A 221,075-nucleotide genomic window follows, 5' to 3' on the forward strand; every position below is an offset into this window, starting at 1 on the left:
CGCGCGGCTGGCCGGCAGCTCCGCTGCCGAATGCGGACAACTCCGTTGTCCGCGGCTCAAATTGCTCCGCAATTCGAGCTACAAGAATTCGCTCCGCAAATTCCTCAGCTGACTAAAGGAACGGGCGGTGCCTCTTTTTCGGCGTCTCATTTGGGTTCTCATTCTGACGTTGAAATTCTTCGAATTCCTTCCGAAAGCGAACCCTGGTCAGTTCTCCTTGTATGCCCGTCAGCTCTGGTACGGGGAAGACCGTACGCCCGTGCCGTCTTCCCGGCAAGCTGTGGCCGCAGGTCTGCATGACGAGCTCAGGGAGACGGTAGGACTCGACAAAAGCCCTGGTAGATCGCCTGCGGGAGCAGGTAGCGCTCCGGGATCTCAAAGCTCCCTGTTGCTGCGCTGCCCTGCACCCCGCCAAACCTGATCTTGCCCTCCCACGGCCTGGCATACGGTGTAGGCAAGTAATCGCCTACTGGAGAGGACATCAGAAATGCGGACGCTGTCGCTGGGGCCCGCGCGCATTGATCGGATCACCGAACTGGACCGGTGGCCCTTCGCTCCGCGCGACTTGTTCCCAGACATCACCGACGAACACCTCACCGCTGCAGCCGCCCTGGGGCCACGGCTCGTGGACCCGGACACCGGCGAACTCATCCTGGGCATCCACACCTACCTGATCCGCACACCCACCCTCACCATGCTGGCCGACAGCGGCAACGGCAACGACAAACACCGACCAGCACTACTAGCGCACCACCAGTTCCACACCGACTACCTGAACAACCTCACCGCAGCTGGCGTCACCGAGTCCAACGTGGACATCGTGGTCTCCACCCACCTGCACCCTGACCACTGCGGCTGGAACACCCGCCTCGCCAAAGACCGCTGGCACCCCACCTTTCCCAACGCCACCTATCTCTTCGCCCGCGAGGAGTTCGATGCCCACAAGGCCAACCACACTTCCCAGCCGACCGACCCGATCCTCGCCGACCTGGCACGAACCTTCGAGGACAGCGTCCAGCCCGTGCTGACCTCCGGCCAAGCCCGCATCGTCGACCTCCCCCACACCGTGCTGGCCGAAGACGACCTCGCCATCCGCCTGCTCCCCTCCCCGGGCCACACCCCCGGCCACCTCATAGTCGAACTGACCAGCGGCCAGCACCGGGCGGTCATCACCGGAGACGTAATCCACCACCCCTTCCAGTTCGACGACCTAGACCTCCCCCAAGGCGGCGACCAAGCCCCGCCCCAGGCAGCAGCGACCCGCCGCTGGCTCTGCGAAACCTATGCCGACACCAATACCCTCATTCTGACCGCCCACTTCCCCAACCCAGGCCACATCACCGCCACCCCCACTGGCTACCGCTTCGACTACGTATCCAGTTGATCTTGGTGAGTTTCGGTAAGTGCGACATCTGCCGGATGATTTCAGGTGAACGCCGCACTCACCCGAAACAGCCTGCCGCCCAACCGGAGGAGCCGACAGCGCCAGCGCGGCGAACCCCGCGCCCGTCGCGAAGCCGTACGGCATTCCGGCCTCGGCATCCCCGGGCCTGCGTCGCCACTATGACCAGTGTGGCAAGGCCATCGAACCACCCACGCTCTGCAGCGAGTTGACGGCGGCGTCCATCCTCACCTCGTCGCCTGCGAACTCCGAGGCGGCGAGGATCGCCGGCGGCAACACGCTGCACGCCATCCCGGCGCCGAGCAGGAGTGAGCCCTCGCCGTTCCAGACTGCCCGGTGGATCATCACACCACCGCAGCGACGGGGCCCGGACACCCAGGAACGCCTCCGCCTGCTGTTCAGTCACTGTCCTGAACTCGCTCACGTCCACGGGCTGGTCCGCGAGTTCGCCGCCATGCCGGACCAGCGTGACGCCACCGGGCTGCCCGGCTGGCTCGACAAGCTCACCACCAACGGACACCCACCCCTAGCCAGTCTGGCGAAGGGGATCCGCGTGGATCGGGCCGAGGCAGTCCAAGGGATCATCACCCGCTACAGCTCAGGAATGAACGAGGGGCGCGTAACGGACGTGAAACTCCAGAAGCGGATCATGAGCGGTCGCGCCGGCATCCCACCCCTTCATCAACGCGTCGTCCTGATCGCGCACTTGAGACGACGCTGTACCGACCGGACCGCGTCCCCTTGATGATCTCCGGCTACGAAAATCTTGCCAGGACCGCTCAATTCCTCAGGTACATACGGACGAGCGTCCCCAGGTCAGTCGGTGCTGGGCTCGGCGTCGAGGGCTTGGAGGCGGTTCTTCAGTCGGTAGCTGGGGCCGTTGATGGAGATCACGTCACAGTGGTGCAGGAGCCAGTCGAGGATCGCGGTGGCCAAGACCTCGTCACCGAAGACCTGTCACCACTCACCGAAGCTCTTGTTCGAGGTCAGGATGGTCGACCCCTTCTCGTAGCGTTTGGAGATCACCTGGAAGACCAGATGCGCCTCGGCGCGCTCCCAAAGGCTGGTAGCCGACCTCGTCGACGACCAGGACGCTGGGCCGCAGGTAGCTGGTGAGCTTGGTGACCAGCCGTCTCTGCAGCTTTGAGGTTGCGGACCATGTCGTCGAGGGTGGTGAAGTAGATCGAGTAGCGGCCCGGCAGGCAGCTACCGCCAGCTCGACGGCGATGTGGTCTTGCCGACGCCGGGCGGCCCCAGCAGGGCGGCATTCGCCTTCGCCTCGACAAGTGCCAGCGTGGCCAGGTCTTTAAAACCTTGCGTGGTTCCAGTTCGGGCTGGAAGGCGAAGTCGTAGTCCTCGAGGGTCATGTGGTGCGGCAGCCGCAGGCCCTGGCGGTACCGGCGGTCGTCACGGATCGCAAGTTCCTCCGACAACACCAGGTCCAGAAGGCCCAGGTATCCCAGCTTTCCTTCGTCCGCGCGGCGAATGCAGTCGGTCAGCGCCTCGGCCAGATGAGGCAGGCCGAGGCGAGCGGCGGTGTCGCGCATGCGGTTGCCGGTCAGTTCGCTCACGAAAGCTCCTGCGGATTCGGCAGCTCGGTGAACGGACCGGTCCCGGTCAGCTCTTCAAAGACCGCCAGCGGTCTGCGGTCCACCTCAGTGCCAGCGGCCGGGAACTGTTTCAGTAACTCCTCCAGCGTGCGAACCCGCTGCCGCGGGCCTGCGGTAGGCAGTGAGGGCTGCCCGGGAGCTACCGCGTATGCCAATCTCGTCCTCATGACTCGACGCACTGTGCTGATCACCGGCACGACACAGGGCCTCGGCCGTGGAATCGCCTATGACCTCGCTGCGCGTGGCGACACTGTCCTGTTGCATGGTCGCGACCACACCCGTCTCGAGGCGGTCGCAGCAGACCTGCGGGCTGCAGAGCGGGACGCCACGGTTCGTACCTATCTCGCCGATCTCTCCGACCTCGATCAAGTACATGACATGGCGGCGCAGGTTCGCGCCGCTGAACCTCGCCTCGATGTGCTTGTCAACAATGCGATAGCCAGCGGCGGTCCTGAACCACGTAGCAGAAGGGTGAGTGTGCAGGGCCACGAGCTGCACTTCGCCGTCAATCACCTCGCTGCGTACGCTCTCGCCCGTGATCTGCTGCCTTTGCTCACAGCTTCCGCACCTGCCCGCATCGTCAATGTCTCCTCGACCGGGCGGCAGGCAATCGACTTCAACGACGTCATGCTGAAGCAGGACTACGAGGTGATGGCCTCCTACAGGCGCAGCAAGCTCGCGATGATTATGGCAACTTTCGACCTTGCCGAGGAACTCCAGGATTCCGGCGTCACCGTGAACACCCTTATACCTGCCCTTGGGATGGACACTCAGGCTGTACGTGAGGTCGGTATCACACCTACAACCAGCCTTGACGAAGGCGTCCGTCCCACGGTTCGGCTGATCACCGACCCAGGTCTGGAATCCACCACCGGCCGCTTTTTCGACCAGTACACGGAAATCACGGCGCATGAGCAGGCATACGACGCCGAGGCCCGCAAGCAGCTCATGGAGCTCACCCGCGAGCTCATCGCCTGAAGGCCGGGCAGGCGCGGGCCTTCTGCAGTCGACCGGGTGTCAGCGCGTACGGGAGGTTTCGCCGCGTTGTGCGAGGACGTGGTCGAGGAGGTCTTCGTAGGCTACGGGGTCCTTTTGCTGAGCTTGGTCGAGGAGGACCCGGAGCATCGTGAAGTAGGAGCTGTTGTCCATCTTCCTACCCAGGTGTTGGGCGAGAAACGGGCCGTCGTCGTAGGGGAGTCTGGGGGGTTGCTGCTGTTCGGGGTCGGTGGGCGGGGGTGAAGGTGCGGGGGTGCGTTGGTGGTTTACCGCGGTAAATCGCTGCTGGTTCGCCTCCATGGGCTGTTGCTCGGTTGCCTCGGTGGGTTGCTGCTGGTTTACCGCGGTAAACCGAGGGGTGTTGTCGGGGGTGCTGGTGCTCTCCCTCTTCGGCTTGCGGGTCCGGGGCATCGCCTGAGCCTCGGCACGGCGGGTCAGTTCGGCCTGCCAGGCGGTGCTCTGCTCGGCGTGAGGCAAGCCCGCGATGTCGCGGCCGATACGGACGGACATTTCTCCGCTGCTGATGAGCTGCTGAAGTTCGGGGGTGAGCTTGAGGAGCTTGCGTTGGTTGCTGACCCAGGGCTTGGACTTGTTGTAGTGCTCGGCGACTTTGTCCGCTCCCCCGAGCTCGGCGACCATCGTTTCGATGCCCAGGGCTCGTTCGATGGGGTCGAGGTCTTCGCGGTCGTTGTTCTCGGAGAGGATCGCGTCGAGGAAGTCTGCGCGGGACTTGGCGATGTCGTCGTCGACGACCACTTCGAGGGTGGTGAGTCCTGCGGCGAGGGAGCCTCGGTAGCGACGTTCACCGTTGGCGATGACGTACTGGGCGCTGCCGAGGTTGTTCTCCTCGTCTTCCCAGAGTGCGAGGTATGCGGCGCGGGTGACGGCCACAGCCGGTTGGAGTTGCTTCTTCTGGAGTTTGAGGCCGAACTCGCGGAGGTCTTCCTCGGTGCCGAAGTTGCGCCGCGGGTTGAAGCGGGTGGGGACGAGGTGTTCGAGGGGCAGGGTGCGCAGGCGTGCGTCGGGGGCACCGGCGGTGGGGGCGCCGGCGGTGGCGGCTACGGCTTGGCGTCGTGCGCTGACTCCTGTGCGGGTGCGTCCGAAGGAGGCGCCGGTGCCGAGTTGGTCGGCGACGGTGCCGCTCATGAGATCTCCCTTGCGAGGGCGCGCATGGTCACTGACTGCTCTCCGCGTGGTGCGAAGGAGAGGAGCGGTTGCTTGAGGCGTACGGCCTTGCGTTGATCGGTGAGGTCACCGATGACCGCGACGACACGGGGGTCCTTGATGGCGACCCATGCCTCCAGGGATGAGGTGGCGATGAACCCTCGGCGGGGGTCGTAGAGGTTGACGACGATGCCGAGGTAGTCGATTTCGATGCCCATGTCGTCGCGCAGGTCTTCGATCTGGGTGACGAGGAGGTCGTAGGCGTCGGCGCTGCTGTCTTCGGCCTGGACGACGATGAGCGGGCCGGAATTGCCTGGAGGCTCGTCCTCTCGGCGGCGGCCGTAGTAGATCGCGGTGTCCATGCTGAGGCCGAGGCTGGGCGGGCAGTCCACGATGATCTCGTCGTAGAACGGCTCGAGGGGCGCGAGGGCGCGCTCGAGTGCTGCTTCGCGGAAGCGGACTTGGGAGAGGGCGACGTCCAGGAGGAAGCCGTCTTGGCAGCCGGGCAGGAGGTCGAGGCGGTCGCCGTATCGCTCGTCGGTGATGGTGACGACGAGGTCGCGGATGCTGCCCTTGGCTTGGCCGGTCATGTGCTTGCTGAGGCTTTCGGTCTCCCCGTCCATGGGGATCTCGTCCTGCCCGAGCTGTTTGGTGAGGTGGCGCTGGGGGTCGAAGTCGACGAGCAGGACGCGTCGTCCGAGGCCGGGGAGGTCTTCGACTTCGAGGGGGTTGTCGTCGGGTCCGGGTGTGTCGGTGAGTTGCGCGGCGAGGTGCTTGGAGATGCGTACGGGGTGCAGGGCGTCGTGGTCTTCGGCGAGGGCTGCGCCGAGGCCGGCGGTGACGGCGGTCTTGCCGACGCCGCCCTTCTGGTTGCAGACGATGCGACGCCTGGGGTGCTTGGTCCGCTGCATGGTGGGGGCGGGGTTTTTCTCCAGCCAGAGCTGTACTGACTGGGCGAGCCCTTGGATGAGGGAGGTCTGTCGGTCTGCCGCCGTCTGCCGGAAGGTGTCCCATTGGCCTTCGGGGAGGAAGGTGGAGAAGGATGCGGCGCCGGATGTATCGATGTTTCCGGGGGCGGAGGCGAGGGCGTTCCAGGCGTCGATGCCTTGCTCTACGGCTGTTTGGATCTCGATGCCGTGCTGGGCAGCTCGTACTTTGAGGTCCTGCCGGAGCCAGGTCGGCAGCTTGGAGACAATCTTCTCGCGGTCGTTGGCGGTGTCTTGAGAACTCACGTTGGACACCTTACTAACGAATCTCTGCTCCCTGTGCCTCAACACGTTAGATTCAACTTGCTGCTGGTGGAGCTCGATCAAGCGCCCCACAGTGGGCGGAAGGCTGGCCCAGGAGTGCTTGAGGAGGCGGCCAGGGCCGGGGGAGTCGACTCTCCACCTAGCAAGGCACTAGCTCCCTGACCTGCAAATATAACGATAGATAGCTCTAACTCTGCATGGATTCATGTCTTCTTCAGTAGTGGTTGCCATATAGCTTCCGAAGTAACTATGTGTGAACTGATGGACAGTTTGATGTTTGCAGCTAGCTATAGCCTGTTACTTGCATCGTCTTATGCATGATTAGTTGCAGTGCTGTTGCTAGCTAGCTGTCTAGCTTGCTAACTAGCGATGCATCTAGTCACCTGACGAGCCCCCTTGCGAACGCACTTACTGACGCACCGTGTTGCTCGCTGACTGCGTTGCTGACGTACGGCGTTCCCCGCGTACGCGCGAGCTGACGAGCGGACCAGCGGACGTACCGACGTGCTGTCTTGCTCGCTGCTCGCCGGACGGACAGGCAGGCGGACGGACGTGTGCGCGGACGAGCGAGCGACGTGCCGAGGTGTCGAGGCATCGAGCTGTCGGTCTAGAGCTCGGACCGACGATGAGGCACCATCGAGGCGAGGAAGTGCACGTGAGGCGGGTGTGTCTTGGCGAGTCTCCCTCGGCGGGACGGGCGTTCCTGTTATCGTCATGCGTGATCGATCCGCCTGTCACTAGATCCACAGCCGGTGCCCTCCATCGCATTTGGGAAGGTCAGGCCGATAAAACTGCCTCCTCTCCTGCTCGTTGGCGTGGAATCTCCGGCGAACGACCTGGTGTCACGCGGCGAAACGTAATGAACGTAGGCCGCGAGCCAAGCGCGCAGAGAGGCGGAACAAGCGATGAAGGTCATTGCCGTCGCAACCCAGAAGGGAGGGGTCGGCAAGACCAGCACCACCGTCAATCTCGGTGCGGGGCTTGCGCTGTCGGGTGCGCGGGTCCTGGTCGTCGACCTCGACCCGCAGGCCCAGGCCGGAACGGCCCTTGGTGTGAACCTGGCGGGGGAGAACCAGCTGGCGCGTTCCCTGGGGTGGGTGCTGCAGGCACGCATCCAGGGGATGCGGATGGATCTGCCGTCGGTGTGGTTCGACCGCAGTGAGCTCCTGGCCGAGTGGGAGGACGCCGGGTCTCTGCATCTGCTGGCCTGTGAGGAGTCGACCATGACGGCGGCTCAGGACCTCATCCATAAGAAGGGGTACCAGTCCACGCCGGTGCTCCGCCGGATGCTGCTCGACGCTGCCGATCACTTCGACTTCGCCGTCATCGACACGCCGCCGGCGGTCTCTTCGCTGTCGGCGACCGCGCTGGCGGCCGCGGACTTCGTCATCACCGTGTGTGTTCCCGAATACCCGGCGCTCAAGGGCGCGGCGGCGACCCGGGGCACGGTCCGCTATGTCAAGGACCGCACCGGTGGTGAGTGCGACCCGCAGTATCTGGGCGCTGTGCTCAACCGTTCGAACCCGCCGTCGAAGTGGAAGTCCCAGGAGGTGAACATCCGCAACGGCATGCTCGAGGCGGGGCTGCATCCCTTCAGTACCGACATCCGCATCGACAACCGCATCTCGGACTCCTTCGCGTACGGGGTTCCGGCCGCGGTCCGGTACGCAAGCCACTCTCCCGGCAAGCTGTACGGGCAGTTGATGATGCAGATCCTCGAGCGGATGCAGCAGCCGGTCGAGAAGTGGGACACCCCCGAGCACATCGAGCTGACGGGTGCGCCCGTTGAGTAACTCCGCGAAGCCGTCGCCGCGCGGCAAGCCCAAGAAGAAGGCCCCCAATCACTTCAAGGCCGGGGGAGCCGCCTTGATCGAAGGGCTCATCGAAGGCGCCGACACGGTGGCCGGTCGATCGTTCCTCGGTGGGGGAGCGGTCCCGGCGGAACCGGAAGTGGAAGTCCCGGTGTCCCCGGTGTCTCCGGTGCCCTCTCAGGACTTCGAGGCCAAGGCGGCGGAGGTGCCGTCGGCCGAGTCGGGTGAGGCGGCCGTGCCGCAGCAAGCCCGCGAGGCCAAGGCGACCGCCGCTCCAGCTCCAGCTCCAGCTCCCGCCTCGGCTGCCGAGCCGGAACCCGCCGCGCCTGCCGAGGAGCCCCGGCCGGCGCCTCGTACGTCTCGAACCCGTGAATCACGTGCCGCCCGCAAGACGGCGGCCGCGCCGAGCGCACCAGCTGCGCCCCGCTCACCGGCCGCCCCCGTCGTCGAGCCCGTGGCCGAAGTGGTCCCGGCGGCGCGTCCCGAAGCCGACTCGACGGGTGAGGAGTCGGAGGAGGGTGTGCGGCGATGGGCGCATGACGCGCTGCACCAGAGCTTCGCCGAGGCCAAGATCCATTCGGAGCGGTGGCGGAGCCATGGTTTCCGGATCGAGCCGGAGGTGCTCGCGCTGCTCAAGGAGCGCATCAAGGCGGACCGGCGGTCGTCGGGCAACGCGATGCTGGGCCAGGGGCACTACCTGGATGCGGCTCTGCGGCACGTGCCGCACAACGTCAGCGAACAGATCGCCATGGCGCAGGAGTTCCTGGACGAGCGGATGGGCTTCGTCGAGCCGGGCAAGCAGTCCACCTATCGGGTGGGGGAGCGAACGTACGCGCTGGTGTCGACACTCAATCAGGGGCTTCAAGAGGCCGATTACGGGCGTCGCGGCCTGTACGTGGTTTCAGCCGCTTTGGAGCGGTTTCTTCAAGCGCTCGACGCGGAAGGGGAATTGCTCCGACCGGTTCGTCGGGGTCGCACGGGAAGTGCTGCGGTCGAGTAGGAGTGCCGCGGGCGCCTCGTGAGAGGGCCCGCGAGGGAGCAGAGGGGCGTGACCAGCCGTCAGGCGCTGGCCACGCCCCTCTTCTGATCTGCGGGTTGTTGCGATGAGTGCAGTGATGAATGTTTCGCTGTTGCTAGCTGCCTGACTAACGATCTGACTAGCTATGCATGTACCTAGCTGTCGAACTAGCTGCGTGACACTAGACCCAATGAAGAATCGATTCGCCATGAATCGCCCTTCTGGCAAGATGATGGGGGCTCAAATACGGGCGTAGCGGGGGACCGTGACTAGATTGGCGACACGCGCGTTTCTAGTGACACCGCAGTGGGTGTGCGCCGAATGCGCTACGGTGTGCAGCACGATCAACACATTTGCGCCTCGGGAGAGGGAACTGATGTCTGGAGTGAGCAAGCAGCTCAGCACCAGCGCCGTCGCAGTCGCGGCCGGCCTGAGTGAGTCGTGGGCGTGGAAAGCGCGCGACCAAGGCATCCTCTACGAGCCTCACTTCGAGGACTCGGTGGTCGCGCTGCGCGTGTACGCCTTCGTCACGCAGATCGCCTGGCCCGGCAAGCGGCGCGCTCGCAGTGCGCGCCAGGACCTCGAGCTGTGGCAGTCCACTGCCGTGGAGGCGGCGCGCCAGGCCGCGTCCGATCCCAACACCACGCCCGACACCGCTCTGTGGGTGCTCGAGGACTCGATCCACCTGGTCACGACCCCGGCCGAGCGTGCCGCCTTCGATCTGGAGCATCTCAACGGCCGCGCCGCCTTCCGTGTCCCGGTCGGGCTGTGGGTCTCCGAGCTGCCCGATGCCATAGCGGGGCTGCCTGATCGCAGCCGGGCGCGTACCAAGCGCGCGGCTGCCGCGAAGCCCGCCGCCTGAACGGAACGACCAGCTCCGTGCTTTGACTTGTCCCCCGCGGAGTCCGGACAACGAAAAAGTGGTCCGGGGTTGGGCCCCCGGACCACTCAAGTCGAGCGACACCGCATGGTGCCGCTAGTGAGGAGGGAAGCTCATCGTCGGCCGTCCGTAGCGCACCGAGCTCATTTCATTGCCTCCCCAGGCCGAGCAGAGGTGCGGTGCGACTGATCGGCACCAACCAACGATGACCAAACACTCCTCATAAGCTGCGGCGCCCGAACCGGCCAACTCACTCGCCAGAGAACTCAGTCGCTTCGAGGTACCGCCCCTGCAAGAGCCCCTGCATAGCGGGAGCCCTCCTCATAGCCGGATCCCACTACATAGCCGGATCCTTCTACTAGCTGGAGCACATCATAGCTGCCCTCATGAGGGCTGGTTTCGTGTTGCCTCAAATCGGCATCAACGCGTCACTTCACGCCCACAAAACCAGCCAGAAACGCCACCATTCCGTCCATTTCGCACCGCGATCCGCGAGGGGAAGCGATCACTTCCAGCCCGCTCCTCGCACGAAGCGGAACCCCCGAGTCAGCCACGGGGCGCTCCGTTCCTTCTTGCCCCGTGGCGGCGCGGTGACACCCGCGGTGGTTCTCCGGTGAGTACCGCCCAGGCCCTCGCGGCTTCCGCCTCAGGCTTCTCCCCGTCGCCTCGGCTGCGGCCCGTGACGTCCGGTCAGGTCGGAGAAGCCGTAGAGGCTCCCAACATGCCTGGAAATCCTCTGCAGTTGGGCCGCAGGACCCGGGAGCGGCTGCAGGGCGCGATCGAGGCGCTCCTCGGGGATCCCTCGCTGGCCGGTCTCTCGGACGCCGCGCGGCTGTCCGCTGTGGTGCTGTTCGCGAAGGCTCAGGCGGCCAGCTGTCGTACACGTATCCGGGCGGCCGAGCTGGGCCGCTGGATCGGGGTGTCCGAGTCGACGATCGACCATGCGGTGCTGCCCGCGCTGCGTGCGTCAACCTGCGTGCAGACCAGACGGGTGAAAGACCGGACGGGTTTTGTCGTGGGGCTTGAGTGCGTCGTGATGCCTTTCTGGCGCGCTCGGCGTGACGCGGGGACAGGAGGAGCGGCAGAGGCGACAGGGGCAGGAGCGGTGGCGGGGCAGCTGCTGGCGCTGTCCCGCAAGGAGCTGGCGACGCTGCTGCGTCTGTGCGAGGCGCTGTTCGGGCCGGGTTGGGCGCCGGTGGGCCGGGCGGCGACCGCGCCGGGGCTGTTGGCGGAGCGCCGAGGGAGGGGGGCTGCGACGGATCGGCTCGCCTTGCTGCTGATGGTGCTGCGCACTCGCGCGGACGGATCGCTGCGGTTGTGCGGCGGTTCGGTGGACAAGCGGCGTGGCAGGCCCGCGGCGACGGTGGCGCGGCTGCTGGGGTGTTCGGCCTCGGCCGGGGCCAAGGTCCTGGACCGGCTGCGGGCGTTCGGTGTGGTCGACGTCGTCCGCAAGGACGTCGCTTCGGGACTGAACAGCGTGAGCCGGGTGCGGGTGGCCGCGGTGGCGGCGGCCCACGAACGGGATCCGGAGTGTCTTGCCGCCGTGCCCGTGCCGCGGCGCGCGCCGGGGTTTGGGGGTTCAACTGCTGTGTCTGACCACCCTGTTGCTGCCCTTGGGAACCAGGCGTCGAGTGGAGAGCAGATGGGCCAGGTCAGGGGCGGTGGGGAGGCCGACGGGGTTGGGATTTCAGAGCTCCCCGGTACTGCACTGCTCCACACCAATCACCCCCCGGTGGTTTCTGCATCAGATGAACCCCCCGCTGAGATCTTGGTTTCCGGCGAAGCCGTTGGGGGGGCTAGGGACCGCTGCCGGGACGCGCGCGCGTACGCGAGGGATGAGTTCCACGAGGAGCCTCTGCTGCCGCCCGGTGCAGTCGACCGGGGAGACGCGCTGCGCGCGGAGAGGAACAGCAGGCGGAGTCGGGACGATGTCGCGGTGCGGCGGGACGTACGTGAGGTGCTCGAGGTGGTGTCGCCGCTGCTCGGGAGGTTGCGGCCCACGCAGCTGATCACTGTCCGGGCAGCGGTCGGCGCCGTGCTCAGGGCCATGTCGGTGCGGGAGTTGAGCGCTCACCTCGAGGCACGGTTCGCGCCGATGTCGGTGGCCGGAGATCCGGGCCAGCCGGATGATCCGGGGGTGATCGACCGGCCCATGGCCTGGCTGATGTCGCAGCTTCCGCAGGTGACGCTCTGCCCTCGGTGCGATCGGACGTTCCATGGGTCGCGGAAGGGCAAGCAGCTGTGTCCGGCGTGTGCGGGGACGCCTCGGCGGGGGGAGTGCGCGGGGTGCGGGCGTGAGGGGGAGTTGGGGGACGGGTTGCGGTGTGCGGGGTGCCGGGGCGGGGCGTCGGTGGTGCGTGGCGGGTGCACCGGCTGTCGTACGGGGGAGGGGGTCAGCGCTCGTACGTGGTTCTGTGGTCCCTGCGAGGAGGGGGCGCGGGCCCGGCATGGGGAGGAGCTGGGGCGGTTCAATGCGGAGGGGCAGGCTCTGTGGCTGCGGTTGTTGCGGGGCTCGGAGCATGAGCGGGAGCAGCCGCGGGCGAGGGTTTCCGGGAAGGGTGAGGGGTGGTCGCGGCGTCTGGGGGAGTTTGCTGCGCGGGCGCTGCCGGAGGATGAGGTGGCGGGGGAGCAGAGTCTGACGGGGAGGGGCGTGCGGCTCAGCTCCGGGCCGGGGGTGTTCGCGCCGCCATCGCGTACTCGGTCGGCTGACGACTTCCCGGACGGCCACACCGGCAGGCCACCGGCCCGAGTGAGTCGTCGTGCGGCATCCCGGTGAGATGCCGCACGACGGTCGACGGAAGTGTCCGGGTGCGGGGTGTTCCCGGACCGCTGATGAGCCGCGATCCTGTCGGCGCCGAGCTTCGGCGGGGAATCGGGGGCGGTGCACCCAAGTGGTGCTGACCTGGCGCCCGCTCCGAAGCGTTCGCTGTCACTGCCCGTATCGCAGCCAAATCTGCTGTCCCACAAGGAAGTTCAAGGGCTGAGCTCAAGGAGCACCGGTCAGTAAGCCTGCTCGAGGATCTTGATCACGTCTGCCGTCCCTTGGACGGGGCGGGGATTGTGGGCGACGACGAAGTCCTGCATGGCGTCGCGGGCGATGAGCGGGAAGTCGTCCGGTGTGACGCCGACTTCGCGGAGAGTCGTCGGGAGCCCGAGCGAGTCGACGAACTGGCGGACGATGCCGGACGCGCCGTCCTGGGGCACGGGGACTCCCATCGCGTCCGCCATGACCCGTGCGATGTTCGCCTGCTGCTCCCGGGTGCGCTCGTAGTTGTAGGCGAGGACGGTCGGGAGCATCACGCAGGACGTCACGCCGTGCGGGATGCCGTGCCGGGCGCCCAGTTGGTGGCCGATGCCGTGGCTCAGCCCGACGAACACCTGGGTGATCCCGAAGGCTGACTGCCAGGCTCCCATCTGGCACTCGCCCGCCGCATGCGTGTCCGACGCGTCGGATGCCGAGATCGGCAGGTACGTCGCCAGGCGCCGCAGGCCGTCCGTGCACAGCGCATCGGTCACCGGCTGTGCCTGCGTGGAGCACAGGGATTCGATGCAGTGATCGACCGCTCGCATGCCGGTGGCCGCCCAGAGCTGACGCGGAGTGAACTGCTGCAGCTCGGAGTCGTGGATGACCACTTCCGGCATCAGGGCATTGTCCAGATAGAGGTTCTTGACCAGGTCCACCGTGTCGGTGACGGCGGTGATGTGGGTGAACTCGGCTGCCGAGAGCGTCGTGCTCACCACCACCTGGGGCAGCCCTTCGCCGGTCATCGACGGGATCTCGAGCTGGTCCGGGTAGGTGAACTTCACCGCGTACTTCAGTAGTTCCTCACGGGTGGTCACCTTCTCCGTGAGGCACAGGTTGACTGCCTTGGCGATGTCGATGGGGCTGCCGCCGCCCACGGCGAGGAAGCCGTCCACCCCGGCTTCTCGGGCCTGCGCGGCCGCGTCGAGGACGACCTGCTCGGGCGCGTGCGGCTCGCTGCCGGTGAACACCACGGCTATGCGGTCGCCGAGTTGGGAACGGAGGCGGCTCTCGATGTCGCTGGCTCGGCCCAGGCTCGCCGAGAGGACCAGGAAGATCCTGGTCATGCCGAGTCGCTCGCACTCGGCTCCGGCCCGGTCCACGGTGCCCGCTCCGTAGATCATGCTCTCCATCGGCAGCACGTCGAAGCGGCCGGAGAGCGGCTGGTGTTGACTCATCGTTTCTCCTGTCGAGGGTGGGGCGGGCGGGCACTGGATGGTGGGGAACAGCCAATCACGCGGCTTCGTCCAGCTCGCATAGGAAGGACGTGACGAGTTCACGGCGGCGAACCGGCAGGTCACATGTACCTCCTGGTCGGTCGGTACGCGTCCTTGCCGGGGCGGTGTCTCTCGAACGGGACTGCCAAGAGCCCCGAATGAGCCTGCGCAAGTGATTGAAACGAACCGGGTGTGCGGTATATTTTTGCTCAATCGCCGGGTTACTGAACGATCGGACGGCTGGATCCTCCTTGTCGTGGAGGACCTGCTGCGGGAAAGGTTCGTCATGTGCGCCACTGCTGCTGACTCGCCAGTCCTGGCCGCGGAGCGTGGCCAGGACGATGCGTCAGAAGCCCTCATGGTGGTGCGCCGCGGGACCCATCACTTCACTGTGTCCGGGCTGTGGCCGCGGGGCGACGAACTCTGCTCCGCCGATCCGGATGGTCCGCGCGACCTCCTGCTCTTCCTGGAGACGGCGCAGCGGGCGGGGCAGGTCATCGCGCAGCGGCACTACCGGCTGCCGCCACACCATCTGCTGGCGCTGCGGCACATCCAGATCGAGGACGAGCACCCCAAGCTTCCGCCGCACGTCGTGGGGCCGGTACCGGTGGGGCTGGATGTCTCCGTTGCCGCGCCCATCGCCGCCTCTCCGTCCTGGCGCCAGCTGAGCATGAATACGGTCCTGTCGGCCGGTGGGGTGCGCCGGGGGCGGGTGCGGCTGCGTTGGGAGGCCATGAGTGCCCGGCGCTACAGGGCACTTCGGCGGCATGAGCGCACGGCTCGGGACCGGGGTGGCCGCGCCGGGGAGGGGGCGGCGCAGTGCTCCCTGACGCCGCTGCGGCCCGCCGAGGTAGGGCGGCGGCGTTCCCGGGATGTGCTGCTGGCCGCGCCGCACGGTGGCGTGAGCAATACCTGGCGACTGCGTCTGAGCGCCGCCGGGCGCGACCGTACGGCCGTCGGCGGATGTGGCCACATACCTGAGCGGTTGCTGCTCGACGCGCTGCGGCAGGCCGCGCATGCCGCCGAGGACACCGACAACCGGAACGCGCGTGTCGGCGGGCTGGACGTCAGTTTTGCGGGGTTCGCTGCATGGGACGTGCCCACCGTCGTCGCGGTCGTTCCCGGGGGCCGCACCCTGCTGGTTCGGCAGCGTGAACGGACGGTGGCCAGCGCTGTCTTCCGCAGCCGAGCGGGGCACGGGAACTGATGGGCAGTCGTGGGCCGTTGGGGAGGCGGGGGCCAACGTGCCCGACGCCGTTCCGGAACGTGGGGGAGCGATCGGCGATGGGGGATCCGACTGTGTACGGGCTTCGCGGGGCGAGGCGGCGCCGGCCGCGAAGCCGTCCGGCAGCGCACATGACGAAGGACTGCCCGGATCTTTTCCCGTGCCCGGAGAAGTGGCACGGACCGCAATCCTGGCAGTCCTGGGCCGTCGCGCGGCGGCTGCCGCGGCACGGTAGTGCGGGTCGTTCAGGATTCGGACAACGTGCCCGATACCTGAGAAGCAAACACCTGCTGGTTGTTCTGATGCCCCGTCACATGGACACTCAGGACACCCGATTGCTGGACCGGCAGCGGAGTCGCCTCGATGGAGCAGGGGCTTTCGAACTCGACGTAACGGAAGAAGTCCGTGGACATCGAGGTCGGGGTCAGCGAGAAGCCGGGCGCGAGCAGGCCGTAGGCAGCCTGGCGAGCGGCCTCGACCAGGACCATGCCGGGGATGTGGTCGCCCCCGTGGTCAAACAGGATGGGGTGACGGGGATCGGGGTTCAGCAGCCACCGGTTGGGCGCGTTCGTCGGATCGAGCACCACGTCGCGGTAGAGCACGCGGCCGAATGCGGAGGGGTCCACATAAGCGGAGTTCCGGTTGCGGTCCGTGCTGAGAGCCCCGGCGGAGGACGAGCCCCGCAGTCGCCGGTACGTCGTCTCCGAGACACACGTGGTGCGGGTGCTGCCGGTGGCGGCGAGCTGTCCGTCGCGCCAGACCGTGGCCTCAAGGGTGAACTCGGAGACCTTGCTTCCCCTCTTCACCAGGTTTGTGCAGACCACGTCCAGCGTGAGGTCGGTGGGCGCCGATCCGATGATGAGCTGCTCCGTGTGCACCGCGAAAGTCAGCTCCCACAGCACGAAGTGGTAGCCCAGTGGCACTCCGAAGTCCGAGTGGCCGAGGAACAGCGTGACCTGACGCAACGTTTCGCCTATCTGCGTCGGGTCGTGCTGGAGACCGTCGGAGCTGTTGAAGAACGTATGGGCACGAGGCAGCTGCGCGGTGAGTGAGAACCGGGTTTCGTCGATCTTCTCGCAGCTGGTAAGGAAGACTTCCGCCAGGGAGGCGCGGTGCACGTACTCCCTGGGAACCGTGGTCGTCAGCCGAGGGAGATCGCCCAGCGCCATAGCGCTGCGGGCCTCCTTGAGCGTGTCGGTCCGGCGGGACTCTTCCTTCTTAACCACTAACAAGGTCATGGACCTCTCCCCCAGGAGGTGGGCTGGAAGCTAGACCAATAAGATACATACCCACCGGTTTGATTTTCAAGGCTCAAGTGAAGCATCAAGAAACCAACTGGCTGGTTTAACATCGGACCTTGCTTAACCCGTACGTATGGCGAGGGGCTGATCTGCCCCAGTCCCCCGGGAGGTTGCCGATGATCCGCCAGCAGTGCCCCTACGCCCTTGCTTCGACCGGCCGGGACCCGCGGGCCGACGCGGAGCTTCGTGCGCGGGGCCCGGTCGCCCCGGTACTTCTTCCTGGCGGCGTCCATGGGGTGGCGGTGACCGACATCGACCTGATCAGAAGGCTGTCCATCGATCCCCGGATCTCCAAGGACGCGTATCAGCACTGGCCGGACTGGATCAGCGGTGAGGTCGACGGGTCCTGGCCCCTGTCGATCTGGGTGTCGGTGCGCAACATGCTCACGGCGTACGGAGAGAAGCACACGCGTCTGCGCAAGCTCGTCGCCGGGGCGTTCACCGCGCGTCGTACGGCCGCGATGCAGCCCGCGGTGGCACGCATTACTGATCAACTGCTCGACCGTCTCGCCGCCCTCCCGCAGGGGCAAATCGTGGATGTTCGCCGGGAGTTGGCGCTGCCGTTGCCCACTCTGGTCATCAACGAGCTGCTGGGGCTGCCGGAAGAGCGCCACGCCGATCTGCAACGGGTGATCGGGGTGTCATTCAGGACCTCCGCCACCCCTGAGGAGGCCCAGGCGAACCAGTCGGAGCTCTACGAGATCCTGCAGGAACTCATCGCTGCCAAGCGTGCCGCGCCGGGCGCCGACCTCGTCAGCGAACTCATCACCGCGCGCGACGACGGGGGAGTGGGGATGAGTGAAAAGGAGCTGCTCGACATGCTCCTGCTCATGGTCGGTGCGGGGATCGAGACCACGGTGAACCTCATCGAGCAGGCGATCCACGCCCTGATCAGCCATCCGGGCCAGCTGCAACTGGTGCGCAGCGGTGTGGCCTCCTGGGAGGATGTGGTCGACGAGACGCTCCGCTGCTACGGCGTCTTCGCGAACATGCCCTTCCGCTTCGCCATCGAGGAAATCGAGGTGGATGGGGCGACCATCCCCCGGGGCACGCCCATCCTGCTGTCGTTCGCCGCGGCTTCGCGCGACCCATGGCGGTATGGCGATGACGCGGACGAGTTCGACCTGACCCGGAGCACTCTGCGCGAGCACGTGGCCTTCGGCCACGGTGTGCACCACTGCCTCGGTCGTCCACTGGCCCGGCTCGAAGTGACCACTGCGCTCGAAGCCCTCTTCGCCCGCTTCCCGCAGATCAAACTCGGGGTGCCACAGGATGAGTTGAGGATGCAGGAGTCGTTCATCAGCAACGGCCACTCCGCCCTTCCCGTGCTTCTGGGGCCAGAAGTCGTTGCCTGACTCAGTGGCCGGAGAAGCGGAATGCCACGGTCCATCCCGAGCAGAGTGGAGATCGGAATCCACCCATCCACCCTGTTTGCATGGTGAGATTCGTCGAACTCAATATGGGGCAAGGTGCGCAAAAGGCTCCATTTCAACTTTTCGGCGCATGGAAACCCGGGGAGCGTACAGCTAAACTACGTTCCATGCGGTTTCTTTTGTCCTCGCGTTCGCGCGAAACTCGCCCAGATGAAGGGAGGCCCGGATGGCCCAGCAAGAGCGTGCGATTCGGACTCGCCGGGCCGTTCTGAATGCGGCGGCCGTGGCGTTCTCCGAGACCGGCTACTCCAACACGACGGTCGCGCAGATCCTTGAGCTCGCCGACGTGACCAAGGGCGCCTTGTACTTCCACTTCGATTCGAAGGAAGCCCTGGCCAAGGGGGTGCTCGACGAGCAGATCGAAGAGGCTCGGCCTCCGCAGGACTTGAAGATGCAGGAGTGGGTGGACATCGGCATGCTGCTGGCATACCAGCTTGTCCATGATCCAATCCTCCGTGCCGGCGCCCGGCTCGAGTCGGACCCGGAGGGAAGGGCGAAGTACGGCTCCAGCTGGCCCCGGTGGACTGACCTCTTTGCGGGAGTCCTCGCCGAGGCGCAGGAGCGCGGCGAGGTGCTGCCGCATGTCAACCCTCGGGAGACTGCGGAGTTCACCGTGGGCGCGTACCACGGGAACCAGATGTTCTCGCACTACGCGTCGCACTGGCAGGACATGGAACAGCGCGCGTCCGTGCTGTACAAGCATGTGCTGCCGGCCATCACCGCGCCCGCGATCCTGGCGCGCCTCGATACCTCCGCCGACCGAGGTGCCCGTATCTGGGCCGAGATGGAGCGCACGAAAGCGGAAGCCCTGGCTGTGGCGGGCTGACGCGGCGTGCCCAGACGGCGTCGGTCGAATCTGGTGGAGACGGGGGGACCGCTCCCGGCCTCCGTACCGTCCCACTCATGTCCAGTGGGCGTGTCCCCCCTGCCCTGAGGGCAGGGGGGACGTTGCGTTGGTAGGCATGCGTGGGCTCCCTCCGCCGCTTCCGTGGTCTGCTCCGTGAGCAGTGACTGCTCCGGTTGCACCGGAGGGCGGCGGTTCTCTCTTTGTAGGTCTGCATCGATGGCCATTATAGAAACCATCCTAGCGGTTTGTTATTCTGGTACGCGTCATGAAGGCCAGCCCTAATCCAAGAGGGGCAGACGATCCCTGGCACGGTGAGAGGGCAGGGGCCGTCCGTACCGTGGACTCGGGCACGCGGCTGACGGGTGGCCCGCGTGGCGGGACCACCCACCGGCCAGGGGCGAGACGGGGGAACCGTACGGTCGTGACCCGGTGTGCTGTTCAAGAGATCTGACGGCGTGCTGGATCAGGCCGACAGCATGACACCGGCCAGGACACCCCTGGCCGGTGTGGCCGCTCCCAGCGTCATCGACGGTGACGAGGCCCGACGGATCCCCATCCTTCGCTTTCACGGAGTCCCCTTTGATGGCCAGACAGGAACGCGCGGTGCGTACGCGCAACGCCTTGATCGAATCCGCCGCCGAGCTGTTCGACCGCGACGGGTTCGAGGTGGCGTCCCTGGCCACGATCAGCGCACGCGCCGGGGTCAGCAACGGGGCGCTGCACTTCCACTTCTCCAGCAAAGCGGCCCTGGCCGACGCGGTCGGGTCGGCGGCGGCCGAGCGACTGGGCCGGATCGTGGCCCAGGAGACCAAGGATGCGCTGCAGATGCTGATCGATGCCACGCACGACCTCATACGAGGTCTGAGCCAGGACGTCGTGCTGCGAGCCGGGTTCGATCTGTCCGACAACCTGGAGCACTCCGGGCCCGGAGACGACCTCCGCCGCATCTGGCAGAGCTGGGTGGAGGGAATCCTCGAGCGCGCGGCCAGGGAGGGCAGGCTGGCGAGCGGCGTATCGGCGGAGGACGTCGTGACCGCGGTGGTGGCCGCTACGGTCGGTTTCGAGACGCTGGGCAGCCAGGACGAGCGGTGGCTCTCGCACGGCACCCTCACGCGGTTCTGGGCGCTGATGCTGCCAAGACTTGTGGAGTCGTCCTCGCTCGATGTGCTCGTGGCTGCCGGCAGCCGGGGCAGCGGAGTGCGCTGAGGTATCAGCCAGTTCCCGCTCTCCACACCACCCTTCGGCCGGGCCCCTGACACCTCACGCCAAGGGCGCCGGCCGAACGGTGGTGTCTACGTCGGAGAGGGTCAGTGCCCCTGCTCCGGTACCGTTCCGTTGTTTTCCGGACGCAGAGGGCCCGGGTCGACCAGGGGTAGGGCGTGGGCGGAGGCCAGGCACGGCAGCAGCAGGCGCCAGAACGAGGTGATCGCCTCGGGGGCGAGCCACTGGCTGTTGCGGCGGCCGAGGACCTCGAATCCGGTGGTTGCCGCCACGATCGTGGCGACCATGTCGGGCTGGTCGACGCCTTCGGCGAGCAGTTCTTGGCCAGCAGCCTCGTCGAGGAGCCGATGGACGCAACTCTCCCACTCCTTGCGGAGGTTGAGCTCATTCGCGTAGGCCGTATCGCCGCTCAGGCGGAAGCCCGCCCGCGCCACGACGTCGCGGCGGAGGCGGTCCGCCAGGGCGTGCGAGGCGTTCGTCAGGCGTTGCAGGGGGTTGAGGCCGGGCGGCTGGGCCGCCCAGGCCGAGCGGCGCAGCGACTCGGCCGCGGTCGCTTCGACGGTGGCGGCCACCGCTGCCTTGTTCTCGAAGTGGAAGTGCAGCGCGCCGGGGCTGACGCCCGCGCTGCTGCTGATGTCCGTCAGCCGCGCCTGCGCGTACCCGTACCGCTCGAATGCCTCGGCGGCGGAGTGGACGAGTGAGCGGCGGGTGCGAACGGCACGATCCTGTTTCAACACCGGTGGCTCCTCGGGGAGGGGTGCACCATACAGTTATCAAACCAACTCTGCGGTTTATTTTCTAGAGCGGTACTCGGCCAGCCTGGTGCAGTCTTCGCAAGTACGGCATTCAGCATCTCTGTTCACTCGTTTTGCTCGCTCTGTGCGCCCCTCGTCGGGTAGTGGGGGTGCTTCCCGGTCTGCTCGGCGAACGGCGCTTCGGTGGGGGGAGTCCGTACGGCGTGCGGCATATCGCACAGCGTACGGCCACCTCTAACGATGCACGCTACATCAAGTGTGACTGAGGCATGTCTGACGCGAAAGTGATCGCGGGCGACGTGAATTGAGTATTCCGGATGTGGGGCGGCGGCCGCGAGGGGGCGGTCCGGCGGGGTTTCTTGCGAGTTCTTGAAAACCAGGAAGGCGGTATGTTCCTATGGTTGAGAAGCCCACGGACGGGGCCGGTGCCTCCCGAATCGGGCGAGTTTTCGGGTCCACCTCCCGGGGCCCACGGCATCCTTCAGATGCCCTCTGAGCTCGCCTTTCTCCGGTCCCTCTCCGTGTGGTTCCCGGACTCCCGCAGCCGCGCCCCCCGTCCCCCCGGGTGCGGCTGCGGGCCGTTTTGAGCCTCGGTCGGGAGAGGCGGGGCGGCTAAGAATCATCTTCTGGGCCTCGAAAAAAAACCCGCAGGCAGGTATTTTTTAGGTCTCGGGTTGATACGGCCATAGAGGGGAGCCGTACGTGTACAGGCACGTTCCGAACGTCAACACCAACGATGCAGATATGCGTGACCGTGGACCGGCGGCTGGTGGGACCGGCTCCGCGGCGCGAAGGGGGGCCCTCTCATGAGTCTTCAACTGGTCGTCACCGCCGATGGAAAACCGGCCCGGGTCGACACGACGCCGGCCTCCGATGTGGACGACCGCACCCCGGGACAGCGGGCCATGGTGCCCACCGATTCGCTGCTCGACTCCGACTCCCCGCGCATCAACGGCGAGAACACCGAGCACATCCAGATGCTCGCCAAGCTGGAGACGCCGCTGCCGCCGATCCTGGTGCACCGCGCGACGATGCGGGTCATCGACGGCATGCACCGGCTGCGGGCCGTGCGGCTGCGCGGGGACGAGTCCATCGAGGTGGAGTTCTTCGACGGGGGCGAGGACGACGTCTTCGCTCTGTCGGTGCGGCTCAACATCGCCCATGGACTGCCGCTCTCGCAGGCGGACCGGACGGCCGCGGCCAAGCGGATCCTGCAGGCCCACCCCTACTGGTCGGACCGGCGGATCGCCTCCAACGCGGGGCTCGCGGCCAGCACCGTCGCCTCGATCCGGCGTCGTTCAACCGGTGGTAATGAACAGTTGAATGCCCGTGTGGGCCGGGACGGCCGGGTGCGTCCGCTGCAGGCGACCGAGGGCCGGCTGCGGGCGAGCCAGGTGATCGCCGCCAACCCCGGCGCCTCGCTGCGGGAGATCGCCGAGCAGGCAGGGATCGCGACGGCCACCGCCAAGGACGTACGGGACCGCATACGGCAGGGACAGGACCCGCTGCCCTCCAGGAGGCAGTCGGCGAAGGCGAGTTCGGCCGTGCCCGAGATGCCCGCCAAGGTGACCGAACGGCCCGCGGCGCGCACCTCCACGGTCGCCCTCGGGATGATCCTGCCGAACATGCGCAAGGACCCCTCGCTGCGCACCGAGGCGGGCCGGATGCTGCTGCAGATGCTGAGCATCCACTCCATCGGCGACGAGGCGAAGTGGCTCCGGCTCGCGCGCAGCGTGCCCGGGCACCGCGCCGACATGCTCGCGCAGGCCGCGCGGCGCTGCGCCGACCACTGGCTGCGGTTCGCCAACGAGCTCGAGACGCGGCGGATGTGATTGCCGAGTCTCACTGAGCCGTTGAGCTGCTGATGTTGGTCTTTGAGATTGCTTTGGGTGAGTGAGTAAGCGAGCACGCACGAGCCGTCCTTGACGGTGTGACGGACTGACTGGAGGTCGAGCCCATGCCCCTCTCCGAGGTGTACGGCGGGCAGCTGCTCGTCCCCGACGGCGAGCCGACGACGCTGCAGGGGGCGCTGGCCCGCGCCGCCGAGCTGGCTCCGGAGAAGGGCATCCGCTATCTGCGGGCAGGGTGTGAGGACGATGTGCAGTCCTACCCGGAGCTGCTGGCCGAGGCCGAGGTCGTTCTTGGCGGGCTGCGTGCCGCCGGGCTTCAGCCGGGTGACGCGGTGCTCTTCCAGTTCGACGAACAGCGGGACTTCACCACGGCGTTCTGGGCCTGTGTGCTCGGCGGATTCGTGCCGACGCCGGTCGCCGTCGCCCCCACCTACGCGCGGCACCACCCCGCCAACCGCGCCCTGCACCACGCCTGGCTGCTGCTCGGGTGCCCCGTCGTCCTCGCCGACGACGCCACCCGGCCCGGACTGGAGCAGTTGCGCCGGCTGTGGGGCGGGCAGGGGGAGGGGCTGCGGATCCTCGGTGTGGGGGAGTTGGGCGGGCGGCGGCGCGACAGCCGGTGGTACGCGGCGGGGGCCGCGGATCCGGTCGTCCATCTGCTGACCCGGGGTACCGGCAGCGGCCGCGCCAAGTGCGCCGTGCATACCAACTCCTCCGTCGCCGCCCGGACCTGGGCCGCCGTGCAGGCCCGCGGCTACCGCGGTGACGACGTCAGCCTCGTCTGGATGCCGCCCGAGCAGCAGTCGATGATCTTCTACGGCGTCCGTGACGTCTTTCTGCGGTGCCAGCAGATCAGCGGCCGCATCGACGACTTCCTCGACGAGCCGCCGCGCTGGCTCGACTGGATGGACCGCTACGGCGCGACCAACACCTGGGCGCCCGACTTCGCGTACGCCCTGATCACCAGCCACGCCGACGAGGTGGCCGGACGGGGCTTGGACCTGTCGCGCGTCCGGGAGTTCGTGAACGCGGGCGAGCCCGTGTGCGCCGCGACCAGTCAGCGCTTCCTCGAGCTGCTCGCCCCCCACGGCCTGGCCGCCGATGCCGTGGCCCCGTGCTGGGGGATGTCCGAGACCTGCTCGGGAGTGACGTACTCGCTGCGGCACCGCGAGGACCGGGCGGCCGGTGGTGTCGTCGTCGCGCCGTCCTCCTTCGGCGGGCCGCTGCGGTACGTCGACGCGGCCGGTCCGCGCGGCGGGGCGGCGGGTGACGGTGTCGAGCTGGCCATGGCCGGCGGGCCGCTGCCCGGGGTGGGCATCCGTGTCGTGGACGAGGACGGAGAGGTGCTGCCGCAGGACCGGGTCGGTGAACTGCAGGTCCGCGGCGCGGCGTTGATGAGCGGCTACTGGGGCGAGGCCGCGTCCGAACCCGGTGCCCGGGCCGTGTCCGAAGCCGGTCCTGGCACCGGCACAAGAGGCGCGGCCGAGGCGGGCGAAGGTGCCGCCGGCGACGACGGGTGGCTGCGGACCGGGGACCTCGCCTTCGTGCACGACAGTTCGCTGGTGGTCGCCGGGCGCACCGAAGCCCGCCGCGGCCCGTGCGTCGTCTTCACCGAGGAGTGGAGCGAGGAGCACGTCGCTGCGGACAGCGGTGTGCCGGGCGTGCCGGGCGTGCTGGTCCAGGTGTGTCCGGGGACGGAGTTCGCCGTGGAGGGCGACGGGCGTTTTCGTGTCGTGGCCGGGGACGTCGAGCACATCCGCCGGGTCCTCGCCGTCACCGCCGCCCGCCACGGGCCGGTGGCCTCCGTGGTCTTCCGCTGGCCGGGGGAGTTCGCTGGGATCACCGCGCTGCTGCATGTACTGGGTGAGCTGCCCTACCCCTGCCGGTTCGACGGAAGTGGCCGGGGACCAGCGGTGTTCGAGGACGCGGAGGACGCGGAGTCGAACAGCGCGGCGGATTTCCGTACGGCCGACGGGGCCGGAGCGGACTCGGGCACGGGCTTCGGCGGTGGTGCGCTGCGTACGGTGCCCTCGCAGGTCGCGGCCGCGCGGACCTGATCGGACGAGTCGGCCCGAGGAGGTCCGCAGCACGAGATCCGGAGCAACGAGCAAGGGACCGCGCACAGTCAAGGGCGTTTGACCGGGGTTCCTCTTCTCTCGCGCAAATGTAACTCTGCTCTTTCAGGGGGCAGCTTTCACAGCGAGGGATGGGGTGGCGGAATGGCCAGGGGCGCGGGGGAATTGACATCGACGGACCTGCCGCTCGTTTCGGTGAGCCAGCCGGAAATGGAGCAATGGGCCGGGCGTTATCCGGGGCTCGTCGACGTATGGCCGCTCACCGCGGCGCAGTCGGAGGTGCTCGCGCACTCCGAGCTGCCCGCGTCCCTGACGGGACCCGTGGCCGACTCCGCCTATGACACCGGTCAGTTCCAGGTCGTCGCGCACCTGAACGGGCAGATCAACTCCGCCCGGCTGCGCCAGGCCGCCCAGGACCTCGTCGACCGGCACCCGAACCTGCGCACCGCGGTGGTGCCCGCCCTCGGCGGCGGCCGCCGTCAGGTGGTCGTCCCGCATGCCCAACTCCCGTGGCGCGACGTCGACTTCAGTGAAATCAACATCGGGGACCGCGGCGCCGCCCTGGACCGGCTGCTCGCCGAGGACGCGGCGCACCGCTTCGACGTGGCCGCGCCGCCGCTGCTGCGGATGACGCTGGTCCGCACAAGCGTGGAGCGGTGCGACCTCGTCGTCACCGCGCACCACGCGCTGCTCGACGGCGAGTCCGTGCGGCCCCTGCTCAGCGACCTGTTGCGGCTGTACGACGCGGGCGACGACGCCGGCTCGCTGCCCGCGCCCCGTTCCGGCCACCGCGACGTCCTGACCTGGCTCGCCGGGCAGGACCGCGACAAGGCCGCGCGGGTCTGGGCCGACGAACTCGAGGGGATCGACGGGCCCACGCTGCTCGCGCCCGTCGCGGGCCGGCGCACTCGGCGCCCCGTCCCCGTCCCGGCCGCCGAGGCCGGAGCAGGTCACCCCGGCTTCGGGCAGAGCGAGGTCAGGCTGAGCGCGCGTGAGCGCAGACAGCTCTCCCGGTGCGCCGCCGGCCTCGATGTCGGCGTGGACACGCTGGTGCAGGGCGCCTGGGCGATCGTGCTCGCCGGGCTGACGGGTCGTCAGGATCTGTTGTTCGGGGTCACCCACGCGGGTCGGCCCGAGGCGCTCACGGACGGTGACGCGCTGATCGGACCGTTCGGCGGCACGACCCCGCTGCGGCTGCGCTGCGCGCCCGAGGACACCGCGGCCCAGCTCCTCGCCCGGCTGCGCGACAGCCGCGCCGCGCTCGCCGACCACCAGCACGTGGCGACGGGGCTGCTCCAACTCGCCGAGGTGGAGGGCATGTTCGACACGTCGGTCGCCTACGACGCGTACCCGGTCGGCGCCCTGACGCCCGCCGCGCTCGGCATCTCGTCCCGCATCGGCGTGACCGGCATGCGCTCGCACGCCGGGACCCCGTACGCCCTGACCGTAGTAGCCCACGACAGGCCCGCGCTGCATCTCTCGCTCTGCTTCCAGCGCCACCTCTTCGACCAGGACGCCGCTGACGCGGTCGCGCTCCGGCTCGCCGGGGTGCTGCGGCGGATCGCCGCCGAACCATCGCTTCTCGTGGGGGAGTTGAGCTCGCTCGACGGGACCGAGGAGGTCGAGGGCGCCGCTGCCGTCGTCGTCGAGGGCGCGGTCGAGAGCGCGGTCGTCCACTATCCGTTCGAGCGGCGAGGTGTCGCCGCCGTCCCGGTGCCGTCGGGGTCGCGCGCGGCCTGAAGCCCGTATGGCCTGAATCTGCTGGGCCGGGCGGCCGGGTGGCCGGGCTCGCCCGACGTCCCGGCGAGTCCTCGGATCCGCCGGCCGACTCCTCCTTCTCCTGCCCCTTCGGAGCTGCCTGACCTTCTCTCTTTCCTACTTCTTACCGAGACCTTCCGTGTATCTTTCTTCGTCGTATGCCGGGCCCTTCCAGAGGGGGCCATCGAGGGTTGTGTGCCGGTGTCTGTGACGGATACGTTGGAAGGTTGACCTGTCGCAAACTTAACGTAAGCAAATTACTTCACTAATTCTCCGGCAATTACTCGGCAATTCACGTACCGGCGCGGGCGAGCGGGATTCCGTGCCGGAATTCGTGCTGCCCTTTTGTGGGTGTGTGACCAGCGGTGATGCTGGTGCGAGCGGCCTTCGGGCCGCTTTTTTTGTGTGCTACTGAAAGACATTGAACACTGGTGTGCGTGCTTCCTCGGCGGATACCTTCTATTTAGTCCACGGAGACGAATCACGAAGGAGGATGAATGTTCGTTCCCGAACCTTTTCGTGAGCCAGACAGCTCGTGGATGAGCGACCTGATGCGCCTCAACCCGATGGCCATAATGGTCAGCAATGGAGCTGAGGACGGGGTCCCCTACGCCACGCACCTGCCGGTCATAGCCGACCCGGAAATGACCGGGGAACACGGCGACCGCCTGGAGGGCTACCGGCTCGTCGGACATATGAACAGGGAGAACCCGCACTGGGAGGCACTGCAAACGGGTTCGCAGGTCCTGCTCACCTTCTCCGGCCCGCACGCCTATGTCTCTCCGACCGTCTACCAGTTCAACCCCGCCGCCCCGACCTGGGACTTCACCGCCGTCCATGTGCACGGCGTGTTCCAGAAGATCGAGGCTGCCGGGGTCGGCGAAGACAGCATGGAGATCTGCAAGGCGACGGTCACGGCTTACGAGGACGACTTCGGCTCCGGCTGGGACATGGAGTCCTCGATCGACTACTTCGGCACGATCCTGCCCTCCGTAGGAGCGTTCCGTATCGAAGTGACCGAGGCCGAGGGGTATTTCAAGCTCAGCCAGGAGCAAGAGCCCGCAACCCGCGAGCTCGTCTTGAAGGACTTCGCCGGCCGGGATTCGACCCGGTATCAAGAGACGGCCGATCTGATGAGCCGTCTCGACCCGTCGGACATCCGCGGCGGCTGTCCCATTCTGCACTGACACCGACTTCAGAAATCGGCACGCACGGTTTCTTACTCAACGGGCGGGAGGCCCCATGAGCGCCTATTCGGACGAGTACTCCGTCGTAGGAATAGGATTTGGTCCGTCCAACCTTTCACTGGCCATCGCGCTGGACGAACACAACGGCAAGGGAAACACCCCGCTCGCCGCCACCTTCGTCGAGCAGCAGGCCGCCTTCGGCTGGCACCGCAACATGCTGCTGCCGACGGCGAAGATGCAGATCTCGTTCCTGAAGGACCTGGCGACGTTCCGGAACCCGGTGTCGCAGTTCAGCTTCATCTCCTACCTGCACGAGGCCGGGCGGCTCGCCCAGTTCGTCAACAACCAGGACTTCATGCCGACGCGGCGCGAGTTCCACGACTACCTGACCTGGGCGGCGTCGAGCTTCTCCGACCGCGTCGCGTACAACTCCCGCGTCACCGCGGTCCAGCTGCCCGACGGCGCAGGCCACGGCCCCATGGGCCACCTGAAGGTGAAGGTCGACTCCACCCTCGAGGGCGGCGCGGGCAAGGAGCTGCTCGCCAAGAACGTCGTCATCTCCACCGGCCTGGTGCCGAAGATGCCGCCGGGCATCGACCGCGACGAACGCGTCTGGCACAGCTCGGAGTTCCTGGGCCGCTTCGGCGAGCTCGACAAGACGAACGTGCGCCGGGTCGCCGTCGTGGGGGCCGGCCAGAGCGCCGCCGAGATCCTCCGGTACTGCTACGAGCAGCTGCCCGGGGCACAGGTGTCCGCGATCATGCCGTCGTACGGCTACTCGATCGCCGACGACACCCCCTTCGCCAACCAGATCTTCGACGCCGACGCCGTCGACGACTACTTCCACGGCACCGCCCGCGCCCGCGACTCGTTCTGGCGCTACCACCGCAACACCAACTACGGAGTGGCCGACGACGAGATCATCCGCGACCTCTACCAGCGCGCCTACAGCGACGAGGTGGCCGGCACCCCCCGGCTCAACTTCCTGAACCTGTCCCGCGTCGACGCGGTCAAGCAGGTCGGCGACGAGGTCCGGGTCACCCTGCAGTCCGTGCGCACCGACGAGACCCAGGACATGGACTTCGACGTCCTGATCTTCTCGACGGGCTACGAGTCGATGGACCCGACCGAGCTGCTCGGCGACGCCGCCGCGTACTGCCTGCGCGACGAGGAGGGACGCTTCCAGATCAGCCGCGACTACCGCATCCTGACCACCGACGACCTGGACGTCGGTATCTACCTGCAGGGCGGCACCGAGCACACGCACGGCCTCGGTTCCTCGCTGCTGTCGAACATCGCCATCCGCAGCGGCGAGATCGTAGAGTCACTCGCCGCCCGGGAGCAGAGCATGACGCTGCGCCCCGCCGCCTGAACGGCGGGCCGGCCAACACCCCGCCCAGCAAGCCGAGTCGAGCACGAATCGAGCACGAGTCGAGCACGAGAGGAGGCCGCACATGAGCACCGATCTCTCCGTGGACGTCGCCGAAGCCGCCGACGTCGCCGCCGAGACCGCGGACGTGTCCGAGGAGGCCCGCACCGAGATGCGGGTCGGGCCCGGCGAGGGCGTGGGGATGCACCAGGCGCTGCTGTACATCCAGCAGAGCTGGAGCGGAGCCCGTCCCGCGGACCTGGGCCCGGCCTGGGCCGCTTGACCCCCGCGCCCCGCGCGGGCCGCTGAGCACGACCCGTGGTGACGGGCCGCAGGGCCCGTCACCGGGCGACCTGGTGAACTCCTACCGACCGGCCTTCCGGAGTGGTGATGTCTTCCGCCGCGGTGCTTGCCCCCGTCCTCGCCCCGCCCTACCTGTTCCCCGTCTCCCTGCCCGTGCGGCGCCGGACCGTCCGGCCCCGGCACTACCTGATGTGCCGTCCGGTGTACTTCGACATCCGGCACACGGTGAGTCCCTGGGACCCGCCGGAGCGCGTGGACACCCTGCGCGCGGTGCGGCAGTGGCAGCGGCTGTACGAGATGTACCGGTCCCTCGGCCACACCGTGGACCTGATCGAACCCGTGCCGGGCCGCCCCGACATGGTCTTCACCGCACACGCCGCCACCATCATGGACGGCCATGTGCTGCTCGCCCGGCCCCACCCCGCCGGGCAGGCCCCCACGACCCGGCCCCACCCAGCCGCCGGGCAGCAGACCGACACGGCCCGGACAGCCCACAAGGCGTGGTTCCAGGCCGCCGGATACGCCGAGCCGTACGAGGCCCGGCAGTTCAACGACGGGCAGCGTGACTTCCTGGTCACCGACTACTGGATCCTCGCGGGGCGGGACGAAGGCAGCTCGCCCGACGCGCACCGCGAGGCCCAGGACGTCCTCAAGCGGCCGCTGATCAGCCTGGAGCTGGCCGACCCGCGCTTCCACCACCTCGACACGGCACTCACGGTGCTCGACGGGAACGAGGTGATGTACCACCCGCAAGCCTTCACACCGCGCAGCCGCGAGGTGCTCGAAGGGCTCTTCCCCGACGCCCTGCTCGTCGGGCCGGAGGACGCCGACGCGCTCGGGCTCAACGCCGTCAGCGACGGACTGCACGTCTTCCTGCCGGACGTGGCCCACACCCTCGCCGAACAGCTCCGCGCACGGGGCTACGTCCCCGTCGGCGTGGATCTCTCCGAACTGATGAAGGCCGACGGCGGCGTGAAGTCCTGCACGCTCGAACTGAAGCCCTGAGGAGACGGCCGGTCATGACGGCGCCCCCCGAGATCGACACCGAGACCTCGGACGAGATCGACACCGAGACCTTGGACGAGACCGAGACCGAGACCGACACCGAGACCGCGGACGAGACCGCCCTCAGCCTCACCTCCGACCGCATCAGCGACCCCGCCACCTACGCACCGCTGCGCGAGCGCGCACCCCTCGTACGGGTGCTGCTGCCCGGCGTGCGGACCCCGGTCTGGCTGATCACCCGCTACGCACTGGCCAAACAGGCCCTGGCCGACCCGCGGTTCATCCGCGACGGCACGGCGCTGCACGACCCCGGCGATCCCGAGGGCCCCAGCATCGCCGACCAGATGATCGAGGCGTACGGGCTGCCCGCCGAGTACCGCGCGTACCTGGACAGCATGGTGCTCAGCGACGGCGCCGAGCACGCCCGCACCCGGACCGTCGTCACACGAGCCTTCACCGTCCGGCGGATCGCGGCCCTGCGCCACCGGGTCGAGCGGACCGCGGACGACCTGGTCGCGGCCCTGTGCAAGAAGGGCGGGGCCGATCTCGCGAAGGAGCTGTGCCACCCCCTCGCCGGCACCGCGCTGTGCGAGCTGATGGGCGTCGACCCCGACGACCAGGCGCAGTTGAGCGCGTGGATGCGGGACTACTCCTCGGGGGTGCCCGAGGCGTTCGTACCGGCCCTGGAAGGCATCGTCGGCTACGCCAAGGGCCTGATCGTGCGGCGCCGCGAGCGGCCCGGCGAGGACCTGGTCTCCGAACTGATCCGCACCGAGCGGCTCGCGGGGCTGCCGCTCAGCGAGACCGAGATGATCTCGGTGTTCCTGCTGCTCGTCTCCACCGGAATCCTGCACACCACGCACTTCATCTGCGAGTCGGTCCTCGCGCTGCTCGACCATCCCGACCAGATCGCGACGCTGCGCGCCCGGCCGCAGCTGCTCGCCTCGCGCGCCCTGTCCGAACTGCTGCGGTTCACCTCGCCGGTGCAGATGGGCGCCTCGCTGTACGCGACCGAGGACCTGGAGCTGGGTGGGGTGACGGTGCGCCGCGGCGAGGCGGTCACCGCCCCGCTGCTCGGCGTGAACCGCGACGCGCGGGAGTTCCCGGAAGGGCCCGACCGCCTCGACCTGACCCGGCAACCGGGGCGCGGCGTGGGCCACATGGCGTTCGGGCACGGCCCGCACTACTGCGTCGGCGCCGCGCTCGCCCGCCTCCAGGCCGAGGTGGTCCTGGACCGGCTGTTCCTGCGGCACTCCGGGCCGCGCCTCGCGGTGGCCCGGGACGAACTCACGTACCTGTCCCTGCCGGGCGACGGGATCCACGCCGTCGCCCTGCCCGTCCGCCTCTGAGCCTCGGCTGAACTGCGGGGCGGCCCTGTCCTGCTGGACGGGGCGGGCGGCGATGAAGGATCCTTGACAGCGACTCGTGGGGGGACGGGCGTCGGCCACGCCCACGGGGGCCCTCCCACTGGTGGCGCACTGGGTTGCCGATGCCGGCACCCACTCACCATCGAAAGGAGCGGCCGTGCCCGACCCCCTCACCCAGGACCCGTCCCTGATCGTGCTGGTCGGCGCCGCGGGCAGCGGCAAGAGCACCCTGGCCGGTGCCTGGCCCGCGCACCGCGTCCTGGAGCTGGCGACGTTCCGCGAGCTGATCTGCGACGACGCGCTGCGCCCGGACGCCACCGACGAGGCCGTGCTGATCCTCGGCATGGTCCTGGAGGCGCGCCTCGCCCGGCAGTTGACCACCGTCGTCGACGCCGCCAACACCGATCCCGCGATGCGTGCCCGGCTCCTCGACATCGCCGAGCGGCACCGGGTGCCGGCGACCGCGCTCGTGCTGACCACGCCGCTCGAGGTGTGCCTGGAGCGCAACGCGCTGCGCCCGCCGGAGCTGCGGGTGCCGGACGACGTCGTACGCCGTCAGTACGCGCAGACCGTCGATGCCGTCCCGGTGCTGTCCGCCGAAGGGTTCAGCCATGTCGAGGCGCTCCATGGCGGACTGCTCGACCAGACGTGATCCGGCAGCCTGACCGAGCGGCCCTGACTCAGCGGCCCTGACTCATTGGCTCTGGCTCATTGGCTCTGACCGAGCGGCTTTGACCGAGAGGCCCTGCCCACCCAGCGGTCCTGGCCCCGCCGCCGAGCCCCCTCCGACGTGCACGGACGAAGGGGGCTCGGCGCTTTTGAACATGACATGCCCATGGTGAAACTGATTGATGAGAGATCCCCGGGCGGGCTAAAAAGACATGCCTGTCGACCGGAAGGTTCATGACAGTGCGAGCAGCGGTGGCCGATGTGAGCGGCCATGCGCACCGCTGCCGGGACCGGAGAGAACGGCCACCGAGACCTCGCCGCCGGCACCGACTCCACCGTCATCGGGACCCATGACCTCACCGCCACATACGTCCACGAGAACAGTGAGTACGCCTCATGAGCGCTTCTCCGTCTCCGCATCCGTCCGGCCGCGGCCGCACCCGCAAGCACGCGGCGATGCCCAAGGCCCACACTCTGATCGAGGCGCTGCCTTGGATGGCGCGTCATCACGGCAAGACCGTTGTCATCAAGTTCGGCGGGAACGCGATGGTCAACGATGATCTGAAGGCGGCGTTCGCCGAGGACATCCTCTTCCTGAAGCACGCGGGCCTGAACCCCGTCGTCGTGCACGGTGGCGGCCCGCAGATCAGTGCTCAGCTGGAACGCCTGGGTATGGACAGTGAGTTCAAGGCCGGGCTGCGGGTCACCAATGACGAGACCATGGACGTCGTACGGATGGTCTTGGCTGGTCAGGTGCAGCGTGAGCTGGTGGGTCTGCTGAACGAGCATGGTGGGCATGCGGTCGGGATGACGGGGGAGGATGCCCGGCTGATGACGGCCATCAAGTGCTATGCCGAGGTGGACGGGAAGTCGGTGGACATCGGCCGGGTCGGCGAGGTCGCCGATGTGGATGCCGGTGTGGTGCAGGCGCTCATCGACAACGGTCGTATCCCTGTCATCTCTTCCATCGCGCGTCCGGTGGATGCGAAGGATGCTGCGGGTGGTGGGGTGTTCAACGTCAACGCGGACACCGCTGCGGCGGCTCTTGCTGCCGCGCTGGGTGCGGAGATGTTGATGATCCTCACCGATGTCGAGGGTCTGTACGCGAACTGGCCCCACAGCGAAGAAGTCATCCCCCGTATCACCGCCACCGAACTCGCCGAACTGCTGCCCAGCCTCGCCAGCGGGATGATCCCGAAGATGGAGGGCTGCCTGCACGCCGTGCAGAGGGGGGTGCGCACCGCCCGCGTCATCGACGGCCGGGTCCCGCACTCGATCCTGCTCGAGGCATTCACCGACGAGGGCATCGGCACCATGGTCGTGCCCGATGCCGTCGCGTCAACGGACACGTCCGACTCGTCCGACGAGGGAGCTGCGGCATGAACGACGGTGGCAACGCGCCCCTGACCCGACGGTGGCAGGGCGCCATGATGGACAACTTCGGCACCCCGCGCCTGCCCCTGGTTCGCGGCCAGGGCACCCGGGTCTGGGACGCCGAGGGCAAGGAGTACCTCGACTTCCTCGGCGGCATCGCGGTCAACGCGCTCGGCCACGCCCACCCCGCGATCGTCCAGGCGGTGAGCGAGCAGGTCGCCTCCCTCGGGCACGTCTCCAACTTCTTCATCGCCGAGCCCACCGTGGCCCTCGCCGAGCGACTCGTCGAACTCGCGGGCCGCCGCGGCCGGGTGTACTTCTCCAACTCCGGCGCCGAGGCCAACGAGGCCGTCTTCAAGATCGGCCGCCTCACCGGCCGCCGCCACATGGTCGCCGCCACCGGCGGCTTCCACGGCCGCACCATGGGCGCCCTGTCACTGACCGGACAGCCCGTCAAACAGCGGCCGTTCCAGCCGCTGCCCGGCGACATCAGCTACGTGCCGTACGGGGACATCGAGGCCCTGCGCGCCGTGGTCACCCAGCACACCGCGTTCGTCATCCTGGAGCCGATCCAGGGCGAGAACGGCGTCATCGTGCCGCCGCCCGGCTACCTCACCGCCGCCCGCGAGATCACCGCGGCGACCGGGACCCTGCTGGTCCTCGACGAGGTGCAGACCGGCATCGGGCGCACCGGCCGCTGGTTCGCCGCCGAGGCCGAAGGGGTCGAGGCCGATGTCGTGACCCTCGCCAAGGGCCTGGGCGGGGGCCTGCCCATCGGCGCCACCCTCGCCTTCGGACCGGCCGCCGACCTGCTCACCCCGGGCGCGCACGGCTCCACCTTCAGCGGCAACCCCGTGGTGTGCGCGAGCGCCCTCGCGGTCCTCGACACCATCGAGAGCGCGGGGCTGCTCGGCCACGCGCGCTGGACGGGGGAGCGGCTGCGCCGGGGCATCGAGGCGATCGGCCACCCGCTGGTGCGCGAGGTGCGCGGGGCGGGGCTGCTCGTGGGCATCGCCCTCACCGAGGAGCTCGCGCCGCTGCTGCAGCAAGCGGCCCAGGACGAGGGCCTGTTGGTGAACGCGGCGCTGCCGGACGTCATCCGGCTCGCCCCGCCGCTGATCGTCTCGGACCTGGACGTGGCCGTGTTCCTCGACCGGTTCCGCCGAGCGCTCGACGCCGTGGTGAGCGAGGTCTACGACGCGGCGGCCTGAGCACCGGCCCCGGGCGCCGACCTGACGGCGCCCGGGGCCGGAACATGGACGGCCGTCGGCCGGACGCTGTGCGCGAGGGGGCGCGCGGCGGACCGGCCGGCGGCCGTCCTTTTGTGCGTGGGCGGTCTCCTGAACAAGGCGTGGGGCCGGGCGAGCAGTTGATACGGGCATTCTGGACAGTTGATCCGCAGACAGAAAACCCGAGGACCGGTATTTTCTTGACCTGATCTGGTGCCATGCCGACCCCGGAAGTAACTCCGGACGGAGGGCGTAACCAGCGTGTGAGCGGCCCGGTCCGCTCCGTTCCCGACTGCCCGGTCCTTCCTTCTGTGACCTCTGACAACTCCCTGTATTTGCAGGTCAGTTGGGGGTTATGGAGAGCTTCCCGGACTGACTCGGTCCGGATCGGGGGTGTCATCGGGAGGGGGCGCGAGCCACTGGGAGAGGCCAGGAGCAAGGCTAGAAAAGAAACCCGCTGGCTGGTATTTTTCTTTCAGGTTGAGGCGGCCTCAGGGGGAGCCAGGGACTTGAGAACGAGGCATCGGAAACCGGACCAGCACCTTCCGATACGCCGTTCAACTGACCGAAGCGAACACCTCAACGCCCAGCCATCTCGGCCGCTGCCCATTCCGCACGCTGCTAGAGAACCGGAGTGCAGATGATCTCCCACGGGACCCAGGTCCGAACCGAATCGGTGAACAAAGAAGTGCAGCTGCTGCGCTGGCCCGTGCAGCAGGAGCTGCGCGAGGAGTGCAGGTCCCGAGGGCTGCCCCGGATCCTTGTCGTCGAGGCGGGGCTCGAGGCCCCGGTCTGCGAGGACATCTACGAGGACTGGGTGCGCGCTCCCGTCGCGTCGCCCGACCTCAAGGCCCGCGCCGACGCCCTCGTGCACCGCTACCGCCAGAACCGCCAGCCGAAGCTCGACGAGGACGGCGTGCTGTGGTTCGCGGGCCAGTCGGTGGCCGTCTCGCCCAAGCAGGCGGAGCTCCTCGAACTCCTCGTCGGGCGCTACGGCAAGGTCGTGCCCCGCGAGGCGCTGCGCTTCCAACTCGGCCATGACCAGGGGCCGATGACCCGCAACGCCCTCGACCTGCACGTGATGCGGATCCGGCACCGGATCAGCGTGCTCGGCCTGACCGTGCGCACCGTGTGGGGGCGCGGCTATGTCCTGACCACTCAGGCGCAGGCCGAGATGGCCTCCTCATGACGGTGCGGGGCCTTCTTGTGACTTACCGGTCCACAGCCGTCCGCTGTGGCCGGTTCGGCCGGCGGCCGCGCTGCGGCCGCCGGCATCGCAGATCCTTCCAGGCGTGCTGAAGCGCGCGAGAAGAGGTACAAGTGAGATGACCCGTCAGCCAGGTGTGGTGGGCGAGCAAGCGGAACTCTTGCGTGTCGGCATCGAATCCCTGCAGCGCAGCGACCCTGAACTCGCGGCCCTGCTCGACGCCGAGGTGGGCCAGCAGAAGGCCACGCTGGCGATGATCGCCTCGGCGAGCATCGCGGACCCCTCGGTGCTCGCCGCCGGCGGCGCCGCACTGTCCAACGTCACGGCCGAGGGCTACCCGGGAGCCCGCTACCACCCCGGAGCCCGCCAGTTCGACGAGGTCGAGCGGCTGGCCGTGGCCCGCGCCAAGGAACTGTTCGGCGCGCGTTACGCGAACGTCCAGCCCCACTCGTGCTCCTCGGCCAACCTCGCGGTCCTGGCCGCCCTGATGAAGCCGGGCGACACCCTGTTCGGCCTCGACCTGGACGCGGGTGGCCACCTCACCCACGGGTCGCGGGCCTCGGTGAGCGGTCGCCACTACACGTCCGTGTCGTACGGCCTGGACGAGGCGGGCCACATCGACTACGGACGCCTTGCCGAACTCGCCCTGGAGCACCGGCCCAAGGTGATCATCGCGGGGGTGAGCGCCTATCCGCGCACGGTGGACTTCGAGCGCTTCCGCACCATCGCCGACTCCGTCGGCGCGTATCTGCTCGCGGACATCTCGCACATCGCGGGCCTGGTCGCGGCCGGACAGCACCCGAGCCCGGTCGACGTCGCGCACATCACCACGACCAGCACCTACAAGCAACTGGGCGGCCCGCGCGGCGGGTTGATCCTCAGCGGCCAGGACTTCCAGACGCCAGGACCCGACGGCCGCACCCCGCTGAACCGGCTCATCCAGCGTGCGGTGTTCCCGCAGTCGCAGGGCACCCCGAGCCCGGCGTCCATCGCCGCCAAGGCCCGTGCCTTCGCGGTCGCCGCCGAACCCGCCTTCCAGGAGACGGCCGCGCGGATCGTGGCGAGCGCCTCGGCGCTCAGCGCGGAGCTGCACGCCCTCGGCTACCGGGTCCTGACCGGCGGCACCGACAACCACATGGTGCTCATCGACGCCTCCAACACCGGCCTGAGCGGCGTGGTCGCCGAGCGTGCCCTGGAGGAGTGCGGGATCCTCGCCAACCGCAACCGCATCCCCGGCGACACCAAGCCGCCGCTGGTCACCAGCGGGCTGCGCCTGGGCACCAACATCCTCGCCCAGCGCGGCATGGGCCCCGACCAGATGCACGAGTGCGCCGAGCTGATGCACACCGTCCTGCAGCACACCCACGCGCTGACCGACACCGAGTACCAGATCGACCCTCTGCTGGTCGCCAACGTCCATGAAGAGGTGCGGTGGCTGTGCACGCGGTATCCGCTGCCCGCCGAGCAGTTCGAGGACGCCCAGGCGTCCCTGATCGGAGCCCGCCGATGACATCCGCCAGTCACCAGGACTCCGCGTCCCAGGAGTGGCCGCCCGCTCTCGTGCCGAGCGACCGGCCGCGCCGTCCCGGCACCGCGCCCCGCTGCACCGCCGTCGAACACGCCGCGCTCGACGCGGCGTCCGCGGCCGCGCCGTCCGAGCTCCAGGCCGCCGCCTTCGCCGCGCTCCTGTACCGCTACACCGGCCAGGAGCGCATAGCCCTGGCCCGCCCGGACGGCGAGCTCCGCTTCACCGTCGCCGCGGACGCACCGCTCACCGCCCTGACGGCCGGTCACGGCCCCGCCACCGGCTCCGCCACGGTCGCCTTCGCCTCCGGCCCGGCCGCGGCCCCCGGGGACGGCGCTCCGTACGAGCTCCAACTCGCCGTCAATGGCGAGGAGTTGGTGCTCCACTACGACGGCGGCCTCTTCGATCACACCACCGCGCTGCGCCTGCTCGGCCACTACCGCACCCTCCTCGCCGACGCCCTCGGCGCCCCGGAGCAGGCCGTGGCCCGGCTGCGGCTGCTCACCGACGACGAGCTGCACCGCGTCCTCGTCGAGTGGAACGCCACGCAGACCGAGCTGCCCAACCAGGGCACGCTGCACGAGGCGTTCGAGGCGCGCGCCGACAGCGCCCCGGACGCGATCGCTGTCGTCCACGGCGCGGAGCGGCTCACGTACGCCCAGGTCAACGCGCGCGCCAACCAGTTGGCGCACCACCTGCGCGGCCTCGGCGTCGGCCCGGACGTGCGCGTCGGCCTCTGCCTCGACCGCTCCGCGCAGCTCCTGGTCGCCGAGCTCGCCGTGCTCAAGGCGGGCGGCGCCTATGTGCCGCTGGACCCGGACTATCCCGCCGACCGCATCGCCACCATGGTCGGCGGCACCTCCTGCGCCGTGATGGTCAGCCGCAGCGACCTGACCGCGAACCTGCCCGCGGACCAGGACGGCGGGCGCCCGCTGGTGCTCGTCGACCGCGACGCCGCGACGCTGGCCGCCGGACCCGAGCACAACGTGGGGGCCACCTCCGGCCCCGAACACCTCTGCTACATCATCCATACCTCCGGTTCCACGGGGAAGCCCAAGCCGATCGCGCTGCGCCACCGCGGCGTCCTCAACAACCTCGCCGACCTCAACACCCGCTACGGCGTGGGCCCCGGCGACGCCGTGCTCACCCTGTCGTCGCCCAGCTTCGACATGTCGGTGTACGAGTTCCTCGGCCTGACCCTCGCGGGCGGCACCGCCGTCGTGCCCGAGGCGGCCCGTACCAAGGACCCCTCGCACTGGGTCGAGCTGATCCGCGCCGAGTCCGTCAGCGTGTGGAACTCCGCCCCGGCCCTCCTCGGCCTGCTCACCGACCAGGTGGAGCAGACCGGCGCCGGGCCGCTCGCCTCGCTGCGGCTCGCGCTGCTCGGCGGCGACTGGGTGCCCGTGCCGCTCGCCGACCGGGTCCGGGCCTTCGCGCCGGAGCTGCGGTTCATCGTCATGGGCGGCGCCACCGAGGCGTCGATCCACTCCACGATCTACGAGGTCGAGCGGGTCGACCCGCAGTGGGCGAGCATCCCGTACGGCCGTCCCATGGCCAACCAGCGCGCCTACCTCCTCGACGAGGAGCTGCAGCCGGTGCCGCCCGGCGTCGACGGCGAGCTGTTCCTCGCCGGGACCGGCCTCGCGCGCGGCTACCTCGACCAGCCGGAGAAGACCGCCGAGCGGTTCTTCGAGTGGTCGCACGGGCCGGTGCGGGGCGAGCGCCTCTACCGCACCGGTGACCTCGCCCGGTTCACGCCGGACGGGCTGCTCCTGCTGCAGGGCCGCGCGGACTTCCAGGTGAAGCTGAACGGCCTGCGCGTGGAGCTCGGCGAGATCGAGGCGGTGCTGCGCGCGCACGCCGCCGTGCGGCAGAGCGTCGTCGTCGCCAAGGACGGCAGCCGCCTCGTCGGGTACGTGGTCCCCGAGGACCCCCAAGCGGCCCTCGACACCGACGAGTTGACGCGTCTGGCCGCGGCGAAGCTGCCCGACTACATGGTGCCGTCGGCGATCGTCGTCCTGGACAAGCTGCCGCTCACCCCGAACGGCAAGCTCGACCGGCTCGGCCTGCCCGAGCCGCAGCGCACCGGCGCCCCCTACCGGGCCCCGGCCACGGAGCGCGAGGAGATACTCGCCGCCGTCTTCGCCGAGGTCCTCGGCGTCGAACGCGTCGGCGTCGACGACGACTTCCTGGCCGTCGGCGGCGACTCCATCCGCGCGATCCAGGTCGTCACCCGGGCCCGCGCCCGCGGCCTGGAGGTCAGCCCCCGGCAGATCCTGCAGTCCCGTACGGTCGCCGTGCTCGCCCCCGAGGTCACCGGCACGGACACCACCGCGGCCACCGCCTCCACCGAGCCGCTGCTCACGCCCGACCCGGCGGACCTGGCGGCCTGGCAGGAGCGCTACCCCGGCCTCGCCGACGTCTGGCCGCTGACCGCGCTGCAGTCCGGCATCCTCTTCGAGTCGACGCTGAGCGACAGCGGCTACGACGCGTACCAGATGCAGACCGTCTTCCACCTGACCGGGCCGGTCGACGCCGGGCGGATGCGGGCGGCCGGGCAGGCCCTGCTCGACCGCTACCCGAGCCTGCGCGTCGCCTTCGTGCCGGACTCCGAGGACAACCTGGTGCAGCTCGTCGTCGACGGCGTCGAACTGCCGTGGCAGGAGGTCGACTTGAGCGGCCTCGCCGACGGCGAGCGCGAGGCGGCCTTCACGCGGTTCCTCGCCGAGGACTACGCCGCGCACTTCGACCGCGCGGTGCCGCCCCTGGTGCGCCTCACCCTCGTCCGCGTGGGCGAGGACGCGAGCGAACTCGTCCTGACCACCCACCACGTCCTCATCGACGGCTGGTCCGAGCCGATCCTGCTGCAGGACCTCATCCGCCTGTACGCGGGTGACGGCGAGGCATCGGCGCTGCCGGAGGTGCGCGGCTACCGGGAGTTCCTGGCCTGGCTGGCCCGGCAGGACAAGCAGGTCACCGCGGGCGCCTGGGCCGAGGAGCTCGCCGGGGTCGACGAGCCGACGCTGCTCGCCCCGGCCACGGCGCCCCGCGCGCAGACGACCGACGGGGCGGGCGAGGTCTCGCTCGGCCTGTCCGAGGAGTTCTCGCGCCGCCTGACCGCGCGCGCCTCCGAGCTCGGCGTCACCGTCAACACCCTGGTGCAGGGCGCCTGGGCGGTGCTGCTCGGCGAGCTCACCGGCCGCCGCGACGTGGTGTTCGGCGCGACCGTCTCCGGGCGGCCCGCGACGCTGCCGGGCGTGGAGTCCATGGTCGGGCTCTTCATCAACACCCTTCCTGTGCGGGTGCGTTGCACCCCCGGCGACAGCCTCGCCGACCTGGTGACGGACCTTCAGGGACGGCAGACCGCCCTCCTCGACCACCATCACCACAGCCTCACCGAGATCCACCAGGCCACCGGCCTGGAGACGCTGTTCGACACCCTGGTGGCGTTCCAGTCCTACCCGGTGGACCACGCCGGGATCGCCGAGGCGTCCGCGGCAGCCGGGTTCGAGGTCGCCGGGATCCAGGCGGAGGGCGCGGCGAACTTCCCGCTCGCCCTGATCGTCGAGACCGACCCGCACGTCCAGCTGACCCTGCAGTACCACCAGGGCCGCTTCGGCGAGGGCGTCGTCGAGTCGATCGCCGCCCGCCTCGACGGGGTGCTCGGCCAGTTCGTGGCCGACCCCGCCCGCACGGTGGCCTCGGTCGACGTACTCCTGGACGCCGAACGCGCCCGGCTCGCCGCGCCTGCCGCGGCCGAGGACGCGGGAGACACGCTGCCCGCGCTCTTCGAGCGGCAGGCCGGGGCGGCCCCCGACGCAGTCGCGCTGGTCCTGGCGGAGGGCTCGCTCTCGTACGGGGAGCTCAACGCCCGCGCCAACCGCGTCGCCCGCGCCCTGATCCGGCGCGGCGCGGGCCCGGAGACCGTGGTGGGCATCGCCCTGCCGCGCTCCGCCGAGCTCGCGGTGGCGCTGCTCGGCACCCTCAAGTCCGGTGCCGCGTATGTGCTGCTCGACCCGGCGGCCGAGCAGGAGCGCGACCAGCTGCTCGCCGAGCCGGCCACGGCGGACGTGCTCACCGCGGCGGACGTCGCGGACATCCTGATGCCCGGCGACGGCGCCGACCCCGGCAACCCGGGCGACGCCGACCGCACCGGGCCGCTGCGCCCCGGTCACCTGGCGGCCCTGCGCCGGCCGGGCACGGCCGACGGCGCTCCGGGCAAGGTGGCGCTCAGCCACCGGACCCTGGCCGCCGAGGCGGTGCGGTTCGCGGGCAGCGTGGGCCTCACGGCCGGGACGCGGCTGCTCGCGGCCTCCCCTGGCGCCGACGCGCTCGCCCTCGAACTGCTCGCCGCGGTGAGCGCGGGCAGCAGCGCCGAGGTGCTCCAGGACGCCAAGTCCCTGTCGGACAGCGGAGGTTGGAGCGGCGATGTGATCAGCACGGTCGCCCCGTACCTGGCGGACCTGCTGAACAAGTCCACCGCACCGCTGCGGGCGGGCACGGTGGCGGTCACCGGCGACGTGCTGCTCGGCTCGCTTGCCGGGCGCGTGCGGCAGGCCGTGCCGGGGGCGCGCGTGGTCCATGTGTACGGCCCGGCCGGTACGGTGCGCGGCGCCGCGTACGACGCGACGGACGCCACCGGCGACGGCCGCCTGCCGCTCGCCGCCTCGGCCGCCGACTCCGGCGCCTACGTCCTGAACCCGGCGCTGCGGCCGGTGCCCGACGGCGTCACCGGCACGCTGTACGTCGCCGGGGACGTGGCCCGCGGCTACCAGGACGAGCCGGGCGCGAGCGCCGGGCGGTTCGTCGCCGACCCGTACGGGCCCGCCGGGTCCCGGATGTACCGCACCGGCGACCTGGCCCGCATCGGCGCCGACGGCTCCCTGGAGTACGTCGGCCAGGGCGGCGACCTGCCGCGCATCCGCGGCCATCGGGTCCGCGCGGGCGACGTCGAGGCGGTCCTCGCGGCCCACCCGGACGTCGCGCAGGCCGTGGTCCGCGCCCAGGAGGGCGACGGCGGCGGCGTGCAACTCGTGGGCTACGTCGTGCCGTTGCCCGCCGCCGGGGAGCTGGACACCGATGCCGTACGGGCCTTCGCGGCCGGGCGGCTGCCCGAGTACCTGGTGCCCGCCTCGGTCGTGGCGCTCGCGGAGCTGCCGCTCACGGCGGACGGCACCGTCGATGCGGCGGCCGTCACGGAGTCCGGCGGCGACGACGCGGGCGGCTACCGCAAGGGCCGCACCCCGCAGGAAGAGGCGCTGTGCGAGCTGTTCGCGGAGGTGCTCGGCGTGGAACGCGTCGGCATCGACGACAACATCTTCGCGCTGGGCTGCAACTCGCTGAAGGCCACCCGCATCATCGGCCGGATGCGCCGCACCCTGCAGCTGGAGGCGTCCATCCGCCTGCTCTTCCAGCACGCGACGATCGCCGAGCTCTCCGGCCACCTCAAGGCCGCCAAGAGCCGCCCGAGCCTCGGCCGGGCGCGGGACGGTGCGGGGCCGGTGCGCGCCGCGGCCAGGGAGTAGGGAGCACGGCGTTGAGGAGTTGAGGAATTGAGGAGTTAAGGAACAGGGGCGGCACGGGACGGGCCGGTGCGCGTGAGTGGTCGACGCGCCCCGGCCCGTCCTGCCGTCAGCGGCTGAACAGGTGCTCGGGCAGCGGGCGCACGACGGGGCCGGCCGGCCCGGGGAAGGGCGACTTGAACTCGGCGTGGTCCGGGGTCAGGGAGCGCAGCGCCCCGGGCGTGACCACGCAGGGCAGCACGAGGTCCCAGAACCCGCTGATCCGGTGGGCGGAGAGCCAGTCGGTGTTCCTGCGGCCGAGCCGCTCGAAGCCGGTGGCCACCGCCATCACGACGGTCACCACGTCCTGCTGGGAGACGTGCGCGGCGAGCTGGCCCTCGGCGTCGGCCCGGTGCACCAGGCGCCGGACGCAGCCCTGCCACTCCCCGCGCAGATTCAGCGCGGAGTCGTGCGCGTCGTCACCGCTCAGCTGGAGCCCGGCGCGCGGCACGACGTCCTCGCGCAGCAGCCGGCCCAGGGCGTGCGTGGTGCGGATCAGCCGCTGCAGGGCGGTCCCGCCCGGCAGTTGGGCCGCCCGCGCCGTGCGGCGCAGGGCCACGGCCGCCGTCTCCTCGACCGCGGCGGCCACCGCCGCCTTGTGCTCGAAGTGGAAGTGCAGCGCACCGGCGCTGACCCCTGCGCCCGCGCTGATGTCCGCGAGGCGTGCCTGGATGAATCCGTGGCGCTCGAACTCCTCGGCCGCGGTGCGGACGAGTGAGCGGCGGGTGCGCACGGCGCGTTCCTGCTTCAACACCGGAGGCTCCTCGGGTGGCGGTCTCCCGTGCCCGGGCCGCGCCTCGGTCTGCCGGGACGGTTCGGACGGCCGACCGCACCCGGGGGATGGTGCGGCCGACCGTTCTTGCGAACACTGTACGGCCTTTCGTACGTCGTGCGCAAGAGCGCACGACGTACGGTCTGGCAAACCAGGAAACCGGTATGTTTTGATCATCTCGCTACCGGCACAGGGTGCCCCGTTTCCGCGCGGTCGACCCCTGTTCTGTGTGGTCGCACCAGCTCCCGCAGCCGTGTTCCCCGTCCCCCGGGCGCGGCTGCGGGCGATTTCTCCTGGTCCGAGGGCCGGGCGTGCACGGCGCGCGAGCCGCGCGAAACAGGCCACAAAGGGCTCGAAAAAAAACCCGCGCACTGGTATTTTTCGTGGACGGGTTGCTACGGCCCTGGCCGACTGGCCTTGAACCGCGGGGGAGGGTGAGTGATGAGTCTCGATCTGGTTCCAGCCACGTCCGCGACCGTGACCGCCGAGTGCGGCGCCCCGGCCGCCGGGGGGTGCGCCACGGTGGCGCTGGACGCGCTGCTGCCCGCCGACTCGCCGCGGGTCGACGGCGAGAACCCCGAACACGTCCGTGCGCTCGCGCAGTTGGAGCGCGCGCTGCCGCCGATCCTGGTGCACCGCGCGACCATGCGCGTCGTCGACGGCATGCACCGGCTGCGCGCCGCACGGCTGCGCGGGGACGAGTCCATCGAGGCCGAGTTCTTCGAGGGCGGCGAGGAGGACGTCTTCGCCCTCGCGGTGCGGCTGAACGTGGACAGCGGGCTGCCGCTGTCGCAGGCCGACCGCACGGCCGCCACCACCCGCATCCTGCGGGCCCACCTCACCTGGTCGGACCGGCGCATCGGCGCCATCACCGGCCTGGCCGCCAGCACCGTCGCCGCGATCCGGCGCCGTTCGACCGGCGGAAGCGAGCAGTCGAACGCACGAGTGGGGCGTGACGGCAGGGTGCGGCCGCTGCGGGCGGCCGACGGGCGCCGCCGCGCCGGCCAGATCATCGCCGCCGACCCCGGTGCGTCGCTGCGCGAGATCGCCGGGCGGGCCGGCATCGCCCCCGCGACCGCCAAGGACGTACGGGACCGGATCCGGCAGGGACTCGACCCCGTCCCGACGCGCTGCCACACCCCCAAGGAGCGGCTGCCCGCCACGGCGGCCCGCAGGCCGGTGGAGCGGGACATCCCCCGCGCCCCCGCCTCCGTCGCCGCCGCGCTCGGCCCGCTCCTGCCGAACATGCGCAAGGACCCCTCGCTGCGCACCGACGCCGGGCGGCTGCTGCTGCAGATGCTCAGCCTCCACTCCATCGGCGACGAGGCGAAGTGGCGCCGGCTCGCGCAGAGCGTGCCCGGCCACCGCACCGCCGTGCTCGTCCAGGCCGCGCGGCGCTGCGCCGATCACTGGCTGCGGTTCGCCAACGAGCTGGAGACGCGACGTATGTGACCACCTTTCCGACGGCCGGTGGGCTGCCGCGAGAAGGCGGCGGAACCTTTTTGCACACGTGCCACCCGAGTTGATCGTCACCCCCGTGAAATCCGGTTCATGAATTCACCGGACGGGCGTTTTTTCCGCAGGCGAACTTCCGTGAGGCAATTCGCTTTTCGCATTCGTAAGAACCTGATTATGAGGTGTGAGCGCATGACCGTGGACAGCGCGGACCTGGTCGCCGAGACCCCCTGGATATGGCGGGCCAGGCGCCCCGAAGCCCGCCATCGCCTGATCTGCTTCCCGCACGCGGGCGCCGGTGCGGGCGCCTATGCCGAGTGGGCCGAACTGGTCCCGTCCGACATCGAGTTGGCGGCCGTGCAGCTGCCCGGCCGGCAGAACCGGATCGCCGAGGACCCGGCCACCAAGGTCGCCCCGCTGGTGAAGGTGCTCGCCCAGGCGCTGCGCCCCGTGTTCGACGGGCCGTTCTCGTTCTTCGGGCACTCCGGCGGCGCGATCCTCGCCTACGAGGTCGCCAAGGCCCTGCACGCCAAGGGCGGCCCGCAGCCGGCGCACCTGTTCCTGTCCGCCCAGCCCGCGCCCGGCACCCTGCACCGCGTCCGGCGCCTGCACGACCTCACCGACGAGGAGCTGACCGCCGAGGTCGTCTCGCTCGGCGGCATCGAGCAGGAGATCGCCGACGACGAGGACGTCATGGAGTCGCTCCTGGAGACCCTGCGGGCCGACTTCACGCTGTGGGAGAACCACACGGTCGCCGCGGGCGCCCCGCTCGACAGCCCCATCACCGTGATCAGCGGCGACGACGACCCGCGCGCCCCCCTCGACACCCTGCAGGGCTGGGGCGAGCTCACCAACGCCTCCTTCGACCTGCGCCTGTTCGACGGCGGGCACTTCTACTTCCTCGGCCAGGCCGCCGAGCTGGTCGACTTCATCAGCCGGACGCTGCCGGCGCCGCAGACGGCAGGGAGCAAGTGATGGCGATGTCCGAAGCGTACGAATCGCTCGACCAGGCCCGGGTGCAGGGGCTCGCGGCGCGGGCCCGCACCGTGCCGGGGGTCCGTGAGGCCGTGGCCGTCGTGCGCCAGGGCGCCCGCGCCGCGGCCCCCGCCCCCGCCGCCGAGGAGGCGCTTCCCGCCGCCCCCGCCCCGCAGGCCGCCCCGGCCAAGGACACGGCGCCGGTCGCGCGCGTCCGTACCGACGCGCCGTCCTCCAAGATCGACGGCGGCGAGCTGCGCATCCCCGAGGGCGCGCCCGTCACCCTGCAGGCCGCGCTGAAGGAAGCCGCCGAACTCGCCCCGGAGAAGGGCACCATCTATCTGCGCGCGGGCAGCGAGCCCGACATGCAGACCTATCCCGAGCTGCTCGCCGAGGCCCAGCGGGTCCTCGGCGGACTGCGGAGTGCGGGCCTGGAGCCCGGGGACGCGGCGCTGTTCCAGTTCGACGACCACCGCGCCTACATGACCGCCTTCTGGGCGTGCATCCTCGGCGGGTTCGTGCCCACCCCGGTCGCCGTCGCCACCACCTACGCCGCGCCCAACGAGTCCAACCGCAAGCTGCGCGGCGCCTGGGACCTGCTCGACCACCCCGTCGTGCTCACCGACGAGGCGACCGCGCCCGCGCTCACCGAGGTCCGCGAGCTGTGGGGCGAGTCGACGGTGCGCATCCTCACCGTCGAGCAGCTCCTGGAGCACGAGCCCGACACCGACTGGTACGCGACCACGGCGGACACCCCGGTCATCAACCTGCTCACCTCGGGCAGCACCGGCATGCCCAAGTGCGTCCAGCACGCCAACCACTCGGTGGCGCACCGCGCGTGGGCCGTCGCCCAGGGCCGGGGCTACACGTCCGACGACGTCAGCCTCATCTGGATGCCGCTGGACCACGTCACGATGGTCTACTTCAACGTCCGCGACATGTTCCTGCGCTGCCTGCACGTCAACGGCCGCATCAACGACGTGCTCGGCGACCCGCTGCGCTGGCTCGACTGGCTCGACCAGTACGGGGCCACCAACACCTGGGCGCCCAACTTCGCGTTCAACCTCGTCAACGAGTACGCGGAGGAGATCGGCAAGCGCTCCTGGGACCTCTCCCACGTCAAGGAGCTCGACAACGCGGGCGAGCCGGTCATCGCCGCCACCAGCCACCGCTTCGCCGAACTCCTCGCCCCGCACGGCCTGCCCGCCGACGCCGTCATGCCGGTGTGGGGCATGTCGGAGACCTGCTCGGGCGTCACCTACGCCACCCAGAACCGCGACGACCACACCGCGGGCACCGTCGTCGTCGCCCCGTCCTCCTTCGAGGGCGAGCTGCGCATCCTCGACCAGTCGAGCCTGGGCGGCCCGGACGCGGTGTCCTTCTCCACCGTCGGCAGGCCGATCCCCGGCGTGACCATCCGCGTCGTCGACGACAAGGGCAACCTGCTGCCCCAGGGCCGCATCGGCGAGCTGCAGATCCGCGGCGTCACGATCATGACCGGCTACTACGGCAACGCCGAGGCCAACCGCGAGTCGTTCACCGCCGACGGCTGGTTCCGCACCGGCGACCTCGCCTTCGTCCACGACGGCGAACTGGTGATCGCGGGCCGCAAGAAGGACCAGATCATCGTGCGCGGCGCCAACTTCGTCGCCCACGAGCTGGAGAGCCTGGTCGAGCAGGTCGACGGGGTCCGCGTCACCTTCTCCGCGGCCGCCGGGGTCAGCGAGCCCGGCGAGGGCTCCGACCGGCTCGTGATCTTCTTCGTGCCGGCCCGCTGGGACCAGGCGTCGCTCGACCAGACCTTCCAGGACGTGCGCGCCACCCTCGTACGGGAAGCGGGTATCGCCCCCGACCTGCTCGTGCCGGTCGCCGAGGCCGACTTCCCCAAGACCGCGAGCGGCAAGATCCAGCGAGCCGCCCTGGTGAAGGCCCTCAAGGCCGGGGAGTTCGACGACCAGATCCAGAAGGACACGGAGCCGGAGGCCGAAACCGCCCCGCCCACCTGGTACTTCGAGCGCCAGTGGGCCCAGCTGCCCGACGCCGTCGCGCGCACCGCCGACGGCCAGACCCGGCTCCACTTCGACACCGACTGCGGCCCCCGCGTCGTCTTCGCCGAGGCGGAGCACCTGCCGCTGCTCGGCCTCGCCGACGAGCAGGTCGTCGTGGTCGGCCGGGGCGAGGCGTTCGCCGAGCAGGAGCCCGACCACTACCGGGTCGTGCCGGGCGACGCCGACCATGTGCGCCGGGTCCTCGCCGAGGTCACCGCCATCTACGGGCGCCTGCACTCCGTCGTGTTCGCCTGGAGCCTGCCCGGGTCCGACGGCTCCGACGGCACCGCGCCCGCCGACCGGCTCGAGGCCACCAGCAAGGAGGTCACCGCCGTCATCCAGGCCCTCGCCGACGGCACCTACGGCCACCCGCTGCTGCTCGTCCTCACCCGGGGAGCCGTCCACGTCCAGGACGGCGACACCCTGGACCTGGGCACCTGCGCCCTGCCCGGCCTGATCCGCACCGCCGTCGCCGAGCTGCCCAAGGAGACCATCCGCCAGCTCGACCTGCCCGCCGCCACCGACCAGTGGTCCGCCGCCCTCCGCGCCGAACTGGCCGACCCCACCCACTCCGGAGTGGTCGCCGCCCGTTCCGGCAAGCGCTGGCAGCCGCGGCTTCGCCCGGTCGACGAGGCCGACGCGAACGGCGCCTCGCCCGTGAAGACCGGCGGCCTGTACCTGGTCACCGGCGGACTCGGCGGCATCGCCAGCGACCTGGCCGGCTACCTCCTCGCCAGCTACGGACTGAGCATGCTCCTGGTGGGCCGCTCCGAGCCGCAGGGCGAGAAGGCCGAACGGCTCGCGGACCTCTCCGACTTCGGGTCCGTGCTCTACCGGCGGCTCGACGTCGCCGACGCCGACGCCCTTCAGGCCGCGGTCGCCGAGGCCGAGGAGCACTTCGGCCGGAGCCTGGACGGCGTGCTGCACCTGGCGGCCGCCGACCCCACCTCGCAGTGGAAGAACCTCGAGGACCACGCGCTGGTCCGCGAGACGCACGACACCTTCGTCGACCTGTACCACGCGCGGGTGCGCGGCACCCTCGCCGTCGGCCGGGTCCTGGAGGACAGGCCGGACGCCTCGCTCGTCCTGTTCGGGTCGGTCAACGGCGAGTTCGGCGGCCACTCCTTCGGCGCCTACTCGGCGGCCAGCGCCTTCCTGGTGGGCTTCGCCGACCACTGGCGCCACGACCGCGGCCGCGACGTGCAGTGCCTGGCCTGGTCCATGTGGACCGGCGTCGGCGTCAACAAGAGCCAGTCCGCCGAGCCGGCACGGCTGCGCGGCTACCGGGCCATCGACCCCGAGACCGGACTGCGGCTCTTCCTCACCGCGGCGGGTCTGGAGCAGCACTACCTGATGGTCGGGCTCGACCCCGAGAACCCGCAGATCCAGGCCGAGTTGGCGCCCGGCGAGCTGAGCGCCCGCGAGGTCGTGCTCGCCTACACCGCCGACGGCATCGACCCCAAGACGGTGCAGACCGCCCTGGGCGACGCGCTGACCGGCATCCCCGTACCGGTGCGTCTGGTGGAGGTGACCCGCATCCCCACCGATGCGAACGGCGCCGTCGACACCACGCAGCTCCTCATCGACGCCAGCCCCAAGCGGGCCGGTGCCCGCAAGGAGCACGTGGCGCCCGAGGGCGCGGTGGAGCAGGCCATCGCCGGGATCTGGACCGACGTCCTCAACCAGCCGACCATCGGCCGCGACGACTCCTTCTTCGACGTGGGCGGCAACTCGCTGCGCGCCACCCGCCTGCTGGCGCGCATCACCGACACCTTCGGGGTGCGGCTGACCACCAACGAGTTGTACGAGACGCCGACGGTCGCCGGGATCGCCGAGGCCCTCGCCGCGGCCGGTGCCGCCGCCGGGGGAGTGCCGGAGACCGAGGTGGTCGCCGCCGGCTGACCACGGCTCCGGCCGGCCCGCGGTGCGAAGGCCGCGGGCCGGCCGGGGAATCCGGAAAGAGAAAGTCCCGGCGACATTTCGGCTCGGTTATCCGGGCAAATTTTCAGCCATTCTGAGCGGTCGTCGCGATCAACCGCACGGTCAGCGATCCGATATCCATCGAGCAAACAACTGTCCATTTTTCGTTGCCACTTGAACGCATTGTGAGGCGATCGAAGCGCTGCTTATCGTCCAGATGTTCCTTGTTTTTCAAGCACCCGAAACCCCCCGATAGGAGCAGGACGTTGACGCGTGACGCCTTCACATCGGACCTGGACGCCCGGCAGTGGCCCTCGGTGCTGCTGCCCACGGACCGCCCGCGCACCGCGGACAGACCGGCGGGGCCGACGGCCGTGGAGCGCGTACCGCTGGAGCTGCCGCTGCCCGCCGCCGGGATCGGCCGCGAGGACCTGCTGCTCGCCGGGTTCGCCGCGCTGCTGCACCGCTACACCGGACAGGACCTGGTCGCCTTCGTCCGTACCGGCGGCACGGGCCACGCCGGCCAGGTGCGCCACGAGGTGACCGGCACCGCCACGCTGCGGGAGCTCGCCGAGGCGGCGACCGTCGCGCCCGTCGCCGAACCGGGGCCCGTCTCGCTGCACTTCGCCGCGGCCGGCGAGGACACCGCCGTGCCCACCGACCGTGAGATCCACCTCGTCGTGCGGGCCGTCACCGACGGACCCGGCGCGCTGGAACTCCACTACGACGCCGAGCTGTTCGGGCAGCACACCGCCGCACGGCTGCTCGCCCACTACACGACGCTCCTCGAGGACGCCGTGCGCGACCCCGGCCGCGACGTCGCCCACCTGAAGCTCCTCACCGGCGCCGAGCTGCACCGCCAGCTGGTCGAGTGGAACGACACCCACGCCGACGTCGACCACGGCGTGCTCCTGCACGAGGCGTTCCAGGCGCGGGTCGCCGAGGCGCCCGACGCGATCGCCTACGTCCACGACGGCGTCCGCACCACCTACCGCGAGCTCAACGAGCGCGCCAACCGGCTCGCCCACCGGCTGCGCTCCCTCGGGGTCGGCCCCGACACCCGCGTCGGGCTGCTCCTGGAGCGCTCCCCCGAACTCGTCATCGGCATCTGGGCCACCCTCAAGGCGGGCGGCGCCTATGTGCCGCTGGACCCCGAGTACCCGGCCGAGCGGATCGCGTCGATGGTCGAGGGCACCCGGTGCGCGGTCACCATCAGCCGCCGCGACCTGGTGGACGGCGCCGACGGCGGCGGCATGCTGTTCCTGGAGCGCGAGCGGGACGTGTGCGCCGACTGGCCCGCGCACGACCCCGAGATCAACGCCGAGCCGCACCACCTCTGCTACATCATCCACACCTCCGGCTCGACGGGGCGTCCCAAGCCGATCGCCCTGCACCACCGGGGCGTGATGAACAACCTCATCGACGTCAACGGCCAGTTCGGCACCGGCCGCGGCGACGCCGTCCTGACCCTGTCGTCGCCCAGCTTCGACCTGTCCTGCCTGGACTACCTGGGGCTCTTCGTCGCCGGTGCCACCCTGCTGATCCCGTCGGCCGCGCGCGTCAAGGACCCCTCGCACTGGGTCGAACTGGTGCGCGCTGAGAACGCCACGCTGTGGAACTCGGCGCCCGCCCTCCTGGAGCTGTTCGTCGACAACCTCGAACAGACCGGCTCCGGGCCCGTCACCTCCCTCCGCAACATCATCAGCGGCGGCGACTGGATGCCGGTGCCGCTGCCCGACCGGGTCCGCTCCCATCTGCCCAACCTGGACAGGTTCCTGGTGTGCGGCGGCGCCGCCGAGGCGTCCATCTACACCACGCTGTACGACATCCGCGAGGTCGACCCGGCGTGGTCGAGCATCCCGTACGGCGTCGCGATGATGAACCAGCACCTGTACGTCCTCGACGACAACCTGCAGCCCGTGCCGCCCGGCGTCACCGGCGAGCTGTGCCTCGGCGGCATCGGCGTCGCCCGCGAGTACCTCGACCGGCCCGACCTGACCGGGCCCCGGTTCGTGGAGTGGAGCCACAGCTGGGAGGGCGGCGAGGTCCGCGACCGTATCTACCGCACCGGCGACATGGCCCGCTGGTTCAACGACGGCCGCGACGGCCTCGTGGAGTTCCTGGGCCGCCGCGACTTCCAGGTCAAGATCAACGGGCACCGGGTGGAGCTCGGCGAGATCGAGACCGTGCTGCGCTCGCACCCCACCGTGCAGGCCACGGCCGTCACCGCGCACGCCGGCAAGCTGGTCGGCTACGTCGTCGCCGAGGACGGCCAGGTGGCCGACCCCGCCGAACTGACCGCGCTCGCCGCGCAGAAGCTGCCCGCGTTCATGGTCCCCTCGACCGTGCTGGTCCTCGACCAGCTGCCGCTCACCCCCAACGGCAAGGTCGACCGCAAGAACCTGCCCGAGCCGCAGGCCGCGGAGACGGGCGCCTACCGGGCCCCCTCCACCGCCGAGGAGACCACCCTGTGCGCCGTCTTCGCCGACGTCCTCGACGTCGAACGGGTCGGCCTCGACGACGACTTCCTCGCGCTCGGCGGCGACAGCATCCGCGCCGTGCGCGTCGTCACCCGCGCCCGGGTCCAGGGTCTTGAGGTCACTGCCCGGGAGGTCCTGCAGTCCCGCACCGTCGCCGAGCTCGCCCCCCTCGCCCGGCACGCCGAAACGAGCGCGCCCACCGGAGCCGACGCCGCCACCACCGGACCGCTGCTCACTCCCGGCGACGACCTCGCCGCCCGCTACCCGGGCCTCGCCGACGTCTGGCCGCTGACCCCGATGCAGTCCGGGATGCTCTTCGAGTCGCAGATGAGCGACGCGCACTTCGACGCCTACCACGTCCAGACCGTCTTCCGGTTCGACGGACCCGTCGACCCGGCCCGGATGCGCGCCGCCGGGCAGGCCCTGCTCGACCGGCACACCGCCCTGCGCACCGCGTTCGTCACCGGCGACGACGACCGGCTCGTCCAACTCGTCCTCGACGGCGTCCAGTTGCCCTGGCACGACCTCGACGTCAGCGGCCTCGACGAGCAGGAGCGCGAGCGGACGGTCGCCGCGTACCTCGCCGACGACCACAACCGCCACTTCGACCAGACCACGCCGCCGCTGCTGCGCCTGACCCTCGTCAAGCGGGCGGCCGACTGCTTCGACCTGGTCCTGACCATCCACCACGCCCTGTTCGACGGCTGGTCCGAGCCGCTGCTCCTGCTCGACCTGCTGCGCCTGTACGCCGCCGACGGCGACGGCGCCGCGCTGCCCGCACCGCGCGGCTTCCGCGACTACCTCGCCTGGCTGACCGGCCAGGACCGCGAGGAGTCGGCCCGCGCCTGGGCCGAGGAACTCGCCGGGGTCGACGAGGCCACCCGCATCGCCCCGCACGCCAAGCCCGCCGCCGACACCAGCGTCTACGGCGAGGTCACCGTCGCGCTGCCCGCCGACGAGGCCCGCCTGCTGCAGCAGCGCGGCGCCGAACTCGGCGTCACCGTCAACACGTTGGCACAGGGCGCCTGGGCGCTGCTGCTCGGCGAGCTCACCGGCCGCGACGACGTCGTCTTCGGCGCCACCGTCGCCGGGCGGCCCGCCGGTCTGATCGGCGTCGAGTCGATGGTCGGCCTGTTCATCAACACCGTGCCCGTACGGGTGCGGTACGCGGCCGACGACACCGTCGCCGACGTGCTGACCGGACTGCAGGCCCGGCAGACCGCGCTGCTCGACCACCACCACCACAGCCTCAGCGACCTCCACGAGGCGCTCGGCGTGGACGCCCTGTTCGACACGATGGTGGTCTTCCAGTCGTACCCGATCGACCGCAGCGAACTGGACCGGGCGGGCGAGGCGGCCGGCATCACCCTCGCCGGACGCACCGAGACCAGCGGCAGCAACTACCCGCTGACCCTCATCGTCACCTCCGACCCCGACCTCGGCTTCACCCTCCAGTACCAGCCGCACCTGTTCGCCGAGCGCGCCGCGGCCGACATCGCCGAGCGGTACCTGGCGGTGCTGCGCGCCCTCGTCGCCGACACCGGCAAGACCGTCGCCTCCGTCGGCGTCCTGCCGCGGCCCGCGCCCCAGCAGACACCGGCGCTGCCCGCGACCACCGTCCCGGCGCTGTTCGCGCAGCACGTGGCGGCCCTGCCGGACACCGAGGTCGTCGTCGGCGGCACGACGTGGACGTACGCGGAGCTCGACGCGCGCGCCAACCGCGTCGCCCACCGCCTCATCGCCGACGGCATCGGCGCCGGGGCACTCGTCGGGATCGACCTCGGCGCGGACCACTCGGACCTGCTGCCGGCCGTGCTCGGCGTCCTCAAGTCCGGTGCCGCGTACACCCTGAGCGACCCGGCCGGGCACGGCCCGCAGGGCCCGGCCCCCGCCCTGGTCCTGACCGGCGCCGACACCGCCGACTCCACCCCCGACACCGCCCCCGCCGACCTGTCCGGCCGGGCCGGGGCCGCGGCGCAGGTGACGTACGCGGACGGCGAGCGCGTCGAGGTCACGCACGGCGGCCTCGTCACCGCCGCCCTCGACACGGCCCGCACCGCGGGCGTCGGACCCGGCTCCCGCACCCTCGTCCTGCTCGCCGGCGACGCCGACGCCACGGTGCGCGCGGCCCTGGTCGCGCTGTGCACGGGCGCGAGCGTGGAGATCGGCTCGAAGGAGGTGGGGGAGTGGCGCGGCGACGTCGTCACCACCACCCCGGCGCTCCTGGCCGACCTGCTGATCCACGAGGTCGGGGCGCCGACGGCCGGCACGGTCGTGCTGACCGGCGCCGTGCCCACCGGATCCCTGGTGCGCCGCGCCCGCGGCGCACTGCCCGGCGCCCGGATCGTCACCGTGTACGGCACGGCCGACGCGCCCGCCGCGCTCACCCACGTCGTCCCGGCCGACCAGGACTGGACCGGCGTCGGGGCGGTGCCGCTCGGCAGGCCGCAGTCGGCGGTCTGGCGCGCCCATGTGCTCGCGCCGGGGCTGCGGCCCGTACCGGACGGTGTCGCGGGATCGCTGTACCTCGCGGGGCCGCTCGCCGCGGACACCCCGAACACCGTCGAGGACCCGTTCACGCCGGGGTCGCGGATGGTGCGCACCCCTGTGATCGCGCGCCTGGACTCCGCGGGCCGGGTCGTCGCCCTCGGGACCGCCGGGCCGCGGCTCATGGTGCGCGGCCGCCCCGTGTACGCCGCCGAGATCGAGGACACCCTCGCCGCCCACCCGGACGTGGCACAGGCGGCGGTCGTCGTCGACCCGGCCGCGCCGCAGGGTGCCCGCCTCGTCGCGTACGTCGTCCCGGACGGGACCGGCGCCGCCGGGGAGGGCCAACTGGCCGACGGACTCAGGGAGTTCGTGGCCCGGCTGCTGCCGGCGGCGTCCGTCCCCGAGGCGTTCGTCACCGTGCCGCGGCTGCCACTGACCCCGGCCGGACTCATCGACCCCACCGCACTGCCCGCCTCGGGCACGGACCCCGAGGGCGCCAAGGCCCCGGCGGGCCGTGCACCGCGCACCGACCGCGAACGGGACCTGTGCGCCCTCTTCGCGGAGGTGCTCGGCATCGACGCGATCAGCATCGACGACGACTTCTTCGCGCTCGGCGTGAACTCGCTGAAGGCGACCCGCATCAAGGGCCGCATCCGGCGCACGCTCGGGCTCGACGTCACGATGCGCACCCTTTTCCAGCATTCCACCATCGCCGACCTGTCGGACCGACTGGACAGCGCGGGGGGGACCGGCCGGCCGAGCGCCGCCAGGCCACGACTGCGCAAGATGAACAAGGAGTAGTCCCAAGTGATCCCGTTGTCATTCGCTCAGCGCCGACTGTGGTTCATCGACAAGTTCGAAGGTCCATCGGCGACGTACAACGTGCCTCTCGCGCTGTGGTTGACCGGCGACCTGAACACTCAGGCCCTGGCGGCGGCGATCCAGGATCTGGTGGACCGCCACGAGAGCCTGCGGACGCTGCTGGTCGAGGAGCAGGGCGTGCCGTACCAGGACATCCTGGAGCCCGCCGCCGCCCGGATCGACGTGCCCGTCGTGGACGTCGACCCCGGCGACGTGCAGGCGGCGATACGCGAGACGGTGTCCTACGCGTTCGCCCTGGACGCCGAGATACCGATCCGCGCCCGCATATTGCGGCACGCTCCGGACGAGCACGTCCTCGTGCTCCTCTTCCACCACATCGCCGCCGACGGCGAGTCGGGCCTGCCGCTGCTGAACGACCTGACGCTCGCCTACACGGCGCGCGCCGCCGGGCAGGAGCCGGACTTCCCCGAACTGCCGGTGCAGTACTCGGACTACACGCTGTGGCAACGGGATCTGCTGGGTGACGAATCCGACCCGGAGAGCGTCATCTCCACCCAGCTCGACTACTGGCGCGACGAGCTCGCCGACATGTCGCAGCCGCTGGCGCTGCCCACCGACCGGATCCGTCCGGCGGTGGCCAGCCACCGCGGTGACACCGTCGAGTTCCACATCGCGCCCGAACTGCTGGCCAGGGCCGAGGAGATGGCCGGTGAGCGCGGCCTGACGATGTCGATGATGCTGCAGTCCGTGCTCGCGGTGCTGCTCAGCCGCCTCGGCGCGGGCGACGACATCCCGATCGGCGCCCCGATCGCGGGCCGCACCGACGAGGACCTCGCCGAACTCGTCGGCTTCTTCGTCAACACCTGGGTCCTGCGCGTGCAGATGGCCGACAACCCGACCTTCGAGGAAGTCCTGGAACAGGTCGGGGACAAGGCCCTGGCCGCCTACGACAACCAGGACGCGCCCTTCGAGCGCCTGGTGGAGATCCTCAACCCGGACCGCTCCACCGCGTACAACCCGCTGTTCCAGGTCCTGTTCGCCTGGCAGAACATCGGGCGGCCCGAGGTGGAGCTGCCGGGTCTGGAGGCGCGTCTGGAGTTCGACCAGCTCGACACCAAGACCGCCAAGTTCGACCTCGAGTTCAACATCGCCCCGGCCCACGACGGGCCGGGCGCCCGCGGCACCGTCGAGTACGCCCTTGACCTGTTCGACCGCGACACGGCCGCCGCGATCGGCGCCCGCTACGTGCGCGTCCTGGAGCAGGTCACCGCCGACCCGTCGATCGCGATCGGCTCGATCGACGTCCTGGACGACGCCGAGCGCGAGCGCCTCGTGCACGGCCTGAACGCCACGGCGCAGCCCACCCCCGACCTCACCCTCGCCGGGCTCTTCGAGCGGCAGGTCACCGCCACCCCGGACGCCGTCGCCCTCGAATCCGGCGACGTGTCCCTGACGTACGCGGAGCTGAACGCGCGCGCCAACCGGCTCGCCCGTGAACTCGTCGGACGCGGCGTCGGCCCCGACCGGCTCGTGGCCCTGTCGCTGCCGCGCTCCGCCGAGCTGGTCACCGGCATGCTCGCCGTGCTGAAGGCGGGCGGCGCCTATCTGCCGATCGACCCCAAGTACCCGAGCCACCGCCTCGCGTACATCCTGGAGCACTCCGCGCCGCAGCTGATCCTCACCGACTCCGAGACGGTGTCGGTGCTGCCCGAGACCGAGCTGCCCGCCGTCTTCGTCGACCAGCTGGACCTGGACTCCGGCGACGCCACCGACCTTGCCGACACCGATCGGACCGGGGCGCTGCGGCCGGACGACCTTGCCTATGTGATGTACACGTCCGGCTCGACGGGCACGCCCAAGGGCGTCTCGATCACCCACCACAACGTGGTCAACGGTGTGCTGCGGCTCGCCGAGCGGGTGGGCATCCACGCGGGTTCGCGGACCCTCGCCGGCACGTCCATCAACTTCGACGTGTCCGTGTTCGAGATCTTCACGACGCTCACGCACGGCGGCACGGTCGAGGTCGTCCGCGACGTCCTGGTGCTGGGCGAGCGCGGCGGCTGGAACGGCAGCGTCATCTCGACGGTGCCGTCCGTCTTCGCCGAACTCATCGACCAGATCGCCGAGTCCACGCAGGTCGAGACCCTGGTCTTCGCGGGCGAGGCGCTGTCGGCGACCTTCGCCGAGCGGGTGCGCGCCGCCTTCCCCGGCGTGCGGATCGTCAACGCGTACGGCCAGACCGAGTCCTTCTACGCCACCGCGTTCACCGTGGACGGCGACGAGGAGTGGCCGGCCGGCGGCGTCGCCCCGATCGGCACCCCGCTCGGCAACATGCGCACCTACGTCCTCGGCGAGGGCCTCACCCCCGTCCCCGCGGGCGTCGCCGGTGAGCTGTACGTCGCCGGAAACGTGGCCCGCGGCTACTACGGCCGCACCGACCTGACCACCGAGCGCTTCCTGCCCGACCCGTTCGTGCCGGGCGAGCGCATGTACCGCACCGGCGACCTGGCCCGCTGGAACAACGCCGGGCAGCTCGAGTACGTCGGGCGTGGCGACACCCAGGTCAAGGTGCGCGGCTTCCGCATCGAGCCCGGCGAGGTCGAGGCCGCCCTTGCCGCGCACCCCGGCGTCGCCCAGTCCGCCGTCGTCGTGCGCGAGGGCAAGGGCGGGGGCGGCAAGCAGCTCGTCGGCTATGTGGTGCCCGCCTTCACCAACACCTCCGACGCCGAAGTCGACATGCGGGCCGGCATCGAGTCCAAGGACCTGCGGCAGTTCATGTCGACGAAGCTGCCGGACTTCATGGTCCCGTCCGCCTTCGTCGTCCTGGAGAAGCTGCCGCTCACCCCGAACGGCAAGCTGGACCGCAAGGCGCTGCCCGAGCCGGAGTTCTCCGGCGGCGAGTACCGGGCGCCGCGCAGCGACGCCGAGAAGGTCCTGGCCGCCGTGTACGCGGAGGTCCTCGGCCTCGACCGGGTCGGCATCGACGACGACTTCTTCGCCGTCGGCGGCGACTCCATCCGCTCCATCCAGGTCGTCTCCCGCGCCCGCGCCCAGGGCTGGGAGGTCACCCCCCGGCAGATCTTCGAGCAGCGCACCGTCGCCGACCTCGCCACCGTCGCGGTGGCCGGGGGCGACGGCACCGGCCCGGTCCTGGAGGAGTTCGAGGGCGGCGGCACCGGCCAGTTCCCGCACCTGCCCATCGGCGAGTACATGCTCGGCCTCGGCGGCGGGCACAACCGGTTCTCCATGTCGCTCCTCGCCGAACTGCCCGTCGGCATCGACGCGTCGGGCCTCGCCGCCACCATCGGCGCGGTCCTCGACCACCACGACATCCTGCGCTCGCGCCTGGTCACCGAGGACGGCGGCGGCCTCGTCGTCGCCCCGGCCGGGTCCGTGGACGCCGCCGGGCTCATCCGGCGCGTCGACGTCGACGGCCAGTGGGACACCCCTGCCTTCAAGGAGCTCGCCGAGGCCGAACTCGACGCCGCCACCGGCCGGTTGGACACCGTCGCGGGCGTCATGGCGCAGTTCGTGTGGTTCGCGCCGCCCACCGGCGCGGGCCGCCTCCTGATCGCGCTGCACCACTTCGTCGTGGACGGCGTGTCCTGGCGCATCCTGCTGCCCGACCTCGCCGCCGCATGGAAGGCCGTGCGCGAGGGCAGGGCGGTGGAGCTCGACGCCGTCGGCACCTCGGTGCGCCGCTGGACGCACGCCCTGATCGAGGAGGCCAAGAGCCCCGAGCGGGTCGCCGAACTCCCCGTGTGGCAGAACGTGTTGGAGGGGCCCGACCCGCTGCTCGGCTCGCGTCCCCTGGACCCGGCCGTCGACACCCGCACCGCCCTGGACCACCTTCAGGTGCAGCTCGACCCGCAGGTCACCGAGGCGCTCCTCACCAAGATCCCCGGCGCCTTCCACGGCGGCGTCAACGACGGACTGCTCGCCGCGCTCGCGGTGGCCGTCGCCAAGTGGCGCAAGACGAAGGGCATCGACGAGCCGTCCACGCTGATCAAGCTGGAGGGCCACGGCCGTGAGCAGGGCGTCGTCCCCGGCGCCGACCTGTCGCGCACCGTGGGCTGGTTCACCAGCCTCTTCCCGCTCCGCCTGGACCTGGCCGGCATCGACGTCGAGGACGCCTTCGCGGGCGGCCCCGCCGCGGGCAAGGCCGTCAAGGCGGTCAAGGAGCAGCTCCTCGCCATCCCCGACAAGGGCCTCGGCTTCGGACTGCTCCGCTACCTCAACTCCGAGACCGCCGCCTCCCTCGGGCAGCACTCCACCGGGCAGATCGGCTTCAACTACCTGGGCCGGTTCTCCGCCGCGGACATGCCCGAGAACCTGCGCGGACTCGGCTTCACCCAGATCGCCGAGATGGCCGCGCCGCTCGACGAGGACATGCCCGCCATGTCGACGCTGGAGATCAACTCGGCGGTCATCGACACCGAGCTCGGCGCCCAGCTCGACGCCGACCTGGGCTTCGCGCCCGGCGCGCTGGCCCGCGAGGACGTCGAGGAGCTCGCCGCCCTCTGGTTCGAGGCGCTCGCCGCCCTCGCCCGGCACGTCGAGACCCCCGGCGCCGGCGGTCTCACCCCGTCCGACCTGCCGCTGGTCAAGGTCAGCCAGCGCGACATCGAGCTGTGGGAGACGGTCTACCCCGGCATCGTCGACGTCTGGCCGCTGACCGCCCTGCAGTCCGGTCTGCTCTTCCACACGATGCTCAACGACGACTCCTGGGACGCCTACCAGATGCAGCTGGCGTTCCACGTCGAGGGCAGCGTGGACCCGGCCCGCATGCGCGCCTCCGGCCAGGCCGTCCTGGACCGCTACCCCAACCTGCGCGCCGCCTTCACCACCGACGCCGAGGGCAACCAGGTCCAGGTCATCTCCGACGGCGTCGCACTGCCGTGGGCCGAACTCGACCTGCGCGGCCTCGACGAGGCCGAACGCACCGAGAAGTTCGAGGAGTTCCTCCTCACCGACCACGCGCAGAGCTTCGACCCGGTCAACCCGCCCATGCTCCGCATGACCCTGGTGCGGATGACGCCGGACAGCGCCGAACTGGTCCTGACCGCCAACCACGTCCTGTTCGACGGCTGGTCCTTCCCGCTGCTGATGATGGACCTGCTGCACCTGTACGCGGCCAACGGCGACGCCTCGTCGCTGCCCCGCGTGCGCGGCTACAAGGACTTCCTGACCTGGCTGAACCAGCAGGACCACGACGCCACCGCCGCCGCCTGGGCGGCCGAGCTCGAAGGCGTCGACGAGCCGACCATGCTGCTGCCCGGCGCCCACGCGGAGTCCGGCAGCCACGGCATCGACTCGGTCGACGTCGGCCTGCCGATGGACACGGTGCGCGAGCTCAACCGGCGCGCCTCCGAACTCGGCGTCACCGTCAACACGCTGGTGCAGGGCGCCTGGGCGATCCTCGTCGGCCAGCTCACCGGGCGGCAGGACGTCGTGTTCGGCGCCACCGTCTCCGGCCGCCCGCCGGCGGTCACCGACGTCGACTCGATGGTCGGCCTGTTCATCAACACGCTGCCCGTACGCGTCGAGTTCGGGCCCGGCGACACCCTCGCCGAGCTGCTGCGCAACCTGCAGCACCGGCAGGCGGGGCTGCTCGACCACCACCACTACGGCCTGTCCGAGATCCAGCAGTCCACCGGGCTCAAGTCCCTCTTCGACACCCTGGTCGTCTTCGAGTCCTACCCGGTCGACCGCTCCGGCATCGACGAGGCCCACGGGGCCGCCGGCATCGCCTTCACCGGCATCCGGCCCTCCACCGGCACGCACTACCCGCTGACCGTGATGGCGGACATGGATCCGCACCTGCGGCTCGCGCTCCACTTCCAGCAGCACGTCCTCGACCGGCCCGCCGTCGAGGTCATCGCGGCCCGACTGGCCCGCATCATCGACCAGATCGCCACCGACCCGACGCGCCGCGTCGGCCTGGTCGACGTGCTCGACGAGAGCGAGCGGGAGCAGCTGCGCCGGCTCAACAACACCGCCGCGGACACCCCCGAGGCGACGATCGTCGAGCTGTTCGAGCGCCAGGTCGCCGAGCGCCCCGAGGACATCGCCGTCGAGTCGGACGCGGTCTCGCTGACGTACGCGCAGCTCAACGCGCGCGCCAACCGCCTCGCGCGGGCCCTGGTGTGGCGCGGGGTCGGCCCCGAGTCCGTGGTCGCGGTGTCCCTGCCGCGCTCGACGGATCTCGCGGTCGCGCTGCTCGCCGTACTGAAGGCCGGCGGCGCCTATCTGCCGATCGACCCCAAGTACCCGAGCCACCGGCTCTCGTACATCCTGGAGCACTCCGCGCCGCACCTGGTCCTCACCGACTCCGAGACGGTGTCGGTGCTGCCCCAGGCCGAGTCGGCCCCGCTGTTCCTCGACGACCTCGTCGACCTGGAGCACGTCGAGGTCGGCGACGAGCTGGCGAGCGACCTGAGCGACGGCGAGCGCACCGGGGTCCTTCGCCCCGAGCACCTGGCGTACGTGATGTACACCTCGGGCTCCAGCGGCACCCCCAAGGGCGTCTCGATCACCCACCACAACGTCGTCAACGGCGTGCTGCGGCTCGCCGCGCGCGTCGGCATCGCGCCGGGCCGCAAGACCCTCGCCGGTACGTCGATCAACTTCGACGTGTCCGTGTTCGAGATCTTCACGACCCTGCTGTCCGGCGGCAGCGTCGAGATCGTCCGCGACGTCCTGGTCCTCGGCGAGCGCGACGAGTGGAACGGCAGCGTCATCTCCACCGTGCCGTCCGCCTTCGCCGAACTCGTCGACCAGATCGCCGACAAGGCGAGCGTCGACACCGTCGTCTTCGCGGGCGAGGCCCTGCCCGGCAACCTCGTCGAGCGGGTCCGCGGCGCCTTCCCCGGCGTCCAGGTCGTCAACGCCTACGGCCAGACCGAGTCGTTCTACGCCACCGCCTTCGGGGTCTCCGACACCGAGGAGTGGGAGGGCCCCGGCAGCGCCCCGATCGGTGTGCCGCTCGGCAACATGCGCACCTACATCCTCGGCCCGGGCCTGGCCCCGGTGCCGCCGGGCGCGGTCGGCGAGCTGTACATCGGCGGCACCCTCTCGCGCGGTTACCGCGGCCGCCCGGACCTGACCGCCGACCGGTTCGTCGCCGACCCGTTCGCCGAGACGCCCGGTGCCCGCATGTACCGCACCGGCGACATGGCCCGCCTCAACTCCGACGGCAAGCTGGAGTACGTGGGCCGCAGCGACACCCAGGTCAAGGTGCGCGGCTTCCGCATCGAGCCGGGTGAGGTCGAGGCGGCCATCGCCGCCCACGACCGCATCGACCGGGTCGCCGTCATCGCACGGCAGGGCGCTGGCACCAACTCCGGGAAGCTCCTCGTCGCGTACGTGGTCCCGGCCGAAGGCACCCAGGAGGAGACGCTCACCCTCGACGAGGTGCGGGCCTTCGCCGAGGACCGGCTGCCCGACTTCATGGTCCCGGCCGCGTTCGTGCTCATCGAGCGCCTGCCGCTGATGCCCAACGGCAAGCTGGACCGGGCGGCCCTGCCCGAGCCGGAGTTCTCCACCGTCGCCTACCGAGCGCCGCGCACCACCCGCGAGGAGACCCTCTGCACCCTGTTCGGCGAGGTCCTCGGGGCGGCCCGGGTCGGCATCGACGACGACTTCTTCGCGCTGGGCGGGCACTCGCTGCTCGCCACCCGCCTGATCAGCCGCATCCGCACCGAGCTCGGCGCGGAGGTCCCGATCAAGGTGGTGTTCGGCTCGCCGACGCCCGCGGAGCTCGCCTCGCACCTGTCCGCCGACATCCAGGTGCGGCCGCCGCTGGTCGCCCTGGAGCAGCGGCCCGAGCGGATGCCGCTGTCGTTCGCACAGCGCCGCCTGTGGTTCATCGACAAGTTCGAGGGCCCCTCGGCGACGTACAACATCCCGCTGAACCTGCGCCTGCGCGGCTGGCTGGACGCACCCGCGCTGACCGCGGCGCTGCAGGACGTGGTGGACCGCCACGAGAGCCTGCGCACCGTCTACCTGGTGGACCACGAGGGTGTGCCCTACCAGCAGGTGCTGCCCGTCGAGCGGGCCCGCCTGGACGTGCCGGTGGTGGACATCGCCGCCGGTGACCTGGCCGAGGCGATGCGGGAGTCGGCGGAGCACACCTTCGCCCTGAACTCCGAGATCCCCTTCCGGGCGCGCATCCTGCGCCTGGGCGCCGACGAGCACGTGCTGTCCCTGGTGATCCACCACATCGCCAGCGACGGCGAGTCGATGGCCCCGCTGATCCGCGAGGTCTCCGCCGCCTACGCCGACCGTCGCGAGGGCCGCGAGCCCGCGTTCGCGCCGCTGCCGGTGCAGTACGCGGACTACTCGGTCTGGCAGCGCGACCTGCTCGGCAACGACGACGACCCCAACAGCCTGCTCACCGCCCAGTCCACGTACTGGCGCGACATGCTCACGGGGTCGCCGCAGCCGCTGCAGCTGCCCACCGACCGCCCGCGCCCGCCGAAGGCGAGCCACCGCGGCGAGATGGTCGACTTCGTCGTCCCGGCGGAACTCCTCTCCAAGGTGGAGGAGTTGGCGGCCGAGCACGACGTGACCATCTCGATGGTCATGCAGTCCGTCCTCGCGGTCCTGCTCCAGCAGCTCGGCGGCGGCGACGACATCCCGATCGGCTCGCCGATCGCGGGCCGCACCGACGAGGCGCTCGACGGCCTCATCGGGTTCTTCGTGAACACCTGGGTGCTGCGCGCGGACCTCGCGGGCAGCCCGACCTTCCTCGAACTGATCGAGCAGGTGCGGGAGAAGGCTCTCGGCGCCTACGACAACCAGGACGTGCCGTTCGAGCGCCTGGTGGAGATCCTCAACCCGGACCGCTCCACCTCGTACAACGCGCTGTTCCAGGTGATGTTCGCCTGGCAGAACTTCACCCAGGCCGACCTCGCACTGCCGGGCCTGACCGTGGAGTTCGAGCCGGTGTGGACCGGCACCGCCAAGTTCGACCTGTTCTTCAACCTCACCGAGGCGGGCGACGAGGCGCACGGCCTCATCGAGTACGCCACCGACCTGTTCGACCGCGACACCGTCGAGGACATCGCGCGCCGCTTCCTGCGCGTCGTCGAGCAGCTCACGTCCGACCCGAACCAGCCCGTCGGCTCCGTCGACATCCTGGAGCCCGCCGAGCGCGAACTGGTCCTGCACGGCTTCAACGCCACCGCCGAGCCGACCCCGGACACGACCATCACCGGTCTGTTCGAGCGGCAGGTCGCGGCCACGCCGGACGCGGTCGCCGTCGAGGACGGCACCACGTCCCTGACGTACGCCGAACTCGACGCCCGCGCGGGCCGGTTGGCCCGCACCCTCGTCGAGCGCGGGGTGGGCAACGAGGACCTGGTGGCCCTCTCCCTGCCGCGCACCGCCGACCTGGTCGTCGGGATCCTCGCGGTGCTCAAGTCGGGTGCGGCGTACCTGCCGATCGACCCGAAGTACCCGAGCCACCGCCTGGAGTACATCCTCGGGCAGGCCGAGCCGCGCCTGGTCCTCACCGACTCCGAGACGGTGTCGGTGCTGCCCGCCACCGAGCTGCCCGCCCTGTTCGTCGACGAACTCGACCTGACGGCAGGGGAGTCCACGCTCCCCGAGGGCACCGGACCGGAGCCCGGACAGCTGGCGTACGTGATGTACACCTCCGGCTCGACCGGCACCCCCAAGGGCGTCTCGCTCAGCCACCACAACGTGGTCAACGGCGTGCTCAGGCTCGCCGGGCGCATCGGCGTCGGCGAGGGCTTCCGCGCCCTGGCCGGCACGTCGATCAACTTCGACGTGTCCGTCTTCGAGCTGGTCACGACCCTCACCCACGGCGGCACGGTCGAACTCGTCCGCGACGTCCTGGTCCTGGGGGAGCGCGACGGCTGGACCGGCAACATGATCTCCACCGTGCCGTCGGCCTTCACCGAGCTGCTCGACCAGCTCGCCGGGCGGCTGCACGTCGACACCGTGGTCTTCGCCGGTGAGGCGCTGCCCGCGGGCCTGGTGGAGCGGATGCGGGAGGTCATCCCCGGCGTCCGCGTCGTCAACGCCTACGGCCAGACCGAGTCGTTCTACGCGACGACCTACGCCGTCGACCCCGACCAGCCGTGGGAGAACAACGGGGCGGCGCCGATCGGTTCGCCGCTCGGCAACATGCGCGCCTACGTGCTCGGCCCGGGTCTCACCCCGGCGCCGGTCGGCACGGTCGGCGAGCTGTACATCGCCGGGAACATCTCGCGCGGCTACCGCGGCCGCCCGGACCTGACGGCGGAGCGCTTCGTGGCGGACCCGTTCGTCGGGACGCCCGGTGCCCGCATGTACCGCACCGGCGACCTGGCCCGCTGGAACCGGCACGGCCAGCTCGAGTACGCGGGCCGCGGCGACTCCCAGATCAAGGTCCGCGGCTTCCGCATCGAGCCGGGTGAGGTCGAGGCCGCCATCACGGCGCACCAGGGCGTCGCCCAGGCCGCCGTCGTGGCCCGCGAGATCGGCAGCGCCGGGGTCAAGCAGCTCGTCGGGTACGTGGTGCCCGTCGCCACCTCCGAGGGCACCGGTGAGAGCCTCGGCGACACCGACTTCGACATGACCGCCGGGCTCACCGCGAAGGACCTGCGCACCTTCGTCAACAGCAAGCTGCCCGAGTTCATGGTCCCGTCGGCCTTCGTGCTCCTGGAGCGGCTGCCGCTCACCCCGAACGGCAAGCTCGACCAGAAGGCGCTGCCCGAGCCGGAGTTCACCGGCGAGACCTACCGGGCCCCGCGCACCGACGAGGAGAAGATCCTCGCCGCCGTGTACGCGGACGTCCTCGGCCTCGACCGGGTCGGTCTCGACGACGACTTCTTCGCGATCGGCGGCGACTCCATCCGCTCCATCCAGGTCGTCTCCCGGGCCCGCGCCCAGGGCGTCGACGTCACCCCGCGCCAGATCTTCGAGCAGCGCACCGTCGGTGAGCTGGCGGAGGTCGCCACCAACCAGGCCGAGGCGATCGTCCTGGAGGAGTTCGAGGGCGGCGGCACCGGCCGCGTACCGCTCCTGCCGATCACCCAGTACATGCTCGAACTGGGCGGCTCCTACGACCGGTTCTCCATGTCCCTCGCCCTGGACCTGCCCGCCGGCATCGACGAGCGGGGCCTGGTCGCCACCCTCAACGCGGTCCTCGACCGGCACGACATCCTGCGCTCGCGCCTGGAGGTGAGCGGCGAGGGCGTCATGCACATCGACCCGCCGGGCACCCTGGACGCCGGGAAGCTGATCCACCGCGTGCCGTGCGACGGCGTGTGGGACGAGGACTGGAAGCGGCTCGCCAAGGACGAACTCAACGCCGCCACCGGCCGGCTGGACCCGGTCGCGGGCGTCATGACGCAGTTCGTGTGGTTCGACGCCTCCGCGTCGGGTGCCGCGGGCCGCCTGCTCATCGCCCTGCACCACCAGGTCGTCGACGGCGTCTCGATGCGCATCATCGTCCCGGACCTCGCCGCCGCCTGGGAGAAGGTCCGCGAGGGCCAGAAGCCGGAGCTCGGCGCGGTCGGCACGTCCGTACGGCGCTGGACGCACGCCCTGATCGACGAGGCGAAGAGCGAGACGCGGCTCGCCGAGATGGACCTGTGGCGCTCCGTCCTGGAGGGCGGCGACCCGGTCCTCGGCTCGCGTCCCCTCGACCCGGCGATCGACACCCGCTCCACGCTCGACCAGTTCGAGGTCAAGCTGTCCACGGCGGCCACCGACGCCCTGCTCACCAAGGTCCCGGCCGCCTTCCACGGCGGCGTCAACGACGGGCTGCTCGCCGCGCTCGCGCTCGCGGTCGCCAAGTGGCGCCGCAACAAGGGCGTCGACGAGCCGTCCACGCTGATCAAGCTGGAGGGCCACGGCCGCGAGCAGGACGTCATCCCGGGCGCCGACCTGTCCCAGACCATGGGCTGGTTCACGAGCATGTTCCCGGTGCGGCTCGACACCACGGGCTTCGACATCGACGAGGCGTTCGCCGGCGGCCCCGCCGCGGGCGGAGTGGTCAAGGCCGTCAAGGAACAGCTCCTCGCCATCCCCGACAAGGGCCTCGGCTTCGGCATCCTGCGCTACCTCAACGAGGAGACGGGCGCCGAGCTGAAGCAGCACTCCACCGGGCAGATCGGCTTCAACTACCTGGGCCGCTTCTCCTCGGCGGACATGCCCGAGCACCTGCGGGGCCTGGGCTGGACGCAGATCGCGGACGCGGACGGCCTCGACGCCGACCTGGACGCGACGATGCCCGCCATGTCCACCATCGAGATCAACTCGGCGGTCATCGACACCGAACTCGGCGCCCAGCTCGACGCCGTGGTGGGCTTCCCGAAGGGCGTCCTGAACCGCGCCGAGGTCGAGGAGCTCATCGCCCTGTGGTTCGAGGCCCTGGAGGCCCTGACCCGGCACGTGGCCGACCCGAAGGCCGGCGGGCTCACCCCCTCCGACCTGCCGCTGGTCTCCGCGAGCCAGGCGGACATCGAGAGGTGGGAGGCCGCCTACCCGAACCTGGCCGACGTCTGGCCGCTGACCGCGCTCCAGTCCGGGCTGCTCTTCCAGTCCCTCCTGGACGCCGAGGGCGACCACGACGCGTACCAGATGCAGATCGCCTTCCACGTCGCGGGCGTCGTCGAGCCGGCCCGGATGAAGGCGTCCGCGCAGGCGGTCCTCGACCGGTACAGCAACCTGCGCGCCGCCTTCACCACCGACAGCGAGGGCAACCAGGTCCAGGTCATTCCGGCCCGGGTCGACGTGCCCTGGCGCGAGGTCGACTTCAGCCACCTGTCCGCCGAGAACCGCAAGACGGCCTTCGAGGAGTTCCTCGCCGCCGACCACACCGAGAACTTCGACCCGGCCACCGCGCCGCTGGTGAGGTTCGCGCTGGTCAAGATGGGCGAGGACCGCTTCGAGCTGGTCCTGACGGCGCACCACGTCCTGTTCGACGGCTGGTCGTTCCCGGTGATCATGCAGGACCTGCTGCTCCTGTACGGGTCCTACGGCGACACCTCGGCGCTGCCGCGGGTGCGGGGCTTCCGCGACTTCCTGGTCTGGCTGGACAAGCAGGACCACGAGGCCACCGCGGCCGCCTGGGCCAAGGACCTCGCCGGGGTCGAGCAGCCCACCAAGCTCGCCCCGGGTGCGCCGGACAGCGACGAGGACGCGGGGATCGGCTCGGTCGACATCAGCCTGCCGATCGCCGAGGCCGCCGCCCTCAACCGGCGCGCCTCCGAACTCGGCGTCACCGTCAACACGTTGGTGCAGGGCGCCTGGGGCCTGCTGCTCGGCTCGCTGACGGGGGAGCGGGACGTCGTGTTCGGCGCCACCGTCTCCGGCCGCCCGCCGGCGGTCACCGACGTGGACTCGATGGTCGGCCTGTTCATCAACACCCTTCCCGTACGCGTCGAGTACGGGCCCGCGGAGACCCTCGCCGATCTGCTGAAGAACCTGCAGAAGCGGCAGGCCGCACTCCTCGACCACCACCACTACGGGCTCGCCGAGATCCACCAGGCCCTCGGCGTGAAGGAACTCTTCGACACGCTCGTCGTCTTCGAGTCCTTCCCCGTCGACAAGGAGGCCCTGAACGAGGCCAACAACACCGGCGGGATCGCCTTCACCGGCATCCGCCCGCACTCGGGCACCCACTACCCGCTGACCGTGATGGCCGCGGCCGACCCGCACCTGCAGCTGATGCTGCAGTACAAGCAGGACGTCTACGACCGCCCCGAGGTGCAGACCCTCGCCGACCGTCTGGTGCGCGTCCTGCACCAGATCGCCGCCGACCCGGAGCTGCCGATCGCCCTGGTCGAGATCCTGGAGCCGGCCGAACACCACCGCGTCATCGAGGAGTTCAACGCCACCTTCGAGCCGACCCCGGACACGACCATCACCGGTCTGTTCGAGCGGCAGGTGGCGGCCACGCCGGACGCGGTCGCCGTCGAGGACGGCACGACGTCCCTGACGTACGCCGAGCTCGACGCGCGCGCCAACCGCCTGGCCCGCGAGCTGCTCGCCCGCGAGGTGGGCCCGGAGCAGCTGGTGGCCCTGTCGCTGCCGCGCACCGCCGACCTGGTCGTCGGGATGCTGGCGGTGCTCAAGTCGGGGGCGGCGTACCTGCCGATCGACCCGAAGTACCCGAGCCACCGCCTGGAGTACATCCTCGGCCAGGCCGCGCCGCGCCTGATCCTCACGGACAGCGCGACGATCGGGGTGCTGCCGAAGACCTCCGTGGAGGCCCTGTTCGTCGACGAACTGGACCTGGAGAACGGCGACGGAAGCGCGGTCGACGCCATCGAGGTGCACCCGGACCTGCTGGCGTACGTGATGTACACCTCGGGCTCCACGGGCACCCCGAAGGGCGTCTCGATCACCCACCACAACGTGGTCAACGGCGTGCTGCGGCTCGCCGAGCGGGTGGGCATCAGGAACGGCTCGCGCACCCTGTCGTCCACGTCGATCAACTTCGACGTGTCGGTGTTCGAGATCATCACGACGCTCACCCACGGCGGCACGATCGAACTCGTCCGTGACGTCCTGGTCCTTGGCGAGCGCGACGGCTGGGAGGGCCACGTCATCTCGACGGTGCCGTCCGCCTTCGCCGAGCTGCTCGACCAGCTCGAGGGCAAGCTGCGGGTCGACACGGTGGTGTTCGCCGGTGAGGCCCTGCCGCCCGCCCTGGTGCGGCGGATGCGGCAGACGATCCCGGGCGTCAAGGTCGTCAACGCCTACGGCCAGACCGAGTCGTTCTACGCCACCACGCACACCGACCAGGACACCGACACCGGCAGCGCGCCCATCGGCTCCCCGCTGGGCAACATGCGCGCCTACATCCTCGGTCCGGGCCTGACCCCGGTGCCGCCGGGCGCGGTCGGCGAGCTGTACATCGGCGGCACCATCGGGCGCGGCTACCGCGGCCGCCCCGACCTGACCGCCGACCGGTTCGTCGCCGACCCGTTCGGTCCGACCCCGGGCTCGCGGATGTACCGCACCGGCGACCTGGCCCGCCTGAACGCCGACGGGCACCTCGAGTACGTCGGCCGCGGCGACAGCCAGATCAAGGTGCGCGGCTTCCGCATCGAGCCCGGCGAGATCGAGGCGGCCCTGACCACGCACCCGGACGTCCACCAGGCGGCCGTGGTCGCCCGCGAATCGGCGGCCGGCGTCAAGCAGTTGGCGGCGTACGTGGTGCCGGTGACCGGAGCCGAGGGGCCGGGCGCGGAGGAGCTGCGGGCGTACGCGGACGAGAAGCTGCCGGACTTCATGGTCCCCGCGGCGTTCGTCGTCCTGGAGCGGCTCCCGCTCGCCCCCAACGGCAAGCTGGACCGCGCGGCGCTCCCGGAGCCGGAGTTCATCGGCGAGGAGTACCGGGCCCCGCGCACCGACCGGGAGGCGGCCCTCGCGGCCGTGTTCGCCGAGGTCCTCGGCCTGGAGCGGGTCGGCATCGACGACGGCTTCTTCGCCCTGGGCGGCCAGTCGCTGCTCGCGGCCCGGCTCAACCGGCGCATCCGGGCCGAGCTGGAGGTGGAGCTGCCGATGCGGGCGATCTTCGAGATGCCCACGGTCGCCTCGCTCGCCGCGTACCTGGAGTCGGACGCACTGGCCAAGGAGAACGCGGACCCGTTCGCCCGCGTCATGCCCATCAAGACCGGCGGGGACAAGGAGCCGCTGTGGTTCTGCCACATCACCAGTGGTCTGGTGTGGCCGTACCTGTCCTTCAGCACCGCGCTGCCCGCTGACCGGCCCGCCTACGGGCTGCAGGCGCCGGGCTTCCACAAGACGGCGCCCGCGGAGTCCATGCGCGAGCTGGTGGTGAGCCACGTCGAGCAGATCTTCGCGATGCAGCCGGAAGGCCCGTACTTCCTTGTCGGCTGGTCCTTCGGCGGCATCCTCGCCCAGGCGGTGGCGGCCGAGATACAGCGGCGCGGCGGTGAGGTGGCGCTGCTCGCGCTCCTCGACTCCGCACCGGCCAGCCACTTCGCGAACGACCCCGACCGCGAGCTGGAGCATGTGCGGGCCTCGCTCGGACAGTTCGCGGGCAACCTCATCGACGGCGACGAGACCAGCCTCCTCGATGTGACGTCGGAGTTCGTCGTCAGGTCCCTGAACATGCTGAAGCGGTACGAGCAGCCGGTGTTCGAGGGCGACGTCCTGTTCTTCAACGCCACCCGGAACCCGGAGGCCCCGTACATGGCCCAGTGGGCGCCGTACATCACCGGCGAGTTGGAGGTGCACGACCTGGAGTGCACCCACAACGAGATGTGCCGGCCGGAACAGGCCGCGGTGATGGGCGCCCTCATCGACCGCCGCCTCGGCCGGTCCGCCGACCAGTAGAAGCCACTCGAGAGAACCCAAGAGAACCCGAGAGAACTCAAGAGAATCGGAGTACACCCACTATGAGCACCAACCCGTTCGACGACGCCGACGGCCAGTTCCACGTCCTGGTCAACGACGAGGAGCAGTACTCGCTGTGGCCGACCTTCACGGATGTCCCCGCCGGCTGGCGGGTGGCGTTCAACGAGGGCAGCCGCACCCAGTGCCTCGAGTACATCGAGGAGAACTGGACGGACATGCGTCCCAAGAGCCTGCGCGAGGCGATGAACGCGGCCTGACAGCCGACGTCTGACCTCCGCATTTCCAGACCGCACGGTACGGAAATCGGGGCGAAGCCTCCCTCATAAGCAGTCACCGAAGCAGCCGCGCCCCGGTCCACGGGGTGCGGCTGCTCCGTTTTGTCCAGGTGGGCCAAGGCCAAGACGGGGGTAAAAGTTCGGCCATGGGGACTAGAAAAAAACCTTCGGTCTGGTATTTTTTTAGTCGGGCCCCAGAGGGTGCGTCTCATGACGACGATCGAAACGGCCGACGTGTGCTCCGTCGCCGGTCCGACCGCCGAGGCCGCGCCCGAGCACGAGGGGGTGCTCGGACGCGGCCCCGGCGCCGCCGGGGCCCGCAGCGTCACCACGCCCCGGACGGCGGCGCCCGCCTCCCCGCAGCCGCCGTCCGCACCGCCCCGCGCTCCGGCCGGCCCCGGTCCGTGGCGACCCCATGACTCATGCGAGAACCCGAAGGAGAACGATCGTGTCGGAGCAAGTCGTCAGCCTGACCTCGGAGATCGTGAGTGACCCGGCCCAGTACACCGAGCTGCGCGAGCAGGGCCTGACCCGTGCCACGCTGCCCGACCTGGAGACCCCGGTCTGGCTCATCACCCGCTACGAAGAGGCGAAGGCGGCCCTGACCGACCCCCGCTTCGTGCGCGACAGCAGCAAGCTGCCGGGCCAGGACGGGCCGAGCATCGCCGACCAGATGATCGAGGCGTACGGGCTGCCCGCCGACTACAGCCCGTACCTCGGGATCCTCGTCCTCGCCGACGGCGAGGAGCACGCCCGGCTGCGGAACCTGATCACGCGCTCCTTCACGGCCCGCCGCATAGCGGGGCTCCGCCCGCAGATCGAGCAGATCGTCGACGACCTCTACGCCAAGCTCGCCGCCAAGGGCGAGGGCGACCTCCTGGAGGAGCTCGGCTACCCCCTCGCGGCGACCGTCATCTGCGAGCTCATCGGCATCGACAAGCAGCACCACGCGCAGATGACCAAGTGGATCCGCGAGTACGCCTCCGGCGACCCGGAGCTGTTCATCCCGGCCCTCAAGGGCATGGTCGAGCACTGCAAGGACCTGATCGTGCGGCGCCGCGAGGAGCCCGCCGAGGACCTCATCTCCGAGCTCGTGCGCGCCGCCGACGAGGAAGAGGACGCGCTCACCGAGACCGAGATCGTCGCGGTGTTCCTGCTGCTCATCAACACGGGCATCACCCCGCCTGCCACGTTCATCTGTGACTCGATCCTGACGCTGTTCGACCACTCCGAGCAGCTCGACAAGCTGCGCCAGGAGCCGGAGCTGCTCGCCACCCGCGCCATTCCCGAGCTGCTCCGCTTCACCAGCCCGGTCCCGATGGGGGCGCCGCTGTACGCCACCGAGGACATGGAGTTCGGCGGCTGCCCGATCAAGCAGGGCGACGTCGTCACGGGCTCCCTGATGGGCGTGAACCACGACCCGGCCGAGTTCGAGGCGCCGGACAAGCTGGACATCTCCCGCAAACTCGGCCGCGGTGTGGGCCACTTGGCGCTCGGTCACGGCGCGCACTACTGCATCGGTGCGGCCCTCGCCCGCCTCGAGACCGAGGTCGTCCTGGACCGGCTGCTGATCAAGCACGACGGGCTGGAGCTCGCGGTTCCGCGCGACGAGCTGGTGTACAAGCCGCTGCCGGGTGAGGGCATTCACCTCGCCGCGCTGCCGGTGCGCTTCTGAAGCGCACCGGGCATTCCGGCAGGTCACAAGGGTCGGCCCGGCATCCGGGCCGACCTTTTTATTGCCTCTTGCTTTGACATGGGCATGGCGAGACCTCTTTCGGGGGCTCTTCTCCGCCAGGTACAAAACTGATCTGCGACCGGGAGGATTCATGACAGTGCGAGCAGCCGTTGCCGGAGCCAGCGGGTACGCGGGAGGTGAGCTCCTGCGCCTGCTTCTCGCCCACCCCGAGGTGGAGATCGGCGCCCTGACCGGAAACTCCAACGCGGGCCAGCGCCTGGGGAGCCTCCAGCCGCACCTCGGCCCGCTGGCCGACCGCGAACTGGAGAAGACGGAGCTCTCCGTCCTGGCGGGGCACGACGTGGTGTTCCTCGCCCTGCCCCACGGACAGAGCGCCGCCGTCGCCGAGCAGCTCGGCCCGGACGTCCTCGTCGTCGACTGCGGCGCGGACTTCCGCCTGGACGACGCCGCCGAGTGGGAGCGCTTCTACGGCACCCCGCACGCCGGCACCTGGCCCTACGGCCTGCCCGAACTGCCCGGTGGACGCGAGGCGCTGCGCGGGGGCAAGCGCATCGCGGTGCCGGGCTGCTACCCCACCGCCGTCACGCTCGCCCTGTTCCCGGCCTACGCCGCGGACCTGGCCGAGCCCGAGGCGGTCGTCGTGGCCGCCTCCGGCACCTCCGGCGCAGGCAAGGCACCCAAGCCGAACCTCCTCGGCGCCGAGACGATGGGCAACATGACCCCGTACGGCGTCGGCGGCACGCACCGGCACACGCCGGAGATGATCCAGAACCTCAGCGCCGCGGCCGGGACCCGCGTCGGCGTCTCCTTCACGCCGACGCTCGCCCCGATGCCGCGCGGCATCATCGCCACCTGCTCCGCCAAGGCCAAGCCGGGCGTCACCGCCGAGGACGTCCGCGCCGCGTACGAGAAGGCCCTCGCCGACGAGCCGTTCGCCCGGCTCCTGCCCGAGGGCACCTGGCCCACCACCGCCGCCGTGGTCGGCTCCAACGCCGCGCACATCCAGGCCGTACTCGACGAGTCCAACGGCCGGATCATCGCGATCAGCGTCATCGACAACCTGACCAAGGGCACCGCGGGCGGCGCGGTGCAGAGCATGAACATCGCCCTCGGCTTCCCCGAGGACCAGGGGCTCTCGACGATCGGAGTCGCACCGTGAGCGTCACCGCAGCCAAGGGATTCACGGCCGCCGGGACCACCGCCGGGATCAAGCAGAAGGGCACGCCGGACCTCGCCCTCGTCGTCAACACCGGCCCGAGCCGCGCCGCCGCCGGCGTCTTCACCTCCAACCGGGTCAACGCCGCCCCCGTGAAGTGGTCCCGCCAGGTCCTCGCGGGCGGCCGGGTCAGCGCCGTCGTCCTCAACTCCGGTGGCGCCAACGCCTGTACCGGCCCCGAGGGACTCCAGGACACACACGCCACCGCCGAGCAGGTGGCCACGGTCCTCGGCCACGACATCAACCAGGTCGCCGTCTGCTCGACCGGGCTGATCGGCATCCGCCTGCCGATGGACAAGCTGCTGCCCGGCATCGAGAAGGCGGCCGGCGAACTGTCCGACGAGGGCGGCGAGTCGGCGGCCATCGCCATCAAGACCACGGACTCCGTGCACAAGCAGGCCGCGGTCACCCGCGGGGGCTGGACCGTCGGCGGCATGGCCAAGGGCGCGGGCATGCTCGCCCCCGGCCTCGCCACGATGCTGGTGGTCCTCACCACCGACGCCGACGTCGACGCCGCTGTCCTGGACCGGGCGCTGCGCGGCGCGACCCGCACCACCTTCGACCGGGTCGACTCCGACGGCTGCATGTCCACCAACGACACCGTGCTGCTGCTCGCCTCCGGTGCCTCCGAAGTCGCCCCGGACGAGGCCGAGTTCGCCGAGGCCGTGCACACGGTCTGCGCCGACCTGGCCCGTCAGCTCATCGGCGACGCCGAGGGCTCCAGCAAGGACATCCGTATCGAAGTGACGGGTGCCGCGACCGAGGACGACGCCGTCGAGGTGGGGCGCACCATCGCCCGCAACAACCTCCTCAAGTGCGCCATCCACGGCGAGGACCCCAACTGGGGCCGCGTCCTGTCCGCCATCGGCACCACCTCCGCGACCTTCGACCCCGACGAACTGAACGTCGCCATCAACGACGTATGGGTCTGCAAGAAGGGGTCCGTCGGAGAAGACCGCACCCTCGTGACGATGCAGGGCCGCGAGGTCCGCATCACCGCCGATTTGGCCGCGGGCAGCGAGTCCGCCGTCATCTGGGCCAATGACCTCACCGCCGAGTACGTCCACGAGAACAGCGAGTACGCCTCATGAGCGCTCTTACGTCTCTCCTCGACACCGTGCCGGACACCACCACCGTCACCGCCGCCAACGACCGCAAGCGCGCGGCGATGCCGAAGGCGCACACCTTGATCGAGGCGCTGCCTTGGATGGCGCGTCATCACGGCAAGACCGTCGTGATCAAGTTCGGCGGCAATGCGATGGTCAACGATGATCTGAAGGCGGCGTTCGCCGAGGACATCCTCTTTCTGCGGCACGCGGGCCTGAACCCGGTCGTCGTGCACGGTGGCGGCCCGCAGATCAGTGCTCAGCTGGAACGGCTGGGTATGGACAGTGAGTTCAAGGCCGGGTTGCGGGTCACCAATGACGAGACCATGGATGTCGTACGGATGGTCCTGGCGGGTCAGGTGCAGCGTGAGCTGGTGGGGCTGCTGAACGAGCATGGTGGGCATGCGGTCGGGATGACGGGTGAGGATGCCCGGCTGATGACGGCCATCAAGTGCTATGCCGAGGTGGACGGGAAGTCGGTGGACATCGGCCGGGTCGGCGAGGTCGCCGATGTGGATGCCGGTGTGGTGCAGGCGCTCATCGACAACGGTCGTATCCCTGTCATCTCTTCCATCGCGCGTCCGGTGGATGCGAAGGATGCTGCGGGTGGTGGGGTGTTCAACGTCAACGCCGACACCGCTGCGGCGGCTCTTGCGGCCGCGCTGGGTGCGGAGATGTTGATGATCCTCACCGATGTCGAGGGTCTGTACGCGAACTGGCCCCACAGCGAGGAAGTCATCTCCAGGCTGACCGCCAGCGAGCTGGAGACGGTCCTGCCCGAACTGGCCAGCGGGATGATCCCGAAGATGGAGGGCTGCCTGCACGCCGTGCAGGGCGGCGTGGGCACCGCCCGCGTCATCGACGGCCGGGTCAAGCACTCGCTCCTGCTGGAGATCTTCACCGACGAGGGCATCGGCACCATGGTCGTGCCCGACGAGAAGCGTGCCGAACGCGCGGCGCCCGTCCACTACTTCGAGGAGAAGGCGGCATGAACGGCGGCCCGTCCGGCCCGCACGGCGGCACCGGCAACCGTGCTCTGGCCGATCGCTGGCAGAGCTCGATGATGGACAACTTCGGCACCCCGCGCCTTCCCCTGGTCCGCGGCCAGGGCGCCAAGGTCTGGGACGCCGAGGGCACGGAGTACCTCGACTTCCTCGGCGGCATCGCGGTCAACTCGCTCGGCCACGCCCACCCGGCGTTCGTCGAAGCGGTGTCGCGGCAGCTGACGTCGCTCGGCCACGTCTCGAACTTCTTCATCGCCGAGCCCACCGTCGCCCTCGCGGAGCGCCTCCTGGAGCTGACCGGCCGCCCCGGCCGGGTGTACTTCTCCAACTCCGGCGCCGAGGCCAACGAGGCCGCCTTCAAGATGGGCCGCCTCACCGGCCGCAGGCACATGGTCGCCGCCGACGGCGGCTTCCACGGCCGCACCATGGGTGCCCTGTCGCTGACCGGACAGCCCGTCAAGCGCACCCCCTTCGAGCCGCTTCCGGGAGCCGTCTCGTACGTCCCCTACGGCGACACCGAGGCCCTGCGCGCCGCGGTCACCGAGGAGACCGCCTTCGTCATCCTGGAGCCGATCCAGGGCGAGAACGGGGTGGTCCCGCCCCCGCCCGGCTACCTGAGCGCCGCCCGCGAGATCGCCTCGGCCAAGGGAGCCCTGCTGATCCTGGACGAGGTGCAGACCGGCATCGGCCGCACCGGGCACTGGTACGCGGCCCAGGCCGAGGGCGTCGAGGCCGACGTCGTGACCCTCGCCAAGGGCCTGGGCGGGGGCCTGCCCATCGGCGCCACCCTCGCCTTCGGACCGGCCGCCGACCTGCTCACCCCGGGCGCGCACGGCTCCACCTTCAGCGGCAACCCGCCCGTGTGCGCAGGGGCGTTGGCGGTCATCGACACCATCGAGCGCGACGGTCTCCTCGCCAACGCCAAGACGCAGGGCGAGCGGCTGCGCGCCGGGGTCGCGGCCCTGGGCCACCCCCTGGTCGAGGAGGTGCGCGGCGAGGGCCTGCTCATCGGCATCGCCCTGCGCGAGCCGCGCGCGGCCGAGATCCAGCAAGCCGCCCAGGACCGGGGCCTGTTGGTGAACGCGGCCAAGCCGGACGTCATCCGCCTTGCCCCGCCGCTGATCCTCGACGACGACGAAGTCGGCACGTTCCTCGCACAGTTCCCGTCGGCGCTGCCGGCCAACTGACCTGGGCCCCGGGGCCAATGACGTCCCCGGGGCCCGGCTTCGCACAGGCGCTCACCCACAGCGCCGCCCCTCCAGGCGCCCATCCACGGCGCCGCCCTCGCGCGCCCATCCTCAGCGCCGCTTGAGAGCGCCGCACCCGGCACTCACGACAATGCGGGGCGACCCACCCGGACCATCCTCATCCGGGGGTCGCCCCGCTGTTGTGTGCCGGACCGGGGTCCGGCACACAACGGGCAGCGAATCGTGGCCGTCTGCCTGCCGGGCTCAGCGGTCGGCTTCGGCCCCGTTCGCCGCGACCTCCTTCTGCAGTACCGGCTCCGCGACGACACCGTCCTGGCCGTCGCCGGCCGCTCCGGTCGCCTCGGCGGTCTGCCCCTCGGCGTCCCCTTCCGCGAGCGCCCCGTCCTTCGGGGTGCGCATCAGGAAGACGGCCAGGATCGCGGCGGCCACGACACCGGCGGCGCCGGCGAGGAAGCTCGCCTGCATGCCGTCGGAGAAGGCGTCGCGCGCCGTCTCGATGAGCGACTTGTCGCCGGTGGCGAGCGCCCCCTGGATGGACTCCCTGGCGGTGTCGGACGCGCCGTCCGGCATGCCTCCCTTGTAGGTGCTGGTCAGGACCGAGCCGAGGACGGCGACACCGAGGGCGGCACCGGCCTGCTGGATCGTGTCGTTGAGCGCGGAGCCGACACCGGCGTGCTCGCCGGGCACCGCACCCATCAGGGCCGCGATGACCGCGGGCATCGCCAGACCGGAACCGGCACCCATCAGCAGCATGGCGATGATGAGCGGCGTCCAGCCGTCACCGACGGACAGCGTCGACAGGACCGCGAAGCCGCCCGCGATGACCAGCAGACCCGCCACCGCGATCGGCCGGTTGCCGGTCTTCGGGATCAGCGCCGAGCCGACGCCGTTGAAGATCAGCGTGGCCACGGCCAGCGGCGTGAAGGCCAGACCGGTCTCGGTGGGCGTGTACTTGAGGACGTACTGCAGGTACTGGGTGAGCACCAGCATCAGACCGCCGTTGGCGAACGTCAGCAGGACCAGCGAGAAGCTGGAACCGGTGAACACCCGGTTCTTGAACAGGCCCAGCGGCACCATCGGCGACTCGACGCGGGTCTCCCAGATGCCGAAGCCGACCAGCGAGACGACGGCGACGGCGAGCGCGATCTGCACGTTCGTGTGACCGAGGCCGTCCTTGGGCAGCTCGTTGATGGTCCACACGAGCGCGGCCATGCCGATGACCGACAGGACCATGCCGAGCGGGTCGGCCTTGCGCCAGGGCCCCTTGGACTCGGGCATCAGGATGAGCGCGGCGATGATCGCCAGGATCGCGATCGGGATGTTGATCAGGAAGACCGAGCCCCACCAGAAGTGGGCGATCAGCGCACCACCGAGGACCGGACCGCCGACCAGACCCACCATGGCCACCGCGCTCCAGGCGGAGATGGCCTTGGGCCGCTCCTCCTCGTCGAAGACGGTGATGAGGATGGACAGTGTGCTCGGCATGACCAGCGCCCCGCCGATACCCATGAAGACACGGGCGGCGATGAGTTGCTCCGGGCTGTTCGCCCAGGTCGCCATGACGGATGCGGCGCCGAACACCACAAGGCCGATGATCATGACCTTACGGCGTCCGTACTTGTCGGACAGGCTTCCCGCGGTGAGCAGGAGACCGGCGAAGACGAGCATGTAGGACTCGAGGATCCACTGAACGTCCTGTGCCGTAGCCCCGAGGTCCTCGGCGATCGGCGGCACGGCAACGGTCAGCACCATGTTGTCGATCACCAGCACGAGCGTGCTGAGGCACAGCACGATCAGGATGAGCCAGCGACGTGGATGACGTTCCATCTGAAAACCTTTCGAAACGGTGTGAGCCCGGCAAAGCGACCGAAGCCAGCGCCCAGTGCCAGTGGGGGTAGCTGCACCGGAAGTCAATTAAACCAACGTCCCGGTTTCTTTTCTAGTCGTCATCCAGCCATGAACCTCAGTCCCCCGGTAGTCGTGTGCTGAGCGGTCCACATCTCCTGTCCGTACGACCTGTCATGTGGGCCGTTGCGATGCGTACAGTGTTCGCAATGCAGAGCACTGTACGCCACGTGGCACGCTGTGCGCTACCCCGCACGATGTGCGAATGTGGGGCTATCCTGAGGCGACGAAAAGAGGAGGCCACATGCCAGCCAAGGAGCCTGCGATCCAGTCGGTGTGGACCCGGCCGCGCCGCAGCCGCCGGGAGCAGCCGGCGCTGAGCCGCGAGCAGATCGTCACCGAGGCCGTCAGCCTCCTCGACGCGGAAGGCATCGAGGCGCTGAGCATGCGCCGGCTCGGCACCCGCCTGAACGTGGGCGCGACGTCGCTGTACTCGCACGTGGCTAACAAGGACGAACTCGTCGAACTGGTCGTGGACGAGATCTACGGCGAGATGGAGATCCGCCTCGACGACCCCGACGGCTGGCGCTCGGCCGCCGCGGGCGCGGCGGAGAGCCTGCGCGGCACGATCCTGCGCCACCCCTGGATGGTGTCGGTGCTCGGCGGCGCGGGCCTGTCCTACCTCGGCCCCAACATGATGCGGAACACCGACCGCCTGCTGGCCGTCCTGGAGGCGGGCGGCTTCAGCCTGACCGAGGCCGACCGCGCGATGAAGACACTGATCGCCTACGTCCTCGGCTTCGGCACCAGCGAGGCGGCCTGGCTCACCGCGCTCGCCCGCAGCGGCAAGAGCCAGCAGGAGTGGGCGGAGAGCGTGTGGCCCACCGTCAAGGAGGCGGTCAGACCCTATCCGCGGCTGAGCGAGTGGTACGCGCAGCAGAGCGCCTCCGACGACGAGGACGGATTCACCTACGGTCTCGACCGGGTCCTGGACGGCCTGGAGGCGCGACTTCGGAGCACGGCCGACGCTGTCTGACCGGACCTGCGCGGACCTGCGCGGACGCCTCGATAGGCTGGGGCCCGTGGAGGACCGGTGACTGATTTCGACGCGATCGACGCGCTGCTCGCCCAGGCGCGCGAGGAGGCCGAACTCCCGTCCCCGCAGCGGCGACGCGAGCTTCGTGAGGGCCTCGGCCTGTCCCGTGCGCAGGTCGCGGGCGCCCTCGGGGTGAGCCCGTCGACGGTCGGGGGATGGGAGACGGGACGCGATCCCGCGGGCGGCATCCGCGACAAGTACGCGTACTTCCTCGAAGGCGCGGAGGCCAAGCTGCGCGATCGGGCCGCTGCCGCGGTGGCGGCCGAGGGGCCGGGGCACGGCGCCGACGGGAGCGACGGGGCCGACCTCAAGGAAGCGGAGGCGGCCGAGGAGTTCGACGAGGCCGACGAGGCCGACGAGGCGCAGGAGCTCGCGGCCGCGCAGCCCTGTGTCCTGTGCGGGCATCCGGCCACGCACCAGATGGCGGGCTTCCCCCAGCACCTGGACCCGGCCGAGTGCGAGGCGGCCGCGCGCCCCCGGCCCGAGGCCCCGGCGCCCGAGGCCCCAGTGCACGAGGCCCCGGTGCACGAAGCCCCCACGGCCAACTCCCCTGCGCCTGGCCGGGAATCGCCCCCGCGAGCCCCGGAACACCAGAGGCGCACCACGCGTACCACCAAGGTGGTCCCCGTGGGACGGCGCGCCCAGGCGGCATCCGACGTTCCGGATCTCATCGGCCACGCGGTGCACGCCGCCCTGACCAAGCATCAGGGCGACAGCGACGCGGCCGGCGCGGAGCTGCTCAAGAACGCGATCCGGGACGCGATGGCCCTGCTCGACGAGTGCCGCAAGGGCGGGCGCTACGACATCGTGGCCCACCCGCCGCTGCCGGACGTGCTGCGCAAGAAGAGCAAGACCGGGCCGGACGAGATCTGGGAGGCCCGCCCCAAGTGGACCCGCCCCGAACTGCCCGCCGGGCGTCACGAGGTGACCGCGCTCGACATCAACGGCGCCTATCTCTCGGCTCTGAAGACCCATCTGCCGATCGGCGCCCTGGAGTACGGCGAGGGCGACCACCACGACCGGCGGCGCGCGGGCGTCCACCTCATCACCCCGCCCGAGTGGGACCACGACGCGCTGCTTCCCAACCCGATCGGCAACCGCGACGAACCGGGTCCGCTCTGGGTCACCGAGCCGACCCTGCGGCTGCTGCTGCGCTGCTCCCAGGCTTCGTACGGGCTGTGCGACCGGCCGGTGATCCACGAGTCGTGGACGTCCGGCGCCACCGAGGGACTGCTGGAGAAGTTCCGCGTGGCCCTGAAGGACGCGCGCGACGCCGCGATCGCCGAGGACGACGAGGTGACGCTCGAATACGTGAAGGCCATGTACTCGAAGTTCGTCTCGACGATGGGCGAGTCGAACTACAACCGGGAGCTGTACCGCCCCGACTGGATGCACCTCATCCGCTCCCAGGCGTTCGCCAACCTCTGGATGAAGGCATACAAGGCGTACGACGAGGGGCTGACCGTCGTGCGCGCCATGGGCACCGACGAGCTGCACGTCATCGGTGACTGGCAGCATGTCTTCGCCGAGGGCCGCGGCGTCACCGAGGTGAAGGTGAAGGACGTCTACGCCATCGGGACGGGCCCGCAGCAGGACCTCGCATCTGAAGACCCCGTGTCCGATCCCGCCCCGGACCAGGGCTGAGCGGAAAGCGCCGATAGGACGTCATGCCAGAGTTCACCCACGAATTCGGAAAGTTCGGCGCCCGCGGGCTGGAGGGCGGGGAGGCCGTCGGCCGGCAGCTCGACCGGCTCGTCGAGACCATCGCCTCGTCGGTCACCACCCGCCGCGGCCTGCTGGCCCGCCTGCACTATCTGACCCGCACCCCGCACGCCCGGACCGCCGCCCGCGCGGCCGGGCTGACCGTCACCGACCGCACCCTGAACGCCTGGCTGGCCGAAAAGCGCAGCCCCTCGAAGGCGAACCTGCAACGGGTCGACGAGGCGTACCAGAAGGTGCGCCGCCAGAACGTGGCGCGCCATCTGCTGCGCCGGCTGAACGCGCGCGGGGGCACGCGCATCGAGATCCATCCCCTCAACCAGTCCCAGGTGGACCGCCGTTTCCAGCGGGTCATGGAGTTCCGCACCCTCAATATCCGCAGGTGGGACCGTATGGTCCGGGCCTGGGCGGACGGGGACGGTACCGGGCTGCAGAGCGAGTGGGTGGACCAGATCGTCGAACTCGGCTCGCAGTGGGGCCAGTACGAGTACGTGACGCACGTGGGCTTCGCCGCGTAGCGGACGACTACCTCACTCGCTTCTGGCCGAGGGCCAACTGGAAACAAAACCGGAAGGTTGGTTTCATAGGGGGAGGGTCACGGCACGAAGCGAACGCCGTTCCGGGTTGCGTACAGCGTTCGCTACCTGTACGGTGTTCGGTATAGCGCACACCGTACGGGTCGTGCGGTGGAACCCCCCACGAGTCCGAACCAGCAAAGGAAGAGATCATGTCGAAGAACGTGACCTGGGACGAGGAAGGCAACTGGGAGGCCAGGGGGAGCTGGGGCACCAAGGACTCCGCGGGCCACGGCATCTATCTCGACCGCTGGCAGGCGCGCCTGGACAAGCTCCGCAAGGCCCACCACGTGCCCGGCGCGGCCCTCGCCATCGTGAAGGGCGGCGAGATCTACGAACTCGCCAGCGGCGTCCTGAACGTGGAGACCGAGGTCGAGGTCACCACCGACTCCGTCTTCCAGGTCGGCTCCATCGCCAAGATCTACACCGCCACGATGGTGATGCGCCTGGTCGACGCCGGCCAACTCGACCTGGACGCACGGGTGGTGGACGTGCTGCCCGAGTTCGCGACGCCCGACCCCGAGGCCACCGCCGTCATCACCGTGCGCCAGCTCCTCAGCCACACCGGCGGCGTCACCAACGACTTCACGTACGACTCCGGCCGCGGCGACGACTGCCTGGAGAAGTACGTCGAGGCCGCGCGCGAGGTCGCCCTGGACTGCCCGCCCGGCTCCGCCGTCTCCTACGGCGGCCTCGGCTACATCGTGCTCGGCCGGATCATCGAGGTGATCACCGGCAAGACCTGGGACGAGGCGCTGCAGGAGCTGCTCGCCGAGCCGCTCGGGCTCACCCACACCGTCACGCTGCCCGAGCAGGCGCTGCGCTTCCGGGCCGCGATGAGCCACCTCGGCGAGCCCGGCAAGACCCCCGACCCCGCCCCGGCCTGGGACCTCATGCCCCGCTCCGCCGGACCCTACGGGCGGGTCATCGCCTCGGCCGCCGACGTCGCGCGGCTGGCGCTGATGCACCTCAACAACGGCACCGCGTCCAACGGCGGCTCCGTCCTCACGCCGCAGAGCGTCGCCGCCATGCAGCACCGCGAGGTCGACGTGCCCGACAAGTGGACGGTCAGCTCGGACGGCTGGGGCCTCGGCTGGACCCTGTACAACTGGCACGGCGTTCCCGGCTTCGGCCACGACGGCGCCTCCATCGGCCAGTACGGCTATCTGCGCGTGGTGCCCGAAGCGGGCGTGGCACTGGTCCTGCTCACCAACGGCGGCAGCGCCCGGCCCCTGTACGCCGAGCTGTTCCGCGAGCTCCTCTCCGAACTCGCCGGTGTCACGATGCCGGAGCCCTTCGGCCCGTCCGACAAGCCCGTCGCCGTCGACATGAGCCGCTACGTGGGCACGTACAAGCGCGAAGGCGTCGTCATCACGGTCTCCGAGCAGGAGGACGGGCAGCCGCACCTGCTCTACGAGTTCGTCGACGGCATGAAGGACATGTCGCCGCCGCTGGACATGGACATGCTGCCGGTGGAGGAGAACGTCTTCGCCGCGTCCGGCGCGGGGCCGTCCTTCGCCGAGGACTACATGCCGGTCGTCTTCTCCACCATGGTCGACGGCACCCAGTGCTGCTACATCGGCATGCGGTGCGCTCCGAAGGTCGACTGACCCCGGAGCGGCCATCGGTCGCCATCGACCCCATCGACCACTGAGGCCGGTCATCCCCCGTGTCGGCCGCGCGGCTGGTCCCCCTGTCCTCAACTGGGCAGGGGGACCAGACGTGTTGGAGGGCGCGGCCGATCAGACGGCGCTGCAGCCGCCGTCGACCGGGACCGCGGCGCCGGTGATGAAGGACGAGTCGGCGCTGCACAGCCACGCCGCGGCCCGCGCCACCTCCAGGGGGTCGGCGAAGCGCTGCTGGATGGCACGGGCCGCCGCGGCCTTCCGCAGATGCGGCACGTCCCGCAGCGCCTCCTCGGTGAGATCGGTGTGGGTGTTGCCCACCATCAAGGCGTTGATGCGGATGCCGTGCTCGCCGTACTCGGCGGCCGCGGCCCGCGTCAGGCCGAGCACGGCGTGCTTGGCGGCCACGTACGGCGCCACCGCCCCGGTGGCGAACGAACCCGCGGTGCTGGAGGTGTTGACGATCGCGCCGCCGGAACCCTGGTCCAGCATCGCCGGGAGCTGCTGCTTCAGGCAGTTCCACACGCCCCGTACGTTGACGTCCATGACGCTGTCGAAGACGGCGTCGTCCAGCTTGTGCAGGGGCGTGCCCATCGCACCCCAACCGGCGTTGTTGAAGGCGGCGTTGAGTGTTCCGAAGGTGTTCACCGTCATGGACACGGCCCGTTCGACATCGGCCCTCGAGGTCACGTCGCCGACGGTCACAAGGGCCCGCCCCCCGGCGGCTTCGATCTTCTGCGCGAGGGCGTGTAACCGGTCGCCCCTGCGGGCCATGAGCGCCACGGCGGCCCCCTCCGCGGCGAACAGCTCTGCGGCCGCCGCCCCGATGCCGCTGGACGCTCCCGTGATCATGGCTGTTCTGCCGGCCAACCGTCCTTGAGTGTGTTCCATCCCCACCTCATCGCTGGTTCCGCATCCGGTCCGCGCTGTAGTCGATGGTCTTCTGAACACTGGGCACGGCGAGCCCCGGGAGCAAGCAGTGCCACATCTCCTCGAACCACTTGGGCAAGTCCGCGCGGCCCGACTCCATCTGGGCGTACATCTGCAGTCCCGTGCAAGCGCTGACCAGCAGCCGCGCGTACAACTCCACGTCCGCCCCGGCGCGCAGCTCGCGCTTGCGCTGCGCGATGTACAGCTGGTCCGCGAACAACTTGGCGAACTGCCGGTGCGAGTTCGACTCCGCGGGCATGAAGTACTCCTGGTCCATGACCAGCCGGGCGCCCGCCAGTGCGATCGGATTCTCCAGCACTTGCTGGGCCCATGCCAGCGAGATGTCGACGGCTCCCTGCAACCCCTGCCCGGAGACATCCGATTCGATCAGGGTCGGCTGGTTGTTGACGATCTCCCGGGCCAGCTCCTCCTTGGACTTGAAGTGGAAGTACACCGCGCCCAGTGTCACGCCGGCCCGCTTGGTGATCTCCCGCATGCTGGCGCCCATGTAGCCGAGCTCATCGAAGGCCATGGCCGCCGCGTGGAGGATCTCCTCCCGGGTCCTCACGGCGCGTTCCTGCTTCGGTTCCGCCATGGGGCGCCCCTGCCTCTCCGTGCATTAAAGCGAACGGCCGTTATTTTATCGCGCCCCGGGTGACCATGCCAGGGCCTCGCGCCCCAGGTGGCGGAATCCTGACCCCTGGCCGGAGCTGGTCACCCTTCCAAGTCCTTTCAGACCGGCGAGAGTTGGCCGTTGTCGATCTGGGGCGCCGGATGCGGTGGCGGATTGGGAGCGTCCGGTTCGGGCCGAACGGGCAGGTCCCGCCCGGTGAGTCGGGGCTCGGCACGCCGTGCCGCCGATGTTTTCGCGGGCGCGCCTTCGCGTTGCGAATTCGCAGGTGGCGGAGGTCCGAGCCGCCGTGAACCGGTCGGTACGAGCCTCTCTGGCGGCTGGATGTGGTCTTGGGCTGTTGTCGAGAACAAGCCAAGCCTCGACAACAAAAAGAACACTCGTTATGTTGTTGGCGCAGCGCGGCTGAGCCACCGGAGCGATGCGGCCGCGCCATCCGAGCACGACGAAACACTCATCAGCACTGACTCATTACGGGGGGCTTCCGTGCCTGTTTCCAGTCAGCTCGAACCTGTTCGCACGAGTCCGATAGAGGCGTGCTACGTCGGCAAGAAGGATGCCGCCGAAGTGCTGCCCACCAGTTGGCGGGAGGCAGGCCACGGCGCCTTCACCGTCACCGTCCAGTGGCCGGAGGAGCACGCGTTCTACGTCGAGGACGGAAGCTACCGGCCGCTGCTCGTCACGGAGAGCCAGCGGCAGGCCGTGATCCTGCTCAGCCACGTGGTGCACGACGTCCCGATCGGTCACCGGCTCAGCTGGGGAGGCGTGCAGTGCACGGTCAACCCCGACGCGCTGTGGGTGGGGGCCGGTCCTGCCGACGTGGAACTCACCGTCACGCCCGTCTCGGTCAAGCGGCGCAGGGGCGGCTCGGTCATGTTCGTCTCGCGGGTGACGGCGGTGCGGGACGGGCAGTTCCTGGGGTCGGGAGAGTTCCAGTTCGGCACCCACCCGCCGGCCATATACGACCGCCTGCGCGGCTCCTACGCGGACGCCCGCGCGGCCTTTGCGCGGGCCCTCGCGCCCACCCCGCCGGTCATGCCGCTGCTCGTGGGCCGTACCAGCGCGAAGGATGTGGTTCTGTCGGCGACCGACACGGCGAACCAGTGGCTGTACCGGATCGACACGACCCACACCGTCCTCTATGACCACCCGCACGACCACATCCCGGGCATGGCTCTGCTCGAGGCGGTCGACCAGATCGCCCGCACCACACCGGGCGGTGCCGGGCCCTTCGCGTACGACACCACCTTCCACCAGTACGTCGAATTCGATCGGCCGTGTCTGCTGCGGGTGGAGCCGGCTCTGCCGGACGAGGTGGGCCGCTCCCGCCTTCTCGTCCATGCGTTCCAGTCGGACCGGCCTGTCCTCTCCTGCATGGTGACCACAGCGGCGGGACCCCTGCTGGACGCCCTGCCGAGTCAGGCCGCCTGGGCTTCCGGAGGGGCGGGGATCGGGAGGGGAGTCGCGAGCGCCGTCGTGTGACGCTCCGCCGCGTGTACGTGGCGCAGCAGATCCGCGCGGCCAGGTGGGCGCGGGCGGGTGTCCGGGGTGGGTGGGGTCTGGTGGACGCGGGTGAGGAACTCCTCGTCGGTGTGGAGCTTTTGCTCGGTGGTGAGTGTCATCAGCATCCGGGTCAGGCCGCGCCAGACCACGCCGTCCTGGCGGGCGGCCGCCGTGACCTGTGCGGGGGCGGGCGGCTCGTCCGGCCCCGGAGCGTCCGGCTGTGGGGTGCCCGACAGTGCCGCGCGCCAGCGGGTGATGCGGGTGCGGTCGCTCGCCGCCGACTGTTCGTACCAGGGCAGGAAGAAGTCCTCCGTCATCCGCGCCGCGGCCCGGCGCTGGGCCGTGTCCACGTCGGGGTGTGCGGCCAGCACGTCCGCCAGGCGGAAGGCGTGGGCGAGGGCGAGGGACATGCCGCGGGCCAGGAGCGGGTTCGTCACGCAGGCGGCGTCGCCCGTCTGGAAGAGGCCCGCGACCGGGTGCTGCCGTGAACTTGCCACTCCCCAGAAGGAGTTGGGAGGACAGGTGAGGGTGCTGATGTCTTCGGTCAGGGGTGCGCTCACGTCGGGGGTCAGCCAGGGGGCCAGGCCCGGGGTCGCCGTGGCCGCCGCCGTGAAGCCCGACGTGGTCACGAGCGCGGACAGGGCGCGGTCGCCGGGCAGCGTGCCGAGCGTGACGGAGAAGGTGCCGCCGTCGGCCGGGTGCAGCAGCGCCGCGTAGTGGTCCCAGACGGCGCCGACGCCGTGCCCTAGCCCGAACGGTGCGGGGAACGCCCCGTATGCCGTGAGGTCGCCGGTCGGTGCCGTGGCCGGTGGCCAGCCCTGCCGCAGTCGGTGGAAGCGGGTGCGCAGGTCGAGGCCGGAGGGTGCCACCAGGTCGGCGGCGACCGGGACGCCGCAATCGCGCAGCCACGTACGGGACTTGGCGCGGTGACCGGTGGCGTCCACCACGAGCGTGGCCGGGATCCGGGCGCCGCCGCGGGTGACGACCGCGCGGACGCGGCGTGCGGACGAGTCGAGTTCGAGGGCGTCGACCGTGACGCCGGGCCGGATGCCGACGTCGGGCAGGCCCGCCACGTGGCGGCGCAGGACGAGTTCGAACGTGGTGCGGCGGCAGGCGAGCGCCACCAGTTCGTCGTCGGCGGGGCGGCGGGCGCGGTCGGTGGCCGTGGCGGGCAGCGCGTGGGTCAGGTCGGCCTCCAGGGCGCCCGCCGCCCGGAGGCGGGAGAGCAGCAACGGCGCGCGTTCGCGCAGGACTTGGACCCCGAGGGAGCCCAGCGTGTGCGGGTGGTCGGCCTGCGGCACGGAGGGGCGCCGCCAGCGGAGCGCGGCCTCGGGCAGAGGGCCCGCGGGCGGCTCGGGGGACTGGTCGAGGACGAGTACGCGGTAGCCGGTGCCGGACAGCGCGAGAGCACAGGCGAGCCCGGCGACGCTGCCGCCGACGATGACTGCGGTGGCCATGCGGGTGCCGCCTTCCGTGGTCGGTCCGTGGTCGGTCCGTGGTCGGTGGAGCCGGGCGTCAGGACGCTGACGGCGACGAGCGTACGGAGCGCCGGGCGGGGCGGGAGCGGGGCGGGCGCGTTGCCGGGGTGACTGTGGGGAGTTGCCTTAAGGGGGGATTTGGCTTGAGAGGGGGTGGCTTGAGGGGGAGTTGGCTCAGGGGGAGGGGAGTTGGGGAGGGTGGTGCCGTCCGTGGGGGACGGTGAGAGGGCGTGGGTGTCAGGTCCAGCGGCGTGCCATCCGTACCGTCCAGCACGTGAGCGCCGCGCACAGGGCCGTGCCCAGGGTGAAGACCGCGCCGAGGCGGCCGCCCGTGAGCAGGCCCGTGCTCAGCGCCACCGCCGCCGAGCTCGACATCAGTGCCGAGGCCGAGAACAGTGCCGCCGCCCGTGCCCGTGCGGCCTCCGGGACCAGACGCGGCAGCCAGGTCTGCAGCGTGGTGTGCAGATAGCCCCAGCCGACGCCGAGCAGGACGGCGCACAGCAGCAGCGTGGCCGGGCTCGGCAGCGCGGCGGCGAGCACCGCGCCGGTGCCGGCCAGGCAGCCCCCGGCGGCCAGCAGCCTCCCGGGCTGCCAGGCGCGGGCGTGCCGGCGCAGGAGCAGCGTGCCCGCCAGGACCCCGCTCGCGTACAGGACGAGGGCCGCGGGCGTCGCGGCCTGGGCGCCCATCATGGCGAGCGCCGGGGCGAGCAGTGCGGGCAGGCCGAGCAGCGCGGCGCCCTCCGCGGCACCGAGAGCGATCACCGTCCCGTATGCCCGGGGGTGTGTCTTCGGGAGCAGTCGTCCTGCCGTGGGTCGGTCCTGTGTGAGTAGTCGGTCCTGCGTGGGTCGGTCCTGCGTGGGTCGTTCCTGCGTGGGTCGTTCCTGTGTGAGGCGGTCCTGTGTGAAGCGTTCCCGTGCGGGGTGCATCCGTGCGGTGCCTGGGGCCGGCGTGTCGGTGGTGCGTACCCGCGCCGCCGTCACCGAGGTGAGCAGGGCGATGACCGCGAACGCGAGCCGCCACGAACCGAGCCGGACCGTCAGGTCCGCGAGGAGAGGGGAGGCGATCGCGCTGGTCGCCGTGACGGTGGTGATCGCGGCGAAGGCCCGCTGCCGGGTCCGCGCCGGGCGCAGCGACTCGAAGAAGAGGGAGACCGAGGGGGTGACGGCCGCGAAGCCCGCCCCGGCGACGGTGCGCAGCACCACCCAGTACAGCGGCCCCGGGCACAGCGCCGACCCGGCGGCCGCCACGGCGGCGAGCGTCAGGCCGGCGCGGAGGCTGCGGCCCGGACCGAAGCGGTCGGCGGCCCAGCCCCACAGGGGCAGGGCGAGCCCCTGCCCGAACGAGTAGGCGGCGATGCCCGCCGTGACCGTGGCGACGTCCGTGTCCCAGGAGGCGCACAGGGCCATCAGCAGCGGGGCGCCCAGGTGCCAGTCGGCGTTGCCGAGGGCGGCCGCCCGGCGGAGGCCACGCATGGGCGTACCCCCCTGCCTGCCGTGTGGTGGTGGACATCCGGGCCGGTGGTGGTGACGGCGGTGGTGCCGTGGGCCGATGTCGGTCGAGGCTATGAAGCGGTGCGGGTGCGTGGGCCGGTCGCGGCGCAGGCGGGGGTGGCTATGGCAACTCGCCACAATCCGGGGGAAGTTCGGCGGCGCTCCGGGCGTGGCTGAAAATCCATGCCGCCGCGACTTCCTGAGGTTGCCGTGGCCTGCCGCCCGGGGCGGCAGCACTATCGGGCGAGAGAAGTCCAGGACCGGACGATGAGCGCACCCAGGGTCCCCACGGCCGCACCACGCGGCCGTCCCACCCGGTCTGACCTCTCCTGGTGCCCCACACACCGGCCATGGCCGACCCGGAACCGGGAGGAGCGAAGAACACCCATGAGGTTTCGCGTTCTTGGACCCCTAGAGCTGACCGAAGACGACGGTGACGACATACCGATCCAGGGCACCAAGCAGCGTGCGGTCCTGGGCTTCCTCCTGCTCCACGCCAACCGGGTGGTCTCCACCAGCGCGCTGATGGACGCCCTGTGGCCGGTCGACGAGGCGCCCAACACCGCGCGCAAGATCCTGCACAACGCCATCTGGGGGCTGCGCGGCCTGCTCGGCCCCCGGCAGGGCGGGGACGGCCGGCCGTCCCTGAACACCAGGCCGCCCGGCTACATGCTCCAACTCGACACGGACACCGTGGACTTGTACGAGTTCCAGCGGCTCGCCAAGGACGGCCGGGCGCAGCTCGCGGCGGGGGCGGCGGACCGTGCCGCGGCCACCCTGCGCCGGGCGGGCGGACTGTGGCGCGGGGGCGCCCTCGCCGATCTGGTCGAGGTCGGCTTCGGCTGGCCCGAGCTGGCGGGCCTGGAGAGCTCCCGCATCGACGCCCTGGAGGACTACGCCGAGGCCGAACTGGCCCTGGGCCACTACCACTTGGTGCTGCGCGAGCTGGAGGCGGAGGTCGAGTCCGGCACGCTCCGGGAGCGGCTGTGCGGACAGCTGATGGTCGCCCTGTACCGCTGCGGGCGGCACACCGACGCGCTCGACGCGTACAACCGGCTGCGCAGACAGCTCGTCGAGCAGCTCGGTCTGGAGCCCGGCCGCAGCCTGCAGGTGCTGCAGCAGGCGATACTCCGCCACGACGACTCCCTGCTCGACCGGCATCCGCCCCGCCAGGGCCCCGAGGAGCGGACGTTCCCGTACTCCGGTGACGTCCTGCACTCCGGCGATGCCGCTTACGTGGGTGAGGTCCCGCACTCGGGTGAGGTCCCGTACGCCGGTGAGGTCCCGTACGGCGGTGGTGCCCCGCGCTCCGGTGGTGCCCCGCACTCCGGTGAGGCGGCGCGCCTGTCCGCCGCGGCCGCGCCGCTCCCCCTCCCCATGGCGGCCGTGCCGTCCCCGCGGCGCGCGCCCACGGTGTCCCCCGCCGCCCCCGCCTCCCCCGTATCCGCCGCGCCTGCCGCGCCTGCCGCGCCTCTCGTGTCCCGCGACGCGGAGGCCGGGCAGCCGGGGCCGGGCGCCGTCAGCGTGCAGCACTGCACCGTGGTGATGGTGCAGGCCACGCTCGACGACCGGCGCACCGGATCGGACGCCTCCGGCGTGACCCAGGGCCTGGCCCTGGTCGCCGACGCCCTGCGCTACACCGCCGACGACTTCGGCGGCACCGTCGCCGCCCCCGCGGGACCGGCGCTCCTCGTGGTGTTCAGCGGTGCCGACGCGCCGAAACGGGCCGTCTCCACGGCGCTCGCCGCCCTCGGCCCGTGCGGTGACCAGGGCCCGGCCGCGGTCAGCGTCCGCGCCACCGTCGTCACCGGCGAGGCATGGCTGTACCGGGCCGACGGGGGCCCGGACGCCGCCCCCATGGTCGGCGGCCCGGTGCTCGACACCTGCCGCACCCTGATGGCCCACACCGCCGCCGGCACCGTGCGGGTCTGCGAGGACACCCGCCTGCGGACCGGAGGCGCCGGGGGCGTCGGCTACGCCCGGTCCGGCGGGCCGGTCGAGGGCTGGCGGGCCCGCTCCGTCGACTGGAGCTCACTGGCCCACCCGTCGATCCCCGTCGTCGACCGGGACTACGAACTGGACGTGCTGTGCGGCCTGTTGGGCCGGTCCCAGCACCGGTCCGTGGCCCAGCTCGTCACCGTGCTCGGCGCCGCGGGCAGCGGCAAGACCCGGCTTGTCCTGGAGTTCGAGCGGCGCGCCATGGCCCGCTGGGACGACGCCGAGTTCCTGGTGGCCGGGCCCGAGGGCGCCGACCGGCCGCTCGGGCTGCTGCGCGGGCTGCTGCTCTCGCTGGCCGCCGCCCCCGCGGCCCTCGGCGGGACCGACGCCGAATCCGGTGCCGCCGTGCTCCGGCAGCTCGCCTACGGCCGCATCGCGGACCAGGAGGAGGCCGCCGAAGTCGCCTCGGGAGCCGCCGAGTTGGTGGTCTCCGGCGAGCACGGCCCGGCCCCGCACCGGATCGAGCCGCTGCGTGCGGCGGGGACCCGGTTGCTTGCCGCCGTGGCGCTCCACCACCCGCTCGTCATCCTCGTCGACGACGGGCACGAACTGGACGACGCGAGCCTGGACTTCCTGGAGCGGTTCGCCGCCGACCCGGCGGCCCCGCCGCTCATGCTGATCGTGGCGGCCCGGCCCGAGCTGCTGTGGACCCGGCCGACCTGGGGCAGCGGACAGGCGCACGGGGCGACGCTGACCCTGCCGGACCTGACCGACGCCACGGTGGACCGGCTCTCCGACATCCTGCTCGGCAAGGTCCGCCAGGGGCAGCTGACCCTGCCCACGCACCGCATCGGCGAGACCCTCGACGACGCGGCGGAGCACGACAGGCGACGCCATCTGCTGCGCACCCTGATGCGCCTGGACACCTCGCTGCCGCCCCGGCCCGGCCTCGGCGGCCTGAGCGTGGGCCGGGTCCCGGCGGCCAGCCGCGCGGCGGGCTGACGGCCGGGCGGGGCGCGGCCGTTGGAGCAGGGGCAGGGCCGTCGGGGAGGGGCGGTCAGGCGGCGGCGTCGGCGAGCAGCCCCTCGGTGACGGCCGCCGCGACCTGGCCGAGGTGGTCGTCGAGGTAGAAGTGGCCGCCGGAGAAGACCTTCAGGGCGAAGCCGCCGCTGGTGTGCTCCCGCCACGCCTCGGCCGCCGCTACCGGCACCACCGGGTCGCGGTCCCCGACCAGGGCGGTCACCGGGGCGGTGAGCGGTTCGCCGCCGCGCCAGCTGTACGTGCCCAGGGCGCGGTAGTCGGCGCGCAGCACCGGCAGGACCATCTCCAGGAGCTCGGGGTCGTCGAGCACCGACTGGTCGGTGCCGCCCAGCATGCGCACCGCGGCCAGCACCTCGGCGTCGCCCGTCAGCCGGTCGTGCAGGCCCGGCCGGGGGCCGGGTGCGCCCCGGCCGGAGAGGAACAGGCGCCGGGGGCCCGGCAGTTCGCGCTGTGCGAGCAGCCGCGCCGTCTCGTAGGCGACGACCGCGCCCATGCTGTGCCCGAACAGGGCGTACGGCCGGGCGCCGTCCGCGGTCAGCTCCGCGGCGAGCTCCCCGGCCACCGCCTCGGCGAGCGGGGTGAGGCCGGTGAACGGCGACTCGCGGCGCCGGTCCTGGCGCCCCGGGTACTGCACGGACACCACGTCGAGGTCCGTCGGCAGGGCCCGCGCCAGGCGCAGATACGCCGTCGCGGAGGCGCCCGCGTGCGGGAAGCACACGAGCCGCAGCCCGTCCGCCGTGCCCGTGGTGTAGCGGCGGAACCACTTGCTGTCCACTGTGGGTGTCGTCCCTTCTGCTCTGCTTCTGTGCCCGGCCGCCGTCCGGCCGGGGCGGCCCCGTCAGGCGGTCGGCTCGGCCCGGCCCTCGACCCGGGCGAGGATCTCCCCGGCGACCAGCTCCGGCACCTCCTGCGGCTGCCAGTGCGAGACTCCTTCGAGCGTGACGAGACGGTACGGCGCCGACACGTAACTCCCGGTCAGCTCCGCCGCCTTGGTGCTCACCGACTCGTCCTCGACGCTCCAGACGAAGGTCGTCGGCACCGTGATCCCGCCCAGGTCGCTGCGGCCGTCGAGGAGCGCGCCGGTGCGGTACCAGTTCAGGGCGGCGTGGAAGGTGCCGGGCCGGGTGTGGAAGTCCACGTAGCGGGCCTGCTGTTCGGGCGTGAGCGCGCCGTCCGCGCCCGCGAGCAGCTCCCGCAGCCGGGCCGCGTCGTCGTCGAGCCAGTACTGGGTGGCGCCCTCGGCGGTCAGCAGGTCGATGTACCGCGAGGCCCGCTGCTGCTCCGGGTCGTCGCGGTAGGCCCGCTGGTAGGCGTCGAGGTGCGGGAAGGCGACCGCGGTCAGCGAGCGCACCCGCTGTGGGTGGTGGGCGGCGAGGTACCACGCCACGATCGCGCCCCAGTCGTGCCCGACGACATGGGCGCCGGACACCCCGAGTGCGTCCAGGATGCCGAGGACGTCCCGGGCCAGCAGCGGCAGCGCGTACTGCTCGACGGCGTCCGGACGCGCCCCGGGGGAGTAGCCGCGCTGGTTGGGCGCGATGGTGCGCAGCCCCGCGCGGTTGAGGACGGGCACGACGTCCGTCCAGGAGGCGAAGTGGTGCGGCCACCCGTGCAGCAGCACCACCGGCTCGCCGTCCCGCGGACCCGCCGTCTCCACGTCGAAGGTGAGGCCGCCGACGGTCACGGGCACGACGGTGCGGGCGTCCACGGGCGCGACGGTGCGGGCGTCCTCGTGCTGCTCAAGCGGCATGGCGGGCGGCCTCCTCGGCGAGGGTCTCCCCGGTGACGGCGCCCGCGGTGGGCGGGGTGACGAGGTCCGCGACGGGCGGCGCCGCCAGGACCTCGGCCGGGTCGACCAGGCTGACGACGCGGGCGTACGCCACCGCGACCTCGTCGTGGCGCGCGGCCGCCGCCATGACGCGGCTCGCCTGCCGCTGCTCGGGCGCGTCGGGGTCGGCGAGCCCGAGCCGGGCGGCGTCGTTGCCGACCGCCATGGACCAGGGTGTGTCGACGCCGTCGCGGGCCAGGGCGGCGAAGAACTCCGCGGCCCGAGGCGGGCCGGGGCGGCGCAGCCGGTCGGCGAGGACGGTCGCCTCGATCGCCGCGACCGTCATGCCCTGGGCGTACGTCGGGTTGAAGCTGCACACCGCGTCGCCGATGACGAGCAGGCCCTCGGGGAACGCGTCGAGCCGCTCGTAGCGGCGGCGCAGGTTGGCCGGGAAGCGGTAGGCCACCAGCTCGTCGACCGGCCGTCCGGCGCGCACCGCGTCGTACACGTCGGGCGCGGCAAGGGAGTTGAGGAAGGAGAGGAAGCCCTCCTCGTCGGTGGGCGGCACGTCGCCGTTCATGCCGTAGGCGGTGACCACCGTGCGGCCGCCGTCGACCCGGGCGCAGACCGCGCCGCGCGGCGTCGCCGGGCTGGCCACCACGTGCACGGACACATTGCCGCCGAGGGCGTCGGCGGGGATGTCGTAGTGGCGGGTCGTGTAGCCGAGGCCGACCTTGAACGTCTCCTCCTCGGGCGCCTCGTAGCCCCACTGCGTCAGCCACACCGGGGTGCGCGAGCCGCGGCCCGAGGCGTCCACCACGAGGTCGGCGTCCAGGGTGTAGGGCGCGGCCTCGGAGTGCGCGTCGGCCACCAGCGCGCCCACCACCCGCCGGTCGCCGTCGGCGGTCACCGGCTCGACGACGGCCGTGCCCTCCAGGAAGCGCACGCCGGGCAGCGCGCGGACCCGGTCGCGCACGACGGACTCCAGCAGCGGACGGCTCGCCGACACCAGGCGGAGCCCGGACTCGGGCTGGCGCATGGGGCGGCCCTCCAGGATCCACCGCACGTCGCCGGTGACGTCGCCGTGGGCCGCGCCGGCCGCGACGAACTGGTCGGTGACGCCGGGGAACAGCTCCTCGATGACCTGATGGCCGCGCGCGAGGAGCCCGTGCACATGGCGTCCCTGCGGCACCCTGCGGCGTGGTGCGGCACCGTCCGGGAGCCCGTCCCGCTCGATGACCACCACCTCGTCGTAGGCGTCGGAAAGGACGCGCGCGGCGAAAAGCCCCGCCATTCCCGCGCCGAGGACGAGCGCGCGATTCCGACCTGAATTTCCCACGTCTTTCTCCTCCGGCTGGTCAGCAGGGCCGTCTTTTGCGCGCCACGCTACTTACGGTCCGGTATGCGCCCGTCAACCCGGCGCTCATTCCCGGGACTCGGGGCAGGCAGAGCCGCCGATTACCGCGTTGAGAACCGCATGTGACCGCCCCCGGGGTGCCGGAACCTACGGTGAATTGGCCCGTGTCACAGTCGAATTGAGGGAGCAGGAATGACCACGACCGTACCGGCCACCGGAACGACCGTCAGCGCGGCGGAACTCATCGCGCGCGCCCGTGGCCTCGTGCCGCTGCTGCGGTCCGGCATCGAGCGCACCGAGCAGCTCGGCAACCCCGCTCCGGAGAACCTCGACGCGCTGCGCGAGGCCGGCCTCTTCCGGCTCACCACGCCCGTCGGCCACGGCGGCCTGCACCCGTCCATGCGCACCCAGGTCGAGGTCATCGCCGAGGTGGGCCGGGGCTGTGCCTCGACGGGCTGGATCGTCGCCAACCACGCGGCGTCCACCGAGTTCACCCTGATCCTCGACGACGAGGCGACGGAGGAGATCTTCGGCGACAACCCGGACGCGATCCTGCTCTCCGCGGGCACCGGACCCGGCGCGCGGGCCGAGAAGGTCGACGGCGGACTGAAGATCAACGCGAACTTCCCGTACGCCTCGGGCTGCGAGATCTCCGACTGGGCGCTGCTCGTCGCCGTCCCCCTCTACGACGGCGAGCGCCAGATCGGCGCCGCCAACGCCCTGGTGTCCCTCAAGGACATCGAGATCACGCGCACCTGGAACGTCGCGGGCATGCGCGGCACCGGCACCCACGCGATGACCCTCACCGACGTGTTCGTGCCCGACCGGCGGATCCTCGTCGTCGAGAAGGAGAACGTCGAGCGCCTCGAGGAGCTGCTCGGCCCGACCGACCTCGTCAAGGGCAACCTGCACTCGCTGTCCGCCCTCGTCGGCGCCGCCCGCGGCGCCCTCGACCTGCTCGGCGAGGCCCTGGCGAAGAACAAGCCGATCGTCTACTCCACGTACGGCCGTGCCGCCGACTCGCCCGCCGTCCAGCGCGCCTTCACCGAGGCGACCCACCTGGTCGACACCGCGTATCTGCACATGCTGCACGTCGCCGACGAGTTCGACGCGCTGCTGCCGGGCGAGCCGATGGACCGGCTGCCCCGCGCCCGCGCCCGCATGCACTCGGCGTCCGCGCTGAGCCGCGCCAGGGAGGCCATGCAGCTGATCCTCGACGTCGCCGGGACCAGCGGCTTCGGCAACACCAACCCGATCCAGGCGTACTGGCGGGACCTGGAGGTCGGCAGCCGGCACAACCACCTCAACCAGCCGCTGATCATCGAGGACTACGGCCGCGCGCTGCTCGACATCGGACCGACGGTCACCGCGTTCCACTGACCCCAACAGCCCACGGACGACGGAGGCTTGACCCGACCATGGCCGACCTAGACCTCGCCGAATCGCACCTGCTCAGCTGGCTGTCCACCGTTGGTCTCGACGCCCACTACGTGCGCGCCGAGGGCGACTACCTCTACCGCCTCGACGCGGACGGGCACGAGATCCCCGTGGTCGACTTCGCGGGCGGATACGGCTCGCTGATGCTGGGCCACAACCACCCCGAGATCGTGGCCCTCGCGCAGCGGATGCTGCGCGGCGGAGCGCCCGTGCACGCCCAGTTCTCGCGCCATCCGTACGCGACGGAACTGGCCGCGCGGCTCAGTGCGATCGTCCAGCGGGAGACGGGGGCCGACGAGCCGTACCGGTCGGTCTTCGCCAACAGCGGCGCCGAGGCCGTGGAAATCGCCGTCAAGCACGCCGAGTTGGACCGCGCCCTGAAGGCCGCCGAGCTCCAGGAGGAGATCGCTCGGCACCTTCAGGAGGCGCGGGCCGCGGTGGCGGCGGGCACGGCGAGCGTCTCGGCGCAGGCCGCGGCCGCGGCGGGCCTGACCGTCGCCGACCTGAAGCGGGACCCCGCCGACGCGCTCGCCCGGCGGATCACGGAGCTCAACGGCGACGCCGTGGAGGGCTGCGGGCCCGTCCTGTTCGCCCTGGAGGGCGGCTTCCACGGCAAGTTGATGGGCAGCGTCCAGCTCACCCACAACGCCGCCTACCGCGCCCCCTTCGCGGCCCTCGGCATCCCGGCGCGGTTCGTGGCCCGGGACCGGCTCGCCTCGCTGCCCGAACTCTTCGAGCAGGAGCGGGTCTATCTGATCGACCCGGTCGTCACGGGCGACGAGATCACCATCGTCCGCCGCCCGCTGCCGGTGCTCTGCGCCTTCCTCCTGGAGCCGGTCCAGGGCGAGGGCGGCATCCACGCCCTGGACGCGCGCGACGCCGCCTTCATCCAGGCGGCGTGCGCCCAGGCCGACTGCCCCGTCATCGTGGACGAGGTGCAGAGCGGCATGGGCCGCACCGGCACCTTCCTGGCCAGCTCGGCCATCGGCCTGCGCGGCGACTACTACGCGCTCGCCAAGAGCCTCGGCGGCGGCATCGCCAAGGCCGCGGTGACGCTGACCCGTTCGTCGCGCTACCGCCCGCAGTTCGAGCTGGTGCACTCCTCCACCTTCGCCAAGGACTACTTCTCCACCACGATCGGCCTGAAGGTCCTCGACCTTCTGGAGGCCGACGACGGCGCCGCCTACCGCAAGGCCGCCGAGCGCGGCGCGTACCTGGGGGCCATGCTCGCCGCCGTGCGGAGCGAGTTCCCGGACGTGGTCCGTGAGGTGCGGGGCCGGGGCCTCATGCGGGGCCTGGAGTTCCACGACCAGTCCGGCTCGCCGGCCGCGGCGGTGCGCGAGCACGCCGAGGGGGGCACCCTCGGCTACGCCCTGGCCGGGAAGCTGCTGCGCGACCACCGGGTGCGCACGTTCCCGACCGCCAGCTCGCCCAACACCCTGCGCTTCGAGCCGTCGATCAACATCGGCGACAAGGAAGTCGCCCAGCTGGAGACGGGCCTGCGCGACGTGTGCGAGATGCTGCGGGCGCAGGACGGAGCGGCGCTGTGACGACGGCACCCACAGCACCCACGGCACCTGTGGCGACGGAGCCGGTGGCCGAGGCGGGCCCCGTGGCCGAACTGCAGGCGATCCGCGCGCAGGCGGTGGCCGGACCGAGCGAGAAGGCCACCGAGGCGCAGCACGCCAAGGGCAAGCTGACGGCGCGCGAGCGCATCGAACTCCTGCTGGATCCGGGCTCGTTCAACGAGGTGGAGCAGTTGCGCCGGCACCGGGCGACGGGCTTCGGCCTGGAGGCGAAACGGCCGTACACGGACGGTGTGATCACCGGCTGGGGGACGGTGGAGGGCCGGACGGTCTTCGTCTACGCGCACGACTTCCGGATCTTCGGGGGTGCGCTCGGTGAGGCGCATGCGACGAAGATCCACAAGATCATGGACATGGCCATCGCGGCCGGGGCGCCGTTGGTGTCGCTGAACGACGGCGCGGGCGCGCGCATTCAGGAGGGCGTCAGCGCCCTGGCCGGTTATGGCGGCATCTTCCAGCGCAACACGAGGGCGTCGGGCGTCATCCCGCAGATCAGTGTGATGCTGGGCCCGTGCGCGGGCGGTGCGGCGTACTCACCGGCGCTGACGGATTTCGTGTTCATGGTCCGGGAGACGTCGCAGATGTTCATCACGGGTCCGGACGTGGTGAAGGCGGTCACGGGTGAGGAGATCACCCAGAACGGCCTGGGTGGCGCGGACGTGCACGCGGGTGTCAGCGGGGTCGCCCACTTCGCGTACGACGACGAGGAGACCTGCCTCGCCGACGTGCGGTACCTGCTGTCGCTGCTGCCGTCCAACAACCGCGAACACCCGCCCGTCGTCCCCGCCGACGACCCCGCCGACCGGCCGGGCGACCGGCTGCTCGACCTGGTCCCCCGCGACGGCAACCGCCCCTACGACATGCGCCAGGTCATCGAGGAACTCGTCGACAACGGCGATGTCCTGGAGGTCCACGAGCGCTGGGCGCGCAACGTGGTGTGCGCCCTGGCCCGGCTCGACGGCAAGGTCGTCGGGATCGTGGCCAGCCAGCCGCAGACGCTGGCCGGCGTCCTCGACATCGAGGCGTCGGAGAAGGCGGCCCGCTTCGTGCAGCTCTGCGACGCCTTCAACATCCCGATCGTCACCCTGCTCGACGTCCCCGGCTTCCTGCCCGGCGTCGACCAGGAGCACGGCGGCATCATCCGCCACGGCGCCAAACTCCTGTACGCGTACTGCAACGCCACCGTGCCGCGGATCTCCGTGGTGCTGCGCAAGGCGTACGGCGGCGCGTACATCGTCATGGACTCGCAGTCGATCGGCGCCGACCTGACGTACGCCTGGCCGACCAACGAGATCGCCGTGATGGGCGCCGAGGGCGCCGCGAACGTGATCTTCCGGCGGCAGATCGCGCAGGCCGACGACCCCGAGGCGATGCGCGCCCGGATGGTCGAGGAGTACAAGGCCGAGCTGATGCACCCGTACTACGCCGCCGAGCGCGGGCTCGTGGACGACGTCATCGACCCGGCACAGACGCGCGAGGTGCTCATCAGGTCCCTCGACATGCTGCGCGACAAGCACGCCGAGCTGCCCGCCCGCAAGCACGGCAACCCCCCGCAGTAGGGGACGGAAGAACGGAAGAGAGGAAACGAGCCATGGACAAGAGCGCCGACACCCCCCTCGTACGCATCGACAAGGGCGGGGCCCGGCCCGAGGAACTCGCCGCGGTGACCGCCCTGTTGATGGCCCGCGCCGCGGCCGCGCGGCCCCCGGCCGCCACCCGATCCCGGACCCCCCGGGCGGGCTGGCGCCGCCTGGAGCGGGTGCGGGGCTACCGGACGCCGCTCAGCTGGCAGAGCTGAGAGGGGAACCCGTACCCCATGACGCGGCACACCACGGCCAAGCTCACCGCCGCCGAGGCCCTGCCCGGCCGCTCCGAGCGCACCTTCACCGTTCCCGAGCGTCACGCCGTCCTCGGCACCCCGCTGCTCGGCCCCTACCCGGAGGGCCTGGAGACCGCCGAGTTCGGCGTGGACTGCTACTGGTCGGGCGAGCGGGCCTTCTGGTCCGCGCCCGGCGTGTGGACCACGGTCGCGGGCTACCAGGGCGGCGTCACCCCGAACCCCACGCCGGGCGAGGTCCTCACCGACCGGACCGGGCACACCGAGGCGGTACGGGTGGTCTTCGACCCGCGCGTCACCTCGTACGAGGCGATGCTGGCGATCTTCTGGGAGCGGCACGACCCGACGCGGCCCTTCGGCCCCAACAGCCAGGCCAGATCGGTGATCTTCACGCAGGGGCCCGCGCAGGACGAGGCGGCGCGGGCCCTGCTCGCCGAGGAGCAGCGGCTCCTGACACATCTGCGCAACAACGCCGCCATCACCACGGAGATCGTCGCCGCGCGGGAGTACCCGTTCTATCCGGCGGACGCCTACAACCAGCAGTACCTCGCAGGCGGATCCGGCCGCGCCGGGTGACGCGACCGGATCCGTGCGGCGGGGTCCCCGGATCACGCCACCGGGGACTCCTCGGCGGGAGCAGCAGGAGCAGCGGCGGCGGTGCCCTCGGCATCGTCCGCCGCTTTCTGCTGCTCGGGCGCCGGGGCCCCCGTCACCGGGACCCGGCGCAGCAGCAGGACCGCCAACAGGCCCATCACGGCGGCCAGTACGGCGCTGATCACCGCCGCCACATGGAAGCCCGACGTGAACGCGGCGCGCACCGCGTCGGCCAGCTCGGCGCCCGCCCGGCCGGGCACGGCGTCGGCGACGGCGGCGCCGCCGCTGACGTTGTCCGCGATCTCACTGACGGTGGACTCGGACACGCCCTGCCCGGCGGCGGCCTCCACGTCGCCGCGGTAGACGGCGGCCATCACGCTGCCGGTCGCCGCGACGCCGAACGCGAGCCCCAGCTCGTAGGCGGTCTGGCCGATGGAGGACGCCTGTCCCGCCTGCTGGGGCGGGGCGGCGCTGACCGCGATGTCGGTGCACAGGACCGTGATCGGGGCCAGGCCCGTCATCATGATCGTGGTGCTCGCCGCCGCCGTGGCCGTGCCGCCGCCGTCCGAGGGCAGCGTCGTCATCAGGAAGAAGCCGACGAGGGAGAGCGCGGCGCCGCCCGCGATCACATAGGCGGGCCGCACCCGGCGGGCGAGCAGCGGGGTCAGCTGGGAGCCGACGGCGAGGCCCGCGGCGGGCAGCATCATCAGCAACCCGGCCTCCAGGGAGGGGAGTTGGTTGATGATCTGGAAGTACTGCGGCACCACGTACTCCACGCCGTTCATGGCGGCCAGGCCGATGAACAGGAGCAGCAGGGCCGTCGTGAAGGTGCGGTCGGCGAACAGCCGCAGCTCCAGCAGCGGGTTCTCCAGGCGGCGTTGGCGGCGCGTGAACGCCACGCCGAAGACCAGCGCCGCGGCGAGCGAGACCAGCATCCAGGTGTCGATGCCGTACTCGCCGATCCGCTTGATGGCGTAGACGAGCGGCAGCAGCGTCAGGACGAGCAGCGGCATGCTGATGCCGTCGAGCTTCTTGGTGTCCGGGTTGTGGAACTCCGGCACCGCGATGGGCGTGACGATCAGCGCGAAGGCCATCACCGGCACGCCGACCAGGAACACCGAGCCCCACCAGAAGTGCTCCAGCATCACGCCGCTGACCACCGGGCCGACGGCGATGCCCGTGGACAGCGCCGTCACCCACATCGCGATGGCCCGCGCCCGCTGCCGGGCGTCGCTGAACATGTGCGCGATCAGGGCCAGGGTGGAGGGGATGATCATGGCGCTGCCCACGCCGAGCGCCGCCCGGGCCAGGATCAGCACCGTCGGGTTCGGGGCGTACGAGGCGATGAGCGAGGCGGCGGCGAACACCACGAGGCCGGTGATCAGCATCTTGCGGCGGCCGAAGCGGTCACCCACGTTGCCGGAGAGCACGAGGAGACACGCCATCACGAAGCCGTAGATGTCGTTGATCCACAGCAGTTGGGTGCTGCTGGGCCCGAGGTCGGCGGCGAGCGGCGGGGTGGCGAGCCACAGCACCCCGAGGTCGGCGGTGAGCAGCATGGTGGGCAGGAGCAGGAAGGCCAGTCCGACCCACTCGCGTGCTCCGGCCCTGGACGTGTCCGTCCGCTGGGCGTTCATGGGACTTCCTCTCGATAGCGATGGCGCGTCTCCGGTGCCGTGTGCACCGTGGCACGGCCCCCTTCCGGTCCCCTTACGAAGACCTTCCGGTGGGCTCGCGGTCCGCCGTGCGGGCGCCGGGCGCCGGGGGCGGCGCGGGCCGGTCCGCGTCCAGGGAGGCGGCCACCGTCTGCGGCCGGTCCGGGCCCGGCCTGCTCCAGCGGCGCATGACCGGCTGCTCCACGTACCGGTGCAGGAGCGCGGCGAGGGCGACGGCGATCAGCAGGCAGAGCGCCAGATAGCCGACGGCGCCGGCCACGCTGAAGGAGTTCTCCGGGCCGAGCAGCTTGCGGACGCCGATCAGGACGATCAGGTGGACGAGGTAGAAGGCGAAGGAGATCTCGCCGAGCCACACCATCACGCGGCTGCTCAGGAACGACGCGCGGTCCTTGATGTCGGCCGTCGCGCCCGCCGCGACCACCAGGATCACCGGCAGCAGCGTGGCCGGGGCCTGCGCGTAGGGCAGCGGCACGTTCAGGGCGAGCACCTCGCCCGCCACCAGGAGCAGCGCCGACGGCACCAGGCCGATGTCCCGCCACCGTCCCGCGACCACGAGCCGCGCCAGCAGCACGCCGATGAAGAACTCCGGCACCCGGGGCACCGGGAACTCGTAGTTGAACCAGTAGGCGAAGACCGTGTCGCCCATCGTCAGATCGGTGACCACGGCCCAGGCGAGCCGCACCGCGAACAGGCCCGCGATCCACCACTTCACCCGGTCGATCCTGATCCGCGTCAACAGCGGGAAGACCAGCGGGAACAGGGCGTAGAAGACGGCCTCCGTGGCGATCGACCAGCTCACCGCGTTGGCGCCGAGCAGCGTGCGCACGTCCGGAATCCACGACTGGACCAGGAAGAAGGCGGGGATGTCCGGGCTGCCCGGCCCGCCGTCGAACCGCCAGCCGACCAGCACGACCAGGCCGATCAGATACGTCACCAGGTGCAGCGGATAGATCTTGAAGAAGCGGCGCCGCCAGAACCGCGCCACGGTGTCCGTGGGCCGCTGCGCCCAGGCCAGGACGAAGCCGCTCAGCACGAAGAAGAACGACACCCCGGTGAAGCCGATCGCCCCGAAGATCCCCGTGTAGGTGTCGCGGGCGTCGGCCGAACCGAAGATGTGCAGCAGGTCGACGCCGTACGGCAGCGTCGCCGCGAGGACCGTGATGTGGAAGAAGAACACCGTCAGGGCCGACAGGAACCGCATCCCCGTCAGGGTGTTCAGGGACCGGCGCGCGGGCGTGCCCGTCGAGGGAGCCGGGCCCGGCGTGCCCGTCATCGCGCACCGCCCCGGACCGCGAGGGAGTGGGTGAAGACATTCCGCGGGTCCCAGGCGTCCTTGACCTTCTGCAGGCGCTGGTAGCCGTCCTTGTAGTACAGCTGGTGCCAGGGGATCCCGGAGTCGTTCAGCTTCGGGTCCGCCATGTCGGCGTCCGCGTAGTTGATGTAGCAGCCGTCGTTGACGCCGTCGGTGCGCGGCACGCCCCCGGTCGCGGCGTGGACGTCCCGGTACAGGTCGCGCACCCACGCCGTGTGCTCGGCCTCCTGGGCCGGGTCCGTCCAGTGGCTGACGTACAGGAGCTTCAGGACCGAGTCGCGCTGGGCCACCGCCGTGTCGCCGGGCGCCACCGCGTTGATCTGCCCGCCGAAGCCGACGATCGCCACGAGGGCGTACGGATTCACGTAGTCCTCGCGCGTCAGGTACTTCCACAGCGCCTTGAGCTGGTCGTCCGGGAACGCCTTGCGCTGATAGGACGACTTGGCCTTCCAGCGCGGCATCAAGGACTCCACGAGCCCGAACCACTCGGTGACCGCGTACAGCCACGGCACCGTGGCGCGGTCGTTGACCTGGTGCTTCAGGCCGGTGCCCGCCTGGAGCGCGGCCAGGTGGTCGTCGAGCAGCTGCTCCGCGTCCGGCAGCGTGGCGTCCACCTGGGCGACCAGCCGGAACGAGCCCGCCGAGCGGTGCTGCGGCGTCAGCCGGCTGAACAGGCGGGACTGCGGCGAGCCGGGGGCGGAGTTCTGCTCGTACCACGCGGAGAAGTTGCGCAGCAGCCGGCTGAAGGCGGCCTCCGTCATGCCGTCCCAGGACCAGCTGACGTCCGTCACCAGGACCTTGGAGGGCGGCGTGGGCAGCTGCTCGCGCGGCTCGGGGCCGGAGCCCGGGGTCCGCAGCCAGTAGCGGGTGACGACACCGAAGTTGCCGCCGCCCGCGCCCGTGTGCGCCCACCACAGCTCCCGGTTGGGGTCGTCGCTCTCGCGCGTCGCCACCACCGCGCGGGCCCGCCCCGCCGCGTCCACCACGACGACCTCCACGCCGTACAGGTGGTCCACCGTCAGGCCGAACTGCCGGGACAGCGCCCCGTATCCGCCGCCGACGATGTGGCCGCCCGCGCCGACCGTGGGACACACGCCGCCCGGCAGCGTCACCCCCCAGCCCTTGTAGAGCGCCTGGTAGACCTGCCCGAGCCGGGCGCCCGGCTGCACGGAGAACGCCCCGCGCGCGGTGTCGTACGAGACGTCGTCCAGGCCCGCCATGTCGATCACGACGCGGATGCCGGGGCTCGTGGTGAAGTCCTCGTCGCAGTGGCCGCCGCTGCGCACCACGATCCGGCGGCCGCTGTCCACCGCCTCCTGCACGGCCGCGACCACCTGCTCGGTGGAGCCCACCACGCGTATCTCGTCCGGCGTGCCGGTGAAGCGCAGATTGGCGCCCGTCACCAGGCTCGGGTAACGGGCGTCGCCCTTGCGGACGGTGACGGCGGCGCCGTCCGCGACCCCTGCCGCTGCGGACGGCGCTGCGGACGGCGCGGCGTCCGGCGCTGCGGCCGCCGCCGTACCGCTGCCCGTGCCGAGCACGGGCAGTGTCGCGGCGCCGCCGAGAATTGCGGTATCACGCACAAATGCCCGGCGCGAGAATTCCCCCATGATGTCTACCTCCGGTGCCTTTCCCTCTGGAATTTCCCGATGAAAGCCTGAAAGTTCCAGGGGAGGCTATGGGGTGAATACGGGGGTCCGGTCACTCGGCGGTCATCCGCCCGGTAACCGCGAACTCTCCCCTACGGAAAGCGAATTTCCGGTGACCTGACGGTGACGGCCTCGTCCGGAAACACCGGCGGGCGCGCGGGCACGTCGACTTCCTGGGCCAGGGCGGATTCCGGGGAGAGCGCCGCGCCCCGTTCATGGGCCGCGGTGAATTCCGCCTCCCCGAGCGCCGCGCGGGCCGCGGCCGTGATGCGGCGGACGTCGCCCCGCTCGGCGTCCGGCAGCGGCGCCGCCACCGAGGCCCGGGCCGCCGCGGCCGCCCCGAGGAGCACGGCCGCGGCCGTCGCGGAGCCGCCCAGGAGCCGGGCTCCCGCGATGCCCTCCAGGGCCAGCGCGAGGGCCCGTGGGTCGCCCGTGTCGCGCGCCACCGCGAACCCCTCCACCTGGCGGGCGAGCGCGGTCTTCGCGTCGCCGCGCTGCTCGGCCACGAAGCCCAGCTCCGCCAGGACCAGGGCGCCCGCCGCGTCCAGGCGGACCTCGCGGTACCAGTCGAGGACGGACCCCAAGTGCCGTTCGGCGACGTCGAGTCGGCCCTGTGCGCGGGCGCCGAGCGCCAGGCCGAGCTCGGCGTCGGCCTGCCCGGCGCGGACACCGTGCTCCGTGGCGAGGCGCAGCGCACTCTCATGGCGGCTGCGCGCCTCGCCGGGGTCGCCGGTCAGCAGCGCGATCCGGCCAAGACCGCAGAGCAGACCGGTCACCTCGGGCCACAGGCCGAGCTGTTCGGCCCGCGGCAGGGCCGCGCGCAGCAGGGCGGCGGCCCGGTCGTAGTCGCCCGAGATCCGGGCCCGGGAGGCGCGCGGGTGGACGGTGCGCACCTGCCCCCAGGGGTCCCCGAGCTCCTCGAACAGCTCGGCGCTGCGCGTTCCGTGGCGCTCCGCGTCCGCCAATTCGCCCCGGACGAGCGCCAGACAGGCGCGGTCGCCGAGCGCCGCCGCGACGCCCCACCGGTCGTCGAGCGCCCGGAAGCTGTCGAGGGCCCGGCCGGTCAGCGCCTCGGCGGCGCTGAGCTCACCGGCGCCGAGCAGGGCGTGGCCGAGGAACCAGCGGGCCCGGGCCCGGCCGAGGGGATCGGCGGCGGCCAGCGCGTCGTACCGCTCAAGTGCCGTGCGGGCGCTGCCGACCGGGTCGCTCTCGGTGCCCGCGAGCACGGCGAGTCCGGTGCACCAGGCGGCGGCCCGCGCGTGCAGCTCCCGCTCCGGGCCGGCGGCGGCGTGCCGAAGGGCCGCCGCGAGCGACCGGTGGGCCTCGCCGATGCGGCCGCGCAGCACCCGGTACCAGGCGAGCGCGCAACTCAGCCGCAGGGCGAGGGGCGCGCCCTCGGCGTCGTCGTGGCGCAGCGCGGTGTCCAGGGCGGCGCGCAGGTTCGCCGTCTCGGCGTCGGTCCGGGCCAGCCAGGTGTGCTGCGCGGCGCCGTGCAGCAGCGGCTGCGCCGTCTCGGCGAGCGCGGCGTAGTGGCGGGCGTGCGCGAGCCGGACCCGGTGCTCCTCGTCCGCCTCGCGCAGCCGCTCCAGGCCGTACGCGGCCACGGACTCCAGCAGGCGGTAGCGGGGGCCGTACGGGGTCTCCGCGACCACGACGAGCGAGCGGTCCACGAGGGCGGCCAGCAGGTCGAGCACGTCGTCACGCGCCACCTCGCCGCCCGCGCACACCTCCTCGGCGGCCGCCAGGGAACAGCCCTCGGCGTGTACGGCGAGCCGGCGCAGCACCGCGCGTTCGCGGCCGTCGAGGGGCTCCCAGCTCCAGTCGATCGCCGCCCGCAGGGTCCGCTGCCGCGGCGGCACGCCCCGCTGCGCGGTGGCGAGCAGCCGGAACCGGTCGTCGAGCCGCGACCGCAACTCCCTTACCCCCAGGGCGCGTACGCGGGTCGCGGCGAGCTCCAGGGCGAGCGGGAGGCCGTCGAGGCGGCGGCAGATCGCGCCGACGGCGTCGGCCTCGGCGTCGATGTCGGCGGCGAAGGCGGGCGCGGCCTCGGCGGCGCGGGCGACGAACAGCCGCGCCGCGTCGTCGGGCGTCAACGGCGGTACCGGCCACACCACTTCACCGGCGAGCGCGAGGGGCTCCTGGCTGGTGGCCAGGATCCGCAGGCCGGGGGCGGCCGCGAGGAGGCGGGCGGCGAGTTCGGCGACGGGGCCGGTGCGGTGCTCGCAGTTGTCGAGCACGAGCAGCAGCCGCCGCCGGCTCAGGGCGGCGGCCAGGCGCTCGGTGACCCCGGCGGGCCCGGCGTCGCCCCGCGCGCCCCAGGTCATGTCGTCCCGCAGCCCGAGCGCCGCGGCCACGGTCTCCGCGACGGTCTCGGCCGCGGCGGGGTCACCGCCGTGCGGCTGCCCGGACAGCTCGACGAGACACACCGCGACGGGACCGGTCTCGGCCTCGTCGGCGGGCGCCTCGGCCGTGCTCGTGTCTGTGCCCGCGCCCGTGCCCGTGTCTGCGTCGGGCTCCGCCAGCTGCCGTGCCGTCTCCAGGGCGAGCCGCGTCTTGCCGACACCGCCCGGTCCCGTGAGGGTCACCAGGCGGCGCGCCGCGAGCAGCTCACGCACGTGCCGGACGGCTTTGGTGCGGCCGATCAACTCCGTGAGGGGAGAGGGCAGTTGAGGGAGCGGCGGTACGCCGTCGGGGGCGGGGACCGACGTGGGCGCGGACCCCGCCGCGACCGTTGCGGCGGGGGCGGGGGACGCCTCGGCGGCAGCCGCGGGTGCGGGTGTGGCCCCGGTTTCCGTGCCGGATGCCGGTGCCGGTGTCGTCCCCGGCGCGGGTGGGGCGGTGGCCGTCGGGCGGCGCGGCTCCAGCTCCGGGGCCTGTTCCAGCATCGCCTGGTGCAGTTCCACCAGGTCGCGGCCGGGGTCGAGGCCCAGTTCCCGGGAGAGCAGGGCGCGCACCTCGCGGTAGCCGGCCAGCGCCTCGCTGCGGCGGCCCGAGCCGTACAGGGCGCGCAGCTGGGCGGCGCGCAGCCGCTCCCGGAGCGGATGCCGTGCGACCAGGTCGGCGAGCTCGCCGACCAGCGACGCGTGCTCACCGAGGGCGAGCCGGGTCTCGGCCCGCTCCTCCTGGGCCACGAGCCGGTTCTCCTCCAGGCGGGAGATCGCCGCCCGTGCGAACGGCTCCTCGGCGAAGTCCGCGAACGCGGGACCGCGCCACTGGGCGAGCGCCTCGTCCAACAGCTCGCCCCGCAGCGGCAGTTCATCGGTGGCCCGGGCCCGGTGGAGCAGCGCGGTGAACCGCTCACTGTCCACGTCCTCCGCGCCCACCGCGAGCGCGTACCCCGGCGCCCGCAGCTCGACCAGGGCCCGCCCGCCCGGCTCCGCGTCGCCGAGGACCCGGCGCAGCTGGGAGACCTTCGCGTGCAGCGCGCCCGAGGGGTTGACCGGCAGGGCGTCGCCCCACAGGTCGTCGATGAGCCGGTGCGCCGCCAGCGACTGCCCGCCGCCGGCCAGGAGATCGGCCAGCAGGGTGCGGACCTTCAGCTCAGGAATCCGCACCGGAGTGCCGTCGGACCGCCACACGGAGAGCGGGCCCAAGACTCCAAAGCGCATACGGGTAACCGTATCCAGGCCCGTCCCCCGGCTCGCGCGCAGGCCGCGAACCCCTGACGACTTCGGCACTTTCGCGTCCTTCGGGCCCGGCCCGCGCGGAGCGCCCGTACGCCCGAAGCATTCCGGAAGCGATCCGGAAGGCCCGCCGCGCACAGTGGGGCCCGTCACGGCACCCGCCGGGGCAGCCGACGCACACGCTCCGGCCGGGGGAAGGAGGACGCGGTTGACCGGGGAAGAAGCAGGAGCGGCACCGGGGACGGCCCCCGCGGACGGCTGTCTGTCGCTCGTCATCGTCATGGGCGGCGCCGGACCCGGCAGGGCCGCCGCCCACGCGGCGGACTGGCTCGCCCGACGGGCCTGCCTGCACGGCGGGTTCGACGTCAACGTGATCGACCTGGCCTACGCGCAGCTGCCCCCGGCCCGGCCGGGCCGGACGGAACCGCGCCCGGCCGCGGTGCGGGAGCTCGAACCGTGGCTGGCCGAGGCGGACGCGTACGTGGTGGTCGTGGCCCGGGACGCCCGCGACGCGGCGGACGGACTGCGCGACGCCGCCGAGTGGTACCGGGCCCACTGGCGGTCCAGGCCGGTCGGCTTCATCACGTACGAAACGGCCGGGGAGCCGCGCCCGCCCGACCGGCTGCGGCAGACCTTCGCGGCGGCCGGGGCCACCGTGCTGCGCACCGTCGCGGCCTGTCCCGGCGGCCTTGGTCTCCCCTGCGACGCCCTGGCCGCGGACCTGCTCGACGAACTTGCCGCGCGGGCAAGGGGGTCGGGCCCCGCACGCGCCCCGCACACCGGCTGACGCCCGGCCCGCCCCGCACACAGCACCACCTCTCCACGCACCCACCCAGGAACAGGAACAGGAGCACAGTCATGGGAAAGCTCAGCGGTAAGACGGCCCTCGTCACCGGCGGCGGCCGCGGCGTCGGCCGCGGGATCTCCGAACGCCTCGCCCGCGAGGGCGCGTTGGTCGCCGTGCACTACGGCAACGACGCCACCGCGGCCAAGGAGACCGTCGCCGCGATCGAGGCGGAGGGCGGCCGTGCCTTCGCCTTCCGCACCGAACTCGGCGTGCCCGGCGACGCCGAGGCGCTGTGGGCGGCCTTCGACGAGCGGATCGGCGAATTCGCCCCCGGCGGCGGCCTGGACATCCTCGTCAACAACGCGGGGGTGCTCGCCTCCGGCACGATCGACGCGGTCGACGAGGCCGCGTACGACCGGGTCTTCGCGATCAACGCGAAGGCGCCGTTCTTCATCATCAAGCACGGCCTGTCCCGGCTGCGCGACGGCGGCCGCATCATCAACATCTCCTCCGGCGTGACGAAGGTCGCCATCCCGGACGTCATCGCGTACACGGCCACCAAGGGCGCGATCGACGCCCTCACCTTCACGCTCGCGCAGGGCCTCGGCGAGCGCGGCATCACCGTCAACGCGGTGGCGCCCGGCACCATCGAGACCGACGCCAACCCGTGGGTGAAGGAGCCCGAGGCGCGGGCGCACATCGCGTCCGTGTCGGTGTTCAACCGTGTCGGCCAGCCCTCCGACATCGGGGACGTCGTGGCGTTCCTCGCCTCCGACGACGCCCGCTGGATCACGGCGGAGGTCCTCGACGTCAGCGGCGGCTCGGCGCTCGGCGTCTGAGCGGGCGAACGGCCGGGAGGGCCTGACCCGTCACGGGTCAGGCCCTCCCGGCCGTGTCACCGGCCCCGCCGCATTCCGCCGGCTAGCCCTGCCACACTCCGCTGGGCGCCGTGTCGCGCACATACTGCGCGAAGTCCCGCGGCGCCCGCCCCAGCAGCCGGTGCACCCCGTCGGAGAGGTAGTCGCCCGCGTTGCCCGCGATGGAGCCGACGAGCTCGGCGGCGAAGGCGGCGAACTCCTTGTCGTAGCCGCGGCCGAGCAGGTGCGTCACGTACTCCTCCGGGGTCACCGGCACGTACGTGAGGTCGCGGCCCGTCGCCGAGGCGATCTCGGCGACACAGTCCCCGAACGTCATCGCGCGCGGCCCGGACAGCGCGTACACCGCGCCCTCGTGGCCGTCCTCGACCAGCGCCGCGGCCGCGCACGCCGCGATGTCCTCGGCGTCGATGAACGGGTCGCGGCCCGCCCCGGCGGGCAGTTCGACCCGCCCGGCGGCCACCGCGTCGCGCAGGAACGCCTCCTCGCTGAAGTTCTGCGCGAACCAGGTGGGCCGCAGGACCGTCCAGGCCGCGCCGGAGTCCTGGACCGCCCGCTCGACCGCGAACCCCGCCTCGTCCCCGGCCTGTTCCCAGGCGCGGGCCGAGAGCAGCACCAGGCGCCGCACCCCGGCCGCCACCGCGACCCGGCTGAACTCGCCCATCAGGGCGGCCGCTTCGGGGGTCTGGGAGTCCACGAGATAGGCCGCGCGGACCCCCGCGACCGCGGGCTCCCAGGTGGCCTTGGAGTGCCAGTCGAACCGCCGCTGCCCCGAACGGGACGCGGTGACCGCCCGCTGCCCGCGCCCGGCCAGCTGTGCGGCCACGCGCCGCCCCGTCTTGCCGGTGCCGCCGAGGACGAGGACGGGGGAGCCGTCGTCAGAACGTGCCATGGTCTTCCTTCGCGCTAGGTGTGGAGGTGGGGTGAGGTGAGGTGCAGGGGTGCCGTCACGGTTGCGGGAAGTGGCCCACCTCCTGGAAGAACCGCACGTACCGGGCGAACAGCTCCGGGGACAGCGGCGGGCAGCTGACGCCGGTTCCGGCGAGGGCGGCGTCCGTCTCGGTGGTGTCGATCGGCGGGTAGAAGGCGTCCGTGTCGGACGTCATCATCTCGAAGGCGTGCAGCAGCGGCTGGAGGGCGTTGTCCCGGTCGTCGCGCACCTCGTCCCGCCACCGCGACCAGTCCACGTCCGTCAATCCGTAACCGAGCCCGCGCAGCCGGCGCACGCACTCCTGGAGGCTCAGCGCGTCGCGGTTGAACAGGTGGAAGGTGCCGCCCGCGTCCTGGCGGGACAGGGCGAGGACCGAGGCGCTGACGTGGTCGACGGGCAGCAGGTGGAAGCGGCCGCCGACGCCCGCCGGGGCGGCGCCCGACTGCAGGATGCCCTTCAGGCTCAGCCACACGAAGTCCCGTGTCTGGCAGGCCCCGTTGGCGGTGTCGCCGGAGATCACGTCGACCCGGTACACGGACACCGGCAGGCCCCGCTCCCGGGCGATCCCGATGACCTGCTCGGCCACCCACTTGGTCTGCAGATAGCCGCTGGGCAGCACTTCGGCGGGACCGGTCGGGTCGGTCACCCGCAGCGGGGCGCCGTCCTCGCGCGGCCCGTCGAAGACGCCGACCGTCGAGACGTAGTGCACGGGCACCGTGCGGTGCCGGGCCGCGAGCCGCAGCACCTCCTGGGTGCCGCCCACGTTGGCGTCGCGCAGCGTCGTGTACGGGTGCAGCCAGTGCACCTGGGCGCCGTTGTGGTAGACGACGTCCACGGTGCGGGCCAGCTCGTCGAAGCGCTCCTCGGTCAGGCCGAGCCGGGGCGCGGCCAGGTCGCCGACGACGATCGAGAGCCGGTCCCCGGCCGCCTCGCCGACCTCGTCCCACAGCCGGTACCACTCCATGTTCTCCCGCAGCCGGGCAAGGGCGCCCGCCTCGTCGGTGCCGCGCACCAGGCAGTGCACGCGCGCCGTGGTGGTGCGCAGCAGGTCCCGCAGGAGGAAGGCGCCGAGGAACCCGGTGGCGCCGGTCAGGAGCACCTCGCGCGGGTCACCGGCGCCGGTGACCACCTCGGCGGCCGGGCGGACGTCGTCGGCCAGCCCGATCTCGGCCGCGAAGTCCACGGTCTCCGCGGTGGGCGCGGCCTGCTCGTCACCCGCCAGCTCGGCGAGCAGACGTGCGGTGAGCGCCGCGGGCGTGGGGTGGTCGAAGACCAGGGTGGTGGGCAGCCGGTGGCCCACCAACTCGCTGAACCTGTCCCGTAGTTCGACGGAGGTCAGCGAGTCGAAGCCGAGCGGGAGCAGTGACTGGCCGGGCGGCAGCGCGGAGGTGTCGGGGTGGCCGAGCACCGCCGCGATCCGCTCCTGCACCACCCGCAGCACCACCTGCTCGCGCTCCGGCTCCGGGACGCCGTCGAGGAGTTCGCCGAGTGTCACTGCGGCGCCGTCCTGGCCCCCGGCGACGGCGGGGCGCGCGGGCACCCGGGCCAGGGAGCCGAGGAGCGCCGGGACCGGACCGCCCTGGGCGCGCAGCGCCGCCACGTCCACCGGGGCCACGACCACGTCGGGGCGGCCGAGGCGGAGCGCCGCGTCGAACAGCGCGGGGCCGCGGCCGTTCGGCACGGGCCGCAGGCCGGTGCGGGCGATCCGCTGCAGGTCGGCCTGCGACAGGCCGCCGCTCATGCCGCCGCTCTGCTCCCACAGGCCCCAGGCCATCGAGGTGGCGGGCAGCGACTGGGCGCGGCGGTGCGCGGCCAGCGCGTCGAGGAAGTGGTTGGCGGCGGCGTACGGGGACTGGCCGGGGCCGCCGACGACGGCCGCGACCGACGAGAACAGCACGAACGCCGCCAGGTCGAGGCCGCGGGTCAGCTCGTGCAGGTGCCAGGCGGCGTCGGCCTTCGGCCGGAGCACCGCGTGCAGCCGCTCGGGCGTCTGCGCGGCGATCAGACCGTCGTCCAGGACACCGGCCAGGTGCACCACGCCGGTCAGCGGTTGCCGGTCGGGTACGGCGGCCAGGGTGGCCGCGAGGGCGTCCCGGTCCGCGGCGTCGCAGGCCGCGACGGTGACACGGGCGCCGAGCTCCTCCAGCTCGGCCCTCAACTCCCGTGCCCCTGCGGCCCGTTCACCGCTGCGGCTGGTCAGGAGCAGGTTCCGCACGCCGTGTTCGGTCACCAGGTGGCGGGCGAACAGGGCGCCGAGGCTGCCGGTGCCGCCCGTGATCAGGACGGTGCCGTCGGGGCGCCACGCGGGTGACGTGCCCGGCTCCGCGGGCGCCCCGGCGCGGGTGAGCCGGGGCACGTACACCCGGCCCGAGCGGAGCGCCGCCTGCTGCTCGCCCGCCGCCAGCAGGGCCGTGACGGCGTGCGGTCCGGGCAGGGGGTCCGGGTCGGCCGGGTCCGTGTCGACGAGGACGATCCGGCCGGGGTGCTCCGACTGCGCCGAGCGCAGCAGGCCCCACACGGCGGCGCCCGCCAGGTCCGTGACGTCCTCGTGCCAGGCGGTCGCGACCGCACCGGAGACCGCCACGACCAGCGGTGTCGCGGCGAGCCGCTCGTCGGCCAGCCACCGCTGCACCAACTCCAGCATGGCGGCGGTGCGTTGGTGCGCCGCCTCGGCCGGGGAGAGGTCCGCGGCGGTGTCGCCGGTGTCGTCGGTGTCGTCGGTGTGCTGACGCGTCACCACGTAGCGGGGCGCGCGTCCGGCGGCCACGGCGTCGCCGACGTCCTCGGGGGTGTCGAACGCCTCGGCGCCCGGCCGTCCTTGGCCCCCGTCGTCCACGTCGCCCCCGCCGCCCAGCACGGCCCACGGCGCGTCCGCCGCGTCGGGGGCCTCGGGGGCGTCCGGGAGCGCCAGCGGCGCCCAGTCGACGTGGAACAGCGCGTCCTCGGGGCGGTCCAGGGAGGCCGTGAGCTCGCTCTCGGCGACCGGCCGCACCGTCACCGAGGCGACCTCGGCCACCGGCCGTCCCGCGGTGTCCGCGATCCGCACCCGGGCGCCCCCCGCCGCGTCGGGGGTGACCCGGACCCGTACGGACGTCGCGCCCGTCGCGAACACCCGCAGCTGCCGCCAGCGGTCGGCGAGCAGCGGCCCGGCGCCCGAAGCCGCGGCCTCGAAGGCCACCGGGCGCACCGCCGCGTCGAGCAGCGCGGGGTGCAGGACGAAGCCGGAGACGTCCTCCGACTGCCCCTCGGGCAGCTCCAGTTCGGCGTAGAGCTCGCAGCCGTTGCGCCAGGCCGCGGTCACACAGCCGAACGCCGGGCCGTAGCCGAGCCCGCTGCCGGTGAGGGCCAGGTCCACCTCGTCGGGCGCGATCGCCTTGGCCTGCTCGGGCGGCCAGGCGGCCAGGTCGAACGCCGGGCCGGGAGCGGTGGTGCTCACCGTGGCGCGGGCGTGCGCCGTCCACGGGGCGTCGGCGACGCCGTCGGGCCTGCTGTGCACGCGCACCGTGCGCCGGCCCGCCGCGTCCGCCGCGCCCACGCCCACCTGGAGCTGCAGGGTGCCGCGGGCGGGCAGCACCAGCGGGGCGGTGACCGTGAGGTCGTCGAGGACCGTGGCGCCGAACTCGTCGCCGGCGCGCACCACGAGGTCCGCGAGGGCGGCGGGCGCGAGCACCGGCCGGCCGAGGACCCGGTGGCCGTCGAGCCAGGGGTGGCTGCGCAGCGAGATCCGGCTGGTGAACACCGAGCCGTCGCCGCCCGCGAGTTCGGCCGCCGGGCCGAGCAGCGGATGCCCGGTCTCGCGCAGTCCGGGACCCGCCTCGCCGGGGGCGGCGGCCGTCGCATCGTGCCAGTGGCGCTGGTGCTGGAAGGCGTACGTGGGCAGGGCGACGCGCCGCGCGCCGGACGAGGCGAAGTAGGCGTCCCAGTCGACGGGGGTGCCCAGGGCGTGCAGTGCGCCGAGCGCGGCGGTGACCGCGACGGGCTCGGCGCGGTCGCGGGGCAGCAGCGGCACCGCGCCGCTGACGGTCGCGGCGGCGAGCGGCGCGAGCACCGGACCCGGGCCCACCTCCAGGGCCGTGGTGACGCCCTCGGCGTCCAGGGTGCGCAGCGCGTCGTCGAAGCGCACGGCGTGGCGCAGCTGGCGCACCCAGTAGTCGGCGGTGACCAGGTCGTCGCCCGCGGCGACCTTGCCGGTGAGGGTCGACACGACGGGGAGCCGCGGCGCCCGGTACGTCAACGACGCGGCGACGGCGCGGAATTCGTCGAGGATCCCGTCCATGTGCGGGGAGTGGAAGGCGTGGCTGACGGTGAGCCGCATGGTCTTGGCGCCGCGCCGCCGCCACTCTTCGGCGATCTCATCGGCCGCGTCCGCGTCGCCCGAGACGACCACGGAGGCGGGCCCGTTGACCGCGGCGATCGTGAGGCGGTCCGCGTACCCGGCGAGGGTCAGGGCCACCTGCTCCTCGGGCGCCTGGACGGCGATCATGGCGCCGCCGGGGCGGGCGGCCTGCATGAGGCGGCCGCGGGCGGCGACCAGGGCGGCGGCGTCCGGCAGCGACAGCACCCCGGCGACGTGGGCCGCGGCCAGCTCGCCGATGGAGTGGCCCGCCAGGTAGTCGGGGGTCAGCCCCCACGACTCCAGGAGCCGGAACAGGGCCACCTCGACCGCGAACAGGGCGGGCTGGGTGTTGGCCGTGTCGTCCAGGCCCTCGCCGGTGGCGACGACCTCGCAGATGGGCCGGTCCAGGTGCTTGGACAGCTCGGCGCACACCTCGTCGGCGGCCCGCGCGTACACGGGGAACGCGGCGTGCAGCGCGCAGCCCATGCCGATGCGCTGGGCGCCCTGGCCGGTGAAGAGGAACGCGGTGCGCCCCGTGGCGCGGGTGCCGCGCACCAGGCCGGGGTGGTCCTCGTCCGCGGCCAACGCCCGCACCGCGGCGAGGAGTTCGTCGCGGCCCACGCCGGTGACCGCGGCCCGGTGGTCGAGGGCGGCGCGGCCGGTGGCGAGCGAGAACCCCACGTCCACAGGGCTGAAGTCGCCCTCGGCGAGGTGGTCGAGGAGCCTGCGCGCCTGGCCGCGCAGCGCCTGCGGGCTGTGCCCGGACAGCAGCCACGGCGCGGTGCCCGGCGCCGCCGCGCCCTGCCGCTGAGCCTCCGGCCCGTCGGCGTCGGGCGCCTGCTCCAGGATCAGATGGGCGTTGGTGCCGCTGACGCCGAAGGCGGACACGGCGGCCCGGCGCGGGCGCCGCACGGCGGGCCAGGTCCGGGCCTCGGTGAGCAGCTCGACGTCGCCGGACTCCCAGTCGACCATCGGCGTCGGCTCGTCGACGTGCAGGGTCTTGGGCAGCACGCCGTGGCGCATCGCCTGGACCATCTTGATGACGCCGCCCACGCCCGCCGCCGCGACGGTGTGGCCGATGTTGGACTTCAACGAGCCCAGGTAGAGGGGGCGTTCGGCGGGGCGGTGCTGTCCGTAGGTGGCGAGGAGTGCCTGGGCTTCGATGGGGTCGCCGAGTCGGGTGCCGGTGCCGTGGGCTTCGACGGCGTCGATGTCGGCGGGGGTGAGGCGGGCGTCGGCGAGGGCCTGGCGGATGACGCGTTCCTGGGAGGGGCCGTTGGGCGCGGTCAGGCCGTTGGAGGCCCCGTCCTGGTTGACCGCCGATCCTCGTATGACGGCGAGGACCTGGTGTCCGTTGCGGCGCGCGTCGGAGAGCTTCTCGACGAGCAGCAGGCCCACGCCCTCCGACCAGGAGGTGCCGTCCGCGGCCGCCGCGAACGACTTGATCCGCCCGTCCGCGGCGAGCCCGCTCTGCCGGGAGAAGTCCACGAAGCCGCCGGGCGTGGCCGTGACCGTCACGCCGCCCGCGAGGGCGAGGTCGCACTCGCCGCGGCGCAGCGCGTTCGCCGCCAGGTGCAGCGCCACCAGGGAGGAGGAGCACGCGGTGTCCACCGATACGGCCGGGCCCTCCAGGCCGAGCGTGTAGGAGATGCGGCCGGAGGCCACGCTGCCCAGCTTGCTGGTCAGCAGATAGCCCTCGAACTCCGTGGGCCCCTGCAGGTCGAGGTAGCTCTGCTCGATCACCCCGGCGTAGACACCGGTGCGGCTGCCGCGCAGCGACGCCGGGTCGATCCCGGCCTGCTCGACGGCCTCCCAGGCTGTCTCCAGGAGCAGCCGCTGCTGCGGGTCCATGGCGGTCGCCTCGCGCGGGGAGATCCCGAAGAAGGCGGCGTCGAACCGCGCGGCGCCGTCGAGGAACCCGGCCTCGCGGGCGTACGAGGTGCCGGGGGTGGCCGGGTCCGGGTCGTAGAGCCGCTCCAGGTCCCAGCCCCGGTCCTCGGGGAAGGGCGAGATGGCGTCGGTGCCCGCGGTGACGAGGTCCCACAGCTCGTCCGGGTTCGTCACGCCGCCGGGGAACCGGCAGGCCATGCCGACGACGGCGATCGGTTCGGTCCCGGCCGCCTCCAGTTCGGCGATGCGGCCCTTCGCGCGCTGCAGGTCGGCCGTGACCCGCTTCAGGTAGTCGACGAGTTTGTCTTCGTTGGACATCGCGTTGGACATCGCGTTCCTGACTCTCCTAGACGAGAACGGGCTGGCTCAGGAGCTGAGTTCGTTGTCGATGAGGGTGAACAGCTCGTCCACCGAGGCTGATTCGAGCGCTTCGGCGGCGTCCTCGTCGGCGGTGGGAACCCCGGTCGCGGCGCCCGGCGCGAGGCGGCCGAGCAGAGCGCGCAGCCGGTCGGCCGCGTCCGCCGCCCAGGCGTCGCCCAGGCCGTCGGAGCCGTCCGGGCCCTCCGGCAGCAGCCCCTCCAGTTGGTCGAGGGCGGTGAGGAAGACCTCGTGCGCGTCGGGCTCCGCCGGGCGCAGCCGGTCCCGCAGGAACGCGGTGAGGGACGTGGGCGTCGGATAGTCGAAGACCAGGGTGGGCGAGAGCCGCAGACCGGTGGCCGCGCTGAGCCGGTTGCGCAGGTCCACCGCGGTCAGCGAGTCGAACCCGAGCCCCTCGAAGGCGCCTTCGGGGGCGATGTCGTCGGGGTCGCTGCGGCCCAGGACGGCCGCCACGTCACTGCGTACGAGGGAGAGCAGCAGCTTGTCCTGCTCCCGCTCGGTCAGCTCCGCGAGCTGCTCGGGCAGCCCGGCCGCCGCCGGGGTGTCGGGCACCGCGGAGCGCGCCACGCGGCGGCCCCCGGCCCCGGCCAGTTCGCTCAGCGGGGCGGGCAGGCGGGCCTGGGACCGCACGGCGGCGAGGTCCACGGGCAGGGCGACGAGCGCGGCCCGCGCGTCGCCGGTCATCCGGTCGAACAGGGACCGCCCCTCGGCGTTGCTGAGCGGTGTGAAGCCGCCCAGGGCAAGGCGGTTGAGGTCCTTCTCGTCCAGGCGGGCGTTCATCCCGCCCCGCTCCCACACGCCCCAGGCGAGCGACGTCGCGGGCAGGCCCTGTGCGCGGCGGTGCGCGGCCAGGGCGTCCAGGAAGACGTTGGCGGCCGCGTAGTTGGCCTGGCCCGGCGCGCCGAGGACGCCGACCGCGGAGGAGAACAGGACGAACGCCGTCAGGCCGAGGTCGCGGGTCAGCTCGTGCAGGTGCCACGCCCCGTCCGCCTTCGGCCGCAGCACCGCGTCGATCTGCTCGGCGCCCAGGGCGCGGGCCAGGCCGTTGTCGAGGACGCCCGCCGTGTGCACGACGGCCGTCAGCGGGTGCTCGGCGGGGATCGCGGCGAGCACCGCGGCCAGCGCCGCGCGGTCGGCGACGTCGCAGGCGGCGAAGGTCACCTCGGCGCCCAGCTCGGCCAGCTCGGCCGCCAACTTCTCGGCGCCTTCGGCCCGTTCACCGCTGCGGGAGAGCAGCAGCAGCCGCGCGGCGCCGTGCTCGGCGGCCAGGTGGCGGGCGAACTCGGCGCCGAGGGTGCCCGTGCCGCCGGTGATCAGGACGGTGCCGCCGCCCCACTCGGGCGCCGGGCCCGCCGCGCCCGTGACCCGCTGCAGGCGCGGCACGAGCACGGCGCCGTCGCGGACCGCGACCTGCGGCTCGCCGCTGGTGGCCACGGAGCACAGGTAGGCGCGGGCCTCGGCGGGCGCGGTGTCCGCGGCGGCGTCGGCGAGGATGATCCGGTCGGGGTTCTCCGACTGCACGGACCGCAGCAGCCCCCAGACGGCCGCGCCCGCGAGGTCGTTGACGTCTTCTCCGGTGCGCGTCGCGACGGCGCCGGAGGTCACCACGACCAGCGGCGTGTCCGCGAGCCGGTCGTCGTCGAGCCAGCCGCGCACGGCGTCCAGGGCCCGGCCGACGGCGGTGCGCACCGCCGTGTCCGGGGCGCCGGGCGTGGCGGGCCAGGGCAGCAGCGCGGCGTCGACGGGGGTGCCCGCGGCGATGGCTTCGGCGAGGGCGGCGGCGTCCGGGTAGTGGTCCTCGCCCGGTGCCGCGTCGAGGACGGCCCACTGCGGGTGGCCGCATCGCTCGGGCAGCGAGGCGGGCACCCAGGCCAGCTCGAACAGCGCGTCCTGCCCGGCGGACTCACCGGCGGCGAACCGCTCGACGGGCACATCCCGGAACGTCACCGCGTCGGCGGTCGCCACCAGTCCGCCCGACACGTCGGTCACGCGCAGGGCCACGGTGTCCTGGGCTCCGTCCGTGGTCTGGGCCCGGACGGCCGTGGCGCCCGTGGCGTGCAGCCGGATCCCCGACCAGCGCGCCGACATCCGTACGGCGGCGTCCCCCGGCTCCGCGGTGAAGCCGGGCAGGGCTGCGTCGAGCAGCACCGGGTGCAGCCCGAACTGGCCTGCCTCCGCGTGCAGTTCGGCGGGCAGCCGCACCTCCACGGTGCCGGCGCCGCCGCCGGGGTGCTCGGCCACGGGAACGCCGGAGCGCTCGACGAGGTAGTGGCCCTCGGCGTGCGCGGTCCACGCCGCCTCCGGCTCGTCGGCCCGCGCCGACAGGGTCAGCCGGCGCCGCCCGTCCGCGTCCGGCTCCTCGGTGCGCAACTGCAGCTGTACGCCGCCCTCTTCGGGCAGCACCAGCGGCGTGTGGACGTCCAGCTCCTCCACCGTGGAGTGGCCGAGCAGGTCCCCGGCGCGCACGGCGAGCTCCACCACGGCGGCCGGGGGCAGCACGGCCCGGCTAAGGACCCGGTGGCCGTCGAGCCAGGGGTGGCTGCGCAGCGAGATCCGGCTGGTGAACACCGTCTGCCCGGTCCCGGCCACGGGGATGGGGAAGCCGAGCAGCGGGTGGCTGTCCGCGCCCCGGCCCACGGCGCCCCAGGGCGCGGGCAGGGCGTTCAGCCAGTAGCGCTGGTGCTGGAAGGCGTAGGTGGGCAGGGGCGTGTGCCGGGCGCCGGTCGGGGCGTAGAAGGCGTGCCAGTCGACGGGCGTGCCGTGGGTGTGCACGGCGGCGAGCGCCGTGGTGGCGGCCGCCGGTTCGGGCCGGTCGCGACGGAGCAGCGCCTCCGCGCACGCCATGGTCGCGGCGGCCGGGGCGGTGAGCACCGGGTCCGGGCCCAGCTCCAGGGTGGTGGTGACGCCTTCGGCGGCCAGGGTGTCCAGGGCGTCGGCGAAGCGCACGGCGTGGCGCAGCTGGCGCACCCAGTAGTCGGCGGTGACCAGGTCGTCCCCGGTGGCGACGGCGCCGGTGAGCGTGGACACGACGGGGATCCGCGGCGCCCGGTACGTCAGTTGCGACGCCAGCCGTCCGAACTCGTCCAGCATCGGCTCCATGTGCGGGGAGTGGAAGGCGTGGCTGACGGTGAGGTGCCGGGTCTTGTGGCCCCGCTCGCCGAGCTCGGCGGCGACCGCGTGCACGGCGTGCTGGTCGCCGGAGATCACCACGGCCCGGGGCGCGTTGACCGCGGCGATCGCCATCTGGTCCGCGCGCCCTTCGAGCAGCGGCTCCACCTCGTCCGGCGTGGCCTGTACGGCGGTCATGGCGCCGCCCGGCGGCAGGGCCTGCATGAGCCGGGCCCGCGCCGTGACGAGGGTGGCCGCGTCGGCGAGCGAGAGCACCCCGGCGACGTGGGCGGCGGCGAGTTCGCCGATGGAGTGCCCGGCCAGGAAGTCGGGCCGCACCCCCCAGGACTCCATGAGCCGGAACAGCGCCACCTCGACCGCGAACAGGGCGGGCTGGGTGAAGCCGGTGACGTCCAGGCCGTCCCCGTCGGCGATGACGTCGCGCACCGGGCGCTCCAGGTGCGCGTCGAGCGCGGCCGCCACGGTGTCGAAGGCGGCGGCGAAGGCCGGGAACGCCTCGTACAACTCCCGCCCCATGCCGACACGTTGGGCGCCCTGGCCGGTGAAGAGGAACGCGGTGCGCCCCGTCGTGCGGGTGCCGCGCACCAGGCCGGGGTGGGCGGTGTCCCGGGACAGGGCGCGCAGCCCGGCGAGCAGGTCGGCGCGGCTGGTGGCGGTGACGGCGGCCCGGTGGTCGAGGGCGGCGCGGCCGGTGGCGAGCGAGAACCCCACGTCGAGGCAGGGGAGTTCGCCCTCGGCCGTGGCCTCCACGTGGTCGTACAGCCGCTGTGCCTGGTCACGCAGCGCGCCCGCGGTCTTGCCGGAGACCAGCCACGGCACGGGGCCGAGCCGCACGGCGGGACCGGACTCCGCGCCCCCGGCGGCCGGTTGCTCCTCGTCGGCGGGCTCCGCCTCGGCGGGCAGGTCCTCCTCGACGATCACGTGCGCGTTGGTGCCGCCGAAGCCGAACGAGGAGACGCCCGCGCGCCGCGGCCGCCCCGCCTCCACGGTCCACGGCCGCGCCTCGGTGAGCAGCTCGACCTCGCCCGACTCCCAGTCCACGATCGGCGACGGCTCGTCGGCGTACAGCGTCTGAGGCAGCGTGCCGTGGTGCATGGCCTGCACCATCTTGATGATCCCGCCGACCCCGGCGGCGGCCTGCGCGTGCGCGATGTTGGACTTCAACGAGCCGAGGTACAGGGGGCGTTCGGCGGGGCGCTCCTGCCCATACGTGGCGAGGAGTGCCTGGGCTTCGATGGGGTCGCCGAGGCGGGTGCCGGTGCCGTGGGCCTCGACGGCGTCGATGTCGGCGGGGGTGAGGCGGGCGTCGGCGAGAGCCTGGCGGATCACCCGCTCCTGTGCCGGGCCGTTCGGTGCGGTCAGGCCGTTGGAGGCCCCGTCCTGGTTGACCGCCGACCCTCGTATGACGGCGAGCACGGGGTGGTTGTTGCGGCGCGCGTCGGAGAGCTTCTCCACGAGCAGCAGGCCCACGCCCTCCGCCCAGCCCGTGCCGTCGGCGTCGGCGGAGAACGACTTGCTGCGCCCGTCCGCGGCGAGCCCGCGCAGCCGGGAGAACTCGACGAACGCCACCGGCGTCGACATCACCGTCGCACCGCCCGCGAGGGCGAGGTCGCACTCGCCGCGGCGCAGCGCGTTCGCCGCCAGGTGCAGCGCCACCAGCGACGACGAGCAGGCGGTGTCCACCGACACGGCCGGGCCCTCCAGGCCGAAGGTGTACGAGAGGCGCCCGGCCGCGATGGAGCCCGCGCTGCCGCTGAACAGATAGCCCTCGAAGCCGTCCGGCGGCAGATGCGGGCGCGAACCGTAGTCGCTGTACATGACCCCGGTGAACACCCCGGTGCGGCTGCCCTTGACGGCGGGCGGGCTGATGCCCGCCCGCTCGAAGGTCTCCCAGGCGGTCTCCAGGAGCAGCCGCTGCTGCGGGTCGGCGGCGAGCGCCTCGCGCGGCGACATGCCGAACAGCTCCGGGTCGAACTGGTCGGCCTCGTACAGGAACCCGCCCTGGTCGGCGTAGGACGTCCCGGCCGTGTCGGTGTCCGGGTCCGGGTCGTGCAGCCGCTCCAGGTCCCAGCCCCGGTTGCCGGGGAAGGCCGACACGGCGTCCCGGCCCTCGGCCACCAGCCGCCACAGGTCCTCGGGAGAGCTGACGCCGCCGGGATAGCGGCAGGCCATGGCCACGACGGCGATCGGTTCGTGCGCCTGGTCCTCGGCCTCGCGCAGCCGTCGCTTGGCGTCGCGTGCGTCGGCGACGGCCTTCTTCAGGTAGTCGCGGAGTTGCGCTTCGTCAGCCACGTGAATTCAGCTCCCGGGGATCGGAGTGGAGGTGAGTACGGGGATAGGGGGCCGGGGGGCCTGCGGATATGGAGTGCGGGGGTACGGGGCTCACTCGTCGTCCAGGAGGGCGAACAGTTCCTCGTCGCTGGCCGTGTCCAGGTCCACGTCCGCGGCGTCGGGCTCCGGACGCGCACCGCCGGCCTGCGGGGCCGTGCCGCCCGTCTCGGCGGCGGCGAGGAGGTCCCGCAGCCGGGCGGCGATCAGCTCGCGGGCCGCCGCGTCCGTGGTGGCGCCGATGGCGTCCTCCAGGCCCGTCAGGGAGGCGAGGACCGGATCGTCCGCGTCGCCGGGGCCCTGCTCCAGGGGCAGTTCACCCAGCACGTACGCGGCCAGGTCCTTCGGCGACGGGTGGTCGAAGACCAGCGTGGTGGGCAGCCGCAGTCCGGTCGCCCGGTTGAGCTGGTTGCGCAGCTCCACGGCGGTGAGCGAGTCGAAGCCCAACTCCTGGAAGGCGCGGTCGGGTTCGATGCCGCCCGCGTCGCCGTGCCCGAGCACGGCCGCCACCTGGGAGCGCACCAGGTCGGTGAGGGCCCGCTCCCGCTCGGCCGGGCCCAGGGCGGCGAGCCGCTGCGCCAGCGGCGCCTCACCCGCGTCGCCCGTGGCTCCGCCCCCGGCCGCAGCCGTCGCGGTCCGCCGCCTGACCGCCGCGGCGGGCGCCAAGGACCGCAGCACGGGCGGCAGTTGACCGCCCCGAGCCCGCAGCGCGGCCCCGTCGAGCCGGGTGACCGCGAGGACGGCCTCGCCGGTCGTGGGCGCCGCGTCGAAGAGGCCGAGCGCGTCCCGGGTGTCCAGCGGCACCAGGCCCAGCTGGGCCAGTCGGCGCAGATCGGTCTCGTCGAGCGACCCGGAGATCTCGGACGACTCGCTCCACAGCCCCCAGGCGAGGGACGTGCCGGGCAGCCCGTGGGCGCGGCGGTGGGCGGCGAGCGCGTCCAGGAAGGCGTTGCCTGCCGCGTAGTTGGCCTGACCGGCGGTGCCGACGATCCCGGCGATCGACGAGTACAGGACGAACGCCGACAGCTCCCGGTCCCGCGTCAGCTCGTGCAGCAGCCAGGCCGCGTCCACCTTGGGCCGCAGCACCCGCTCCAGCTGTTCGGGCGTGAGCGCGGCCACCGTGGTGTCGGCGAGGACGCCCGCGGTGTGCACGACCGCCGTCAGCGGGTGCTCGGCGGGGATCGCGTCGAGCACCCCGGCGAGGGACTCCCGGTCCGTCACGTCGCAGGCCACGACGTCCACCTGGGCGCCGAGCCCGGCCAGCTCGCGGCGCAGCCCGTCGGCGCCGGGCGCCTGCGGGCCCCGGCGGCTGAGCAGCAGCAGCCGCCGGGCGCCGTGCTCGCTCACCAGGTGCCGGGCCAGGACCGCACCGAGGGTGCCGGTGGCGCCGGTCACCAGGACGGTGCCGCCGTCCCAGCGGGGCGCTTCGGAGGCGTTCGCCACGTGGCCGTCCTGAGCGGAGGCCGCGCCGGCCGGTGCCGAGGCGTCGGTGCGGGTGTCGGTGCGGGTGTCGGCCGCCGGGCCGGTGCTGCCGTCCCTGGCCTCCGCCCGGACCAGCCTCGGCACCCGCAACTCGCTGCCCCGTACGGCCACTTGGGCCTCCTGCGCGGTCTGCGCGGCCGCGAGCGACCCGGTGGCGGAACCGGCGTCGGCCACCGGGTCCAGGTCCACCAGCGCGATCCGGCCCGGGTTCTCCGCCTGCGCGGACCGCACGAGGCCCCACACCGCCGCGCGCGCCAGGTCCGGCACGTCCTCGGCGCCCACGGCCACCGCGCCCCGGGTGACGACCATCAGGCGCGCCCCGGCGAGACGTTCGTCGGCCAGCCAGGACCGCACCGTCTCCAGGACGTCCCGCACCGCGCCGTGCGCCCGTTCGGGCAGCGTCCCGGTCTCCGGTCCGGCCGCGTCGGCGGGCAGCAGCACCACCGGCGGCAGCGCACCCCCGGCGGCCACGTCGGCGCCCAGGGCGGCGACATCGGCGTACGACCGCGTCGCGCCCCACTCGGGGCGCGCGGCGGCGCCGAGCACCGCCCAGCCGTCGGGCTCCTTCGCGTCCCCGGCGTCCCCGGCGTTCCCGGCGGGCAGGGCCGGCCAGTCCAGTCGGAGCAGGCCGTCCCGCGTACCGGCGGCCGCCGTGCGCAGCGCCCGCTCCGACAGCGGGCGCAGCAGCAGCGACTCGACGGACGCGACCGGCACGCCGCTCGTGTCGGTGACGGTCAGCGCGGCCTCCAGGGCGTCGCCGCCCGACGGGGCGAGAGCAAGCCGCACGCGCAGGGCCGTGGCCCCGGTCGCGTACAGGCTGACGCCCTGCCAGCTCAGCGGCAGCCACGGAGTGCCGTCGTCCTCGGCGACGCCCGGGAGGAGGGTGTGCAGCGCGGCGTCGAAGAGCGCCGGGTGCAGGCCGAACTCGCCTGCGGAAGTACGGAGTTCGGCGTCGAGCGCCACCTCCGCGTACAGCTCCCGCTCGCCCTGTGTGCCCTGTGTGCCCTGTGCGCCCTTCCACACCCGCCGCAGATTCCGGAACGCGGGCCCGTAGCCGTAACCGAGCGCGGCGAGCCGCTCGTAGGCGCCGTCGAGGTCCACCTCGACCGCGCCGGGCGGCGGCCAGGACGCCAGGGAGGCGCCCGCGGCGGCATCGTCGGCGTCCTCGGTGAGGAGGCCCCCGGCGTGCGCCGTCCACGGCTCCTCCGCTCCGGCGCCGTCCGGACGCGCGTACACCGTCACCGGCCGCCCGCCCGCGCCGTCCGGCTCGCCCACGACGAGCTGCAGCCGCACCGCCCCGTCCGCGGGCAGCACCAGCGGCGCCGACACCGTCAGGTCCGCCACGCGCCCGCAGCCCACCTGCTCGCCCGCGCTCAGCACGATGTCGAGCAGGCCCGTGGCGGGCAGCAGCACCAGTCCGTGCACGGCGTGGTCGGTGAGCCAGCCGTGGCCGCGCCGCGAGATCCGGCCGGTCAGCACGTACGCGTCCCGGTCCGCGAGCCGCACCGCGGCGCCCAGCAGCGGATGTCCGGCGCCGGTCAGGCCGAGGCCCGCCGCGTCGCCGCCGCCCGCCGCGCCGTCCAGCCAGTGACGCCGGTGCTGGAAGGCGTAGTGGGGCAGCTCCACGCGGCGCCCGCCGGGCAGCAGCGTCGACCAGTCGGCGTCCGGAGAGCGCAGCAGGGTGGCCGTGACGGCCGCCGTGACCGACTCCGTCTCGTCCCGCCCGGCCCGCAGCACCGGCACGAGCAGCCCCGCGTCGGCGGTCAGGCAGTCCTGCGCCATCGCCGTGAGCACCCCGTCGGGGCCCAGCTCCACGTACTCGGTGACGCCCTGCTCCTCCAGGTAGCGCACCCCGTCGTGGAAGCGCACGGCCTCACGGATGTGCCGCGCCCAGTAGTCGGGCGAGGCCAGCTGGTCGGTGGTGGCGAGCGTGCCGGTCACGTTGGACACGACCGGGATGCGCGGCTGCCGGTAGTCGAGGCCCGCCGCCATCGTCCGGAACTCGTCGAGGACCTCCTCCATGTACGGGGAGTGGAAGGCGTGGCTGACCGGGAGGCGCTTCGTGCGCCGGCCCAGGGTGCGCCAGTGCGCGGCGACCTCGTCGACGAGCGCCGCGTCGCCGGAGACCACGGTGGCCCGCGGCCCGTTGACCCCGGCGATCGCGATGCCGCGCGGGTCGTACGGCGCGAGCTGCGCGCGCACCTCGTCCTCGGCGGCCTGCAGCGCGGCCATCGCCCCGCCCTCGCGGGCCGCCTGCATCAGCCGGCCGCGCTCGGCGACCAGCGTGCACGCGTCCTCCAGGGACAGCACCCCGGCCGCGTGCGCGGCGGTGACCTCGCCGATGGAGTGGCCGAGCAGGAAGTCCGGCCGCAGCCCGTGGTGGGTGACCAGGCGGAACAGGGCGGTCTCCACCGCGAACAGGGCGGCCTGGGTGAACACCGTCTGGTCGATCAGGGCGGCGTCGGCGGAGTCGGGCCGGGCGAACAGGATGCTCTTGAGCGGATACGGCAGCTCCATGTCGAGGTGCTCGCACACCTCGTCCAGGGCCTGCGCGAAGACCGGCGACGCCTCGTACAACTGCCGTCCCATGCCCAGGCGTTGGGAGCCCTGCCCGGTGAACAGGAACGCCGTCCGGCCGCGCCGCCCGGTGCCCGCCCGCACCACGGCGGGCGACTGCTCCCCGGCGGCGAGGGCCGCGAGCCCGGCGAGCAGCTCCGCGGGGTCGGAGCCGACGACGGCGGCGCGCCGCTCCAGGCGGGCCCGCGTCGTGGCCAGGGAGTGGCCGACGTCGAGCGGGTCCGGCCCGTCCGGCCCGTCCGGGCCGTCGTGGGCCGCGAGCGCGCCCTGCTCGGTGAGTGCGTCGTGCTCGGTGAGGGCGTCGTGCAGCCGCTGGGCCTGCGCCTGAAGTGCGGCGTCGGTGCGCGCGGACACGATCCACGGCACGGTCCGCCGCTCGGCCCGCCGCTCGGCCCGCTGCCCGGCGGAGTCACCGTGCCCGGCGCCCGACTCCCGTACCGCGGCGGCCGGTTCGTCGGCCGGCCGCTCCAGGATGACGTGCGCGTTGGTGCCGCTGATGCCGAACGACGACACGCCCGCGCGTGCCGGGCGCCCCGTCTCGGGCCACGGCCGCTCCTCGGTGAGCAGCTCGATGTCGCCCGCGTCCCAGTCGACGTGCGGCGACGGCTCCTCGGCGTGCAGCGTGCGCGGCAGGACGCCGTGGTGCATCGCCTCGATCATCTTGATGATCCCGCCGACGCCCGCGGCGGCCTGCGCGTGCCCGATGTTGGACTTCAACGAGCCCAGGTACAGCGGCCGTTCGGCCTCCCGGCCCTGCCCGTACGTCTCCAGGAGGGCCTGTGCCTCGATGGGGTCGCCGAGGCTCGTGCCGGTGCCGTGCGCCTCGACCGCGTCCACCTCGTCGGCGGCGAGCCCGGCGGCGGCCAGTGCCTCGCGGATGACGCGCACCTGCGCCGGGCCGTTGGGCGCGGTCAGGCCGTTGGAGGCGCCGTCCTGGTTGACGGCGGTGCCGCGCACCACGGCGAGTACCCGGTGCCCGTTGCGGCGCGCGTCGGAGAGCCGCTCCACCAGGAGCAGCCCCACGCCCTCGGCCCAGCCGGTGCCCGAGGCGTCGGCGGAGAAGGAGCGGCAGCGCCCGTCCGTGGACAGGCCGCGCTGGCGCGAGAACTCCACGAAGGTGCTCGGCCCGGACATCACCGTCACCCCGCCCGCCAGGGCCAGGTCGCACTCGCCCTGCCGCAGCGCGTTCGCCGCCAGGTGCAGCGCCACGAGCGACGAGGAGCAGGCGGTGTCGACGGTGAGCGCGGGCCCTTCCAGGCCGTACGTGTAGGCCAGGCGCCCCGAGACCACGCTGGAGAGGTTCCCGGCGAGCAGGAACCCCTCGAACTCCTCGGGGGCTGCGGCCAGTCGGGAGGCGTAGTCGTCGTACATGGCCCCGGCGAACACCCCGGTGCGCGAGCCGCGCACCGCGGCCGGGTCGAGGCCCGCGCTCTCGAAGGTCTCCCACGCGGTTTCCAGGAGCAGCCGCTGCTGCGGGTCGGTCGCGGTCGCCTCGCGCGGCGACATCCCGAAGAACTCCGGGTCGAACAGGTCGGCTTCGTGCAGGAACCCGCCGTGCCGGGTGTACGAGGTGCCGGTGTGCTCCGGGTCCGGGTCGTACAGGCCGTCCAGGTCCCAGCCGCGGTTGGCGGGGAACTCGCTGATGGCGTCGGTGCCGTCGGCGACGAGCCGCCACAGGTCGCGCGGGGAGCGCACCCCGCCGGGGAACCGGCAGGCCATGCCGACGATCGCGATCGGCTCGTCCAGCGTCCGCCGCCGTACCGCACCGGCGCTCGCGGTAAGGGCCGTTGATCCGTTCGCCCCGTTCGCCCCGTCCGCTCCGGCCGCCTCGCCGACCTTGCCCAGCAGGTACGCGGCGAGGGCGTCGGGCGTCGGGTGGTCGAACACCAGCGTCGCGGGCAGCCGCAGCCCGGTGTCGGCGCCGAGCCGGTTGCGCAGCTCGACCCCGGCGAGCGAGTCGAAGCCGATGTCCTTGAAGGACCGTCCCGGCTCGACCCGGTCCGCGCCGCTGTGCCCGAGCACCCCGGCGACGACGGTGCGCACCAACTCCAGTACGGCATCGGGCCGTTCGCCCTCGGGCAGGGCCGCGATCCGCCCCGCCCAGGCCCCGCCGTCCCCGGCGGCGGCCGCGTCGGCGCGGGCGGCCCCGCGCCGGGTGCGCACCAGACCCCGCAGCGGCGCCGCGGGCGGCTGCCCGGCGGACCGCAGGCGGCCCAGGTCGAACCGGGCGGGCACGGCGAGCGCCGCGTCGCCCGCGAGGGCCGCGTCGAACAGGGCGAGGCCGGTGTCCGGGTCGAGCGGCGCGACACCCGCGCGCGTCCAGCGCGCCAGGTCCGCCGCGCCGAGCGTCCCGCCCATGCCGTGTGTGGCGTCCCACAGGCCCCAGGCCAGGGAGGTGCCGGGCAGACCGGCCGCGCGGCGGTGCGCGGCGAGCGCGTCGAGGAAGGTGTTGGCGGCCGCGTACCCGGCCTGGCCCGCCGTGCCGGTCACGCCGGACACCGACGAGAACAGCACGAACGCCCCGAGGTCCGCGTCGCGGGTCAACTCGTGCAGATGCAGGGCCGCGTCGGCCTTCGGCCGGGCCACCCGCTCCAGCTGCTCCGCGGTCAGCGACAGCACGGTCGCGTCGTCGAGGACGCCCGCCGTGTGCACCACGCCGGTCAGCGGACGCCCGGCCGGTACGCCGTCCAGGAGCGCGGCGAGCGCCTGCCGGTCACTGACGTCGCAGGCCACGACGGTCGCCTCGGCACCCGACCCGGCCAGCTCGGCGACGAGTTCGGCGGCGCCGGGCGCCTCGGGCCCGCGGCGACTGGTGAGCAGCAGGTGCCGCACCCCGTACGCCGCCACCAGGTGCCGGGCGAACAGCGCGCCGAGGCCGCCGGTCCCGCCCGTGATGAGCACGGTGCCGCCGGGCACGAAGGCGGGGTCGGCCTCCCCGGGCGTCTCGACGGGCGCACGCACCAGCCGCGGCACCCTCAACTCGTCGCCCCGCAAGGCAAGTTGCGGCTCGTCGGTGGCGAGCGCGGCGGGCAGCAGGCGCTCGGCCGCGGCACCGCCGTCGATGTCCACGAGCACGACCCGGCCGGGGTGCTCGGACTGCACGGACCGCATCAGGCCCCACACCGGGGCGGCGGCCAGACCCGGCACCGGCTCACCCGGCACGGCGGCGACGGCGCCACGGGTGACGAACGCCAGGCGCGTGCCCTCGAACCGCTCGTCGGAGAGCCAGAGTTGGGCGGCGGCCAGCGCTTGGGCGGTACCGCTGTCGACGCGTACGAGAAGGACGTCGGCGTCGGCGGCGGTGTCCGGCAGCGTCTCGCCGCCGTCCCACTCGACGACGCGCAGGCCGGAGCCGTCCGCCGCCGCCACGGCGGGCCAGTCCACATGGAACAGCGCGTCGGCGACGCCCCGCGCCCGCGGTGCGATCCGGTCCTTGGCGACGGGGCGCAGCGTCAGCGACTCGACGGCCGCGACGGGTGCCCCGGTCGCGTCGGCGAGGTCGAGGCGCACCGTGTCGGGCCCGGCCGGGGTGACGGCGACGCGCAGCGTGTCCGCTCCTGCCGCGTACAGCTCCAGGCCGCTCCACGCGAACGGCAGCCGGATCTCCTCCGGCGCGGTCGCGTCCCCCGCCGCGAGGACGACGGGGTGCAGCGCCGCGTCGAGCAGAGCCGGGTGCAGCCCGAACCCGTCGGCGGCGCCGCGCAGTTCGGCGGGCAGCGCCACCTCCGCGTACCGGACGTCCCCGTCCCGCCACAGGCCGCGCAGGCCCTGGAAGGAGGGCCCGTACTCATAGCCGAGGCCCGCGAGCCGCTCGTACGCGCCGTCCAGCGGCTCGGCGCTCGCCCCGGCGGGCGGCCACTGCGCCGCGAGGTCGATGCCCTGCCCGGCGGTGGTCGTGGTGGCGGCGGGTGCGAGGGCGCCCGAGGCGTAGCGCGTCCACGCGGCGCCGTCCTGTGCGTCGGGCCGCGCGTGCACGGTCAGGGGCCGGAGCCCGGCGGCGTCCGGCGCGGCCACCGTGACCTGCACCCGCGCCGCCTCCTGCTCCGTGAGGACCAGCGGCGCCTCCAGGGTCAGCTCCGCGAGCCGCCCCGCACCGGCCTGGTCCCCGGCGGCGACGGCCAGTTCGAGGAAGGCCGTCGCGGGCACGAGCACCGTGCCGTTGATGGCGTGGTCGGCCAGCCAGGGCTGCCCGGCGAGGGAGAGCCGTCCGGTGAAGACCTGCTCCGCCCGCTCGGCCAGGTCGACCGTGGCGGCCAGGAGCGGGTGCCCGGCCGCGTCGACGCCGAGGCCGCGGGTGTCCGTCGAGGGCTCCGGCGTGAGCCAGTAGTGCTCGCGCTGGAACGCGTACGTCGGCAGGTCCACCCGGCGCGCGCCGCTGCCGTCGTAGTACTGCCGCCAGTTGACGGCCGCTCCCGCCACGGCGGCCCGCGCGAGCCCGCCGAGCGCCTCGGCCGCCTCGTCGCGGCCGCGCCGCAGCAGCGGCACGAAGGCGGCGTCCGGCACGGTCTGCCGGCCCAGGGCGGTGAGCGGGGCGTCGGGCCCGAGTTCGATGTGGGTGGTGACGCCGAGGGCGTGCAGCGCGTGCAGGGCGTCGGCGAAGCGGACGGTGCCGGCGACGTGGCGGACCCAGTAGTCGGGGTCGGTGAGGTCGGCGGCTGGGTCTCCGGTGAGGGTGGAGACGATGGGGATGGCGGGCTCGTGGTAGGTCAGCGAGCTCGCGACGGCCCGGAACTCGTCGAGCATCGGCGCCATGAGGGGGGAGTGGAAGGCGTGCGAGACGCTGAGCCGGGTCGTCTTGCGGCCCAGCTCGTCGAAGTGGGCCTGGACGGCGAGCACGGTCGCCTCGTCGCCCGAGATCACCGTGGAGGTGGGGGAGTTGAGGGCGGCGATGGCGGTGTGCTCAATCAGGTGCGGGGTGACCTCGTCGGCGGTGGCCTCCAGGGCGGCCATGGCCCCGCCTTCGGGGAGGGCCTGCATGAGGCGGCCGCGGGCCGTGACGAGGGTGGCCGCGTCGGCGAGCGAGAGGACTCCGGCGACGTGGGCGGCGGCGAGCTCGCCGATGGAGTGGCCCGCGAGGTGGTCGGGGGTGACGCCCCAGGATTCGAGGAGCCGGAACAGCGCCACTTCGATCGCGAAGAGGGCGGGCTGGGTGTGCTCGGTGCGGTTGAGCCGGTCGGCGTCGTCGCCCCAGATGATGTCACGCAGGGTGCCGCCGTGAGAGCTGGCCCCGTCGACCGCATCGAGCGCGTCGAGCACGGTGTCGAAGGCGCGGGCGAAGGCGGGGAACGCCTCGTACAACTCCCGCCCCATGCCGAGGCGTTGGGCGCCCTGGCCGGTGAACAGGAAGGCGGTGCGGCCGTGTTCACGGGTGTCCCCGGTGATCAGACCGGGCGCCTGCCGCCCCTCGCTGAGCGCGTCGAGGGCGGCCAGGAGCTCCTCGCGGCCGCCGCCGAGAACACCGCCGCCGAGAACGACGGCGCGCTGCTCGAAGGCGGTGCGGGCGGTGGCCAGGGAGTAGCCGATGTCCGCGGGGGAGGGGGCGCGGCGGGCGCCGTCGGCGCCGGTGGTGTCGGCGTCAGCGGTGAGGAAGTCGCGCAGCCGTGCCGCCTGGGCGCGCAGCGCGTCCGCGTCCCGCCCCGACAGCGGCCACAGGGCGACCGGGCTGCCGCCTCCGTCCGTCAAGTCGCCTGCTGCGACCGGGAGTTGCTCGTCGGCCTGCTCCAGCACGACGTGCGCGTTGGTGCCGCTGATGCCGAACGACGAGACCGCCGCGCGGCGCGGCCGGTCCACCTCCGGCCACGGCCGGGACTCGGTCAGGAGCTCCACCGTGCCGCCGCTCCAGTCGACGTGCGGGGTGGCCTCGGTGACGTGCAGAGTCTTCGGCAGGACGCCGTGGCGCATGGCCTCGATCATCTTGATGACGCCGCCGATGCCCGCGGCGGCCTGCGCGTGCCCGATGTTCGACTTGAGCGAGCCGAGGTAGACGGGCGCCCGCCCCTCCCGGCCGCTGCCGTACGTCGCGATGAGCGCCTCGGCCTCGATGGGGTCGCCGAGGCGGGTGCCGGTGCCGTGGGCCTCGACGGCGTCGACGTCGGCGGGGGTGAGCCGGGCGTCGGCGAGGGCCTGGCGGATGACGCGCTGCTGCGCGGGCCCGTTGGGCGCGGTCAGGCCGTTGGACGCGCCGTCCTGGTTGACGGCGGAGCCACGGATGACGGCGAGCACGGGGTGCCCGTTGCGGCGCGCGTCCGACAGCTTCTCGATGAGCAGCAGGCCCACACCCTCCGCCCAGGAGGTGCCGTCGGCGTCGGCGGAGAACGACTTGCTGCGCCCGTTCGCGGCGAGCCCGCGCTGCCGCGAGAACTCCACGAACATGCCGGGCTGCGCCATGACGGTGGCCCCGCCCGCGAGCGCGAGGGTCGTCTCGCCGCTGCGCAGCGAGCGCATCGCCAGGTGCAGCGCCACCAGCGACGACGAGCACGCGGTGTCGACGGTCACGGCGGGCCCGAGCAGGCCGAGCTGGTAGGCGACCCGGCCGGACATGACGCTGTTCGTGGAGCCCGTCAGGACGTGCCCCTCGACGCTCGGCGGGCCCTCGTGCAGGCGCGGGCCGTAGTCGAGGGCGGTGGCGCCGACGAACACGCCCGTGCGGCTGCCGGACAGCTCCCGCGGGTCGAGCCCGCCGCGCTCCACGGCCTCCCACGCCGTCTCCAGGAGGAGTCGCTGCTGCGGGTCCATGGCGAGGGCCTCGCGCGGCGAGATCCCGAAGAACGCGGCGTCGAACCGGCCCGCGTCGTGCAGGAAGCCGCCCTCGCGCACCGAGCTCTTCCCGGACCGCTCCGGGTCCTCGTCGTAGAGGTCCTCGTCCCAGCCGCGGTCACCGGGGAAGCCCGAGACCGCGTCCCGGCCCTCGGCCACGAGCCGCCACAGCTCCTGCGGCGAGGCGACGCCGCCGGGGTAGCGGCAGGCCACCCCGACGACGGCGATCGGCTCGTCGGCGGCACCGTCCGCGAAGGACTCCGACGGCTCCAACTCCTGTTCCTCACCGGCCAGTTCAGCGGTGACGTACGCCGTGAGCGCGGCGGGTGTCGGGTGGTCGAAGAGTAGACCGCTGGGCAGCGTCCGGCCGAGCGCGGCACCGATCCGGTCGCGCAGCTCCACCGACATCAGCGAGTCGAACCCGAGGTCCTTGAAGGGCAGTTGCGGGTCGACGCGCTGGTCCGGCGCGTACTCCAGGACCGCCCTGATCCCCTCGGCGACCAGGTCCCCGGCGTCCCGCGCCCGCGCCTGCTCCCGGCGGGGCGGGGCGTCCGGGGAGGGGGAGCGGGTGGGGGCGGGCGCCGCATCGGCGGCCTGCCCGCCGATCCAGTGCCGGCGGCGCTGGAAGGCGTACGTGGGCAGGGTGATCCGCCGCGCTCCGCGCACCTCGTACAGGCCCGACCAGTCCACGTCCACGCCGTGGACCAGGAGCGTGCCGAGGGCGGTGAGCAGGGTGCGCCCGCCGTCCCGGCCGCGGCGCAGCACCGCGGCGGCCACGGTGTCCGGCCCCGGTGCCGACTCGGCCACCAGCGGGGTGAGGACGGTGTCGGGGCCGAGTTCGAGGAAGTGGGTGACGCCCTCGGAGTCCAGGTGCCGGACGCCGTCGGCGAACCGCACCGCTTCGCGGACGTGGCGGACCCAGTACTCGGGGTCGGTGAGGCCGGTGGCGAGCTGCCCGGTGACGTTGGAGACGACCGGGATGCGGGGCTCGTGGTAGGTCAGTTCGCGGGCGACGGCACGGAACGCGTCGAGCATGGGTTCCATGAGCGGCGAGTGGAAGGCGTGTGAGACCTTCAGGCGCGTGGTCCTGCGGCCCAGGCCGTCGAAGTGGGCCTGGACGGCGAGGGTTTCGGTCTCGTCGCCGGAGACGACGACGGCGTGCGGGCCGTTGACGGCGGCGAGGGCGACCCCTCCCGTCAGCAGCGGCAGCACCTCGTCCTCGGTGGCCTGCAGGGCGACCATCGCCCCGCCCTCGGGCAGCTCCTGCATGAGGCGTCCGCGCGCGGCCACGAGCCGGGCGGCGTCCTCGAGGGAGAGGACGCCCGAGACATGGGCGGCGGCGAGTTCGCCGATGGAGTGCCCGGCGAGGAAGTCGGGGCGCTGCCCCATGGACTCCAGCATCCGGAACAGGGCGACCTCGACGGCGAACAGCGCGGGCTGCGTGTACTCGGTCCGGCTCAGCAGCGCGGCGTCCTCGCCCCACATCACCTCGCGCAGCCGGGCCCCGAGGCCGTCCGGAAGGGCGTCGAGTACGGCGTCGAGCGTGCCGGAGAACACCGGGCAGACCCCGTAGAACTCCCGCCCCATGCCCAGGCGTTGGGCGCCCTGACCGGTGAAGAGGAAGGCGGTGCGGCCCGCCCGCGCCGACCCGGTGACGACGCCGGGCGCGGCCTTGCCGTCGGCCAGCGCCGCGAGCCCGGCGAGCAGCTCCTCGCGGTCCTCGCCGAGCACCACCGCGCGGTCCTCGAAGACGGTGCGGGTGGTGGCCAGCGCGTAGCCGACGTCCACGGGGCGCAGCTCGGGGTGCGCGGTCAGGTGGGCGTGCAGCCGGGCGGCCTGGGCGCGCAGCGCCTCCGGACCGCGCCCGGAGAGCAGCCAGGGCAGCGGTCCGGCCGCGACCGCGCCCCCTTCCGCGTCCGGGTCCGCGGGGTCGTTGTGGGCGGCGGCCGGTGCCTCGGTCAGGACGACGTGGCAGTTGGTGCCGCCGAGCCCGAACGAGCTGACACCCGCGACGAGTTGGCGCTCGGGGTGCGGCCAGGGGCTCAGCTCGCGGGCGACCGACAGGCCGAGCCCGTCCAGGTCGATGGCCGGGTTGGGGGACGCGTAGTGCAGGCTGGCGGGGATCTCCCGGTGGCCGAGGCTCAGGAGCGCCTTGATGAGCCCGGTGATGCCCGCGGCTCCTTCCAGGTGCCCGACGTTCGTCTTGACCGAGCCGACGAGCAGCCGGTCGCCCTCCTCGCGGGAGGCGCCGAGCACGCCGCCGAGCGCACCCGCTTCAATGGGGTCGCCCACGGGGGTGCCGGTGCCGTGCAGTTCGACGTACTGCACCTGCCGGGGGTCGACCCCGGCCCGCTCGTACGCCTGCCGCAGCACCTGCTGCTGGGCCTCGCCGCTGGGCACGGTCAGGCCGGGCGTCGCGCCGTCGTTGTTGACGGCGCTGCCCCGGATGACGCCGTGGATCGGGTCGCCGTCGGCGAGCGCCCGCGACAGCGGCTTGAGGATGACGACGCCGCCGCCCTCCCCGCGTACGAAGCCGTTGGCGTCGGCGTCGAACGTGCGCGGCACCCCGTCCGGGGACAGGCCGCCGAAGCGCTCCTCGGCGACGGCGGTCTCGGTGAGCAGGTTCAGGTTGACCCCGGCGGCGATGGCCAGGGACGACTCGCCGGCGCGCAGCGACTCGCAGGCCAGGTGCACCGCGACGAGCGACGACGACTGGGCGGTGTCCACGGCCAGGCTCGGGCCGCGCAGCCCCAGGTGGTACGAGACGCGGCCCGCGATGATGCCGCGGTTGACGCCCGTCATGGTGTGCTGCGTGATGGCGTCCTGGCCGTGCCGGGCGACCAGGGACTCGTAGTCGGAGCGGAGCGTGCCGACGAACACGGAGGTGTGGGTGTCGCGCAGCGCCGACGGCAGGGTGCGCGCGTCCTCCAGGGCCTCCCAGACGAGTTCGAGGACGAGGCGCTGCTGCGGGTCCATCGCGGCCGCCTCGCGCGGCGATATCCCGAAGAACGCGGCGTCGAAGTCGGCGACGCCGTCCAGGAATCCGCCTCTGCGCACCCCGGCCCCGGCGGGGGCGCCCGCCGCTTCCCAGCGTCCTTCCGGCGCGTCCGAGAGGGCGTGTGCCCCGCGGCGCAGCAGCTCCCAGAATGCCGCCGGGTCCGGTGCCAGCGGCAGCCGGCAGGACATTCCGATGACGGCGACGGCCCTTTCGTCGGGGTCTGGATACGGACTTTTGTCCGTGCCCGTCGCGAGGCTCTCCGCAGAAGTGCCCTTACTCGTCATCACGCGCGGCTGCCCTTCTCTTGCCGAATGTCCCGTGGATTCCGGGTAATTGAATGCTCGGTAAATGGGTGCTCGGTGGTGGCTGGCCGGGTGCTCAGGAGCCGTGCGTCGCGGCCCGCTGGAATGCCCCGTCGAAGAACAGCAGCCCGTCCTGGCCGCTGCCGCGCCGGGCCTCGATCACCCGGCCGATGAAGATGGAGTGGTCGCCGAAGGTGTGCGCGGCGGACAGCTCGCACTCCAGCCAGGCCAGTGCCCCGGACAGCAGGGGCGCGCCCGTGTGCGGGCCCTCGGTCCAGTCGATCCGGGTGAACTGCTCGGGGCCCAGGGGGCGTTGCTTGTCCGCGAAGAAGCGCACCACGTCCTCCTGCGCGGCGCCCATGATGGACACGCCGAAGTGGCCGGCCGCCGTGATCGCGCCGTGCAGCACGGCGCTGTGGCCGACGCAGCACAGCACGGCCGGCGGATCGAGGGACACGGACGTGAACGCGTTCGCGGTCATGCCGTGCAGATGCTCTCCGCCCGTGGACAGGACGGTCACCCCGGTGGCGAACCGGGACATGACCTCCCGCAGTCCCGCCGGGGCCGCGGAGGCGGCACGCTCGGCTCCGACATCGGTCGATACAGAGTTCATGTCACGCCCTTCAGGTCAGCCAATACCGAGCGAACATACGGGAATTCAAGGAATGGCCCGGCACTGCCGAGTAACTGACCGATCAACCAAGGGAATCGGCAGATGTGGCGAAGCCCACACCTACTTCTGGACTCTGCCGGACCCGATTGCACTCCGCGAAATCGCAGTCATGGCCGGGTAATCGACGGCTCTCCGCACCGCTCCCGCCGAATGTACGGACAGTGGTCGGCCAGTAGGCCACGGGCGGTTCTTCCATGGCATCGTCGCTTTTCGCGGGCGCACCGTGAATTCCTGGCCGGGGTCGCCGCCGTGCGAACCGCCGTACCGACTCGTGAAGGAGCCGTCGTGCGCAAGGTGCTCATCGCCAACCGTGGCGAAATCGCTGTCCGCGTTGCCCGGGCATGCCGGGATGCGGGGATCGCGAGCGTTGCCGTCTACGCGGATCCTGACCGGGACGCGTTGCATGTCCGTGCGGCTGATGAGGCGTTCGCGCTGGGTGGTGACACTCCGGCCACCAGCTATCTGGACATCGCCAAGGTGCTGGCCGCGGCCGCCGACGCGGGCGCGGACGCGGTCCACCCCGGTTACGGATTCCTGTCGGAGAACGCGGAGTTCGCCCAGGCGGTCCTGGACGCGGGCCTGATCTGGATCGGCCCGCCCCCGCACGCCATCCGCGACCTGGGCGACAAGGTCGCCGCCCGCCATATCGCCCAGCGCGCGGGTGCCCCGCTGGTCGCGGGCACCCCCGACCCGGTGTCGGGGGCGGACGAGGTGGTGGCCTTCGCCGAGGAGCACGGCCTGCCCATTGCCATCAAGGCGGCCTTCGGCGGCGGCGGCCGCGGCCTGAAGGTCGCCCGCACCCTGGACGAGGTCCCCGAGCTGTACGAGTCGGCGGTCCGCGAGGCGGTGGCGGCCTTCGGCCGGGGCGAGTGCTTCGTGGAGCGCTATCTGGACAAGCCCCGCCACGTGGAGACCCAGTGCCTGGCCGACACCCATGGCAACGTGGTCGTCGTCTCCACCCGGGACTGCTCGCTGCAGCGCCGCCACCAGAAGCTGGTGGAGGAGGCCCCCGCCCCCTTCCTGTCCGAGGCGCAGGTCGAGCAGCTGTATGCCGCCTCCAAGGCCATCCTCAAGGAGGCCGGGTATGTGGGTGCGGGCACGGTGGAGTTCCTGGTCGGCGCGGACGGCACGATCTCGTTCCTGGAGGTCAACACGCGGCTGCAGGTGGAGCACCCGGTGACCGAGGAGGTCGCCGGGATCGACCTGGTCCGGGAGATGTTCCGCATCGCCGATGGCGAGGAACTGGGCTACGGCGACCCCGAACTGCGCGGTCACTCCTTCGAGTTCCGCATCAACGGCGAGGACCCCGGCCGCAACTTCCTGCCCGCCCCGGGCACGGTGACGCGCTTCGAGGCCCCGACGGGCCCGGGGGTGCGCCTGGACGCGGGCGTCGAATCGGGCAGCGTGATCGGCCCGGCCTGGGACTCGCTGCTGGCGAAGCTGATCGTGACCGGCCGCACCCGCAAGGAAGCCCTGGAGCGCTCGGCGCGTGCTCTGGCGGAGTTCGAGGTGGAGGGCATGGCCACGGCCATCCCGTTCCACCGCAAGGTCGTCACCGACCCGGCCTTCGCCCCCGAACTGACCGGCTCCAGCGACCCGTTCACGATCTACACCCGCTGGATCGAAACCGACTTCGCCAACGACATCCCGCCCTTCATCGCGCCCGCCGACACCGACACCGAACCGGACGACGAACCGGGCCGCGAGACCGTGGTCATCGAAGTGGGCGGCAGGCGCCTCGAGGTCTCCCTGCCCGTCTCGTTGGGCATGCAGCTGGCCCGGACCGGCCTGAGCGCCGGGGCCAGGCCCAAGCGCCGCACCCGGCGCAAGTCCGGCCCCACGGCCTCCGGCGACGCCCTCGCCTCCCCGATGCAGGGCACGATCGTGAAGGTCGCGGTCGAGGAGGGCCAGGAGGTCAAGGAAGGCGACCTCATCGTGGTCCTGGAGGCCATGAAGATGGAACAGCCCCTGAACGCGCACCGCTCGGGCACGGTCAAGGGCCTGACGGCGGAGGTGGGCGCGAGCCTCACCTCCGGCGCGGTCATCTGCGAGATCAAGGACTAGGTCGGACACGACCCAGAGCCCCTCGGTGACCCCACAATGATCGACGAGCTGATTCCGCCCGAGGCCGTCGGCGTGGAGATCTTCCACGACCTGCCCGACTTCCCGCTCTACGAGGAAGAGGCCGACGTCATCCGCGCCGCGGGCCAGTCCCGGCGCCGCGAGTTCACCACGGTCCGCTGGTGCGCCCGCCGCGCCCTGGCCCGCCTCGGCCATCCGCCCGCACCGGTCCTGCCGGGACCGCACGGCGCGCCCCGCTGGCCCGACCGGGTCCTCGGCAGCCTCACGCACTGCGCGGGCTACCGGGCCGCGGCGCTCGCGCACACCGACGACATCACGATGCTCGGCATCGACGCCGAGCCCAACGAGCCGCTTCCACAAGGGGTGTTGGAGAGCATCGCGCTCCCGTCCGAACGGCGCCTGGTCGACGAGCTCACCGCCACCGCCCCCGGCATCCACTGGGGCCGGCTCCTGTTCAGCATGAAGGAGACGGTCTACAAGAGCTGGTACCCCTTCACCGGCCAGCGCCTGGACTTCGAGGACGCCACGCTCAGCTTCAGCGCGGACAGCCCGCGCTACACGGCCCGCGTCCGCGTCCCCCGGCGCATCGCCCACTGCCCCCAGTGCCCCGGCGTCTACCGCTGCGAAGGCCGCTGGCTGTGCCGCGGCGGCCTGCTGCTCACGGCGCTGACCGTGTCCCGCACCGGCCCGGCCGGACCCGGGCAGGCCGCGCGCCCCCGGGTCATCGGCGCCTGAACCGCGCGGCACCCTCAGGCGCTGTGCTCCCCGACGAGAGGCAGCCGGGCCGCGGGCACGGTCAGCCGCCGGTAGGCGTACGCGGCGGAGACGAGCGTCATGTGGTGGTGCCAGCCGGGGAACGAGCGGCCCTCGAAGTCGAGGAGCCCGAAGTCCCGCGCCAGGGACCGCAGCGTCGTGTTCGTCCGGTGGGAGATCCGGGTCAGGGCCAGGATCTCGTCCACCCGCAGCTGCGTCAGGTTCGTGATCCACACCTGGCCGGGCACCTCCTGCGGTCCACGCCACTCCGTGAACAGGCGGTACGGCTGCCCGAGCCGGCCGGATCCGGGCAACCGGGCCACGCCGGACTGGATGCGCACATGCCGCGGCCCGTGCGGCGTCTGCACCGCCGTGATGTGCGGCTGCTGGCCGCCGACCAGATGCAGGAACCGCTGCGCGCTGAGCCCCTCCGCGGGCAGCTGCGCGCCGCCCGCCGCGGGCATCCGGGCCGCCGGCACCACCATCGTGCTGCTCGGCACCGCGATGACGAAGCCCTGCCCCGCCCTGCTGAAGGCGTCGACCATGGCGCCCGCCTCGCTCAGCTCCGTCATGTCCGCCACCACCGGCACCGGGACGTGCGAGGTGTGCGCGGCGAGCGTCTCCACCACCTCCAGGACATGCGCCCACGGCGGCCGCCGCCGGGTCTCCTCCGGGATGCGCGTGCGCTCCCGCTTCGTCGAGTCCTGGCACCACTCACCGGGCAGCAGCAGCTGCCAGTCGACGGGGATGTCGGCCCCGTCCACCGCCAGGAAACCGCCGATGCCCACCTGGCAGTTGACGGTGCGCCCGGCCTCGCGCACGAAGCGCCGGTGCACCCCCACAGACCGGTCGCCGCGCTTGGGCATCACGGCGAGGCCGATCGCCCAGGCGCGGGGCGTGGCCCGTCGCTCCACCCAGCGCATCAGCTCGTGCCGGGCGGGCTCCCAGTCCCACGGACTGGAGTTGACGAACTGCTGCAGCGACTGGAAGGCCGTGGGGGAGGCGGACACGGAGGCGGCCAGTCGCCTGACCGACTTCTTCCCTCCAGTGGTGAGCAGCCCCTGGACGTATGCCTGCGCCCAGCGCCGTTGATCGGCACGCGGCAGGTGGCCGAACAGCTCCTGCACGTACGACGACAGCGCCGTGCGGGAAGCCGGCCCTGCGTCGCGGGGTACGTCGTGCGAGGTCATCTGGGGTTCCTTCCGTGTGCCGTCCTCGTGGGGGATGCACCGACGTCCAATAGAATAACGAACGATTGCTTTGTTTTTCATCTTGGCGAGGATCATGCGTCTACTTCCGGAAGTCCCGACGATCGCGTCGAAACAGCCCCTTCTTGGGGAAGTCAGACTTGGCGCGCCACGTGCCCTGACGGACGCTGGGCCTGCCGGGACACCTGGTCCGGAGCGCCGACCCGGCGCCCCTCCACGGCCCGGACCTGCTCGGATACCGGGGCCGTCGCGCCGTGTACAGGAGCCGACCCGGTGGATATGGAGGAGGACTTGGTGAGGCAGGAGCGAGCGGCACGGACCCGGAGGGTCCTGCTGCGGGCGGCGGCCGCGGAGATCGCAGACAAGGGCTACGAGGGCAGTTCCCTGGCCCGCATCTGTGACCTCGCGGACATCTCCATGGGCGCACTGACCTTCCATTTCGCGTCAAAGGACAAGCTGGCCCAGGCGGTGCGTGAGCAGGGCCGCTGCCACGTCGGGGCCGCCGTGGAGCAGACCCACGAGAAGGCCGAGAGCCCCCTGCGGGGCATCGCCGACATCGCCCTCGCCCTCACCCGCCTCGTGGAGGAGGACGTGGCCGTTCAGGCCACAGTGCGGCTCGCCCGAGAACGGCCGGAAACCGCCGAGGAACTCTTCACCGAGTGGGTCCCGGCCCTGCGCGACCTGCTCCACCGGGCCGCCGCACACGGGGAGTTGCGCACCGGCGTCGACCAGGAGGGCGTCGTGGACCTGGTGACGCACCTGGTCGTCGGCGTCGAGTGGCACGTGCGCGCCCGGACGGCCTGGCCTGCGGGCGCGAGCTGCGATCCCGCCGAGCGGGTGGCCCGCGTCTGGGACCTGGTGCTCCCCGGCATCCGCGCCGACGGCCTGTCACCGGCGCCGGCCCCGCGGAGCTAGCAGGCGTGCGGCCCGCGCCCGGTGGGCCGCAGGAAGGCGAGGAGAGTGCGATGACCGTGACCGTGGACCTCTGGTTCGACTACATCTGCCCCTACAGCGTGATCACCCGGCACGTCGTGGCCGACGTCCTCGCGGGCCGCGACGCCACCGCCGTCTGGCACCCCTTCGAGGTCAACCCCAACTGCGTCGAGGAGGCGGGGGAGTACCCGCGCGGCGTCTGGGAGGCGTCCGTCCGCCCGCTCGCCCGCAAGCACGGCGCCCCCCTGGCAGGACCCCCCGGCGCCCCGCTGCGCCGCGCGCGCATGGCGCTCGTGGGCTACCAGTACGCACTCGAGCAGGGCCGCGCCGACGCCTATAACGACCAGGTGTTCCACGCCTACTTCGACGAGTGGCAGGACATCTCCGACCCGGTGGTGCTCACCCCGCTCGCCCGCCGGGCGGGCCTCGACCCGACGGAGTACCGCGCGGCCCTCCTGTCCAACCGCTACGGGCTGCGCCACCGGCGGGCCGACGAGGCCGCCCGCACCGAGGCCGGGATCACGATGGTGCCCGTCCTCACCATCGGCGCCGAGCGCATCGACGGGGTCCCCTCGCGCGAACAGCTCGCCGAAGCCCTGGACCGGGCCGAGCGCACCCGGCGTCCCGTCGAGCCCGCACCCGAGCCCGCACCCGCATCCGAGCCCGCACCCGAGCCCCAGCGCATCGGGCCCGCCGCCCCGCCCGGACCGCTCGCGGCCTGACAAACAGGCGGCGGCTATGGGAAGTCGGCGTTGTCCCGCTCGCCGCGGCTTGCTGATCGTAGGGCGCAAGGAAGCTGACGTATCCGCGAGGAGCACTTTGTGGCCGAGACACGCGTGACAACAGCGGCGGAGGACTACCCGCAGACCGCGGAGGACCACCCGCGGCCCAGCGGGGCACCGGCCGCCACCGCGCCCCCGCAGAGCGGCGCGGACCCGGACCGGCCGGCCGACCCACCCAAGAGCCAGGGCAGTGGCCTGCTCCTGGTGGTGGTCATGACGGCGACGTTCATGGCGCTGATGGACTCCTTCATCGTCAACGTCGCCGCGCCCTCCATCCGAACCGACATGAACGCGAGCTTCTCCCAGGTCGAGCTGGTCATCTCCGGATACGTCCTGGTGTACGGCCTGCTGCTGATCACGGGCGGGCGCCTCGGCGACATCAAGGGCTACCGGCCGCTGTTCATCGGCGGCGTGGCCCTGTTCACCCTGGCGTCCTTCGCGTGCGGGATCGCTCCGTCGCCCGCCACCCTGATCGCCTTCCGCGTCGCCCAGGCGATCGGCGCCGCGCTGTTCTACCCGCAGGTCCTGTCCATCCTGCAGACCGCGTTCACCGGCGCCAGGCGCACCCGCGCCTTCGCCGTGTTCGGCGCCACCATCGGCGGCGCCTCCATCGCGGGCCAACTGCTCGGCGGCGTCCTCATCCAGGCCGACCTGTGGGGCCTGTCGTGGCGGCCGATCTTCCTGGTCAACGTCCCGATCGGGGTGCTCGTGATCGCCGGCGCCCTGGTCACCCTGCCGCACACCCGCGGCGAGTCCACGACCCGCCTGGACCTGCGCGGCACGCTGCTGCTCTCGGCCGCGCTGCTGCTGCTCTCCGTGCCGCTCACCGAGGGCCACGCCACCGGCTGGCCCGCCTGGACCTGGATCATGCTGATCGCGTCCGTACCGGCGTTCGCCGCCTTCGTGGCCTGGCAGCGCCGCCTCTCCGGCCGCGGCGGCTTCCCGCTGACCCCGCCCGCGCTGTTCACCCGGCGCACCTTCACCGGCGGCAACATCCTCGCCGTCGCCTTCTTCGCGGGCAACGCGGGCCTGTTCTTCATCCTCGCCCTGCACCTGCAGTTCGGCCTCGGCTACTCCGCCCTGGAGGCCGGACTGACCTTCACGCCGCTGGCCGTGACCTTCGTGGCCGCCTCGCTGCTCGCCCCCAAGTGGGCCCCCAAGCTCGGCTCCCACGTGCTGACCCTCGGTTACGTCATCAACGTCATCGGCACCCTCGCCCTGCTGATCACCCTCCTCGTCGAGGGCTCCGACGCCAGCGGCGTGACCATGATCTGGGCGCTCGCCGTCATCGGATTCGGCGAGGGCCTCGGCGTCAGCCCGCTGTTCGGTGCCGTCCTCAACGGCGTCCCCACCAAGGACGCGGGCTCCGCCTCCGGAGTCCTGGAGACCTCCGGCCAGGTCGGCATGTCCCTCGGCATCACCGGCGTCGGCCTGGTCTTCTTCTCCGTGCTCGGCGACGCCACCGACCTCGACTCCTATGCGGACGCCTTCACTTGGGGCCTGGTCGGCAACGCCGTGCTCTCCCTGATCGCGCTCGCCCTGGTGCCGTACCTGACCGGAAAGGACAAGAACCCGGCCGGTACCGCCTGAGCTCTCCCCTCCCCGCCCGGCACCCCGCCCTCCCCCCTGCGCCACCCGCGCGCACCGGGCGGGGTGCCGGGCGCGCCGGTCTCCCTGTCCGGAACCGACCGGCCGCCCCCAGCGCGCCGTCGACCCCCTCCACGGAGCGCCCCATGTCCCCGACCCACCGCCCGCCCCTCTCCTCCCGCCTGCCGTCCCTGACCGGCATGCGCTTCTTCGCCGCCCTGCTCGTCTTCTGCTTCCACGCCTCGTACGAGAACCTCTTCGCCGACGAGTCGGCGGGCGACGCCTACGCCACCGCCTTCAGCAAGGCCGGGTGGATGGGGGTGTCGTTCTTCTTCGTGCTGAGCGGCTTCCTGCTGGCCTGGTCCGCCCGCGACAAGGACACCGCGCGGCGCTTCTGGCGGCGGCGGTTCTTCAAGGTCTACCCCAACCACCTGGTGACCTTCGCCGCCGCGCTGGTGCTGCTCGCCGCCACCGGCGGCTCGCTGACCGGGTGGCTGCCCAACCTCTTCCTGATCCAGGCGTGGTTCCCCGACAGCGACGTGATCCTCGGCGTCAACCCCGTCGCCTGGTCGCTGTCGACGGAGGCGGCCTTCTACTTCGCCTTCCCGTTCCTGCTGGCCGCGGTCCGCCTCATACCCCGGCGCTACCTGTGGTGGACCGCCGCCGCCGTCGTCGCCGCGGTCTTCGCGATGCCCTCGCTCGCCCAGGCGCTGTTCCCGTCCACCACCCCCATGGACTGGCTGGCGATACCCGAGGACCACTACTGGTTCATTTTCGCCTTTCCGCCGGTCCGCGCCCTCGACTTCGTCCTGGGCATCCTGATGGCCGAGATCGTGCGCAACAAGCTCTGGCCCGACACCGGGATGCTGCCCGCCGCCGGGGTCGTGGTCGCCGCCTACGTGGTGGCGCTGGAGGTGCCGTTCGCGTACAGCATGGTCGCCGTCGCGCTCGTCCCCTTCGCCTGGCTGATCACGGCCGCCGCCGTCGCCGACGTCCGCGAGACCCCCTCGCCGTTCCGCGGCCGCGCCATGGTCTGGCTGGGGGAGGCGTCGTTCGCCTTCTACCTCCTCCACCGCATGGTGCAGATCTACGGACACCGGCTGCTCGGCGCCGACCGCACCTTCAGCACCCCCGCGGTGATCGGCCTGCTCGTGCTCGGCGCCGGCGTCACGCTGCTGCTGTCCTGGCTGCTCTTCTCCGCGTTCGAACGGCCCGTCATGCGGCGCTTCGGCAGCCCCCGCCGCACCCGTGTCCACCTGCCCGCGCAGCGCACCGCCACCACCGCGGATCCCGCCCCCGTGGCAGCCGCCCCCGCCGCGGCCGCCGCACCGCGCCAGGATCCGTCCGTGCGGTGACGCGTCCCGCACCGCGTCCCGGCCGGGGACCGTCCCGGCCGGGCCGGAGAACCACCCAGAAAGGCACGTCCATGCCGGTCCCCCCACCCCCGCCCCCGGCCACCGCGGTCACCTCCGACACGCGACCGCTCGCCCGCACCGTCCACGGCAGCGGCCCCGCCCTCGTCCTCGTCCACGGCACCGGCGGCAACGCCAACGGCACCTGGGGCGACATCCTGGAGCCGCTCGGCCGCCACTACACCGTCATCGCACCCGACCTGCCGGGCTCGGGCGGCTCGCCCCGCACCGAAGAGGCGCTGACCCTGGACGCCCTCGCGGACCGCATCGCCGCATCCGCCACCGAGCAGGGACACGCGCGCTTCGCCCTCGCCGGGTACTCGCTGGGCGCCGCCCTCGCCGTACGCGCCGCCGTCCGGCACCCCGAGCGGGTCGCGGCGCTCGTCCTGGTGGCCGGGGTGGCCCACGCCGACCGGCGCATGCAGCTGATCGCCGAGCTGTGGCGGGACCTGACGGACCATCCGCGCTTCCTCGCCAAGTGGGGCCTGATCGCCGGGTTCCGCGAGGACGAACTCGCCGCGTACTCCGCGCCGGACCTCGCCGCGGCGGTCTCCGCCCAGGCCGGCTCCCTGGAACCCGGCCTCGTCGACCAGATCGACCTGCTGTCCCGTACGGACGTCCGGGCCGACCTGCCGCGGGTCCAGGCGCCCACGCTGGTCGTGAGCACCTCGGCGGACACCTTCGTGCCGCCCACCCACCACCGCACCCTGTACGACGGCATCGCGGGCGCCCGCTTCACCGAACTCGCCTCCGGCCACCTGCTGACCGGGCCGCGCCTGGGCGAACTCGCCCGCACCATCGACGAGTTCCTGCCCGAAGCGGGCTACCCGGGCGCACGCGGCACGGGCTGACCCCGCACCGGCAAGCGGCCCCTGGCCGGGAGTTGCCCGGCCAGGGGCCACTTGTGTGCGCCCGGTCCCGTCAGGCCGCGGCCGCCGGGGCCGTGACCACCGAGGACCACTCGTCGAGCAGCCGCTCCGCGGAGGCCAGGTCCGGTCCCTCCGCCCACAGGTGCACACAGGCTTCGGTCGAGTCCGGCAGGACGAGCACCCACTGGGTGTCGTTCTCCACCACCCGGATCCCGTCCACGGTGTCCACCTCGCGGGAGCCGACGGCCTCCACCACCGCCCGCATCACCCGCCCCTTGTCCTGCCAGTCGGTGCGCAGCTCCCGGCGGCGCACGAACGTCCGCGGCAGCGCGGCCACCAGCTCGCTCAGCGAGGCGCGCTCGCGGGCCAGCAGACAGGCCAGCTCGGCGAAGGCCGCGACGGCGTCCGGGTGCGGCGAGAACCGCGGCAGGATGAACGCCCCCTGCCCGTCGCCCGCCAGCTCCACACCGCCCTCCGCCACCGCGCGGGACAGCTGGTCGCGGGCCGTGGCCGTCCACCGCACGCTCGCCAGGTGCTGCGCGGCCACCTGCTCGGCGGCCCGGCTGCCCGTCGTGGGCAGCGCCACCAGGGCGCCGTCCGCACCGGCCGTCACCAGATGCACCATCAGCAGCAGCGTCCGGTCGTCGTCGAGCACCCGGCCCCGCTCGTCGACCACGGACATCCGCTCACCCGTCGGATCGAGACGCACCCCGAACGCCGCCCGGGCGCTGGCCACTTGGGCGCCGAGCCGGTGCAGTGCCGCGGCCCGCTCGTCCGCCGTCTCGGTGCAACGCCCCTGATCCAGGCCGCTGTTGATGGTCAGCGCCTCGACGCCGAGCCGCCCGAGCACCGCGGGCAGCAGCAGCGCCGTGCTGCCGCACGCCGCGTCGACCACGACCTTCAGCCCCCGCGCCGGGCGCTCCCGCACGCCGCCCGCACTGCGCACGAGCCGCTCCGCATACGCGTCGAGCGCGGCCGGAGCGGCATCGAGCCGGCCGGGCCCCTCGGCGGGCGCCCGGCGGAACTCCCGCAGCGACACCGCCCGGTCGATCTTGCGCTGAGCGGCCGGCGCCACGTCCATGCCCTGCCCGTCCAGGACGGCGATGTCCACCGAGTCGGGCACCCCCGGGCTCGTCGTGATGACGAAGCCGCCGTCGCCGCCGGCCGCCGTCTCGTGCCGGGCCACCGGCAGCGGTACGTGTCCCAGGTCCCGCACATGCACGCCCGCGGCCTGCAGTGCGCTGGCGATCACCGGGGCGAGCAGGCGCGCGCCGGACGAGTGGTCCCGGGCCACGGCGACGGTGGAGCCGCACGGCAGCATCGCCGCGTACGCGCTCGCCAGGCGCACCGCCAGGTCGAGGGAGATCTCCGTGTTCACCCGGCCCGACACCCCGCGCGCCCCGAACAGGGACGCCGTGGCCCGCGACTCCCAGATCAGGCAGTCCTGGACCCGCGCCCCGGACTCGACGGTCTTGCCCGGGTAGACGAGCACGCCGTCGGCGACCGAGGAGTCCTCGCCGAGGACACAGCCCTCACCGATGACGGCGCCCTCGCCGACCCGGGCGCCGGGCTGCAGCACGCAGTTGGCGCCGATGACCCCGCCGCGCACCGACGCACCCGCGCCCACGATGCTCCGCTCCTGCACCACGGCCCGCTCCAGGCGGGCGCCCCGCGCGACGACCGTGTGCGCCCCGACCACCGTGTCCTGGCCCAGGCGCGCCCCGGCCTCGACGCGTGCGTGCGGCCCCACGTACAGCGGGCCTTCGAGGACCGCCTCGGGGTCGACGCTCGCGCTCTTCGCCAGCCACACGCCCGGCGCCGACTCGAAGGCGTCGATCTCCGTGGCGACCTCGCCGTGCAGGGCGTCGGCCTGCGCGCGCAGATAGCTGGTGTGGCTGCCCACGTCCTCCCAGTAGCCCTCGGCGACGTACCCGTACACCGGGTATCCCTCGGCGAGCAGCCGCGGGAACACGTCCCCGGACCAGTCGACGGGCACGCCCTCGGCGACGTGGTCGAGGACCTCGGGCTCCATCACGTAGATGCCGGTGTTGACGGTGTCGGAGAACACCTGCCCCCACGCGGGCTTCTCCAGGAACCGCTCCACCCTGCCGTCCGCGTCCACGATCGTGATGCCGAACTCCCGCGGGTCGGGCACCCGGGTCAGACAGACCGTCACCAGGGCCTTCTTCTGCCGGTGGTAGGCGATCAGTTCGCTCAGGTCGATGTCGGTCAGCGCGTCGCCGGAGATCACCACGAAGGGCTCACCGGCAAGCTGCCGCTCGGCGTTCTTGACGCTGCCCGCCGTGCCGAGCGGCGTCTCCTCCTCGACGTAGTCCAGCTCCATGCCGAGCCGGGCGCCGTCGCCGAAGCTGTCCCGGACCAGGCCGGACAGGTACTGCACCGTGACCACCGTCTCGGTCAGCCCGTGCCGCCGCAGCAGCCGCAGCACGTGCTCCATGATGGGCTGGCCGGCGACCGGCAGCAGCGGCTTGGGCAGCTGCAGCGTCAGCGGCCGCAGCCGCGTGCCTTCGCCACCGGCCATCACGACAGCCTTCATCACGTCGAATCCCCCTCGTAGCCTCGTAGCGTCATGAATCAAGGAAAGTCAGGCAACAGCGGTGTTGTTGACGACCGGGGTCTCGGCGAGCAGCGTGACCGCCCGGTCGAAGCCCCCGGAGCGCAGCGTCTGCTCGATCTGCGCGCTGGCACCGTCAAGGACGATGTCCGCGCCCGGCGGCAGGTGCTGCTGGGCGAAGGCGAGGCAGCGCACACCGCCCGGGCAGATCGACTCCAGCTCGTTCATGCGCAGCACCATGCGGCTCAGCGGGCGCTGCACCGCCTGGTCCACGAGGGCGCGCAGCGCGGGGACGCGCTTGTCGGTGAGGGCGCCGGACAGATAGATGGTGGCCGTGGAGTTGGTGAAGCCCAGATACGCCTCGAAGTTCATCGCGGTTTCCTCTTCATTCGGATCAGACGGATCAGTCCGGATCAGTCGGCTGCGGTCGGATGCGCCACCAGGACGGCGGCGGAGTGTTCGGCGAGGAGCAACGGCCCGCCGACAGGCGGACGTTGGGCCGGTTCGGGGTGGATGTCGTGGCCGGGCGGTGCGCCGGTGTCGGCGAACAGCCGCCACTCGCTGCCCGCCGGGGCGGGCGGCGGCTTGACCTTCCGCTCCCAGGGGCGGTTGCTCAGGGCCAGGAAGACGGTGTCGCCCGGCTGCCCGGCAGCGCCCGGTTCGTGCAGCAGAACCGCGAGCAGTCCCTCCGCGCCGGGCTGCCAGGGCTGCTCGCCGTGCAGGCTGAACGCCGGAAGACCGGAGCCCGGTGCGTCGGCGGGGTGGGCGCGGCGGCGCAGCACCGGGTGCGCGCGCCGCAGCGCGAGGGCGGCGCGGGCGAAGGCGAGCAGCTCCGGGCGGCGCCCCGGCAGGGTCCAGTCCAGCCAACTGGTGGCGTTGTCCTGGCAGTAGGTGTTGTTGTTGCCGCCCTGGGTGCGGCCGAACTCGTCGCCCGCCGCCAGCATCGGCACGCCGTGCCCGGCGGCGAGCAGCAGCAGCGCGTTGCGCGCCTGGCGGGCCCGCAGCCGCAGCACGCCCGGATCGTCGCAGGGCCCCTCGTGCCCGCTGTTCCAACTGGCGTTGTCCTGGGGGCCGTCGGTGCCGCCCTCCCCGTTGGCCTCGTTGCGCGGCCGCTCGTAGGCGGCCCAGTCGGCGAGGGTGAAGCCGTCGTGGCTGGCGAGGAAGTTGACCGAGGCGGCCGTGGAGTGGCCGTCGTACAGGTCGGGCGAACCGGCGAGCCGGGCCGCGAGCTCCGTGGCGTCGGTGTCGTGGCCGGCGAGGAAGCGCCGCGCGCCGTACTGGAAACGGCTGTTCCACTCCATGAAGCGGCCCAGGCGCGGAAAGGAGCCGAGCAGGTCGAGGCCGTCCGCGTCGAACGGCTCGACGATCAGATGGCGCCCTGCGAGCACCGGGTCCGCGGCGATCTCCTCCAGCAGCGGCGGCCGCTTGAGCGGCGCGCCGTCCTGCCCGCGCGCCAGGATCGGTGCCATGTCGAAGCGGAACCCGTCGACCTGGTACTCGACGGCCCAGTGCCGCAGGCAGTCCAGGATGAGGCGGCGGGTGCGCGGATGGTTGGCGTTGACGGTGTTGCCGGTGCGCGTCAGATTGCGGTACGAGCCGTCGGCGTCGTGCAGGTAGGAGGCGTCGTCGTCGAGGCCGCGCAGCGACAGGGTGGGCCCGCGGTGGTCGCCCTCGGCGGTGTGGTTGAGGACCACGTCGAGGACGACCTGGATGCCGGCCCGGTGCAGTTCCCGTACGAGCGTCTTCAGCTCGCGCACCGGTCCGTCGCCCCAAGGGTCCGCCGCATACGCGGACTTGGGGGCGAACAGCGCCACCGGGTGGTAGCCCCAGTAGTTGCGCAGCGGTGCGCCGGTGGCGGGGTCGGTGAACGGGTTGTCCGTCTCGTCGAACTCGAACACCGGCATCAGCTCGACGCAGTTGACGCCGAGGGAGCGCAGATAGGGGATCTTCTCGGCGACCGCGGAGTACGTGCCGGGAGCGTTCACCTCCGCTCCGGCGCCGCGGGTGAAGCCGCGTACATGGAGCTCGTACACGACGAGGTCCTGCGGGGCGGTCACCGGCCGGGGCACGCCCTGCCAGTCGAAGCCGTCGGCCGTGATCCGGCACCGGTAGGCGGGCCGCCGCCCCCACTGCTCGCCCCCGGCAAGGGACTTCGCGTACGGGTCGAGGAGCAGCGGGGCCCCGGCGGACCCGGCGCGCAACGCGTAGTGGACCGTGTCCGGGTCGAGGCCGGGCACGGTCAGGGTGAAGGCGTCGCCGGTGCGGAACTGAGGCGGGAACTCGATCTCGGTGAGCGCCGTGCCGTCGATCGGGTCGCACAGCACGAGGTGCATCCGGTCGGCGGCCGGCGCGTACACGGTGAAGGCGACGCCGTCGCCGGTCACGGTCGCGCCGGGCCGCCGCGGATCACCGGGCAGCAGCCGTGGCCGCCCGCCCGGCGGGAGGGGGGCCCGCCGGGCGGGCGGCGACGGCGCGGTCACGGCCGCTCCAGCGGCCTCAGACGCGCCTGCACCGTCACGGGGTGCTCGGTGTCGGGCAGCCGCACCGCCATCGCCTCGGCGTCGAAGTCGTCGTACGGCGAGCCGTCGACGAGCACCCGGTCCAGGGCCACCCGGCCCGGCGGCAGCAGGTCCGGCGCCACCCGGAGCAGCCGCTGCGGGAAGTCGGCGTTGCCGCCGGGCCTGAACCACAGCGACACCGGCTCGCCGCGCACCAGGAGCCGGGTGTAGACCTCGGCGAGGTAGCACAGCTCGGCCTTGTGGTACATCGCCATCGCATGGCTGCCCTTGAGCCGTTCGTCGCCCATCAGGAACGGGATGCCCTGGGCGAGCACCGTGAAGTGCACGGCCCCCTCGTCGTGGTCGAGGAAGAAGGCGTTGTAGAACGCGGACGCCTCGTGGGCGTGGCGCAGGAAGTCGCCGCCGTCGTCCGTCGACCCGGCCAGGATGAGGTACGCGAGGATGGCCTGCTCCTGCTGCCACCACGTCTTGCGGTCGTGCCAGACGAAGGAGTGCCGGCCGTTCTCCGTCTCGCGCTGCACCAGGTCGTACCAGCCGCCGCGCTGCGGGTCGCGGCCCACCTCGGGCATCGTGCGGCCCAACTGCTCGGCGAGCTGGCGGTACTCGCGCTTGGGGAGTACGGAGTTCATCCGCATCAGGTTCCAGGCGATCTTCAGGTTGTGCCCGACCACCGCCCGGTTCTGCTGCCAGCCCCAGGTGTGGTCCGGGGTCCAGTCGGCGTAGAAGCGCTCGTTGACGAACGGGCTCTCCCGGTCCGGCATGTACGACACGATCATGTCGAAGGTGTGCTCGAGCATCCGCAGATAGCGGTCCTCGCCCGTGGCGAGATACAGGTTGATCAGGTACGCGGGGGCGTGGTCGCCCACCGAGTTCCAGTTCTTGCGGGAGTGGTTGGGCCCGAGCCCGTCGTGGTGCGGGCTGAGCGTGACCGGGTCGATGTGCGAGTAGTAGCCGCCCAGGCGCCGGTCGCGGAAGAACTTGTCGAACAGGCCGACCGTGTCCTCGATGTCCTTCTTCACCACCGGGTCCCCGGTCACCCGGTACGTCTGCGTCAGCCCCACCAGCGCGTAGATCTGCTCGTACGCCGGGATGGCCCGGTAGTCGTCGCCGAACTCCGAGGCGAACAGCTTGCGTTCGCGCGTCCCGGACACGTCGATGCCGTGGTACCAGTACGTGATGTTCTCGGCCTCGTCGTGGAAGCGCATGTGGTCGTGCAGGTACTTGGAGCCGCGCTCGGCCACGTCGAGGAAGTCCTCGTTGCCGGTCAGCATGTAGGCGCTGGCCATCCCGTACACCATCCGGGAGATCGTGTCGGTCTCCTGGACGTGCTGCTCGGTCTTGTGGCCGCTCATGTGGATGCGGGTGCGGTAGTCCGCGAAGTCGACCGGTCCGGTGCCGAACTGCGACCTGCGGTAGAAGGTCGCGAGCTGGCCCAGCTGCCGGGTCCACCAGCCCGGCTCCTCGTAGGGGTGCGGGGTGCTGCCCTCGCCCACGATGACGAGCTTGTCGGCCTGGAAGTGCAGGCCCTGCGGGTCCGGGTAGACCGGCCCGTAGGAGAACACCAGGGCACCCGGGGTCAGCAGGTCACCGACCCGGCCGGTCACGTCGTGGTACTCGTCGCCGAGGTTGCGCAGCAGCTGCGCGGTGGTGGTCTCGGTGAGGTGCACGGTGATCTCGCGGTCGTCCAGCGTCTTCACCCGCAGCCGGCTGCCCCGGTGGTCGGTGACGTAGCCGGCCGTGGTGTCGGAGAACGAGAAGGGGATCTCAGCGGCCATGATGCCTCTCCTGCGTGAGGTGGGTGGACATCAGGCGGCGGCCTCGTCGTAGCCGACGGTGAGCCGCTCGATGACGGTCCGCGCGAGCAGGTGACAGTGGTCGACGGTGCGGGACGTGATCAGGTCCCGGTCGACGACGACGTCCTGGTCGAGGTAGACGGCGCCCATGTTGCGGACGTCGGCGGCCAGGTTGTTGTGGCAGGTCACCGGGCGCTCCCGCAGCAACTCCGGGGCCGCGGACAGGAGTTGCAGGCCGTGGCAGGAGAACGCCTTGACCAGGCTCGGTATCCGGAAGGCCCGGCGCACCAGGTCCAGCGCGGGGGAGACCTGGTTGACGTCCTCACTGAAGCGCAGCCGGTCCGCGACCATGCCGGACGGCACGATCAGCGCGGAGAACTGCAGCAGGTCGTGGTAGTCCAGCGCCTCCAGATCGCCGTCGACCTCCAGGCTGGCCCGGTGCTCATGGCCGGCGAACGTGAGCTTCGGCTGTCCCCACAGGCGGGTCAGCAGTTGCACCTCGGCGCCGTCCTCGGCGAATCGCCGCTGGTAGTAGGCGATTTCCTCCTCGACGAAGTCGCTCTCCACGAGGATGCCGATGCGCTTGCCGGCGAGCCGTCCGGTGTTGAGTGGTTTGACGATTCCCATGTGAAGTCCCCAGACGGAACGAGACGGGTGGATGGTCGGTGGGCGGAGAAGGCGGCTGCGGCGGGACAAAGGGGGGAGAGTCCGCCGCAGCCGCGGTCACAGGGCCGGGCCGTGGGGCACCGGCGTGCGGGGCCTCACAGCTCCGCGGAGCCGGGCATCGCGTCGAGGCCGTCGACGGTGTAGGTGCGGATGCGCAGCGCGCCGTCCTCGAGGACGACCGTCCAGGTCTGGTACGCGTCGAAGCCGAGCCACTGGCTGCGCGCCGCCGGCGGGTTCCACACCGACGTCTGCCAGTTGACGACGACCTTCACCTCGGCCCGGTCCGGTCCGGCGAGCTCCGTCTCGACCGAGGTCACCTCGTGCACCTCGTCGAAGAACTTGTGGGTGACCGTGTCGTACCAGGAACGGAAGCCGTCGAGACCCTCGCTGGTGCCCTCGGGGAAGTGCATCACCAGGCCCTCGGAGACCAGGAACGGCTCGACGTCCGCCAGCGGGTCGTGCCGGTCGAGGGCCTCGTACCAGTCGGTGACGAAGCGGCGTACCGACTCCGCGGTGATCTCCTGCTGGATCTGGGTCGTGGACATGCGCGAACTCCTTTGGAAACGAACAGAGTTGAGTGGCGTGGCGGGGTCGGACAGGGGGAGGAGGGACGCCGTGAAGGGCGGCAGCGGAGCCAGGGGGAGGCACAGGGTCTCGAGCGGCGGCACGGCGGCGGCCTACTCGGTGACCAGGTCGACCAGGAACGGCCCGTCGTGCGCCAGCATCCGGCGCACCGCCTCCTTCGCCTGCTCCGGCTCCTCGACGCGGAGCGACTCGACGCCCAGGGAGCGGGCCAGCTGCGCGAAGCCGATCTCGGGCCGCGTCAGGTCGAAGGAGTCCGGGTAGGCGTGGCCCGGGACCCCCTGCTCCGACCAGTACTGCTCGATGTTGTGGTCGAGCAGCCGGTAGCGGCGGTTGTTGCAGATCACGAACTTCGCGTCGATGCCGTACCGGGCGGCGGTCCACAGCGCCTGGACCGTGTACATGCTGCCGCCGTCACCGGTGAACCCCACCACCTGCGCCTCGGGCCGGGCCAGCTTGATGCCGAGGGCCCCCGGAATGCCCACGCCCAGGGAGCCGCCGCGGGTCTGGAAGTAGCTGCCGGGGACACGCGGCGGCAGCTGCGCGGTGAGTGGACCCGACGCGGTCAGCGCCTCGTCGAACACGACCAGCCGCTCCGGGTCCGCCTGTTCGGCGAGGGCCCGCGCGAAGTGCCCCATCGGCGAGTCCGGCTCCACCGGCAGCCGTTCGCCGCGGTGCACCGCCCGCGCGGGGGCGCCCCGCCGCTCCAGCTCGCCGGCCAGCGCGCCCAGCGTGAGCTTGGGGTCGGCGACCAGGCCCAGGTCCACGGGGAAGTTCTTGGCGATCTCGTACGCGTCCGCGTCGACGTGCACGATCCGCGCGCCCTCACGGAACGGGCTCCCCAGGCGCGGGAACACCTCGGGGAACACATACGTCCCCACGATCAGCACGGCGTCGGCGTCCTCGACGACGCGCGCACTGTCGGCCCCGAACATGTGGCCGAGGCCGCCGCCGTACAGCGGGTGGGTCACGTCGAAGTTCACCTCCGACGAGTTCACCCCCCACACCATGGCGCCCAGGCGCTCAGCGACGGCCGTCAGCTCCTGCTGCGCCCCGCTGGTGGCCACGCCGTCGCCCATGAGGATCAGCGGCCGCTCGGCGCCCTGCAGCAGTTCCGCCGCCCGTGCCACGTCGGCGGGCTGCGGCACGCTGCGGAACGACGGCACCGACGTCGCCACCGCGGGCTCCGAGGTGACCTCGTCCAGGACGTCGGCGGGCAGCACCACCATCACCGGGCCGCGCGGCGGCGTCATCGCGATCTTCACCGCGCGCCGCACCTCCCGCAGCACCGACGACGGATCGAGCACCCGGGTCGCGTACTTCGTGACGGGCTCCGCCATGGCCACCAGGTCGGCGGCCATCTGGGCATCCATCGCCGAGTACTTGACCCCGGCCTCGCCCACCAGCGTCACCAGCGGCGAACCGCCGCGCTTGGCCTGGTAGAGCATGCCGATGCCGTTGCCGAGCCCCACGCCGCTGTGCAGCTGCACCACGGCCGGGGCCTGCGCCGCGCGGGCATAGCCGTCGGCCATGCCCACGGCGACCGCCTCGTGCAGGGCCAGCACGTACTGCGTGTCGCTGTGGTCGACGAGATCGAGGAAGCCCTGCTCGACAGTCCCGGGATTGCCGAACATGTGGGTGATGCCGTCGGCCGCGAGCTGCTCGAACAGCGCGGCCTTTGCTGGCCTGGCGGACATGGGTGGGATCTCCTCCCGGAGGATCGCGGCCGTCACCAGCCGTGGCGGCGCAGCCCGTTGTCGAGGACCTCGACGAGCAGCTCGCCGGACGGAACGGAGTCAGGGGTCGAACGGGCCGTGATGAACGGGTAGTCGACGATCACGGACGTCTCCTTGCCGACGTTGCCGTGGAAGGCCCCGTCGGGACCGGTCGCGTCGCGCAGGATGTACTCCAGCGGATACGGCGGCGGGCCCATGTTGAACTCCACGCCGAGGAAACCGGTGCCGTCCTTGTAGTCGTACTCCTTGGGGTGCCCGGTGACGTGCTTGCCCCACAGGATGCTGCGCCGCGACTCCCAGTCCCGCGCGAACGCGAGCGCCGCCACGCCGTAGCACTCGGCGAGCAGCGGCTTGTCCGCCGCGACGAACGCGAGGACCAGCTCGTGGAGGCGCTCGTTGTTGGCGAGGTCCACGATCGGCCCGCTGCCGCCCACGATGACCAGCGCGTCGAAGCCGGTCACCAGCTCCTGCGTGGCGGTCTCCAGGCGACGGTGGTAACCCTCCAGCTCCCGCAGGTAGTTGAGGGCACTGGAGTACGGGCGCTCCGGCAGCAGCTCCGCGAGGCTCAGCGGGTTGTCGAGCCTGCTCGAGTCGTCCAGGGCGCGCGCCCGCCGGGCCATGTCCCGCGTCGTGACCGAGCGGCCGAGCGGCGGGTCGAGGTATTCGGAGTCCAGGCTCGGCGGCAGCGCGTGTGCCCGCTTTCCATTGGGCGTAATGAATGTCGTGCGGTATCCGCGGGCGTCGAAGGCTTCGAGAGGACCGACGAGTTCCTCGCCCCAATACCCGTATTCGGACAGCACCACCAGGATGCGTTTGGACACGGATGTCTCCCTGCTGTGAAGAGGGGATTCCGCCCTGCCGACCATGCCGCGGGGAAATCCGGAAACTGCAGACTCTGCCGAGTGAAGCTGGCACTCACGGACGGCGGCAATGGCCGACAGCCCGGCAGCGGAGACTTCCCGGACTTGGCCCAATCGCCGCGGGACGCTCAATTCCCGTGAATATCCTGGGTACTTTGCTTAGCCCGGTACGGGTGGTGTCCGGGCGGCCGGGGGTGGCTCGGAGTCGCAGCCCGGTGGGGGCCGGTGTCCGCGTGGCCGGGGTGGCCAGGAGCCGCAGCCCGGTGTGGCCCGGAGTCTGCATGGCCGGGCGTGGCCCGGAGTCCGTACAACCCGGAACGCCCGGAGACCGTGGAGGAACTCCGCCATGCCTCCTGCCCCTGTCGAGAGACCGCCCGCACGGCTCGACTCCCTCACCGCGCTGCGGTTCGTCGCCGCCTTCCTGGTCTTCTGCCTGCACGCCTCCCTCGGCGTCCCGCCCCTGCCCGAAGGCGTCCAGCCGCTGCTCGCCAAGGCGGGCTGGGCCGGCGTCAGCTGCTTCTTCATCCTCAGCGGATTCGTGCTGGCCCACGCGGCCCGCCCCGACGACACCCCCCGGCGGTTCTGGCGCCGCCGCCTCGCCAAGATCTACCCCAACCACGCCCTCACCGCCGCGGCCGCCTTCGCCCTGCTCACCACAGCCCATCTCACCCCGACCCTCGCCGAGCTGCTGCCGAACCTGCTGCTCCTGCACGCCTGGGTGCCCGACCCCGCCGTCTTCGTGAGCGGCAACCCGGTCAGCTGGTCCCTCTCCGCCGAGCTGTTCTTCTACGCCCTGTTCCCCGCGCTCTGGCACGTCCTGGCCCGCGTCCGCCCCCGCCACCTGTGGACCTGCGCGCTCCTCCTGACCGGCACGATCACCGCCCTGCCCGCCGCCGTCCACCTGCTCGTCCCACCGGGCCCGCCCCTGCCCATGCCCGACGGCACGCCCGGCCTGTGGCACTACTGGGCCGTCTACGTGCTGCCGCCCGCCCGGCTCCCCGAGTTCGCCCTCGGCATGGTCCTCGCCCGCATCGTGCGCACCGGCCGGTGGCGCGGCCCCGGCCCGCGCACCGCGGCCCTCCTCGCCGCCGGTGCCTGCGTCCTGGCCACCCACGCCCCCTACCTGTACGGCCTGACCGCCGTGACGACGGTGCCGCTGGCCGCCCTGATCTGCGCCCTCGCCACCACCGACCGCACCGACCGCACCGACCGCACCGGCGCACCGGCACGCCGCTGCCGGGCGCTCGCGCGGCGGGCCATGGTCCGGCTCGGCGAACTCTCCTTCGCCTTCTACCTCGTGCACCGCCCCGTCCTCACCCACGGCGACCGCCTCCTCGCCGCCGCGGGGATCCACGCCACAACCGGAATGTTCACCGCGGCCCTGCGCACCCTCGCGTTCCTCGCCGTCAGCCTGCTCCTGGCCCGGCTCCTGCACGACGGAGTGGAACGCCCCCTCACCCGCCGCCTCGGCCGCCCCCGCCCGCCGCGCGACCTGCCCAACTCCCCCAAGTCGCCCGGCGATCCTTGCCCAAGGCTTCACGGGGAATCGACCATGAACGTCCCGTGCGACCCGCCCAGCACCCCCGGGCCACGGGACTCGCACCCGGCGCGGTCCCCGGCGCGCCCCCGGCCCCCACGTCCGGCGCCCGCCTCGCGTCCGGCCCCCGGCCCCGGCACTGAGCCCACGTTCCACAAGGCAAGCCCCAGCGGTGACTCATGGGAGCGAACAATGCTTGGTCGTTTGGCAATTGACGACATATCACCGGTCGTCGGCCATGGCGCCCACCGCGCCAAGGCCGTCGTCGGCGAGCACCTGGACATCGCCGCCACCGTCTGGCGCGAGGGCCACGAAGCCATCGGCGCCGACGTCATCTGGTACGACCCGGACGGCACCCGCACCCGCATCCGCATGCGCCCGGACGCCGAGAACCCCGACCGCCACCACGCGACCGCCGTGCCCACCACCCCCGGCCACTGCCACTACCGGGTGCAGGCATGGGCCGACCCCTGGACCACCTGGCGCACCGGACTGCAGGCCAAGCTCGCCGCGGGCATCGACGACCTCGCCAACGAACTGGAGTCCGGAGCCCGCCTCCTGGACCGCGTCGCCGCCTCCCGCACGGCTGCCTCCCCCGCTGCCTCCCGCACGGCCGCCTCCCGTACCACCGCCGAAGCCGCTCTCAGCGGCGCCGCCGACCGCGACGTGCCGCCGTCCCGCACCGGCGCCGAACACAACCTGTTCAGGCGCACCAGCGCCAACCGGTCCAGCGCCGACCGGTCCACCGCCGAAGCGACGCTCACCGGCGCCGAACACAACCTGCTCACGCGCGCCGGCACCGCACCCGCCCCGCCGCCCCGCCCCGCCACCACCGCCGAAACCGCTCCTCTCGGCGCCGACGCCGGTACCGAAGCCGCCCTGCTCACCCGCGCCGCCGCCGAACTCCGCGACACCACCCTGACCCCGCCCGACCGCGCCCGCACCGCCCTCTCGCCGCAGGTTCACGAGACCGTCATGGCCGCCCCGCCGCGCGACCTCGTCACCGAGAGCCGTGCCTGCGCCGTCCAAGTCGAGCGCCCGCGCGCCCAGTTCGGCAGCTGGTACGAGCTCTTCCCGCGCTCCACCGGCGGCACCCACCCCGACGGCACCCCCCGCCACGGCACCCTGCGCACCGCCGCCGAAGAGCTCCCCCGCATCGCCCGCATGGGCTTCGACGTCGTCTACCTCCCCCCGATCCACCCCATCGGTCGCACCCACCGCAAGGGCCGCAACAACACCCTCACCGCGGGCCCCGACGACGTCGGCTCCCCCTGGGCCATCGGCTCCGCCGACGGCGGCCACGACGCCATCCACCCCGAGCTCGGCACCGTCGAGGACTTCGCCCACTTCGTCGACCGGGCCCGCGGCCACGGCCTCGAAGTCGCCCTCGACCTCGCCCTGCAGTGCTCCCCGGACCACCCCTGGCTCACCGAACACCCCGAGTGGTTCACCGCCCGCCCCGACGGCACCGTCGCCCACGCCGAGAACCCGCCCAAGAAGTACGAGGACATCCACCCCCTCGACTTCGACCGGGCCCCCGAGACGCTCTACCCCGAAGTCCTGCGCATCGTCCGCCTCTGGATCGACCGCGGCGTGCGCATCTTCCGCGTCGACAACCCCCACACCAAGCCGCCGGACTTCTGGGACTGGCTCATCCGCACGGTGCAGGACACCCACCCCGACGTGGTCTTCCTCGCCGAGGCGTTCACCCGCCCCGCCGTCCTGGAGGGCCTGGCCCGGCGCGGCTTCTCCCAGTCGTACACCTACTTCACCTGGCGCGACACCAAGCAGGAACTCACCACCTACCTCACCGAACTCGTCGCCGCCGCCGACCACTTGCGGCCCAACTTCTTCGTCAACACCCCCGACATCCTGCCCGTGCACCTGCAGCGCGGCGGCCCCGGCATGTTCGCCCTGCGCGCCGCCCTGGCCGCGACCCTCTCCCCCAGCTGGGGCGTCTACAGCGGCTACGAGCTCTACGAGAACGAGCCGCTGCGCCCCGGCACCGAGGAGTACCTCCACTCCGAGAAGTACGAGCTGCGCCCCCGCGACCACGCCGCCGCCCGCGCCGCGGACCGCTCACTCGAACCCTGGATCACCCGCCTCAACCAGATCCGCCGCGACCACCCCGCCCTGCACCAGCTGCGCACCCTGCGCTTCCACCCCGTCGACAACGACGCCCTCATCGCCTACAGCAAGTCCGACCCGGCGACCGGCGACACCGTGCTGTGCGTGGTCAACCTCAACCCGACCGGCACCGAGGAGGGCAACCTCGCCCTCGACCTGGACGGCCTCGACGCCGTCACCGCGGTCGACGCCCTCACCGGGGACGTCGCCCCGCTGCGCCCCGTCACCGCCGTAAAGCTCAGCCCGGAGCGGTCCGCCGCCCGCATCTTCGCCTGGAGGACGCCATGACCACCCACCAGACGCCCGCTCCGGGCAGCGCCACCGCGACGCCCCTCGCCCCCCAGCCGGACTGGTACAAGCGCGCCGTCATCTACGAAGTCCTCGTCCGCTCCTTCCAGGACAGCGACGGCGACGGCGTCGGCGACCTCAAAGGACTCACCAGCCGGCTCGACTATCTGGAGTGGCTCGGCGTCGACTGCCTGTGGCTGCCGCCGTTCTTCCAGTCGCCGCTGCGGGACGGCGGCTACGACGTCGCCGACTACCGCACCGTGCTGCCGGAGTTCGGCACCCTCGACGACTTCACCGCCCTCCTCGCCGAGGCCCACCGGCGCGGCATCCGCGTCATCATCGACATGGTCATGAACCACACCAGCGACCAGCACCCGTGGTTCCACCAGTCCCGCACCGACCCCGAGGGCCCCTACGGCGACTACTACGTCTGGTCCGACGATGACACCGGCTACCCCGACGCCCGCATCATCTTCGTCGACACCGAGACGTCGAACTGGACCTTCGACCCGGTCCGCAAGCAGTACTTCTGGCACCGCTTCTTTTCCCACCAGCCGGACCTCAACTACGAGAACCCCGCGGTCCAGGAGGAGATGCTCGACGCCCTGCGCTTCTGGCTCGACCTCGGCGTCGACGGATTCCGCCTGGACGCCGTGCCCTATCTGTACGCCGAAGAGGGCACCAACTGCGAGAACCTGCCCCGCACCCACGAGTTCCTCAAGCGCGTCCGCGCCGTGGTCGACAAGGAATACACGGACCGGGTCCTGCTCGCCGAGGCAAATCAGTGGCCCGAGGACGTCGTCGACTACTTCGGTGACTACGAGACCGGCGGCGACGAATGCCACATGGCATTCCACTTCCCGCTCATGCCGCGCCTTTTCATGGCCGCACGCTATGAATCCCGCTACCCCGTCTCCGAGATCCTGGCGAGCATTCCCAAGATCCCGTCCGGCTGCCAGTGGGGCATTTTCCTGCGCAACCACGACGAGCTGACCCTGGAAATGGTCACCGACGAGGAACGCGACTACATGTACGCGGAGTACGCCAAGGACCCGCGGATGCGCGCCAACATCGGCATCCGCCGCCGTCTCGCCCCGCTCCTGGGCAATGACAGGAATCAGATCGAGCTGTTCACGGCTCTCCTGCTGTCGCTGCCCGGCTCGCCGATCCTCTACTACGGCGACGAGATCGGCATGGGCGACAACATCTGGCTCGGCGACCGCGACGCGGTGCGCACTCCGATGCAGTGGACCTCCGACCGCAACGGCGGCTTCTCCCGCTGCGACCCCGCGCGCCTGACCCTGCCCACGATCATGGACCCCGTCTACGGGCACCAGGCCATCAACGTCGAGAGCCAGAACGCCCACGAGGCGTCCCTGCTCCACTGGACCCGCAACATGCTCCACGCCCGCCGCGCCCACCCCGCCTTCGGCGTCGGCGACTTCGAGGAGATACCCAGCTCCAACCCTGCCGTCCTCGCCTACCTGCGCAGCCACACCGCCCCCGACGGCGCCCGCTCCCAGGTCCTGTGCGTCAACAACTTCTCCCGCCACCCGCAGCCCGTCGAGCTCGACCTGCGCGCCTACGCCGGCATCACCCCCGTCGAGGTGACCGGCCACGCCCGGTACCCCGTCATCGACGCGCACCCCTACCGGCTCAGCCTGCCCGGCCACGGCTTCCACTGGTTCTGCGTCTGCCCCGACGAGGACCGCCGATGACCACCCCGCCCCCGCTCACCGACGACCGCCTCGCCCCCGCCCTGCACCACTGGCTGCCCCACCAGCGCTGGTACGCGGGCAAGGACCGCACCCTCAGCGGCGTCCGCATCGTCCACAACGAGCCCATCACGCTGAGCGACGCGAGCTGCGGGCACATCGTGATCCTGCAGGCCGAGTTCACCGACGGCACCAGCGACCACTTCCAGACCGCCATCGGGCACACCACGGCGACCCCGCCCCCCACCGCCGCCGACCACATCATCACCACCCTCGACGGCACGGTCGTCTACGAGGCCATGGCCGACCCGAACCTGGTCCAGGCCCTGTTCCACCTCGTCAGCCGCCCGCGCACCAGCGAGGCCCTGGCCGGCCACTGCGAAGCCAGCGGCTCCGACCACCTCTCCGCCCACCCGGTCACGGCCTGCCAGCCCCTGGGCGTCGAGCAGTCCAACACCTCCGTCGTCGTCGACGACCGCTATCTGGTGAAGTTCTTCCGCCGCCTCCACCCGGGCACCAACCCCGACCTGGAGGTCCAACGCGCCCTGCTCACCAGCGACAACGGCCGCATCGCCCCGGTCTACGGCGCACTTGAGGGCCGCATCGGCTCCACCCCGGTGACCCTCGCCATCATCCAGCGCTTCCTGCCGACCGCCACCGACGGCTGGGAGATCGCCACCGAAGCCTTCCGGCCCCCCTGCCACCACGCCGACCTGGCCACCGACGCCCAGCACATGGGCCGTGCCGTCGGCCAGGTCCACACCGCCCTGGCGGAGGCGTTCGGCACCACCCCGCTCACCCGCGCCGACCTGGTCCAGCTGGCCACCGCCATGCACCGCCAGCTCGACCAGGCCACCGCGGCCGTGCCTGAACTGGCCCCCTACGAGGGCCTGTTGCGCACCGCCTACGACGACCTGGCCGCCCTCCCCACCGGACTGAGCGCCCAGCGCGTCCACGGCGACCTCCACCTCGGCCAGCTGCTGCGCAGCGACGAGGGCTGGGTCGTCATCGACTTCGAGGGCGAGCCCTCCGCGCCCATCCACGAGCGCACCGAGCACCACTCGCCCCTGCGCGACATCGCCGGGATGCTCCGCTCCTTCGACTACGCGGCCGCCGCGGCCCAGCCCGGCGGCGACACCCGCACCACCGTCGGCCAGGCCCAGGACGCCTTCTGCCACGGCTACTCCACGGTCACGGGCACCGACCCCCGCGCCGAGGCGGCCCTGCTGCACGCCTACACGCTCCACAAGGCCGTCTACGAAACCCGCTATGAGGCGGCCCACCGCCCCGCATTCCTGCGCATCCCGCTCCAGGCCCTCGACCGGCTCCTTTTTGGCAATTCGCCGAAGTAGTTCCCGGATTCACCCGCGGCGTGGTCCGTCGATGGCCCGGGCGATTTCATGGAGTGACCGGGCCATAACGGAAGTTCACCGGGGCCTCGTGGGAATCAGCATGAATTCTTGAAAGGCGAAGCAGATGGGTCCGCACCCGTGGGACGGCTCAGAGGCACGTGCGGATGGTCTCTCCGACCCGGGCGATGCCCTCCTCGTTGCGGCGGTAGTGGGTCCACTTGCCCACCCGTGTGGAGCTGACGAGGCCCGCGCGCTCCAGCGTGGCCATGTAGGCGGAGACCGTGGACTGGGCCAGCTCCGCCTTCTCCTGGATGTGGCTGACGCAGACGCCGACGGTGTACGGCTCGGCGGCCTCCGGGAAGTTGGCCTCGGGCTCGCGCAGCCACAGCAGGATCTGCAGACGTACGGGGTTGGCCAGCGCCTTCAGCGGGTCGAGGAGCTCGGCGCACACCTGGGGCTCGGTCGTGGTCTGGGTGCTCGTCGGCATGGGCCCTCCAGGAGACGAATCGAGAACTGTCGATATGTTACCCCGAGGGCGGCCTCCGCCGGGAGGGCGAAGGGCGGGGAGGTGGGCTTGACTTAACGCATCGAACATCTACGATACGTCGATACGTCAGTGTTTCCGTCCGGCACGGACTCCGTGCCTCCTGCCCCCGCAACGGAAGGTTTCGCCATGCCTATCGGGCTCATCGCCTTGGCACTGGGAGGCTTCGGCATCGGCCTCACCGAGTTCGGAATCGTCGGCCTCCTCCCCGAGGTGGCGGACGACTTCGACGTCTCGGAGTCGGTCGCCGGGTACCTCGTCTCGGGCTATGCCCTCAGCGTCGCCGTCGGCGCGCTCCTGCTGACCGCCCTGGTCGCCCGCCTCGACCGCAAGAAGGTCCTCGTCGGCCTCATGGTCCTGTTCATCGCGGGCAACCTGATCTCCGCGATCGCGCCCACCTACGGCCTCCTCATGGTCGGCCGCATCATCGCCGCGCTCTGCCACGGCGCGTTCTTCAGCGTCGGCGCGGTCGTCGCGTCCGACATGGTCGCGCCGACCAAGAAGGGCGGCGCCATCGCGCTCATGTTCGGCGGCCTGACCGCCGCCAACGTGCTCGGCGTCCCGCTCGGCACGTTCCTCGGCCAGCAGGCCGGCTGGCGCTCCACGTTCTGGGCCGTCACCGCCATCGGCATCGTCTCCCTCGTCGGCATCCAGGCGCTCGTACCGAAGGCGACCGCGGCCGCCGGGGGCAGCCTGCGCGCCGAGTTCGCCGTCTTCAGGCGCGGCCAGGTGTGGGTCTCCATCCTGCTGAGCGTCCTCGCCTTCGGCAGCGTCATCGGCGCGTACACCTACATCGCCTTCACCCTCACCGACGTCAGCGGCTTCGCCACCTCGACCGTGCCGTGGCTGCTCGTCCTGTTCGGCGTCGGCACCTTCGCGGGCAACTTCTTCGGCGGCAAGGCGGCCGACCGCTCCGTCGACGGCACCCTGACCACGATCATGGCCGGACTCACCGTCATCCTCGCCGCCTTCGCGCTCACCGCGGAGAGCAAGGTCGCCACGGTCATCGCCCTGCTGCTCATGGGCGCCGTCGGCCTCGCCGCCGCGCCGGGTCTCCAGGTGCGCACCATGAAGTACGCGGGTGACGCCCCGACCCTGGCCTCCGGCGCGAACATCGCGGCGTTCAACGTCGGCAACGCGATCGGCGCCTGGGCCGGCGGTCTGACCATCGCCGCCGGGTACGGCTACCTGTCGCCGCTGTGGGCGGGGGCCGCGCTCGCGGCGGCCGGCACGGTCGCGGTCGTCCTGGGCTCCCTCGGGGGCCGCAGGTCCGCCGCCGCCGAGCCGAGCGCCGTCGTGGCGGGGGAGTCCCCGCAGCTGGAGGTGGAGCGGGTCTGACCCGCCGGGGGAATTCCCCGCAGTAACGTCCCCAGGGATTGGGGCGGCCGAACGGCCGCCCCAATCCCTGTTTCTGTTGCCCCGTCAATTCGCCTGCGCCAGTTGACACTTCTCTGACATTTCCCTGGCGTGGCTCTGCAATTCGGCGGAGAAAGCCGGACGGTTCCCTGTACCGGCGGGTGTTGAAACAGCTTCTCCGGATCGACCACCATAGACACATCGCGAAACGTCGATCTGAACTTAGTGACAGGGAAGCAGGAGACAGAAATGACCCGCTCGCTCTCGCACACCGGCTCCGACACCACCGCCGACATCCGCTCGAACACCGCCGACAGCGTCCGCGTCGCCGGATTCTTCCCCGGCCTCGGCAGCCGGTCCGCCTACCAGAACCTCGGCAGCGAGCTCCTCGACTCCGGCATCCCCGAGATCGGCCGCATCTACCGCCAGGCCGCCGCCGCCCTCGGCTTCCCCGGCCGGCCCGGACGGCTCCTGCTCACCCCGGAGAACCTGCCCGCCGACCGCCTGGAGCGACAGGGCTTCATCGGCGCCGCCCTCGTCACCCACAACCTGGCCGTCGACGCGCACCTGCGCCACACCGCCAAGGAGAACGGGCTGCCCGTCACCGTCGCCGCCTACACCGGCGAGAGCTTCGGCATCCTGACCGCCGCCATCGCCTCCGGGTCGCTCTCCGTCCCCGACGGCGTGAGGATCGCCCAGGCGTTCACCCCGCTCCTGCACCTGGCCGCCACCGGACAGATCCCCAACGAGGCGTTTGCCAACGAACTCGCCGCGCACCTGCCCCACTCCACCCGCGGCACCGCCCTCGTCCCCGAGCCCTTCCACGTCGTCGCCCTCAAGGCACCCACCCAACTCGCCCTCGCCGATGCCCTCGACGCCCTCCGCGGCCGGTTCACGGAGGCGGACGTCGAGCCGCACAAGTCGTACTCCCCGCAGCAGGCCAACCTCTACGTCCGGGCCGACGCCCACGGCGAGTTCACCGCCTTCGCCCGCTCCCTGCCCGAGGTGGAGGTGGAGGACCTGAAGGAGCCCACCGTCTTCCTGGCCCACTCCGCCCGGATGCGGCCCGCCCGCGAGGCCCTGGAGCAGTTCCTCGACGCCCACCTGATCGGCTTCTCCGAGCCCGTCGTCCCCGTCGTCGCCAACCACACCGGCTGGCTCCTGACCACCGGCAAGGAGATCCGCGACGCGGTCCTCGCCATGACCGACGAGGCCATGGCCTCCCAGGCCACCGTGGAGAACCTCGACCAGCTCGTCCAGGCCGACATGGTGCTCGAACTCGGCCCCGGCGGAAAGTCGCTGCAGCTCCTCGCCGACAACCGCTCCCCGCTCCCCGCCGCCTCCTACACCGCGACCCCCGACGACGCCGACCACCTCACCCGCCTCGTCTCCCTCACCGACCGGCTCACCTCCCACCTGGAGAAGCTCCACGACACCGACCTCGGCCAGGACCCCGCCCTCCACGACCTGCTGCGCGACCTGTTCCGGCTCGTCGACGAGAGCGACCTCGCCGACCAGTACGTACGCCACGTCACCGAACCCCTCATCGCCCGCGCGATGCTCCGCCCCGAGCGCACCGGAACCGCGTCCTTCTACCGGCTCCTGGAGACCTTCCAGCACACCTACGCCCACCGCGCCCACATCGGCGCCGGCGAACTCGTCCAGCGCGCCCGCCTGAAGAAGCGCCACACCGCCGACCCCGCCGCCCAGGGCCGCGCCCACATCGAACTGCAGGTCCTCACCGCCGACGGCACCACCGGCACCCGTACGCTGACCACCGGCGAGCACGAGGTCGTCGTCTTCCACTTCGACTCCCACCAGGCGACCGACGGCGACGAACTGGCCCGCTCCGTACGGCAGTTGCTCGGCGCCCGGCCGCTGCCGAGCAGCACGTACGACGAGTTCGACCGGATCGACGCCCGCATCGCCTACTCGTACCTGCTCTTCGAGGAGCTGCGCCACAGCCGGCCCGCCGTCTTCGCCCACGACTTCTACCTCGCGGGCAGCGCCCCGACCGGCTGGAGCGCCGCACTCGCCGCGAGCGGATCCCTCTCCGTGTCCGACGCCGCCCGCCTGCACACCGCCGCGGCCGGCGGCGACACCGACGCACTCCACGGCCTCCTCACCCTCATCGGCCCGGCCGAGATCCCGGTCATCTCCCCGCAGGGCGTGCCCGTACAGGCCGAGAAGGACCTGCGCGACGCCACCCGCGCCGTCCTCCTCGACGGGGCGCTGGAGGGCCCGACCCGCCGCATCCACCTCAACGGCGACCTCAGCATCGTCTCCCTCGGCACCGACCGGGCCACCACCGACGCCACCACCGACATCGACGCCGGTTCCTTCAACGCCCACACCCTGGCCGTGCCCTCCCCGGCCGCCGCCCGCACCAAGGGCATCGCCCCCGAACTGGACGCCTTCGAGTACCGGTCCCTGCTGACCCTGACCGACGAGAGCCACCGCATCCGCGAGAACGCGCAGGAGCGCCGCGTCCTGCCCAGCACCGTCGCCTCCTACATCGGCGTCGACGAGAGCCTCGTCTCCTTCGGCAAGGGCGGCAGCGAGTCGATGACGATGTTCGTCAAGAAGGACGGCGAGCAGCGCATCACGGTCCGCAAGATCCTCTCCGAGGCGCTGACCACCGCGCACTGGAGCCCGGACGGCGCGGGCGTGATGCTCGCCCCCTTCGCCAAGGCCCGCAAGCAGGCCGAGTACCTCCAGTCCCTGCCCGCCCCGGTGGGCCGCTACTTCCCCGAGGTCTTCGGCGTCGTGGAGCGCCAGATCCCGATCCCCGCGCACCAGCAGGAGGCGGCGGGCCGGTCCGCCGACCGCGAGGTCATCTACGAGATGAGCTACGTCGACGGCGAAGAGGTCTCCCGCTTCGTGGAGAAGCAGTCGCCGCCCCCGGCCGTCATCGCCCGCCTCTACGAGCAGATCGTGCACGTCCTGAACGACCACGTGCACAGCGTCAACCGGGTGCCCGCACCCGGCGACACCCTGGACGTCTCCTACTTCAAGAAGATCGAGGACCGTCTGGAGCTGTCCCGCCGCACCGCGCCCGCCACCTTCAGCGAGCACCTCATCGACACCGAGCGCATCGTCATCAACGGCACCTCCTACCTCAACCACCAGGCCCTGCTGGAGCGGTTCCGCGGCACACCGGAGTTCCGGTCCGTGCTCGAACCGGCCTTCCACTCCCTGGTGATGGGCGACACCAACACCGAGAACATCAAGATGCTGAACGTCCAGCCCCTGCTGCACGCCCAGCACCTCATCGAGGACGACGCCCCGCAGGAGGAGATCGACGCGGCGCTGCAGGCCATCACCGCGGAGTCCCTCGGCATCAAGTTCCTCGACCCGCGCGCCATCGGCTTCAAGGGCGAGGGCGCCGCCACCCGCGACGACGCGATGTACGACAACAAGCCCTGGCACAACTCCATCGGCCACTACGACGAGATGCACTTCGAGCACTTCACGATGAACGTCGACGCCGGCCCCGGCAAGACGCCGCAGGTGACCGTCGACTTCGAGCCCGGCAACCCCTACCAGCTCGCCTACCGCGTACGCGACGTCGTCGCGGGCGGCGGCAGCGTCGACCCGGCGAATCCGCAGGGCATGGAGGACCACTTCGCCACCGTGATGACGCGGGCCCTCGGCCTCGACGACCCGGACTCGCCCTTCCTGCGCGACGACCCGTACTGGATCGTCCGCTTCGTGTTCATGATGGGCCAGCACTTCACCGCCATGCCGCCCTTCCACTTCCAGGCCGAACTCGACGGCACCCTGCCCGACAGCTGGCAGACGCAGCGCCGCCCCGTGGCGATCTACTGCGAGGGCATCAAGTGGCTCAACTGGGCCCTGGAGATGCTCGAAGGCAAGCGCACCGAGTTCCTCGGCCTCCCGGTCCCGCCGCTGCCCCACCTCGCCTGACACCGGCTCCACGCCCAACCCGCATCCCCACTCACGCTCACTCACAAGAAGAGGACCCAGCCATGACGAACACCATCTCCACCACAGCCGCCGCCGCTACGGCCCCCGCCCTCACCCTCGACGCCCTCGCGAACGAGACCCGCATGATCGCCACGCCCTGGTCGCGCATGGTGCGCGGCATCGGACTCGGCCAGTACCCCGTCTCCTTCGATCACGAGGCCGCCGCCCGCATCCGGCACACCTTCGGCCTCCTGGAGAAGAAGGGCGTCACGGAAGCGAGCCCGTACACCCGCTTCTCCCAGCTCCTGGCCGACCTGGTCCTGACCGCCGAGGAGCCCGGACAGCCCCACCGCCGCAGCACCGTCGAGAACGCGCTCGGCCCGATCCTCCACGCGATCCGCGCCGAGAAGAACCCGTACTTCCGGCTCATGGCCACCACCATCCTGGTGGACACCGTCGCCAAACTCGGCCTGGACAGCGGCCTGTTGGTCAACGACGACATCGACATCGTCGCCGAGCTCCTCCAGGTCGCCGACGCGATCGAGCCCGACCAGATCAAGGACGAGAACGCCGGCCGCCACGGCCACTACGAGAGGCTGTCCGCCTACTCCGCGGCCTTCCTCGCCATCGGTCAACTCGGCCTGAAACACCGCCTCGTGGCCGACGGCCGCGACTACGTCACCGAGGCGTTACACCTCCTGGAGAAGATCCCCGCGCCCTTCTACCGCGGCCGCGGCGGTTCGATGCTCCTGTCGGTGATCACCCTCCTCGGCTACGGCGACCACATCCACGCCCGCGGCCGCGACTACATCAAGGAGACCCTGGACTACCTCGACCGGGCCGACGAGATAGCCAAACCACCGGCGTTCCCGCAGCCCATGTCCGACGCGTTCGTCAAGATCTATCCGCTCCTGACCCTGCTCAACGCCATAGCGATGACAGGCCGTTCGCAGACGTACCTGACCTACGGCAAGGACCGCCTCGCCGAGGCCGGGAAACTCCTCGAAGAGATCACCCCGGTCGAGCGCACCCACATGGGCCTGTACTACCTGGTGGCCCTGAACAACCTGGGAGTGCTGGAACAAGAAGTCCCGGACCAGGACGCCTTCGTCAAGGACATCGTCGGCCAGTGGGAGCACACGGACCCCGGCCTTAACTACTTCCTCAACGGGATCGCGTACGCGTACATCATCCAGACCGCGATGCTGACCGGCTCGATGGACCAGATCGGCGACGGGCTCCTGGACCGCTATGTGGCGGGCTTCCCCGACCTCGACCGCACCGACGACGACCGGGTCAACCGGCCCTACCCGTTCGCGTACGCGCTGAACGTCCTCGGCGAAATAGGCGAGGCGGGGCGCCTGTTCACCCCGCACCCCGCGTACGGGGACCGGACGCCGACGGAATGGGTGATCGACAGCCTCTCCGAGGGAGGCAAGGAGGAGGGCCGCCTGTACATGCTGAACCACGCCCTGGTGTCGTACGCGCTGAGGCTGCGCGGATCAGAGGGCGGCGAGACACCACTGTTCGCGGACTTCCGCTCCTAGGGGCTTACGAGGCTCCCCGTGCTCACGAGTGACCGAACCGAAAGCCGATCCCTCGCACGGTGACGATCCACCCCTCGCCCAGTTTCCCCCGCAGACTGGACACATGGGTGTCGATGGTGCGCCCCCGGTGCGACCAGGTGTCGTTCCACACCTCGGCCAGCAACTCCCGCCGCGACAGCACGGTCCCGGGCTTCGAGGCCAGCACGAAGAGCAGATCGAACTCCTTGCGGGTGACGTCCACCGGCTGCCCGCCGAGACGGACCTCACGGGCCTGGGCGTCCAACTCAAGAGGGCCATGAGCAATGACGCTCTTCGGCTCCTCCTTCGGAAGGGCCCGCCGCAGCAGGGCCTCCATCCGGGCGAGCAACTCCGCTTTCCGGTAGGGCTTCACGACATAGTCGTCGGCCCCGGACTTCAGCCCGAGCACCAGATCCAGCTCCGAACCCCGCCCGGTCACCGCGATGATGGGAATGTCACGCATCGCCCGTATCCCGCGGCACAACTCCAGACCGTCGAGATCCGGCAGATCGAGATCGAGGAGAATCAGGTCGGCGCAGCAGTGCGACTTGAGCGCCTCTTCCCCCGTGGGAACGGTGAAAGCGGTGTAACTGTGCCGCCGCAGATCGGACATCAGATCCTGAGCGGCCCCGGGATTGCTCTCGACGACGAGAACCCGGACCGCCTGACCGCCCCCCGCCTCCTCCACGGGCGGTGAGCCCGCGGGCTGCGCACCCCCAGGCTGCCGTAGGCGCGGACCGACCAGCTCAGCTCCGTCGAGTGCCATGACCCACCCCCGTACGCATCGTCGAACAATTGCGCGTTGAACCGCCTGCCAGAGTATCGGGACGGGGCGGGACGGTCCCGGCGAAGATGCCCAAGTCACCATCCGGTGCGGCGAGCCATGGGTGGTCCTGCTCGCTGGGGGCGGTCACGGCGCCGCACAGCCCCGGTCGAGATATCCCACGACGACCTCCGGGTCCTCGGTACGGAGCGCGAGATGGCCATCGGGGCGGATCAGAACGAGAGTTCCGTCCCGGGCGCCGTACAGGTCCGCCGCCTCGGGGCCGACCAGGTCTCCCCGCCCGGAGCGAACGGCCAGGCAGGTCCGTACCCCGATACCCGGGCCCTCTCCGCGCTCCAGGACGGCCAGCCCTCGGGCCGCCTCCGCACCGAATCCCAGAACGGTCCAGTGCGGGCCGCGGGTGAAGTCGAAGAGCCGGGCGGGAGCCCCGTCCGCGGTGGTGCCGCGGGCGTCGGGAGCGCGGTCCCCGGGGCGGACCCCGCCGCGGGGGCCGCTGGCGACGGTGAGCGGCGAGTGCCGGTAGGCGATGCCGAGCTGGTCGGTCCTGGCGAGCAGACGGCTCATGACGGCGGGCCGCCTGACCAGCGGGAATATGACGTGGTCGCGCAGGAAGCGGCGAGCTCCCCGCAGGGCGAAGACCGACTCGAAGCCGCGGGAGCTGTCGGCGAGTACCTTGGCGGCGACCGGGACCCGCTCGCAGCTGTAGCTGTCGAGGAGCTGGTCCGGGGCCCCGCCGAGGACGGCGGCCAGCTTCCAGCCGAGGTTGTAGGCGTCCTGGATACCGGTGTTCATGCCCTGCCCGCCTGCCGGGGAGTGCACGTGCGCGGCGTCCCCGGCAAGGAAGACGCGGCCGTGGCGGTAGTCGGAGACCATGCGGGCGTTGAAGCGGTAGCGCGACAGCCAGGTCGCCTCGCGCAGCGTCACGTCGGTGCGGCCCGAACGCTCGCGGAAGAGGAGACGGAAGGTCTCCAGCGTCGGCTCGCGGACGCTGCCGTCGGGGCCGGGGAGCACGTTGGCCTGGAACTGCCAGGCCCCCTCGGCGTTCGGCAGCGGTGACAGCGCGAGGTAGCTGCCGCCGTCACCGAACCAGGCGTACGCGGCGTCGCTGTCGAGCCCGTCGACCGTGACGTCGCCGACGAGGAAGTACTGGTCCTCATGGGTGCGCCCTTCCAACGTCGCGCCCAGCAGCCGCCGCACGGTGCTGTGGCCGCCGTCGCAGCCGACCAGGTAACGCGCCCCGACGGTCTCCCCGTTGCCCAACTCGGCGACGACGCCCTCGCCGTCCTGCTCGAAGGACACCAGCCCCGCGCCGTATTCGACCTTTCCGCCGAACCCGACGAGCCGCTCGCGCAGCACCTGCTCCACCCGCCACTCGGGCAGCAGCACCAGGCTCGGGTAGGGCACGCCCGGGCGTGCCCTGGCCGCGGTGCCCAACTCCACGACGAGCTCGCGTCCTTGGTGCAGGCGCAGCGGCTGGCCGGTCGTGCTGGTGGCCAGGATCTCGTCGATCACGCCGAGGTCGTCCAGCACCTCCAGGCTGCGGGGCTGCAGCCCCTTGCCGCGCGAGCCCGTCGCCGGCGCCTCGTTCAGGTCGATCACCGCGTGGGGGACGCCGCGCCGGGCGAGTTCGAGGGCGAGGGTCAGACCGGTCGGCCCGGCACCCACGACAAGGACCTCGACGTTGCGGATCATCGGCCTCTCCTTCCGGCGGAACGGATTCACTACGTTGTAGTACTACGGTGTAGTAGAGTCAAGGGCATGCCCAAGAAGAGCGACCGACGCGGACTGCTGGCCGACATCGCGATGCGGCTGATCGACGAAAGAGGGCTGGCCGCAGTGACCCACCGGGCCATCGACAAGGCCGCCGAAGTCCCCGTCGGCACCACGTCCAACTACTTCCGCACCCGTGCCGCGCTCTACGAAGCCATCGCCCACCGCATCCTTGACCAGCAGGTGGCGGCCGAACAGCCGTCGCCGCCAACCGACCTGACACCCGATCAACTCATCGGCCTGCTCACCGAGGCCGTCGACGCCGCAACGGGCCCCGCGCGCAACCGCTACCTCGCCCGCTTCGAACTCTCCCTGGAGGCCGCTCGCTCCCCCGAACTAGCCGCCCTCATGCGGGAGTTGCGCTCCGTCACCCTGGGAGTCCGCGCGAGCCAGATCCGCGCCGTCCACCCCCACGCGACCGACGAGCAGATCGACGCCCTGGTCTCCCTGCTCACCGGCATGGCCTTTGAACGCATCACCCTGGGCGTTCCCTCCATGGCCACCCGGGACGCCGTCGCCGCCGTCACCACGGGCGTCCTCGGCACGCCTTGAGTGTCGTGTCAGGAGCGGCGACAGCACGATGACGGTGCGGTGTCAGGGGGGCGGGCGACCGTGGTGACACCAACCCGGACCGAACACCCGAAGGAACACACCATGTCGACCACCTCCGCTCCCTCCACCGACCTCACCGCCCTGACCACCGAGGACAAGAACACCCTGCGGACCGCCGCATACGGCGCCGTCTCCCTCCTCGCCGCCGCCGACGCCGCAGGCTCGCCCCACAAGGTCGCCACCCACGGCACCCTCGCCCTGAACGCGGCCACGGGCCTGATCGGGCACGTACTCGCGGAGAAGACGAAGATCAAGAACGTGAACGGCAGGTCCACCGCCGAACTCGCCGACCACGTCCTGCCCGCCCTGACGGCAGCGATGACCCTGCTCAACCAGCAGAACCCGGCAGCGGCCGCCGACTTCCGCAGCACCGTCAACGTCGCCGTCGACGCGGCGACGCAGGCCCACAAGGGCGCGCCCACCCCCGCGATGGCCGCGATGACCCGCAAGATCAACGGAGCGCTCGACGCCGCCTGACGGGATGCAGGGTTGCTCAGCCGGGTTCGCGTCCCGGACCGAGCGTCACCGCGGTACCGGAGCCGGACAGCGCCCGGCCGACCGAGTCGGCCGTCCGCCCGTCCGCGACGCGCACCGACGGCACTCCACCGGCCAGGGCCTCCCGTGCCGCGACGAGCTTGAGCGCCATGCCGCCGCCGGCGAACCGGCCGGGCGCACCGGTCGCGGGCACCTCGTACACGGGCAGCACGCTGGTCTCGTCGTCGGGGTCGGCCAGCACCCCGGGGGCGCCGGTCAGCAGCACCAGGCGGTCGGCGCCGAGTGCCGCCGCCAGCGCGGCCGCGACGCGGTCGGCGTCGACGTTCACCGGATGGCCGTGCTCGTCGATCGCCGGCGGTGAGACCACCGGCACGAACCCGGACCGCAGCAGGGCCCGGGGGAGTTCGACGCGCACCTCGCCGAGCCGGCCGCTGAGGTTGTCCCGGACCAGGACCGTCCGGCCGTCCACGACGGCCCGCACGGCGGACTTGCGGCGGGCGCGCAGCATGCCGCCGTCCAGGCCGGTGAGACCGGCGGAGGGCACCCCGAGGCGGGACAGCTCCGCGACGATCCTCGGTTTGACCCCTCCGGCCAGAGCGAGGACGACCACCTCGAGCGTCGCCGGGTCGGTGTACCGGGTGGACACCTTGTCCGGGGAGACGAGGGTGCGCTGCGGGACACCGAGTCTCCCCGCCAGCCGCGCGATCTCTCCGGAGCCGCCGTGCACCAGAAGGACCGACTCTCCCTCACCGGTGAGCCGGGCGACTTCGGCGCAGATGCCCCCGGCGTCGACGGCCGGGTTGCCGCCGCACTTGATGACCGTCAGCGGCCTGGTGGTCACGGTGTCTCCCGTTCGCCGGAGGAGGGTGGACGTCGGGTGGATCGGACGGAGAGGACACGGCCGGGGAGGCCGGGCATCGCGCCGAGAAGGGACGGTACGACCGAGCCCGTCCCGGGGGCGTCCGCGGCAAACGCATGCGCGGGGACACATCCTGTGGACCTTCGCCTCCTCGGCTGAGCATCCCGCTTACCTCGCGGTGAACCCTGCCCGTGCCACGCTGAAATCGATCTCGAACGCCCGACACGAGAGGGGCAGACAAGCTGATGAGCCTGGTCGACGTGCACACGGAATGGGATCCGCTGGAGGAGATCGTCGTCGGGACCATGGAGGGCGCCCGGATGCCCATCGTGGACCGGAGCCTGCTCGCCACGGAGTTCCCCGACATAGGTGACCCGCAGCAGATTCCGGCAGGCCCGTATCCCTCTCAGGTGGTCGAGGAGACCGAGGCCGAGCTGGAGGAGCTGGTGGAGCTGCTCACCGGACTCGGCGTCACGGTGCGGCGGCCCGGCGGGCGCGACCACAAGTCGCTCGTGTCCACCCCGGACTGGAGCACGGACGGCTTCTACGACTACTGCCCCCGCGACGGGTTCCTCGCGGTCGGCACGTCGATCATCGAGTCGCCGATGGTGCTGCGCGCCCGGTGGCTCGAGGGATTCGCCTACAAGGACCTGTTCCGCGAGTACCTCGAAAGCGGCGCGCGCTGGCTCTCGGCGCCCAAGCCCCAGCTGACCGACGACATGTACGAGCCGAGCGCGGCCCCCGGCAAGCGGCTGCAGAACCTGGAGCCCGCCTTCGACGCGGCGAACGTCCTCCGGTTCGGCTCGGACCTGCTCTACCAGGTCTCGGACAGCGGCAACATGATGGGCGCGCGCTGGCTGCAGTCGGCGCTCGGCGACCAGTACACCGTCCACGCCTGCGAGGGCCTGTACACGTCCACGCACATCGACTCGACGATCGTGCCGCTGCGGCCCGGCCTCGTGCTGGTGAACCCGTCGCGGGTCAACGACGCCAACATGCCGGAGTTCCTGCGCGGTTGGGACCGGATCGTCTGCCCGGACCTCGTGGACACCGGTTTCGTCGGCGACCACCCGAAGTCCTCGGTGTGGATCGGGATGAACTTCCTGGTGGTCGCGCCCGGAAAGGCCATCGTGGACAAGCGGCAGACGGGACTCATCCGGGTCCTGGAGAGCCACGGCGTCGAGGTGATTCCGTCGCAGCTCACCCACTCCAGGACGCTCGGCGGCGGATTCCACTGCGTGACGCTCGACGTACGCCGCTCGGGCGGGCTCGCCGACTACCGGTAGATGCCGGTGGCGCGCGACCGGCGACTCGTCGAAGTCGGCGAAGTCGCCCCCCGTGCCGCTGCGCACCCTGTCTCCGTCCACCGGCCCGCCCCTATGGTCGTCCGGTCGGTGGGCCTTGGGGCCTGACGGAGCCCAGCGGAGGGAGACAGCCTTGCGCAGCACACAGGACAGGACCGCGCGCGGGCGGGCTCCGGCCGAGTGTCACCGGCCGTCGCAGGGCGGGCTTCTGGCGGTCGCGCGAGAACACCCAGGGAATCCAGAGAACCCAGAGAACCCAGGGAACCCAGGGCATCCAGAGCGCACCGACAACCCGGCGTACTACCAGGGGCGTCAACGTCTGCGGACGTTGGCGCCCTTCTGCTCGTGACCTCTGGCTCATCCACACGTCGCATCCCTGTCGAGGCGGAACACAATGACCATTCGGGTGCTCATCTGTGACGAACTTCCGGTCATCGGGGACGGTCTGCGGACCCTGCTCGACGCGGTGCCCGACATCGACGTGATCGGCACGACCGACAACGGCATGGAGGCCATCGTCCTCGTGCGCACCACACGGCCGGACGTCGTGGTCACCGACCTGAATCTGCAGACCATCTCCGGTCTCGACATGATCCGCCGACTCGGCAAGGAGGAGATGCCGCTGCGGGTCGTGGTGTTCTCCGCGTGCGACGCCGACAAGACGGTGAGCGACGTGCTGCACGCCGGTGCGAGCTGTCTGCTCGGCAAGGACGCGAGCCCGCAGGAGCTGATCACCGCGATCCGGGCGGCCGCCGCGGGGCAGACCATGCTCGCGCCGAACGTGGCGCACCGGCTGGTCACCTGGTTCCGTGCGCTGCCGGACCCGGGGGAGCCCGCACCGTGTCCAGAGGTGACCGAACTGACCCCGCGGGAACGGGAGATCACGCAGATGGTGGCCCGCGGCATGTCCACCGAGGAGGTGGCCCGCGACCTGGTCATCGGCGAGGCCACGGTCCGCACGCACCTCTACCGGGTGCGGACCAAGCTGGGCGTCCGCGACCGCGCCGAACTCGTGTCCCTGGCCTACCGGTCAGGACTCGTCCCGCTGTCCGGAACCGCCGCCGCCGACGACGACGAGCGGTCCGGACAGCGGGTGGACCTGCGCGTGGGCTGACCTCTCACCACGCCTCTCACCGTGCCTCTCACCGCGCCTCTCACCGTGCCTCTTACGGCGCCTCTCACCGCGGACGGGCCGACGCCGTCGCGGTGTCCCTGATCGCGCTGAGGCGCGCGGCGCCGACCTCCCGCCACAGCGCGGCCGGGTCGCCGTACCGGGTGGCCTCGGCCGCGGCGAGCCGGACGTACCGGTGCAGCCCGAGCTCCGCCGTCATCGCCCGCACCCCGCAGCTCTGCATACACATCCGCACCACGTCGCGCGTGTTCTCCGCGGCCGACGCCAGCGCCACGAGCGGCGCGGTGCCGACCTCGTCGGGCGCCGAGTCGATCAGCCACGCGCCCTGGTACACCGCCGCCCGCGTCGCCCTCAACGCCACCTCGGCACGCGCCAGTTGGAAGGAGACAGCGGGCAGCTCGCGCAGCCTGGTCCCGAACTGCCGCCGGAATCCGGCGTAGCGCACCGCACGCCGGTGCGCGCCGGAGGCGATGCCCAGCAGATACGCGGCCTGCCGCACCCGCGCCCGCGCGAGCGGCCCGGTGGGCGAGCCGTCCAGGGCGCAGACCACATCGGCTCCGGTGACCGGCGTCGCCTCGAACCGGACGGCCGGCGGCCAGCACGCGGACTCCACGGTGCGGCCGGGCGCGTCGCGCGCCACCGCGAAGAGCACCGGCTCACCGTCCGCGCTCGCGGCCACCAGGAGTGGCCCGGGCTCCGCGTCGTCGACCGTGGCCGTGCCCGTCAGCTCCCAGCCGCCCGCACGCCGGGCCGCGGTGACCCCGCCACCGACCGGCAGCGCTTCGAGCCCGGCCAGCGCCGCGCCCGCCGGGCCGCCCACGTCGGCCGCCAACGCGTCGGCCCGGTAGGCGTTGCCGCACGCCGCCCGGCCCAGTTCCTCGCTGACGAGCACCCCGGCCGGCAGGCCGAGCCCGAGACCGCCGGCATCGGCCGGCCGCTCGAAGTCGGCCGCACCCAGGTCGTCGAGCACCGTACGGGCCGGGCCGAAGGCTCCGTCGTCGACGGGCGTGCCGTGCACGCCGGTTCGGGCCGGGACGCCGTCAAGGCCCGTGCGCAGCGCCTTGCGCAGCTGTGCGACCAGCGGGTCGGGGGTGAGGTCCATGTCAGTGCTCCTGTTCGATGGCGTCGAACGCGGCGGCCATGATCTGCAGCATCACCTCGGACGTCCCCGCCGACAGGGTGAGCCCCGGCGCCTCCCGGCGGGCCGAGTCCAGGGTGCGGGCCGCACCGGTGCGGCCCGCGCGCTGCGCGGGGCTCGGCAGGTCGGCGGCCCACGCCGCGACACTCTGGGCGAGTTCGCTGCTGTGGTACTTGGCCACGGCGGCTGCGACCGGGTCGACCTGCTCGGACGCGAGGCCGGTGAGCACCTCCCAGGCGAGCACGTGGTCGGCGCGGAGCGCACCGTGGAAGCGGCCGAGCTGTTCGAGGTGCGCGTCGTGCGGGGAGTCCGGCTCGCCCTCGACCAGCGTCGCGAGCGCGGCCTCCAGCCAGTGCTCCGCCTTCAAGTAGTAGTCGAGGCCGGTGCGTTCGATGGCCAGTGCCTCGTTGAGCAGCGGCCATCCCTGGTCCCGCGGCCCGAGCAGGTCGTCGCCGGACACCGGCACCGCGTCGAGGTCGACCCGGTGGAACTGCTCGTCGCTGACGCTGGGAATCACCGACACCGTCACCCCGGGGGCGTCCATGCCGACCAGGAACAGGCTGATGCCCTGGTACTTCCCGGCGTCCGGCGTCGTGCGGGCCGCACACAGGCCGAGGTCGACGAAGCGGGACTTGAGGCTGAACACCTTCGTGCCGGTGATGCGGTAGCCGTCGCCGTCCGGCTCGGCCACGGTGCGCAGCGCGCCCAGGTCCGAACCGGCGTCCGGTTCGGTGTAGAGGACCGAGCCGAAACGCTCACCGCGGGCCAGCGCGGGCAGGTGCCGCTGCTTCTGCTTGTCGCTCCCCGCCATCAGCAGGAACTGGCCGATGATCTGGATGGTGTTGACGTGCAGCGTGTCCGGCACGTCCGCGCGCACCAGCTCCTCGGCGACGATCGCGGCGTCGGTGAGCGGACGCCCCGCGCCGCCGAACTCGGCGGGCCAGTGCACCGCGAGCAGACCGAGCCCGCCCAGCAGTCGGTACAGCGGCCGCTGGTCCGGCTCGACGCCGTACGCGGGAGTGGCCGCGGCCGCCGCGGCCCGCACCTCGGGCGAGCGCAGAGCCGTGCGCACGTCCGCCCGGAACCGCTGTTGTTCCTCGGTGAATCCGAACCGCATGTGCGTCTCCTCAGGGGGCGAGCGTCTCTTCGATCGCGGCGACGATCCGGCCCAGCGCCGGCTCCGTGAACAGCGTGTAGTGGTCGCCGGGCACGGTCTCGGCCCGGAACGGGCCCGTGCACACGCTGCGCCACTGCTCCTCCACGGCGAGGTGCGCGGACGTGGAGCGGGCCGTCACCACGGTGACCGGACCGCCGTACGGGCCCGGCGGCCGGTACGCCTGCATCGACAGGGCGCAGGCCCGGAACGTCTCGTAGCGTGCGGTCAACTCCTGTTCGGTGAGCTCCAGTTGGACGCCGAGTCCGGTGAGGGCCGCCTTGAGTCCGGTCGCCGCGGTGGCCGGGTCGTCGAGGACCGCGCGCACCGCCGGGCCGTCGTGTCCCGCGAGCCTGGCGACGTCGTGCACGAAGCGCTGCCGCACCGTCGGTTCGTCGAGCGGCACCGTGTCCTCGTCGTAGGCGGAGTCCAGCAGGACCACCGGGGGCAGCTGTCCGGTGGCCCGCTCGATCCGGCGGGCGACCTCGAAGGCGAGGACGCCGCCGTAGGACCAGCCCGCCAGGCAGGACGACGCGGGCAGGCCGTGCGCGGTCAGGGACCGTGCGATCCGGGCGGCGGCCGCCTCCAGGCCGCCCGGTGCGGGCAGGGCGGCGTCCCGTGGATCGGCGGTGAACCCGCTCACGGTGATGTCCTCGCGGATCTCCTTCACGAGCGGTACGTAGCAGAACAGTTCGCCGCCCGAGGGGTGCAGCAGGATCACCTGCGCCGGGCCGGACCGCCGCATCACCACCGGCGCCCGGTCGCCGTCGCTGTCGCCGTCGTCACCGTCACCGTCACCGCTCTGTGCGGCACGCGCCGAGTCGATGACGGCGGCCAGGTGCGCGACGGTGGGCGAGACGAAGAAGTCGCCGAGCGCGACCTCCACCCCGAACCTGCGCCGCAGCGCCGACATGAGCTGTGCGGCCTGCAGGCTGTTGCCGCCCGCCAGGAAGAAGTCGTCGTGCACACCGGGCCGGTGACCGTGCAGCAGGGGGGCGACCACGTCGTGCAGCAGGCGGCGCTCCGTCGCGGTGAGCGTCTCGTCGCCGGGTCCTTCGCCGCCACGGCCCGGGTCGGGCGCGGGCAGTCTGCGCCAGTCGACCTTGCCGCTGCTGGTGAGCGGCAGCACGTCGAGGACCACGAAGTACGACGGGATCATGTACGAGGGCAGGAGCGTGCCCGCGTGCTCGCGCACCGACGGCACCTGCTCCTCGGTGACGCCGGTCAGATAGCCGACCAGGTGCTTGTCACCGGAGTCGTCGGCCCATGCCCGTACGCTGACCGGCCCCATGCCCTCGAAGCCCGTCAACGCCGACTCCACCTCGCCGAGTTCGATCCGCAGGCCGCGGATCTTGACCTGCTGGTCGAGGCGGCCCTGGAAGACGAGGCGGCCGTCGGCCAGCCGCTTCACCAGGTCCCCGGTCCGGTACAGCCGGCCGCCGGGCGCGGTGCCGAACGGGTCGGGGATGAACTTCTCCGCGGTCAGCTCGTCCCGGTCGAGATAGCCGCGTGCGAGCCCGGCACCGCCGATCACCAGCTCACCGGGCACGCCGACCGGCACGGGGCGCAGCTCGCGGTCGAGGACGTGCGCCACGTGGTTGGCCATGGGCAGGCCGATCGGCGGAGAGGTGTCCCAGGTGCCGGTGCACTCCTCGACGATCATCGTCACCGTGCACTCGGTCGGCCCGTATCCGTTGAAGAGGCGGCGGCCCGGGTTCCACCGGTTGACCAGTTCGCCGCTGAACGCCTCGCCGCCGACGAACGCGATCCGCAGGTCGGTGAACTTCTCGGGCGTCAGCAGCGGCATCACGGTCGGCGGCAGGTCGATGACGGTGATACGGGCCTGTTCCATCAGTGACTGCAGCCGGTCGATGGACAGCCGCTCGTCGTCGGTCGCCAGACACAGGCGCGCCCCGGTCAGCAGCGCCGAGAACGTCTCGAACACGGAGACGTCGAAGGTCACCGAGGCGAACCCGAGCACCCGGTCGCCCGGGGTCAGCTCGAACAAGTCCCGGGTGGAGTCGATGAAGTTGACCACGCCGCGGTGCTCGAGCAGCACGCCCTTGGGCTTGCCGGTGCTGCCGGAGGTGTAGATGACGTACGCGACGTCGTCGGGCCGCGCCGCCGGGGGAGGGTTGTGGCCGGGCATCGCCGCCAGTTCCGCGCGGACGTCGTCCAGCGTCACGACGGGTGCGCCGACCTCGCTCACGGTCTTGCCCGCCTCGGCGTGCGCGATCACCGCGCGTACCCCCGCGTCGTCGGCGATCTCCGCGACCCGTCCGGCGGGGTGCGCCGGGTCGAGCGGCACATAGGCCGCACCGGTCTTGAGGACGGCGAGGATCGCGGTCGGCACGTCCACGTTCCGGCGCAGACACAGCCCGATCCGGTCGCCGGGCCCGACACCGCGCCCGCGCAGCAGGGCGGCGAGCCGGTTGGCGCGGGCGTTGAGCCCGGCGTAGCTGGTCTCGACGCCCGCGACGACGACGGCCACGCTGTCGGGAGCCTCCTGGACGCGTGCCTCGAACTCCGCCACGACGGTGGATGCGCGGACCGGCCGCACCGGACCCTGGGCGGCCTCGGCGAGGAACCGCTCGTCGGCCGGGCTCAGCATCCGCGCGGCGGACAGCGGGGCGTCCGGGGCGGCGGTCAGGGTGTGCAGCAGCCCGTCGTAGTGGCGGGCGAACGTGGCGATGCTCCCGGCGTCGAACAGGTCGGTGTTGAAGTCGATGCGCAACGGCGCGTCAGCGCCGGGCGCCCCCCGCTCCGTCAGCGTCCAGCTCATGTCGAACCGGGAGGTGGCGGCGGGCGGGAACTCCCGCGAGACGGTGAGGCCCGGCACGTCGGCCCCGGTGTCCGCCGGCTCGCCGTCCGTGCCGAACACGATCTGGCAGAGGGGGGAGCGCGACGGGTCGAGGACCGGGTCCACCGCGTCGACCAGCTCGTCGAAGGGCAGGCCGCCGTGCTCGTACGCCTCGCGTGCCACCCGTGCGACCCGCCGGACCAGTTCGCGGAAGGTCGGGTCGCCGGAGACGTCCGCGCGCAGCACCCGCAGCTCCGTGAAGAGCCCGATCACCGACGACAGGGCGTCGTGGCGCCGGTCCGTGTCCGGCGAGCCGATCACCAGGTCGTCGAGGCCGCAGTACCGGTGCAGCAGCGTGCAGAACGCGGCGACGAGCACGTCGTACGGGCGTACGCCCTCCTGCCCGGCCAGCTCCGCCGCCCGCTCCAGGCCCTCGTGCCCGACGGTGAAGTCGCCGCTGGCGCCGCCGAAGGTCCGGGTCTCGCCGCGGGGACGGTCGGTCGGGAACTCCAGCACCTCGACGCCCGCCAGCCTGTCCCGCCAGTACGCGGCCAGCTGGTCGAGGGCGCCGCTGTCGAGCCGGTCGTGCTGCCACGCCGCGAAGTCCGGGTACTGCACCGGGAGTTCGGGCGGCAGCGGAGCGGGGCCCTCGCGCAACGACCGGTAGGCCGAGGCGAGTTCACGGGTCAGGACGCGCTGCGACGCCGCGTCGCACAGCAGCTGGGGCACCTCGAACAGGAACAGGTGGTCGTCCGGCTCCACTCTGATCAACTCCGCGCGCCACACCGGCGTCCGGCCCGGGTCGAGGGGGACCGCGGCCCGGCTGCGCACCCTCGCGCGCGCGGCGGCGAGCCGCTGCCCGTGATCCGCGCCCGCCACCTCGGTCACCGGCAGCTCGACCGGGACCGCGGGAGCGACCACCTGCAAGGTGGCGCCCTCGCGCCGCACGATGGCGGTCCGCAGCGCCTCGTGCCTCGCCACGACCGAGGCCAGTGCCGAGCGCAGCGCACGCGCGTCGAGGCCGCCCCGCAGCCGCAGGCACAGCGGCAGACCGGCGGCCGAGCCCGCCGGCATCGGGCCGTCGAGGAACCGCAGGGTCTGCTGCGCGTGCGACAGCGGCGCGGGACCCGTGTCGCCGCGCGGCACCGGGCCGCGCCGCCGCGCGGCGTGCGCCTGCCGGCGCAGCCGTGCGAGGAACTGCGCGCGGCGCTGCGGGGGCAGCGCCGCGAGACGCTCGGACATGCCGGTCACCTGGGGCTCCTTTCGGCCGGCGGAGCCGTGGCCGCCGCGTCGTCCGGGCGGACGGGCAGGTGCGCCAACTCCGCGATGGCGAGGGACAGCACGTCGATGCCGCGCAGGTAGTCCGAGAGCACGATGTGCTCGCTGTCGGAGTGGTCGAGGCCGCTGTCGCCCGGCCCGTACGTCGCCATCGGGACGTCCCAGACCTCGGCGAGGGTGTTCATGTCCGAGGTGGCCGTCTTCACCACGAGCCGCGGCTCGGCGTGCAGCCGCCGGACGCCGGACACCAGCGCGCGGACCACGGGGTCGGCCCGGCCCACCCGGCAGGCCGTCACCGCGTTCAGCACCTCGAGACGGCCGGCCGGCAGCCGGTCGCGCAGCCCGCGCACCAGGCCGTCGACGTCGAACCCCGGCGGGATGCGGATGCTGAGGTCCGCCGTTGCCGTGGTCATGTCGCCGTTGACCCGGCACAGGGTCGCGCCGGGCCGGTCGAACGCTTCATGGCTCGCGTCGGGGCCGAGCAGAGCGGCCAGCACGTCCCAGCATGCGACGGCGAGTTCGGCGGCCTTCGGCTCCGGGTGGGTGGGGTGCGTGGCCGGGCGCGTGACGGTGTAGCGCAGGTCGAGCTTGCCCTTGTAGCCGAGCACCACCCCGGACCAGCCGCTCGGTTCGCCGATGATCAGTGCGTCCGGCCGGTCGTGGGTGGCCCGGACCGCCATCGCCCCGCGCGAGGCGGGGGTCTCCTCCTCGACGACGCCGACGACCACGATCCGGCCGGGGAAGTCCACCGCACCGGCCGCGGCGCAGATCATCGCCGCGAGCGGACCCTTCGCGTCCACGGCGCCGCGGCCGTAGAGCCTGCCGTCCTCGGACCGGACCGGGATCTGTCCCGGGACCGTGTCCAGGTGCCCGAGGAGCATCAGGGTCGGACCGTCACCGTGCTCGATCACGCCGATGACGTTGCCCACCGGGTCGATGTGCGCCCGGAATCCCAGGGCCGTCATCGTGTCGGCCAAGAAGTCGGCGAGTGCGCGCTCCTGGTACGACGAGGAGCAGATCTCCAGCATCCCGCGCAGCAGCCCGACGGCGTAGGTCTCGGTGACCTCGCCCGACGACGTGCGGGCCGGGTTCATCGCTGCCCCCGCTCAAGGAGGTGGTCGACGATGCGGTCGGCGACATCGACGCGGCCGGCGAGCGCGGACTGGAATCCGGTGAACTCGACCCGGTGGTTGACCTCCAGGACCAGGAGCCGGCCGTCGCGGTCCTCGATCAGGTCGACCCCCGCGATGTCGGCGCCGACGGCGGCAGCGGCGGCGACCGAGAACTTGGTGATCTCCGGTGTCGGCTCGCACGGCCGGGCCTGCCCGCCGAGCGCCACGTTGGTGCGCCACGACTCACCGGTCCGGTAGACGGCGCCGACGAGGTCACCGCCGACCACGATCGCCCTGATGTCCCTGTCGGGCTTGTCGATCAGCTCCTGTACGTACCCGAGGTGCGACTGCGGTCCGGACAGCGCGGCGGCGTACTCGAGGACCCCTTCCGCGGCGGTCCGGTCGGGCAGCGGCACCACGAGCCGGCCCCACGAGCCGACCAGCGGTTTGATCAGCGCCGGGTAGCCGATGTGGTCCAGTGCCTCCAGCGCGGCGTCCGGGGTGAGGCCGAGCGCGGTGCGCGGCGTGGGCAGCCCGGCCGCCTGCAATGCCATCGTGGTGCGCCACTTGTCACCGCACACATCGGTCGCGTCCGCGCTGTTGAGCACCTCGGCCCCGGCGGCGGCCAGACAGCGGGCCGCGTACGCCGCGCGGACCTGGCCGATCTCCCGGTTCAGCACGAGACGGCCCGACGGGGCACCGCGCTCGGCCGGGAACCACTGGCGGCGCGTGTCGAGGTGGTCGAAGGGGACACGGCGCCGGTCGAGTGCGTCGAAGAGCCGCTTCTCGTCCGCGCCGACCCTGCTGGCGAGTACGGCGACCCGGCCGCCGCCCGAGTGATCTGCTGCCGCTGACACGTGACCTCCGTCGTAGGACCACTGGTGACCGGAGGGAACAACCGGCCTGCCACGTCGAAAGGACGTTACGGACACCCCGGCTTGCCGTGCGTCCGCGGAAAACGCAGGTGCGGGGACACATCACGTCGACCTTCCGCCGCTGCGACTGCTTATTTCGATTACCCGTCCGGGATGCCGCCCGTGCCACGCTTGACGGAATCCGCATACCTGGCGCGACAGTTCACCGCGTTCTTTCCGCCCGACCGCGATCCGGTCGTTCCCGAGAAAGGGGAAACCGTGGGAAACACACCACAGCGGATACCGGTGCTCGCACTGTGGAGCGCCCCGCGTTCCCGTTCCACCGCTTTCGCACGGATGATGGCGGAGCGCGGCGACCACGTCGTCGTGCACGAGCCGTTCTCCCAAGTGACCGACTTCGGCGAGGCGAAGGTCGCCGACCGGGTCGTGCACAGCGAGCAGGACGTCCTCGCTCAACTGCGCGCTCTCGCAACGGAACAGCCGGTCTTCTTCAAGGACACCACGGACTTCCGCTACCCGGAGCTCCTCGCGGACCGGGCCTTCCTCACGGCCGCGACCCACACCTTCATCCTCCGGCACCCGGCCGAGGCCATCGCCTCGCACCATGCGCTCAAGCCGGACCTGGGCCGCGACGAGATCGGCTTCGCCCGGCTGCACGAGATCTTCACCGCCGTACGGGCCGCCACCGGCACCACCCCGGTCGTCATCGACTCCGACGACCTCCTCGACCGGCCGGCCGACACCGTGCGCGCGTACTGCGAGGCCGTGGGCATCCCCTTCCGCCCGGACGCCCTGACCTGGCAGCCGGGCATGCGGACGGAATGGCGGGCGACCAGCAGGTGGCACGCGTCGACGAGCAGGACCGGCGGCTTCGAGCGCGGTACGAGCGGGCGGGCCGAGGCGGTCGCCGCGGACCCGGTGCTGCGGGCCCACCTCGAACACCACCTGCCCTACTACGAGCAGTTGCGCGCCGTCGCTCTTCGGCCGTGACCGTCCGGCCGCGACAGGAGGTACATCACGGTGCAGACGAACAACACCCAGCAAGCGGAAATATGCGCAACGGAATTGGACGCAACAGCAGCGGATGCCGCGGAAATAGACATCACGGTTCCCTGCGCCATTACCAGACTGAGTGACACGGTCGACCTCTCCGGGCATCGCAACAACACGGCCATATCCGCTGCGACAGACACCAAGGCGGGAAAGTTCAACGTCTGGGGAAACTCATTCGCCGCCGAATACCTGCCCGAAGGCAAGAGCCTCGTCCATGTGGCCAACGTCCCCTTCGAGTTCCCGCCGGTCCTGGACGGGCCGGACAACGTCCGCTGCGAGGGGCAGTTCCTCACCGTGCCGACGTGCCGCTACGACTGGGTCCACGTCCTCGCCGCGTCCGAACGGCGCTGCGAGGACACCCTCCAGCTGAACTTCGCCGACGGCTCGACCGACGCGGAACCGCTGCGGGTCTCCGACTTCTGGGGGGCGCCCGCCTGGTTCGGCGAGATCAAGGCGTTCGAGAGCCTGGTCATGCACTACCCGCACCACGTGCAGCGGGGCGTTCCCGCGGTCATGTGGGCGCAGCGGGTGCCGGTCACCCGGCGCGCCGATCTGACGGGCATCCGGCTGCCGCGCAACATCGCCGTGCACGTCTTCGCGATCACCCTGCAGCGGTCGCCCTGCAGCGAACGGAGGCCCTGCGATGACCAGTGAGGTGAGGCCCAGGTCGTACACGATCAACGGGCCGGAACCCGAACTGTGGTACCGCGACCTCATCAGCTGTCTGCAGGCCACGTTCGGCTCGGTGCTCGCACGGACCGGCGCCGATCCGCTGACCGTGCTCGGAGCGGGCTGGCGGTTCCTGCACCTGCCGGGCGACGTCAGGTCCGAGGAGTTCTACTACCCGTGCCCGCCCGGCGAGACCAGCGGCGCCGACCTCGGCGCCGCCCTCGCGCCCCACCACGACCTGCACTCGCGCTGGTGGCAGCCCGCCGACGAGGACGACCCCTGGCGGGAGGTGCGCGAGATGCTGGACGCCGACCGTCTCGTCATCGCCGCGGTGGACAACTACCACCTGCCGTTCCGGCCCGCGTACGGCGACGTGCACGCCGCGCACCTCGTGGTGATCTACGGCCTGGACGAGGTCCGCGGCCTGGTCTACGTGTCGGACGCGATGCCGCCCGCGTTCCGCGGCGCCGTCCCGATCGACGAGTTCCTGCGCAGCTGGGGCTCGCCGAACCCGGTCGACGTCCAGGACGCCTTCTTCAGCGACTCACAGATCGGCAGGCGCTGCCTCGACGTCCGCATCGACACCATGCCCCAGCGCATGAACGCCCAGCTGCTCGGCGCGTTCCTGCGCACCGACATCGAGCACTTCACCACGGCGCCCCGAGGCTCCGCCCGCACCGGTCTCGCCGGATTCGACGCGTTCGCCGCGGAACTGCTCGACCGGTGCCGCGCCGGAGACGCGGACGCGCTGCGCGAGCTGTATCCGTTCGGCTGGGGCATGCAGGCGCAGGCGTCGCTCCACGGCGAACTGCTGCGCCGCTGCGGTCACGAGTGCGGCAACCCGGCGCTCGCCGGGGCCGGCCGGGCCGTCGAGGTCGTGGCGCACGCATGGACCGGGCTGCGGTTCACCGGCGCGCACGGGCTCGACGACCCCCGTGCGGTCGCCTCCGACATCCGGCACCACGTCACGGCGCTGCGCAGCGCGTACGCGCGGGCGGTCGACGAGGTCGGCGAGGTGGCGGCGCGCCTATGACGACGCGCGGCGCCCCCACCACCGTGCCCCTGCGGGCCACCGTGCCCCTGTGGAGAGGACAGCAATGAGCAAGCTGGCAGCGTTCGGCGGCACCGCCGCCGTGCCGAGGGACCGGCGCCACGTGGACTGGCCGCTGATCGAGGACGAGGACCGCAAGGCCCTGCTCGACGCGCTCGACGGCGCCAGGCTGGTGTCCAACTCGGACGGCGCGAACCCGGTCTCGGCCCTGGAGGAGAACTGGGCGCGGCACTTCGGGTTCGACCACTGTGTCGCGGTGTCCACCGGCACCGCCGCGCTGTCCCTCGCCCTGGCCGCGCTCGGCGTCGGGCCCGGCGACGAAGTGATCGTGCCCGCGCTGAGCTTCATCGCCACCGGTCTCGCACCGGTGCACCAGATGGCCGTGCCCGTGTTCGCCGACATCGACCCGGTCACCTTCAACCTCGACCCGGACGACGTGGCACACCGGATCACCCCCCGGACCAAGGCGATCATCCCGGTGCATCTGCACGGCGCACCCGCCGACATGGACCGGATCACCGCCCTCGCGCGCCGGCACGGCCTCGCCGTCCTCGAGGACGCCGCCCAGGCCCCCGGCGCCACCCACCGCGGACGGCCGGTCGGCGGCATCGGCGACGCCGGGGCGTTCAGCCTCCAGGTCACCAAGAACATCCCCACCTGCGGCGAAGGCGGACTGCTCGTGACCCGCGACGCCGAGCTGGCCGAATCGGTGCGCAGGGGACGGCAGTTCGGCGAAGTGATCGACAGCGGCAAGGACCGCGACTACGTCTCCCACGGCCTGGGCTGGAACCACAAGATGAACGCCCTCCAGGCCGCGTTCACCGACACACAGCTCACCCGCTTCGACACCTACGAGCGCGCCCGGCAGCGCAACATCACCGACTTCCTCACCCGGCTCGCGCAACTGCCCGGCCTGCGCGTGCCGACCGCACCCCCCGACACCACCCACGCCTGGCACATCCTGCGGTTCCGGTTCGACCCCGCCGCGTTCGGCCTGGACCCGGCACGGCCACAGGCCCTGCGCTCGACGCTGCGACGGCTGCTGCGCGCCGAGGGCGTACCGATGTCGCAGTACCAGCTCATGCCGCTGCCCGACCAGCAGGTGTTCGTCGACCGCGTCGGCTTCGGCTCGGGCTACCCCTGGACCGTGACCGGCACGGCCACCCCGCCGGCGGGCGACGACCACCCGGTGACCCGCGCGGTCATCGCCGACTCCCTGACCCTGCAGAAGCGCCATCTCCACCCGGGCTCGGGCGACTTGCTCCGCCTCTACGCGGACGCCTTCGAGAAGGTGTGGGCCAACACCGACATGGTGGCCACGCTCGCGGCGGCCGCGTCATGACCGCCACCCGGGCCCCCGAGCGGGACTCCCTCGACACCGTCGCCGCACGCATCCGCGCCCACGTCGTCGACATGTGCGCGGGACCCGAAGGCGGCCATCTCGGCGGCGCGCTCTCCTGCACCGACGTGCTCACCGCCCTGTACTTCTCCGTCCTGAACACCGACCCGCAGCACCCCGACGACCCGGCCCGCGACCGCTTCCTGCTCAGCAAGGGCCACGCAGCCGTCGGCCTGTACGCGACGCTGGCCGAACGGGGCTTCTTCCCCGTCGAGGAACTCGCCGGATACGGCAGGCCCGGCAGCAGGCTCATGGGCCACCCGGTGCGCGCCGTGCCCGGCGTCGAGCTGCCCACCGGGTCACTCGGCCACGGCCTCGCGCTGGCCTGCGGGTTCGCCCTCGCCCACCGGTACGCCGACCGTGCCGCGCGCAGCTTCGTACTGCTCGGCGACGGCGAACTCCAAGAGGGCTCGGTGTGGGAGGCGGCCATCGCCGCCGCGTCGCTGCGCCTGGACCGACTGGTCGCCGTGGTGGACCGCAACGGGCTGCAACTGACCGGCGCCACCGAGTCGATCGCACCGCTGGAGCCGCTCGACGAGCGCTGGCGCAGCTTCGGCTGGTCGGTCCGCGACGTCGACGGCCACGACACGGCCGGGCTGGCGGAACACCTGGCGGCCGCACCGTGGGAACCGGGCAAGCCGAGCGTGCTGATCGCCCGCACCGTCAAGGCACAGGGGCTCCCCTTCCTCGCCGGCCGGGCGGCCGGCCACTACGTGACGCTGTCGCAGCGCAACCACCTGCGCGCCATGAGCGCACTGCGGACGACGGAGGCCCCCCGATGAGCCGCGCCACCCGAGAGGCATACCGGGACACCCTGCTGCCGCTCCTGGACCAGCACCCCGAACTGATCTGCCTGGACACCGACACCGGCCTGTTCAGCGCCGACCACGCCGCGGCCGCCGGCGAGCAGTACCTCAACCTCGGCATCGCCGAGCACAACCTGATGGGCATCGCGGCCGGTCTCGCCGCGTGCGGGCGGATCCCGTTCGTCAACACGATGGCCGCCTTCGCCGCGTCCCGCGCCCTGGAAGCAGTCAAGATCGACATCGCGTACAACCGGCTGCCGGTCCGCATCATGGCCACCCACGGCGGCCTCTCCGCAGGCCACCTCGGCCCGACCCACCAGGCCCTCGAAGACCTCGCCGTGCTGCGGGCGCTGCCGCAGATGACGGTGGTGGTGCCCGCCGACGCCGCCGCCACACAGGCGTTCGTCGAGCAGAGCGTCAGCCTGCCCGGCCCCCTCTACGTCCGCCTCGGCCGCAAGCCCTCACCACCGCTGCCCGATGCGCCCGCGCCGGTCATCGGGCGGGCACAGACCCTGCGGCAGGGCGACGACGTGGTGCTCGCCTGCTGCGGCCCGTACCCGGTGCTCGCCTGCCTCGCCGCGGCCGACACGCTCGCCGGCCACGGCGTCGAGGCCACCGTCCTCAACCTGCACACACTGCGGCCCCTGGACACCCGGGCCCTCGTGGCCGCGGCCCGGCCGGCCCCGCTCGTCGTCACCGTCGAGGAGCACTGGCGAAGCGGCGGCCTCGGCGGCGCGGTGGCCGAAGCGCTGGCGCAGGAAGCACCCACGAGGGTGCTCAGGCTCGGCATGCCCGACCGGTTCGTGGACGTCGTCGGCGACCAGGAACACCTCCTCACGCACTACGGCCTCACCGCGGACAACGTCGTACGGACGGTCCGCACCGCCCTCGACCCGGCCGCCGCCCCCGCAACGACCCACTGAGAGAAGGGACATGACACATGACCACCACCCTGCAGACCTGCCCGCAGTGCGAGGACGAGGTGCGCATCAGCGACTCAGCTCGGCTCAACGAGATCGTCGAATGCGCGGGCTGCCGCAGCGAGTTGGAGATCGTGGCCCTCGGCCCGGCCGTGCTCGCCCTCGCGCCCGAGGTCGAAGAGGACTGGGGGGAGTAGCCGTGAGCGGACACGACACGCACACCGGGCCCCGGCCGTGATCCGCGTCGCGGTCGTCGGCGCGGCCGGCTACATCGGCGGCGAACTCCTGCGCCTGCTCATCGGCCACCCCGAGACCGAGGTCGTGGCCGCGGTGTCCTCCCGGTTCCCCGGCAAACGGGTCGACGGCGTCCACCCCAACCTGCGGTCCGCCACCGACCTGACGTTCTGCACGCCCGACGACGTGCCCGAGTGCGACACGGTGTTCCTCGCCACGCCGCACCGCGCCGCCATGACGCAGATCGACCGCTGGCGGGCACGGGCCAAGCAGGTCCTCGACCTCACCGGCGACTTCCGGCTCGACGACACCGAGCTCTTCGAGCGCCACTACGGCACCGAGCACGCCGCGCCGCACCTGCTCGGCGACTTCGTCCCCGGAATCCCCGAACTGCACCGGGACCGGCTGCGCACCGCCGACCTGGTCAGCGTGCCCGGCTGCATGGCGGTGGCCGGCATCCTCGCCCTGTACCCGCTCGCGGCACGCGAGTTGGTCGAGCCGCACGCCCAGTTCGACGCGCGCACCGGCTCCAGCGGCTCCGGCGCCACCGCGGGCGAGGCGAATCTGCACGCCGAACGCAGCGGCGCCATGCGGGTGTTCGCGCCGACCGGACACCGCCACGAGGCGGAGATCTCCCGGCACCTCGGCATCCGCGCCGCCATGACGGCGACCGGCGTCGAGGCGGTGCGCGGCGTACAGACGATCTGCCACGCCACGCTGACGTCCGGCGCGGACGCATCCGCGGTGCGCCGGGCCTTCCGCGAGCAGTACCGGGACGAGCCGTTCGTCCGCCTGGTCGCCCAGAAGCGCGGCACGTTCCGCTACCCGGAGCCGAAGATCCTGCTCGGCTCGAACTTCTGCGACGTCGGATACGCCCTCGACGAGCGGACCGGCCGGCTCACCACCATCGCCGCGCTCGACAACCTCATGAAGGGCGGCGCGGGCAACGCGGTCCAGTGCCTGAACATCCGCATGGGCCTGCCGGAAACCCTCGGCCTGACCTTTCCCGGCCTGCACCCCGTGTGAGCCCCCGGCGAAGTGGAGACCCCGACATGACCGAACCCAACGACGAACCGGCCGCGTGGCGCGGCGGCACGGTCTGGCTGACCGGGCTGCCGAGCGCAGGCAAGACCACCCTCGCGGCGGGACTCGCCGAACGGCTCCTGGCCACCGGGCACCGCGTCCAGGTGCTCGACGGCGACGAGGTCCGAGCGGCGCTCTCCGCGGAACTGGGCTTCTCGAAGGAAGACCGGGACACCAACGTGCGGCGCATCGGCTACGTGGCCGCCCTGCTCGCCGCGCACGGCGTCACCGTGCTGGTCCCGGTGATCGCCCCGTACACGATGTCCCGCACCGCGGTACGAGAACAGCACGCGGCGCAGGGCGTCCCCTACCTGGAGGTGCACGTGGCGACCCCCGTGGAGACCTGCGCGGACCGGGACGTGAAGGGGCTCTACGCCCGGCAGGCGTCGGGCGCCCTCAAGGGCCTGACCGGCGTCGACGACCCCTACGAGGCGCCGGTCGACCCCGAACTGCGGATCGTCACCGAGGACCGCACGGTCCAGGAGTCGGTCGAGGAACTGCGGACCCTGCTCAGCGCCCGGGGACTGTCATGACCGCCGCCACCCGCATCGCCGTCGAGGACCGGCCCGGACACACCGGCACACCGCCATCCCCCAAGGTGCCCCCGCTGACCCACCTCGACCTGCTGGAGACCGAGGCCGCCCACATCTTCCGCGAGGTGGCAGGCGAGTTCGACCGGTCGACGCTGCTGTTCTCCGGCGGCAAGGACTCGATCGTCATGCTGCACGTGGCGCTCAAGGCGTTCGCCCCCGCACCGCTGCCGTTCTCCCTGCTGCACGTGGACACCGGCCACAACTTCCCCGAAGTCCTCGCCTACCGGGACCGCGTCGTCGCCACGCACGGCCTGCGGCTCGACGTCGCCTCCGTCCAGTCGTACCTGGACGCAGGGACGCTGCGCGAACGCGCCGACGGCACCCGCAACCCGCTGCAGACCCGCCCGCTGCTCGACGCGATCCGCGACGGCCGCTTCGGCGCGGTGTTCGGCGGCGGCCGCCGCGACGAGGAGAAGGCACGCGCAAAGGAACGCGTGTTCAGCCTGCGGGACCAGTTCGGCGGCTGGGACCCGCGCCGACAGCGGCCCGAGCTGTGGCAGCTGTACAACGGGCGGCACGAACCGGGCGAACACGTCCGCGTGTTCCCCCTGTCCAACTGGACCGAGCTCGACGTCTGGCAGTACATCGAGCAGGAGGCCATCGAACTCCCCGAGATCTACTTCGCACACCGGCGGCAGGTCTTCCGGCGCGACGGCATGTGGCTGACCCCCGGCGACTGGGGCGGCCCCCGCGACGACGAGCCGCTGACCGAACGGCAGGTCAGATACCGCACGGTCGGCGACATGTCCTGCACCGGCGCCGTCGACTCGACCGCCACGACGGTCCCCGCGGTCATCGCCGAGATCGCGGCCAGCCGCGTCACCGAGCGCGGCGCGAGCAGAGCCGACGACCGCCTCTCCGAAGCCGCCATGGAGGACCGCAAACGAGAGGGGTACTTCTAGCCATGTCAACGGACGTCGCGCAAGCGGCAGTTCAGCCCGCAAAGCCCGCACGGCTCACCGGCGGCCTGCTGCGCCTCGCCACCTGCGGGTCGGTCGACGACGGCAAGTCGACCCTGGTCGGCCGGCTCCTCTACGACACCAAGTCCGTGCTCGCCGACCAGGCCGCGGCCATCGAAGCGGCGTCCCGCCGGCGCGGCCAGGACGGCCCCGACCTGGCGCTGCTCACCGACGGGCTGCGCGCGGAGCGGGAACAGGGCATCACCATCGACGTGGCCTACCGCTACTTCGCCACGCCCCGGCGGCGGTTCGTCCTCGCGGACACCCCCGGCCACGTGCAGTACACGCGGAACATGGTGACCGGCGCGTCCACCGCGGACCTGGCGGTGATCCTCGTCGACGCGCGCAAGGGCGTGGTCGAGCAGACCATGCGGCACGCCGCGATCACGGCCCTGCTGCGGGTCCCCCACGTCGTCCTGGCGGTCAACAAGATGGACGCCGTCGGCTACCAGGAGTCCGTCTTCACCGAGATCGCCGACGAGTTCGCCGAGCGAGCAGCCCAGTGGGGCCTCGCCGACGCCGTCGCCATCCCGATGTCGGCCCTGGCCGGCGACAACGTGGTCGCACCGTCGTACAGGACGGACTGGTACGACGGCGCCACGCTCCTGTCGCACCTGGAACAGGTGCCGCTCGACGCCGACACGACCGCCAAGCCGCTGCGGCTGCCGGTGCAGTACGTCATCCGGCAGCCCTCGCACGACCGGCACACGGTGACCCGCTGGCCCGCAGGCCAGCTCGCCTCCGGGCTGCTCAAGGTCGGCGACACGGTCGTCGTACAGCCGGACGGAACGACCAGCACGGTTGTCGGCCTCAACGTGCTCGGCAGGGCCGCCGACACCGCCCGGGCACCGCAGTCCGTCGCCGTCCGCCTCGCCGACGACATCGACATCTCCCGGGGAGACCTCCTCACCGCACCCGCCGCCCCGCCGCCCCTGCGGCACCTGACCGCCACCGTGTGCCACCTCGACCCGCGCCCGCTGCGCGCCGGAGCGAGAGTGCTGCTCAAGCACACCACCCGGACGGTCCCGGCCGTGGTGGAGGACATCACGTACCGCACCGACATCGCCGTCGCCCGCCGGCTGCCGTCCCCCGACGGCCTGTCCGCCAACGACATCGGCGGCGTACGGATCGTCACGGCCGAGCCGCTCGCCGTGGACGACTACGACGACAACCGGCGCACCGGGTCGTTCCTGCTCATCGACCCGCAGGACGGCGCGACGCTCAGCGCCGGCATGGCCGATGCGCGGGCGGACCGCCGGCCGGACCAGCGATCAACCACCGAAAGGTGAACCACACGATGCACACGACCGTGGACGCCCCCTCCACCCAGGACCACGCAGCGATCACCGAGCGCTGGAGCGCACACAACTACCAGCCGCTGCCCATGGTCCTCACCCACGGCGAAGGCGCCTGGCTGGCCGATCAGGACGGCCGGAGCTACCTCGACTTCGTCGCCGGGTACTCCGCGCTCAACTTCGGCCACCGGCACCCCGAGATCGTCGCCGCCGCCCATGCGCAGCTCGACCGGCTGACACTCACCGGCCGGTCCTTCCTCAACGACAAGTACGGGCTGTTCTGCCGTGAACTGGCCGAACTGACGGGCACCGAGACGGTGCTGCCCGCCAACACCGGGGCCGAGGCCGTCGAGTCGGCGGTGAAGGTCGCCAGGAAGTGGGCCTACCAGGTCAAGGGCGTGCCGGACGGCGCGGCCGAGATCGTCGTCGCGGGCGCCAACTTCCACGGCCGCACCACGACCATGGTCTCGATCTCCACGGACTCGACGGCCCGCCACGAGTTCGGCCCGTTCACCCCCGGCTTCACGGTGGTGCCGTTCGGCGACATCGACGCGCTGCGCTCGGCGATCACCGAGAACACGGCGGCGGTCCTGCTGGAACCGATCCAGGGCGAGGCGGGCGTGGTCGTCCCCCCGAAGGGCTATCTCCACGCGGTCCGTCAGCTGTGCGACACCACCAACACCCTGTTCGTCGCCGACGAGGTGCAGTGCGGCATGGCCCGCACCGGCACCACGCTGGCCCTCGACCACGAAGGTGTCCGCGCGGACCTGTACGCCCTCGGCAAGTCGCTGGGCGGCGGACTCATGCCGGTGTCCGCGGTGGTCGGCCGTGCCGACGTCCTCGGCGTGCTCAAGCCCGGCGAGCACGGCTCGACCTTCGGCGGCAACCCGCTGGCCTCCGCCGTCGGCCTCGCCGTGGTGCGGCTGCTGGCGACCGGGGAGTTCCAGGAGTGCTCCCGCGAACTGGGCGCGTACCTGCACTCCCGGCTGAACGAGATCGACGGGGTCGCCGAGGTCCGCGGCCGCGGCCTGTGGGCGGGCGTGCAGCTCGCCGAAGGCCGTACGGCGGGACGCGACGTGACACGGGCGCTGGCCGAGCGCGGCCTGCTGTGCAAGGAGAACCACGGGCATCTCCGGGTGGCACCACCGCTGGTGATCACCCGGGAGGAGATCGACCTCGGCGTCGACACGATCGCCGAGGTGCTGGCCGACGGACAGGAGCGAACTCGTGCGTGACTTCGATGGACTGGCCGCGATCGTCACCGGCGGCGCCTCGGGCATCGGCCTGGCCACGGCGAAACTGCTGCGAGACAGGGGAGCCCGGGTCGCGGCGCTCGACCTGAAACCGGACGGGCTGCCGGACGGCATCCTGGGCGTCGCCGCCGACGTCACCGACGACGCCCAGGTCGAGTCCGCGGTGCGGACCGCGGCCGAACGCTTCGGCCGACTGGACGTGGTGGTCAACAACGCCGGGATCGGCGCCGTCGGCAACGTCACCGCGAACAGCGACGACGAGTGGCGGCACGTCCTGGACGTCAACGTGATCGGCATGGTCAGGGTCGCCCGGCACGCGATACCCCACCTGCGCCGCTCGCCCTCCGCAGCGATCGTCAACACCTGCTCGATCGTGGCCTGGGCCGGGGTGGAGCAGCGCACGCTCTACTCGGCCAGCAAGGGCGCCGTGCAGGCGCTGACGCTCGCCATGGCCGCGGACCACGTCCGCGAGGGCATCCGGGTCAACTGCGTCGCCCCCGGCTCGGCGGACACCCCGTGGATCGACCGGTCCCTCAGCCAGGCACCGGACATCGAGGCCGCGCGCGCCGCACTCAACGCCTTCCAGCCCACGGGACGCCTGGTGTCGGCCGACGAAGTCGCGGGCGCCATCGCCTACTTGGCGAGCCCCCTGTCCAGCGCGACGGTGGGCACGGTGCTCGCCGTCGACAACGGCATGCACGGCCTGCGACTGCGCCCGGCCGCACAGCAGTAACCGGCCCCAACAACCCCAACACCCCAACACCCCGGAACCGCCCCGCTCCTCCGAGCCGGGCGGTTCCTCACGTCCTCCACTCCGTACGTCCGCGACGCTCCGGCGTTACTCCGCCCCCGCCCCTGCCCCCGCCCCCTCCACCGGCTCCCCGCGCACCCGGAAATCGGCGCCGACCGCGCGGATCGCCGACTCCACCTCGCAGCTGGACGCGCCCCGGAACCGGAAGCGCCCGCCGACGTGCTCGTAGTACGAGTCGGCGTCGGGCAGGACCTCTCCCGCCGTCAGCAGCACCTCGGCGTAGGGGCCGGGCCGTCGCCCCACCATCGGCGTGATCTCGGTGATGCGGCACGGGCGGTGCGCCGGTGCGGGCACAAGGAGCCATCCGGCGACCTCGTCGGAGATCTGCGGCGCTTCCTCGTCGATGGGCAGCCCCAGCTGGATGCGGAACGCGACCTCCATCAGGTCGTGCCCGTGCACCTCCTGCCAGAGCAGCGGTATCTCCGCGCCGCCCACCCGGGCGCCGACCTCCAGGAAGGTACAGGTACCGGTGTCGGCGTCCAGGAACACCTCGAGGTGGAAGACCAGGGCCTGATCCGACAGGACACGCATCACTTGGAGCGCGAACTCGGCGATGACTTCCGTGACGGCGGGGTCGCTCTCCTCCACCGAACCCAGCGTCCCGCCGCTACGGAACTCCAGGCAGTTGTTGAGATAGCGGGAGGCCCGTACGACCTGCAGCTTCTCTCCGGTGAAGACCCCGTCGACGTGGTAGATCTGATGCGGGTTGAACTCCTGTGCCAGCAAAGGACCTTCGGCGAAGGAGAGCCCGCTCAGCCCGTGCGGCCCGTCGAGCCGGACCACACCGGCGCTGGAACTGCCGATCGTCGGCTTCACGATCACCGGCCAGCCGACGTGCTCGCCGAACGCCTGCACCGCCCCCGCACTGCACACCAGGGCGAAGGACGGCACCGCAAGACCCGCCTCGACCACCCGCGACACCATCAGGAACTTGTCCCGAAAAGGCAGCAGTTGATCGACCGTGAGCCCCGGGACACCCCACTTCTCCCGCAGAGCGGCACCGACCAGAAGGTCGTCCTCCTTCAGTGCCACCACCCGGTCAGGGGCCCCGTGCCGACGCGCCAGGCCATCGACAGCCGCCCCTACCTCCGCCAGATCGTCGGTGGCCGCCACCGTCACCACCTCGGTGGCCTCGGCCGGGATCGAGGACAGCCCCACCTCCGTGCTCACATAAGTGACCCGATGAGCCCGGTGGTCCACGTAGCGCGAGAAGTCCGCGTAGCGCTCCGCCCACCTGTTGATGATGACGACATGCTCGGCGTCGTCGAGTTCCAGGATCGTCATGCCGCGTCACCCGTCTCTGACTCGTAGCAGCTCTTCCTTGCGTTCGCCGCTCGCTGCTTCCGGGCGGCGCCGGAGCATGACCCAGGCCGTGACCGCGACGGCCACGCCGAGCCCGCCGACCGAGGCGAAGGCGGTCTTGGAGCCACCGGCGTCGAAGGCCGCCCCGGCGAGGGAGGCGCCGATCGCGCCGCCGGCGCTGAGCACGGACCCGTACACGCTCATGACCGTCGCCCGATTGCTGTCGTCGGCTTCCTGGCTGGTCGCGTTCGCAGTCGAGGCGAACGCGGGCGCGCACAGCGCCGCGGCCGGTGCGACCGCGACGGCCAGCACCCACCAGTGCCCGGAAAGACCGATCGGCATCGCGGCCAGACCCAGCAGCCCCGTCATCAACGGCACCGCAGGAGTACGCGACAGCGTCCCGAACACCAGCCCGCCGAGCAGCGAGTACAGCCCGCAGCCGAAGACCACGAGCCCGGCCCACCCCAGCTGGTCCATGGACCGCAGCGTGCTGACGATGGCGACCTCGTACCCGGTGACGATCGCCCCGGCCGACAGCGAACAGGCGAGGATCGCCACGAGCCGGACGCTCAGCCACCGCCGCGGCGCCGCCCCGCGCCCGTCCTCCGCCGCAGGCGCCGCGGACTCCTGCCGGTACCGGGGGTTGAACACCACCAGGGCGCCGCCGCTGAGGACCATGGCGCAACAGAGGCTGGCCAGCACCCCGCTCGAGGAGAACGCGGCGACGGTCAGGGCGGCCAGGGCGGGCCCGACCATGTACGAGACCTCGGTGATCACCGAGTCCACGGCGAAGGCCGTCTGCCGGTGCTCCTGCGGGACCAGCCCGCCGATGGCCAGCCTGACCACGGTGGAGCCCGGCACGAGCAGCAGCCCGGAGAGGCACGCGCCCACCGCGAACACCGGATACGACATCTGCGCGGCCAGCCCCCAGAACACGCCCTGAGCAACGGTGGAGACCGCCAGCACCGAGCGCAGGCTGAAGCGGTGGATGAGCCGGCCCTGGACCGGCGAGCCGACGGTGAACCCGATGGTCCACCCCGCGATCACCAGACCCGCCTGCCCATACGCGTGCTCGAGCCCGGTCGTGACATGCAGGGTCAGCACGATCGGGATCGCGATGACGGGCAGCTTGGCCAGCAGACCGAGCACCATGACCAGGGGGAAACCCGGTACGGCCAAGACCTTCCGATACTTGTCGAGCCGCACTGACACGTGACCTCCGTAACGGACCACCGGCCGACCGACCGGCAGGGACGGTCCACCGAGCCAACAGGACGCTACGAGCGCGACGGCCCTCTGCGCGTCCGCGAAAGAATCAATCGCGGAGTCACGTTACGTTGACGTTCAGGCACCTCGACTGCGGACTTCGCTTACCCGCCACCGGGCGCACCCCGTGCAACTCTTGACCGAATGACCGCTGCCCGGGCCGTGCGACCCGAAGGAAGTAGCTGACGATGTCAACCAGTTCCCGCGCGCCAGTGGCTCTCGTCGACGCGTACTCGATGGGCCGCCACGTCCTGCCCGCCCTTCAACGGCACGGCATCGAGTGCATACACGTCCAATCCCCGAGCCCCGACGTCCACTTGGGCAAGCTCCCGATACACGAGGACTTCGTGGACAACGTCCGCCACGACGGCGACGTCGCCGCCACAGCGGCCGCCCTGCGCGAGCGCGGAGTCAGTCACGTGATCCCCGGCGGCGAATCGGGCGTCGAACTCGCCGACCGCCTCTCCGCCGAACTCGGCACCCCCGGCAACGGAATGAGCAGGCCGACCTCGCGCCGCAACAAGTACGAGATGGTCCAGGCCCTGCGCGCCGCCGGCCTCCCGCACGCCGCCACCATCATCTCGCCGGACGTCGACGAGATCATCACCTGGGCCGAGACGACGGCGGGCTATCCCGTGGTCCTCAAACCGGTCGCCAGCGCAGGCACGGACAACGTCGTGGCGTGTTCGTCACCGGACCAGATCCGCGCCGCCCACGAAAAGATCATGACCAGCGCCGACCGCCACGGAATGCCCAACACGGTGGTCCTCGCCCAGGAATTCCTGGCAGGGGACGAGTACTTCGTCAACACGGTCAGCCGGGACGGCAAGCACCACACCGTCGAGATCTGGCGCTACTACAAGATCCGCCTCGCCGGCGGCAACATCATCTACGACTACGACGAACCCCTGGCCCCCGACGACCCGGTGGCCAAGAGCATCGAGCGCTACACACACCAAGTCCTCGACGCCCTGGAGATCCGCAACTGGGCCGCCCACAGCGAAATCATGATGACCGCCAGGGGCCCGGTGCTCGTCGAATGCGCCGCACGCTTCGGCGGCGCCCAGGTCCCCGACCTCAACAACCGCTGCTTCGGCACCAACCAGGTCGACCTCCTCGCCCTGTCCGTGGCAGAGCCGGAAAAATTCAACGAACTCCCCACCACCGCATACGAGTTGCGGGAGATCCCCTGGAACGTCTCGCTCATCAACCCCACCCACCACGGCACGGTCCCGACCCACGAAAAGCTCGCCGCCCTCCGCGCCCTCCCCTCCTACGCCCACACCCTCATGGCACACCCCGAAGGACACCCCCTCCCGCAGACGATCGACGTGGCGACACAACCGGGCTGGATCTTCCTCATCTCCGACGACCCGGAACAACTCCGCGCCGACTACGAGAAGCTGCGCCGGATCGAGCACGAACACCTCTACGACGGCGCGTCCTGAGGACTCCAGCGACCGCGAGGGCGCGGTGTCAGGAGCGGCGACAGTGCGGTGACGGCGTGGTGTCAGGACGACTGGCGAAAGTGAAGGCATCAACAGGGCCTCGGACGGCCCGCCGATGCGAAGGAGCACACCATGTCGACCACCGCCGCCACCTCCACCGCCGCCCTCACCACCCTGACCACCCTGACCACCGAGGACAAGAACACCCTGCGGACCGCCGCATACGGCGCCGTCTCCCTGCTGGCGGCTGCTGACGCGACGGGCTCGCCGCACAAGGTGGCCACGCACGGCACCCTCGCCCTGAACGCGGCGACGGGCCCGATCGGCCACGTCCTTGCGGAGAAGTCGAAGATCAAGGGCCTGTACGGGAAGTCCACGGCCGACCTCGCCGACCACGTCCTGCCCGCTCTGACGGCGGCGATGGCCCTGCTCAGCGAGCAGGTCCCGGCGGAGGCGGCGAACTTCCGCAGCATTGTTACCGTTGCCGTGGACGCTGCGACGCAGGCCCGCAAGGGCGCGCCCAGCCCTGCCGTGGCCGCGATGATCCGCAAGATCAACGGAGCGCTCGACGTCGCCTGATGCGATGCGGGATCGCTCAGCCGGGGGTGCGCCCGGCCCTCCGGGGCCGGGCGCACCCTTCTCTGTGAGCCGTGCCCCTTTCCCCGCGACAGCCGGGGAAAGAGGACCGACGGCACCGTGCCGCACACGCCTGGCGTCCGGTGCGCGAACGCTTCTGCGGGGCCGACACAAGAAGGGGGAGGGGGCCACGAAAGGCGTGGCCCTTGAAAGGGGAGGTCCGTGACAACGGACGAGGAACTGCTGGCGCGCTCGGGAACCGACGCGTCGGCCTTCGAACCACTCGTGGAGCGCCACTCCAGGCCGCTGCACGGCTACTTCTCGCGCCGCGCGCCCGGCGCGGCGGACGACCTGCTCGCCGAGGCGTGGCTGCGGGCCTACGCGAGCCGCGGCACCTACGACGCGGCCCGCGGGTCGGTCCGGGCCTGGCTGTTCGGCGTGGCCCGCAACGTGCTGGCCGCGCACTGGCGCGGCCAGGAACGGCCCGCGGCCGCCGCCGCGCTCGCCGCGGAGACGAGCAGCGACCCCTGGCACGCCGTCGACCGGAGGCTGGACGCGGCGGCAGTCGCACCGCTGATGCGCCAGACCCTGGCCGAGCTGCCGGCCGTGGAGCGGGAACTCCTGCTCCTGATCGCATGGGAACAGCTCAGCCCCACCGAGGCCGCGGCCGTTGTCGGCGTTCCCGCGGGCACGGCCAGGTCCCGGCTGCACCGGGCGCGCACCCGGCTGCGCACGGCGCTCGGCCCCTCCACCCCGCTCTACCTGACAGGAGACCTCGCATGACCGGGCGGCAGGACATGGACGACAGGGACCTCCTCGACTTCCCCGGCGCCGGGCGGTTGAAGGCCGCGGGCAAGGTCGCACCGCCCTCGGCGGACGCCGTCGCCGCGGCGCTGGCCGCGGTGCGGTCGGCGGCCCGCCAGGCGGAAGAGACGGAGAACGGCAACGGCAACGGCAACGGCCCGGCAGTCGAGCTCGACTGGGAGCCGGGCCCCGCGGTCGTCCCGGTGCGGACGTGGCGGCGGCGCCTCCCCGCGCTGGTCTCGGCGGCGGCGGTCGCGGCGATCGCGCTGGGCGTCGCGGTCCAGCCGTGGACGGACTTCGGGGCAGAGCGGACTTCTCCGGCGGCGCAGCCGACGGAAACGGCGCCGTACTGGAAGGCGCAGATGCTCGAGTGGATGCGGAGCAGCGGCAAGGCCCAGCAGCCGGAGGGGACGCGCAAGACCGTCTGGCTGAGCCGGAACGGCACACGCGAGCAGGGCGCCAACGGCCTGGTCCTGGACTACCCCCGGGAGGTCAAGGGCGGGATGTCCTACGTGATCTGCGGCAACTCGGTCCTGTGGGACGACCTCAGGAAACTGCCCACCGACCCGGCGGCGCTGCGGGCCCGGCTCGTCGGAAAGGCCACCGGGGACGACGCCGAGGAGGGCCTCTACGACGGCATCGAGGAGCTGCTCACCCAGTCGCCCGCCGAACCGCGGCTGCGGGCCGCGCTGTTCAAGGTCCTCACCGGGATCCCCGGGGTGCAGGTGGGGGAGCGGGTCGAGGACAGCACCGGACGCTCCGGCACGGCCGTCGAGCTGGACGCCGGTACCTGGCACCGGCGGCTGATCATCGACACCGGGACGTACCACGTGCTGGAGTCCGTGGACACGGCGCGCAACGACGGCCTGTCCTGGGGAAAGCAGAAGCTCCGGGCCGGCGACCCCATCCGGCGCATCACGTACCTCTCCGTCGGGCCCGCGCAGAAGGCACCGGAGCCGTCCGAGCGGCCCTGACACCCGTCGTACGCCGACACGGCCGCGCCCTGCCCGGGCTGAGCGGAGCCCGGGCAGGGCGCTGGGACGGGGCGCGGCGAGATCAGTTCATGTATCCCAACTGGAAGGCCAGGAGGGTGAGTTGGGTCCGATTGGCGGCACCGGTCTTGCCACGCAGGCGACGCAGGTACGTGTCGACGGTGTGCGGGCTGATCTTCAACTGGCGGGCGATGGACCAGTAGGTGTCACCGCCGGCGAGGAGGGTGAGGACCTGCTGTTCGCGGTGGGTGAGAGCGGGCGGGGAGGCAACCGTTTCGGTCATGACGGACTCCAGGGCGAACGGGGAGGGAGGGCGGTGCGAGGCAAGGCGGAACAAGGCTGGGCGGAACAAGGCTGGGCAAGGCGGGCCCGGGCGGGAGATCAGCCGCCCCAGGAGCTGTCGTTGCAGGGCCCGCTCGGGGGGCAGACCGAGGTGTGCCCGTCGTCGCTCGCGGCCACCTGCGCGGCCGGCGCGGAGCGCACCGACGACGTCGCGGGGAGCGCACCCGCGGCGTGCGCGACGGCCGGGGTGCCGGTCACGAGGATCGCGGTGAACAGCGCGGATGCCGACAGGCGGCGACGCAACGACGGGCGATTCATGGCAGCTTCTCCTGTTCGTCGTCCGGATTCCCAAGTTGCCGGGAATCCGTCGTGTTCGGACGAGGAACAGACTGTGCCGGTGCCTATCCTGACCGCGAGAGTCCGGGCACCTCACCAAAGTGCCTGACAGCAAAGCGACAGGGGAACAGAAATGGGCAAATGCGGACAGGAGGGGGCTTCGGGGTCCGCAGCCGGGGACATAGAGGGGGTTCCCCCGGACGAGGCGCAGCCAGAAGCAGCCGCAGAGGCGGAGGCGGAGGCGGAGGCGTTAGCGGAGCACGACGCCGACCCCCTCGTCTACTCCTGGGTACTCGAACACCGCACCGCCGACCCTGACGCCCTCGCCGCAGGCACCGCCATCCCCCGCGACGTGGCCGAGCGCAGCGTCGCCCGCCTGCACGCCGCCGGACTGCTCCAGGCCGACCCCGATGACGAAGGCACCGTCTTCGCCGTCGCACCCGAGACCGCATCGGCCCGCAGAGCGGCCCCACTGGAAGCCCGCATACGCGAGGAACAACGCGAACTCGCAGCCATACAAGCCGAGTTGGACCGCTTCCTGCCCTACTACCACCTGCGCCACACCTCCTCCGCGGCCCTCGACGTACTGGCCAACGTCCAAGAAGTACGAGCCGCGCTCAACAGGGCATCCGCCCGCTGCAAGACCGAGATGCTCACCAGCCAGCCCGGCGGCGGCTCCCGAGTCCCCGAAGCAATGCAGGAGGCGCTCGGCCGCGACCGCGCCATGCTCGAACGCGGCATCAGCATCCGCACCCTCTACCACCACACCGCCCGCTTCAACGGCCCCAGCCAGGCATACGTCGCCGCCGCATCCGCACTCGGCGCGCAGTACCGCACCTGCCACGTCCTGTTCGGACGGCTCATCGTCTTCGACCGCGAACTCGCCTTCATCCCAGTACCGGACGACTCCTGGGGCGCGGTCGCCATCCGCGAACCCGCGACCGTCTCCTACCTCTGCCAGATCTTCGAGCAGGCATGGGAACAGGCCAAACCGTTCGCGGACGCCGCCAGCCAGGGCCTCGAAGAAGTCGCCAACGAGATCCACGAGACGATCCTCCGGCTGCTCGCGGCGGGCCTCAAGGACGAGGCGATCGCCCGGCGCCTCGGCATGTCACTGCGCACCGCACGCCGGCACATCGCCGACATCATGGAGGAACTGGACGCCACCAGCCGCTTCCAGGCCGGGGCCGCGGCCGCCGCCCGCGGCCTGCTGGACCGCGATTCCCCCACCCCCGCATAACCCCGTACGGGCAGGCGCCGGTACCGGATTCTCGTGACTGTCGGGCCCCCGCGGCGTACGGCATGGTGGTGGCGACAGACATGCCCTCCACACGGCGCCCGGTCGGAGCCCCTCCATGCGTCACCTGCAAGAACTCGCTGCCTTCCTCTCCGTCCACCTCGGTCGGCGCCCCGGCATCATGTGGGCGGAAGAGGACCACCCCGCCTATCAGGACACGGTGACCGCCGCCGACCTCGACGCCCTCGCCGACGGAATCACCCGCCTCACCGGGCACACAGCGCAGTGCGTACGCCCCGACGACATCTCCCGCACCGCCGAGGGCACAGCCTGCACACACACCCTGGTCCACCAGACGGCAGGCGCCGGCAACTGGCAGCTGCAGGCCACCCCCGACGCCCCACCCGCCCTGCGCTGCCGCCTCCTCCCCGGCGAAGTCCTCTACATCCCGCCGGGCCACACCTTCAGCGCCGAACTCACCGCGCGCGCACGGTACTTGCTCACGTACCTCGACGAGCAGTCCTGACCGAGACCCACACCGCCACCACCACCGTCCCGGCGATCCGGTCCATGGCCGCCGGTACCGAAATTACGTGACTATTCCCCCTCGCTCCGGTCCGGCAAAGTTATTCCTGCGAACGAGAGAACGGCCCGAAAGAAAGGCCCAACTCTCCGGACGTACAACAGACTTCGGGAATCCCGAAAGGGGATACCCGACAACCGGAAAGAGGTAATTGAGATGGCGAAGGTTCTGCGTGCCCTCGGTGCGAAGTCCAAGGTCGGCGGCCGTTACATCCACTTCGACGCGTCGGCTGTCCCGCAGCCCCGCATGGGCGGCCGTTACATCCACTTCGACGCCGCCTGATCCAGCCCAGCTTCCCGGCTGAATTCAGCGCAACACTGCACGACTGCACAACTGCACGACACCGCACAACACCCCAACACCAAAACAGAAAGAGGTAATTGAGATGGCGAAGGTTCTGCGTGCCCTGGGTGCCAAGTCCAAGGTCGGCGGCCGTTACATCCACTTCGACGCGTCGGCTGTCCCGCAGCCCCGCATGGGCGGCCGTTACATCCACTTCGACGCCGCCTGATCAGACCGGTCGACAGGCGGGCCCGGAACGGCCCTTGCTCCAAGGGCCGTTCCGGCCCCCCGGACACCGCACCACACCACAACAAAGGGTGATGACAGTGACGATGGCCGAGGCGCTCACAACACCGGCCGGTACGGAAATCCCCGGCCCCCGCGGCCGGCCATGGGTGGGCAACGTGCCCGACTACGAGAAGAACCGCATCCGCTTCCTGCAGGAAAACCACGAGCGATACGGCGACTTCTTCCGCTTCGACGCGGCATCAGTGGTCGTCCGAGACCCGGACGCCATCCACGACTGTCACATCCGCACCAACACAGACTTCGTCTCCGAAGAGGCGATCATTTCCGACGCCCCGCTCTCCAACGCCCAAGCGGGCCCCTGGATGCAGGCACGCCGCCCGGCCTGGAAAGCAATGCGCCCCAAATCCTGCCTGCCTTACGGCGGACAGCTCACCGACGCATTCGCCGCCACCCTCCACAGAACCGACGGGCAATTCTTCGACCCCCAACGGGTCTTCACCGACTACACCAGCGCCGCACTCACACGCATCTGCCTCGGCGAGGAAAACCCCCGCGTCGTCGGCGCCGTCGAACAACGCTTCCAGGCATTCATGATCCTGATGAACCGCTCATGGCAGCGCCCCCGCTGGCTCCCCGACCCCGCCCTGCGCCGCGCCCAGGAGGCGGACCGCGAACTCAACGCCCTGCTGCGCGAACGACTGGAGCGCACCACCGGACCGGGCACCGACCTGGCCTCGATGCTCATGGACGCCGACCTCGGCATGAAGACCGCCGCAGGCTTCCTGAAGGGCACCCTCCTCGCGGGCTACGGCGTCCCCGCGATCTCACTCGCCTGGATCGCACACGCCCTGGCCGGCGACTCGGATCTCGCCGAGCGAGTCTCCGCCGAGGCCCGCGCGGAACCCGACCTCACTGCGGCATACGGTGCGGGCCGCCTGCCACTGGCCGAAGCACTGGTCAAGGAAATGCTGCGGCTCTACCCGCCGACCTGGCTCATGGGCCGCCGTGTCTACCGCGACACCGAACTGCGCGGCCGACGCCTGAAGCCGGGCGAGACCGTCCTGTTCAGCCCCTACCTGGTCCAACGTGACCCGCGCTGGTGGGGCGAGCAGGCCGACACCCTCGACCCCGACCGATGGCTCGCCGACACAAGCGGCGGCGCCCGCCACCGCCACGCGTACATCCCCTTCAGTGGCGGCACCCGGGTCTGCATCGGCAGCGCCCTCGGCAACACCCTGCTCGTCCTGTGCACCGCACACCTGGCCGCCCACCACCACGTCGAACCGGATCCCTCGGCGACCGTGCACCCCCACTTCGGCACCATGCTCACCCCGCGCGGCCTGCGCCTGCGCTGCCGCCCCCGCCACACCACCTGAGCCCAAGCAGCCCAAGCAGCCCAAGCAGACCGAGCAGACCGAGCAGCCCGAGTAGACCGAGCAGGCCGACCAGCCCGAGCAGACCGAAAAGAGCTACCGGTGATCGACAACGAAGAGACCTACGGCACGCGCTGGGCCCACACCTACGACACCATGATCGCCGAGACCATCGGCGACACCGCGGCGAACCAGGCCGCCGACGCCCTCGCCACCATCGCCCGCACCACCGGCGCCACCGAACCCACCGCACTCGAACTCGGCGTCGGCACCGGCAGAGTGGCCGTCCCCCTCGCCGAGCGCGGCATCCGCGTCCACGGCGTCGACCTCGAACCCGCCATGCTCGACATCCTCAAGGACAAGGCACAACACCTCGACGGCCAACTCACGCACGCCATCGGCGACATGACCGTGGCCGCCGACCTCACTACCCCGGACGCCACCACCCCATACGACCTGGTCTACTGCGTCTTCAACACCCTCGGCTCCCTGGCGGACGGCAACGCCCAGCGCGCCTGCCTGACAGCCGCCGCCTCCGTACTCGCCGACCACGGCCGCTTCGTCATCGAGATCCCCGTACCGATGCTCGACACGTTCTCGCGATCCGGCCGACGCACCGCCCACCTCGGCCGCCGAGGCGACGGAGTCTGGATGGAGACAGCCCGCCACGACCCCATCAGCCAAACCATCTCCCTCGAATCGATCGTGCTCTCCGAGGAAAAGGGCGTGCAGATCCAGCCGGTTCACTACCGCTACACCTGGCCCAGCGAACTCGACCTGATGGCCGAACTCGCCGGACTCCGCAGGATCTCCCGCCACGGCGGCTGGTCCGAGGAACCATTCACCCCCCGCACCGTCTCCTACGTCGCCCAGTACGAACGGATCCCCAGCTGATGGGCCGCACCTACCGCCTGCTCACAGCCGCCGCCGCGATCACCTCCCTGGGCAACTCCGGGGCCATGGTCGCGGCGGCGTTCGCCGTACTGCACAGCGGCGGAACCGCCACCGACGTAGGACTCGTAGCCGCAGCCCGCACGATCCCCCTCATCGCATTCCTGCTCATAGGCGGCGCAGTCGCCGACCGACTCCCACGCCACCGCGTCATGGCCGCCGCCAACAGCCTCAACTGCTGCTCCCAGGCCACCTTCGCAGCCCTCGTACTCACCGGCACACCGCCCGTCTGGCAGATGGCCCTGCTCGCCGCACTCGGCGGCACCGGACAAGCCTTCTTCGCCCCCGCCGCCGAAGGCATGCTGCTGTCCTGCGTACCGCGCGAACAGGCAGGCCGCGCCTTCGCGTCCTTCCGCATCGGCGTCAACGGCGCCACCATCACCGGCGCCGCACTCGGCGGCGCACTCACCGCCTACGCCGGCCCGGGCTGGGTCCTGGCCACCGACGCAGCAGCCTTCGCCCTAGCCGCAGCGCTCCGCTCCGCCCTCCACACAGACGACATCCCACCCCGCACCCGCCGCAGCAAAACCCTCCTCCAAGACCTCCACGAAGGCTGGCAAGAAGTAGCCGGCCGCCGCTGGCTATGGGTCGTCATCTCCCAATTCGCCATAGTCAACGCCGCGTTCGCCGCCACCCAATCCGTATACGGCCCTCTCGTCGCCCGCGACCACCTCGGCGGCGCAGCCCCCTGGGGCACCGCACTCGCCGCATTCGGAGCAGGCACACTCCTCGGCGCACTGCTCATGACCCGCTGGAAACCCCGCCGCATGCTCCTCATAGGCGGCTGCGGCACCCTCACGGCAGCCCTCCCCCCAGTAGCACTAGCCACCACCCTCCCCCCACCCGCACTCGCCGCCACAATGACCGCCAGCGGCATCGGCGTAGAGATCTTCGCAGTCACCTGGATGACCGCCCTCCACCAGGAGATCCCCACCGACAAACTCTCCCGAGTCTCCTCCTACGACTGGCTCGGCTCGGTCGGCATGGTCCCCATAGCAACAGCCCTGGCAGGCCCCATCCAGAACCTGACCGGCACCCCAACCGCCCTCTGGGGCAGCACAGCCCTCATCACCCTCCTCACCCTGGCAGCCCTGACCGTCCCAGACGTACGCCACCTCACCCGCGCAACGCCACCACCGCGCCCCGCAACGGCTCACACGAACCGGACCGGGCGGGCTCCAGGAACTCGGAAAGCCCCGGAACGAACCGTGCCCGCAAAGATCGCCAGCCGTTCCTGATGTACAGAAGCGAGTCGATCATCAGGGAACCAAGTGCCGGACCACACCCCCGACTTCGGCAAGTCCGGCACCCAGCGCCCCACCACAATGGGTGAGGGAACGAACTGCACACCACGGCAGCCACACTTCTACGCCAAGGGACAAGTGAGGGGCGGGAGTCAGTGGCTGTGCTCCGTGAAGGTGGCTGATGCCGGGGGCCATGGGGCCTCTTTGGAGTGGTGTTGCCGCGGTTTCGCCTTGACGTTCTGTATTCGTATGCATACTCGCTGTTGAGCCACCGCTGGTTCGCGGTGGCCCCTGCTATCTGCAACATGAGTTGCCCCGGCGGTGCTGGAACACCCCGGGGCCCCTCCCACCCCGGTCCGGAGGCCGACGCGAACGCCGAACTCCCGGAAGGGAGGGAGGAGGAGACAGCTCCCGCCGAAACCACCGAACCACCGGCAGACGACACGGGCCGTGGCGCCGCGCTGCTGTCCCGCCTGACCAGACTGGAACCCAAGCTGACGCTCAGCGCCGCTGACACCCTCGCTCTGGCGCCGCTGGCTGCGCGTTGGTTGGAACGTGGTGTGTCCGAAGTGGAAGCCCGCTCGCTGCTGACGGCGGGACTGCCAGCCATGGTGCATAGCGCGAAGGCCCTTCTGGCGAACCGGCTGGTCCGTAAGCTCCCCGAACCCCGTGTCTGCCGTGATGCCGCCGCACCGGCCGCCCCACCGGCGGAGTGTGCCGAATGCCGTGACCCCTTGCCCCGCGGCCAGCAGGACGGCATCTGCAGCTTCTGCGCGGGCGCCAGTGCACCCGCTGTCCAACCCTCATCACCTTCTACGAGGATGTCTGACCATGTCGCCGGCCTACGCGCGATGCTCAGTACTCGGTCACACCCGGCGGCAGCCTCTGTGTGACGGTCGAGACGAGGTGGAGCAAAAGCAGAGGGGAACTGTGTGCAGCTGCTGTGGACTGTCGAACTCGCGGGTGGTTCGTGGTGGCCCGGCGTGTTCTTGTTGCGGTGGGAACGTACGGGCATCGAGGGGATCGCGATGAGTGTCCACCGGGCGAAGCGGCAGAAACCGCGTACGAGGCCGCTCATCCGAATGCTCCGGCCGAGAGCGTGGGTCCGTCGTCGTCTCCACCGTGGTCCAGGGCGAAGTCGGTGTCGGCTGGGTTGGGCAGGCGTTGCCCGCGGCTCTCTGCGACCCGCAGGGCATCACCCAGCGCCTCACTCAACCGTCCTGTCACAAACCGAAGTTGCTCGATGGTGGCTTGGTCATCGTCGAGAAGATCGCGCACATGACCAAGAAGCTCCGTGCCCATACCGAGCTGAATGGCTTCGATGTTGTCAGCGATCCGGGCGAGGTAGCCGGCGCCATCGGTGAGGAGGTAGCACGGCTTTCCGCCGGAAGCTGTCCAGGGGAGCAGCCGTGGTGCGGCGGGGTGGTCCATCATGTGGTCACCTCCACGCCGTGGATGTGGCGGGGTCCGGCATCGATGCCGTGGACGGCCAGCCACAACGCCCGTCGCTGCTGCCGCCGCAGGCGTGCTTCTTCCTGCTGTTCATACGCGGTGAGGTAGGGGCGTACGAGGGGGCTGTCCTCATCGCGCAGAGGTGCTTCGTCTCGTACGTGGACGAGGCGCCCGCAAGTCATGGTCGGGGCAGCGGCGGCGCGGGGCTCTTCGGGGGTGCGATGTCGCCCCGCTGCAGGTAGGAGAAGCTGCAATAGGACCCTGAGAATTCGGGAGATACAGTGCGGCATGTCGACGCTCCTTCGAAGCGTTGGCCACGCCCCGGGGCCGGTCACACGGCCGCCGGGGCCCTTGCCGCCATCTTTGCCCCAGGCTGTGCTCTCTTGGGAGTTGACAGCCGTTGACGGCTACTCTGGAGATCACGGTCAACACCAGGGGGCGTGCATGAACGCCGACTTCGGAGCACGGCTCCGCGAGCTTCTCAAAGAACGCGGAGTAAGCCTGAGAGGCGCCGCCCGCGCTCTCAACTATGACGTGGCTTACCTGTCCCGTGTTGTCAACGGACGACAGCGTTCTTCCCCACAGTTGGCCGCAGCGCTGGATGAACTCCTCAATACTGGCGGGGAGTTGACTGATATCATTCAGCGCCCTGTGCACCCTCGTTCCGACGAACCGTCTGGACCGGCATCGGACATCGCCCATATGAAGGCGAGCGCTGCGTACGTTCTCCAGCATGCCGACCGCCATGGGGGAGACACGGTGGCAATGGCAGCAGTTCAGGTCTGGCGGTGCGCACAGCAGAAACTCGATAATGGAGAAATCCCAGACCAGGAGCAACGCCCTTACCTAGCAGCTGTATCCGAAGCTGCCGAAGTTGCTGGATGGCTCCTCTTCGACTCCGGCCAGCGTGAAACCGCTCGCAGAGCCTTCCTTGAGTCCCACATGCTGGCCCGTCATGCAGGGGATGCTGCGATGCAATGGTTTGCTCTCGACATGCTAGCCATGCTCGACACTGAATGCGGCCGCCCTGGAGAAACTCGCCGCATCGCCGACGAGCTCTTGGCTGAACGTCGGCTTCCCCCACGCGTGGCCCTTATGGCAAGGGTGAGGAGGGGCAGGGCGCTCGCGCAGGTGGGGGATCGCCATCGTGCGATGGCTGATCTGTCTGCGGCCCGTGCGGGCCTAGAGGATTCCCTCAGCCCGCGCGATCCTGCGTGGGCTTGGTGGGTCAACCACTATGAGGTCACTGGTCATGCAGGGCATGTCCTCTTGAGTCTTGAAGACACCAGCGCGGCGATCAATGAATTCCACACTGTACTTGAGCATGCAACACCCCGTGGCGCCATGTTGTACCGAATTGCACTGTTGAGAGGATATGTCAGATCCAAAGCTTGGCGCGAAGCGGAGGAAGAGTTGCACCATATTTCGCCGCTCCTCAAGTCGATCAGCTCGGGAAGAAATCGCCTTCTATTGAGTGAAGCTCTACGAGGTGTTCTCTGTAGTGAAGGTACCCCTAGAGGACTGGGGTTTCTCGCCAAAGAAATTACTGCCGAGATTAGTCAGTCTACGTTTTGACCCGGTCGATTCAACCTCAACTAGTGTGTTGGACAGGGCAGTTGAGGGGCACCATCATTTATCCGGGCAATGCTATACGGGGCATATTTCGTTCTATCTGGATGCGGGAGAGACACTTCTTGTCTCGCAGGCATATCTTTTCTGATATGGTGTCGGTATGAGTCTGGATTATGCGCGGTTGCGGAAGATCGCTGATGATCTCTCGGAGTTCGCTCAGCATCTCGAAGGTTCATGGACGGTGGAGATCGGCGCTGGTGGCCCGGTCATGATGATGATGAGTCCGGTCAATCGGCATGAGAGGATTGCTGGTCGGGTTCGTGACCAGATCAACCAGCAGGTCGGCGTGACGCATCCGGGGTGGATTGCGGAGACCGGACCCGAAGTAGAGGATCCGAGGATTGGCCGTCTGCGCCGGCCTGATGTTTTGGTGTGTGACGAGAGCGCACTCGATTCTGATCGGGATTCCCTTGCTCCGCATGAGGTGCTGGCATGCGTTGAGGTGGTGTCGAAGTCCAACCCGAGCAATGATTACGTCGACAAGATGGCTGACTATCCTGCCATGGGTATCGATCTGTACATGATTGTTGATCCGCGGGATGGCACGATCGCTGTTCACGACGAGCCGTACCACGGTAGGTACCAAAACAGCGAGCCCTACATTTTTGGCGACATTGTTCCTTTCGGTCAGTGGCGGATTGATACTGGAGCATTTCGCAGGTATGGCAAGGATGACGAATGAGGCTTGCCCAGCTGAGGGAGCGAGCTGGCCTAACTCAGGCAGAGGTCGCTATCCGCATGGGCACGGCTCAGCCTAATATCTCGCGTCTAGAGCGCCTTCCAGTTGAAGAAATAAGCCAACGTCAACTCCGCCGTTACCTTGAAGTACTAGGCTCCCAACTGATCCTTGTGGCGCTCGACTCTGCAGGGGAAGAGATCCCTCTCACCACGTAATACGAGGGGCGCTCTTAGGGGCCTTGGTTTCCCGGGGACTCTCGGAGTGCGAGTCCTGCGTCACAGAGTGACGTAGCATCAATTCTGTTGTGTAGTAACGGAATTGATCTGACGGCAGGGCTCTTACGGCATTGCGATGACAGTAACAAAACGCATCTGCTGGCGGAGCCAGGGAAGGGATTGAGTTTTGAGCCTGATTACTGACCTGATGTCATGTCAGTAATCAGTGACGGATCGTCAACGTCCCTATTCCTCCTGCCAGTTGGTGCCGTTCTTGGAGTCCGCGGAGCGGACTCTGGTGCTGGATCGCGGAGCGATTCGGCTTCCGGGCCACGGAGTGGTCCGGTCCGGCGGCGGAGCCGCCGGTGGGG

140 protein-coding genes and 3 pseudogenes are annotated in these 221,075 nt (G+C 71.7%); 94 read left to right on the top strand and 49 right to left on the bottom strand.

The genetic code is table 11. The features are described 5' to 3' along the window. The first annotated feature begins 487 nt into the window (after window positions 1-487). Together ACQB60_RS30760 and ACQB60_RS30765 are read left to right on the top strand one after the other, a co-directional pair. Window positions 488-1,384, top strand: coding sequence for an MBL fold metallo-hydrolase (locus tag ACQB60_RS30760; RefSeq protein WP_496929368.1), 897 nt, complete (start codon window positions 488-490; stop codon window positions 1,382-1,384). Window positions 1,385-1,610: 226 nt separating this feature from the next. Further along, window positions 1,611-2,147, top strand: a complete 537-nt coding sequence (locus ACQB60_RS30765) for a transposase (protein WP_496929369.1) — start codon at window positions 1,611-1,613, stop codon at window positions 2,145-2,147. A 71-nt stretch (window positions 2,148-2,218) separates the two neighbouring features. Here the strand turns inward: ACQB60_RS30765 and ACQB60_RS30770 are convergent. The 3 genes and pseudogenes from ACQB60_RS30770 to ACQB60_RS30780 all read right to left on the bottom strand — a co-directional run. Next, window positions 2,219-2,428, bottom strand: a pseudogene (locus ACQB60_RS30770) (ATP-binding protein). Continuing rightward, the gene (locus ACQB60_RS30775) at window positions 2,367-2,630 is read right to left on the bottom strand and encodes an ATP-binding protein (RefSeq protein WP_496929499.1); all 264 of its coding nucleotides are present in this window, start codon (window positions 2,628-2,630) and stop codon (window positions 2,367-2,369) included. Before ACQB60_RS30775 ends, ACQB60_RS30770 begins: the two are co-directional and overlap by 62 nt. Continuing rightward, window positions 2,563-2,949 (bottom strand): annotated as a pseudogene (locus ACQB60_RS30780) (ATP-binding protein); the annotation flags it as partial. The gene ACQB60_RS30775 and the pseudogene ACQB60_RS30780, both read right to left, overlap by 68 nt. A 228-nt stretch (window positions 2,950-3,177) precedes the next feature. Between ACQB60_RS30780 and ACQB60_RS30785 the strand changes: the two are divergent. Further along, window positions 3,178-3,990 carry an SDR family NAD(P)-dependent oxidoreductase gene (locus ACQB60_RS30785; RefSeq protein WP_496929370.1) on the top strand — a complete coding sequence of 271 codons (813 nt, stop codon included), beginning with the start codon at window positions 3,178-3,180 and terminating at the stop codon, window positions 3,988-3,990. Between the two features lie 39 nt (window positions 3,991-4,029). On the opposite strand, the gene ACQB60_RS30790 is transcribed toward ACQB60_RS30785, so the two are convergent. After that, the gene (locus tag ACQB60_RS30790) at window positions 4,030-5,154 is read right to left on the bottom strand and encodes a ParB/RepB/Spo0J family partition protein (RefSeq protein ID WP_496929371.1); all 1,125 of its coding nucleotides are present in this window, start codon (window positions 5,152-5,154) and stop codon (window positions 4,030-4,032) included. Next, a complete protein-coding gene (locus ACQB60_RS30795) occupies window positions 5,151-6,404 on the bottom strand; it encodes an AAA family ATPase (protein ID WP_496929372.1) in 1,254 nt (417 codons plus the stop codon). The genes ACQB60_RS30790 and ACQB60_RS30795 overlap by 4 nt, the downstream gene beginning before the upstream one ends. A 923-nt stretch (window positions 6,405-7,327) precedes the next feature. On the opposite strand from ACQB60_RS30795, the gene ACQB60_RS30800 reads away from it, so the two are divergent. The 3 genes from ACQB60_RS30800 (at window position 7,328) to ACQB60_RS30810 (ending at window position 10,113) form a co-directional block, all read left to right on the top strand. After that, window positions 7,328-8,215: a ParA family protein gene (locus ACQB60_RS30800; protein WP_496929373.1), complete on the top strand. Its 888-nt coding sequence runs from the start codon at window positions 7,328-7,330 to the stop codon at window positions 8,213-8,215. Further along, a complete protein-coding gene (locus ACQB60_RS30805; RefSeq protein ID WP_496929374.1) occupies window positions 8,208-9,233 on the top strand; it encodes a hypothetical protein in 1,026 nt (341 codons plus the stop codon). The genes ACQB60_RS30800 and ACQB60_RS30805 overlap by 8 nt, the downstream gene beginning before the upstream one ends. Before the next feature lie 394 nt (window positions 9,234-9,627). Continuing rightward, window positions 9,628-10,113, top strand: a complete 486-nt coding sequence (locus ACQB60_RS30810; protein ID WP_496929375.1) for a hypothetical protein — start codon at window positions 9,628-9,630, stop codon at window positions 10,111-10,113. 3,018 nt (window positions 10,114-13,131) lie between these two features. On the opposite strand, the gene ACQB60_RS30815 is transcribed toward ACQB60_RS30810, so the two are convergent. Beyond that, window positions 13,132-14,331: an iron-containing alcohol dehydrogenase gene (locus tag ACQB60_RS30815; protein ID WP_496929376.1), complete on the bottom strand. Its 1,200-nt coding sequence runs from the start codon at window positions 14,329-14,331 to the stop codon at window positions 13,132-13,134. A 211-nt stretch (window positions 14,332-14,542) separates the two neighbouring features. Between ACQB60_RS30815 and ACQB60_RS30820 the strand changes: the two genes are divergently transcribed. Further along, window positions 14,543-15,577 carry an AfsA-related hotdog domain-containing protein gene (locus ACQB60_RS30820; protein ID WP_496929377.1) on the top strand — a complete coding sequence of 345 codons (1,035 nt, stop codon included), beginning with the start codon at window positions 14,543-14,545 and terminating at the stop codon, window positions 15,575-15,577. A gap of 263 nt (window positions 15,578-15,840) precedes the next feature. Here ACQB60_RS30820 and ACQB60_RS30825 read toward each other — a convergent pair whose 3' ends face one another. Next, window positions 15,841-16,833 (bottom strand): ScbA/BarX family gamma-butyrolactone biosynthesis protein, encoded by a 993-nt coding sequence (locus ACQB60_RS30825; protein WP_496929378.1) that lies wholly within the window; start codon window positions 16,831-16,833, stop codon window positions 15,841-15,843. Window positions 16,834-17,012: 179 nt separating this feature from the next. Here ACQB60_RS30825 and ACQB60_RS30830 point away from each other — a divergent pair, with 179 nt between their 5' ends. The 3 genes from ACQB60_RS30830 (at window position 17,013) to ACQB60_RS30840 (ending at window position 20,382) form a co-directional block, all read left to right on the top strand. Next, on the top strand, window positions 17,013-18,251 hold the full coding sequence (locus ACQB60_RS30830) for a cytochrome P450 family protein (RefSeq protein WP_496929379.1): 1,239 nt from the start codon (window positions 17,013-17,015) through the stop codon (window positions 18,249-18,251). A gap of 244 nt (window positions 18,252-18,495) precedes the next feature. Then, window positions 18,496-19,155: a ScbR family autoregulator-binding transcription factor gene (locus ACQB60_RS30835; protein ID WP_496929380.1), complete on the top strand. Its 660-nt coding sequence runs from the start codon at window positions 18,496-18,498 to the stop codon at window positions 19,153-19,155. 603 nt (window positions 19,156-19,758) lie between these two features. After that, window positions 19,759-20,382: a ScbR family autoregulator-binding transcription factor gene (locus ACQB60_RS30840; protein WP_496929381.1), complete on the top strand. Its 624-nt coding sequence runs from the start codon at window positions 19,759-19,761 to the stop codon at window positions 20,380-20,382. Window positions 20,383-20,483: 101 nt separating this feature from the next. Here ACQB60_RS30840 and ACQB60_RS30845 read toward each other — a convergent pair whose 3' ends face one another. Further along, window positions 20,484-21,134, bottom strand: a complete 651-nt coding sequence (locus ACQB60_RS30845) for a ScbR family autoregulator-binding transcription factor (protein WP_496929382.1) — start codon at window positions 21,132-21,134, stop codon at window positions 20,484-20,486. An 824-nt stretch (window positions 21,135-21,958) separates the two neighbouring features. On the opposite strand from ACQB60_RS30845, the gene ACQB60_RS30850 reads away from it, so the two are divergent. The 15 genes from ACQB60_RS30850 to ACQB60_RS30920 all read left to right on the top strand — a co-directional run bounded on the left by ACQB60_RS30850 (window position 21,959) and on the right by ACQB60_RS30920 (window position 43,595). Continuing rightward, entirely contained in the window at window positions 21,959-22,984 is a 1,026-nt protein-coding gene (locus tag ACQB60_RS30850) for a ParB/RepB/Spo0J family partition protein (protein ID WP_496929383.1), read from the top strand. 125 nt (window positions 22,985-23,109) lie between these two features. Then, window positions 23,110-25,059, top strand: coding sequence for an AMP-binding protein (locus ACQB60_RS30855; RefSeq protein ID WP_496929384.1), 1,950 nt, complete (start codon window positions 23,110-23,112; stop codon window positions 25,057-25,059). A gap of 228 nt (window positions 25,060-25,287) precedes the next feature. Beyond that, the gene (locus tag ACQB60_RS30860; RefSeq protein WP_496929385.1) at window positions 25,288-26,817 is read left to right on the top strand and encodes a condensation domain-containing protein; all 1,530 of its coding nucleotides are present in this window, start codon (window positions 25,288-25,290) and stop codon (window positions 26,815-26,817) included. A gap of 515 nt (window positions 26,818-27,332) precedes the next feature. Beyond that, window positions 27,333-28,022, top strand: coding sequence for an FMN-binding negative transcriptional regulator (locus ACQB60_RS30865; RefSeq protein WP_496929386.1), 690 nt, complete (start codon window positions 27,333-27,335; stop codon window positions 28,020-28,022). A gap of 55 nt (window positions 28,023-28,077) precedes the next feature. Beyond that, window positions 28,078-29,394 (top strand): lysine N(6)-hydroxylase/L-ornithine N(5)-oxygenase family protein, encoded by a 1,317-nt coding sequence (locus ACQB60_RS30870; RefSeq protein ID WP_496929387.1) that lies wholly within the window; start codon window positions 28,078-28,080, stop codon window positions 29,392-29,394. Between the two features lie 82 nt (window positions 29,395-29,476). Further along, window positions 29,477-29,674 (top strand): hypothetical protein, encoded by a 198-nt coding sequence (locus ACQB60_RS30875; RefSeq protein ID WP_384845619.1) that lies wholly within the window; start codon window positions 29,477-29,479, stop codon window positions 29,672-29,674. 107 nt (window positions 29,675-29,781) lie between these two features. Continuing rightward, window positions 29,782-30,699 carry a dimethylargininase gene (ddaH, locus tag ACQB60_RS30880; RefSeq protein ID WP_496929388.1) on the top strand — a complete coding sequence of 306 codons (918 nt, stop codon included), beginning with the start codon at window positions 29,782-29,784 and terminating at the stop codon, window positions 30,697-30,699. Between the two features lie 14 nt (window positions 30,700-30,713). After that, window positions 30,714-32,048, top strand: coding sequence for a cytochrome P450 (locus ACQB60_RS30885; protein WP_496929389.1), 1,335 nt, complete (start codon window positions 30,714-30,716; stop codon window positions 32,046-32,048). A 175-nt stretch (window positions 32,049-32,223) separates the two neighbouring features. Further along, window positions 32,224-32,718, top strand: coding sequence for an AAA family ATPase (locus ACQB60_RS30890; RefSeq protein WP_496929390.1), 495 nt, complete (start codon window positions 32,224-32,226; stop codon window positions 32,716-32,718). 288 nt (window positions 32,719-33,006) lie between these two features. Further along, the gene (locus ACQB60_RS30895) at window positions 33,007-33,135 is read left to right on the top strand and encodes a hypothetical protein (protein WP_496929503.1); all 129 of its coding nucleotides are present in this window, start codon (window positions 33,007-33,009) and stop codon (window positions 33,133-33,135) included. After that, window positions 33,132-34,118: an acetylglutamate kinase gene (argB, locus tag ACQB60_RS30900; RefSeq protein WP_496929391.1), complete on the top strand. Its 987-nt coding sequence runs from the start codon at window positions 33,132-33,134 to the stop codon at window positions 34,116-34,118. Before ACQB60_RS30895 ends, argB (ACQB60_RS30900) begins: the two co-directional genes overlap by 4 nt. Then, on the top strand, window positions 34,115-35,320 hold the full coding sequence (locus ACQB60_RS30905; RefSeq protein ID WP_496929392.1) for an acetylornithine transaminase: 1,206 nt from the start codon (window positions 34,115-34,117) through the stop codon (window positions 35,318-35,320). The genes argB (ACQB60_RS30900) and ACQB60_RS30905 overlap by 4 nt, the downstream gene beginning before the upstream one ends. A 658-nt stretch (window positions 35,321-35,978) precedes the next feature. Next, window positions 35,979-36,527 carry a winged helix-turn-helix domain-containing protein gene (locus ACQB60_RS30910; RefSeq protein WP_496929393.1) on the top strand — a complete coding sequence of 183 codons (549 nt, stop codon included), beginning with the start codon at window positions 35,979-35,981 and terminating at the stop codon, window positions 36,525-36,527. Between the two features lie 136 nt (window positions 36,528-36,663). Next, window positions 36,664-38,055 (top strand): serine hydroxymethyltransferase, encoded by a 1,392-nt coding sequence (glyA, locus tag ACQB60_RS30915; protein ID WP_496929394.1) that lies wholly within the window; start codon window positions 36,664-36,666, stop codon window positions 38,053-38,055. Continuing rightward, window positions 38,052-43,595, top strand: a complete 5,544-nt coding sequence (locus ACQB60_RS30920; RefSeq protein WP_496929395.1) for an amino acid adenylation domain-containing protein — start codon at window positions 38,052-38,054, stop codon at window positions 43,593-43,595. The genes glyA and ACQB60_RS30920 overlap by 4 nt, the downstream gene beginning before the upstream one ends. A 106-nt stretch (window positions 43,596-43,701) precedes the next feature. Here the strand turns inward: ACQB60_RS30920 and ACQB60_RS30925 are convergent, their stop codons facing one another. Beyond that, complete coding sequence (locus ACQB60_RS30925) at window positions 43,702-44,385, bottom strand: ScbR family autoregulator-binding transcription factor (protein WP_496929396.1); 684 nt, start codon at window positions 44,383-44,385, stop codon at window positions 43,702-43,704. Window positions 44,386-44,844: 459 nt separating this feature from the next. On the opposite strand from ACQB60_RS30925, the gene ACQB60_RS30930 reads away from it, so the two are divergent. The 11 genes from ACQB60_RS30930 to ACQB60_RS30980 all read left to right on the top strand — a co-directional run bounded on the left by ACQB60_RS30930 (window position 44,845) and on the right by ACQB60_RS30980 (window position 79,421). Then, window positions 44,845-45,855, top strand: a complete 1,011-nt coding sequence (locus ACQB60_RS30930) for a ParB N-terminal domain-containing protein (RefSeq protein WP_496929397.1) — start codon at window positions 44,845-44,847, stop codon at window positions 45,853-45,855. Window positions 45,856-46,050: 195 nt separating this feature from the next. Next, window positions 46,051-46,833, top strand: coding sequence for a thioesterase II family protein (locus tag ACQB60_RS30935; RefSeq protein WP_496929398.1), 783 nt, complete (start codon window positions 46,051-46,053; stop codon window positions 46,831-46,833). Continuing rightward, window positions 46,833-50,783, top strand: a complete 3,951-nt coding sequence (locus ACQB60_RS30940; protein WP_496929399.1) for an SDR family NAD(P)-dependent oxidoreductase — start codon at window positions 46,833-46,835, stop codon at window positions 50,781-50,783. Before ACQB60_RS30935 ends, ACQB60_RS30940 begins: the two co-directional genes overlap by 1 nt. 284 nt (window positions 50,784-51,067) lie before the next feature. Further along, on the top strand, window positions 51,068-56,572 hold the full coding sequence (locus ACQB60_RS30945; protein WP_496929400.1) for an amino acid adenylation domain-containing protein: 5,505 nt from the start codon (window positions 51,068-51,070) through the stop codon (window positions 56,570-56,572). 6 nt (window positions 56,573-56,578) lie between these two features. Further along, the gene (locus tag ACQB60_RS30950; RefSeq protein WP_496929401.1) at window positions 56,579-72,916 is read left to right on the top strand and encodes an amino acid adenylation domain-containing protein; all 16,338 of its coding nucleotides are present in this window, start codon (window positions 56,579-56,581) and stop codon (window positions 72,914-72,916) included. Window positions 72,917-72,978: 62 nt separating this feature from the next. Then, the gene (locus ACQB60_RS30955; RefSeq protein WP_384845648.1) at window positions 72,979-73,194 is read left to right on the top strand and encodes an MbtH family protein; all 216 of its coding nucleotides are present in this window, start codon (window positions 72,979-72,981) and stop codon (window positions 73,192-73,194) included. 466 nt (window positions 73,195-73,660) lie between these two features. After that, window positions 73,661-74,887 (top strand): cytochrome P450 family protein, encoded by a 1,227-nt coding sequence (locus ACQB60_RS30960; protein WP_496929402.1) that lies wholly within the window; start codon window positions 73,661-73,663, stop codon window positions 74,885-74,887. A 151-nt stretch (window positions 74,888-75,038) separates the two neighbouring features. Further along, entirely contained in the window at window positions 75,039-76,067 is a 1,029-nt protein-coding gene (argC, locus tag ACQB60_RS30965) for an N-acetyl-gamma-glutamyl-phosphate reductase (RefSeq protein ID WP_496929403.1), read from the top strand. Continuing rightward, window positions 76,064-77,215, top strand: a complete 1,152-nt coding sequence (argJ, locus tag ACQB60_RS30970; RefSeq protein WP_496929404.1) for a bifunctional glutamate N-acetyltransferase/amino-acid acetyltransferase ArgJ — start codon at window positions 76,064-76,066, stop codon at window positions 77,213-77,215. The genes argC (ACQB60_RS30965) and argJ overlap by 4 nt, the downstream gene beginning before the upstream one ends. Window positions 77,216-77,292: 77 nt before the next feature. After that, window positions 77,293-78,222, top strand: a complete 930-nt coding sequence (argB, locus tag ACQB60_RS30975; protein ID WP_496929500.1) for an acetylglutamate kinase — start codon at window positions 77,293-77,295, stop codon at window positions 78,220-78,222. Further along, window positions 78,219-79,421, top strand: coding sequence for an acetylornithine transaminase (locus tag ACQB60_RS30980; RefSeq protein WP_496929405.1), 1,203 nt, complete (start codon window positions 78,219-78,221; stop codon window positions 79,419-79,421). The genes argB (ACQB60_RS30975) and ACQB60_RS30980 overlap by 4 nt, the downstream gene beginning before the upstream one ends. 264 nt (window positions 79,422-79,685) lie before the next feature. On the opposite strand, the gene ACQB60_RS30985 is transcribed toward ACQB60_RS30980, so the two are convergent. Further along, window positions 79,686-81,269, bottom strand: coding sequence for an MFS transporter (locus ACQB60_RS30985; RefSeq protein ID WP_496929406.1), 1,584 nt, complete (start codon window positions 81,267-81,269; stop codon window positions 79,686-79,688). A gap of 322 nt (window positions 81,270-81,591) precedes the next feature. On the opposite strand from ACQB60_RS30985, the gene ACQB60_RS30990 reads away from it, so the two are divergent. The 4 genes from ACQB60_RS30990 (at window position 81,592) to ACQB60_RS31005 (ending at window position 86,287) form a co-directional block, all read left to right on the top strand. After that, a complete protein-coding gene (locus ACQB60_RS30990; protein ID WP_496929407.1) occupies window positions 81,592-82,323 on the top strand; it encodes a TetR/AcrR family transcriptional regulator in 732 nt (243 codons plus the stop codon). 57 nt (window positions 82,324-82,380) lie between these two features. Next, a complete protein-coding gene (locus tag ACQB60_RS30995) occupies window positions 82,381-84,027 on the top strand; it encodes a helix-turn-helix domain-containing protein (RefSeq protein ID WP_496929408.1) in 1,647 nt (548 codons plus the stop codon). Between the two features lie 23 nt (window positions 84,028-84,050). Next, window positions 84,051-84,620, top strand: a complete 570-nt coding sequence (locus tag ACQB60_RS31000) for a transcriptional regulator (RefSeq protein ID WP_496929409.1) — start codon at window positions 84,051-84,053, stop codon at window positions 84,618-84,620. 209 nt (window positions 84,621-84,829) lie between these two features. Continuing rightward, a complete protein-coding gene (locus ACQB60_RS31005) occupies window positions 84,830-86,287 on the top strand; it encodes a serine hydrolase domain-containing protein (RefSeq protein ID WP_496929410.1) in 1,458 nt (485 codons plus the stop codon). A gap of 132 nt (window positions 86,288-86,419) precedes the next feature. On the opposite strand, the gene ACQB60_RS31010 is transcribed toward ACQB60_RS31005, so the two are convergent. Continuing rightward, window positions 86,420-87,154, bottom strand: coding sequence for an SDR family NAD(P)-dependent oxidoreductase (locus ACQB60_RS31010; RefSeq protein ID WP_496929411.1), 735 nt, complete (start codon window positions 87,152-87,154; stop codon window positions 86,420-86,422). 46 nt (window positions 87,155-87,200) lie between these two features. Continuing rightward, entirely contained in the window at window positions 87,201-87,827 is a 627-nt protein-coding gene (locus ACQB60_RS31015; RefSeq protein ID WP_496929412.1) for a ScbR family autoregulator-binding transcription factor, read from the bottom strand. 522 nt (window positions 87,828-88,349) lie between these two features. On the opposite strand from ACQB60_RS31015, the gene ACQB60_RS31020 reads away from it, so the two are divergent. Continuing rightward, on the top strand, window positions 88,350-89,345 hold the full coding sequence (locus ACQB60_RS31020; RefSeq protein ID WP_496929413.1) for a ScbA/BarX family gamma-butyrolactone biosynthesis protein: 996 nt from the start codon (window positions 88,350-88,352) through the stop codon (window positions 89,343-89,345). Here the strand turns inward: ACQB60_RS31020 and ACQB60_RS31025 are convergent. Both ACQB60_RS31025 and ACQB60_RS31030 read right to left on the bottom strand, forming a co-directional pair. Next, a complete protein-coding gene (locus ACQB60_RS31025) occupies window positions 89,282-90,823 on the bottom strand; it encodes an NAD(P)/FAD-dependent oxidoreductase (protein ID WP_496929414.1) in 1,542 nt (513 codons plus the stop codon). The two genes, ACQB60_RS31020 and ACQB60_RS31025, sit on opposite strands and share 64 nt — an antisense overlap. Before the next feature lie 258 nt (window positions 90,824-91,081). Next, the gene (locus ACQB60_RS31030; RefSeq protein ID WP_496929415.1) at window positions 91,082-92,317 is read right to left on the bottom strand and encodes an MFS transporter; all 1,236 of its coding nucleotides are present in this window, start codon (window positions 92,315-92,317) and stop codon (window positions 91,082-91,084) included. Window positions 92,318-92,722: 405 nt separating this feature from the next. On the opposite strand from ACQB60_RS31030, the gene ACQB60_RS31035 reads away from it, so the two are divergent. Beyond that, a complete protein-coding gene (locus ACQB60_RS31035; RefSeq protein WP_496929416.1) occupies window positions 92,723-95,275 on the top strand; it encodes an ATP-binding protein in 2,553 nt (850 codons plus the stop codon). A 55-nt stretch (window positions 95,276-95,330) separates the two neighbouring features. On the opposite strand, the gene ACQB60_RS31040 is transcribed toward ACQB60_RS31035, so the two are convergent. From ACQB60_RS31040 to ACQB60_RS31050, 3 genes are all read right to left on the bottom strand, one after another. Beyond that, window positions 95,331-96,089, bottom strand: a complete 759-nt coding sequence (locus ACQB60_RS31040) for a thioesterase II family protein (RefSeq protein ID WP_496929417.1) — start codon at window positions 96,087-96,089, stop codon at window positions 95,331-95,333. Window positions 96,090-96,152: 63 nt separating this feature from the next. Continuing rightward, the gene (locus ACQB60_RS31045) at window positions 96,153-97,064 is read right to left on the bottom strand and encodes an alpha/beta fold hydrolase (RefSeq protein ID WP_496929418.1); all 912 of its coding nucleotides are present in this window, start codon (window positions 97,062-97,064) and stop codon (window positions 96,153-96,155) included. Further along, the gene (locus tag ACQB60_RS31050; protein ID WP_496929419.1) at window positions 97,054-98,421 is read right to left on the bottom strand and encodes an NAD(P)/FAD-dependent oxidoreductase; all 1,368 of its coding nucleotides are present in this window, start codon (window positions 98,419-98,421) and stop codon (window positions 97,054-97,056) included. The genes ACQB60_RS31045 and ACQB60_RS31050 overlap by 11 nt, the downstream gene beginning before the upstream one ends. A gap of 210 nt (window positions 98,422-98,631) precedes the next feature. On the opposite strand from ACQB60_RS31050, the gene ACQB60_RS31055 reads away from it, so the two are divergent. Genes ACQB60_RS31055 through msrA form a run of 5 tightly spaced genes read left to right on the top strand, consistent with a single transcriptional unit; the run spans window position 98,632 to window position 103,875 of the window. Further along, a complete protein-coding gene (locus ACQB60_RS31055; protein WP_496929420.1) occupies window positions 98,632-99,819 on the top strand; it encodes an acyl-CoA dehydrogenase family protein in 1,188 nt (395 codons plus the stop codon). A 38-nt stretch (window positions 99,820-99,857) separates the two neighbouring features. Beyond that, window positions 99,858-101,426 (top strand): aspartate aminotransferase family protein, encoded by a 1,569-nt coding sequence (locus tag ACQB60_RS31060; protein WP_496929421.1) that lies wholly within the window; start codon window positions 99,858-99,860, stop codon window positions 101,424-101,426. Beyond that, a complete protein-coding gene (locus tag ACQB60_RS31065) occupies window positions 101,423-103,021 on the top strand; it encodes an acyl-CoA carboxylase subunit beta (protein WP_496929422.1) in 1,599 nt (532 codons plus the stop codon). Before ACQB60_RS31060 ends, ACQB60_RS31065 begins: the two co-directional genes overlap by 4 nt. A gap of 32 nt (window positions 103,022-103,053) precedes the next feature. Then, a complete protein-coding gene (locus tag ACQB60_RS31070) occupies window positions 103,054-103,260 on the top strand; it encodes an acyl-CoA carboxylase subunit epsilon (RefSeq protein ID WP_496929423.1) in 207 nt (68 codons plus the stop codon). Between the two features lie 18 nt (window positions 103,261-103,278). After that, the gene (msrA, locus tag ACQB60_RS31075; protein ID WP_496929424.1) at window positions 103,279-103,875 is read left to right on the top strand and encodes a peptide-methionine (S)-S-oxide reductase MsrA; all 597 of its coding nucleotides are present in this window, start codon (window positions 103,279-103,281) and stop codon (window positions 103,873-103,875) included. Window positions 103,876-103,907: 32 nt separating this feature from the next. Here msrA and ACQB60_RS31080 read toward each other — a convergent pair whose 3' ends face one another. The 4 genes from ACQB60_RS31080 to ACQB60_RS31095 all read right to left on the bottom strand — a co-directional run bounded on the left by ACQB60_RS31080 (window position 103,908) and on the right by ACQB60_RS31095 (window position 112,138). Continuing rightward, entirely contained in the window at window positions 103,908-105,530 is a 1,623-nt protein-coding gene (locus ACQB60_RS31080) for an MFS transporter (protein WP_496929425.1), read from the bottom strand. Between the two features lie 73 nt (window positions 105,531-105,603). After that, window positions 105,604-106,842, bottom strand: coding sequence for an acyltransferase family protein (locus ACQB60_RS31085; protein WP_496929426.1), 1,239 nt, complete (start codon window positions 106,840-106,842; stop codon window positions 105,604-105,606). After that, window positions 106,839-108,491, bottom strand: coding sequence for an FAD-binding oxidoreductase (locus tag ACQB60_RS31090; protein WP_496929427.1), 1,653 nt, complete (start codon window positions 108,489-108,491; stop codon window positions 106,839-106,841). Before ACQB60_RS31090 ends, ACQB60_RS31085 begins: the two co-directional genes overlap by 4 nt. Window positions 108,492-108,622: 131 nt before the next feature. Continuing rightward, window positions 108,623-112,138, bottom strand: coding sequence for an AfsR/SARP family transcriptional regulator (locus ACQB60_RS31095; protein WP_496929428.1), 3,516 nt, complete (start codon window positions 112,136-112,138; stop codon window positions 108,623-108,625). A 223-nt stretch (window positions 112,139-112,361) separates the two neighbouring features. On the opposite strand from ACQB60_RS31095, the gene ACQB60_RS31100 reads away from it, so the two are divergent. Both ACQB60_RS31100 and ACQB60_RS31105 read left to right on the top strand, forming a co-directional pair. Further along, the gene (locus ACQB60_RS31100; protein WP_496929429.1) at window positions 112,362-112,940 is read left to right on the top strand and encodes an NAD(P)H-dependent oxidoreductase; all 579 of its coding nucleotides are present in this window, start codon (window positions 112,362-112,364) and stop codon (window positions 112,938-112,940) included. 71 nt (window positions 112,941-113,011) lie between these two features. Then, complete coding sequence (locus tag ACQB60_RS31105; RefSeq protein WP_496929430.1) at window positions 113,012-113,779, top strand: SDR family oxidoreductase; 768 nt, start codon at window positions 113,012-113,014, stop codon at window positions 113,777-113,779. A gap of 82 nt (window positions 113,780-113,861) precedes the next feature. On the opposite strand, the gene ACQB60_RS31110 is transcribed toward ACQB60_RS31105, so the two are convergent. From ACQB60_RS31110 to ACQB60_RS31130, 5 genes and pseudogenes are all read right to left on the bottom strand, one after another. Continuing rightward, window positions 113,862-114,707: a Rossmann-fold NAD(P)-binding domain-containing protein gene (locus ACQB60_RS31110; RefSeq protein ID WP_496929431.1), complete on the bottom strand. Its 846-nt coding sequence runs from the start codon at window positions 114,705-114,707 to the stop codon at window positions 113,862-113,864. Between the two features lie 55 nt (window positions 114,708-114,762). Beyond that, window positions 114,763-121,302, bottom strand: coding sequence for a type I polyketide synthase (locus ACQB60_RS31115; RefSeq protein WP_496929432.1), 6,540 nt, complete (start codon window positions 121,300-121,302; stop codon window positions 114,763-114,765). A gap of 36 nt (window positions 121,303-121,338) precedes the next feature. Further along, window positions 121,339-126,753: pseudogene (locus ACQB60_RS31120) on the bottom strand (type I polyketide synthase); the annotation flags it as partial. 108 nt (window positions 126,754-126,861) lie between these two features. After that, window positions 126,862-140,904: an SDR family NAD(P)-dependent oxidoreductase gene (locus ACQB60_RS31125; RefSeq protein ID WP_496929501.1), complete on the bottom strand. Its 14,043-nt coding sequence runs from the start codon at window positions 140,902-140,904 to the stop codon at window positions 126,862-126,864. Window positions 140,905-140,998: 94 nt separating this feature from the next. After that, the gene (locus ACQB60_RS31130) at window positions 140,999-141,535 is read right to left on the bottom strand and encodes a flavin reductase family protein (protein ID WP_496929433.1); all 537 of its coding nucleotides are present in this window, start codon (window positions 141,533-141,535) and stop codon (window positions 140,999-141,001) included. A 345-nt stretch (window positions 141,536-141,880) separates the two neighbouring features. On the opposite strand from ACQB60_RS31130, the gene ACQB60_RS31135 reads away from it, so the two are divergent. Both ACQB60_RS31135 and ACQB60_RS31140 read left to right on the top strand, forming a co-directional pair. Next, window positions 141,881-143,659, top strand: coding sequence for an acetyl/propionyl/methylcrotonyl-CoA carboxylase subunit alpha (locus tag ACQB60_RS31135; protein ID WP_496929434.1), 1,779 nt, complete (start codon window positions 141,881-141,883; stop codon window positions 143,657-143,659). 36 nt (window positions 143,660-143,695) lie between these two features. After that, on the top strand, window positions 143,696-144,412 hold the full coding sequence (locus ACQB60_RS31140) for a 4'-phosphopantetheinyl transferase family protein (protein WP_496929435.1): 717 nt from the start codon (window positions 143,696-143,698) through the stop codon (window positions 144,410-144,412). A 14-nt stretch (window positions 144,413-144,426) separates the two neighbouring features. Here ACQB60_RS31140 and ACQB60_RS31145 read toward each other — a convergent pair whose 3' ends face one another. Continuing rightward, window positions 144,427-145,620 (bottom strand): IS701 family transposase, encoded by a 1,194-nt coding sequence (locus ACQB60_RS31145; RefSeq protein WP_496929436.1) that lies wholly within the window; start codon window positions 145,618-145,620, stop codon window positions 144,427-144,429. A gap of 312 nt (window positions 145,621-145,932) precedes the next feature. Here ACQB60_RS31145 and ACQB60_RS31150 point away from each other — a divergent pair, with 312 nt between their 5' ends. The 5 genes from ACQB60_RS31150 to ACQB60_RS31170 all read left to right on the top strand — a co-directional run bounded on the left by ACQB60_RS31150 (window position 145,933) and on the right by ACQB60_RS31170 (window position 151,203). Then, complete coding sequence (locus tag ACQB60_RS31150; RefSeq protein WP_496929437.1) at window positions 145,933-146,553, top strand: ScbR family autoregulator-binding transcription factor; 621 nt, start codon at window positions 145,933-145,935, stop codon at window positions 146,551-146,553. 50 nt (window positions 146,554-146,603) lie between these two features. Continuing rightward, window positions 146,604-147,293, top strand: a complete 690-nt coding sequence (locus ACQB60_RS31155) for a DsbA family oxidoreductase (RefSeq protein WP_496929438.1) — start codon at window positions 146,604-146,606, stop codon at window positions 147,291-147,293. Window positions 147,294-147,392: 99 nt separating this feature from the next. Further along, the gene (locus ACQB60_RS31160; RefSeq protein WP_496929439.1) at window positions 147,393-148,943 is read left to right on the top strand and encodes an MFS transporter; all 1,551 of its coding nucleotides are present in this window, start codon (window positions 147,393-147,395) and stop codon (window positions 148,941-148,943) included. Between the two features lie 143 nt (window positions 148,944-149,086). Next, window positions 149,087-150,295, top strand: coding sequence for an acyltransferase family protein (locus ACQB60_RS31165; protein WP_496929440.1), 1,209 nt, complete (start codon window positions 149,087-149,089; stop codon window positions 150,293-150,295). A gap of 71 nt (window positions 150,296-150,366) precedes the next feature. Further along, a complete protein-coding gene (locus ACQB60_RS31170) occupies window positions 150,367-151,203 on the top strand; it encodes an alpha/beta fold hydrolase (protein ID WP_496929441.1) in 837 nt (278 codons plus the stop codon). A gap of 70 nt (window positions 151,204-151,273) precedes the next feature. On the opposite strand, the gene ACQB60_RS31175 is transcribed toward ACQB60_RS31170, so the two are convergent. From ACQB60_RS31175 to ACQB60_RS31210, 8 genes are all read right to left on the bottom strand, one after another. After that, complete coding sequence (locus tag ACQB60_RS31175; RefSeq protein WP_496929442.1) at window positions 151,274-153,778, bottom strand: sugar phosphate nucleotidyltransferase; 2,505 nt, start codon at window positions 153,776-153,778, stop codon at window positions 151,274-151,276. A gap of 48 nt (window positions 153,779-153,826) precedes the next feature. Then, entirely contained in the window at window positions 153,827-154,168 is a 342-nt protein-coding gene (locus ACQB60_RS31180; protein ID WP_496929443.1) for an STAS domain-containing protein, read from the bottom strand. A gap of 41 nt (window positions 154,169-154,209) precedes the next feature. Next, the gene (locus ACQB60_RS31185) at window positions 154,210-156,276 is read right to left on the bottom strand and encodes a glycogen debranching protein (RefSeq protein ID WP_496929444.1); all 2,067 of its coding nucleotides are present in this window, start codon (window positions 156,274-156,276) and stop codon (window positions 154,210-154,212) included. After that, on the bottom strand, window positions 156,273-158,090 hold the full coding sequence (locus tag ACQB60_RS31190) for an AGE family epimerase/isomerase (protein ID WP_496929445.1): 1,818 nt from the start codon (window positions 158,088-158,090) through the stop codon (window positions 156,273-156,275). The genes ACQB60_RS31185 and ACQB60_RS31190 overlap by 4 nt, the downstream gene beginning before the upstream one ends. A gap of 30 nt (window positions 158,091-158,120) precedes the next feature. Continuing rightward, window positions 158,121-158,735 (bottom strand): DJ-1/PfpI family protein, encoded by a 615-nt coding sequence (locus ACQB60_RS31195; protein WP_496929446.1) that lies wholly within the window; start codon window positions 158,733-158,735, stop codon window positions 158,121-158,123. Between the two features lie 134 nt (window positions 158,736-158,869). Continuing rightward, entirely contained in the window at window positions 158,870-159,319 is a 450-nt protein-coding gene (locus tag ACQB60_RS31200; protein ID WP_496929447.1) for a nuclear transport factor 2 family protein, read from the bottom strand. A 132-nt stretch (window positions 159,320-159,451) separates the two neighbouring features. Further along, window positions 159,452-161,053 (bottom strand): thiamine pyrophosphate-binding protein, encoded by a 1,602-nt coding sequence (locus tag ACQB60_RS31205; RefSeq protein WP_496929448.1) that lies wholly within the window; start codon window positions 161,051-161,053, stop codon window positions 159,452-159,454. 32 nt (window positions 161,054-161,085) lie between these two features. Beyond that, window positions 161,086-161,913: a type 1 glutamine amidotransferase domain-containing protein gene (locus tag ACQB60_RS31210; RefSeq protein WP_496929449.1), complete on the bottom strand. Its 828-nt coding sequence runs from the start codon at window positions 161,911-161,913 to the stop codon at window positions 161,086-161,088. A 385-nt stretch (window positions 161,914-162,298) separates the two neighbouring features. Between ACQB60_RS31210 and ACQB60_RS31215 the strand changes: the two genes are divergently transcribed. Genes ACQB60_RS31215 through ACQB60_RS31225 form a run of 3 tightly spaced genes read left to right on the top strand, consistent with a single transcriptional unit; the run spans window position 162,299 to window position 168,971 of the window. Beyond that, on the top strand, window positions 162,299-165,904 hold the full coding sequence (locus ACQB60_RS31215; RefSeq protein WP_496929450.1) for a maltotransferase domain-containing protein: 3,606 nt from the start codon (window positions 162,299-162,301) through the stop codon (window positions 165,902-165,904). After that, window positions 165,901-167,622: a maltose alpha-D-glucosyltransferase gene (gene treS, locus ACQB60_RS31220; RefSeq protein ID WP_496929451.1), complete on the top strand. Its 1,722-nt coding sequence runs from the start codon at window positions 165,901-165,903 to the stop codon at window positions 167,620-167,622. The genes ACQB60_RS31215 and treS overlap by 4 nt, the downstream gene beginning before the upstream one ends. Continuing rightward, entirely contained in the window at window positions 167,619-168,971 is a 1,353-nt protein-coding gene (locus ACQB60_RS31225) for a maltokinase N-terminal cap-like domain-containing protein (RefSeq protein ID WP_496929452.1), read from the top strand. The genes treS and ACQB60_RS31225 overlap by 4 nt, the downstream gene beginning before the upstream one ends. Before the next feature lie 148 nt (window positions 168,972-169,119). Here the strand turns inward: ACQB60_RS31225 and ACQB60_RS31230 are convergent, their stop codons facing one another. After that, window positions 169,120-169,458 (bottom strand): ArsR/SmtB family transcription factor, encoded by a 339-nt coding sequence (locus ACQB60_RS31230; protein WP_496929453.1) that lies wholly within the window; start codon window positions 169,456-169,458, stop codon window positions 169,120-169,122. Window positions 169,459-169,644: 186 nt separating this feature from the next. Here ACQB60_RS31230 and ACQB60_RS31235 point away from each other — a divergent pair, with 186 nt between their 5' ends. The 3 genes from ACQB60_RS31235 to ACQB60_RS31245 all read left to right on the top strand — a co-directional run bounded on the left by ACQB60_RS31235 (window position 169,645) and on the right by ACQB60_RS31245 (window position 176,345). Next, window positions 169,645-170,853 carry an MFS transporter gene (locus tag ACQB60_RS31235; RefSeq protein ID WP_496929454.1) on the top strand — a complete coding sequence of 403 codons (1,209 nt, stop codon included), beginning with the start codon at window positions 169,645-169,647 and terminating at the stop codon, window positions 170,851-170,853. A 267-nt stretch (window positions 170,854-171,120) separates the two neighbouring features. Further along, window positions 171,121-174,798 (top strand): ACP S-malonyltransferase, encoded by a 3,678-nt coding sequence (locus tag ACQB60_RS31240; protein WP_496929455.1) that lies wholly within the window; start codon window positions 171,121-171,123, stop codon window positions 174,796-174,798. A gap of 62 nt (window positions 174,799-174,860) precedes the next feature. Further along, window positions 174,861-176,345 (top strand): hypothetical protein, encoded by a 1,485-nt coding sequence (locus tag ACQB60_RS31245; protein WP_496929456.1) that lies wholly within the window; start codon window positions 174,861-174,863, stop codon window positions 176,343-176,345. 22 nt (window positions 176,346-176,367) lie between these two features. Here the strand turns inward: ACQB60_RS31245 and ACQB60_RS31250 are convergent, their stop codons facing one another. Together ACQB60_RS31250 and ACQB60_RS31255 are read right to left on the bottom strand one after the other, a co-directional pair. Further along, on the bottom strand, window positions 176,368-177,051 hold the full coding sequence (locus ACQB60_RS31250) for a response regulator transcription factor (RefSeq protein WP_496929457.1): 684 nt from the start codon (window positions 177,049-177,051) through the stop codon (window positions 176,368-176,370). A 222-nt stretch (window positions 177,052-177,273) separates the two neighbouring features. After that, complete coding sequence (locus tag ACQB60_RS31255; protein WP_496929458.1) at window positions 177,274-178,839, bottom strand: FAD-dependent monooxygenase; 1,566 nt, start codon at window positions 178,837-178,839, stop codon at window positions 177,274-177,276. 66 nt (window positions 178,840-178,905) lie between these two features. Here ACQB60_RS31255 and ACQB60_RS31260 point away from each other — a divergent pair, with 66 nt between their 5' ends. Together ACQB60_RS31260 and ACQB60_RS31265 are read left to right on the top strand one after the other, a co-directional pair. After that, complete coding sequence (locus ACQB60_RS31260; protein ID WP_496929459.1) at window positions 178,906-179,469, top strand: TetR/AcrR family transcriptional regulator; 564 nt, start codon at window positions 178,906-178,908, stop codon at window positions 179,467-179,469. Window positions 179,470-179,571: 102 nt separating this feature from the next. Then, window positions 179,572-180,006 (top strand): hypothetical protein, encoded by a 435-nt coding sequence (locus tag ACQB60_RS31265; RefSeq protein ID WP_496929460.1) that lies wholly within the window; start codon window positions 179,572-179,574, stop codon window positions 180,004-180,006. 16 nt (window positions 180,007-180,022) lie between these two features. Here ACQB60_RS31265 and ACQB60_RS31270 read toward each other — a convergent pair whose 3' ends face one another. Continuing rightward, window positions 180,023-180,865 (bottom strand): [LysW]-aminoadipate kinase, encoded by an 843-nt coding sequence (locus ACQB60_RS31270; RefSeq protein WP_496929461.1) that lies wholly within the window; start codon window positions 180,863-180,865, stop codon window positions 180,023-180,025. A 263-nt stretch (window positions 180,866-181,128) separates the two neighbouring features. Between ACQB60_RS31270 and ACQB60_RS31275 the strand changes: the two genes are divergently transcribed. Beyond that, entirely contained in the window at window positions 181,129-182,169 is a 1,041-nt protein-coding gene (locus ACQB60_RS31275; RefSeq protein ID WP_496929462.1) for an inosamine-phosphate amidinotransferase 1, read from the top strand. Between the two features lie 412 nt (window positions 182,170-182,581). Beyond that, window positions 182,582-183,301 (top strand): response regulator, encoded by a 720-nt coding sequence (locus tag ACQB60_RS31280; RefSeq protein WP_496929463.1) that lies wholly within the window; start codon window positions 182,582-182,584, stop codon window positions 183,299-183,301. Window positions 183,302-183,365: 64 nt separating this feature from the next. On the opposite strand, the gene ACQB60_RS31285 is transcribed toward ACQB60_RS31280, so the two are convergent. From ACQB60_RS31285 to ACQB60_RS31305, 5 genes are read right to left on the bottom strand one after another with little or no spacing between them, the layout of a single operon-like run. Continuing rightward, on the bottom strand, window positions 183,366-184,421 hold the full coding sequence (locus tag ACQB60_RS31285; RefSeq protein WP_496929464.1) for an acyl-CoA dehydrogenase family protein: 1,056 nt from the start codon (window positions 184,419-184,421) through the stop codon (window positions 183,366-183,368). Window position 184,422: 1 nt separating this feature from the next. Beyond that, on the bottom strand, window positions 184,423-185,574 hold the full coding sequence (locus ACQB60_RS31290) for an acyl-CoA dehydrogenase family protein (RefSeq protein WP_496929465.1): 1,152 nt from the start codon (window positions 185,572-185,574) through the stop codon (window positions 184,423-184,425). 10 nt (window positions 185,575-185,584) lie between these two features. Continuing rightward, window positions 185,585-189,652 (bottom strand): non-ribosomal peptide synthetase, encoded by a 4,068-nt coding sequence (locus tag ACQB60_RS31295; protein ID WP_496929502.1) that lies wholly within the window; start codon window positions 189,650-189,652, stop codon window positions 185,585-185,587. A 5-nt stretch (window positions 189,653-189,657) separates the two neighbouring features. After that, entirely contained in the window at window positions 189,658-190,782 is a 1,125-nt protein-coding gene (locus ACQB60_RS31300; protein ID WP_496929466.1) for a M20/M25/M40 family metallo-hydrolase, read from the bottom strand. Beyond that, window positions 190,779-191,657: a RimK family alpha-L-glutamate ligase gene (locus tag ACQB60_RS31305; RefSeq protein ID WP_496929467.1), complete on the bottom strand. Its 879-nt coding sequence runs from the start codon at window positions 191,655-191,657 to the stop codon at window positions 190,779-190,781. Before ACQB60_RS31305 ends, ACQB60_RS31300 begins: the two co-directional genes overlap by 4 nt. 276 nt (window positions 191,658-191,933) lie before the next feature. Between ACQB60_RS31305 and ACQB60_RS31310 the strand changes: the two genes are divergently transcribed. From ACQB60_RS31310 to ACQB60_RS31370, 13 genes are all read left to right on the top strand, one after another. After that, complete coding sequence (locus ACQB60_RS31310; protein WP_496929468.1) at window positions 191,934-192,665, top strand: sulfotransferase-like domain-containing protein; 732 nt, start codon at window positions 191,934-191,936, stop codon at window positions 192,663-192,665. Between the two features lie 30 nt (window positions 192,666-192,695). Beyond that, complete coding sequence (locus ACQB60_RS31315; RefSeq protein WP_496929469.1) at window positions 192,696-193,382, top strand: beta-sandwich domain-containing protein; 687 nt, start codon at window positions 192,696-192,698, stop codon at window positions 193,380-193,382. Continuing rightward, the gene (locus ACQB60_RS31320) at window positions 193,372-194,430 is read left to right on the top strand and encodes a BtrH N-terminal domain-containing protein (RefSeq protein WP_496929470.1); all 1,059 of its coding nucleotides are present in this window, start codon (window positions 193,372-193,374) and stop codon (window positions 194,428-194,430) included. The genes ACQB60_RS31315 and ACQB60_RS31320 overlap by 11 nt, the downstream gene beginning before the upstream one ends. A gap of 64 nt (window positions 194,431-194,494) precedes the next feature. Further along, window positions 194,495-195,790, top strand: a complete 1,296-nt coding sequence (locus ACQB60_RS31325) for a DegT/DnrJ/EryC1/StrS family aminotransferase (RefSeq protein WP_496929471.1) — start codon at window positions 194,495-194,497, stop codon at window positions 195,788-195,790. After that, window positions 195,787-196,629, top strand: a complete 843-nt coding sequence (locus ACQB60_RS31330) for a transketolase (protein WP_496929472.1) — start codon at window positions 195,787-195,789, stop codon at window positions 196,627-196,629. The genes ACQB60_RS31325 and ACQB60_RS31330 overlap by 4 nt, the downstream gene beginning before the upstream one ends. Continuing rightward, on the top strand, window positions 196,626-197,576 hold the full coding sequence (locus tag ACQB60_RS31335) for a transketolase family protein (RefSeq protein ID WP_496929473.1): 951 nt from the start codon (window positions 196,626-196,628) through the stop codon (window positions 197,574-197,576). The genes ACQB60_RS31330 and ACQB60_RS31335 overlap by 4 nt, the downstream gene beginning before the upstream one ends. Before the next feature lie 17 nt (window positions 197,577-197,593). Next, window positions 197,594-197,770 carry a lysine biosynthesis protein LysW gene (locus ACQB60_RS31340; RefSeq protein ID WP_496929474.1) on the top strand — a complete coding sequence of 59 codons (177 nt, stop codon included), beginning with the start codon at window positions 197,594-197,596 and terminating at the stop codon, window positions 197,768-197,770. Window positions 197,771-197,807: 37 nt separating this feature from the next. Beyond that, the gene (gene argC, locus ACQB60_RS31345; protein WP_496929475.1) at window positions 197,808-198,833 is read left to right on the top strand and encodes an N-acetyl-gamma-glutamyl-phosphate reductase; all 1,026 of its coding nucleotides are present in this window, start codon (window positions 197,808-197,810) and stop codon (window positions 198,831-198,833) included. 26 nt (window positions 198,834-198,859) lie between these two features. Then, window positions 198,860-199,423, top strand: coding sequence for an adenylyl-sulfate kinase (cysC, locus tag ACQB60_RS31350; protein ID WP_496929476.1), 564 nt, complete (start codon window positions 198,860-198,862; stop codon window positions 199,421-199,423). Next, window positions 199,420-200,385, top strand: a complete 966-nt coding sequence (gene cysD, locus ACQB60_RS31355) for a sulfate adenylyltransferase subunit CysD (RefSeq protein ID WP_496929477.1) — start codon at window positions 199,420-199,422, stop codon at window positions 200,383-200,385. The genes cysC and cysD overlap by 4 nt, the downstream gene beginning before the upstream one ends. 2 nt (window positions 200,386-200,387) lie before the next feature. Beyond that, on the top strand, window positions 200,388-201,731 hold the full coding sequence (locus ACQB60_RS31360) for a sulfate adenylyltransferase subunit 1 (RefSeq protein ID WP_496929478.1): 1,344 nt from the start codon (window positions 200,388-200,390) through the stop codon (window positions 201,729-201,731). 8 nt (window positions 201,732-201,739) lie between these two features. After that, window positions 201,740-202,972 (top strand): ornithine--oxo-acid transaminase, encoded by a 1,233-nt coding sequence (rocD, locus tag ACQB60_RS31365; protein ID WP_496929479.1) that lies wholly within the window; start codon window positions 201,740-201,742, stop codon window positions 202,970-202,972. Beyond that, a complete protein-coding gene (locus tag ACQB60_RS31370; RefSeq protein WP_496929480.1) occupies window positions 202,965-203,723 on the top strand; it encodes an SDR family NAD(P)-dependent oxidoreductase in 759 nt (252 codons plus the stop codon). Before rocD ends, ACQB60_RS31370 begins: the two co-directional genes overlap by 8 nt. A gap of 105 nt (window positions 203,724-203,828) precedes the next feature. On the opposite strand, the gene ACQB60_RS31375 is transcribed toward ACQB60_RS31370, so the two are convergent. Continuing rightward, window positions 203,829-205,085 (bottom strand): ATP-grasp domain-containing protein, encoded by a 1,257-nt coding sequence (locus ACQB60_RS31375; RefSeq protein WP_496929481.1) that lies wholly within the window; start codon window positions 205,083-205,085, stop codon window positions 203,829-203,831. A 6-nt stretch (window positions 205,086-205,091) separates the two neighbouring features. After that, window positions 205,092-206,282, bottom strand: coding sequence for an MFS transporter (locus ACQB60_RS31380; protein ID WP_496929482.1), 1,191 nt, complete (start codon window positions 206,280-206,282; stop codon window positions 205,092-205,094). 275 nt (window positions 206,283-206,557) lie between these two features. On the opposite strand from ACQB60_RS31380, the gene ACQB60_RS31385 reads away from it, so the two are divergent. From ACQB60_RS31385 to ACQB60_RS31400, 4 genes are all read left to right on the top strand, one after another. Continuing rightward, window positions 206,558-207,817 carry an ATP-grasp domain-containing protein gene (locus tag ACQB60_RS31385; RefSeq protein ID WP_496929483.1) on the top strand — a complete coding sequence of 420 codons (1,260 nt, stop codon included), beginning with the start codon at window positions 206,558-206,560 and terminating at the stop codon, window positions 207,815-207,817. A 132-nt stretch (window positions 207,818-207,949) separates the two neighbouring features. Then, the gene (locus ACQB60_RS31390) at window positions 207,950-208,396 is read left to right on the top strand and encodes a hypothetical protein (protein ID WP_496929484.1); all 447 of its coding nucleotides are present in this window, start codon (window positions 207,950-207,952) and stop codon (window positions 208,394-208,396) included. Window positions 208,397-208,615: 219 nt separating this feature from the next. Further along, window positions 208,616-209,176 carry an RNA polymerase sigma factor gene (locus ACQB60_RS31395; protein ID WP_496929485.1) on the top strand — a complete coding sequence of 187 codons (561 nt, stop codon included), beginning with the start codon at window positions 208,616-208,618 and terminating at the stop codon, window positions 209,174-209,176. Next, window positions 209,173-210,171 carry a hypothetical protein gene (locus tag ACQB60_RS31400; RefSeq protein WP_496929486.1) on the top strand — a complete coding sequence of 333 codons (999 nt, stop codon included), beginning with the start codon at window positions 209,173-209,175 and terminating at the stop codon, window positions 210,169-210,171. The genes ACQB60_RS31395 and ACQB60_RS31400 overlap by 4 nt, the downstream gene beginning before the upstream one ends. Window positions 210,172-210,253: 82 nt before the next feature. Here ACQB60_RS31400 and ACQB60_RS31405 read toward each other — a convergent pair whose 3' ends face one another. Then, on the bottom strand, window positions 210,254-210,472 hold the full coding sequence (locus ACQB60_RS31405) for a helix-turn-helix domain-containing protein (protein WP_496929487.1): 219 nt from the start codon (window positions 210,470-210,472) through the stop codon (window positions 210,254-210,256). A gap of 98 nt (window positions 210,473-210,570) precedes the next feature. Continuing rightward, window positions 210,571-210,789: a hypothetical protein gene (locus ACQB60_RS31410; protein WP_496929488.1), complete on the bottom strand. Its 219-nt coding sequence runs from the start codon at window positions 210,787-210,789 to the stop codon at window positions 210,571-210,573. A 151-nt stretch (window positions 210,790-210,940) separates the two neighbouring features. Between ACQB60_RS31410 and ACQB60_RS31415 the strand changes: the two genes are divergently transcribed. From ACQB60_RS31415 to ACQB60_RS31445, 7 genes are all read left to right on the top strand, one after another. Next, window positions 210,941-212,047, top strand: a complete 1,107-nt coding sequence (locus ACQB60_RS31415; RefSeq protein WP_496929489.1) for a LuxR C-terminal-related transcriptional regulator — start codon at window positions 210,941-210,943, stop codon at window positions 212,045-212,047. Window positions 212,048-212,162: 115 nt separating this feature from the next. Next, window positions 212,163-212,570: a hypothetical protein gene (locus ACQB60_RS31420; protein ID WP_496929490.1), complete on the top strand. Its 408-nt coding sequence runs from the start codon at window positions 212,163-212,165 to the stop codon at window positions 212,568-212,570. A 213-nt stretch (window positions 212,571-212,783) separates the two neighbouring features. Then, window positions 212,784-212,909, top strand: a complete 126-nt coding sequence (locus ACQB60_RS31425) for a hypothetical protein (protein WP_384847021.1) — start codon at window positions 212,784-212,786, stop codon at window positions 212,907-212,909. A 103-nt stretch (window positions 212,910-213,012) separates the two neighbouring features. Then, a complete protein-coding gene (locus ACQB60_RS31430) occupies window positions 213,013-213,138 on the top strand; it encodes a hypothetical protein (RefSeq protein ID WP_384847021.1) in 126 nt (41 codons plus the stop codon). 91 nt (window positions 213,139-213,229) lie between these two features. Continuing rightward, window positions 213,230-214,534: a cytochrome P450 gene (locus ACQB60_RS31435; protein WP_496929491.1), complete on the top strand. Its 1,305-nt coding sequence runs from the start codon at window positions 213,230-213,232 to the stop codon at window positions 214,532-214,534. Between the two features lie 99 nt (window positions 214,535-214,633). Next, window positions 214,634-215,425 carry a class I SAM-dependent DNA methyltransferase gene (locus tag ACQB60_RS31440; protein ID WP_496929492.1) on the top strand — a complete coding sequence of 264 codons (792 nt, stop codon included), beginning with the start codon at window positions 214,634-214,636 and terminating at the stop codon, window positions 215,423-215,425. Continuing rightward, window positions 215,425-216,720 (top strand): MFS transporter, encoded by a 1,296-nt coding sequence (locus ACQB60_RS31445; protein WP_496929493.1) that lies wholly within the window; start codon window positions 215,425-215,427, stop codon window positions 216,718-216,720. Before ACQB60_RS31440 ends, ACQB60_RS31445 begins: the two co-directional genes overlap by 1 nt. Before the next feature lie 1,080 nt (window positions 216,721-217,800). Here the strand turns inward: ACQB60_RS31445 and ACQB60_RS31450 are convergent. Next, entirely contained in the window at window positions 217,801-218,160 is a 360-nt protein-coding gene (locus ACQB60_RS31450) for a hypothetical protein (protein WP_496929494.1), read from the bottom strand. 17 nt (window positions 218,161-218,177) lie between these two features. Here ACQB60_RS31450 and ACQB60_RS31455 point away from each other — a divergent pair, with 17 nt between their 5' ends. From ACQB60_RS31455 to ACQB60_RS31470, 4 genes are all read left to right on the top strand, one after another. Further along, on the top strand, window positions 218,178-218,420 hold the full coding sequence (locus tag ACQB60_RS31455) for a hypothetical protein (protein ID WP_496929495.1): 243 nt from the start codon (window positions 218,178-218,180) through the stop codon (window positions 218,418-218,420). A 202-nt stretch (window positions 218,421-218,622) separates the two neighbouring features. Continuing rightward, on the top strand, window positions 218,623-219,753 hold the full coding sequence (locus ACQB60_RS31460) for a helix-turn-helix domain-containing protein (RefSeq protein WP_496929496.1): 1,131 nt from the start codon (window positions 218,623-218,625) through the stop codon (window positions 219,751-219,753). Window positions 219,754-219,910: 157 nt separating this feature from the next. Beyond that, window positions 219,911-220,492: a Uma2 family endonuclease gene (locus ACQB60_RS31465; RefSeq protein ID WP_496929497.1), complete on the top strand. Its 582-nt coding sequence runs from the start codon at window positions 219,911-219,913 to the stop codon at window positions 220,490-220,492. Next, entirely contained in the window at window positions 220,489-220,704 is a 216-nt protein-coding gene (locus ACQB60_RS31470) for a helix-turn-helix domain-containing protein (RefSeq protein ID WP_496929498.1), read from the top strand. Before ACQB60_RS31465 ends, ACQB60_RS31470 begins: the two co-directional genes overlap by 4 nt. Window positions 220,705-221,075: the final 371 nt, after the last annotated feature.

The sequence above is a fragment of the Streptomyces odontotermitis genome (genome assembly GCF_050510915.1).
Classification (GTDB): Bacteria; Actinomycetota; Actinomycetes; order Streptomycetales; family Streptomycetaceae; genus Streptomyces.

Excerpts from the sequence above, each read along its gene's own strand:
- ACQB60_RS30870 (WP_496929387.1), top strand. The coding sequence starts at position 28,078 with ATGAGCGCCTATTCGGACGAGTACTCCGTCGTAGGAATAGGATTTGGT.
- ACQB60_RS30920 (WP_496929395.1), top strand. The coding sequence starts at position 38,052 with ATGACATCCGCCAGTCACCAGGACTCCGCGTCCCAGGAGTGGCCGCCC.
- ACQB60_RS30825 (WP_496929378.1), bottom strand. The coding sequence starts at position 16,833 with ATGACCTTGTTAGTGGTTAAGAAGGAAGAGTCCCGCCGGACCGACACG.
- ACQB60_RS31430 (WP_384847021.1), top strand. The coding sequence starts at position 213,013 with ATGGCGAAGGTTCTGCGTGCCCTGGGTGCCAAGTCCAAGGTCGGCGGC.
- ACQB60_RS31145 (WP_496929436.1), bottom strand. The coding sequence starts at position 145,620 with ATGACCTCGCACGACGTACCCCGCGACGCAGGGCCGGCTTCCCGCACG.
- ACQB60_RS31200 (WP_496929447.1), bottom strand. The coding sequence starts at position 159,319 with ATGTCCACGACCCAGATCCAGCAGGAGATCACCGCGGAGTCGGTACGC.
- ACQB60_RS31205 (WP_496929448.1), bottom strand. The coding sequence starts at position 161,053 with ATGTCCGCCAGGCCAGCAAAGGCCGCGCTGTTCGAGCAGCTCGCGGCC.
- ACQB60_RS31375 (WP_496929481.1), bottom strand. The coding sequence starts at position 205,085 with ATGACGATCCTGGAACTCGACGACGCCGAGCATGTCGTCATCATCAAC.
- ACQB60_RS30785 (WP_496929370.1), top strand. The coding sequence starts at position 3,178 with ATGACTCGACGCACTGTGCTGATCACCGGCACGACACAGGGCCTCGGC.
- ACQB60_RS31170 (WP_496929441.1), top strand. The coding sequence starts at position 150,367 with ATGCCGGTCCCCCCACCCCCGCCCCCGGCCACCGCGGTCACCTCCGAC.
- ACQB60_RS31095 (WP_496929428.1), bottom strand. The coding sequence starts at position 112,138 with ATGCGCTTTGGAGTCTTGGGCCCGCTCTCCGTGTGGCGGTCCGACGGC.
- ACQB60_RS31195 (WP_496929446.1), bottom strand. The coding sequence starts at position 158,735 with ATGGGAATCGTCAAACCACTCAACACCGGACGGCTCGCCGGCAAGCGC.
- ACQB60_RS31000 (WP_496929409.1), top strand. The coding sequence starts at position 84,051 with ATGCCAGAGTTCACCCACGAATTCGGAAAGTTCGGCGCCCGCGGGCTG.
- ACQB60_RS31130 (WP_496929433.1), bottom strand. The coding sequence starts at position 141,535 with ATGAACTCTGTATCGACCGATGTCGGAGCCGAGCGTGCCGCCTCCGCG.
- ACQB60_RS31385 (WP_496929483.1), top strand. The coding sequence starts at position 206,558 with ATGTCAACCAGTTCCCGCGCGCCAGTGGCTCTCGTCGACGCGTACTCG.
- ACQB60_RS31400 (WP_496929486.1), top strand. The coding sequence starts at position 209,173 with ATGACCGGGCGGCAGGACATGGACGACAGGGACCTCCTCGACTTCCCC.
- ACQB60_RS30990 (WP_496929407.1), top strand. The coding sequence starts at position 81,592 with ATGCCAGCCAAGGAGCCTGCGATCCAGTCGGTGTGGACCCGGCCGCGC.
- ACQB60_RS31255 (WP_496929458.1), bottom strand. The coding sequence starts at position 178,839 with ATGATCCGCAACGTCGAGGTCCTTGTCGTGGGTGCCGGGCCGACCGGT.
- ACQB60_RS31470 (WP_496929498.1), top strand. The coding sequence starts at position 220,489 with ATGAGGCTTGCCCAGCTGAGGGAGCGAGCTGGCCTAACTCAGGCAGAG.
- ACQB60_RS30930 (WP_496929397.1), top strand. The coding sequence starts at position 44,845 with ATGAGTCTCGATCTGGTTCCAGCCACGTCCGCGACCGTGACCGCCGAG.
- ACQB60_RS31015 (WP_496929412.1), bottom strand. The coding sequence starts at position 87,827 with ATGGCGGAACCGAAGCAGGAACGCGCCGTGAGGACCCGGGAGGAGATC.
- ACQB60_RS31175 (WP_496929442.1), bottom strand. The coding sequence starts at position 153,778 with ATGAAGGCTGTCGTGATGGCCGGTGGCGAAGGCACGCGGCTGCGGCCG.
- argB (WP_496929391.1), top strand. The coding sequence starts at position 33,132 with ATGAGCGCTTCTCCGTCTCCGCATCCGTCCGGCCGCGGCCGCACCCGC.
- ACQB60_RS31425 (WP_384847021.1), top strand. The coding sequence starts at position 212,784 with ATGGCGAAGGTTCTGCGTGCCCTCGGTGCGAAGTCCAAGGTCGGCGGC.
- ACQB60_RS30815 (WP_496929376.1), bottom strand. The coding sequence starts at position 14,331 with ATGAGTCAACACCAGCCGCTCTCCGGCCGCTTCGACGTGCTGCCGATG.
- ACQB60_RS30840 (WP_496929381.1), top strand. The coding sequence starts at position 19,759 with ATGGCCAGACAGGAACGCGCGGTGCGTACGCGCAACGCCTTGATCGAA.
- ACQB60_RS31320 (WP_496929470.1), top strand. The coding sequence starts at position 193,372 with ATGACCAGTGAGGTGAGGCCCAGGTCGTACACGATCAACGGGCCGGAA.
- ACQB60_RS31445 (WP_496929493.1), top strand. The coding sequence starts at position 215,425 with ATGGGCCGCACCTACCGCCTGCTCACAGCCGCCGCCGCGATCACCTCC.
- ACQB60_RS30850 (WP_496929383.1), top strand. The coding sequence starts at position 21,959 with ATGAGTCTTCAACTGGTCGTCACCGCCGATGGAAAACCGGCCCGGGTC.
- ACQB60_RS30875 (WP_384845619.1), top strand. The coding sequence starts at position 29,477 with ATGAGCACCGATCTCTCCGTGGACGTCGCCGAAGCCGCCGACGTCGCC.
- ACQB60_RS31105 (WP_496929430.1), top strand. The coding sequence starts at position 113,012 with ATGGGAAAGCTCAGCGGTAAGACGGCCCTCGTCACCGGCGGCGGCCGC.
- ACQB60_RS31300 (WP_496929466.1), bottom strand. The coding sequence starts at position 190,782 with ATGAACCCGGCCCGCACGTCGTCGGGCGAGGTCACCGAGACCTACGCC.
- ACQB60_RS31325 (WP_496929471.1), top strand. The coding sequence starts at position 194,495 with ATGAGCAAGCTGGCAGCGTTCGGCGGCACCGCCGCCGTGCCGAGGGAC.
- ACQB60_RS31090 (WP_496929427.1), bottom strand. The coding sequence starts at position 108,491 with ATGGGGGAATTCTCGCGCCGGGCATTTGTGCGTGATACCGCAATTCTC.
- ACQB60_RS30835 (WP_496929380.1), top strand. The coding sequence starts at position 18,496 with ATGGCCCAGCAAGAGCGTGCGATTCGGACTCGCCGGGCCGTTCTGAAT.
- ACQB60_RS31260 (WP_496929459.1), top strand. The coding sequence starts at position 178,906 with ATGCCCAAGAAGAGCGACCGACGCGGACTGCTGGCCGACATCGCGATG.
- ACQB60_RS31230 (WP_496929453.1), bottom strand. The coding sequence starts at position 169,458 with ATGCCGACGAGCACCCAGACCACGACCGAGCCCCAGGTGTGCGCCGAG.
- ACQB60_RS31115 (WP_496929432.1), bottom strand. The coding sequence starts at position 121,302 with ATGTCCAACGCGATGTCCAACGAAGACAAACTCGTCGACTACCTGAAG.
- ACQB60_RS31110 (WP_496929431.1), bottom strand. The coding sequence starts at position 114,707 with ATGGCACGTTCTGACGACGGCTCCCCCGTCCTCGTCCTCGGCGGCACC.
- ACQB60_RS30980 (WP_496929405.1), top strand. The coding sequence starts at position 78,219 with ATGAACGGCGGCCCGTCCGGCCCGCACGGCGGCACCGGCAACCGTGCT.
- ACQB60_RS30810 (WP_496929375.1), top strand. The coding sequence starts at position 9,628 with ATGTCTGGAGTGAGCAAGCAGCTCAGCACCAGCGCCGTCGCAGTCGCG.
- ACQB60_RS30885 (WP_496929389.1), top strand. The coding sequence starts at position 30,714 with ATGACGGCGCCCCCCGAGATCGACACCGAGACCTCGGACGAGATCGAC.
- ACQB60_RS31360 (WP_496929478.1), top strand. The coding sequence starts at position 200,388 with ATGTCAACGGACGTCGCGCAAGCGGCAGTTCAGCCCGCAAAGCCCGCA.
- ACQB60_RS30910 (WP_496929393.1), top strand. The coding sequence starts at position 35,979 with ATGATCTCCCACGGGACCCAGGTCCGAACCGAATCGGTGAACAAAGAA.
- ACQB60_RS31060 (WP_496929421.1), top strand. The coding sequence starts at position 99,858 with ATGGCCGACCTAGACCTCGCCGAATCGCACCTGCTCAGCTGGCTGTCC.
- ACQB60_RS31155 (WP_496929438.1), top strand. The coding sequence starts at position 146,604 with ATGACCGTGACCGTGGACCTCTGGTTCGACTACATCTGCCCCTACAGC.
- ACQB60_RS31280 (WP_496929463.1), top strand. The coding sequence starts at position 182,582 with ATGACCATTCGGGTGCTCATCTGTGACGAACTTCCGGTCATCGGGGAC.
- ACQB60_RS31245 (WP_496929456.1), top strand. The coding sequence starts at position 174,861 with ATGACGAACACCATCTCCACCACAGCCGCCGCCGCTACGGCCCCCGCC.
- ACQB60_RS31125 (WP_496929501.1), bottom strand. The coding sequence starts at position 140,904 with ATGACGAGTAAGGGCACTTCTGCGGAGAGCCTCGCGACGGGCACGGAC.
- ACQB60_RS31340 (WP_496929474.1), top strand. The coding sequence starts at position 197,594 with ATGACCACCACCCTGCAGACCTGCCCGCAGTGCGAGGACGAGGTGCGC.
- argC (WP_496929403.1), top strand. The coding sequence starts at position 75,039 with ATGACAGTGCGAGCAGCCGTTGCCGGAGCCAGCGGGTACGCGGGAGGT.
- ACQB60_RS31235 (WP_496929454.1), top strand. The coding sequence starts at position 169,645 with ATGCCTATCGGGCTCATCGCCTTGGCACTGGGAGGCTTCGGCATCGGC.
- ACQB60_RS31450 (WP_496929494.1), bottom strand. The coding sequence starts at position 218,160 with ATGATGGACCACCCCGCCGCACCACGGCTGCTCCCCTGGACAGCTTCC.
- ACQB60_RS31010 (WP_496929411.1), bottom strand. The coding sequence starts at position 87,154 with ATGATCACGGGAGCGTCCAGCGGCATCGGGGCGGCGGCCGCAGAGCTG.
- ACQB60_RS31180 (WP_496929443.1), bottom strand. The coding sequence starts at position 154,168 with ATGAACTTCGAGGCGTATCTGGGCTTCACCAACTCCACGGCCACCATC.
- ACQB60_RS31435 (WP_496929491.1), top strand. The coding sequence starts at position 213,230 with ATGACAGTGACGATGGCCGAGGCGCTCACAACACCGGCCGGTACGGAA.
- ACQB60_RS31405 (WP_496929487.1), bottom strand. The coding sequence starts at position 210,472 with ATGACCGAAACGGTTGCCTCCCCGCCCGCTCTCACCCACCGCGAACAG.
- ACQB60_RS31460 (WP_496929496.1), top strand. The coding sequence starts at position 218,623 with ATGAACGCCGACTTCGGAGCACGGCTCCGCGAGCTTCTCAAAGAACGC.
- ACQB60_RS31240 (WP_496929455.1), top strand. The coding sequence starts at position 171,121 with ATGACCCGCTCGCTCTCGCACACCGGCTCCGACACCACCGCCGACATC.
- ACQB60_RS31295 (WP_496929502.1), bottom strand. The coding sequence starts at position 189,652 with ATGTCCGAGCGTCTCGCGGCGCTGCCCCCGCAGCGCCGCGCGCAGTTC.
- ACQB60_RS31335 (WP_496929473.1), top strand. The coding sequence starts at position 196,626 with ATGAGCCGCGCCACCCGAGAGGCATACCGGGACACCCTGCTGCCGCTC.
- ACQB60_RS31275 (WP_496929462.1), top strand. The coding sequence starts at position 181,129 with ATGAGCCTGGTCGACGTGCACACGGAATGGGATCCGCTGGAGGAGATC.
- rocD (WP_496929479.1), top strand. The coding sequence starts at position 201,740 with ATGCACACGACCGTGGACGCCCCCTCCACCCAGGACCACGCAGCGATC.
- glyA (WP_496929394.1), top strand. The coding sequence starts at position 36,664 with ATGACCCGTCAGCCAGGTGTGGTGGGCGAGCAAGCGGAACTCTTGCGT.
- ACQB60_RS31035 (WP_496929416.1), top strand. The coding sequence starts at position 92,723 with ATGAGGTTTCGCGTTCTTGGACCCCTAGAGCTGACCGAAGACGACGGT.
- ACQB60_RS31215 (WP_496929450.1), top strand. The coding sequence starts at position 162,299 with ATGCCTCCTGCCCCTGTCGAGAGACCGCCCGCACGGCTCGACTCCCTC.
- ACQB60_RS31265 (WP_496929460.1), top strand. The coding sequence starts at position 179,572 with ATGTCGACCACCTCCGCTCCCTCCACCGACCTCACCGCCCTGACCACC.
- ACQB60_RS31070 (WP_496929423.1), top strand. The coding sequence starts at position 103,054 with ATGGACAAGAGCGCCGACACCCCCCTCGTACGCATCGACAAGGGCGGG.
- ACQB60_RS31390 (WP_496929484.1), top strand. The coding sequence starts at position 207,950 with ATGTCGACCACCGCCGCCACCTCCACCGCCGCCCTCACCACCCTGACC.
- ACQB60_RS31165 (WP_496929440.1), top strand. The coding sequence starts at position 149,087 with ATGTCCCCGACCCACCGCCCGCCCCTCTCCTCCCGCCTGCCGTCCCTG.
- ACQB60_RS31330 (WP_496929472.1), top strand. The coding sequence starts at position 195,787 with ATGACCGCCACCCGGGCCCCCGAGCGGGACTCCCTCGACACCGTCGCC.
- ACQB60_RS30935 (WP_496929398.1), top strand. The coding sequence starts at position 46,051 with ATGACCGTGGACAGCGCGGACCTGGTCGCCGAGACCCCCTGGATATGG.
- ACQB60_RS31045 (WP_496929418.1), bottom strand. The coding sequence starts at position 97,064 with ATGCCGCTTGAGCAGCACGAGGACGCCCGCACCGTCGCGCCCGTGGAC.
- ACQB60_RS30985 (WP_496929406.1), bottom strand. The coding sequence starts at position 81,269 with ATGGAACGTCATCCACGTCGCTGGCTCATCCTGATCGTGCTGTGCCTC.
- treS (WP_496929451.1), top strand. The coding sequence starts at position 165,901 with ATGACCACCCACCAGACGCCCGCTCCGGGCAGCGCCACCGCGACGCCC.
- argB (WP_496929500.1), top strand. The coding sequence starts at position 77,293 with ATGCCGAAGGCGCACACCTTGATCGAGGCGCTGCCTTGGATGGCGCGT.
- cysD (WP_496929477.1), top strand. The coding sequence starts at position 199,420 with ATGACCGCCGCCACCCGCATCGCCGTCGAGGACCGGCCCGGACACACC.
- ACQB60_RS30955 (WP_384845648.1), top strand. The coding sequence starts at position 72,979 with ATGAGCACCAACCCGTTCGACGACGCCGACGGCCAGTTCCACGTCCTG.
- ACQB60_RS30895 (WP_496929503.1), top strand. The coding sequence starts at position 33,007 with ATGCGCACCGCTGCCGGGACCGGAGAGAACGGCCACCGAGACCTCGCC.
- ACQB60_RS31410 (WP_496929488.1), bottom strand. The coding sequence starts at position 210,789 with ATGAATCGCCCGTCGTTGCGTCGCCGCCTGTCGGCATCCGCGCTGTTC.
- ACQB60_RS30790 (WP_496929371.1), bottom strand. The coding sequence starts at position 5,154 with ATGAGCGGCACCGTCGCCGACCAACTCGGCACCGGCGCCTCCTTCGGA.
- ACQB60_RS30800 (WP_496929373.1), top strand. The coding sequence starts at position 7,328 with ATGAAGGTCATTGCCGTCGCAACCCAGAAGGGAGGGGTCGGCAAGACC.
- ACQB60_RS31080 (WP_496929425.1), bottom strand. The coding sequence starts at position 105,530 with ATGAACGCCCAGCGGACGGACACGTCCAGGGCCGGAGCACGCGAGTGG.
- ACQB60_RS31420 (WP_496929490.1), top strand. The coding sequence starts at position 212,163 with ATGCGTCACCTGCAAGAACTCGCTGCCTTCCTCTCCGTCCACCTCGGT.
- ACQB60_RS31285 (WP_496929464.1), bottom strand. The coding sequence starts at position 184,421 with ATGGACCTCACCCCCGACCCGCTGGTCGCACAGCTGCGCAAGGCGCTG.
- ACQB60_RS31465 (WP_496929497.1), top strand. The coding sequence starts at position 219,911 with ATGAGTCTGGATTATGCGCGGTTGCGGAAGATCGCTGATGATCTCTCG.
- ACQB60_RS31025 (WP_496929414.1), bottom strand. The coding sequence starts at position 90,823 with ATGGCCACCGCAGTCATCGTCGGCGGCAGCGTCGCCGGGCTCGCCTGT.
- ACQB60_RS31055 (WP_496929420.1), top strand. The coding sequence starts at position 98,632 with ATGACCACGACCGTACCGGCCACCGGAACGACCGTCAGCGCGGCGGAA.
- ddaH (WP_496929388.1), top strand. The coding sequence starts at position 29,782 with ATGTCTTCCGCCGCGGTGCTTGCCCCCGTCCTCGCCCCGCCCTACCTG.
- ACQB60_RS31140 (WP_496929435.1), top strand. The coding sequence starts at position 143,696 with ATGATCGACGAGCTGATTCCGCCCGAGGCCGTCGGCGTGGAGATCTTC.
- ACQB60_RS30865 (WP_496929386.1), top strand. The coding sequence starts at position 27,333 with ATGTTCGTTCCCGAACCTTTTCGTGAGCCAGACAGCTCGTGGATGAGC.
- ACQB60_RS30860 (WP_496929385.1), top strand. The coding sequence starts at position 25,288 with ATGGAGCAATGGGCCGGGCGTTATCCGGGGCTCGTCGACGTATGGCCG.
- ACQB60_RS30855 (WP_496929384.1), top strand. The coding sequence starts at position 23,110 with ATGCCCCTCTCCGAGGTGTACGGCGGGCAGCTGCTCGTCCCCGACGGC.
- ACQB60_RS30830 (WP_496929379.1), top strand. The coding sequence starts at position 17,013 with ATGATCCGCCAGCAGTGCCCCTACGCCCTTGCTTCGACCGGCCGGGAC.
- ACQB60_RS31030 (WP_496929415.1), bottom strand. The coding sequence starts at position 92,317 with ATGCGTGGCCTCCGCCGGGCGGCCGCCCTCGGCAACGCCGACTGGCAC.
- ACQB60_RS31005 (WP_496929410.1), top strand. The coding sequence starts at position 84,830 with ATGTCGAAGAACGTGACCTGGGACGAGGAAGGCAACTGGGAGGCCAGG.
- ACQB60_RS31225 (WP_496929452.1), top strand. The coding sequence starts at position 167,619 with ATGACCACCCCGCCCCCGCTCACCGACGACCGCCTCGCCCCCGCCCTG.
- ACQB60_RS31190 (WP_496929445.1), bottom strand. The coding sequence starts at position 158,090 with ATGGCCGCTGAGATCCCCTTCTCGTTCTCCGACACCACGGCCGGCTAC.
- msrA (WP_496929424.1), top strand. The coding sequence starts at position 103,279 with ATGACGCGGCACACCACGGCCAAGCTCACCGCCGCCGAGGCCCTGCCC.
- ACQB60_RS30760 (WP_496929368.1), top strand. The coding sequence starts at position 488 with ATGCGGACGCTGTCGCTGGGGCCCGCGCGCATTGATCGGATCACCGAA.
- ACQB60_RS30905 (WP_496929392.1), top strand. The coding sequence starts at position 34,115 with ATGAACGACGGTGGCAACGCGCCCCTGACCCGACGGTGGCAGGGCGCC.
- ACQB60_RS31085 (WP_496929426.1), bottom strand. The coding sequence starts at position 106,842 with ATGACGGGCACGCCGGGCCCGGCTCCCTCGACGGGCACGCCCGCGCGC.
- ACQB60_RS30940 (WP_496929399.1), top strand. The coding sequence starts at position 46,833 with ATGGCGATGTCCGAAGCGTACGAATCGCTCGACCAGGCCCGGGTGCAG.
- ACQB60_RS31415 (WP_496929489.1), top strand. The coding sequence starts at position 210,941 with ATGGGCAAATGCGGACAGGAGGGGGCTTCGGGGTCCGCAGCCGGGGAC.
- cysC (WP_496929476.1), top strand. The coding sequence starts at position 198,860 with ATGACCGAACCCAACGACGAACCGGCCGCGTGGCGCGGCGGCACGGTC.
- ACQB60_RS31290 (WP_496929465.1), bottom strand. The coding sequence starts at position 185,574 with ATGCGGTTCGGATTCACCGAGGAACAACAGCGGTTCCGGGCGGACGTG.